The following is a 197116-nucleotide window of genomic DNA, read 5'->3' on the forward strand; positions in this document are numbered from 1 at the left end:
AATTAGGGTATACTGCAATACTTTATAATAAAAAATATTGAATTGCCGCCAGAGATGCTATTCCCGGAATGCCCAATATGCCCACTAATACTGTTGTTGCAGCATTAATCGGGATGTGAAGTCCGGCGAGTGCTCCTACTACATTAAATAGAAATAATAGAAAGACGCCAAGAATAAGCCTGACTGAACCTTTGAGCATTAAACTGAACAGCTTGCCTGACGTTCCTGAAATGAGTAAAACGACTACTGCAGCCAACAATATACCGATTATTGCATATGACATTATTCATCTCTCCTTTAACTTGTCCTGTTTTCTAAATTATGAGTACGGACAAGAAAAAAGAACACGCATTGCGTTAAGTACGCAATGCGCTTAAGTTTCGGTGTCTTGCTTCACGAAGCATGAACAGATACTTGGCTTGCGCCACCTGTAAATCATACTGCCCCATTTCACTTGCATCGACACTTCTCTCTATTATAGATTGGATGCTCACCCAATCATTTTTCATCTTGAATATATCAGATAACAACTCTTTGTCCACATCAGATCTCTTCAATCTTCTGCCAGCCATTAATCTCACCTGCTTTACAGTTCTCTTCTGCCTTCCATCGCTTTGGAAAGGGTGACTTCATCCGCATACTCCAGATCTCCACCCATTGGCAGGCCGTGTGCAATCCTTGTTGTTCGTATACCAGATGGTTTGACTAGTTTGGATATATACATCGCTGTTGCTTCGCCTTCTATGTTCGGATTGGTAGCTAGAATCAATTCCTTCACTTCCTCATCCTTCAGGCGGTTCAATAGGGACGGGACATTGATATCTTCAGGTCCGATACCATCCATCGGAGAAATAGCTCCATGCAATACATGGTATTTCCCATTGAATTCACGCATCTTCTCCATAGCGATGACATCTTTCGGATCCTGTACAACACAAATAAGAGAGCTGTCTCTTGCTTCATCCTGACAAATACTACAAGGATCCTGATCGGTGATATGACCGCAGATGCTGCAGTGGGTCAATTCACGTTTAGCATTGATTAATGCTTTCGCAAAATCCATGACGTCATCTTCCTTCATACTAAGTACATGAAAGGCAAGACGCACGGCAGTCTTTGGTCCGATTCCAGGCAATTTAGTAAAGCTGTCTATCAGCTTCGAAATCGGTTCGGGATAATACATTTATTTAGTTGCCTCCTAGAACATTCCTCCAGGTAACCCTTTCGTGAACTGTCCCATTGTTTGGTTAGATTTTTCGTCAACTTGCTTTAATACTTCATTTGTTGCAGAAATAATAAGATCTTGGAGCATTTCCACATCATCCGGATCTACTACCTCTTCCTGGATGACTACATCAGTGATCTCCTTTTTGCCATTAGCGATTACCTTTACAGCACCGCCGCCTGCAGTTGCTTCGAAAGTCATTTCATGAAGCTCTTCCTGAGCCTGCATCATTTTCTTCTGCATTTTCTGCATCTGTTTCATCATATTGTTCATATTCCCACCACCACGCATGGAAAAATCCCTCCTTGAATTTGGTTATTAGTCTTTTATTTCGAGTAAATCATCTCCGACCAGCTTCCTGGCCTCAGCGATAATCGGGTCTTCCTCTTGCTTTTCATCCTCAGAAGAATCCTGCTGCTTCTGATTTTTCAGGAAATCTTCTCGCAGTTCTGTCCAATTTGCCTCCGGAACCGGTATGACCGTAACTTGGTGTCCGATCCGTTCTGCTAGTAATGATTCTATCGTGTCTTTGTGTTCCAAGGCAAGTGAACAGTGGATCTCATATTTGAAACCTATAATAAGTGCATTCTGCGATGCTGCTCTTGGCTTACTATTCAAAATCGTAGCATGTGCAGGAGCACTCTGCCTCTTAAGGGCATCCATAAAGCTTGCCCAGTGCTCGGCAACCAGCTTCAGTTCATCCTTTGTTGCTTCTGATAATACTTGGCGTATGCGTTCAAATGGAACACGGTAGCTGTTCTTGCTGCCTGTTCGTACTGGACGCTTAGGCTGTTCGGCAGGAGTTGCTGCTGATTGCGGCTGCAATTTCAATTGTTTCAATTCCTGCTCCAGCTGAGAGATCTTACGTGTCAGCTGCTGCACAGCTTCGGCTTCCACACTCGCTGTCGGAGCACTTTGATCTGCAATGTGCAGAATTGCAATTTCAACGAATACCTTCGGACTGTTTGCCCACTTGATCTCCTGCTGACAGCGATTAAGTTCTACAATCGCTGCCTGAATCCAAGAAGCATCCACTTCCTCTGCAAGTTGTTTGAAACTATCATCTGCGAGCACACGTTCGAGAATGTTCTCCATACCAGGTGCACTTTGGAACATAAGCAAATCCCTTAAGTAATAGATAAGATCAAAAACGAAACGCCCTGGATCCTTTCCATCCTGTATCAGCAGATCTACTTGTTCAAGTGCTGCTTGTACATCTTGTCTGGCACAAGCTCGGATAACCTCTGTCAGTCTATCCTGAGAAACGGCACCGGTAACAGCAAGCACATCCTCTAGTTCCACAACATCTTCACTATAGGAAATTGCCTGGTCAAGCAAACTGAGTGCATCCCGCATTCCGCCTTCTGCTGCTAGTGCAACTGACTCGACTGCATCATCGGATACTGTGATTTGCTCCTTCTCCAGAATCTCCTGCATCCTGTTTACCATCGCCTGCTGGTTGATACGTTTAAAATCGAAACGCTGACAGCGGGAAATGATAGTCAGCGGAATCTTGTGTGGTTCTGTTGTCGCTAAGATGAAGACCACATGTTTCGGCGGCTCTTCCAATGTCTTGAGAAGTGCATTGAACGCCCCAATTGAAAGCATATGAACTTCATCGATAATATACACTTTATATTTGACCGCGCTAGGAGCATATTTCACTTTGTCCCGGATGTCTCGTATTTGTTCGACACCATTATTGGACGCTGCATCAATTTCGATCACATCCGAAATTGAACCATCTTGTATACCCTTGCAAGCCGCACACTCGTTACACGCTTCCTCTACCGGTGCATGCTCACAGTTGATGGTCTTTGCAAAGATCTTCGCTGCACTTGTCTTCCCTGTACCACGCGGACCGGAAAACAAGTAGGCATGCGAGAACTTATCCTGCATGATGGCATTCTTCAATGTACGGATAATCGGCTCTTGACCTACAACATCTGCAAATGTCCTTGGCCTCCAGACACGGTATAATGCTTGATAACTCATTGCGCCGCGCTCCTTTTTTCATTCTTTTCTCATTATAACGGAATTAGGTTGCTGATACTACATGTATAAAAAGAGCCCTTACCAAAATGGCAAGGACTCTGATTGTTTATTAATTAAGCGCCGTGCACCCACCGTCGATAATACGGATCTAAGCGTTACATAAGTTCATGGCTCGACCCAGGCTTCCCCGCGGCACACAGGAGAGACTGCTTACTGCTGCTTCCTTCCGGACCTGACAGGGTTCACAGTTTCCTGTTGCGCAGGACCCGGGTGTCAACACCAATTCCTTATGGCAGACCTTAAAGCCGCATTACCTCGGGCGGGAATTCGGCCTCGCTATAGCGGATTGCGAGTACAGGGCACCGCTACCTCCCCGCTTAGCACGGCTAAGTTGTGAATAAAGTTAGGCGTTTGATAACGCACTTTATAGTATAGCTTGTTTACAGGGAAAAATCAAATCCGGCTGTTTTTCTCTGCTTTTCGCTTCCGAAGTTCCCGGAAAAACGAGGTCAGTAGTCCGCCGCATTCCTCTTGCAGCACACCGCCTGTCACTTCTGTCTGATGGTTGAATCGATCATCTTGCAGTAAATTATATAAAGTTCCAGCACAGCCTGCTTTCGGATCATACGCACCAAATACTACGCGTCGGATCCGTGATTGGATGATAGCACCTGCACACATTGGGCATGGCTCAAGAGTCACATACAAATCACAATCCTCCAATCGCCAGCTTCCTACCTTTTCATTAGCTGCCTGGATTGCATGCATTTCCGCATGTGAGTGTGCCTGCTGCGTCGTTTCTCTAAGATTGAAGCCAGAAGCAATGATTTCCCCATCTCTCACAATAATAGCTCCAATTGGAACTTCTCCAAGATGCTCCGCTCGCTTCGCTTCATTTATCGCTTGCTCCATCCAGTAAGCATCGGTCGTCATATCTATCTCCCACATTTCTATCTAAAGGTTTCAAATTACGTAAAGTTGATAATGTATAAGTATAAGAAGCTTCCTACTACGAAGTAAAGGAGAATTATCATGAGTGACAAAAAAGCTGTCTTGTTTATAGATGTATTCAATAACTTTGATTTTCCAGGCGGTGAAAAACTGTTGGAGAATACAAAGGAAATCCTCCCTAACTGGGAGAAGTTACGTGAAAAGGCAAAAGAGAATGATTGGCCGGTTATCTTTGTGAATGACCACTATGGCATCTGGCAGGATAATTTCAAAAAAATAGCTGATTATTGCCGGGATAAAGATAACCAGGAGATCATCGATACAATGATGCCGCACGAGGATGATTACTTTCTTTTGAAACCGAAACATTCTGCTTTTTTCCAGACATCACTGCCATCTTTATTAAAGGATTTAGAATGCGATCGAGTTATTCTAGCAGGTGTTGCGGGTAATATTTGTGTTATTTTCTCCGCGAATGATGCCCACATGCGGGAGTTCAAGCTGGATGTGCCGAGAAACTGTGTAGCTTCTAATACTAAAGAACAAAATGAAGACGCATTGCGTGTTATTGAAACGACTCTCAGTGCCAATACAGATCCAATTTGACATAAGACGGCTCCTCCGAACATAGCTTTTCTACAGAGGCTTTATAAAGGAGGAGTCATTTTGCAAATATATGTAGTTCAGACTGGTGATTCACTGAATAGCATCGCAAGCCGTTATGGTACGACAAGTCAGGAATTGATTACTGCAAACGAACTGGCAGCACCAAATGACCTTGTCGTCGGACAGGCGCTGGTGATCCCGATCATTGGCTCATTCTATTATGTCCAAACTGGCGACAGTCTTTACACTATAGCCAGAAGAAATAACCTGTCAGTTGCAGAGCTCGCTCGAATCAATAACGTTTCGACATCAGCAGTCCTGCAGCCAGGACAGCGTCTCTATCTGCCACCAAAACCAAAAAGGCAGATAGAATCTAATGCATATATTGAGCCGTCCGGAAATACTGTTTCCCAGACATTGGAGACTGCAGCAAGGCAGCGTGCTCCATACCTCACCTATTTGATGCCTTTTAGTTACAGAGTAGATCGGGAAGGGAATCTTACCGCTCCGCCATTGAATGATTTTGCAACGATTGCACAGGCCAATAATACGACATTAAGTCTTGCTGTCTCCACACTTGAGAGCGGACAGTTCAGTGCCGAATTAGGGACTCGAATCGTCACCGTAACCTCTGTCCAAGATCGCTTATTCACGAATATCATTAATACAGCTAATGAAGTCGGTTTTGGCGAGGTACACTTCGATATTGAATTTCTGCCGGCAGAGAATCGGGAGGACTATAACAATTTCCTCAGGCGTGCCGTCGCCAGACTTCGACCTGAGGGATTGCGTGTATCGACAGCAGTTGCACCGAAAACGAGTGCGACCCAGCAAGGGCAATGGTACGAAGCACATGACTATGCCGCACATGGAGAAATTGTCGACTTTGTTATCTTGATGACCTATGAATGGGGCTATAGCGGCGGCCCGCCATTAGCAGTCTCCCCATTGCCAAATGTAAGAGATGTTGTGGAATATGCATTAACAGAAATGCCTGCCAATAAAATTGTGTTAGGACAGAACTTGTACGGCTATGATTGGACACTACCTTATGAGCCAGGCGGAGATTATGCCAAAGCCGTCAGTCCGCAGCGAGCCATCGCGATTGCCCGCGAGAATAATGTCTCCATTCAGTACGACACAACTGCGCAAGCACCTTTCTTTACGTATACAGCAGCTGGTGCACAGCATGAGGTGTGGTTTGAAGATGCCCGCTCCATCCAGGCAAAATTCGATTTGATCAAGGAGTTGAATCTGCGCGGCATCAGTTATTGGAAGCTTGGTCTTTCCTTTCCGCAAAACTGGCTGTTACTTACCGATAATTTCACAGTCAGAAAGCTATGAGAGCAGTAGACCTACTGCTCTTTTTTTATGTCACCGTCACCCAGAGCTTCTCTTCGCGGAACTCATCACCATCAACTACCACTTGCGGAATGGCTACACGCACAGAACTTTCAAGCGGGGAAGGTGTCAGCCAGACCTCATCGCATGAAACCCACTCTCCAATAATCTTGTCAGCAAAAGAAAACTGTTCCCTGAAGCCATCACGGAACCAGCCCACTTCGTCTTTCTTGGATACTCCCGGCTGATTCATACATAAGTACAAAGAAACATCATCACAGAAGGAGAGCATCTTCTGATCAATATCCAGCGTAGCTTTTTCAGCTGATGTTAGTATTTGCATGTCAGTCTGCTGCAACTTGTATTCCCGATCCAAAAATGCTTTTATCTGTTCATCTTCTGTATCATCGGAAAAGAAGGAGCAATAATGCCTGCTGCACAATATAGCCGCATAGCGGGATTGTTCCCGCACTTCCATGATGCCCTGCTGATAAGCACGCAGCTTGTCAGTTAACGGATAATCAATAAAGCTATAAAATCCCTTTCCGTCAGGCTTGTGCTTCGGTACCTCATCCAAAGGTATCCATGCTCTGTCATGCTGGTCAATTGCCATGATAGTCTCCGGACGCTCAACAGGTGAATCTGGATCATCTTTTCGCCAATGTCTGGCTATTTCCCCGGAAATAGCTGCATGAGCATGTTGAGGTATCAGCACTGTTTTCCCTTCGTTATTTTCTTGAACGATCATTCTATCCCTCCTATGAAAACTCCCGGCATATAGCCGGGAGTCGTAATTCCATCTTATTTCAATAGCTTCAAGGATTCGTCGATGAATGCTGGAATATCATCCGGTTGTCTGCTTGTAACCAGCTGGTTCTGGCATACGACAACTTCCTTATCTTCCACAGTTGCTCCGGCATATTCCATATCCACCTGGATGGATTTGTAGCCTGTAGCTGTACGACCTTCGAGTGTTTTAGCTGTAATTAGCAGCTGCGGTCCATGACAGATTGCAAATACAGGTTTTTTCTCATCCATGAAATGCTTCGCAAAATTAACAAATCGATCATCCGCGCGCAAGTTATCAGGTGAATTACCGCCAGGGATAAACAGTGCATCAAAATCAGATGGGTTCACATCATCGATGCCTTTATCGATGGACACCGTTGCTTCTCCCTGTTTGCCTGTTACACTTTTGCCTGCTTCAAATTCAATTGTTGTTACTTCATGACCAGCTTCTTTGAATGCTTTAGCTGGATCAGTATATTCTACATCCTCAAACGTATCGGTTATGACAGTTGCAATTTTAGCCATTGTCTAACACTCCTTTATAAAAGTATCACACAATGTATAGTTCCACGTAGGCTGTTGATTAAACCTCTTATTCCTCTAAAGTAGATGTATCACCCAACGGCAGTCCGAGTTCTTTGGCACGAAGCAGACGGCGCATAATCTTGCCGCTTCTTGTCTTTGGAATCGAGGTGACAATCTCAATTTCCCTTGGTGCAGCATGTGCACTCAATCCTTTTTTAATGAACTGGCGAATCTCTTCACGCAACTCCATGGAATCTTTATGACCTTTATCCAAAGTGATAAAAGCTTTGATGATTTCCCCGCGCTCTTCATCCGGTTTCCCTATCACTGCAGCCTCGGTAACTGCATAGTGCTCAATAAGCTTACTTTCCACTTCAAATGGTCCAACCAATTTTCCGGAGGTATTGATCACATCATCTAAACGTCCTTCGAACCAGAAATAGCCCTCTTCATCCATTTTGGCGCTATCGCCTGACACGTACCAGCCGTTAATAAAGTAGCTATCAAACTTTTCTTGATTGCCCCATATTGTCTTCATCATCGATGGCCATCCTGCCTTTACCGCAAGGTTTCCGCTTGTATGTGCTGGTAGCACATTCCCCGCGTCATCAATAATAGCAGCTTCAACACCTGGTATCGGTTTGCCCATTGCTCCTGGTTTGATTGACAGCGTTGGATGATTGACGATGAGCATGGCGCCAGTTTCGGTCATCCACCATGTATCATGGATGCGTTTGCCGTAAACTTCTTCCGCCCAATAAATGATCTCCGGGTTCAGAGGCTCCCCGACACTTAGGACATGACGAAGCGAGGATAAATCATGAGCATGGGCAACTTCATCTCCTGCAGCAGCCAGTTTCCGCAAGGCAGTCGGAGCTGTATACCAGACCGTTACCTTATGTTTCTCAATGACCTTATACCATGCTTCCGGGGTAAAACGGCCGCCAGCTATTACATTCGTTGCCCCGTTCAGCCATGGTCCGAATATGCCGTAACTCGTACCTGTAACCCAGCCAGGATCTGCTGTGCACCAGTACACATCATCATCCTGCAAATCAAGGATCCATTTGCCTGTAGCATAATGCTGAATCATCGCCCGATGTGCATGATAAACACCTTTCGGCTTCCCAGTGGAACCAGAGGTATAATGCAGTAGCATGCCATCTTCTTTATCCAGCCACACAGGCTCGAACTCGGTTGATGCCTGATCCATCAATTCTGTGTAATCATGTACTCCTTCTGTTTCGCATTCGAGTACAATGACTTCCTTCAATTCAGGCAGATTGTCTCTGTTAACACGAGGCAGCAGTTCTGCAGTTGTAATCAGGATGCTAGCACCGCTGTCCTTCAGCCGATCTTCTACTGCCTGCTCCATGAATGCTTCGAATAATGGTCCAGCTACAGCACCAATTTTGAGAATACCAAAAAAGCTTGCGTAAAAATCAGGACAGCGAGGCATGAACAAAAAGACACGATCTCCTTTTGCTGCTCCGAGAGATTTCAGCATATTGGCGGCCTGGTTGCTGCGTTGCTTCAGTTGTGTGAACGTCCATTTTTCCTCTGTCTGTCCATCCTGAAAAATAAGAGCAAGCTGATCCGCTTTAGCTGGGTTTTCCGCGTGGCGGTCGACTGCTTCATAAGCTGCATTCAATTTGCCCGTGTGGAACCAGGAAAAATCCCGCTCCATCTGACTCCACTCAAACGACTGACGTAGTGCTTCAAAATCCGTTACATTGTGCTTTCCAGCGAGAGGTGCTAACATTTTCATGATTCGACATCCTTCCTCTTAATTTGTAAGCGTTTACAATAAATACGAATAAAAAAGCCTCTGTCTGCATTAGCAAAGCAAGTAGGTTGCTTCCATTGTACCTTGTTTTCCTTACCAGTCAAAGCGAAATCATAAAAATGAGCATCCGCTATATACGCGGATGCTCATGGTTGTTATTTTTTTATTGCATATATACGGCTTGCGTAATCAGCAAGTCCTCGATTCCGTATTTACCGTCTGTACGCCGAGCCCTGATTTACGGATACCTGTGTGATATCCTTGAACGGCTTCTTGGTTCTCACGGTTCACATAGGTTTCCCCGTACTTGAGCTCATTGATTACTTTCATCGCTTCATTTAGATCATCTGTATAGATAGAAGAAGAAAGACCATAGTCTGTGTCACTATCCATTTCCATGGCTTCTCCAGGCTTATAAATGTAACGATCGGCTATTTCTATGAGCCAACTATCCTAACAAACGTCAAGCATGACTAGTCTATTATTAAAGAAGAAATCTTCGGTCCAGTCGGCTTTCATCCTCCTCTATTCATTCCTGATAGTTGTTTTCCACCGTAAAAGAAGGGACAAACACAAAAAGGTCTGCTCTTTGAAAGAGCAGACCTTTTTCTTACACTTAGCAGATTAGTGGTATGGGGGATACCTGATACCACTATACCCATCTGTACAATAAATAAACATTAATTTGAAAAAGTTTATAAGTTTTTATAGCGGGAACAGCATAATATAGCAATTTTCATAAAGGAGTGGATTACAAATGGCTGAAAACAAACAAAGTCTAGGCGACAAAGTAAAAGGTGCCGTATCAAAAACAAAAGGTGAAGCAAAAGATCAAATCGGTAACGCAAAAAATGACAAAGGAATGCAAGCAGACGGCAAGAAAGACAAAGCAAAAGGAAATCTTCAAGATACTGCTGGTAAACTAAAAGAAAATTATGACCGTCACTAAGAAAGAGCCTATCCTTTTGTCAGATAAACTGACAGGATAGGAGGGGAACTTGGGAAAGTAAGATCAGGACCCAATTTCGGCAGATTTCGTGCTACACTTAATTCATGATTTCCCCTAAATTTCTAACGCAAAATGGCTGCCAAATCGGCAGCCATTTTTGTTTTAGACAAGTTCCACATATTGCGGATTCGCTGTAATATAGTTTCCGCTCTTCAGCTTATACATAGTAGAACCATCGACAGTCAATGTCTCCACTACTGTAAATACTTCTCCTTGACTTACTGTACCAGCGCGCGCATTCCAATCTGGTGCATCATAATAGTATAGAGATGCTGCCTTCACTCGAATTAAGAAGGTTGCACCTGAACCCGATTTCTTCGTTAAACCAAGTGCTTTCTCCAAGCCATTTACATGACCTCGCGCCACATTCTGAATCCAAGAATTAGATTTCATCTTCGCCGCATCGGCACTGTTATCAATAAATCCATTTTCTGTCAGGACAGCAGGCATATTTGTCTCCCGAAGTACGTGGAAATTCGCCTTTTTCCTGCCGCGATCCGACATCCCATTCAGCTTCATGACTTCTTCGTGAATTCGTGCTCGCATTATCCCTGTTGCAGAGCTATCCGATAATGTGGAATAGATGAAATCCTCGTAACCAGTCCCTCCGCCAGCATTGATATGGATGCTGAGGAAGAAATCAGCGCCCCAAGCATTAGCATCATTCGTACGCTGAGTAAGAGATGGGAAAGTATCTCCTGTTCGGGACATACGAACCTCTGCATTTTCATATTCCAACTGCAAGATATTACGAATCGATGTTCCAATTGCCAACACCACATTCTTCTCTTGAATCCCGTTTGCTGTTGCTCCCGGATCTGACCCTCCGTGACCTGGATCTACATAAATTTTCACCATTCGACCATCTCCCTTTCTTTTTTTGACTGCTTATAGTACCTTATGCAGCCTTGTACTAGATAAAAGCGGTTGGTGTCACAATTTCACAACCCATTCTGTATCTATTATCGAAAGATAGGCCTCAATCGTGTTATTCGTTCATAAAAACAAACCAGTTAGACACACTAACAGAACAAGAGAGGTGATCGGTGATGTTTCCTTGGCAGAAGAAAAAAAAGACAGAGGCAGTGGCAAAGCAGAAAAACACTAAGATATCCAGAAGCTTGAAAGAGAATGTGGCCTATCTTGAAGAACAATATTTATATGGGACTAACTTTGATTTCAACTCTAAGGAACTTCGAGGATCAACTGGAAGATACCACCTATTCTACTATTCCACAATCATTGATACGAAACAGTTAAACGAGCATATCGTGACACCTTTGCTTGAAACAAAAAGGGATATTCCAGTGCCACGGATCGTTACATTATCCAGTCTAAGTTCTGTGAAGAATATGGATGAAGTGGAGAAAGGCCTTAGTGCGGGCTGTGTCATCATTTTCAAAGAAGGAATGAGCGAAGCATTCGAAGCAAAAATCGATGACTTTAAACACCGCGCAGTGGAAAAGCCAGAGAATGAAAAAACCGTTAAGGGACCAAAAGAATCCTTTACGGAATCTTTACCAGTAAACATATCTATCTTTCGAAAGCAGATACCTTCCAAAGATCTGATTGTCGAAAATATCAGCATCGATTCAAGACCCACAATGCCTGTATCGTTGGTTTATGCACGTGATCTAGTCAACGAGGAAATACTTGAGAATATCAAAAAGCGTATCAAGAAGATTACAGCCAGCAATATCCGAAATATTGAGATATTAGAGCAGTTTCTGGAGGAAAGACCTGCTTCCCTGTTTCCTACGATGCTATATACAGAACGTCCAGATAATGCAGGTAACTATATTATGGAAGGCTATGTGGCAATCATTATGGAGAATTCCTCCTCTTGTCTGATTGCCCCTATCACTATCTGGTCTTTCTTCCATTCACCAGAGGATAGATATTTGAGATGGGCTTTTGGAAACTTTAGCCGACTAGTACGCGCTATCGCATATTTCATTACATTATTTGTTTCTGCAACTTATGTAGCTATTACGAATTATCACAGCCAGCTTATCCCGATTGATCTGCTGCTAGCTATAGCATCAAGCAGAGAACGAGTTCCGCTGCCAATTGTATTCGAAATCCTGTTGATGGAAGTAGCTTTTGAATTAATCAGGGAAGCAGGAATTCGCATCCCTTCTCCGCTCGGACCCACTATCGGAATTGTTGGAGCATTGATTCTCGGTCAAGCGGCAGTAGAAGCAAATATTGTCAGTCCTATAGTCGTTATAATCGTGGCTTTAAGCGGGTTGTCCTCGTTTGCTGCCGCTAACTACAGTATCAATCATACATTACGAATTTCCCGCTTTCTTTTCATTTTTGCAGCCAGTATGTATGGACTGCTTAGCCTTTTAGGAGCTATATTGCTTTGGGTAGCGTATGTCGTGTCGATCAATTCCTTTGGTGTCAGCTATTTCTCACCTGCTACCCCATCAAACCGATCACCAAGGGACACGTTCTTCCGCATGATACTAAAAAAAGAAAAATGGAGGCCTGGATTCCTGAATCCGAAAGACTGGGATAAACAATGAAAGGAGGATACCATGATGGAGCTCAATAAAAAACCATTACGGATACGTGAGCTTACAGCGATGATTTTCATGATAATTGGCCTAAAGGGCGGTGATACCACACCAGCCCTCTTCGCTGATCATGCTCAGAATGCCATATGGATTGTTCCGATCATCTCCTTCCTATTTCTATTAGGTCCATTCCTGATTCTCATGCACCTGCTTAAAAAATATAAAAATTATAATTTAATTGAGCTCATTTTCCACCTAATTGGAAAGAAAGCAGGCACCTTGCTTGCCTTATTGCTATTCACTTGTGGTTTCATCGCCATGTTTACAGACATGCGCAATGTCATGGAAGAAATCAATTATCTTTATTTCCCGAATTCCCCAACACTCGTTATTTACGTTATCTTCCTCACTATATGTATACTAGTTGCTAACAAAGGGTTGGAAACGATAGGCAGCTTGGCGTGGGCACTGCTTCCGGTAATTATTGTCACAATCATTGCAGTGATATTCGTGGACTTGAAAGAAGCTGTACTGGTACGCATTTTCCCTCTATTCGGAGGAGGAGTAGGAACAGTTCTTTTCGAGGGAATCTCCAAATCAGCTGCCTTTTTGGAGATATTTTTAATAACGATTGCGTATCAGTCTTTTCATCAAACAAAATATTTTCACAGCGGTATTTATTTAGGAGGGAGTCTCTCTTTTATGCTTATCGTCTCCTTTTATGCCGTATATGCGATGCTGTTCGATTATAACTCAATCAATAATATTGCTTTTCTCTATCAAGAAGCGACGGAAATCGTAGCCCTTGGACATTTCTTCACGAATATCAGCACGCTTTTTATGGTCGGCTGGATGTTCTCAAACTTCTTGCGATTTATAATCTTCCTTTATTTGATTTGCTGGATCTTTGGAGCAATCTTTGAAATTAAACGGTTTGAAGGATTGCTGCTACCTATCGGATTCATTGCCATGATACTTTCACTCATTCCGCCTAGTTTTGTTGTAAATGAGATGTTTTTCAGAGAAAGAAGTCTGCAAATTATGACGCCCATCTTCTTCCTTTTTCCTTTTCTGTTATGGGTAGCATCTTACTGGAAGGATAGAAAAAAATGAAGAAATTACTCATTTTTATGCTGCTTTTACAGACGGCTGTCCTTTTGAGTGGCTGCTATGACCGTAAAGAACTAGAAGAGCAGGCATACGTCATCAGTATAGGGGTTGATATGACAGAGAGTGAAGATGTATTCCGATTCACATTTGAAATTGCCAACCCTGAAGTAGGCAGTGCTGTTTCAAGTCCTTCTACTCAAGAGCCAGTCCAAGAGGTAGTCAGTGTTTTAGGTACCGACTTTCTTTCGGCAACGAGTGCTGCCAATGTATCAGTTGCAAAGGAAATTTCACTGGATCAAGTACGTGTTGTAATTGTGTCCGAGAAACTGGCTCGTTCCAAGAAGTTTATCCATTTGATGCAAACAGCACCAAGCATTATCGATTTGAAACTTAATTCACAGTTGGTTATCAGTAAGGAGAAGGCTGAGGAATTTATAAGAACTAATAAACCAAAACTGGAATCCCGCCCGCACAAATATTTTCAATATATGCTTGATCGAGCCAAAGAAACCGGCGTTATCCCAGAGGCACCATTGGTCCGGTTCTTCCAGATTACCGAAGGCGATGCAGATCTCTTTCTTGCACCATTTGCTACTACGAAAAAAGATCCTAAAGAAGAGTACGGTGCAGAAGACAATTACAAAGCTGGTGAAGTAAACATTAAGGGCGGAAACTCGACCCAATTCATTGGATCAGCAGTGTTTAAGGAAGGTCAGATGATTGATATATTGACAGGAGAAGAGACGCGCTTCTCCTTGATGTTGGATACAACGCTGCCCCAGCAAGATATCATAGCGAATTACACAGATCCATTAAGACCTGGTTTCGATTTGGCAGCTCGTGTACAAGCGGACAAAGTAAAAGTAAAAATTGACTATAAACCTACAGGCAAGACAAATATCGATGTGTATGTAAGTATGCATATGAATATCTTTGCAGTACCAAGCACTCAAAATTATATGATCAATTCGAAAAACAGGAACATCCTGCATGCTTCTCTGCAAAAACAATTGCAAGAAGAAGGAGAAAAATTCATCAAGAAAACACAGGAGAAATATAAGCTGGAACCCTTCTATTGGTCCCTGCACATCAGAAGCAAGTTCCTTACAATCAAGGACTATGAAAAGGCAGACTGGGCGAACAAGATTTATCCGAATGCCAATGTAAGGTTGCATGTTAAGGTTAGAAGCCTGGAGTTTGGTAAGTTATTGCGGGAATCTGATTTAAGAAAGGTGCGGGATTGATGCAGATTTTCTATATGACGCTCATGGTACTCTTTGTCACTGGCTATACTTGTTTGTTTTGCTACTCGCTTTATAAGTCCAATAATAAAAAAGGAATGATAGCTGTAATCTGCTTAATCATTTTGGTTATCGTAAGTCCCTTCCTGCTTTATAAATTCTAAAAAAGCCACAGCCCCTACCAGGCTGTGGCTTAAACTATATTTCGGACGGCCCCGGCAAGATTCGAACTTGCGACACACGGTTTAGGAAACCGATGCTCTATCCCCTGAGCTACGGAGCCACGACATACTATATTATAACTGAATCGACAAAGCTTGCAAAGTCTGTCGCTTTTTCCACTAGTTTCTTCCTTCACTATATCGAAGCTTGAGACCTTCTATGGTAAACTATATTTATTTGCCATACAACGTTTGAGTTTGGAGGATACATCATGTACGAGCTGCCCTTTATTGCAGTGGAAGGTCCAATTGGTGTCGGAAAGACATCATTGGCTAAAAAAATTGCGGATCACTTTCAGTATGCGTTGCTGAAGGAGATCGTAGAAGAAAACCCGTTCCTAGGCAAGTTCTATGAAAATATCGAGGAATGGAGCTTTCAGCTGGAAATGTTCTTTTTGACGAACCGCTACAAACAGCTGAATGATATTCGTAAGGATTATCTTTCCCAGAATCAGCCGGTAGTCGCAGATTATCATATCGCAAAGAATATGATTTTTGCCCAGCGTACACTTGCTGCACCGGAGTTTGATAAATACAGCAAGATCTTCTCTATTCTGACAGAGGATATCGCGCTGCCAAATATGGTCATCTATTTGGATGCCAGTTTGGAAACATTACTTGAACGGATCGAAATGCGTGACCGAAAAGCGGAACAGCATATCAAGCCGGATTACTTGAAGCAATTGTCTGCTGATTACCAGACCTTCATGGATCGTTTCGAACAAGACAACCCGCACATACCTGTACTTCGATTAAGCGGTGATGAGTTGGATTTTGTAAAGAACGAGCAGGATTGGAAGTATATTTGTGACAGGATCTCCTCTCACTTGGATAAAGGAGTAACATCATCATGAACCTTAGAGAGAAATACCATATACCCGCAGACAGTGTCATTACTATTGCAGGTACAGTAGGTGTCGGAAAATCGACAATGACACATGCGTTATCAGATGCACTGGACTTCCGTACAAGCTTTGAGAAAGTAGACGGAAATCCTTACTTGGATAAATATTATGCTGACTTTGAACGCTGGAGTTTCCACCTTCAAGTATACTTCCTGGCAGAACGCTTCAAGGAGCAAAAACGAATCTTCGAATACGGTGGCGGATTCATCCAAGACCGTTCTATTTATGAAGATACAGGAATCTTTGCTAAAATGGCGTTTGAAGAAGGTAATATGTCCAAAGTAGATTATGAAACATATCGTTCTCTCTTTGATGCGATGGTTATGACGCCTTACTTCCCTCATCCGGATTTATTGATCTACTTGGAAGGATCCTTCGATCATATCATCAGCCGAATTAAACAGCGCGGCCGGGAGATGGAACAGCAAACACCAATCAGCTATTGGGAAGAGATGTTCCATCGCTATGAGAAATGGATCAATGATTTTAATGCTTGTCCTGTACTTCGAGTGAATATAGCAGACTATGATTTATACAATCCAAATACATCAATTGAACCGATTTTAGAGAAGGTCGGCCATTTTATCCAGCATTCCCGTAAATGGACATCCCGCCAGCCTTCCAAATAAAAAAAACCGCCATCATAGGCGGTTTTTTTATTTGATGAATGCTTGTCCCATTTCCTTCGATCGGGCAGCCGCTGCTTTGACACATGCCTGAATAGCTGCTTTGACACCTTGCTCTTCCAGCACACTGATACCCGCTGCAGTCGTGCCGCCAGCACTGGTGATGTTCGCACGAAGCTGAGCCGGGGTTAGATCTGACTGCTCAAGCATCTTCGCAGCTCCTTTGAAAGTCTGGATCAACAGTTGTTTGCCTACACTGTCATCCAGACCAACTTGAGAGCTTGCTTCCTCTAACGCTTCCATCATGTAATAAAGATAAGCCGGACCGCTGCCGGAAATGGCAGTGACTGCATCCATAGCCTCTTCCTCTACCTCTACAGCCTCTCCAACAGTCTTAAATAGACTGCTAATAACCTTCATCTCCTCACTACCTGCATGTACTCCTGCAGCGACTGCTGTAGCTGCCTCAAGAATTGTAGCGGAGGTATTAGGCATAGCCCGAACAACCGGCTGATTGGATGGTAGATAGCTTTCCAGAAAAGAAGTGTGAATTCCTGCCAATATCGATACGACAATTTGTTTTGAATTAAGTTTTGCTGCTTTCAAAGATGATAACGCAGTTTCGGCATCTTTCGGTTTCATTGATAAAATAATAACGTCTGCATCTTTCAAGAGGTCCGTCTGATTCCGCGTAATCGTTACTCCATATGCTCCATGCAATTCCTGTAACCTCGCATCATTAGCATGATTCGTCAGCCATATACTTTTCGCTGGGAGATGCTCTGCTGCGATTAACCCTTTAACGAGCGCTTCCGCCATTGCGCCTGCACCTACAAATGCTATTTTCTTCATAAATGCCTCCGTTCCACGTGAAACAAGTTTGTAGTATTATCCGATGCTTCTTTTCAGAAGTCAATAAAAAAATCGTTACGGGTTAACCGTAACGATTTATGTATATTAATTTTATATGTTTGTAAAATATGGAGGAGGAAGAGGGATTCGAACCCCCGCGAGCCGCTAAGCCCCTGTCGGTTTTCAAGACCGATCCCTTCAGCCAAACTTGGGTATTCCTCCGTAAGACAAGTACTAATATATCATGTAGTATATCCATATGTCAACAAAATATTAAAAAAAGGTGAAGGAGGAGAAATTCCAACCCTTGAACGAGCCACTGTCGGTTTTCGAGACCGATTCTTTCAGCTCGATCTAGGGTACCCCTCCATGCGCTTTTGTATCCAAAAGCTATCTCACCATATTTTCAAGTCTACTGTCAACCCTTTAGCGGATTTCAGTCTTACCGCCCATGTAAGGTACCAATACTTCTGGAACCTTCACGGAACCATCAGCCTGCTGGTAATTCTCCAGGATAGCAGCAACTGTACGGCCTAGTGCCAATCCAGATCCATTCAATGTATGAACAAATTCCGGTTTGCTCTTCTCATCGCGTCTAAAACGAATGCCAGCACGACGCGCTTGGAAGTCCTCGAAGTTGGATACAGAAGAGATTTCACGATACGTACCGCTGCTTGGAAGCCAAACTTCCAGGTCGTATTTTTTCGCAGCTGTGAAACCAAGATCGCCTGTACACATGCTCATGACACGGTATGGCAGACCTAGCAGCTGCAATACTTTCTCTGCATGTCCCGTGATTTCTTCCAGAACGTTATAGGAATCCTCAGGCTTAACAAACTGTACAAGCTCTACTTTGTTGAACTGATGCTGGCGAATCAGACCGCGTGTATCCCGGCCGGCAGACCCAGCTTCAGAACGGAAGGAAGCACTGAAAGCTGCGAATCTCTGTGGCAGCTGATCGCCTTTCAAGATTTCTTCGCGATAGTAATTCGTTACAGGAACCTCTGCTGTAGGCACGAGGAAATAATCCCAGCCCTCAACCTTAAAGGCATCTTCTTCAAATTTTGGCAGCTGGCCAGTTCCTGTCATGCTTGTTCTGTTCACCATGTATGGCGGAAGCATTTCCTGATACCCGTGCTCATCGGAATGCAAATCCATCATGAAGTTAATCAATGCACGCTCCAAGCGGGCACCTAATCCTTTGTAGAATACAAAACGGCTTCCTGTTACTTTAGCAGCTCGTTCGAAGTCTAGTATGCTTAAGTCTGTTGCAATATCCCAATGGGCTTTTTCTTCAAAATCCTTTTGCTGCACTTCTCCCCATTTGCGTGCTTCTACATTATCGTCCTCGGATTCGCCGACAGGGACGCTCTCATGCGGAATATTTGGGATAGAGAGTAATAGCGTATCAAGCTCACTTTCGACATCTCGAAGCTCCTCGTCGTATGCTTTAATTTGGTCGCCTACTTCGCGCATTTCTTTGATTTGAGCATCAGCATCTTGTTTCTCTTTTTTAAGAACAGCAATCTGCTTGGATACCTCATTACGCTTTGCTTTCAGTTCTTCTGTACCATTGATCAGTTTGCGGCGACGGTCATCCAAATCCCCGAATTTATCTAGATCAGTTAAATCTTCACCGCGATTCTGCAGCTTCTGTTTTACTTCTTCAAAGTTTGAACGTAGAAATTTCATATCCAGCATATGTGCTTCCTCCTTTTTTCTTGAACAAAAAAACATCCCATCCCTATAGAAAAAGGGACGAGATGTTTCACCCGCGATACCACCCTGGTTGAAGACAAAGAAGTCTTCCGGCTCGGCAAGGTAACGGTTTGTACCGGGTATGTTTCCATACCATTCCAGGATGGATTCACCTACAGCGCTGCATCGATTTTCACCAGCCATCGACTCTCTTAAAGCATGCTGTAAGTTACTAGTTCCTATCATCACGTTGTTGTTATTCTTCCTAAAGAATAGCTAATTTCAGGTAATTATGCAAGTATGATATGCAATTCCAGCTCTAGCTTCTACATACTAAAGGGATTTTATACAAGAAAACCGGAAAAGACTGAGTCTTTTCCGGTTTTGTAGGTTTTGGCTTGATGTTGTCTTGCTACAGAAACCAGAAACTTCGCCATAAGCGATAAGTCCCTGCGGAAGGAAGAACACCTTCCTCCGGGCTTTCTCACTTATTCCTCCGTTTCTAAGCGTTCTTTTCTGCTTTTATTAATTAAAACCAGCCTTTAACAGTATCAGTAACACTAGTAAAAATACCTGCGAAGAAATCACCGATTGCGCCTAGGGAGAGCATGAACCAGTTTGATTTTTCTACATCTTCAGATGCTACAACGTCAACAGTATAGGAGCCTCCGTTGATGTTGCCTTGGTCATCTCCGTCATAGACGAGTGTCGCAGTTCCGACTTTGTCGCCTTTTTTCACTGGAGCAACCAGTTCGCCATCTGCATCCAGCTTGTCCTTGTCGACTTTGTATTCCAAGTGGTATTTATCTTCTTCGCCATTCTTTACAGAAGTGGTAACTGCATCTTTTGTTGATATGGCTACACTATCTTCTTTTCCTTTTGCAACTGGTACAGAAGCATGGTCCTTGATTTCTGTTCCTGCTTTGTAAAGTTCAGCCTGCTCAAATTGATTGAAGCCGTAATCAAGCAGTTTTGCTGTTTCCTGGAAGCGTGCTTCTTCACTAGCTGACTTCATGATAACAGTTATATAACGCTGTCCATCACGTTCAGCCGTACCTGTGAAGCAGTAGCCTGCTACGTCTGTATGACCTGTTTTTAAACCATCCATACCTTCATAGCCATATGCTTCTAAGTATCCAGGCATGTTTGGTAGCATCCAGTTCCAGTTCGTGATTTGTTTACCGTCGAAATCTGTTTGCGTAACGCTGGAAACCTCGAGTGCTTCTGGGTGATCCTTGATCAAGTTATATGCCAAGATACCAGTAGACTTTGCAGTCATCAGGTTTTCGTCGTTGACATTCGTTCCCTCTGCTCGGTTATCACCTAAGTCAGAGTTGGAAAGACCGGAAGAGTTAACGAATTTATAATCCTTCATACCGATTTCTTCAGCTTTTTCATTCATCATTTTGACGAATTCCGTCTCACTGCCGCCTACAAGCTCTGCAAGTACTATCGTTGCGGCATTATCGGAATTAATGGCCATACCGTTATAAAGATCGCGAACCGTATAATCCTTGTTCTGCGTGAGTCCTGTACCGGAAAAATCCGTATTAGAAGAAATGCTGTACGCATAGTCACTTACTTGTGTTGTCGTATCCCAGGAGATATCCCCTGCTGCAATTGCATCCAAGATGAGATATTCGGACATCATCTTCGTCATACTTGCTGGAGGTAAAGTGAGATCTGCCTGCTTCGCATATAATATTTCACCAGAGTTGGCGTCTATTAGAATTGCGGATTCCGCTTCAATATCCAAGCCTTCCGCAGCTTGTGTGTCTAGTGGCTTCGCTAGAAAAGTGTTAAACGTAATCAGCATCGCGAGCAAACCGATCATCGATGCTTTCAAAAGATGTTTCAAAGTCTTCCTACCTCCACAAAAAATAGAATCGTTACTGTGCATCCCCGCTATTTTACCATAGACGATAGGTAGAGGGGAACGTACTTTGTACCGATTCTACATTTTGTTCACAGGTCTGGAATACACCAGTCAATTGGCTCTAATCCATTATTTTCTAATATCTCGTTTGTCTTAGAAAATGGCTTGCTTCCGAAGAATCCGCGCCTTGCTGATAAAGGACTTGGATGGACAGAAGTAAGTGTATAGTGCTTCTCCGTATTAATCAGCTTCTGTTTCTCCTGAGCATGCTTCCCCCAAAGAATGAATACAACGGGATCTTGCTTCTCATTCAATGATTCAATGACACGGTCCGTGAAGTGCTCCCAGCCTTTGCCTCGGTGAGATGCTGCCTGATGTGCTTCTACGGTCAAAGCTGTATTCAAAAGCAGCACGCCTTGTTCCGCCCAACGCTTCAAATAACCATGTGTCGGAATCGGGCAGCCGATATCATCTGCCAGCTCTTTGTAGATATTTACAAGTGATCTCGGAATAGCCACCTCGGGCTGCACTGAGAAACTAAGACCATGTGCCTGATTTGGTCCATGATATGGATCTTGTCCTAATATGACCACCTTCGTGTTCGCAAATGATGTTACTTGCAATGCTTCATAAATGTGGTGCATCTCCGGATAGATTGTCCGCTCCTGATATGCTTCTTTTAAAAAGCCTCGCAGCTCCTTATAATAGTCTTTTTCAAATTCACTCTGCAGGATATCCTGCCAGTCATTATCAATTAGTTGTTTAGCCATACCACTCCACCTCCAGGACATTGTATCAGACCTATACCCTTTATGAATAACGAAAAAAGCCACCCTTATGAAAAGGGCAGCTTCTAAATCAGCTTGTAACCGGCTGATTCATTTCAGATCTTTTATACATGTATTGGAATGCGATTAGGGCAGCGAAAACAATGATACCCGCAATACTGAACCAGACTCCAGGATAGATTAAAGCAAGACCAGCAGCCAGTGCCACAAGACGCTCTGGCCAGTACAGTCTGCGGAACCAATAGCCGATCATTCCAGCTCCAATGGCAATCATCCCTAAGAAGGCTGTAACGAATATCCAAGCCACTTGCAGATAATTGCTTGTGCCAACCAGCAGCAGTTCCGGAGCAAATACGAACATATATGGAATGATGAAAGCCGCGATTGCCAGCTTCGTCGATATGACCCCTGTTGCAATTGGCCGGCCTCCCGACATACCAGCTGCTGCAAATGCAGCCAAAGCAACTGGAGGCGTAATATCAGCCATGATACCGAAATAAAAAACAAACATATGCGCTTGCAGATCACTGATTCCAAGCAATATGATTGCTGGTGCTGCAATCGTCGATGTGATGATATAGTTAGCGGTCGTCGGCGCACCCATACCAAGAATAAGGGATGCAATCATCGTAAAGAACAACGTCCAAAACAATTGTTCATTTGCAAGTCCTACCAAGCTGTTAGCAAGGCTCAGACCAAGCCCTGTTTTGGTAACTACTGCGACGATGATTCCTGCTGCTGCAGTTGCTGCAATTACAGCAAGGGCAGTCCTTGCACCGTCTACCAATGCTTCAATCGTCTCTAAGAAGTTACGGTCGAAGAAATAGCTGACGATTACCGTAGCGATGGCTGCAATAATCAATCCATTTTGAATGGACATACTGCCAGTTACTCCGCTGTAAATCAAATATGCAACCAGTACAACTCCGAATACAATTGGGTACAGATGACGGTAAACTTCCTTTCTGATTAACGCCACAAGCACACACGTGACGATTCCATATAATGCCGCTCGCATGATGCTGAGCCCGGAGCTCAAATAAAACACCATAGCAATTATGGGAAGCAGCAGATACAGTTTGCTAAGAACTTCCTTCTTGTTCGGAAGTTCTTCTTTTTTGAGACCTCTCAATCCAGTTCGCTTCGCTTCAAAATGGGTCATGATCCAAATGCCGGCAAAATAAAGTATAGCTGGAATGATAGCTGCTTTGGCAATAGTCCAGTAGCTAACCCCGATGAATTCAACCATCAGGAAGGCAGCTGCTCCCATGACTGGCGGCATAATTTGACCTCCGGTAGAAGATGACGCCTCTACAGCTCCTGCGAAATTCTTAGAATAGCCAAGTCTCTTCATCATTGGAATGGTGAATGATCCTGATGTCACCACGTTGGCTACTGAGCTGCCGCTTACTGTTCCTTGCAGCGCACTGGAGAAAATGGCTACTTTCGCTGGGCCTCCAATTCTCCTTCCGGCAACTAGCAAAGCAAGATCATTAAAATACTGCCCGACTCCTGTCTTTACCAAAAAGGCACCGAACAGAAGGAATAAGAAAATGTACGTAGCCGAAACACCAATTGGTGTACCTAGCATACCTTCTGTCGTAAAGAACAGCGAGTATACGAGTGTATCCAAATCCACACCAGGATGGACGATGAAATCAGGCAACTGACGGCCCCAGTAAGCGTATGCCATAAATAGAATGGCAATAATGACAATCGGCAGTCCGACAGTACGTCTTGTCGCTTCCAAAACGAGAAGAACAGCTATAGATCCCGTAATGAAATCCATGGTCGTCATCTGTCCACCTTGGGCAATGATATTGTCATACATCACCGGCCAATAAGCACCGATATAAAAACCGAGTGCAGCTAATAGATAATCATACCAGGCAATCCTTTTCTCTTTGCTTTTCCGGTTAACCGGGAACAACAGATAAATCAGGACTAGACCGAATCCTAAATGGATGGATCGGTGAATCTGGGTAGGTACATTTCCGAAAGTAGCGGTATACAGCTGGTATAAGGAAAATGCGAGCAAAAGGAAAAAGACGATGGCACCCATGATGCCTGCAAGTTTCCTGAAATTCGATTCACTATCGTATTTCTCAATCAGCTGCTGTTGTTCCTGTTCCGACAATATGTCTAGCTTCATAGCTTTTTCATTCATTCAAGCAGCTCTCCTTTCCATAAGTTCCATAAACTCGTGTATTCTGCTTGGATTTTAATGGAGACACCTGGTCCGATGTTATCTTGGAGAGAATAGCTATGCTTCTGATAGACCAGCTGGTGATCTGCCACCACTTCTCCGATTGTCAGATTGAGGCTATCCTGATAGCCCTTCATATTCCGTATATAATATTTTCCATCCTTCATCTCGAATGTTTCACCGGGCTTTGCATTTGCTGGCATGCCGACTGCAGTATCTTCGTAAACAAGCTGATACGGGTATAATCTTGTTTGATTGATTGTGTATTCTTCCGTCACATCAGAACGATGGATGGAATGGGTGTATCGGATACTTACATGTGCTTCATTCTCGATCGGCAAATAAGTAAGAAGACGATTACTCTGCAAATCTTTACAGGCGAGTATATGCCGGAAGGGAACAAATATGTACAACGCAATCAGCGTCATGACCAGAATACCGATTAAAAGAATGATGCGAAACCGCAAATCTTTACACCTGCTTTTTGTAAAAAAACGCCGGTAAACAAGCTACCGGCGTTTCCGTAATATATCAGAAAGAAGGCAGTTCTACTCCTGCTTCCTCCAAATATCTCTGGGCACCTGGATGGAACGGGATACTGACACCGTCGGCAGCTGTTTCAGCTTTGATGAACTCTGCTTTTTGATGACCAATATCTCCTGTATTCTCATACAATGCCTTTGTCATGTTATAGACAAGCTCTTCATCCATACCTTCTGTCGTGACAAGCATTGCATTGACGGATACCGTTTCTACCGGCTCTTCCAGATCATAAGTTCCTGCCTCGATCGTATAGGCCGCATAGTATGGTAATTCCTCTAATAACTGATCGATTTTATCCTGTTCAAGGCCAACAATTGTTACCGGCGTTGTAGCTGCTAAGCTCTCGATTGCACCTGTTGGTGTACCTGCTGTGATGAATGCTGCATCGATGTTTCCATCCTGCATTCCAGCTGTGGATTCTCCGAAATCGAGATTCTGTGCTTCCACATCATCCACTGTCATACCGTAAAGCTTGAGGATATCCTCCGCACTGGCATTTGTTCCCGAACCAGGCGCGCCAATGGAAACAGTCTTTCCTTTCAAGTCTTCCACTGTTTTAATTCCGCTTGCTTCTGTCGCTACAATTTGGATTGTTTCTGGGTAAAGAGAGCCGATGGCACGGATGCTATCGATCGGTTTGCCATCAAACATCAGCTTTCCGTCTGTTGCATAGGCAGCGATATCAGTCTGAGTAAAAGCAACGATATCATCATTACCTTCGCTCAATGTATTCATATTCTCGACTGATGCACCAGTCGAGGTAGCTGTCGCTTTTACATCATCCACATTGGAATTAAGAATTTCGGCAATACTTCCACCAAGCGGATAATATGTCCCCTCCGTTCCTCCTGTGAGCAACGTAATGAATTGCTGTCCGCCTTCTTCATCATCGCCGGAATCCCCTGATCCCCCGGTTGTTCCTCCTCCGCATGCGCTGAGTATGAGTGCTAACAACGTCATAAGGACTACTGCTGAAAGTGATTTTTTCATTTTCATTCGTTCATCTCCCCCTTGAGATTAATAATTCTCCATAACGTTAGCAAACCCTTTCCATATTTACAATATTATTTATATTGCAAAAAGTCTGTTTATTTGTTAGATTATGTACTATAAAAAAGAAACGACGCCGATTTTGGCGTCGTTTCAGAATATGATTAGTTAACGGGAATAGTTCGGTGCTTCTTTTGTAATTTGAACATCGTGCGGATGGCTTTCACGCAATCCTGCACCAGTCATACGAATAAACTGCGCATTCTCACGGAAGTAATCAATATCAGGGGCACCACAGTAGCCCATGCTCGCGCGCAAGCCACCAAGCAACTGGTGAACCGTATCAGATAGTGATCCTTTGTATGCGACACGACCTTCGATGCCTTCTGGAACCAATTTCTTCGCTTCTTCTGTTTCACCTTGGAAGTAGCGGTCTTTGGAGCCAGACTTCATTGCACCGACAGATCCCATACCGCGATACACTTTATATTGACGACCTTGGAAGATTTCAGTCTCACCAGGGCTTTCTGTTGTACCTGCAAACATACTGCCGAGCATAACAGCATGTCCGCCTGCTGCGATCGCTTTAGCGATATCACCGGAATACTTGATTCCGCCGTCAGCAATGATGGAGACGCCATGCTTTTCTGCTTCCGCTGCACAATCGTGCACAGCAGTGATTTGCGGTACACCTACACCAGCTACGACACGTGTTGTACAAATGGAGCCTGGTCCAATACCGACTTTTACGACGTCAGCACCAGCTTCAATCAATGCACGTGTACCTTCTGCTGTCGCTACGTTACCAGCAATCAAGTCAACTTCAGGGAACTTGTCTTTGATTGCTTTAACCTGCTCCAAAACACCTTTGGAGTGACCATGAGCTGTATCAACAACAAGTACGTCTACACCTGCGTCTACCAATTTACTGATACGAGTCATTGCATCACCAGTGACCCCAACAGCAGCTCCTACTAACAAACGTCCATGTTTATCTTTAGCAGAATTCGGGAATTCAATCACTTTCTCGATATCTTTGATTGTGATTAAACCTTTCAGCACACCATTTTCATCTACAAGCGGCAGCTTCTCGATTTTATGCTTCTGAAGGATTTTCTCTGCATCATCCAATGTAGTTCCAACAGGTGCTGTCACCAAATTTTCTTTTGTCATGACATCGGAGATCGCGATGGAATAGTCCTGTACGAAACGAAGATCGCGATTTGTCAGGATACCGATCAGTTTCTGCTCTTCTCTGTTGTTAACGATTGGTACACCTGAAATGCGGAATTTACCCATCAGATGCTCTGCATCAAACACTTGGTTTTCCGGGCATAAGAAGAATGGGTCTGTGATAACGCCGCTTTCCGAACGTTTGACGCGATCCACCTGCTCTGCTTGCTCTTCAATGGACATGTTTTTGTGGATAATACCAAGTCCACCCTGTCTAGCCATTGCAATCGCCATGCTTGCCTCTGTTACTGTGTCCATTCCTGCACTGATCAATGGAATGTTCAAAGTGATATTTTTCGTCAATGCTGTTTGGAATTTCACATCACGTGGCAGAACCTCTGATTTCGCTGGCACAAGCAAGACATCATCAAAAGTTAAACCCTCTTTAGTAAACTTATCTTCCCGCATGTTTATCCTCCTTTTATCATGAAATGTTTATATATGGTTAAAATACTGCTATTAAAACCTATTGTTACTTACAATACGCCAAGATGCGCGGTTTTTCAACTATATGAGCACGTAAAAATCATTGGAGGATTCTGTATGCATGATGAAAACGTATCCACCTTTCTTTCCTTCCTTGAAGCAGAGGATGCAGCTCTTTCCTTTCTGCAAAAAAGCTACCAGCATCTCGGTGTTCCTGATGCAGAGTCACAGAGCTATCAAAATGTTTCCGCCTTCCTTGCCTATCTGGAACATGGTAAATCTTATTATTCTTATGGAAAAAATGCCCCGCTATTAATGAAGCCTGTCTTATTATTTTACGGAATGACCCATTTTATGAAGGCAAGTTTGCTGCTGACACGTCCTGCCTACCCAGAATCCACAGCAGATCTTGCACATGGTTTGTCGACTAGGAAGCGTAAGAAGCGTGACTATCAATTCAGCATGGATGAAGTATTATTCCAGCAGCGCGGCTTATTCCCGTATTTTTCACGTCATGTGTGTAAGAGAGATCTTCATAGTGTCAAAAAGGTTTCCATGGGGGATATGTTCGGATTAGTTCCAGAACTACATGATCTTCTTTCGCTGCAGCAGGGGAAGCGTATTCTGACAGAAGTTAGCCTGAGAAAAGATGCGCTCATTCTGCCGGATTGCTTACTAGATGAGTTTCAATATACAAAACGCCGCTTTTTAGAATTCCTGGAATCTTACTCTTTTAAATTAATCGAGCAGGATCAGCTTGCAATTCAGCTTCCTGATTCGCTGTGGGAAACAGCTGGGCCGCTTTACTGCAATCCGAATAACCAACAATACTACTTTATCCGGCAGAGCTATTGGAGCAGCTTTCATGAGTGTATGGCGCATTATGCACTGCTGTATAACTTAAGCATGATTTGCCGCTATGAAGCAGAGTGGTGGACAGATCTGCTTCATGTTAACCGGCGTAACGAATATCCGCTCATCGTCCGATTTTTGGAGATTACTGCAGAAAAATTCCCTTTATTGATTGGCTCCTACATGCTAAAGCATTTTCAAGATATTAAAAAAGCACGCTGAATAGCGTGCTTCATGAGATGATTTTTTCGATGCGTATCTGCGGGATTTCAGTCAATGCTTTCACTTGCCCTGTTTCTTGCTCGCGTACCATTGGCCTAGTCGGATGGTTACTATCAGTAAAGACAATCTCAGCAAGTTCCCCAGATGATAATCTGACCGTCGTGTTTTGCTGGGCATCGACAAATGCCTGGGTAAAGTGCTGAATCATTGCCGGATCAAATCGTCTGAATTGCTCCTCCAGGATGATGTCCACCGCTTCATATGGAGATACAGCAACTCGGAAAGCACGTTCGGATATCAAAGCATGATATGTATCACAAATGGAGAGAAGACTCGCAAATGAATGGATCTTTTCCTTCGGTAATCGCAGCGGGTAACCAGCTCCATCTGCCCGTTCATGATGCTGGAGGATGGCCAGCTTCGCTTTGGAAGAGAGGAGAGAAGCCTGCTCAACCATACGATAGGAGAAGGTTGGATGCTTTTGGACGTCATCCCATTCACTATCATGCAAACGGCGCTTCTGGATGTGATACGGCTGTTTAAGTTTGGCCATACCGCAATCAGCCAGGTAAGCAGCCAAACCGATTTGCTTGATATCCGCCTCAGAAAAACCTGCTTTTTGTAAGACAGCTGCTACAAGCGCAGCCGTACCTGCTGCGTGTTCTGACAAATAATCAATCTGCTTTCGGTATGAAGGTAAATTGAACACATTTCCTTCCCATTCACTGACCTTCTCCAGAACAGGGAGAATATGTTTTCGAAGTGCAGCTATATCGACAGCGGAGCCATGCTGCCATGCGTTGAATTGCTTTTGGTAGCCTTCAGCTGCTGCTGCATAGGCATCCTGGAAATGCACTTGTATGATGGCAGGCTGAACCCTTACAGAATCCTTTTCAGGAACAAAACTGCTGCCATTCTCTAAATGACTGGCAACTGTTATTTCTTTTACGAGCATTTTTTGCAAATAAAAGATCTCCGTATCTGTCAGTACTGTCTTGCTTTTTACGAGCGGCATACCGCTTTTACCGATAACATCGGCTGTTACGATACAGCCAGCAACGAGCTGATTGGCTGAGACGATCATATCCTGCATCCTTTCATCCAAAGGTTATGTAAAAAAAAGCATTCCCACTATGGGAGCGGGAATGCTAATATCATTCTTCTTCTGTATCATCAGTCTCTGATACTACTGGTTCCTCCAGCATATCATCTGAGACATCCTCGATTTCTTCCTCTTGCTCTTTATCAATACGAGCAACAGTAGCTACCGCCTCATTCTCCTGAATACGAATCAGAATAACACCCTGTGTATTCCGGCCAGTAGACGAAATACTTGAAACAGGCATCCGAATCAATACACCGGAGACTGTAATGATCATGATATCTTCTTCACCGGTAACCGGCTTAGCTGATACCATCTGTCCTGTTTTATCCGTGATCTTGGATGTAAGGATTCCTTTACCGCCGCGATTCGTGATGCGATACTCCGACTCAGGTGTCCGTTTTCCGAAGCCTTTTTCGGTAACATTCAGGATCTCGACACCTTCATCGATTATATCCATGGACACGACCGAATCATCTTCTCCGCGCAGAGTTATCCCTTTAACCCCTGCCGCAGTACGGCCCATTGGTCTGATTTGCTCCTCTGGGAATCGGATCAGGTAACCATTCTTCGTCGCGATCATGATATGTTTATGACCATCTGTCATACGAACAGATATCAATTCATCATCCTCACGCAAGTTCAATGCGATAAGACCGCCCTTACGAATATTGGCGAATTGAGATAGGGTTGTCCGTTTGGAAATCCCTTGTTTGGTTGTGAATATCAAATACCAGTCATCTGCGAACTCTTTGACTGGAATCAAAGCGTTAATCCATTCGCCTTTTTCGATTTCCAGCATATTGATGATTGGAATACCTTTTGCTGTACGGCTGAATTCCGGCACCTCATAGCCTTTCGCACGATATACTTTTCCTTTGTTCGTGAAGAACAGAATCGTATCATGTGTGCTGGTCGAAATAAGATGTTCGACGAAGTCATCTTCGTTTGTTCCCATACCTTGGATTCCTCGGCCGCCGCGTCCTTGGCTGCGGTAAGTGTTTGAAGGCAGGCGTTTGATATAGCCTTGGTGCGTTAATGTGATAACGACATTCTCAACAGGAATAAGTGCTTCATCCTCTATGAAGTCAATACCGCCAATAACGATTTCTGTACGGCGTTCATCACCGAAACGTTCCTTGATCTCCGTCAATTCTTCACGAATGATCTCAAGCACCTTCTCTTCATCAGCAAGTATCGCTTTGAGTTCCGCAATCACTTTGACCAGTTCTTGATACTCATCTTCAATCTTGTCACGCTCCAGGCCAGTCAGGCGCTGCAAACGCATATCTAGGATTGCTTGTGCTTGCTTATCAGAAAGTTTGAAGCGCTCCATTAGTCCTTCACGAGCAATATCTGTTGTCTGGGAGGCGCGGATCAAGCTGATGATCTCATCGAGATTATCCAGGGCAATCCGTAACCCTTCCAGGATATGTGCTCTAGCTTCTGCTTTACGCAATTCGAATTCTGTTCTGCGGCGGATGATGACTTGCTGGTGATCAAGATAATGTGTCAATGCTTGTTTCAAGTTCAAAATCTGTGGTTTATCATCCACAAGGGCAAGCATATTAATCCCGAAGGATGTTTGCAGAGCTGTATGCTTGTACAAATTGTTAAGAATGACATTCGGGTTCGCATCACGGCGAACTTCGACCACGACGCGCATACCGTTACGGTCGGATTCATCCCGCAGATCCGTAATTCCTTCAATACGCTTATCACGGACAAGTTCTGCGATTTTCTCGACAAGACGTGCCTTATTCACCTGATATGGTAATTCATGCACAAGAATGGTCGATTTGCCGTTATCATGCTCGATAATTTCTGTTTTGGCACGAATCGTAATCGAACCGCGGCCAGTTTCATACGCTTTCCGAATACCGCTTCGACCCAGGATCTCAGCTGCAGTTGGGAAATCCGGACCGAATATATAATCATCCATCAATTCCTCGATAGTGATATCCGGATTCTTACTAAGTGCCAGAACCGCATTTATCGTTTCATTCAGGTTATGAGGCGGGATATTGGTTGCCATACCTACCGCAATACCTGAAGCTCCATTCACAAGCAGGTTCGGGAATCGGGCTGGCATTACGAGCGGCTGTTTCTCAGAGCCGTCATAGTTATCGCCAAAATCGATCGTATCCTTGTTGATATCACGCAAGAGCTCCATGGATATCTTGGACATACGTGCTTCTGTATACCGCATTGCCGCTGCTGAGTCACCGTCCACAGAACCGAAGTTTCCATGTCCGTCTACGAGCATATAACGATAACTGAAATCCTGTGCCATACGGACCATCGCTTCGTACACAGCTGTATCACCATGCGGGTGATATTTACCGATTACTTCCCCGACGATACGGGCTGATTTCTTATATGCCTTATCAGCATGCATACCCAAATCATGCAATGCATAAAGGATTCTGCGATGCACCGGCTTCAAGCCGTCTCTCGCATCAGGCAATGCACGCGCTACGATAACGCTCATTGCATAGTCAAGGAACGACGTACGCATTTCCTGACTTATATCTCTTTCTTGCACACTTGGACGTAATTCATCCGCCATGCGAAAACCTCCTGTCAAATTGCCGGAACCAATATTCGATTGGTTAGATATCTAAATTCTGTACATTCTCTGCGTTGTCTTGAATGAAATTCCGTCTCGGTTCGACTTTGTCGCCCATCAGGATATCAAAAATTTGGTCCGCATCGATCGCATCAGCCAAGCTGACTTGAAGCAATGTACGGTTATCCGGATCCATTGTCGTCTCCCACAGCTGCGCTGCATTCATTTCTCCAAGACCTTTATAACGCTGCAGACCCGGTTTTGGTACTTTAGGAATCTCACTCATTACACGCTCAAGTTCCCGATCATTATAAGCGTAATAAGCTGCTTTCCCTTGCTGTACTTTATAGAGTGGTGGCTGTGCGATATAAACATAGCCATTCTCAATCAATGGTCGCATGTAACGATAGAAGAATGTCAGCAGCAATGTCCGGATATGAGCACCGTCGACATCCGCATCAGTCATGATGACCAGTTTATGATAGCGTGCTTTGGAAATATCAAAGTCTTCACCAATACCTGTACCAAGTGCTGTAATCATGGCACGGATTTCATTATTAGCTAGAATTTTATCCAGTCTCGCTTTTTCAACGTTGATAATTTTTCCGCGCAAAGGCAAGATAGCTTGGAAGTGTCGGTCGCGTCCTTGTTTTGCAGAACCGCCGGCAGAGTCTCCCTCTACAACGTACAATTCACTGATTGAAGCATCCTTGGAAGAACAGTCAGCCAGTTTACCTGGTAAGCTACTTACTTCCAGTGCACCCTTACGACGGGTTAGTTCACGTGCACGTTTGGCTGCAATACGAGCACGGGATGCCATCAATCCCTTTTCAACAACGATTCGTGCTGTATCAGGGTTCTCAAACAAGAACTTGGAAAATAGCTCTGTGAATGCTGCATCAGTAACTTGACGTGCTTCACTGTTACCAAGCTTCGTCTTCGTCTGCCCTTCGAACTGCGGGTCAGGATGCTTGATGGAAATGATTGCAGTCAATCCTTCGCGTACATCATCCCCAGACAGATTCGGATCTGCCTCTTTGAACATATTGTTTTTACGGGCATAGTCATTAATAACACGTGTCAGACCGGATTTGAATCCAGCTTCATGCGTCCCGCCTTCATACGTGTGGATATTATTCGCAAAAGAGTAGATACTGCTTGTATAGCCGTCATTGTATTGTAACGCGACTTCCACAGTGATTTCAGAATCCGTATTCTCCGCATAGAACGGCTCGTGCAGTACTTCTTTGGAGCGATTAAGATGCTCTACATACGAACGGATACCGCCTTCGTAATGGAACGTGATACGCTCTGGATTTTCTTCGCGTTTATCCTCCAGGCTGATTGCGAGTCCTTTATTCAAGAAAGCAAGCTCACGAATACGGATAAGCAAAGTCTCTTTGTTATATTCAGTCGTTTCCGTAAAGATTTCCGGATCCGGCTTGAAATGTGTAATTGTACCTGTTCTGTCAGATTCACCTGTGACTTGCAGATCCCCAGCCGGTATACCTCGCTGGAAGGTCTGTTCATGGATTTTACCATCACGATGCACTTTAACATTAAGCTCCGTGGACAAGGCGTTTACTACTGACGCACCTACCCCGTGCAGACCGCCGGATACTTTATATCCTCCGCCACCGAATTTACCGCCGGCATGAAGTACTGTCATGATAACTTCCACCGCTGGGCGGCCAGTCTTCTCATGCGTACCTACCGGGATTCCACGTCCATTATCTTCAACGGTGATGCTGTTATCTTCTTCGATGATTACTTGGATATGGTCACAATAGCCAGCAAGCGCCTCATCGATACTATTATCGACAATCTCCCATACAAGATGGTGCAGACCGCGTTCACTTGTTGATCCGATGTACATTCCTGGCCGTTTGCGGACTGCTTCCAATCCTTCCAGTACCTGTATCTGATCTGCATCATACAACTGTTCTTCAGGCATTTTATCTTCCATTGCCATTTAAATCACCTGCATTTCTTTAAAGGTTATCTTCTTCTATCATTCTCGGAACCGTTGTATCAGCCCGTTTCTTCAATGTCTGCACGGATAAAGGACTAGAATAAATCCGATCAGTGGTGACAATGATAGATTTGGCTGATACATGGTCCGCTTCATCGTTTTCTGCCAAAGTGGGATCAACTGTTTTAGCAGCTTGACCGTATTCCAAGATGGCCACCACTTCTTCAGCTCTAACGACATTATTCCAACCGATCGAGATGAACATCAGGATCCTCCTGACTCACTGACAAGCTTCCCTGATTTTATTGTAAACAGTTCTGCCTGTTTCAGAGTTTTATGCTGGATACCTGATACATTCGTCGTCGAGACAAAGGTTTGGACTTTCCCCTGTATCGTTTCAAGCAGATGCGATTGCCTGCTGTCATCCAGCTCGCTTAAGACATCATCCAGCAATAGAATCGGATAATCTCCGACCTCGTTATAGATTAGTTCTATCTCAGCCAGCTTCAATGACAAAGCTGTCGTACGCTGCTGACCTTGTGAACCGAAAGCTTGTACATCTTTCCCATTCACATAAAAAGACAGGTCATCACGATGGGGGCCTGCTAAAGTTGTCCCTCTTTCCACTTCACGTGTCCGTAATTCAGAGAATTTCTCCTCATAAGCTACTTTCAGCGTTTCCTTATCGGATTCTTCTGATACGTGTAAGTTGGAAAGATATTCTATATCAAGAGTCTCCTGCTTCGTCGTGATGCTCTGGTGGATGGGCTGCGCCCATTTGCGGAGCAGTCTGAGGAAGAGGAAACGTTTCTCTAATATGATGGCAGCATGCTCAATCAACTGCTCCGTCAGCACATCAAGCATTGTCGGATCAGCCTGGCGCCGCTGCATAAGCTTCAGCAGATGATTCCGCTGCTTCAAAACTTTTTGGTATTGTCCAAGGTGGTAGATATAGACCGGCTGAATCTGGCCGATCTCCATATCAATAAAACGCCTGCGAATTTGCGGACTGCCTTTCACCAAGTTCAGATCCTCAGGAGCGAACATGACGACATTAAGCGCCCCGATATAATCACTTAGGCGTTTTTGTTCCAGATGATTCAGTTTTGCTTTTTTCCCTTTGGACGATAGGACGATCTCAAGCGGAAACCGCTGTTTCCGCTTGAGGATGCTCCCTTCTATTTTAGCATAATCTTGGTCCCATTGGATAAGTTCTTTATCTTTAGGGGTTCGATGCGATTTGGAGAAGGCGAGCACGTAGATGGCTTCCATCAGGTTCGTCTTGCCCTGTGCATTCTCGCCGATGATTACATTCACTTTATCGTCGAATTGAAGCTGCAGCTTATCGTAATTCCGATAATGCGTAAGCGTTAGCTCTTGGATATGCATGCTTAGGTCCTTTCTGTATCCGGCAGACTGCTATGCCTTTTTGACAATGAAAACTTCGGATGTCGCCGGCAGCTCTACACGATCCTCCGGATACAGCTTCCTGCCGCGTCTGTTTTCTTCCTCGCCATTGACCAGCACTGGATAATCAGCTAAATACAGCTTGACCATTCCGCCGCTCTCGACAGCATTCACTAGCTTCAGGAATTTCCCAAGCTGGATATATTCGGTGTTGATTTGAATTTCTTCGTTCATTTCCGCTCTCCTTACTTTATGTTGCCTTCTTATCATTTTACTAAAGTATCCACAACTTTGAAAGTTATTTTCATTATGCCCAATCCTTCAAGGCATCATGTTATGCACAGAAAAAAAGCACCGCCGTCGGGGCAGTGCTTTTATCCACATGTGTATAACTCAATACGTACGAACTGGTGTAATCAGCTGCAGCAAGTCCTCATCATCCGTTGGACGGATAAGGAATGGGCGCATCGCTCCCGTGAATTCAATCTTCACTTGCTCACTTTCAATGACCTTCAGTGCATCCATCATATATTTGGCACTAAAGCTGATTCGCAATTCTTCTCCTGAAATTTCCTGAACGGTTACTTCTTCTACGACACGTCCAACTTCAGGGGAATTACTGCTGATTTCCAGCTGTTCGGAATCCTGGGTTACCAGTTTCACAACATTATTTCTATTTTCTTTCGCCAGTAAGGATGCTCGGTCGATGGAGCGGAGCAGTTCCTTCGTGTCGATCAGCAATGATGTCTTGCTTTCTGATGGAATCAGACGAGATGTATCCGGATAGTTTCCTTCCAGCAAACGAGATAGGAAGTACAGATGTTTAGTTCGGAACAAGATCTGGTTATTAGTGATCCGAATTTCGACAGGATCTTGGTTTTCATCAAGGATTTTGTTCAATTCCGTCAAGCTTTTACCAGGGATGACAACATTTTGGAACCCTAATGCGGCTTCATTTGTTGAAACAGGGATCTGACGGGATGCTAAGCGGTGACTATCTGTCGCAACAAAATGCAATTGATCTTCCTGAACACGGACATTTACTCCAGTTAGCAGCGGTCGCGTTTCTTGAGTTGATACAGCAAATACAGTTTCTTTAATGACGTTTTTCAATAAGTCAGCAGGAAGTTCAAAGCTATCTTCACTATGCAGCTTCGGCAACTGTGGATATTCCTCTGCATCTTGGCCATTTAATTTGAATTCTGCACTTCCGGATCGGATTGTTACGTTCAATTGTGCATCAGATTCAATTTCTACTGCATTCATCGGTACTTTCCGAACAATTTCCGGGAAATACTTTGCTTGCAGTACAATGCTGCCAGGTTCTATTTGTTCTACATAGACAATGCCATCTTCTTCTTTTGGAATGAAGGATTCGATGGAAATATCAGAATCACTTCCTGTTAACGTAATGCCATCTTCTTTTGCTTCGATTTTCATCCCTGTAAGGATTGGAATTGCTGTTCTGGATGAGATTGCTTTCACAACATCCTGGATACTTGCTAAAAGCCGATCACGTTGTATGACAAATTTCATGATAATTGCGTTCCTCCTATGGGGGGTTCTTCTTATTAATTATTATTTATAAAAATACAGTAGTAGTAATAGGGCCTGTGATTATGTGGATAAGTATGAAAAAGACCAGTAATACCAATAAAAATACCCTGTGGATAATATGTGAATAAAAAAAGACTTTATGCACGTTTATCAACAGGGTCCAATCGTCAGAAAGATTTGAGTCTTTCTTTTATTTCATCGATGTCGCGCTGTAAATCCTGATCTACACTTAGTAGTTTAGAGATTTTCTCATGCGCGTGAATAACGGTTGTATGGTCTCTGCCGCCGAATTCTTCTCCAATTTTCGGTAAAGAGAAATCAGTCAGTTCCCTTGATAGGAACATAGCGATTTGGCGAGGGAAAGCGATAGCCTTCGTACGTTTCTTCGCAGTGAATTCTTCCAAGCGGACATTGTAGCGCTCGCCAACTTGTTCCTGAATCGCATGGATCGTAATAACTTTTGGCTTTGAGCTAGGAATGATATTTTTCAGTGCATCTGCAGCTAAGGAAGCATCAATATCCGAGTTGATAAGAGATGAATAAGCAACAACGCGTATAAGAGCACCTTCCAGCTCCCGGATATTGGTGTCTATTTGATTGGCAATGTACAGCATAACTTCATTTGGAATGTCCAGGCCTTCTGCTTTTGCTTTCTTGCGAAGGATAGCAATCCGCGTTTCCAGATCCGGAGGTGTAATATCCGTGATCAATCCCCATTCAAAACGGGACCTGAGCCGGTCCTCCAATGTTGGTATTTCTTTTGGCGGCCGGTCACTGGAAATGATAATTTGTTTATTTTCTTCATGTAACGCATTAAATGTATGGAAGAACTCTTCCTGCGTCTGTTCTTTTCCAGCCAAGAATTGAATATCATCTATAAGAAGGACGTCGATATTACGGTATTTAGCCCGAAATTCGGCTGTTTTATTATCCCTGATGGCATTGATGAATTCATTCGTGAACTTTTCAGAGGATAAGTAAACGACTTTTGCATTCGGATTATGATCCAAGACATAATGTCCGATTCCATGCATTAAATGGGTTTTACCAAGTCCGACACCACCATAGATGAATAGCGGATTATAGGCTTTGGCCGGTGCTTCTGCAACAGCAAGTGAAGCAGCATGTGCGAACCGGTTGCCTGAGCCAATAACGAATGTATCAAATGTGTACTTGCTATTCAGCATGCTTTTTGGTGATTCTGCCAACGTATCCTTTACGGCAGCTTTCTTTGGCATCGGCTGGCGGATGACTTCTTCTTCCTGCTGAAACTCTGGAATGATGAATTTCGTCTGCAGCCGATTGCCAGTCACTTCATAAAGTGTATCTCCGATCAAAGAGGAGTAGCTGCTTTCCAGCCAATCTCTGGCGAATTCGTTGGGGGCTTCAATCACAAGTGTATCTTCTTCAATTGCATAAGCTTGTGTATTTTTCAACCAAGTATCAAAGCTCGGCTTACTGATTCGTTTCTCAATTGCTTGTAATGTTTTTTTCCATAAATCCTGAATATTCTCCAACAGGCATCCCCCTTTCTGAAAAAATGAAAGAAGCAGTCACTTTCTCAAAGAACTGCATCATGATAGGTATTAAAAGGCCTTTTCGAAACATGCTAAAAAAGGATCGCGCATGCAAAAAGACCGTGCACATATATATATGGATGTGGATAGAAAATCCGCATATTAAAGGGCAATGAAGCTACTTCTTCAGTTGTCCACGTTGCTGTTGATAACTGTATCTACAGACCTGTGAATAGATGTCCACAGCTTATCCACACTCTGTGGATAACGGATTTTGGTGATGATGTTATCCAATCAGTAAAACACAGATATGATACCAGAATAATCCTTGTCTTGCAATGCTTAATCGACAGTTATCCACAAATGCCGGCGAGTGTAGACAAAATATATCCACAGCATGCGTTTATGTGTGTAAGTTGTCGAAAACCTGTGTGGAAAAAGTTATACACAGGGTTACTAGATTAACATGGGCTGTGGATAAAAGAAAGAGATGATCCAGCAAAAAATGATAGGTTGACATGTCTGCCTTTTTTTACGTATAATGTTCAAGACTGTCTATGACCTTTCGCAATTTTTTTGATATATCCTCAAGGGAGGTGTTTTATATATGAAACGTACATTCCAACCTAATACTCGTAAAAGAAAAAAAGTACACGGCTTCCGTGAACGTATGAGCACAAAAAACGGACGTAATGTTCTAGCTCGTCGTCGTCGTAAAGGAAGAAAAGTATTGTCTGCATAAGGCCACTTACGTATGTAGTGGTCTTTTTGACTTTATATACTTGATCAGTGGAAATGACACAGCCAACGCTGTGCTTTTACATGAATGGAGAAGGAGAATAAACTACAAGCTTAAATGCCGCGTTTATTCTCCTTCTTTCAAATTAAAGACTATTTCTGCAAATAGGCATGTTTGAGGGGACCCTCTATGAAGAAAGAATATCGAATCAAAAAGAATGAGGCATTCCAGGAAGTTTTCCAAAAGGGGAACTCTTTTGCGAACCGTCAACTCGTTCTATATTATAAGAAGCAGGATACAGCTGATGCACATTTCCGCATCGGTCTTTCTGTCAGCAAGAAACTTGGAAACGCTGTTATGCGAAACAAGATAAAGCGCTATTTGAGACAAGCCTTCCATGAACTGGATGAGCAGGTTGTTCCGGGCTACGATTTTATTGTCATCGCCAGGCAGCCAGCGAAGGATATGGCTTACCAGGAACTGAAAAAAAGCTTGATTCATGTGCTTTGGAAATCACATCTGCTGAAACAGCCAAACAGGAAAAATAAAGAGAAGCAATAGGGAAAGTCTTATGCAAGGAAGTTAAGGAGGAAACATGGTGCGTAAAAAAGGATTATTAGTATTGGCACTCGTGCTGCTCGTCGCTGCCTTAGCAGGCTGTGCGCCGAACACTGATCCAATCACTTCGGAAAGTACTGGGTTCTGGAATCAGTATTTCATCTACCCGCTATCTTGGTTGATTGCTTATTTCGCTGATCTTACAGGCGAGAACTTTGGTCTTGGGATCATCATTGTAACAGTGATCATCCGTTTAGTATTGCTGCCATTGAACATCAAGCAGTTGAGAAGTTCTCGGGCAATGCAGGAAGTTCAGCCTGAACTGAAAGAACTTCAGAAGAAATACAGCTCCAAAGATGCAAACACACAACAGAAATTACAGCAGGAAACAATGCAGCTCTTCCAGCGTCACGGTGTAAATCCGTTAGCAGGATGTCTGCCGATCATCGTACAGATGCCGATTTTGCTTGCGTTCTATCAAGCAATCAGCCGTACAGAAGCAATCAAGGAACATAACTTCCTTTGGGTACAGCTTGGAGCCCCGGATCCATATTTCATTCTGCCAATCGTAGCAGGTCTTGCAACATTCCTGCAGCAGAAATTGATGATGGCAGGAAACACAGCTATGGCTGCAAATCCGCAAATGACGATGATGCTATATATCATGCCTGTCATGATTACTGTATTTGCACTATTCCTTCCATCAGCTTTGGCATTGTATTGGGTAGTCGGTAACATCTTCATGGTGGCACAGACATTACTTATTAATAAACCGATGATGTCGAAAAACAAAGCACAGGCAGACAGCAAGAAATAATGAAACAGCTGACTGCTCGCGGCAAAACCGTAGATGATGCGATTCAATCAGCTTTACAGCAGTTACGTATTTCTAAGGAAGAAGTCGAAGTCACTGTAATCGATGAAGGAAGCAAAGGCTTCCTCAATCTGTTCGGTGCCAAACCGGCAGTAGTCAAAGTGGTCGTGAAGACCGATAATGTACAAGCAGCAAAAAATTATTTGGAAAGTGTTATTCGCCATCTGCACCCAGGTACAGAGGTGGAGATCACGGCCCGTAAGAAAAAGCATGTGATGTTTACACTTAGCGGAGAAAACCTCGGCATGTTGATTGGAAAAAGAGGACAAACGCTCAATGCGCTGGAACAGTTGGTCGAACAGTTTCTTCATCAGCAAAAAGCATATCACTTTACCGTTACCGTCGATGCGGAAGGATATCGGTCAAGAAGACGGGAAACGCTTGAAATGCTAGCTGTCCAGGCTGCCAGCAAGGCATTGGCGCTGCAAAAAGCAATTCCTCTTGATCCAATGCCGGCTAGCGAACGGAAAATCATCCATGCGGCAGCTCAAAAGCAAAAGGGTGTCGAAACCGTTTCGAAAGGTAAGGAACCGAATCGGTATATAGTCATCCAACCAGTAAAGGAAAAGTCTTGGCAATAATGCCGAGACTTTTTTTATATTCTCCATTCACATGTGGATAACTCAAGCTATCAGATGTCACTAAATTTTCATGTGGATATCTTTCTTTTTGATAGACACCTGTGCTATTCTTATAAGTTAGTGAGTACAAACTTAATCATAGCGTTATGCTGTGGATAAATAGATAAGAAAAGATAGAAAGAGGTGAAGAAATGCAGAATGATACAATAGCCGCGATATCGACTCCTGTTGGAGAAGGAGCCATCGCCATTGTTCGACTTAGTGGGGCTGAAGCGGTGGAGATCGCTGCAAGCCTTTTTGATGGGAAAAAGCTGACCAACGTACCAAGTCATACGATTCATTATGGTAAGCTCATCGACCCGGCAACCGGAGAGGTTGCAGAGGAAGTGATGGTGTCTGTTATGAAGGCGCCGAAAACATTCACACGGGAAGATGTTGTTGAAATTAATTGCCATGGCGGTCTAGTCTCCGTGAACCGTGTGCTTGAACTAGCATTGCAGGAGGGAGCACGGCTGGCAGAGCCTGGTGAGTTCACCAAGAGGGCCTTTCTTAATGGCCGTATCGATCTTTCACAAGCAGAAGCTGTTATGGATCTGATCCGTGCGAAGACCGATCGGGCGATGAATGTTGCTCTTAATCAGATGGAGGGCAGATTATCCCGTTTAATCCAGAAGCTGCGCCAGGAATTATTGGAAACAGTAGCGCATGTTGAGGTGAACATCGATTATCCGGAGTATGATGATGTGGAAGAGATGTCCCACAATATGATGATCGAGAAAACACAATATGTGTATGAAGAAATTGAGAAGCTGCTCGAAATGGCTAAGCAAGGAAAAATCCTCCGGGAAGGGTTGGCCACGGCAATTATTGGCCGTCCAAACGTCGGAAAATCTTCTTTGATGAATGCTCTTGTGCATGAAAATAAAGCTATTGTTACAGAAATAGCCGGTACGACACGCGATATCATTGAAGAATACGTCAATGTACGCGGCGTACCATTGAAACTGGTTGATACGGCCGGAATTCGTGAAACGGAAGATATTGTGGAACGAATCGGTGTGGAACGCTCCCGTCAGGTTTTGAAGCAAAGTGACCTTATTTTGCTTGTGTTGAACTATGGAGAAGCATTGTCTGACGAGGATCGTCAATTATTCGAAGCTGTTACCGGTCTTGATGTTATTGTTATCGTCAATAAAACGGATCTCTCCCAGCAAATTGATTTGGAAGAAGTTCATAAGCTGGCAGGCGGCCGTCCGGTCATTACGACTGCATTGATTGATGAAAAAGGAATCGACGAATTGGAGCTTGCTATCAAGGATACCTTCTTTGCAGGGGAGATTGATGGCGGCGACTTGAGCTATATTTCAAATGTACGGCATATCCAGCTTTTGAAGCAGTCATTATCATCGCTTCAGGAAGCGATGAATGGCATCGAAATGCAGATGCCGATGGATATCGTCCAAATAGATGTGACAAGAACGTGGGAATTGCTCGGTGAAATCATCGGAGATACCGTGCATGAAAGTTTAATCGACCAACTGTTTTCACAGTTTTGCTTAGGAAAATAAAAAAAGGAGAGAATGAACATGACATACGATGCTGGGCATTATGATGTCATCGTCATAGGTGCAGGACACGCCGGCTGTGAAGCTGGTGTAGCAGCAGCGAAAATGGGTGCTAAAACCTTAATGCTGTCGATGAACCTTGACATGACAGGATTCATGCCATGTAATCCATCCGTCGGCGGACCTGCAAAAGGTGTCGTTGTGCGCGAAATCGATGCACTTGGCGGCGTGATGGGAAAAGTAATTGATAAAACGTATATCCAAATGCGTATGCTTAACACTGGAAAAGGTCCTGCTGTTCGTGCATTGCGAGCTCAAGCGGATAAACCGCTATATATTACAGAAATGAAGAAAACATTGGAAAGCCAAGAAAACCTGACGATGCGTCAAGCAATGGTAGACCGTTTAATCATTGAAGATGGTGTCTGCAAAGGCGTCATCACTGAAACGAAAGCTGCTTATTACGCAAAAACAGTAGTAATCACGACTGGAACATTCATGCGCGGACGCGTTATCATCGGAGATATTTCCTATGAGAGCGGTCCGAACAACCAGCGTGCATCTATTACCTTGTCAGAGCATCTTGAAGAACTTGGTTTGGAAATGGTACGGTTCAAAACGGGCACACCGCCACGTGTAAACAGCCGTTCTATCGATTATTCCAAAACAGAAATTCAGCCAGGAGACAAAGAACCGCTTGCGTTCTCTTATGAAACAACAGAATTCATTACCGATCAAATCCCATGCTGGCTGACTTACACAAACGAATTTACACACAATGTTATCAACGAAAACCTAGGCCTATCTGCTATGTATTCCGGTATGATCAAAGGAACAGGGCCACGCTACTGTCCGTCTATTGAGGATAAAGTTGTCCGTTTCAATGATAAACCGCGCCACCAGATCTTCTTGGAGCCGGAAGGACGCAATACAGAAGAGGTATATGTGCAAGGATTGTCTACTTCCTTACCAGAATACGTCCAAAAAGAGATGCTTCAAACGATCCCTGGTTTAGAAAAAGCTGAAATCATGCGCGCCGGCTATGCAATCGAGTATGATGCAATGGTACCGACACAGCTATGGCCAACTCTGGAAACGAAAAAAATTCCTGGTCTTTACACAGCGGGACAAATAAACGGTACATCCGGTTATGAAGAAGCATCTGGACAAGGTATCATGGCAGGTATTAATGCCGCTGCGAAAGCATTAGGCAAAGAACCAGTTATTTTGGACCGTTCCCAAGCTTACATCGGTGTTATGATTGATGACTTGGTAACAAAAGGAACAAATGAGCCTTACCGCCTGCTAACATCTCGTGCGGAATACCGTTTACTGCTTCGTCATGATAATGCCGATATGCGTCTGACTGAAATTGGATATCAAATCGGCATGATCAATGAAGAACGCTACGCGCGCTTCCTAGAGAAAAAACGTCTGATTGAAGAAGAACGGAACCGTTTGGAAGGAATTATCATTAAGACAGAGCCGCATGTACTGGAGTTGATGGAAGAAGTAGAATCCGTCATGAAGGAAGCACAGCGCGCATCCGATCTATTGAAACGTCCTGAGATTAAATACAGCTTGCTGGAGAAAATTGTTCCAGCAGACAAAGATCTTCCTGCGGATGTAAAAGAGCAAGTTGAGATCCAAACGAAGTATGAAGGCTATATCAAGAAATCAATGCAGCAAGTAGAACGTATGAAGCGTATGGAAGATAAGAAAATACCAGATATCATTAATTATGATGATGTCAGCGGACTTGCAACAGAAGCACGTGAGAAACTGAAAAAAGTCCGCCCGCTATCTGTTGGCCAGGCTTCCCGGATTTCCGGTGTAAACCCAGCGGATGTCTCCATCCTGCTCGTATTTATCGAACAAGGTGGTCACACGAAAGCCGCGAATCAATAATCTGTCGAAAAGAGGTACAGGATGAACCAAGCAGATTTTCTACAACAATTGGATGAGCAAGGAATTACATTATCCGATCAGCAGCAAAAGCAGCTGGAGGATTATTTTCATCTATTAGTTGAGTGGAATGAAAAGATGAATTTAACAGCAATTACGGAAAAGGGAGAAGTGTATTTAAAACACTTCTATGATTCCATTTCCGCTGCTTTCTTCTTTGATTTCAAAGGAGACGAAAGTATTTGTGACGTCGGAGCAGGAGCTGGATTTCCATCTATCCCGCTAAAAATAGTCTTTCCGGAGCTGAAAGTGACGATTGTCGACTCCTTGAAGAAGAGAATTACATTCCTCAATGAGCTTGCATCGAAGCTTGGCTTATCCAATGTCGCTTTTTATCATGACCGAGCAGAGAATTTCGGGAAAAATGAGTCTTTCCGAGAATCTTATGATTTGGTCACGGCAAGAGCAGTAGCTCGGATGTCCGTACTGTCAGAGTTGTGTCTGCCGCTTTGCCGGACAAAAGGTCATTTTATCGCTATGAAAGGACCTAATCTGGAAACGGAGCTTCGAGACGCGGAACCGGCAATTCAATTGCTGGGCGGTGAATTGGTTGAAAGCTATACCTTCGATCTACCAGAAGAAGGCGGAGAGCGAAATATAGCTATTATTGCCAAACGTCGAAAGACACCGAAGAAATATCCACGTAAAGCAGGGGTTCCAAACCGCGAGCCGATCGTTTAAAACAGAAGAAAATTAGTGAATGAAGTACCATACAAGCTTACCATTCTCAACCAATCTATGATAAAATAGTAGATAAGGAACTGGCTCGGCTTATGTAAGCGCAGCAGCTTCTACTTTAGAACTGCTGCGCCTTTTTATACATGTTTCACGTGAAACATTTACTATTCCTTATGTACCTGCTTGCTAGATTAGGATTGTAAAAAAAGGTGGTGTCTGAGGATGTTACACCCGTTCAGCCGTATTTTTGGGCTAGGTGATAAATCGGATTCAGCAGAAACGGAAAACGATGCGCATAAGGATGAAGTATTAAACCTTCGGGTACAGGATATTGTCCCGAACCAATACCAACCAAGAACTGTTTTCCAAGAGGATAAGATCAAAGAGCTTGCACAGACAATTCGCACACATGGCATCATCCAGCCAATTGTTGTTCGGAAAAATTCTGAAGGCAGCTATGAATTGATTGCAGGAGAGCGTCGCTGGCGTGCAGTGCAGTCCTTAGAATGGGAAACAGTGCCTGCCATCATCCGTGAAATGTCGGATACAGAGACGGCCTCTGTAGCACTGATTGAAAATCTGCAGCGTGAAGAGCTGACTGTTATCGAAGAAGCACTCGCATATGAACGTTTATTAGAGTTGCATTCTTTGACCCAGGAAGCATTGGCGCAGCGTCTCGGAAAAAGTCAATCAACTATTGCCAATAAGATGCGTCTATTAAAACTGCCAGAATCTGTGCAGCAAGCATTATTGGCAAAGAAAATCACAGAGAGGCATGCTCGTGCGCTTATTGCTCTAAAAGATGCAGAGAAACAAGAATTGATTTTGCAGGAAATCATAGATAAAGAATTAAATGTAAAAGAGACAGAGGCACGCATCGCCCGAATAGTGAACGCCCAGCCGAAAAAGAAACGTCCGAAGCTGAAGGGTATTAACAAGGATATGCGCATTGCCATGAATACAATCCGTCAATCACTTTCCATGGTTTCCGATACCGGTATCAACTTGGAAACAGAGGAAGAAGATAAGGACGATTACTACCAAATTACGATCAAAATACCGAAAAAATCTTGAATAAGGCTCTAATAGTATACCCATCTTGCAGAAAGATGGGTTTTTATATAGGAAAAGGGAGCTAACTTTTCAAAATCTTGAATTTATCCGTCGGTTTCTATGAAAAGATGATAGAATAAATGTATTGAGTTTGAGGTAGGTGACACCATGGGCAAAGTAATCGCTATAGCAAATCAAAAAGGCGGCGTAGGGAAGACAACTTCCAGCGTCAATTTGAGTGCTTGCCTGGCTTTTTTAGGAAATAAAGTTTTGCTAGTAGACATTGATCCGCAAGGAAATGCTACAAGCGGTGTTGGTGTAAACAAAGCAGATGTCGAAAATTGTGTATATAACGTCCTAGTTGAAGATATGGAAGCCGAAAAAGTCCTTATATCAACTGCTGTTGATAATTTAGATGTCATTCCGGCTACTATTCAGCTTGCAGGAGCCGAGATCGAGCTAGTACCTACGATCTCAAGAGAAGTCCGTCTGAAAAAGGCGATTGATAGTGTGAAAGACAATTATGATTATGTCATCATCGATTGTCCGCCTTCTTTAGGATTGTTGACTTTGAATTCGCTGACAGCGGCAGATACTGTCCTTATCCCAGTTCAATGCGAGTATTATGCATTAGAAGGGCTAAGTCAGCTATTGAATACGATTCGCCTTGTACAAAAGCATTTGAACAAGCATCTAATGATTGAAGGCGTATTGCTTACGATGCTTGATGCCCGGACAAATCTTGGTATTCAAGTTATTGAAGAGGTAAAGAAATATTTTCAGGATAAAGTGTACCAGTCAATCATTCCAAGAAATGTTCGGTTGGGAGAAGCACCTAGTTATGGTCAGCCAATCATTATTTACGATCCGAAGTCGCGTGGTGCAGAAGTTTATTTAGACTTAGCAAAGGAAGTGATGGCGCATGGCCAAAGGGTTGGGGAAAGGTCTTAATGCTTTCTTTCCAGAATTGGAAATGAAGGAAGAAGATCAGATTCAGGAAATTGCAATCAAGGAATGCCGGGCGAATCCATATCAACCGCGCAAAGTCTTTTCTGCAGATGCAATTGAGGAATTGTCGCAATCGATTCAGGAATATGGCATCCTGCAGCCACTCATTGTCCGTAAGAGCATAAAAGGCTATGAAATTGTTGCGGGAGAAAGAAGATTTCGTGCAGCTAAAGCAGCGGGTCTGAAAAAAGTGCCTGTCATCGTCAAGTCATTGGATGATGAGAAGATGATGGAACTTGCCTTGCTGGAAAACCTTCAGAGAGAAGATCTCACGCCGATTGAAGAAGCACAAGCTTATTCCAATCTGATGAAGGAATTGGATATCACACAGGAGATCTTAGCAAAACGCTTAGGAAAGAGCCGCTCTCATATAGCGAATCTTGTTCGTCTATTGACGCTGCCTCCTGAAATCAGTGATTTAATCAATCATGGAGAACTATCAATGGGTCACGGGCGTGCCCTATTGGGATTAAAAGATAAAAAGAAATTGCAGTCGCTAGTCGAGAAAATACGGAATGAATCGCTGAATGTCCGGCAAGTAGAGCAACTCATCACCAAGATGAACAATAACCTTCCAGAACCTGAGAAAAAGAAAGCTATAAAGGATATTTTTCTTGTTCAGACTGAATCTCAGCTGCGGAACCAATTTGGAACGGATGTAACAATTCATCGTGGTAAGCGAAAAGGAAAGATTGAAATTCAATTCTTTTCCGATGAAGACTTAGAGAGAATATTAAGTGTATTGAATAGATAAAAGCCAACGGGAGCTTATGCTTCTGTTGGCTTTTTTGTTTGTTCCACGTGAAACATGTCAATTTTCAGCAGCTGTTGTGTCGGGTGATAGTATAGGAACTTGTTTGCGATCGACGGCAATCAGTAGGGCGCTGATTTTATAAGCAATCTGCATGACAAGATGCAAGCGAGTATTTTGTAACACAAAATACTCCATATCGCCGCTGGCATTTACGATTCCAGTTATTTGGGCATCTCCAACTGCTGGAAGATTTTTTTTCAATGCAGCACCCGGACGAAGAGGTGTAGGAGAAACGATAATGGAACCTATGGAAGTGGTCCTGCCTAAGCAGGCATCAATTGCAATTATATAAGCATTCGGATGTTTTTCCGCTATCATTTGCAGACGTTCAACCAGATTGACTGCATGCACAGGCGATTCCAGCGTCCCATAAACATGAAGCCTGTTTAATGGTTTTTCCGTCAAAAATGAACCTATAATGGGTCCTAAAGCATCACCAGTCGAACGATCCGTACCGATGCAAAGGACAACAATCTCTCGGTCATCAGGAATCCATGAGCTGATTGTTTCATAGGCTTTACTCATAAGAAGGGGGTCTTGATAGTCGCAGCGGAACTCCTTTTTTTTCGTAAATATTCTCTTCAGGCTCATAGCTTATCCTCCATACACATATTGGTAATAGTATATAGCTTTTCTACTTTTTCTATACGTGTTCATATGAAATTGGAGGGACTGTGATGTGGGCTGCAGGGCTGAAATGGATGTTTTTAATATTGGCGACGTTAATAGGAGCTGGATATGCTTCGGGAAGAGAAATCTGGCAATTTTTCGGCTATGAAAGTGGACTGGCTATCATCATATTCACCGTTTTATTTACAATATGCAGTTATGTAATCCTGCATATTAGCTTCACCGAAAGAAGCGCGCATTACTTTCCGGTACTGGAGCGGCTTGTCGGCAAAAAGTTGGCTGCTTTTTATGATGTGCTGATTGTTTTCTATTTATTTACAGTTACAGTTGTTATGATTGCAGCCGGTGGTGCTACCGGAACGATGTATCAGATTCCGAATTGGTTGGGCATCCTCTTCATTGCGTTAATGATTATCCTGATTTTTACATCCAATGTAGAAGGTGTCGTTTCGATGAATAGTTATATCCTTCCTATCCTAGTCGGAGGTCTGGTTCTTGTCCTTGTCGTCTATACCCGGCATGAACAGATCAATCTGCTGCAGGATTGGCGTGAACAGGCAAATTGGCAAGCGGCATTCCCGTTTACCGCACTGAACATTCTGCCTGTTGTTGCAGTTATCGGTGCGATTGGTAAGCAAATGAAAGGGAAGGGAGAGTTATGGATTGCGAGTATCGGCAGCGGACTTATCATTGGTGCGCTTACGTACTTATACAATAATGATTTGATGCATATCAGTCATGCAATTCCACATTATGATATCCCGTTGTTCTATATTTTGAAGAACTATCCCTCTATTGTGCTTATTTGCATCAGTATTGTGTTATGGCTTGCTATCTATACTTCTGCTGTTTCCGGAGTTCTGGGCATTGTTTCACGATTTCAAACAAAATGGAAGGGACCGCTCTGGCTGCAAGCAGCTGTGCTTGTCTTACTTATGCTGCCGCTCACACAGCTTGGTTTTACAGACTTGATAGCTTTGATGTACCCGATTTTTGGCTTTGCTAATCTTTACATCCTCTCCGCCATTCTTGTATATCCAATACTAAATCGATACAAAATGAAATAGAAAACTGATAATATATAAAGAAAACAAATGGACGAGGAGATACGCACATCATGAATGTAGAGGAGCAGTGGACCAGTATTTACGACTATTTTACGAGTGCCGAGCTTTGGACCAGCCTCGGATTAGCAGCGTTTAAAATTGTCATGATCATTATATTATCTATGGTTGTCGCTCGTGTAGCCAATAATATAGTGGAGAGGACTTTTCATAATTCCTTTAGAGAAAAAGCGAAATTAAAGGCTCCTCTCGTATCAGAACGCCGAGAGAATACATTGAAAAAGCTAATCCAAAATGTAATCACATATGTAGTGTATTTCACCGCTGTCGTGATGGTGTTATCACAGCTTGGATTAAACATTGGAGCATTGATTGCGAGTGCCGGAGTTGCTGGTTTAGCTATTGGCTTCGGAGCGCAGAACTTAGTGAAGGATGTTATCAGCGGTTTCTTCATCATTTTCGAAAACCAGTTTTCAGTAGGAGATAATGTTCAGACAGCTGGAGTGCGGGGAGATGTAGAAGAGATTGGGTTACGGACATGCAAGATTCGTAACTGGACAGGTGAACTGCATATTATACCGAATGGAAATATTACACAAGTGACAAACTTTTCTGTGCACAACAGCTTGGGAGTATTAGATATCAATGTACCTTACGAAGCGAACTTGCAAGTAGCAGAAGAGGTCATCATGCAGGTGCTGCTGGAGATGCCGGCTGAATATCCTGAGATACAAGCAACTCCGCAGCTTTTAGGCGTTGAGACATTATCAACTTCTCACATCGTTTTGCGAGCAATTATTGAAACTTTGCCAATGCAGCATTTTGGTGTGGCAAGGGAAGCTAGAAATCGTATTAAAACAAAACTATTAGAACGTAATATCAGTATTCCAGCTCCAAGGCTGGTCATGTATAATAAACAAGAAGCAGAAGAGCTTATGCAGGAAAGCGTTGTAAGGGGGAATGCTCGTGAGTGACAAAGTCTATCAGCTTAATGATGTGGTACAAATGAAAAAAGCCCATCCATGTGGCGAGAATCGCTGGAGGATTATCCGGTTGGGAATGGATATCCGAATTAAATGTGAAGGCTGCGGTCATAGCGTGCTTATTCCTCGGAAAAAATTCGAGACAAAAATGAAAAAAGTTTTGGAGCATGCTGAAGAACCGACAAACTAAAATATGCGTTTCACGTGAAACATAGAAGTCTGTCTGATGTTGTCATCGGAAGGACTTCTTTTTTTCTATGTAAGAAATCATTTTTTAAATATAAATAAGTATAGAAATGGCAGAAATACACACATAATTTTGCTGTTTTATAAAGAATAGTGTACTCTAGAAGTACGTATGTTTACTTGGACAAAGTAAGGGCAAGCTGGCATGATTTTACGTAAGTCAGTTACCGGTACTGCCCCATCTTCCCTGCCTTTGGGCGGAGTGTTCAGTAAGCAGATCTATTTTGGCCGGCTGTACGATAAAAGCTGCCAGGACACTTAAGGAGTGGAAGATTACATGGCTTTAACAGCAGGTATTGTCGGATTACCAAACGTCGGTAAATCCACATTGTTCAATGCGATCACACAAGCAGGAGCGGAATCTGCAAACTATCCGTTCTGTACGATCGATCCGAATGTCGGCATCGTAGAAGTCCCGGATTCACGTTTAAATAAATTGACTGAACTGGTCAAACCGAAAAAAACTATCCCGACTGCATTTGAGTTCACGGATATCGCTGGTATCGTGAAAGGTGCAAGTAAAGGGGAGGGACTAGGAAACCAGTTCCTATCACACATCAGACAAGTAGATGCAATCGTTCACGTAGTGCGCTGCTTTGATGATGAAAATATTACGCATGTATCTGGGAAAGTAGATCCTATCGATGACATCGAGACGATTAATCTAGAATTGATTTTTGCAGATCTTGATTCTGTCAACAAACGTCTGCAGCGTGTAGAAAAACTTGCGCGTCAAAAAGACAAAGACGCTGTTGTAGAGCAAGAGATACTGTCCAAAATTAAGGATGGATTAGAGAATGAGCTACCAGCACGTGCGCTGGAATTCACAGATGAACAAAGTAAGATTGTGAAAGGCTTACACTTGTTGACAAGCAAACCAGTCTTATATGCTGCTAATGTGAGCGAAGAAGAAGTAGCAGATCCATCTGCGAACCAGAATCTTGTAAAAGTACAGGAGTTCGCGGCAAACGAAGGTGCGCAGGTTATTGTTGTTTGTGCGAAGATTGAATCTGAAATTGCAGAGCTTGAAGGAGAGGAAAAAGAAATGTTCCTCGAAGAGCTAGGTATTCCGGAGTCAGGTTTGGATCAGTTAATTAAGGCATCTTACAGCCTGCTTGGGCTGGCAACTTACTTTACGGCTGGTGAACAGGAAGTTCGTGCTTGGACGTTCCCTATGGGCTATAAAGCTCCTCAGACAGCTGGTATCATCCATAGTGACTTTGAAAAAGGATTCATTCGCGCAGAAACTGTTTCCTACGATGATTTGGTTGATGCTGGTTCTATGAGTGTTGCAAAAGAACGTGGGAAAGTTCGCTTGGAAGGAAAAGAGTATTTGGTGAAAGATGGAGATGTTATGCATTTCCGTTTCAACGTGTAAGGTCGGATCCTCAATTTGTAAATATGCGGAATAAACTTGCTTAACGGCAGATAATTTGCTATAATTCATCATTGTGAGTAATTAAGATTACTCCTTGCTCTTATGAAAGATAAGAGCCGTTAAGTCCAAAAGGAGGTGCAAACGGATGAGAGAATACGAAATCATGTACATCGTCCGCCCAGATATCGAGGAAGAAGCTAAAACTGCTCTAGTTGAGCGTTTCAACGGAATCCTAACTGATAACGGTGCGGAAATCGTGAAAGTTGACGAGAAAGGCAAGAAACGTCTTGCTTACGAAATCAACGATCACCGCGATGGCTACTACTTCATCATTAATCTAAAAGGCAATGAAGCCGCTATTAATGAATTCGACCGTCAAGCGAAGTTCTCTGATGATATTATTCGTCAGATGGCTATTCGTCTAGACGAGAAATAAGGAGGGGTTCTGATGTTAAATCGTGTCGTACTTGTCGGCAGATTAACCAAGGATCCGGACCTGCGTTACACACCAAATGGAGTGGCAGTTGCCAACTTTACCTTAGCAGTAAACCGTCCTTTCTCTAATCAGTCAGGCGAACGTGAGGCAGATTTCATCAACTGTGTTGTATGGAGACGTCCAGCTGAAAATCTGGCGAACTTCATGAGCAAAGGAAGTCTGGTTGGCGTAGATGGCCGTGTCCAAACGAGAAGCTTCGATAATCAAGAGGGTAACCGTGTATATATAACGGAAATTGTTGCGGATAGCGTACAATTCCTCGAGACCAAAGGTGGCTCTCAAGGAGGCGGACAAGGTTCTTCTGGATACCAAAATCAGAACTCGAACTTCAACAACAATAACAATAACTTCAATAGCAACAACAACAATAATAATCGAAATAACGACCAGGATCCTTTCCGTGATAAAGGTGAACCGATTGATATTTCTGATGATGATCTACCATTCTAATCTAAGGGAGGCAATCTGATATGGCAGCACGTCGTGGTCGCGCTAAGCGCAGAAAAGTATGTTATTTCACAGCAAATGGCATCACTTACATCGATTACAAAGACGTTGATTTGCTTAGACGTTTCATCTCCGAGCGTGGAAAAATTCTTCCTCGCCGTGTGACTGGAACTTCTGCAAAATACCAACGTAAATTGACAATCGCTATCAAACGTTCTCGTCAAATGGCTCTATTGCCATACGTGAGCGAGTAATTATGAAGAAGGCATCATCCTTATGGATGATGCCTTCTTATATATATTTTAATAGGTATATAAATATCACGCGACCCTAATTAGAGGGTCTTTTTTTAATGTCGAGTTTTCAGAATTTAATTAATTTGATAATATGTGCCTGTTACGAACAAGATGCTTGAATCTCATAGCAGAACTTCTATAATGGAAAAAGTTGATTCTTAATCTGACAGAAGGAAAGGAGCATCTATATGGCTGCTACTACACAAACAATCGACAAGCACGTGCAAGTGGAAAACCGTATTCCGTTAATCATTGTCTTAATGGTGGGGAATTTCATTGCATTGATAAATGAAACTGTTATGAATGTCGCTTTGCCCAATATAGAAGAAACCCTTGGAATCCAAACGACGACTGCGCATTGGCTTTCTACAGGGTATATGCTGACGATCGGTATTCTTATTCCGATCAGTGCTTATCTAATGCAGCGTTTTACAACGCGGCAATTATTGCTGACTGCACTATCGTTTTTCTTTATAGGAACGCTGATTGCCGGTTTTGCTCCTAACTTTTCAATTCTGTTACTCGGACGTGTGATTCAAGCTTCTGGTTCGGGGATTATTATCCCGCTTGTAACAACTGTGATCATCACGATCACACCGCTCGCTAAGCGCGGTTCGATGCTTGGTTTGCTCATGGTAGTGATATTGTTTGCGCCGGCGATTGGTCCTGTATTTTCTGGTCTTGTAGTTGAACAGGCTTCTTGGCGATTTGTGTTCATCAGTGTATTGCCTGTAACACTTGTTTTGCTTGGCTTTGCAGCTTATTATGTTCGAAATGTGCTGGAGACGAAGCGTACAAAAATCGATATTCTATCTGTCGTGCTGGCAGTGATCGGTTTTGGTTCAATCGTTATCGGATTCAGCAGTGCTGGTGCAGAGGGATGGACAAGTCCACTAGTGCTGGGGGCTTTATTAATTGGGCTAGCAGCGATTGCATATTTCGCTTATCGTCAATTTAATTTGGAGACGCCGATGCTTGATCTGCGCCCATATAAAAATAAAAATTTCCTGATGGCAATTCTGGTGACAATTACAGTTATGATGTGCTTCTTTGCGGCGATGATCCTCTTGCCTATATTCATGCAGGATGCTTTAGGAATTAGCGCATTTGATTCTGGTATTGTCCTGTTCCCGGGCGGTATCATGATCGCAATCATGGCTCTGCTCACAGGCCGACTTTCCGATCGATTCGGACCTAAACCATTTGCTATCACTGGGACAGTACTTCTAGTTGCGATGATCGGGTTGATGACGACAATTTCAACTGATACGACAATGCTGCAGTTCACGTTGCTGTATGTTGGATTTACGTTTGCAATCGGCTTGATTTTGACACCGATGACGACATTAGGTCTAAATCAATTAACAGAAGAGCTCTATTCGCATGGCAGTGCTTCTCTGAATGCCTTTAACCAAATCTCTGGAGCAATTGGTCCGGCTCTGTTCATTACCTTGATGAGCGGCGGCAGCCAAGCTGTAGCTTCTCAAAGTGCCGATCAGGCAATGACAGCAGGTTTACAGTTCGCTTTTACCATTGCTGGAGCCTTCGCTGTAGCAGCGGTCGTATTCGTACTCTTAGTCAAACAATCCAAACCTGTTCACCATTATCAATACGAATAAAAAATAGCGAGCTCCCATATGGAGCTCGCTATTTTTGCAGCTGCTGTACGATTTTGGAAAGATCATCATGAATGACAAGATCAAATAGGTCATCCATCACTGTAGGTTCCCGATTAATCAAGATAGATGGCTTTCCTAGTGATTTGCTGTATTCGGGAAGAATGTTGAATGGACTGACGAGCAGAGACGTTCCTAGTACAAGAACGAGCTCGCTCTGCTGAATCGCGTATTCTGCTTTGTCATGCTCGGTAATCGGATCACCAAACAAGACAACATCTGGCTTCAGCACATGCGCACATTTCTCGCAAACAGGAGTTTCTGCTGCCAATAGGTAAGGCAAGTCATAGGAACTGCCGCAGTTCGGACATGTGGCACTATTCAACGTGCCGTGGTATTCAATGACATGTTCGTTGCCAGCAAGGGTATGAAGACCGTCAACATTCTGGGTGATGACAGTGATTTGTTTTCCGTTTACCTCTAGATCTCTGAGATAGCGATGAACATGGTTCGGACCATAATCCTTAAGCAGCTTTACTCGGAAAATATCCTTATATTTTTGCCAGAAATCTACGGGATCCTTATAAAAATAGTGATTGGAAATATAGTATTCTCGGGCCTTATCTGCAGTCCAAAGACCATTGGTGGAGCGGAAATCAGGAATACCGCTGGCTGTAGATACGCCGGCTCCGGTCAGGATCGCCACCGATGAGGCATTTGCGATCATTTTGGAAGCTGTTTCCAAATGCATAGTTCATACCTCCAGCAAAATTATTATTTTTTCAAGTATAGCAAAAAAGCCAGAAGGAAGCAGATTACAGCGAAATCCGAACAATCCGATTTGCTATAATTATTAGAAAACGTATTGACAATAGCTGTGTGTCTGCTATGATAAATAAAAAATTGAACCAAAACACAACTATATTGATGAAGATCATACCTTTGATCGTGATTATCCAAGAGAGCTAGTGGCTGGTGTGAACTAGCATAATCCGTCAAAGGGCAGCACTTCTGAATAGGCAGACTGAATTGAGTAGGTTTGTCCGGCATATGCCCGTTACGCATAGCTTCAACGAAGGCTGTCGTGTGTAAGCAGACAGTGAAAAAGGGTGGCACCGCGTGAGTAGATCCAAGCTTTTCGCCCCTTACTTATCAGGTAAGGGAGCGGAAGGCTTTTCTTATGGGCTCTTTTACCTGTGAAGATATCTTACAATCCAAGGAGGAAAAGAAATTATGTTACCAGATCAACTTTTACTACGGATTCCAGGACCATCACCAATTCCGCCAAGTGTACAGCGCGCAATGAGTCAGCCGATGATCGGCCATCGCAGTGCGGAGACAACTGCTTTGCTGCAGCGGATTAAGCCTAAATTGAAGCCCGTATTCGGTACAGAACAGGATGTACTGCTTGTGACTGGCAGTGGAACCGCTGGACTGGAAGCAGCAGTTGCCAACACTTCCAAGCCAGGAGATGAAGTGCTGATTGTAGTTGTGGGGGCATTTGGTGATCGGTTTGTGAAGATAGCTCAAGCATATCAGCTTCAAGCCCACCGTTTAGATGTGACATGGGGAGAAGCAGCAAATCCGGAGGATATTAAGACATTCTTGAATAAACATCCGGAAATCAGCTCTGTCTTTGTTACGTATTGTGAAACGTCCACAGGAGTACTGAACCCAATCAAAGAAATTGCTGAAGCGGTGCATGAAGTATCGGAAGCTTTGGTCATCGTTGATGGCGTATCCTGTGTGGCAGGTGTTGAAACCGAATTTGATAAATGGGGTATCGATATTTTGGTTACAGGTACGCAGAAGGCATTCATGCTGCCTGGCGGTATGTTCTTTGCAGTAGTAAGTGGCCGGGCATGGAAAGTGATTGAAGCCAATCCTCAGCCACGATTCTATCTGGATCTGACAAAATATCGTGATGGTCTGGAAAAAGACAGTACACCGTTCACGCCGGCTTTATCCATATTGTTCGGACTGGAACAAGTGCTGATATTGCTTGAGGAAGAAGGGCTGGAGCAGGTGTATGCAAGACATCGTCTGATGCGGGATATGACACGAGCTGCATTCCGTGCATTAGATGTACCGCTGCTTGTAGAGGATGCGTATGCTTCTCCGACAGTTACGGCGATCAAACCGGCAGATTTTAATGCTGAACAGCTGCGTAAGCAAGTGAAGCAAGACTTCAACTTGGCATTTGCAGGCGGTCAGCAGCATATGAAGGGTGAAATTTTCCGGATCGGTCATATGGGATATTGCTCTCCAGCAGATGTGCTGCAGGTGATTGGAGCAGTGGAAATTGGCCTTGTGAAGATTGGCAAACAAGTAACATTGGGTGCAGGAACGGCAGCAGCACAGCAAATCTACTTGGAACAAGGAGCGAATTGAACATGACTTACCACGTACTAATCAGTGATCCATTAAGTGAAGAAGGCATGGCACCATTAACGGCAGCAGATGACTTTGCTGTCACAGTAGATACTGGCCTGACTGAAGCAGAAATCATCCAGAAAATCAGTAATTTTCATGCACTGCTCGTCCGCAGCCAGACAACTGTTACACGGGCGATCATGGAAGCTGCACCGAATCTTAAAGTAATCGGACGTGCCGGTGTTGGGGTGGATAATATCGATTTGGAAGCAGCGACAGAGCTTGGCATAGTCGTTGTCAATGCGCCGGATGGTAATACGAATTCTGCTGCGGAACATACAGTGGCGATGATGATGTCACTTGCGCGCAACATCCCACAGGCATTCCTTGCATTAAAAGAAGAACGCTGGGAGCGCAAGCAGCATATCGGTGTTGAATTGAAGGGCAAGACGCTTGGAATTGTCGGTATGGGCCGGATTGGAGCAGAAGTGGCTTACCGGGCTAAGGGTCAGCGTATGGATGTGATTGCCTATGATCCATTCTTGACGAAAGACCGTGCGGATAAGATGGGGATTGGCTATGGAACATTGGAGGAAGTTTTCGCTGCGAGTGACTTCCTGACGGTTCATACGCCATTGCTGAAAGAAACACATCATATGATCTCCACTGAAGCGTTCGCACAGATGAAAGATGGCGTGCAAATCATGAACTGTGCCAGGGGCGGAATCATTGATGAAGATGCTTTGTATGAAGCAATTATTAGCGGTAAAGTAGCTGGAGCAGCACTGGATGTGTTCGAAGAAGAGCCTGCCGTTCATCATAAGCTGCTGGAACTGTCACAGGTTATTGCCACACCGCATTTAGGCGCGAGCACAGTGGAAGCACAGGAAAACGTTGCGATCGATGTCAGCAAGGATGTAATGCAGATTCTTCAAGGAGGGCAGGCGATTCATCCGGTTAACTTCTCCTCCATTTCTCCGGAAGTCATGCGAAAAATTCAGCCTTACTTTGATCTTGCTGAAAAGCTCGGAGCCTTCCTGGCTCGGACTATGCCAGATGCAATCGAGGAAGTGACCGTCTATTATGCGGGAGATCTGGCAGAACAAGAGGTTGCTCCATTGACACGAAATACGGTCAAAGGATTGCTGCAGCGGTACCTTGGAAATGTGAATGACGTTAATGCGATACATTTAGCCAAAAAACGAGGTATTACAATCAATGAGCAGAAGACTTCTACGACACGAGGATTCACTAGTCTGGTAACAGTAGAAGTGAAATCGGCGACGGTGACGCACCAAGTTGCAGGCACACTTGTCAATGGCTTGGGTGCCCGTATTGTGAAGGTGGATGACTATTATGTCGATGTCACGCCTGCCGGCCATATGTTGCTCGTCCGGCATAAAGACCAGCCAGGAGCAATCGGCCGGGTAGGTACATTACTTGCTAAATACGCAGTAAATATCGCAACGATGCAGGTAGGGCGCTCAAATGAGGGCGGCGACGCAATCATGATGCTTACGGTCGATAAAGAACCGCAAAAAGAAGAAGTTGAAGGATTGAAACAGCTGGATGATATTTTTGATGTAACAGCTATCACGATATAAAAAAAGCGAGCAGACATAATCTGCTCGCTTTTTAGCGCCGTTTAGCTTTCAACATATAAAATATCGGTAGACCGATGACTGCTATTCCAATAGATAGAAGGCAGCTAAGGAAGTCAGTGAACAGTGTACTGATCAAGACAAACAAAGAGCCTGCAATCGCTGCAATCGGGATGAATGGATAAAGCGGCACACTATAAGCGCGTTCTTTTCCTTTATTACGTTTCCGCAAGATGAAAACAGCATAAAAAGCGAGAACATAGAACATGTAGATTGTGAATATGCTGATTTCAGAAAGCTTATCAGGATTGCTGACAAGCATGAAGATGACAGATAGAACAAGTTGCAAAATGACTGCTACCCAAGGTGTATGCAAGGTAGGATGCACCTTTTTCAACAAATTCGAGAAGGGCAGCTGACCGCGTTCAGCCATCGCGAACGGAATACGCGGGAATGTCAGGATTTTACCATTAAGGCAACCGAAAATACTGACGATGATACCCAAGCTTACGATAATTTCTCCAGCATCACCTAGGACAAGCTTAGCTGCTGTACTGGCTGCATTTGTGTTCAGACTGACGATTTCTGCTGCAGGCAGGATATAAAGCATGGCGGCGTTGATAAACAGATAACAAGCTGTCACGATCAAAATACCGCCGATCATCGCTTTTGGCAATGTCTTTTCCGGATTCTTCATTTCGCCGCCCATGGAAGCAAGCATGATCCAGCCATCATAAGCGAACAATGTGGCTAATATGGCAGCGCCAAAGTTTATATCGGAAATGGCTTCCGGTACTGCACTGAAAAAGTCCGCATCGCCTTTCCAAAAGCCGAAGACAACTATGAGCAGGATTGGAAGCAGCTTGCCGATTGTCGTAACAAGCTGTACGGCACCTCCAAGTTTTGTGCCTAATATATTTATGATACAAAGGAACACGACACTTGCAATACCAACGGCAGCTGTCCATTTTGTACCCCAGCCGAACAAATTGACCATGAGCGTTCCGAAGTAGAGTCCGAGAGCTCCGATGATGGCTGGTCCATAAAGAATCGTTTGTACCCAGCCGCATAGGAAGCCCCAAAGCTCACCATATGTTTCCTCTAAGTAAGCATACAAACCGCCAGTCTTCGGAATTTGCACACCTACTTCAGCAATGGTCAGACCGCCAGCGAGTGTCAGCAGTCCGCCGATCAACCAAGCGAGCATGGCAATTTCTGAACTGCCAGCATGACTTAGCACAGGTCCTGGTTTCATAAACACACCAGAGCCGATGATAGTACCTACTACAATGGATAAACCTAGAAATAGTCCAATTTCCTTCTTTAATGCTGTGTTCTCTGGTTGATTCATGATGTCACTCCTTATCGTCGCAGCATACTGCATTCCTTTAGTGTAGTAATGAAGATATGTAGTTCATTATAGGAAATGTGCCTGCGAATTGAAACTAGAAAAAGTATTCTGACTTGTAAGGGTTTTATCACAAAATAAAGGAGCTTGCAGCAATCTGCAGCTCCTTGGATAGTGTCTCCGTACAAAGGGTAATTATGCGATTGTTCAGCCTAGCGGCATTGCTTTGCGCTGGCGTTTTTCGAATGTCTGGATTTCGGTATAGCCGACCTGTTTGGCAAGCTCAAGTGCCTGTTGGTATGCATAACCTACATGCTTCGGTGCATGAGCATCAGAGTTTATCACGATTCCGACACCAGCGTCATAGCATTTCTGCAATAAAACGGGATCCGGATATATTTCCCCGACCGGCTTCCGTAGACCAGCTGTACTAATTTCGATACACGTATCATTTTCTGCGAGCGCTTTGACGACTCGATCATATTCTCCTTCGACAAAGTCTTGATCGTCTGGCTTATAGCCGAAAATTTTAATCAAATCAATATGGCCGACAAAGCTGAATAGCTTGGACTGAGCAAGCGTGATGATCTGATCATAATAATCACGATACGCCTGCTTTAAATCACGTTTTTCATATTCTTCTTTGAAAATATCCAGATCGATTCCCCATTCACGAATCCAGTGTACGGAGCCGACGACATAGTCGAAAGGATGCTGATCGAGGAATTCTGCCATTTCGGCTTCTTTACCAGGTGTATAATCCATTTCGATCCCCATCTTTACGGGTAGTCCAGCTTGTTTAATTTCTTTGAAAAAAGCGAGATAATCCTCGAAATGAAGTGTCCGGCGGTTTTCTACCCACGGATTGGTAAGGATTTTATTTGTTTCCTGAAAGAAGTAAGCATGCTCTGAAATGCCGAATTCCTCAATTCCATTTTCTTTAGCCGCGTTAAGATATTCTCGGATATAATCTAAAGTGAACGAACCTGTCTCTGCCATATGTACATGATAATCTGTCAACAAAACGTCCCACTCCTAACAGTTAAGTTAAAAATAGTGTGACATATTCTGCAGAATGTTCCAAGAGTGGATTTCACAGCCAGCACCCTAAAGGGTTTGTGCGCCTTTTTATGAACTCCTGTAAAAATAAAAAAGCTCCGCCTTAACAGGAAGAGCTTGCCTGGGATATGGAATTAGAAGATAGAGTGCAAGTAACCGCCGATGCTGCTGATTAAAAGAGTTGCTGCGAGAATCGCATTGAAGTGACTATTTTTCATGGTGTTCCTGTCCTTTCCGTAGTTTGAATTGTTTTATATTTACCCGCTTTTTTGTGTATATAACCTGTTCTGATCTTGGAATAATCATAGCATGCAAGAATCTTGTACTTCATCTTGATTCAGTAGAAAAATTGTGTAAAAAGTGTGGAATAGAAAAATCGACTACATGCTTGTCGCGATGCAGCCGATTTTGAGGTTCGTCTCATTAGTGGATAATGAGGTATGTAGTATGTAGTGCTAAACCCGTTGTAAGGTTGTCTCACTATTATAAAGGCTCATTTCGGAAAAATAAACAGGTAAATTAAGATATTCACAAAGTAAGTTGCTGATGGGACTATCTTCACGGCGAATCATTTGTTTGAAGACTTTCTTTCGGGTATAATCGTAGGGTAGCATTTTTTCGGATGAACGGCTTTTCATACGTCTTCGTCCATTACAAACGAACTAAAAGCACAGCCTATGCAGCTGTGCTTTTTCTACAATTGCAAGACTACATATTTAAATGGGGTGTCACGATTCATGAATAATGCTCGAAAAATGACGGAAGGGGCTATACTTGGAGGGATATATCTCGTACTGTTGCTTATCGCAACATACGCACCAGTGATCAATATTTTGGCCATGCTTGTTATGCCGGTGCCGATCATCCTCTATTGGATACGCCATGGTTTCAAGCCAGGTGTCTACTTTGCTCTTGCCATCCTGCTCTTTTCCTTCATTGGAACGCTTGCTGGCTTCTTCCTAACGATTTCAGTCGCTATTGGAGCTGCAGCGTCGGGTTATTCCCTTCATCACAAGCAATCGACATATGAAGCATTATTAAAAGGAGCAGCAGGATACGCACTTGGATTCACCATATTCCTGGCAGGAACGCAATTTATTTCAGGAATAAACATGATTGATGAGGTTCAAAACAGCTATCAGGCTACGCTTCAGTCGGTCCAATCTGAGGTAGATACAGTTGGGGTAACGGTGTCAGATGCCCAATGGGAGCAGGTCAATGCTATGTTTGATTATATCATGGTGTTGATTCCGACAATGATCGCTGTCTTCTCCCTGTTGTATGCTTTCATCACACAATGGCTGGCCCAGAAGATCCATAATCGTCAGAGTAAAGATAAGATCCTTTATCCGCCATTCCGCCGGTTCAACCTGCCGGTCATCGTATTATTCATCTATTTTATCGGTTCATTCGCTCGCTGGTTCGAAATAGATCCGAATGGATGGTTCTATCCGATTGTTGCCAATGTCACGGAGCTTGCCGGAATTCTGCTTGTACTGCAAGGTTTTTCGTTCTTCTTCTATTTTGCCCATCACAGGAATCTGCCGAAGGTACTGCCGATTCTTGCGGTCATACTATCGGTCCTTTTCGGGACAGTACTGCTGTATCTTGTGCGTATTTTGGGTATAATTGATGTAGGATTCAGGCTGCGGGAACGGATGAGCAGCAAAAAGTAGCATGGTCGCGGAATTTAGGTTTAGGAGCTGACATATATGCCAGAGATATTTAAAAAACCAGCATTAAGTAAGCATTTGATCGTGACATATGTACTTGCTGTCATCCTGCTTATTTGTGTATGGTTTTATGAATGGAAGCTTGGGCTGCCGCTGACAGTGCTACTGGCTCTGTCTTTCTTCTACAGTATACTGACTGAACAGAAGATGCAGGACCAGACGGAGGAGTACATTTCAACAATGTCCCACCGTGTGAAGAAGGTTGGCGAGGAAGCGCTCTTGGAGATGCCGATCGGGATCGTACTGTACAGCGAAAATTACCAGATTGAATGGACAACACCTTATATGAACAGGTTTGCAGAGGACACACTTGTTGGTGCCCCGCTGGATGACTTGTCAGGTGCCTTGATACCTGCAATCAAGGATGAAAAAAATGAGGTTTGGATTACGCTTGATGATTTTGATTTCCTAACAGTGATCAAAAAGGAAGAGCGGCTTTTGTATTTATTCGATCGGACGAAGCAGCTGGAAATTCAGAACTTATATAATGAAGAACAAACAGTTCTAGCTATCATTTTTCTCGATAACTATGAAGAAATGACCCAGAATCTTGATGACACAGCGAAAAGTCAGATCAATTCTCGTGTAACAGCTCAGTTGAACGAGTGGTCCCGCCAAAAAGGTCTCTACTTAAAGCGTACATCTCAAGAAAGATTTCTGGCTGTACTCAATCAGCGCATTTTGAGAGAACTTGAGAAGACAAAATTTGAGATTCTTGATGAAATTCGCGGGTTGATAACAGATCAGAATATACCGATCACGCTTAGTATTGGTGTCGGCGCTGGCGGGCAGACATTACCAGAGCTTGGAGAACTTGCCCAATCTAGTTTGGATTTGGCGCTAGGGCGCGGCGGAGACCAGGTTGCCATCAAAGGTGAAGCCGGCAAGGTGCGTTTCTATGGCGGCAAAACGAATCCGATGGAGAAACGGACCAGGGTTCGGGCACGTGTTATTTCCCACGCACTGAAGGAATTGGTTAAGCAAAGTGAGCAGGTTCTCATCATGGGGCATAAAGCGCCGGATATGGATTCTATCGGAGCTGCCATCGGAATCTTGAAAATTGCAGAAGCAAATGATATTGTCGGGCATATTGTGCTTGATAAGCAGGATATTACAGGAGTTTCTAAGCTGATGTCAGCCATTCAAAAGGATGAAGAGCTTTGGGAACAATTCATCAGTCCAGAAGAAGCGCTCGATCGGGTAACTAAGAACACACTTGTTGTCGTTGTCGATACGCACAAGCCAGTAATGGTAGCTGATGATAGACTGCTCAGCAAAACGGAGCATGTTGTTGTAATCGATCACCATCGCCGGGCAGAGGAGTTCATTGAGAAGCCGACGCTCGTTTATATGGAACCATATGCCTCCTCAACAGCAGAACTTGTGACAGAGCTATTGGACTATCAGCCTAAGAAGCTGCGATTGTCCACCTTGGAAGCAAGTGCATTGCTCGCGGGAATTATCGTCGATACGAAAAGCTTCACGCTTCGTACTGGTTCACGAACATTCGATGCTGCATCAAATCTTCGCTCCAAGGGCGCTGATACGGTGCTGGTCCAGCGTTTCATGAAAGAGGATCTGGATACGTATGTAAAACGGGCGCACTTGATTGAGAATACGGAGCTCTATAGGGAAGGTATCGCAATTTCTGCCGGTGAAAAAGGGCAGGTATTCGGGCCGGTTGTCATCGCTCAAGCAGCAGATACATTGCTGACGATGGATGGTGTGAGTGCAAGCTTTGTAATTTCTGAGCGGGAAGATGGGCGTATTGGAATCAGCGCCAGATCACTTGGGCAAGTGAATGTTCAGGTGATCATGGAGAGGATGAATGGCGGCGGGCATTTGACCAATGCCGCTACACAGATTTCTGACACAACTGTAGAGGCAGCGAAGAAAGAGCTGCAGCTGATCATTGATGAATATGTTGAAGGGAGAAAAGAAGAATGAAAGTAATTTTTACGGAAGATGTAAAAGGTAAAGGGAAAAAAGGACAAGTAAAAGAAGTGCCAGATGGTTATGCACGGAATTACTTACTTAAAAATAAATTAGCTGTACCAGCTACAACAGGTAATGTTAAGGTACAGGAAGCAAAAGATAATAAACAGCATCAGCTTGAACTCCAGGAAGTGGAGGATGCGAAGAAACTGCGTGAAACGCTTGCTAATCTTACAGTAGAAGTAAAAGCGAAATCCGGAGAAGGCGGCCGTCTATTCGGATCCATCACAAGCAAACAAATCGCTGATGAGCTGAAAAAAGCGCATAAAATCAAATTGGATAAACGGAAAATCGAATTGAGCGAGCCGATTCGGGCACTTGGATACCGTGACTTGGATGTGAAGCTGCATCCGGAAGTAACGGGTAAGGTGAAAGTCCATATCAGCGAGCAATAATTTTTTTCCAACAAAATACTAGCAGTTTTCCATCCCCCTTTTGACACAAAAGGGGGATATTTCGGTACAATGATAGCAGTATGCCAGAAATGGGGGAATCATGATGGAAGAAGTCTGGAATGATCGGACCCCTCCACATAATATAGAAGCAGAGCAAGCTGTAATTGGTGCTATTTTCCTGGAGCCTGAAGCATTATCGAGAGCGTCGGAACAGGTCATAGCTGACGATTTCTACCGAGCAAGCCACCAGCGTATCTTTGATGCTATGATGCGCTTATCTGATAGAGGAGAACCAGTTGACCTGGTAACCGTCACCACTGCACTTGCTAATGCAAAACTGTTGGAGGAGGTCGGTGGAGTTTCGTATCTTAGCGATCTAGCTAACGCCGTTCCAACTGCAGCAAATATTGAATACTACAGTAAAATCGTAGCTGAAAAGGCGCTGCTGCGCCGACTTATACGTTCTGCTACGGATATTGTCACATCGAGCTTCGCTAAAGAAGATGCTGTAGATGATGTGCTCAATGAAGCAGAAAAATCAATTATGGAAGTATCCGGCCGTAAAAATTCCGGAGCTTTTCAGAACATAAAGGACGTTTTGATCGATGTCTACGATAATATCGAGAAATTACATCATCAGAATGCTTCTATTACGGGGATTCCGACTGGTTACCGTGATTTAGATAAAATGACCTCCGGATTTCAGCGTAATGATTTGATTATCATCGCTGCCCGTCCTTCTGTAGGGAAGACGGCATTTGCCTTGAACATTGCTCAAAATGTGTCGATACATGCTGGGGAGAACGTAGCTATCTTCAGTTTGGAGATGGGTGCGTCCCAGCTTGTATCGCGTATGCTTTGTGCAGAGGGCAATATCGATGCGCAGCGTCTGCGGACAGGAAGTCTTCAAGCGGAAGACTGGGCTAAGCTTACGATGGCGATGGGCAGCTTGTCTAATGCAGGGGTTTATATCGATGATACACCTGGTATCCGCGTAAGTGATATCCGTTCCAAATGCCGCCGTCTGAAGCAAGAAGGCGGACTAGGAATGATACTGATTGACTACTTGCAGCTCATCATGGGCTCAAGCTCTGGAAAAGGAGAAAACCGTCAGCAGGAAGTATCGGAAATTTCCCGTTCCCTAAAGGCACTAGCCCGTGAGTTGGAAGTGCCAGTTATCGCTCTATCACAGCTTTCTCGTGGAGTAGAGCAGCGACAGGACAAACGTCCGATGATGTCCGATTTGCGTGAATCAGGAAGTATCGAGCAGGATGCCGATATTGTCGGCTTCCTGTATCGTGATGATTATTACGATAAAGAATCGGAAAAGCAGAATATCATTGAGATTATTCTGGCTAAGCAGCGTAACGGTCCAGTAGGAACAGTCGAGCTTGCGTTCGTGAAAGAGTATAATAAATTCGTAGATTTGGATCATAGATATTCGGAAAGCGATGTTCCGCCAGCATGATTATAGCACCCTATCAATTGATAGGGTGTTTTTTAACGAACAAATATAGGTCTTCATCATTAAATGTTCGGTTGTATCATTGACATGTGTTTTGGGGATTGATACACTTTAGAGGTGTTAAAAATAGTTTATTTGGCGGAGGTGCCACACAGATGTCCTCAGTAGTAGTAGTAGGAACCCAATGGGGAGATGAAGGGAAAGGGAAGATCACTGACTTCCTTTCACAAAATGCCGAAGTTGTTGCTCGTTATCAAGGCGGGAACAATGCTGGCCACACAATTAAATTCGATAATGTCACATATAAGCTTCACTTGATTCCATCCGGTATCTTCTTCCCGGAAAAGAAATGTGTACTAGGCAATGGTATGGTAATTGATCCGAAAGCATTGCTTGAAGAATTGGAATATTTGCACGAACGCAATGTCAGCACAGATAATCTAGTCATTTCCAACCGTGCACACGTCATTCTTCCATATCATCTGAAATTGGATGAGCTTCAGGAAGAAGCAAAAGGCGTTAATAAAATCGGTACAACTAAAAAAGGTATCGGACCGGCTTACATGGATAAAGCAGCACGTATGGGTATCCGTATTGCGGATTTGCTGGACAAAGATGCTTTCCGTGAAAAGCTGGAACAGAACTTGGAAGAAAAGAACCGTCTGTTCGAGAAGGTATATGAAAGCAAGGTCTTTACAGTAGAAGAAATCCTTGATGAGTATTATGAATATGGGCAGCAAATTGCAAAGTATGTAACTGATACATCCGTTGAGCTGAACAATGCATTGGATCAAGGCCGCCGCGTACTGTTCGAAGGTGCACAGGGCGTCATGCTTGATATCGACCAAGGTACGTATCCATTCGTTACAAGCTCCAACCCGATTGCAGGCGGAGTTACAATCGGTTCCGGTGTAGGACCGACGAAGATCAATCATGTTGTTGGTGTTTCCAAGGCATACACTACACGTGTTGGTGATGGTCCGTTCCCAACCGAATTGCATGATGAGATTGGTGATCAGATCCGTGAAGTTGGCCGTGAATACGGTACAACAACAGGTCGTCCGCGCCGTGTAGGCTGGTTCGATAGCGTTGTTGTTCGTCATGCACAGCGCGTGAGCGGCATTACAGATCTTTCCTTGAACTCGATCGATGTACTGACAGGTATCGAGACATTGAAAATTTGTGTTGCTTACCGTTATAAAGGTGAAATCATGGAGCATTTCCCAGCAAGCCTGAAAGAATTGGCACAATGTGAGCCAGTTTATGAAGAACTGCCAGGCTGGACAGAAGACATCACGGGTGTTCGCAATTTGAGTGAACTGCCAGCGAATGCGCGCCACTATCTTGAGCGTATTTCCCAGCTGACAGGAATTCCTTTAAGCATCTTCTCCGTTGGTCCAGATCGTACACAAACAAACGAAGTAAGAAGCGTATACAGCCAATAAGTTAAAAATCGTCCATACGGGCGATTTTTTCTTTTTTCTTCCAAAAAATGCCGAATATACCCCTTCCAAAGACATTTGACCGAAATTGCTGTAAAATAGGAAGGGTATGCAAATACTGATCTAGCAATATAAAAATAAAGCACTTTAGATAAAAAACACTAGAAAGCGTGGGAATACGATGAACCATAAGATCTTAGTGGTGGACGACGAAAAACCAATCGCTGATATATTGAAATTCAACTTAGAAAAAGAAGGATACGAGGTAATCTGTGCCTATGACGGTGATGAAGCTGTCGAATTAGTGCAGCAGGAGAACCCTGACTTGATCCTATTGGATATTATGCTGCCGAACAAAGACGGCAATGAAGTTTGCCGTGAAGTGCGGAAAACACATAATATGCCGATCATCATGCTGACTGCAAAGGATGCGGAGATCGATAAGGTCCTCGGTCTTGAGCTTGGTGCCGATGACTATGTCACAAAGCCATTCAGCAACCGGGAAGTGATTGCGCGTGTTAAAGCGAATCTTCGCAGACAAGCGCAGATTCCAGAGGATGATAGCAAAGAGAACAAAGATATCGAAATCGGTAAACTTGTCATCCACCCAGAAGCCTATACAGTAACAAATGATGGAGTACAGGTAGAACTGACACATCGTGAATTCGAATTACTTCATTACCTTGCCCGTCATAGCGGACAAGTCATGACGCGTGAACATTTGCTAGAGACAGTATGGGGATATGACTACTTCGGCGATGTCCGAACAGTTGACGTAACTGTCCGTCGTCTCCGTGAGAAAATCGAAGACAATCCGAGCAGTCCGCTCTGGATCATTACACGAAGGGGTGTAGGATATTATCTTCGCAGCCCTGAACAGGAGTAACATCTATGAATAAAATAGGCTTTTTCCGTTCTGTAAGCCTAAAACTAGTTGTCGTTTACATTTTGCTGCTGATCATCGCTCTTTTGTTGATCGGCGTCTTTTTTACGAATAGCTTAGAGAATCAGCTGATTAAAAATACGCAAACTTCTCTTACTTCCAATATGGAATGGCTGGAACAGTCGTTGGTGCAGGAGTTTGAGGACGAACGCTCCCCAACTGATCCAACACTAGAGGAAGATATTGCGGATTTGCTCGAGAATTACTCTGAGGGAGAAGAAACAAAAATCCAGGTCATCGATACCCAGCGACAGCTTGTAGGAACGAGCGAGCTTGGTGACCAAAACTCTGTTGGTGCCCGTGTGACGGACAACAACATCATACAGGCTATAACCAACAATGGATTTCCCTCCACTGAAAAGACGAATATCGTCATCGATAGAGATTCTGGTGACCGAACACTAAAATCGTTTTACAACATCATGGGAACAGACAGCAACGGGGAAAGTGAATTACTTGGCTTAATCTATGTACGTACATCTATTGAACCAGTGTATAGCCAGCTGAAAAGTACGAATATCATCTTCCTTCAAGCAACGTTCATCGCTCTTATTTTTGCTGCCATTTTAGGAATACTCATTGCCCGGGCAATAACGAAGCCCATCAAAGAAATGCAAAAGCAAGCCCGTGTCATGGCGACAGGAGATTTCTCCAAACGAGTAAATGTTTATGGTGAAGATGAAATCGGTCAGCTTGCCCGTACTTTCAATCACATGAACGATGAACTCCGACAAGCCCATATGCGGACGGAAGGAGAACGCCGTAAACTGAGTTCTGTGCTTTCCCATATGTCAGATGGTGTCATCGCTACTGACAGGAATGGAGCTATTACGCTTATGAATGCTCCAGCAGAGAGCTTGATTGGACGCAGTGCTGACGAAGTGCGCGGTCAATTCTTAATTGAAGTATTGAATTTGAATGAAAAGATCGTCGATATTACGGAAATCCAGGAAACTGGATCAATCATCATTGATATGAGTGATGATGATCAGTATTTATTGCTACGATGCAACTTCTCTATCGTACAGGATGAATACGAGCAAATCAGCGGCTTTATTACGGTGATCAGTGATGTCACCGAACAGGAACAGATAGACCAGGAACGTCGAGAATTCGTCTCCAACGTATCCCACGAGCTCCGTACTCCGCTGACAACAATGCGAAGTTATTTGGAGGCACTGACAGATGGCGCTTGGAAGGATGAATCAATAGCACCGCATTTCCTTGATGTGACCCAGCAGGAAACAGATCGGATGATTCGTCTTGTCAATGATCTGCTGCAGCTCTCCCGCATGGATAGCAGCAATTATACGATGGAATGGGACCGAATCAATTTCGTCGATTTCTTCCATCATGTCATTGATCGTTTTGAAATGAACAAGAGAGAGGATATCCACTTTGAGCGCTATTTGCCTAAGGAGGAAGCACTCGCAACGATTGATAAGGATAAAATTATGCAAGTTCTGGATAATGTGATCAGTAATGCTATTAAATATTCTCCAGACGGCGGTACGATCCGATTCCGAGTCCGAAAAGACAGCCAGAAGCTGTTAGTGAGCATCTCCGATGAGGGGATGGGTATTGCATATGAAAAACTAGATAAGATATTCGAACGATTTTACCGCACGGACAAGGCTCGTACACGAAAACTTGGTGGTACAGGTCTTGGTCTGGCAATAGCCAAAGACCTTATCGAAGCACATCATGGAGTAATTTGGGCTGAAAGCAAAGAAGGAAGAGGCACGACCGTGCTCTTCACCATTCCGCTTAACCGGAAAAGGGGTGAGGTGCGATGAAGATGGAGACATTCAATACGATTCTTCTAATTATACTTGTAGCGTTAAGCTTAGTTTTAACAGCTTATGTCTGGACTTTTCAGCCAAATAGCTTGGAATCGGAGGGAATTGGAACCGAGGAACCCAAGACCCTGGATGGTGTGGAGAAGCAACTAGCAGATGTGGTCCGACCGTCACATACGTACGTTCATAAAAATGATAATCACTTCGTCTTTTACTCAAAGGATCATGAACAGACTTTTTTAAAGGGATTGTCTGAATGGAATTTAACGGACACAGAGCGAAAGGATCTGCCTGAACTGCCTGATACAAGTATAGAGCTTGTATATCCGGTTGCAGTTTCGTTTTCCCAGCTGAACAATCTGTTTCAAGTAGAAGGAGCAGAAAACGTAACAAGCAGACTCGGTAATGGCGGGTTTACAAGGATCTATCTATCACCTAATGAAAATGGTTCAACTGGACTTGTCTTTTTAAATGAACACCAGGAGAATCCGTTAGAAAATGTGGTAACAGCAACTGTAACAAATAGTATTAATGAGATCCTCAATAATGAGTATCTAACAGCAGCTGCACCTTTGTCAGAAACGAATGCCTGGAATCAGATTTATTTACCAGAAAAGATTGATGTAAGTGACAGTATCGTTCGGAGTGAAACGATTTCCAGGAATGCATTTGCTGATATCTATATGAAAGATCCCTCAGTTCAAGGTACCGATCAATATATTGATACGAATCGATTAGAGTCAGTGCAATTCAGTAATAGTGGACAATTTGCGTCTTATAGCTATTCAAATCCATCTTCTTCAAGTATAGGGACGGTTACAAGGGCTGATCAGCTGCAAGCAGCTATTAGTACAATCAATTCCCATAAAGGATGGACGAATGATTTTAGTTTATATGCGGTAAGCGGTGAAGGAAGCTATACTTTCCAATTCCGAATGGTACGTAACGGGTATCCAGTGTTCCAAGCAAATGGTCTATCGCTTATGTCGATCCGAATGCAAAACAACCTTCCGGATCCGGTTAGCTATGATAGAACCTTGCTTAATATTGGGACTACAGGCAACTCGGAAGGTAATTACTCGTTAGAGTCCAAGGAAGTACAGGATTGGATAGAAGATAATCAATACAGTCGACGCGATATTGACGATGTTGTTATTGGTTATAAATTAGAGGAATACGAAGAATCCGAAATTTTTAAGTACCATATGAAACCATGCTGGTATGTGAAATATCAAGGAAACTGGCTGGAAGTTGAAGGCAGTACGACAGGAGGGAAGGACTGATGCAATGGAACAAGATAAAGCTAACGTTCATCCTTGCCTTCCTAATTTTAAATGTGTACCTCGTTTTTCAACTTTTCCCACAGGAAGAAACGGAACAGACTGTGCTGGAAACAGAAAGTCAAGATGCTGTCTTGGGTAGTGTAAAAGGGTACAAAGAACTGTCTGATCAAAAAACAGATACGAATCAACAGTTCGAAGCAACCAAGCTGCACTTTACCGAAGACGATTTGGATAAGGTTCCGAATAACGATGATATGGACCTTGATATCAGCTCAAATACGCAGCTTGTGGTGAAATTTAAGGAACCGCAGAAATTACCAGTTGAATTCCCGATTGATGATGACAATGAACAGGCAATCGGAGACTTAAATAGTTTCGTTGCCGACCATGTCTTGTTTGGAGTAGAGTACACGTACTGGGGCAGACAAGGCAATCAGCTACTGTTTTTCCAGAAGATGAATCAAGGACAAACATATTTCAGCCCGGACAGCTTATTGCTTGTCACCATAAATGAGGATTACGAAGTTGTAGAATATGAACAAACATATATCAAAAACTTCAAAAAGCTTGAAGAGAATGAGGATCAGGATCTGAAGGAATATTCAGAGGTGCAGGCGGTTAAGGCATTGCAAAGTCAGCAGCTCATTGAGAGCAATGACACGATAAAAGTTGAAAAAGGCTTTTACCCGACCATTGAGCTATCTTCAAAGCCTAATTATGCACCTGCGTACATGATAACAGTGAATAATGAAAAGCATTATTTCTATTTGCTGCTTCCGGATTATCCATATGTGTATGCGCCGACTGAGTCAGTATTTTTAAACAGTTTACAGCCAGAGACAGAAGAAACACAATAAGAGGTGAAACAGCATGACGTTAAGCTTTAGCGTACTTGCTTCCGGCAGTTCAGGGAATGCGTTCTTTATCGGAACGGAGAAAGAGCGTATCCTGGTCGATGCTGGTTTGACAGGCAAGGAGCTGCAGCGTTTATTGGGGGAAGCAGGAATTGATCCGGCGTCATTGACTAAAATCCTAGTCACACATGAGCATAGTGACCATATAAAAGGATTAGGTGTGGCGGCAAGGAAATTCGATTTGCCGATTTACGCAAACGAAAAGACATGGAAAGCAATGGAGAACAGCATCGGGAAAATACCTTTAGATCATAAATTCGTCTTTGACATGGAAGAGACGAAAACATTTGGTGATCTGGATGTGCAGTCCTTTGGTGTATCTCATGATGCGGCGGAGCCGATGTTCTATACTTTTCATCATGAAGGTAAAAAAGTAGCTTTAGTGACGGATACAGGTTATGTATCAGATCGAGTGAAAAAAATAGTCGAGAAAGCAGATGCTTATATTTTTGAAGCAAACCATGATGTAAGTATGCTGCAGATGGGCGCCTATCCGTGGAATGTAAAACGAAGGATACTAGGTGATCTTGGCCACGTATCGAATGAAGACAGTGCGCTTGCTCTTACAGACTTGATTGATAATAATACAAAGCGCATCTATCTTGCGCATTTGAGTCGCGATAACAACATGAAAGACCTTGCACGGCTTGCTGTAGGAAATATTCTGCAGGAGCGAGGCTTTGATTTGAATAAACACATAGAATTGCATGATACTGATCCAAAAACACCGACACCGATTTTCCAGATAGTTTAATTTTCCGAAATGGTGGAAAGATAGCTATATCGAAAAGAATTGGAACGGAGGCTAACATGGACTATTTTGATGATCACCACAAGGAACCGGAAAGGCCGAAGCGTGCAAGCTGGCTGCTTCCAGCTATATTGGGCGGAATCATCGGAGCCGGCATCGTATTGCTTGTCGCTTATGGCCTTGATCGAGACAGTCTAACGCCGAATGACCAATCACAGTCACAGCAAGGAGAGGCTACGCAGCTCGCTTCGGATTCGAATCAGAACCCCAATTTACAGAATGTTAGTGTGGATGTTCAATCCGGTATTACAGATATTGTAGATAAAACTGCACCAGCAGTCGTTGGCGTTGTAAACTTGCAACAGGGTGATGCACTTTTCTCACAGGAGGAGAGTACCGCAGGAAGCGGATCTGGTGTCATTTATAAAAAAGAAGGCGATAAAGCCTATGTGGTTACCAATCACCATGTTGTCGAAGGAGCCACAGATGTAGATGTTATCCTCCATAACGGAGTGGAAGTTTCCGCAAAGCTGCTAGGCAGTGACGTATTCACAGATTTAGCAGTCTTGGAAATGGATGCTTCCCGAGTGGAACAGGTAATTGAAGTCGGAACCTCTTCTACTGTCAAAACTGGCGAGCCGGTTATTGCAATCGGAGATCCACTAGGATTCTCTGGCTCAGTTACACAAGGTATCATCAGCGGAGTCAACCGTACCGTTCCTCAGGATTTCAATGGAGATGGCAGAGCGGATTGGCAGGCAGATGTTATGCAGACGGATGCTGCAATCAACCCTGGTAACAGTGGCGGTGCCCTTATCAATATGGCAGGTCAACTGATCGGCATCAATTCGATGAAAATCGCTGAATCCTCTGTTGAAGGAATTGGTTTTGCAATACCAGTTGATAGCGCAGTACCTATCATGGAGCAGCTTGAACGGAATGGGCAAGTGGAGCGTCCATACTTAGGAGTAGAAGCGTATTCATTGAATGAAATTCCAGCATCAGAACGGACAGAACATCTCGGTTTACCAGATGACATGGAAAATGGTGTCTATATTTGGAGTCTTGAAGCCCTATCCCCTGCGGAAAATGCAGGATTACAGGAGCTGGATGTTATTACAGAGCTGGATGGTCAGCCAATTAATGATATGACTTCTTTGCGAAAACATCTCTATGAAGATAAACAAATCGGGGATCAAATGAAGGTAACGTATTACCGTGATGGTGAGAAGAATGAGACGACCGTCACATTAAGTGAACAGTAATGAGGCAGCCTAATAGGTTGCCTTTTTTAGTTATGCACAGCCTGTGGATGCACATGAGGATAACATACTCTATTTTGTAGCGAACAAATATTCTTATTACTAAATAAAGAATCGACCATGTGTATATGTGGATAAGTTTGTGGATAGGTTGTTCATAGTGTGTGGAATGTTGTGTATAAATATGTTATGCACAAGTTATGCACAATTTAAGTGGATAAATCAGTGTAAGCGACTACATACTTTTTATCGTGCTTACCCATTGTCGGGACAGGCTTTTTCTGCTATTATTGGCTAGTAAATTGACCAAAATTCTTTTTTGGTCATTCGGTCTATGTGGACAACTCGTGAAGTACAATATAGGAGGAAAAGTTATGAACATGTTGAAAAAAGAATGGCTTCGCATATGGAAAGACCGGAAAATGCTCCTGGCCATTTGCGGTATTTTAGTCGTTCCGCTGCTTTACAGTACTATTTTCCTGGCGGCTAACTGGGATCCATATAATAAAACTGATAATTTAGCAGTTGCTGTCGTGAATAAAGATAAAGGATCCACATTTGAAGGCAAAGAGCTCCATGTTGGAGACGATTTTGTGGATAACCTAAAAGACAATGATAAATTTGATTGGCAGTTCGTTGATGAAACGAAAGCAATGGATGGATTGAAGTCTGAGGATTACTATATGGTTGTAAAAATTCCAGAAAATTTTTCCGCAAATGCGGCTACATTGCTGGATGAAGATCCAAAACAGATGAATATTGATTACTATTCCAACCCAGGAAAGAACTACCCAGCTTCCAAAATAACAGACACTGCAATGCAGCAGTTGGAGAAAGAAGTGGCTGAGCAAGTAACAGAGGAGTACGCACATTCCGTTTTTGCCAGTCTTTCCGATGTAGCAGATGGACTTAAAAAGGCAAGTGATGGTTCCAAGGAACTTGCAGATGGTTCGAACGAAGTAAATGAAGGTGCAAAAAACTTAAGCAAAAACTTGGCTAGCCTGTCTACTAGCACAGCGACCTATACAGAGAAGGTCGGTGAAGCAGATCAAGGAATGCAGGAATTAGATAAAGGTGTTCAAAGTCTTGCTTCTCAATATCCAGAACTTGATCAAGGTATTGCTAAGGTAAATGATGGTCTTCAAACATTGAATGGAAATAGTGGTGATTTAGCAAGCGGATCAGATAAATTAGTTTCAGCCACTAATGATTTATCATCTGGTTTAGAGCAGCTGCAACAAGCTACCAATCAACTGTCGGGTAGTTTTCCAGAGTTGAATAATGGAATTGCTGCGGCAAATGAAAAGGCACAATCGGTTAAATCAGAAATAGAAACAGTGCAGAACAACTTAACAGAATTAGGTGACTTTGCACAACAACTGCAGCAGTCACAGGAGCAATTTAGAGAACAGCAAGAGAATCAAATGCAACAGCTTGAGGATATTCTAACAAATGATGACCTCTCAGAAGATGAAAAACAGCAAGAACTGCAAAAGCAGATACAACAGTTTGCGGATGCAGCACCTGATCTAGATATACAGCTTCCGGATATCGATCCAGAAGCAATCAAGCAGCAGCTCACAGAAGTAACAACGCAACTTGGTCAGATCAATCAGCTGGCTGAAGGCGCACAGCAAACGCAAACAGCGTTGAACGGTATCAATGATGCTACAGGTAAGCTTTCAGCTGGTGCTACCGCTATTCAATCTGGACAGACAGATTTAAATGACGGAATCAATGCGTATACGGACGGGGTTGGTCAATTGGCTGATGGATCCCCTGCATTAGTTTCAGGTTCTCAATCAGTAAAAGATGGCTTGAATCAGCTGCAATCAGGCAGCACGCAGCTAACTGGAGGACTTGATCAATTGAACGCGAATGGTCCGCAGTTATCTGATGGAGCGCAGAAACTTACAGAAGGTTCTCAAACTCTGTCCGATGGTACACAAAGTGTGACAGATGGAAGCAACGAATTGTATGATGAGCTGGCTAAAGGCGCTGAAGATGCAAATATCAGTACAAGTGATAAAACAGATACGATGTTTGCTAGTCCGACGGATGTGAAGGATGAGAAATTGAGTACTGTGCATACCTATGGAGAAGGACTCGCGCCATACATCCTTTCTCTTGGATTATTTGTTGGAGCGCTTGTATTCACGAATATCTTCCCGCTCCGTGATCCAGCAAGTAAACCGACATCAGGTTTTGCTTGGTTCCTGAGCAAATTCAGCATTGTACTGTTTGTCAGTGTGCTTCAATCTTTATTTGCAGTAATTATGCTTGTCCATGTGGTCCATTTACAGGTGCATAGTGAATGGCGGCTGCTTCTATTCGCCATCCTATTCAGCATCACAAGCTTCCTGCTTATTCAACTGCTCACAGTTGCATTGGACAATGTAGGTCGCTTCTTAGGTATCATTGTATTGTTGATCCAGATTGGTGCGGGCGCAGGAACTTATCCAGTAGCATTGCTTCCGGAATTCTTCCAAGTTGTTCATAAATTTGTCCCGATGACATATGCAATCAATGGGTTCCGGGAGATTATTTCCATTGGCGATGACTGGGGCTTTCTATGGCGGCAAGCAGGTTACCTGAGCATCTTTTCTGTGATATTCTTAGCTTTGACAATTCTCGTATATGTATTGCAGAATCGTAAATTCAAAAAGAATAATGAAGAAGAGGCTGCAGTTTCCATGTAAATAAAAAAGGGGTAGAGAACAATGATTACAGATAAAAAAGAACGAGTCATTGAAGCAGCAGCTTTGTCTTTTAGTCAATTTGGTTTCAAAGCGACGACGATGGCTTCTGTTGCGAAAATAGCCAAAGTAGCAAAGGGCACGATTTACACGTTTTTTGATAGCAAAGAGTCATTGTTCTCCACTATCCTTGAACGGACAATGAGGCAGTTGCGGCAAGCAGCTGATACAGCGATACAGGAAGAAGCTGCTTTTCATGAAAATATCCAAGCTATGCTGGATGCAATCCTCGGGTTTCGTGAAAATCATCAGCTGCTGATCAAGATGGGGCAGGAAGCAAAGGAATTGGGTACAGCAGAAGTATTAGAGATTCTTACCCAAGTAGAGAGACAGATCCTTGATTATATCAAGTCAGTTATCATGAAAGAGAAGGCAAAAGGTATTGTTACAAAACATGATCCTGAGCTGCTTGCCTTTCTTGTTTATAAAACATATATTGCGCTCATTTCTGATTGGGAGCGGCAGCACGAACCGCTGCCAAAGGAAACAATTTCGGAAATCATCAGAGCACAAATTCATTAAGAAAACCGCTGCATAATAGCAGCGGTTTTTTCTAATGGCTGGCGCGAATCGCTTTTAAGGCTTGCTGAACAGTTGCATAGAAGGATATTTGCTTTTTACGGAAGTCTGCCAGTTTTACACTTGCTTTTGCAGTTCTCGGTTCAATTCCTGTAACAATGAGCCGTGCTCCCATTACTTTCAGCAATTGATGGAGTAGCAGAATTCCGCTATGGACGTCATCATTCATATCCTGAATGCCCTGTAGGTCCATAATGAAGATTTCCTCATCGTGTTCATATACATGTGCTGAAATCCGCTGATAAATCTCTTCCCAGCGTTCTGCGTTAATATTTCCGACTAGAGGTAGTATACAGATCTTTTCGGAAATCGGAACAAATGGAGTTGATAGCAGGGAGGCTTCCAGTTTATAGTCCTCTGCCCTGATTTCATCAGATTTGCGTTGAGATATATCCTGTTGCACGCCAACAAAATATAACTTATCTTCACTTGGAACAAAAATCGGATACATAGAAAGCTCGTTCCAAAACTGCTTTCCGTCTTTTCGATAATTCAGCAATTCTACAATAATGGATTGTTCTTCTTTAATTGCCTTTTGAACTCTTGCTACTTCTTCTCTAGAAGTTTTTTCTCCTTGGAGAAATCGGCAATAGATGATTGGATTGTCTGGCAGCGAAGGGTCGGTGATAACAACACCAGTACCTACATAGTCGATAACCTGGCTAAAGAAGGCATCGCTTATATTAGTGGAATAGTGGATTTCTTTTTCCATAGTTTCCGTTCCTTCCTGTATAAGAATCTATTCTTATTTACTTCCTCATCTAATGATTCCTAAAACGTCATGCATACTTGATTGCAGGCTCCTAGCTAAATACGTACATCAAATAGAAACTTGTAGGGCCGTCTAACAATTATATATAGTCGCTGAAGGGAACTATTGGTAAAATAATGGAGAGAAGATAGTGTCTAAAAGTGAGGAGAATTCTTTATGTATAAACAAGAGCCTATCTTTCTGGAGCCCGCTTTGCAAGAGCGGATCTGGGGAGGTACTAAGCTTGCAGATGTATTCGGTTATCATTTGCCTTCCAATCAAACTGGCGAAGCGTGGGTAATTTCTGCTCATCCGAACGGACCAAGTAAGATACGGAATGGTGCGTTAGCTGGGAAGACATTATTGGATGCATGGCAAAACCATCGTGAATTATTCGGAGAGCATGAGAATGAAGATTATCCATTGCTTGTGAAAATCCTCGATGCTAAGACAGACTTGTCTGTACAGGTGCATCCTGGTGATGATTACGCGCAAAAAGTGGAGAATGAACCGTATGGAAAGACGGAATGCTGGTACGTAGTCGATGCAGAGCCAGGGGCGGAAATTGTTTTCGGTCATCATGCACAAACGAAAAAGCAGCTGGAACAGATGATTGATCAAGGAGAATGGGATCAGTTGCTGCAAAGGATTCCAGTGAAGAAAGGTGATTTCGTTTATGTTCCAAGTGGCGCAATTCACGCTATCGGAGCAGGAATTGTCGTTTTGGAAACACAACAAAGCTCAGACATTACTTATCGTGTATATGACTACGACCGAAAAGATGATCAAGGCAATGATCGGGAGCTGCATCTGGACTCTGCCAAATCTGTATCGACCGTTCCACATGTAGCAAATGAAACAAGAAAAGCACCTGTAACGAATGGTTCCCTAACAGAGCAGCAGCTTGTAATAAATGAGTATTTTACAGTCTATCATTGGCAACTATCAGGAGAGACTGAGCTGAATGCTCCAGAGTCGTTTCTGCAAGTCAGCATTATTGAAGGAAGCGGAGAAATCATATTGGATGGACAATCCTATCAATTGAATAAAGGAGATCATTTCGTACTGCCTGTTCACATCAACAACTATACGTTGAAAGGCCAGCTCGAAGCGATTGTTTCCCACGTGTAAGAGCAAGTGAAAACTTGCTCTTTTTTTCGAGAGCATCCTTCTATTTCCTGGGAAATAGTTGGTTTTTTCCTGCAAAGTTTTTCCTTCCCTATGCTATAATTGGGGAACAGTTTAAAAAGACAGGAAAGGTGAACTATGAAACGATTAGCAGTATTGTTGTTTGTGATTAGTATGATGTTCCTGCTTTCTGCTTGTTCGGATGATCAGTCAGCAAAGGATGGTCTTGATCAGTTTGTCGACAATTGGAACGCTCAGGATTTCGATAAAATGTACGAGCAGCTGACAGAAGAATCGCAGAAGAAGATCTCCAAGGAAGATTTCGTTAAACGCTATACAGATATCTATGATCAATCTGGCGTATCCGATTTAAAAGTTACAGCTGGTGATGTTTCCGAGGACGAAGAGAAGTCAGATGCAGATACGCAGCAATTGCCTTTGTCTGTAGCTATGCAGACAGTTGCTGGAGAAGTTAACTTCGACAAGGATGCAGAGCTTGTCAAAGTAGATGGAGAAGATGGTGCAGCATGGAAAGTGAATTGGAATCCTTCCTACATTTTTGCACAGCTTAATGACAACGAAAGCGTACGCATCACTTCTGTCGAACCAGAACGCGGCCGGATTTTGGATACGAATGGAGAGGAGCTTGCATTCAACGCAACTGTTCCTTCTATAGGTATCATTCCTGGTCAGCTGGAAGGTGACGGGATGACACGAGATGAGACGCTTGATCAAGTGGCTGAACTTCTTGAGATGGATCGGGAAGAGATTGACAGCTTGCTGGAACAGAGTTGGGTGACGGATGAAGTAGATGTTCCAATTAAGACATTACGCCCAGATCAGCGTGATTTAGCTACTGAAGTAACTGCACTTCCAGGTGTGCAGAGTACGGATACTACTTCAAGGTATTATCCATATGGAGAAGCAGCAGCACATTTGACTGGGTATGTGAAGAAAGTAGATGCAGAATTTCTTGAGAAGGATGACAATGCCTCCAATTATGATGCTAATTCCTCTGTTGGCTCAACAGGTTTGGAATCAGTCTATGAGGAACAGCTTCGCGGTACATTAGGATGGAAAATCTACACCGTTTCGGAAGATAGCGATGAACAAGAAGTGATTGCTGAAACAGATGTAAAAAATGGTGAAGATGTTGAGCTGACCATTGATATCAATACGCAAGAAAAGATTTATGATCAGTTAAAGAATGATAGCGGTGTTTCCGTTGCCTTGGATCCGAAAACTGGAGCTACTCTGGCATTGGTGAGTGCACCATCTTATGATCCTAATAATTTCATATTTGGGTGGGATGATGAGGAATACGAGAAACTATCCAATGATGAGAACAGTCCGTTTTCAGCTAAATTCAACAAAGCTTATGCGCCGGGTTCTACTATCAAGCCGCTTACAGCTGCTATTGGATTGGAGAATGGAGTCATTACACCAGATGAGAAGAAGCATATCGAAGGGCTTAAATGGGACAATGATGGCAAGTTCGGGAATTACAGTGTGACACGTGTTTCTGAGAGCTTATCAGATGTGAATCTCGAGGATGCGCTGATAACATCTGATAATATCTACTTTGCTATGACAGCGGTGGATACCGGAGCAGAAAACTTCGAGAAAGGCTTGAAGTCTTTCGGTTTTGATGAGGAATTGGATTATGCATTCCCTACGGCAACGTCATCTATCTCCAATGAGGGTCTTGATAACGAGACACTTCTTGCAGATTCTGGATATGGCCAAGGACAAGTGCTTATGTCTCCGCTTCATTTAGCAGCATCTTATACACCGTTCATCAATGATGGCAACCTCATCAAGCCGACATTGCTGAAGTCGGAAGCAGAAGAAGCTGTCGTATGGCATGAAGGAGTACTGCCGAAAGATGGTGCAGATGCTATTACGGAAGGTCTTCGTGGTGTTGTAGAAGACGAACGCGGCTCAGCGCATAACCCTGTAGTGGATGGTCTGACACTTGCAGGTAAAACTGGGACTGCTGAGTTGAAGCAAAGCCAGGATGATGAGAACGGTACGGAAAATGGCTGGTTCGTTGCTTATGATTACGATAAGCAGGACATGCTGATCAGCATGATGGTAGAAGGTGTCCAGGATAAAGGTGGCAGTCATTATACTGTCGAAAAAGTGAAGAACGTCTTAAAATAAGTAAAAGCGCGCGGGTTTTTCCGTGCGCTTTTTCTATATCAATAAAATAAGCTATAATGACATGTTGGAAGGGAATATAAATGAAAAGAAGGAAGGAGATGAAGAATATGGAGGAAAAACGCTATTCACCATCAGGCACGCTGGCGCTTGGCATTCTGTCTATTACACTTCCGGTGATCGGAATCATAACAGGTATTCTTGCACTTATATTCGCAAATAAAAGTATCAAGACAACAGAAGACACAGAAGCTGCAAAGGCATTGTATTTGGCAGGAAGGGTATGCGGTATCATTGGATTGTGCTACCAGGCATTTATCATCATCTATTTCATTTTTATAATCACTATGATTTTGGCAATGCCAGGATACTATTAAAAAACAGCCTCGGACTCAGTCCGGGGCTGTTTCATGATCAGGGGTTGTCAAATCGACATCCTCTAGTTTGTGCATTTTCGTTTTATATTTCACTTTATAGATAAGCCAGCATAGAAGGAAGATTGGAATACCGATATAAGAAGCGATGAATCCTCCAAGATCGAAACCGTCTTCTGTAAAGGAAGATACGCTCTGCCCGACTACTACTATGATACTCAGTGTAAGCGCGAATATTGGTGCAAATGGGTAGAACTTCGCTGTATACGGCAAGTCCTTGAGATCATAGCCTTGGGCTACATACGCTTTACGGAAGCGATAATGACTGATTGCAATCCCAATCCAGATAATGAAGCCAGTCATACCAGCTACATTCAAAAGCCATGTATAAACGACGCCGTTACCGAAGAAGGAAGTAAGAAATGCCGCACATCCTACAACTGCAGTACCAATCAAGGCATTTACAGGAACGCCGTTTTTGTTCAATTTTCCAAGGAAACGAGGAGCTTTGCCTTCTTTGGCAAGGTTCCAAAGCATACGAGTGCTCGCATACATACCGGAGTTTCCAGCAGATAAGACAGCTGTCAAGATGACTGCATTCATAACGGACGCAGCAAAAGCGATACCAGCTTTCTCAAAGACAAGCGTGAACGGACTAAGTTGTACATCTTCACTTGCCAAGCTCTCTGTTGTATACGGAATGAGCATCCCGATGACAAAGATAGCCAGAATATAGAATAACAGGATACGCCAGAAAACAGATCGAATCGCTTTAGGAATGGATTCTCTCGGATTATCAGCTTCTCCAGCGGCAGCACCAAGCAATTCTGTACCTTGGAAGGAAAAGCCGGCAGCCATGAACACACCAATTAAGGCAAGAAATCCGCCATTGAATGGAGCGTCACCTGTCGTGAAGTTCGAGAAACCTGGAGATTCCCCGCCTAAAATACCGATAATCATAAGCAGACCAACAATAATGAAGATGATTACGGTGATTACTTTAATCAATGCGAACCAATATTCAGATTCCCCGAAGCCTTTAACGGAAATATAATTCAATAGAAACATGATGATTAGGCTGATTGCACTCCAAATCCAAGATGGGGAATTCGGGAACCAGAAATCCATGATCAGTGTCACGGCAACAAGCTCTGCTGCAATAGTCGATGCCCAGCTGAACCAATAGTTCCATCCTAGTGCAAAGCCAAGTGATTCATCGACAAATTTAGTCGCATATGTGCTGAAACTGCCGGATACAGGCATGAAGGCCGCCATTTCTGCAAGGCTGGTCATTAGGAAGAAAACCATACAGCCGATGAGGGCGTATGCCAGCAGTGCGCCGCCAGGACCAGCTTCACTGATTGCACCGCCACTGGCAAGGAACAGGCCGGTACCAATTGTACCTCCAAGGGAGATCATCCCTAAATGACGGGCTTTGAGCTTTCTTTGTAGGCCGGGTGCTGTGTTGTTATTTTTGTTGCTCACTTCTTTCACCTCGTCTATAGTATGGCATGTTGTTGTGGACTTACTAAAAAAAGCCGCAGCAGATAGAATTGCTCTATCTGAACGGCTTATTATATACAACAGCATCATTCTAAAATAATTAAGATAGCGCAGCACGTGTATATTAGCCCACGTGATCGTTCTGAGCCTACTCGGTCCAGATGCAGCTTTTTGTACAAGCTGCGTACTATTCTCATTGATTTATGAGTGCCTATGCAAATCAATGAGTTCTTATGCAATTGAAAACCTCCCTAACTTTACTATACAAGGGGGGAGATTTCAACTGTATTCTAGAATGGATTATTTTGGAGCTTTTCGGTGCTTTGTAGCGCACTCGTAGCTATAGCCGATTTCTATTAAGGTAGATTCCTCAAAAGCACCAGCTGTAAACGTAATTCCGAATGGTTCACCAGCCTCTGTATAGCCGGCAGGTACAGTGATGGAAGGATAACCTGCTTTAGCAGCGATATCGCATCCATAATAGCTAGGGAATATGATCGCATTGAGTTCTGCACCTGCAATGACTCGATCGATACCTTCTGTGCGGGATTCCCGTATATCAGCTAACCGATCCTGTAGATAGTCTGTCTGTTTTAAAGTTCCATCTGTCTTCTCTGCTTCTTCAAGAATATCTTGGCCGTGTAAAAGCGCAGTCTCGGTGTTGATGCGGTTCCATTCAATTACTTCTTTTAATGTGTGCGCGGGCAGATGCGGGGAGACCGTTCTTAAGTATCGATTTACACCATGCTTAAATTCATGATACAGCACACTTGATTCCCTCGTAATCTCTGGGACTTTTACTTCGATAAGTTCTGCACCTTGCTCGCGTAATGCGGTAAAAGCTTTCTCCATCAGTTCTCGTTTTTCCGGGGTAAGACTATCCAATGTTTGTTTATCTATACCAAGACGTTTTCCGTTCAATCCATCTTTTTGAAGAGACGTAGTATAATCCGGAAGAGATGGAGCAGAAAGAGTGGCTGGATCTGCTTCATCTCTTCCAGCTATCACTTGTAGCAGGAGTGCTGCATCTTGAACTGTTCTTGTCATTGGTCCAGCAGTATCCTGACTATGCGCTATCGGAATGATTCCACTGCGGGATACTAGTCCGACAGTGGGCTTGATTCCGACTAATGAATTGCTGCTTGAAGGGCTGAGAATCGAGCCGCTTGTTTCTGTTCCTATGCCGACCACTGCCAAGTTGTTAGCAATAGATGCACCAGTGCCGGAACTGGAACCGCCGACATCAAAGCTGCCATAAGGATTTCGTACTTGGCCTCCGCGGCCGCTGAAACCATTTGGCATCGGCTCTGACATAAAATTGGCCCATTCAGTCATATTGACCTTACCTAAAATGATGGCACCTGCTTCCCGCAGCTGTCTCACGATATAGGCATCCTGCGTAGCGAAATTATTAGCAAGAATGAAGGTGCCAGCACTTGTATGCATACCGTCAGCTGTATCTATATTGTCTTTAATTAAAACGGGCAAGCCATGAAGCGGACCGCGCATTTTTTCTTCTCTTCTTTCCATATCCATTTGTTCAGCAATAAATAATGCATCTGGATTGATTTCCAGTACACTATTTGTCCCGCCTTCCTTGGAGTCTGCTGCTGCAATGCGCTCTAGATAAGTCTGAACTAAGTGTACTGATGTTGTATTTCCAGATGCTAAGTCAGCTTGTAAGGATGCAATTGTCATTTCTTTAATTGTAAAAATATTCATAGACTGGATTCTCCCCTGTAAAATGTGTATGATTAGAAAATCTTCTGTATTTAGACAAGTCGGATTTATTAATTATACTAAATTTTCTTGCAATAAACTTCTAGGGGATCCCGATTTTTCATTTATACAGAAGCATCTAGAGAGGGGAAAAAGATTTGGAAACAACAAAGACAGTAAAGGTGCTGACTGCCGATCCTAGCGCATTAGGATTATTTGGCCTAGCAATGGTCACATTAGTAGCATCTTCGCAAAAACTTGGTTTGACGGAAGGACTTTCTATGGTTCTGCCATGGGCATTCTTCTTAGGAGGCATTGCACAGCTGATTGCTTCCGCTCAGGACTTTAAACACAATAATATCTTTGGAGCAACAGCATTTGGTGCTTTCGGTTTATTTTGGTTCGGCGTTGGCATGAGCTGGCTCATTCAGCTTGGTGCTTTTGGGGAAAACTTGCAAACCGCCGCAGACAGCCGCCAATTAGGTGTAGCTTTTATTGGATATCTTATATTCAGTCTCTTCATGACAGTTGGTGCTATGGGGACACATAAAGTACTATTTTTTATATTTGTAGCTATTGATTTTCTATTTATCGGTTTATCTTTAAGTTCATTTGATATAGCATATGGAATAACACATACGCTTGCGGGCGTTGCGGAATTAATTATTTCACTATTATCTTTCTATGGTTCTGCTGCTGCAGTGCTGAACGGTCATTATGGACAGACAGTCCTTCCGATCGGTAAAGCATTCGGTGCCTTCACAAAAGAAGATTAGAACAATGAAAGAGATAGTTAGCAAGGGGCATTGACATGGCAAGAAATGATCGAGCATCAAATGATTTACACAAAGGTTTGAAAAACCGTCATGTGCAGATGATTGCGCTTGGCGGAGCAATCGGAACAGGATTGTTTTATGGTTCTGCTTCCTCGATCGGACTGGCTGGGCCTGCAATTGCACTTGCGTACTTAGTCGGCGGTATTATGATTTTCTTCATCATGCGGGCACTGGGTGAGCTTTCTGTAGATTCACCGAACTCCGGTTCTATCAGTTATTACGCTTATCAAAACTTAGGCAATTTCTTCGGATTCTTTTCCGGCTGGAATTATTGGTTCAATTATGTGGCAGTAAGTATGGCGGAGCTGACAGTCGTCGGCATCTATGTACAATATTGGTTCCCTAGTGTTCCTACTTGGGTGACAGCATTCGGCTTCCTAGTCTTGATTACAGGTATCAACCTTTTGAGTGTTAAATTGTATGGTGAGTTCGAATTTTACTTTGCTATCATCAAAGTTGTCGCAATTATCGGGATGATAGTTCTTGGCTTGCTTATTATCTTCACCGGTATTGGAAATGGCGGCGTACCGACTGGCTTTTCTAATCTGTTTGATGAGGGCGGCTTCATGCCGAACGGACTGACTGGTGTTGTTTTGTCGCTTGTCCTTGTTATGTTCAGTTTCGGCGGTGTCGAACTGGTTGGTATTACAGCAGGTGAAGTGGACACACCGAAGAAAACGATACCGAAGGCAATCAATCAGGTTGTCTATCGAATATTGATTTTCTATGTAGGTGCATTGCTTGTTATCATGTCCGTCTTTCCATGGAATCAAATTGATGGCCAAAGCAGTCCGTTCGTACAGATATTTGATGGTGTCGGAATTCCGGCTGCTGCAGGTATCCTGAATCTTGTTGTCCTTACTGCAGCAGTTTCTGCACATAATAGCAGTCTTTACAGTAACGGACGTATGCTGCATTCCTTGGCAAAACAAGGAAATGCACCGAAGTTCTTAGGGAAAGTCGGCAAACGGACAGGTGCTCCAGTAGCAGCGATTTTTGTATCCTCAGGAGTAGCAGCTATAGCAGTTGTAATAAACTACCTGTTCCCTGAAAAAGTGTTCAGTTATCTGATGGCAATTGCAACAATCGCCGTTATCATCAACTGGATCATGATTGTCATCATCCACTTAGCGTTTCGGAAGCGAATTGGAAAGGCTGCAGCAAGTAAGTTATCTTTCAAAATGCCGCTATATCCTATAGCCAACTACTTGGTACTGCTATTCTTAGTAGCAGTAATTGTAATTATGGGCTTTATTCCGGATTACCGTCTGGCGCTGTTTATCTTGCCGATATGGGTTATTATTCTATCTATCGGCTATAAGCTGAAACGGAAATAAAAAAATGCGTATCCTTAATTGGATACGCATTTCTTATGGTCTTATACATGCTGCAGCATACGGAAGCTGCCGTTGGATAGCTGAATTGTCACATCGGATTGAGCTGCAATTTGCGGATCATGGGTAACCATGATAACGCATTTGTTCTCCTGGTGAGCGAGGTCGGTAAAGAGCTTTACTATCTCCTTGGAAGTCTTATCGTCCAGGTTACCAGTAGGTTCATCTGCTACTATCAGATCGGTGTCACAGCAGAAAGCCCGTGTGATGGCCACACGCTGCTGCTGCCCGCCACTAAGTGTCAGAACACGCTGTTTAGCTTGTTCTTCGGAAATGCCGACCTTTGCCAGCATTTTTAGGATATAATCTTCTTGATTCTCTACTTTTTTTCCGGTGATGGCCATTGCTGAAGCAATATTTTGATAAGCTGTCATGTACGGAATCAGATTATAAGACTGGAAAATGATCGAGACATAATCGTGCCGGAAATTGCCAAGGCCCATTTTGCGGATGGATTTCCCGTCATATTCGATGTCTCCTTCTTTGGCTTTGTCCAGCCCTCCTGCCAGAGACAGGAAGGTGGTCTTGCCCGATCCAGATGTACCGGTGATTGTATAGAATGTATTTTTATGAAAATCTATATTCACAGATTGGAATAACGGATTTTGTTTATCAGTGTACCAGTAGCCAACGTTTTTGAATGCCAATAATGGTGCTGTCATGTTTACCCCTGCTCTCTATTCTTGTTTAGTCAAAATGTTTTTTGGCTGCAGTCGAAGGATCGAGATGGATGGGATAAGCGCTGCAATGATAGCCACAGCTAATCCAATACCACCAAGTATCAATATGTTCTCCCATGTCACATTAATATTCAGACTGCTGATTGCTTCACTTGGCTGACTGAACGCATCAGAGACAGCTTGCCCTGGGCCACCGCCGCTCATCATACCGCCACCGCGAGATCCTTGTTGTAAGGACGTAGTTGTAGTTTCAGCAGATGCCGTTGTTTGTTGATCCAATAGCTGATTTCCTAGTACGTTCGCTATCGGATTTCCGAATATCGAAGACAATCCTACCGCAACAATGGCAATTACAACGATCTCTGTTATGAATTGTCCTGCCAGCTTCCATTTCTTCTCCCCGATGGCCATTAGTACACCCATTTCATATTTACGTTCACGAATGGAAAGCATAACGATCAATGCAAGGATGATCGCACCTGCAATAGTTACAAGATAGACGATGTTTTTCGCGAAGGAAGCAACGTTTTCGATTGGTCCTACCATCTGCTGATAAAGATCATCGTTTGCATCCAATTGATACACGTCAAAGTCGACATCAGTTTTCTCTGCTGCGGCAATGAATGCATCGATGTTTTCTGCATCATCCATTTGGTAGGTTACAGATTCAATAGTATCAGTGTAGTCTTCACCTTTTAGCGTGTTTGCTGCTGTATATGGAACATAAATCGTATTATATGGATTCAGGAAGGAGAAGTTCATCGCTTGATCGCTTCCTGCAGAACTTGTTTCATAGATACCGACAATCTCTAACTCTTGTGTTGTATCTTCATCACTTGCAGAGCTGATATTGATTGTATCTCCAACTGCTAAATCATTTTCTTCTGCAAGTGTTTGTTCGATGACCGCAACATTGCTGTCTGCATCGGATTCTTCAATGCCTCGACCGTCTACGATTTCTGCTTCGCCGTCACTGAAACTTTCTGCTTCATCACTAGTTAACGTACCATTCACAGTAAGGTCAGCTTGTACTATTCCGCCCCGACCTTGGTCGCTGCCAGGAGCCTGCTCGCTTTCTGTATCACTGCTGTCTGTGGATGTACTGCTTTCGATAATATCGAAGTCTTCCGCATTAGCAGAAGCTGAAACAGAATAGTTATAGCTCATCACATGATCTAAAGCCGCGATAGACTCTGCATCATCGAGACTGATTGGTGTGCTGGTGAACTGCGGCGGTCCGTCTGACTCACTTTGCTCACTCTGCTGTTTCTCCATCGCTGCTTCACGGTCAACTTGAAGGGTAACAGAGCCTCCCAGCTCTTGTCTTGCCAATTCACTGGATGCTTTCGCTGCTGATTGAATCGTAAGTCCTGATAGGACAAATACACATATGACTGTGAAAATTACCAATTGTAATAAGGTCTTTCCCTTTTTTGCTTTCATACTCCAGAAAGCACGTTTTAAGAAATTCATTCTGCCATCTCCTTTACTTTTCCGGGCATGCTATAATGCTTCTGAGCCATGTCCGACCTGACTAATTGCTAGTATGGAGGCACGTGCTGAGGTGTACTTGAAAGCTAGCTGAAGATTTGCTGAAAGTGAAAAAATCGGGAATCTTCAGCTGGTTTTCAGTTAGTTGTTCCATAATAAAGATAAAAAGAAGAATGGATGACAGGATGGAAAACATAAAAGTATTGGTCGTTGATGATGAACAGACAATCACACAGTTCCTGATGCTTGGATTGCAAAATGAAGGCTATATTGTCGAGAGCGCAGCTGATGGTATGCAAGCTATTGCCAAAGCAGATCAGTTCGAGCCTCATATCGTCATATTAGATGTGATGATGCCAGGGATGGATGGCTTTGAAGTGTGCCGGATGCTGAAAAAGCAAGGCCGTAAACTATCTATCATTATGTTAACAGCGCGGGATCAAGTTGATGATCGCATCAAAGGACTGAATGGCGGTGCGGATGATTATTTGGTTAAACCATTCAGCTTTGAGGAACTGCTCGCCAGGATGCAGGCACGAATCCGCAATCAATTTCCGGAACTGGGCGATTCACTTGTAGCAGGTCCTTTACGAATAGACGATCGCCGCAAGGAAATCTACTTGGAGGAAGAGCTGCTGCAGTTTTCTCCGACAGAGTACGAGTTGTTAAAATATCTTGCTATGAACCATGGAATTGTACTGAGCAAGGCACTTATCCTCGATAAAGTGTGGGGATATGCATTTGGCGGAGAAGAAAACATTGTAGAAGTGTATATCCGTTCTTTGCGGGAAAAACTTCACGATAAGGATCGGCAGTTGATCCGCACAATCCGGGGGGCAGGCTACCGCCTGGATGTCAGATGAAGCGATTACGCAAATTAAAGCCAAGAACCTTGAATAAGCAGATTGTTGCTTTATCATGTCTTATTCTTGCTATTATCCTGACAGTCGTCGGTATCTTGCAATACTTCTTAATGAAAGATTTTCTATACCAGAATGAAGCAAATGCAATGCAGTCACAGCTGCATTCGCTTCCGCCAGCATTGCTTGAACAAAGTGATGATATGCATCAGCCATTTCTTTTCGATCGTTCCTTAGCCAGAATCGATACATCTGGGAACTATACAGATTTATCAGAGGAGAACGGGCTCTCCAGTCCGCGCTTGAATGAGGAAGAGCTTCGCAAGTATATGAACGGCAGGGATGATAAATCTGCCAGGTACATCGTGATGGAGGATGAAGATGGAAAAGAGCAGCTTGTTGTCATTGTTGCTGATCGACGGTTCGGCGACATAAGCGGTTATTTGCAGGCAGGGACAGAGACTGCATCAATCAACGATGTCATCAAAGGGCAGCAGCAGGTATTTTTTCTGCTGGCTATCGTGGCATTGGCTGCAGGTATCCTGCTCTACTCACGAGTGATTAAAAAAGCGCTCGATCCGCTGCATCGGATAATCCGGAAGGTAGAGCGGACGAGTGCAGAGAATTTGTCCGAACGGATGGAAGAGGATTCAGAGCAAATCGAGATCAAACGGCTTATGATCGCTTTTAACCAAATGGTTGAAGGAATCGATAGCTCTTTCCAGTCGGAACGAGAAGCTAAAGAACAAATGCAGCAGTTCATTGCGGATGCTTCTCATGAACTGCGCACGCCGCTCACTTCCATTCACGGCTTTTTGGAAGTGTTATTAAGAGGAGCTGCGAAGAACCCTGATCAGCTCTATCCGGCGCTTGAGAGCATGCTCAAGGAATCGAAGCGGATCAAGGAGCTGGTCGAGGATCTGCTCTTACTCACCAAGCTGGACCAGGCTGAGGGTATGCAACTGCAGGAACTGGAAGTAAGTCCTGTTCTGGAGGAAATGAAGCCGCATTTTGATATGCTCGCTGGCAGCAGGAAATTACGGTTTTCAGTAAATGAAAATCTGATAATAGCTGCTGATAAAGACAAATTAAAACAAGTGTTATTGAATCTATTTTATAATGCAGTCCAGCATACAGATCCTGAACATGGAGAAATCGATATAACCCTTGGTAAAACAGAACAAGATGTTGAAATAGTCGTAAAAGATAATGGATCCGGTATCCCAGAAGCGCACCTTCCACATGTATTTGATCGATTTTATCGTAGTGATAGTTCACGCGCACGCCAGCAAGGCGGTGCGGGTCTTGGTCTTTCTATCAGCCATTCTATTATCAAGGCGCACCACGGCACAATAGAGGTGGAGAGTGAAGAAGGCAAAGGCACTATATTCCGAGTGCTGATACCAAAAAAAGAAGGAACCCGTAAATGAACGGGTTCCTTCTTTGCTATTAATCTTAGCGGGAAATTTCAATCTTACCGACTGTTCCATCCGGGCTGTCTTCTTTGACCTCAAACTCAAGTCCATACTCTGGAACTTTACGTCCAGCGTCGGGAAGAGATTTATTCAAATAAGTTTTATCATCCTTGAACTTATCATAGCTCTTCGTGTGATTATCTTTCAGCGTCAAGCCATTAGTAGCACGATAATCGAGGAACATCTTTTCGGGCTTATCTTTGCTGAAGGCAGCATCATGAATTTGATAACGAGTGGATGCTACTGATTTATCGCTCCAGTAAAGTCCCTTTTGATCGGCATCCACTACACCTAGGAAGCCTTCACCCGGATGTGTACCAGTCCAGTTGTTGTCATACGAATTATCAACGTACCAGACTAGAAGACCAGTGTTGTAGCTCATCAAGCTGTCACCACGGCGGATACGGTCAAGACCGACGTCCACGCCGTTATGTGTGCGCCATTCGAGCAAGTAGTAGTGCTCGGAAAGGGAGACGCCTTTATCTTGAGCGAATCCAGATAGATCAAAAGCACTGTCAGCTTCTGCATCATCTGTCAGGACAGAGCTGCCATCAGCTGTCACTTGAATGTCATCCACGTAGAATCCAGCGTTGTTTACAGCTACATCCGTCCAATAGTTCAAGGAAAGCTCGATTTCCTGCCCTGCGTAGGCACTCAAATCGAAAGTAGCATCCACCCACCCGTCAGACGTTCCGGTAATACCATCACCTGGGTTCTGGTCGTTCGGGTTTTCTGTAGTCGTAATGCTGCCAGGAACAGTTTCCCCGTTCACTTTGACAGAAGCATAATCCCAATCTTGTTCGATATCATACCAAGTTTTAAATGTCAGTTCAGCAGAAGAGGAACTGGACAAATCAACAGTTGTTGTCATGCTGTTATCAACGTTATTGCCTTTACCGCTGAAGTAAGCATACGTGCCGCTAGCAGGCTTAGTTACTTCTGTTTCTTTATCCGGCAGGTTTACACGAATTACATCGTTGTTTGTACCTTTTGTTACAGCTTCATCCAGCAGCAGTTCCACTTTATCTCCATCCAAGTCCTCTGCTTCGATCGTTGTACCGCTCAGCCAGTTGCCGCCATGTGCGTTTTGCAGATATTCCTTCGCATAGGCACTGAATCCAGATGGCTCTGTTCCAGGTACATCACCAGCCCAGCTTCCGCTTGCCATGATGGACCAATAAGCAACAGCTTCCCCTTGGCCAGTATAGTTCGTATCATACTCATCCGGTAAGCCTAGGTCATGGCCGTATTCATGCGCGAATACTCCCATAGCTCCGTCTTCCGGTTCGATTGTATAGTCGTAAGCAGCAAGCTGTCCGTCAAAGCGGTCACTTGTGGAGCTTCCGCCAGGGACTGCCACAAGTCCGCCAAGATTCCAGCGGTGAGACCAGATTGCATCGCCGCCAAGGCTTCCGCCGCCAGCTTCTTCACCGACACCTGCGTGAATGACCATCAAGTGGTCGATGATACCGTCTGGCTCATGGTAAACGCCATCGCCATCATAGTCATCGCGATCCCATTGATCGTATTCGCTTAAGTCGACATTAGGATCTTGTCCAGCTTTCGTTAGGGCTTCATACACCAATTCCCTTGCAGCTGTATCACTGCCGTCTGGAGCAGGATCGTTGGCACCATAGTAAGCTGCAGGATGGTCTGCTGTGTACCATCCGGCGATCTCCCCGTCAACAGTATAGCTGCCGCCGGATTGCGCTTCATAGTATTGCTTCATGGAAGTGAAGTCCTGGCCATCCGGACCAGTATAGCCATCTTCACCGAAGATCATGTTCTGGAAGTGATCATGTGTATAATCCTCATACCACATATCCGTTTCTTCCGGTGTGATGGAGCTGTTCTGGTAATCAGGGAAGTCAATTGCAAGGACGAGAACTTTGTCTTCGCGTACTTCTCCGTCATACTCTTCTTCTTTCACGTTATCTACTTTCTTATTTTTCTTCTTGTCTTTTCCCTTATCCTTGTCTTTATCTTTGCCTTTCTTCGATGCCTCTTTGGAAGCACTTGCTGCATTGTCAGCATTGCCATTTTGTTTGTCCGTGTCACTTACCACTGACTCATCGATTGCAGCCTCTTTCAGCTCATCCGGCAGAGGCTGCTTAGCAGCTTCTGCGCTTTTTTCTTCCCGCTCCTTGAGGTAAGCGTTCAATACTTCCTGAGCTTCAGCTTCAGTAGCATCTTCACTAATTTTGCCTTCTTCCTTCAGCAATTCAATCAATTTATCCTCATTGGCAATTGCACTGTCGAAAGGGCCGCCGCTTTGTGCGACTTTCGGCGAGTACGTTACAGCTGGTGCCTTTTCAGTAGATGCTTCGGCTTCCTGCGCTGGTACAAATGATAATGTAAAAGTGCTAAACCCGATAACAGCTGCCATTGCAGAAGCCATCCATTTATTCTTCTTCAAGCAAGTCACTCTCCCTGTGCTAATAGTTTAAATAGTCGGAAAACAAATGAGATATGTAGGTAAAGTTTTCCTTAAAGGGTAGTATAGCGACTAGTCTGCTAGATTTACAATGGTACTTTGGAAGGAAGCAAAGCTGTATTTACCTTGAAATGATGCGGTTTTCGTGAGATTTCTTCACATAATCCGACAAGATTGGCAAAGAAGTTGGGAAATAATAGAGTTGAAAATAACGTAAACATATGGAAACTTGTAGAAGGGTGAGGAAAGTTGGGAAAGTAGAGGCGATCAGAAAATATTACATTTACTAGAAAAATGAGCTGATAGACCTATCTATTTATCTTATTTAATAGAAATATAATTACAATAACTGGATATCAATTCATTTTTGATTATTAGAAGGGGGGAAGTAGAAATGCTTCCCCCTTATTTATGTACGCAGTATTTCTTCCGCGTAATCAGAAACTTCAGATTCTGCATGCAGGAACAGCTCAAATGTACCTTCTTGGAAGAATAACGGAAAAACAGTACGGACTACCTCCTGCATCGGTAGTTTCATTGCTTTAGATTTCGGAATCCACGTTGGATTGCCTTCTCTGGAATTTGTCAGCAGAGTGCCAGAAAAGGAGTACGTTACATAATAGAAGATTAGATAACGGACATTCTGTTTTTCATTCACATAATGCTGTACACCTTTATACTCCAGATTCCAAACGTCCAGCCCTGTCTCTTCCTTCACTTCGCGAATGGCACTTGCGGTGAGGCTCTCAGGGAAATCCACCTTCCCGCCGGGCGGGATGAAACCGCTGAAGTCATCATGCTGCCGGTCTAACAGAAGCACCTGATCTTCGTTATGTATCATCACCATATTATAGATCTTGTGCTCGATCATATCAGTATCCTGTCTCGACGGAGGCATTCACGATATACATCATGTCGTTTTTATCCTGTTTCTCCTCCAAGTAGATAGCACTAGTAGTCAGCATACCGCCATCAATTACTTCTACTGTTACAGTTCCGTATGGAATGCGGGCTTTAACTTGCTCGATATCCAGCTTGTCCTTATCCGCAGGAACGGCCAAACGGACATTCACCTTCATATTATGCAGATCGTTTTCTGGCAGGACACTCGTAATACCAGGCATGGAGTTTGTATGTATAGCATTGACTACTGCACGTACTGCTGCCTTTGTGACGTTCTGACCGTGAACATCGACACCGAATCCGGTTTGGATGAACATGATTTTTTCCATATTATCACTCCTAGTTCGTTCTGATATAGTTACTGTATCATATTAAGATTAAAGAATTCTATCAGCTATATGTAAGATTTGGTAAACTGGTTGAGAGAAAGGGGATGTGCTTGTGAACTATGTGGAGAATCTTCGAAAGTACGTCGGGCATCAGCCTGTCATTTTAGTCGGAGCGTTATGCCTTCTTTTTGATGAAAAGCAGCATATCCTTTTACAGAAACGAATCCACCCGCCCGAAACATGGGGCTTGCCCGGCGGATTGATGGAACTGGGTGAATCAGCTGAACAGACAGCGGCCAGGGAAGTCCTTGAAGAAACAGGACTGACAGTGGAGGAACTGCAGCTGGTCGATGTGTATTCCGGTAAAGATAATTTTGCCGTCGCTGCTAATGGTGATGAATTTTATAATGTTACGATTGTTTACCAGACAAGTCAATTTCATGGAGAATTAATGCTTGATGAAGCGGAATCTATGCAGCTGGCCTTTTTCCCGCTTGATGGACTGCCGGAAAAGATGGTCAGGAGCCATCGCCGATTTATAATGGATTTCAGTGAAAAGGAGTAGCTAATTAGCTATTCCTTTTCTGTTCCACTATGATAGTTGCTATTCTAACTACTTATGGCATGGAGGATATAGCATATTCAATTAACACAGAAACGAGTGCGAGCACTATGATAAGTACAGTTGATATACTTAATATCCAATCACTGCTATCGGGCATATTCTCGCGCCGACGTCTCCTCAAAATGAAAAAGAAGGCACCTAATCTAATAATGCGGAAATTCCCCAAATTATCAAACCTGTCTTAGTGAAAAGCAGTTCCCATGCAGCCAGTCAAAAAGCGAGTACACCTAGATGAACAGCGCATAATGAGTAATTGGCTGTTCGCTTTAAAATCAACATGTTCATTCCTCCTGTGCCACTATCCTAGCACAAGGAACGATTATACATATATAGAATTTCTTGATAGCCTCATCAAACCTGGATTTGCTTAACATCTCTGGCTGTAGACTTACGCTCTGTCAGAGAGAAGGACAAGTCTGCTGCTGTATAAGGCGCTTTCGTCAACACTGCATACATACGGCGGAACGCTTCTGCTCCCATTTGCTTGAGTGGGTTGCGGACATGCGTCAGCTCCATTAGTCCAGCTACATCGCTTTGGTCGGACTCGAAGCCGACTAATCCTAATTCGTCAGGAATACTGATTCCTTGCGCCCGTGCTTCGGCTGCCATGCCGGCTGCAACGTAATCACTGGCATGGATGACAGCGTCAGGCATATCGTTACCATTTAGAAGCTTCTGCAGGGCGGTGCGTCCGTCATCGACAGTGAATGTCTCATCCAAGATCCATTCAGGATGGACGGGAAGGTTATGTGTTTGCAATATATCTTCAAACGCCTTTTTCCGTTCCAGACTATTTCGGCTTTCCGCTCTTCCGATTGTACAGGCAATACGGTGATAGCCTTTTTCGATCAAATGTTCAAGCCCGAGCTGAAATCCTTCGTAGTGATTCATATATATAGATTGGATCTGTGGATGCTGCAGAGGCTCACATGTCATAATCGGACCATACTTTGTATAGGTGGCAACTTTCTCCCAATCTAATCCGCAGCGCAGGATAATTAATCCGTCCAGGCGTTTTTGGCGTAGCATTTCCAATGCCTGCAATTCCTGATCGGCTTTCTCGTTTGTTTGGTAGAGTAAGGTTTGATAATGGCAGGAGGAGCCAGCGTCGGCGATACCTTGAACAATTTGCATGAAATAATGACTGATGGAAGGAGAAACGACACCAATGGTATTCGTTCTGCCTTTTTTCAGCTGCACTGCATTACTGTTTTGAATGTAGTCTAGCTTATTAATGACTTGTTGGACTTTACGCCGAGTATCTTCATGGACATGGGGATGGTGATTGAGGACACGTGAAACAGTGCTGCGGGAAACGCCAGCCATCTGTGCAATTTGTTTGATATTACTCATGTACATCACCTCTTTAGAAATCGCTTTCTTACCTTTATTTTAGCGGAAAATAAACATTTTGTAATCTTTAGACATCCTGTTTACAAATTCCTTACGATTTTGTGCTTGACCTGGGATGCATTCCAGCATTTAAGCTGTGGTTGTAGATCAAAAACGTAACCATATAGGAGGCACTAATCATGGGAAAATTGAAGATCGTTACAATCGGTGGAGGGTCAAGTTACACACCGGAAATCGTTGAAGGGTTCATTAAACGCTATGATGAATTGCCAATCACAGAGCTTTGGCTTGTTGATGTAGAAGCAGGAAAAGAAAAGCTTGAGATTGTAGGAAATATGGCAAAACGTATGGTAAAAAAAGCAGGCTTGCCAATCGATGTGCATTTGACATTGGATCGCCGTGAAGCTTTGAAAGATGCAGACTTTGTTACAACACAATTCCGCGTTGGACTATTGGATGCACGAGCGAAAGACGAAAGAATCCCATTGAAATATAATGTAATTGGACAGGAAACGAATGGACCAGGAGGCTTGTTCAAAGGTCTGCGTACCATTCCGGTCATCCTTGATATTTGTAAAGACATGGAGGAGCTTTGCCCGAATGCATGGCTCGTGAACTTCACAAACCCAGCGGGTATGGTAACAGAAGCAGTGCTTCGTTATTCCAATATCAAAAATGTCGTCGGCTTGTGTAACGTGCCGATCATGATGAAGATGCAAGTAGCAGAGCTGCTTGGTGCTGATGGAGATCGTGTACACATCGACTTTGCTGGTTTGAATCACATGGTATTCGGCTTGAATGTATACTTGGACGGAGAAAATGTGACGGACACCGTGCTAGATAAAATGACAAGTGCCGATAAAAAAGAGATGACGATGAGAAACATCAAAAATCTTGACTGGGAACCTAGCTTTATCAAAGGTTTGAAAGCTATCCCATGTCCATACCACCGTTACTACTACAAGACTTCGCAGATGCTGGAAGCAGAGCTTGAGGAAGCAGATAACGAAGGAACACGTGCCGAGGTCGTGCAAGGTGTAGAGCGCGATTTGTTCGAGCTTTACAAAGATCCTAATCTGGCACATAAGCCGGAGCAACTGTCCAAGCGTGGCGGTGCGTACTACAGTGACGCAGCCTGCAGTTTGATCAACTCCATCTACAACGACAAACGCGATATCCAGACTGTAAACACAATCAATAATGGTGCTATCCAGAGCATTCCGAATGACTCTGCCATCGAAATCAACTGTGTCATCACTAAAGACGGTCCAAAACCAATCGGTATCGGTGACCTTCCAGTTCCAGTGCGCGGACTTGTGCAGCAAATCAAATCATTCGAGCGTGTTGGAGCTGAAGCAGCTGTAACAGGTGATTACAACACTGCTTTGCTTGCAATGACAATCAACCCGCTTGTACCTTCTGATGAGATTGCGAAGAAAATAATGGATGAAATGTTGGAGGCTCATAAAGAGCATTTGCCACAGTTCTTTAAAAAGATAGAAGCATAAAAAGATGACCCGTGCAGAGAGCACGGGTCTTTTTTATGTGGAATGCCTCGGTACAAGATATCCTTGCCATTGAAATAGTTTGGGTACATAAATGTTACCAGACAGCTGCATATCTAATTGTTCTACAGTCTTTCGTGCCATGGCCTCTATCTCATTATCATAAGTGGTCAGCGGAGGATCGGTAATCTGAGAGATAGGATGGTTATCAAATCCAGTAACTGCGCACTTTTCTGGCACAGCGATTTGATACTGTTTTGCAACATGCAGAATTCCAGCGGCAACGAAGTCACTTCCAGCAAATATGCCATCTATCAGCAATTGTTTATTATGAAATATATTAGTACCCAAACGAATACCATCCTCAATTGATACCATTCCTTCTATACGTTTCCCGACTTCCTTTAGATTTCTCGTAGCTAAGGCGTTTAGAAAACCTTTATATCTAGCTTCTTGGGATGGGGAAGTGTGGTCGAGACAGAATAAGAGTCGCTTCTTACCTGTTTGCAGCATATGCATGGTTAATTTATAGGCGGCACTCTCTTCATCTAGACTGCATACAGTTGTGTCAATTTCATATTTCTCATTGCAAATAAGTACTGGACCGTTTTCTAGGCAACGGGCTAATAGGGGAGCTTCCAGTGCGGATGAAGTTGCGATTATAGCGTCCAGTTCACGCTGTTTCAGCTTGACGAATACATCCAGTTCACGTTTTTTATCACCGAATGTCTGAAAGATAACGGGTTTCCATCCTTTTGCTGTACACGCATTCGATAATGATTGCACCAGTGCTGCGAAATAAGGATGATCGACTTGAGGTGTTAGGATGCCTATCGCAGAGGTTTTACGCTTACGAAATTGAACAGCCAAGCTGTTCGGGGTGAATCCGGATTCCTCGATAGCAGAAAGGATCTTCTGCCGCTTCTGTTCAGATACATAAGGATGCCCATTTAATACGCGAGAGACAGTACTTTTGGAAACACCGCATTTCTTTGCAATGTCGTTTATAGTAGGCATTCAACCAGCTCCTTGGACAGTGAATGTAGCTTTATCATAGCATACCTCTTTTCTTGTTGACCTGGGAACGTTCCCATCTCTTATGGTAGGAAAGGAGGTGGTTGAATAATGAGTGTGAAAAAATGTTTCGCTAGTACTGACAGCACAAAGGCACTTATTTGTTTTGATTTTGATGAGACTTATTTTCCTCATGCTTGCGAGAAAGGGCAGCTGGAGGATCTGCATGCTATGGAACTTTATCTAGATCAGATTGCCAGGCAATATCATGTTGAAATTGCGTGGGTTACCGGAAGTGACTGTAATGCCCTGGCTGCTAAAATGGAGCGTGCACAACTGACTTATATGCCCCATTTCATTGCAGCTAATCTGGGAACGGAGCTGTACCAACTAACAGCTGGTGGGGAACTAAAGGAGATATACGATTGGAAACAGCATTTACCTGTTCAAGAAGAATTCAATCAGCTTGTAGAGGATTTGATTCATATGCTCTCTTTGGATGGGATAGCGTTACAGCGACAGACGATGCATGGGCAGAGCTCGTACAAAAAGAACTACTATTACTTTCCTAATGAAGATGATTTGGCTGAAGTAATGTATCGTATAAGGCAGGTAGCCGCTGCAGCTAAGGTAGGATTGAATGTAAACGCATGTAATCCACTGGCAGGAGATCCAGACGGGGCATATGATGTGGATTTTATTCCGTTAAGGACTGGAAAACGAGCGGCCGTTCAGTTCTTGGCAAATCATTGCATGGTGGAGCCCTCGCAGATTTATGCTTTTGGAGACAGTGGAAATGACCTTGAAATGCTGCGATACGCAGGAAATGGTTTCCTAGTTGCTAATGCAACGGAGGAGGCGAAACAGAAGCACAGTCAGGTATGCGGAACACCTTACGCAGCCGGTATCCGGGCGACGCTGCAACATTTCTTTACTTGATGAGAGTAATGTGGAATTGTTAAACCCAGAAAACCCAAAAGTTTATGGTTACGCTATTTTTGGAGGCAGTTTATCTATTAGCAGAACCGTTAATGCGCTGTTTGATCTTTTTGATCCTTTTCACCGAATATATAGCACCCAGCTGACTTGATATCCTTTTAACTATATTACCAAATAGAAGGAATACAATTGTTTGTTTAGATCAATCTTTTTCCCTTTTCCTCTTCATCCAAAAATTACAGCTACTATAACTGCCTCAAATCGGGTAATCTAAATTAAGAACATTTGTTCCCTTTGGAGGTGGAGAAGATGGATTACAGTGGATTTCAGCAGCATGAGGTATTGTGTGTGGATATGCGGAGCTTCTATGCAAGTGTGGAATGTGTGAAACGCGGTCTTGATCCGATGACAACACTGCTTGCGGTGGTCGGGGATACGAAGCGGCCAGGGAGTATCGTGCTTGCTGCCAGCCCTGCATTGAAGAAGAAGCATGGCGTCAGCAATGTGAGCCGTTATTTTGAGTTGCCGGAAGATCCGGAAATTGTCATTGCCGAAGCGCATATGAAGGATTATCTGGAGGTTTCGGTAGCAATCACTGAGCTTGTGCATGAGTATGTCCCGATGGAAGCGATCCATGTGTATTCAGTAGATGAATTCTGGGTGACACTTGATGGTACAGAAAAGCTGCACGGAACTGCGGAAGAGACGGCGACCAAGCTGCAGGCAGATATCCTGGAGCAATTCGGTGTTACGGCAGCCATTGGAATCGGGGATAACAAATTCCTAGCCAAGGTTGTAATGGACATTCATGCAAAGAAACAGACTTCTGGTATCGCTGTTTGCCATTATCAGGATGTGCCGCGTTTATTATGGCCGGTACCGATACAGGATATTTGGGGGATTGGACGACGCATGCAGCGTAATTTGAACCGAATGGGTATTGTTACGCTTGGACATCTGGCTCACACTTCCTTGGAACAACTCAAGAAACGGTATGGTGTGATGGGTGAGCAATTATTCTGGCATGCATGGGGAATTGATGAGAGCGAGGTGCTCGGTGATTTCGTCAAGCAGGAACAAAAAAGCTACGGCCACGGTATTACGCTGCTTCGTAATTACCGTGGCGAAGAAATTCCGACCATTATTCTGGAGCTGTGCGAGGAGGCATGCAGACGAGCAAGACGAGATAGGAAGGAAGGCAATACCGTCCATCTGGCCGTTGGGTATGCCAGTCAGCATGGTGGCGGATTCAGCCGGTCCCGTTCCTTTACGAGCCCTTCAAATCTGACGACAGATATGTATAAGCTCTGCCTGGAACTATTTCACGAGCACTACCAAAAAGGCCACGAAGTCAGACGGGTGTCTGTCTCCCTGACCAATTTATACGATGAAGAAGCAACGCAGCTAAGCTTGTTTGAGGACAAAAGCAAGCAGAAGGATCTCAGTCGGACAATGGATCAGATCCGGGCGCGTTTTGGTACGACTGCCATCCTGCGCGCCAGCAGCCATACAGCTGCTGGAATGACAATTGAACGCAGCACGAAAATCGGAGGCCATCAAGCCTGACTTATGCTGCTGCCGTCTGCTGGAACAGCCGGCGCAGCTTTGGTACATACATGATAAGAAAGACGGACCGCCCGAGACTGAACAGCAGGAAAGCGATCCATAGTCCATGATTGCCGAGCGGCTGCAGAGCATAAAGCGCCGCTAAATAAAGCAGAACAGCAAGAATCATAGAGTTACGGACAAAGCGTACTTCCGTTACGCCTGTGAACACGCCATAGTAGACAAGGCCAAGGCTGGCAACAAGCGGAAACAAAACAAGCCAGTTGGCATAGGAACCCGTCAGCTCAATAATATGCTGCTGATCGGAGAACAACGGATAAATCCACTTCTGACCAGCAAGGAACAGAAGTGCAAGCGTCACCCCAATACCAAGCCCCCATTGCAGAGATAAACGCAGAGACTGTGAAAAGAGTTTTTCATTGCGTTCCCCAAGCGCCCGACCAGCGACTATGCTAGACGCATTAGCGAAGCCGTCAAAGAAATACGCCATCATATAGTGAATCTGGATCAGAATAGCATTAGCTGCCAGTATATCTTCCCCAAACGCAGCTCCCTTTGCTGTGAATAAGTTAAAGACAATGAGCAAACATATTGTCCGAATGAATAAATCGCGGTTGACCTTCATCATCCGCCACATCGGTTTAGGATCTACAGCGCGTCGTAAAACTTGTATGAATGGATGCTGCCAGATGCTGCCGGCATATTTCCGCAGCAGGACAATACCGAATACACAAGAGAAAATTTCAGCAACCAGCGTAGAAGCACCTACACCTGCCACTCCAAAATCCCACACATGTACGGAAAGAATACAAAGAATGATATTCAGCACATTCGTGCTTATCTGAAGAACAAGTGTTGCTTTGATATACGACATGCCAATCAACCAGCCAAGAATGACATAGTTGGCAAGCGCAAATGGCGCACCCCAAATCCGGATTGAGAAGTAAGCCGAAGCGCTACTATTCACTGCATCACTTGCTCCTAGAAAGGAGAGAGAGTAGTGCAGAATTGGCTGCTGTATGAGAACGAATAGCAGGCCGACAATAAAAGCAACCAGGAAAGGACGCATTAACGCCATTACATGTTCTTCTGTATCAAGACTGGCAGATGCTTGAGCAGCGAACCCAGAGGTGCTCACCCGAAGAAATCCAAAAAGCCAGTACATCGTATTAAATATGATCGTACCGATGGCGACTCCGCCAATAAAAGAAGCATTAGAAAGCTGGCCGACAACCGCTGTATCAACAACACCTAGAAGCGGCGTTGTAATAGTAGATAGAGTCAGCGGAAGAGCCAGCGCTAAGTATTGTTTATGCTGCATACACTCACCTTAATGGTAGTAATTACGATATAATATACCGCACATATTCGCAGAAGTAAACGCTATTTGTTTCCGAACATAAACGTCATCGTATTAACGCGCATATTAAGTATTAATCCGAGAGAAGCGAGTGTAATAACGAGTGCACTGCCTCCGTAGCTAATAAGCGGCAATCCCAATCCAGTGACGGGCATTAATCCGATACTCATACCGACATTTTGGAATATCTGAAAGGTCAGGAAACCAGCAATTCCTGCACCAATCAAGGTACCGAAGGAATCATGATACCGCTGAGAAATCATGACGATTTTATAGATGAGCATAAAGTAAAACAGCAAGACGATACTTGTTCCTACAAAGCCGAAAACACCGCCAATGACGGCGAATATCAAGTCTGAATAGGCGTATGGCACATGCGGCATGTGCTCATAGCCGCTCACATTGCCAGATCCAATTGCCATGATCGATTGATTCAGCTGATAGCCGGAAATAGTATACTTCTCTGGCTGCAGCCAGCCATAGAATCGGCTTGCCTGATAGCTTGGCAGCATGCCGAGTATTCGATCTAGGAAGAAGTCAGTTGCAACGAAGTATGTAATTGTTAATGTAAGAATGATCGTTAATGGAACAGAAAAGATAAGCAGTATCGTTTTTATTCGGACACGTGAAACAAGCAGCATCGCCCCGTATATAGCAAGGTAAACCATCGCGTTACCGAAGTCTGGAAATTGCATCACGACAGCAACAGGGATTAATGTGATAACCGTCAGTTTGCCGACAAGCAGCATTTCCTCTTTTAGCGTAGGAGAGCTATCCGTCCCTTTACTGATAACTTGTGCCAGATACAGAATCAATCCGATTTTCATTGATTCAGCGGGCTGGAATGAAAAGCCGCCGATTGTATACCAGCCGTATGCATTGTTGATTTCTTTGGAGATGTTGGCAGGTGCAATCAAGATACCTACTAACAACAGCAGGAAAAACAGATAAACAAAAAGTGATAAACGCTTTAGTATGTCCAAATCGAGAAAATAAGACACGATAAAACAGCCGCCTAAACCGATCACATACCAAACTACTTGCTGCAGGACGAAATATTCTCCTTGCAGGAGTTGTACTTGATATAAACTGACTAGGCTGACCAGTCCGAGCAGTATGATAAGTGAGAAATAGATATAATCGAATTTTTCTAGATATGTTTGCAGTTTTTGCATGCTTGTCACCATTTCATCATAAGTATAAGCTACCGTTCTATCGTAACAGAAATTTCCAATTTAAAAAGCCGTATTCTCGAGAAATACGGCTTTTTCCTATTAGTGATGATGGTGGCTTCCACTATCATTCTGTTTTTTCTGTTCTTGTTCCTGTTTTATCTTTTCTATCTCTTCTTGAGTCAATTCACCGACACGAATTTGCTTCGTCGGCATCAAATGGATATTATCGACCTTCACATCTGCTTTTACAAAATATACGCCATCCGATGAGAAGGTGTATTCCAGATGATATGTTCCGTCAGCATCCATTGAGGCAGGAATCTCTTCTGCATCTGCTTTGTTTTCATCTTTCCAAACTAGAAAATTGACGGTTGCTTCCTGTTCAAGTGACTTACCATCTTGCGTTAGCTTTACGTCAATTTTCGGAGTAGAATCTGCTTCGATGGATTCAGGAGCTTTGATGTTGACGTTCACTTCTTCCCGTTTAGCATAATGATCTGCTGCTTCGGGATCGGCAGAGCATGCAGCAAGGAGAAAGAACGTCAGTAACAACGGTGTAAATTTAATTAGTCGCATCTGCTTTTCTCCTTTCTTACGCATTGAAGAACCTTTTCAGTGCAGGCACTCTCGGGATGACAAACCGATCAAACAGCCAGACGACGATAATCGAGATTCCGACAAGCGGGAAGATGATGCCAAGAATGATTACCAGTACAATAACACCCTTCATGACTTTGTCGGATGGCGCTTTCGGCGAGCCCAGCTTTCCTTCTGGTTTCCGGGAGAGCCATAGTATAAAGCCGCTCACAGCAATACCGACAATGCCAATCAAGACAAGCAATCCGATAATCTGATTCCAGATACCGAATTCCGTTCCTTTATGAATCGTAATACCATAAGCAATTACCTTTCCAAGCGTATGATAATTATCATAGCGATAATCTGCCAAAACAGCACCAGTATACTGATCAATGTGCATCGTCACTTCATCACGAGCTTTTGGCGGGAATGCAGATAAAGTGAATACACCATCCTGCGTTTGCGGAATCATGATATTATAGCCAGGTTTTACACCTTCTTCTTCAGCTATCGACACAACATCATCGACGGAAAGCTGTGTATATTGCTGATTTGTAGAAATAGGGACTGGTAGGTTCTCCGCTGACCAAGGAACATCTGCGATTTCCTTTGTTTTCACGTCGGAAGCAGGAGCATCACCAACCCACACAGAAGGTGGATAGCCGACACCTGCATTTGTAGTAAGCGTTTGGAAATTGTTTCCCCATAATCCTGACCAAGGCAGACCTGTCAGAATCAGAAACAGCAGACCTAACGAAATCCAGAATGCAGGCACCACATGCAAGTCACGTGCCCGCAGCTTTTTCCCTTTGTTCAAGCGGGGAATGAGGACTCCAAATATTTTCGATTTCCCTTTCATTTTAGGCCAGCCCAAGTAAACGCCAGTAATGATCAATATCAGCGCCCAGCAAGCAGCCCACTCGACAATACGATCCCCGACAGTACCCATAAGCAGCTCACCATGAATCTTTTCAAATACGTTGACGAGTTTGTAAGAATCTTCTAATTTCCCGAGTATGACATTTTCATAAGGGTCAACGTAAACGGTATAAGCTTTACCGTCTTCTGTAATACCGACCTCTGCTGAACGGTCCGGACTGTCACTTGGACGATAGGACGTCACTGCTGCATTCGGGTTCACAGCTTCCACGGTATTAATTTGCTCAGATGGAGTTGTGACAGTAGTTTGCGGAGTGACTTCATAATAGTCTTTATAAAGGGCTGCTTCGATTTGAGGTTTAAATAGGTAAACGCCGCCTGTGATAGCCAAAATAATGAGAAATGGCATGATAATAAGACCTGCATAGAAATGCCAGCGCCAAACAGACTGATAAAGTGACCGACGCTTCTGTTGTTTCTTCTTCAACACCGACGGCTCTTTTTGTGCCTCCATATAGGACAACTCCTTTTCTTCTATAGTAAATGTAATAATAAGCAAAGTAGTACAAGCCTAAGCTTAGGACAATTTTCACGCCCTTACAAGTAGGGAAATGAAGGATATTATGACCATTCCATGAACGTGATGGAGAATATTTTATGAAGCGTTTACAATACTTAGCTCATGGGGATGAAACGTTGATAGGACGGGCTTTGTTGTTGTGACATTCCTTGACATGGTGTCCTATAGTGTTAGCATAGATAACTGTTAACAAGGAACGATAATTTATCTCTAAAGGAGCGATTAGGTATCTTAACTAACAAACGGATTTTGTATGTCGGAGCAGGATCGATGGCAGAAGGAATGATTGCCGGGATGAACAGGTCAGATAGCATGCGGAACGAGCAGGTTTATGTGACGAATCGAAGCAATTCGGAGCGTCTGCGTGAGCTGCAGGAGCGCTATGCTATTACTGGAATTCCTCAGGCTGAGGTGGATTGGCGCAGTATGGATGTCATCGTACTAGCTATGAAACCAAAGGATATAACTGCTTCATTAATCGATCTGCAGGATAAGGTTCAGGAAGGCCAGCTGGTCATATCGGTAGCAGCGGGCATCCAGAATGAACAAATCGAGCATTACCTGCCAGAAAATCAACCCGTTGTTCGTATTATGCCTAACACATCCAGCACCATTGGTGAATCGGCTACGGCAATTGCACCTGGAACACATGTATCCGTTGAACAGCTTACAGACGTCACAGAACTGGTGAAAACCTTTGGCGAGGCTTTTGTAATTACAGAAGAGCATATGGATGTTTTCACAGGAATGGCTGGCAGCGGACCTGCCTATTTCTATAAACTGATTGAGCATTTTGAGGAAACGGGAGTAGCTGCAGGCTTTGACCCTGATACAGCAAGAAAGATCGGAACGCAAACAATGCTTGGAGCTGCAAGAATGCTAATGGAAACGGAAGAAGAGCCGGCTATTCTGCGGAAGAAAGTGACCTCTCCGAATGGAACAACTGCAGCCGGACTTGAAGCACTGAATGATGCTGGAGCAGGAGAAGCGATAACGAAGGCGATTCTTTCTGCAGCGGAACGATCCAATGAAATCAGTGAGGAGCTTAAAAAACAGCTTTTGACACGCTAATGCATGAGTGAAAAAATGAAAACTGGAGGACGTTATCATTTCTATTCAAGCAACGAAACCGAAACGTATTGTCGTCAAGATCGGAAGCAGTTCATTGACCAGCCTGCATGGAGAAATCAGCCGTAAGAAGCTTGAGAAACTAGTGGAGCAGCTCGTGATGCTGAAAGACAATGGCTATGAGGTATTGCTTGTATCATCAGGAGCTGTGGCAGCCGGCTATCGCAAGCTTGGTTTTCTGGAAAGGCCGAAGTCACTGCCGGAAAAACAAGCCGCTGCATCTATCGGGCAAGGACTGCTGATGGAAGCCTACTCGGATTTATTTCTGTCCCATGGCTATGTAGCATCGCAAATTTTGATTACACGTGGCGACTTCTCGGACGAAACCCGCTATAATAATGTTAGAAATACGTTAAATGTATTAGTTGATCGTGGCATCATCCCGATCATAAACGAAAACGATACAGTGACAGTCGACAGACTGCGCTTTGGAGATAATGACACACTTTCGGCAAAGGTTGCCGGATTAGTCGGTGCAGATTTCCTGGCTGTCCTTTCTGATATTGATGGTTTATATACTGATAATCCAGTCAAGAATCCGGAAGCAACACGCATTGAGCTGGTAAAATCCATCACACCAGAAATAGAGGCTGCCGCAGGTGATGCAGGAAGTGCAGTTGGAACCGGCGGCATGAAGTCCAAGCTGGATGCATTCAAGATTGCGATGGCCTCTGGCATTAAAGGTTTTTTGGGCAATGCAACAACAGAGGATATTATCTATCGTTCTGTGTTAGGTGAAGCCGAGGGAACTTACTTCGAAGCGGATCAGGATATGGATTACTTGAATCGCAAGAAACAGTGGATTGCCTTCAATTCTGGACCAGTAGGTGAAATCATCATGAAGAGAGCTGACCAGACGCCACATTCTGTTGAATTTCAGAATATCAGCACCATCAAGGGCAATTTCAAAAAAGGTGACGTTGTGCGCATTCTGGATGAAACAGGCGCTCGGATTGGCCTAGGCATCGTGAATCAAGCTGCTTCTGAACTGTGGCAGGCATTGGCGAGTCCGGTAAGGAATATAGAAGAGACGATAGTCGATCAGGAAGCATTTGTTTGCGAACTAGATCACACCGTACCTATTCGATGACAGAAGGAGGAACATCGTGGAGCATATAAAAGAAGTAGTAACAGTAGAAGAGCAAGCCATTGCAGCAAAAGCTGCTGCTAAGCAGCTTGCACTCCTGACAACAGCTGATAAAAATGAGGCACTGGTTGCGGTTGCGGAGCAATTGGAGAAGGATTATGAAGTTATTCTGACTGCGAATGATAAAGATATGCAAGCGGGAGAAGAAAAAGGCTTTGATGCTGCGTTTCTTGATCGATTGAAACTCACTCGCGAGCGTATCGAGGATTTTGCAAACGGATTGAAGGAAGTAGTTGAGATTGAGGATCCAACTGATCACGTGGTCAGCGAATGGACACTGGAAAACGGCTTGCATGTTAGCCGTATCACGGTGCCGCTAGGCGTCATCGGCATGATTTATGAAGCTCGTCCTAATGTAACAGCAGATGCTACGGGTCTGGCGCTCAAGTCAGGTAACGCGATCGTCTTGAAAGGCGGATCTTCTGCGATTCATACGAATACAGCAATCGTAGAGGTCATCAAAAAAGCACTTCAGCAGACGAAAGTTCCAGCGGATGCAGTGCAGCTTATTCAATCGACTGATCGGAAGGAGACGGCAAAGCTCTTTACGATGAAGGAGCATATCGACGTGCTTATTCCTCGCGGAGGTGCATCACTCATCCAAGCCGTCGTTGATTCTGCAACTGTTCCAGTCTTGGAAACAGGTGTAGGGAACTGCCATATGTACGTAGATAATAGTGCACAAGTTGATATGGCAATCTCCACCTTTCTGAATGCCAAAACGGATCGTCCGGCAGTTTGTAACTCATTGGAAACATTGATTGTTCAACGGGAATGGCTGGAGACAAACAAGGATGCATTAGTACAAGCGTTACGGGAAAATGGCATTCAAACACATGGAGATGACATTGCAGTAAAGCTTTTACCAGACTGCAAACCTGCTGCAGAAGCAGATTGGGCTAATGAATACCTGAGCCTGGACGTTGCAGTGCGAGTCGTTGATTCAGTAGAGGAAGCGATTGACCACATCGACCGTTATGGTACAAAGCATTCAGAGGCAATCATTTCTGAAGATGATGAAGCAGTGAACAAATTCATGAAAGCAGTCGATGCAGCAGCAATTTACCATAATGCATCGACGCGTTTTACAGATGGTCACGCCCTTGGATTCGGAGCTGAGATCGGTATTTCAACACAGAAGCTTCATGCTCGCGGACCGATGGGATTGCCGGCATTAACGACGTACAAGTACGTGATGAAAGGCAACGGCCAAACAAGATAACAGAAAGCTCATCCTGATGGATGGGCTTTTTTTGTTGTCAATAAACACGAGATTGATTAGATTTACAAACTAATTAGTAAGACTTCAGCCTATTTAATCTTTTTAAAGTTAATTTCCATTTATTTCTTACATCAGCATCCCGTTTTGTTATAGTTGATTTTAATAATCATTATCAATTATGTAAAATGCTTTAGTTCTGTCTTAATTCTTGCTCAAATTGGAAAAAGCAAATAAAGGAGGCTGTACCATGACAGAGGAATGGATACTTTCGGGGAAAGAGCCGGGAGTAAAATATCGTGTGCAAATATTTATTCCAGACCACCCCCCGCAATCAGAAGAAGGTTATCCGGTTATCTTTATGATGGATGGAAATTATTATTTTGGATTGGGTGCTGATGTCGTACGCAATCGATCTCATAACATGCTTAAAACTGGAGTGGATCCGACAATAGTTGTAGGGATATCACTAGATGCAGAGGAGTCTGTTATCAGAGAAAGGCGTTTCTATGATTTCACGCCGCCAGCATCAGACTATAAATATCCAGATAGAATGAAATGGAATACAACTGGTAAGCATGGAGGAGCAGAGATTTTCCTAGACTGGCTTATAGATGAGCTGCAGCCGAAAATCTTGGAGAACTACCAAGTTCAGCATGATAAGCAATGTCTGTACGGTCATTCCTTGAGCGGATTGTTTACACTGTACAGCATGTTCAAACGTCCCTATGCTTTCCAATGCTATCTAGCTATCAGTCCTTCCATCTGGTGGAATGAGAAGCATATTTATTCCTTTTTGAACGAAGCCAAAGATTCCAAGCTCTTCATTGGTGTAGGGGAAAAGGAAGGCTTCATGGTGGAAGATGCGATGGCGCTCTATCATCGTTTACCGAGCGCTATGGATGAAAAGACTTCATTTTATGTTGCCGATGATGAAAATCACGCGTCAGTTGTTCCTGCCACGCTGAGTCGCGCATTCCGTTATTTCTTCAACTAATCTGGTTTTTTTGTTTCCTGCTCGATATCTGCTAAAATGAGAGGAAGCGATTAAAACGGAGGGATGTCCACATGCAAGCCTTTATCCGGAACGACCAATATAACAATATTAAGGAACAGGTACAGCAGCTCGTGAATAGTTCTGCTGCTGTCAGAGATATAGACATCATTTTTGGACTCCGCTCATTAGCTGAAGAGAAGATACTGAATCGATTCGAGAGGCTCTCAGAGGAAGAGGCGGAAATGCTTAAAAGAATTCAAGGTGTGCAGGATGAAATCGATGCAGAGCTCTTTTTAGCTCAGCTGCGTCCATCCATTAAGCCATTTCCTGCGCTTACGGAGCAGCAGCTGCGTAAGCTATTCCCGAAAGTGAAGCATTTACATGTACCGAAACTTGATGAAGTCGATTGGGAGAAAACATCCTATCTAGGGTGGAATGATCCTGGTCAGCAGGCAAAATATATGGTCGCCCCTCATGAGGATGGGATGATGGCCGCCCGCGGCACTATGACCCCATCCTCTCAGCCAGGGATTTGCACCATCTGCAATAAGCTAGAGAGTGTAGGGTTATTTATGGCAGATTCAATTGGCCGCGGCCAAGGGACGTATGTAAAACGCGGGAACTATGTTTGCAGGGATAGCGCCAAGTGTAATCGAAATCTAACAGATATCAACCGGTTTTACAGCTTCATCTCTAATCTGCATGCATCATAAATAAAAGAAGGAGCACATGCCTGCAGGCGAGTGCTCCTTCTTTTATTCTTCGGGCAGATTAAATGTCAAATCAGCTGCCAGCAAATCCTCTTCCTTATCAGTGATACTGGAAATACGCAGTGAGAAGGAATCTTCTTCTTTGAAATCTGCCTGATCCATGAGGAAGACTACATATTTGGTCGAAGTCTGGCCAGGTTCGATCTCGCCAGAATCTGCTTCCAAAACATTATGGTTCAGGATCCGGTATGTTGGAGTTTCAAGAAAAGCACCCATTTCCTTCAATGGTACCGCACTTTCCCCATCATTCTTCACTTCAAGTTTCGCTGTCGCTGCAACGATTTTCTCCGGATCCTCGAAACCGGTGAAGGATTCCTCATAGGAATCTGCCGGTTTCAGCTTTGTATATTGAATCCCTTTCAGGGTCACTTCCAGATTGTTATCAGTTTCGGACTGATCAAAGTTCTGTTCAGCCAGCATTTCCTTATCTGCAACCGCATCTTTCGTCAGGCGGTCCGGGAAGTAGGGGTTTTCTGCTGTCACAGTGTCCGTCAAATCGGCAGACAATGCATCTGTATCTTCGTTTCCTTCTGTAACTGCTGCTTGTGCTGTCGGTGTTTTTGGCTCTTCGGCAGCTTTTTCGTCCTTACTGCAGGCAGATAAAGTCAATGCGATTGCGAACAACAATACTGCAATTGGAATACGGAACAGTTTCATATACTTCTTTCATCCTCTCTTTTAACGAGATCGTCTTCTAGAAAATAAGTAAATAAAGACATAAATATCATACCGTAACCCTATATGGAATGAAATGATAAGAGCCTATTTCCCTAGAAGAAAGTCTAGGAAGGGCTGGAAAAATTGGAGATGGGAGGTATCATTTCTTTCTATTAGCTGGTAAAATGTAGGGGAAAATGAGCGATTGATAACAAACAGAAAAGAGTTACATCTGCCGCATTTTTTTTATTGCATAAATTCTGAAGTGCGATATATATTTAGAAAGTATGAATCAGGATTGGAAGCAAGTACATTAAGTGAGGAGAACGCGGAAAATGGGGCAAAGAAGAGATCTGAAGGAATTGTCCATGTACCTAGAAGAAGACGAACGGATTTTTCTATACGTACAAAGTAAGCTCGACGAGAGGAATGGCATCCTTGGTGTCACGCAGAACCGAATCCTGTTTACGCACAAACCGTTGATAAAACCAGCTTATCTGGATACGATCAGTTATGACAGCATCGACTATATCCTTTATACAGAGGGTACAGGGGAAGGCGAATTGTCTATCCATATGAATAATGGAGATATAAAATATGTAACAAGCCATCGCCTGATCCATCTAAAGGGTGTAAGTGATATCGTCAGGATGTTCGTTAACAATCATCAGCGAGATCTCTTGTTCCGAAATACGTTCAATCGCAAGCAATTGTTGGAATAGATAGACGCAAGGAACAGAATCAGTAGGGTGGAGAACTGTTATAGAGAGCTGCCGGGTGGTGCAAGGCAGTCAGGGTAACATCCGAACTCATCTGGGAGTGCCCGGGAGGAAATGCCTGGTCGGCTGGCAGCCGTTATCAGCTTTTGAGGGTGAGCTGCTTTCTCACCGAAAAAGAGTGGTACCGCAATGTCCATTGTCTCTTTAGGAGATGATGGGCATTTTTTATAAGGAGGAGTGCACTGTGGAAAATTGCTTTATCTGTGACAAACATGCACGACGTTTACAAGTGAGCGGCGATTGTATTTTTGAAGATGATTATATTTATATCAGTCACATCGATAAAAAGGGAAAACCGACATACTTAGGTCGTATCATGCTCGATCTGAAACGTCATGTCCCTCAAATCGGAGATATGTCAGAGGAAGAGGCGGCTGCATTCGGTATTGCGATGAAACGCGCTGCTAGGGCGTTTCAGGAAACGCTGCAAGTAGAGCATGTGTACACACTTGTCTCTGGAAATGCAGTGCCCCATGTTCACATGCATATTATTCCTAGATATGCAGGAACTCCCGAAATATACTGGGGACCGAAGGATGTTTACGATTGGCCGGATGCGCCTTTTGGCGGAGAGTCGGAAATAAGAGAGGTCACAGTAAAACTACAGTGTTTTATGAAAGAGAATTTCCATGCAAACGTTTAGCTGGACAGGCGATCAAGATGCAGTTCTTGATACAACTGATGTGAAGCAAATCGGCAGTCTTGTGCTAGGAAGACTTGGCGGAATGACCCAGGCCGGTCAAACGAAAAACGAAGACGGGGTAGTTTTGTTCACCGGAGAGAACTGGGAGTTCGTCCTGCTCATGGATGCGCATCATTCAGCAGATAGTGCCAAGCTCGTTGCCGAGACCTTTCTGCAGGCAGAGCCTGAGTTACGAAAAGCCTGTGAGGCAGTAACAGCTTTTGGACAAGTGCCTACAGTCATTACAGATCAATTATCCCGGTCTTCTTTCCTGGAAGCATGCCGAAATGTTAATGGGGAGACTGCATGTCTCTTTGTCTTCCGTAAAGATGCGTATGTCTGGTGGCTATCAATAGGGGATTGTCTCTTTTATCTTTTCCATAGTGAATTAGCAGAAATGGGTGAGTTTGAACAAAATACCCGACACTTTTATGAATGGATCGGTCAGCAGAACGCCTGGTCATTACCTGTTCCCTCCTATACAACTGGTACACGGCAGCTAAGAAAAGGAAAGAATCGACTTTTCATGACGACAGATGGGCTGCTGGAGTGTCCGGTACTGAATATGAATGGGCAAAAACTATATGATTTGTTATCCAGAGTGGATGATGATGCGTTTGTGCAACGGCTGCTCTCCGATTTGGAATCTCATGTTGTTCGGGATAGCTCTACATTCGTTTGTTGGACAGTAGATATTGCAGAGGAAGGATTGATACCAAGTGACAAATTATAATGAACAAATAGAAGCTTTTTATCGAACGTATATGAAGCAAAACCCACAGGCACCACAAACTTATACAGCTTGGAGCTTCGGCGGCGATGATGCTTTAGCAGATAAGCTGGCTGAACTGGTCGTTCAAGGAGTCAAAACAGCAACATCTTCTAATCATCTGCTATATGAATTGGAGAATGAGCCTGTCCCAGAACCTGGTCTTCATAGTATTGTTCTCGATAGAGCAGGAAATCCTCGTGCGGTGATTGAAATTATAGAGGTAGAAGTAAAACCGTATAAGGAGGTTGATGAGACTTTTGCCTTCAAAGAAGGTGAAGGTGATCGTACACTTGCTTATTGGCGTTCGGTTCACGAGCCCTTCTTCTCAAAGGAAATGAAGGAAATCGGACGTGATTTTTCATCTGACATGCTTGTTGTATGTGAGGAATTTGCTGTACGGTTTATCGCTCATAAATAATTGGTGTCCTGCACACACTGTAGACAAGATGATACAGTGGAGGGAAACTGATGAAAAAAGCGATAATAATGTTTGTGTTTCTGCTTGCCTTTTCTGCTTTGACGCACCCAGTGCAAGCACAGCCTAAGAAGAACGTGATTGTGGAAACGGAGTACTATGATGGCATTGAAGAGCTAAAATATCCTCAAGTAAAACATGCGGGAACACCTAAGCTCACGAGAATGATCAACAAGAACTTCAAGACGTATATCGAGAAAGCTGCTGCAGCACGTCAAGAGAATATAGAAGCTGGCAAAAAGTATAATTATGACCCGGATTTTCAAACTGATTTTGAAGTCAAATATAATACGGATCGCAAGCTCAGTATCCTGATGAGCAGCTATATCTTTACCGGTGGGGCGCACGGCTCTACTGCGGTTGAATCCTACAATTACGACTTAAAAGAAAAGAAACGCGTCTATTTGACAGATATCCTGCAGACACCCAGTCAGCTGAAGAAAGTTCAGCACTATGTCTTCACCTACGCTAAGGCGAGACCAGAGATATTCTATCCTGATTTGAAAAAAGAAGACATCCATTTAAATGAAAATACAGCCTTCTTTTTTACAGATGAAGGAATAGCGCTTGTCTTCCAGCAATACGATATTGCACCATATGTCTCCGGTAATCAAGTTATCAAAATACCTAAGAAAATATACAGCTAAGAAAGAAGCCATGGAAGTATGCTGCATCCATGGCTTTTTCGGGTATACCTAATTAAACATAATAGAGAAATGGGGAGAAACAAATGATTAAATGGGGAATTCTAGGACCAGGCTCGATTGCACATCATTTTGCGGAAGCATTGCAGAAAGAAGGAGAATCCATCCTGGCGGTTGGTGCAAGGAACAAAGAAAAAGGACAAGCATTTGCAGAGAAATTCGATATACCTAAGGTGTATGAAGGATTCAAGGGTGTGCTGGATGATTCTGAAGTAGATGTTGTATACATAGCGACGCCGCATGCCTTTCATTATGAAACAATCATAGAAGCCTTGAAGCACGGAAAACATGTGCTGGCCGAGAAAGCGATTACAGTAAACTCCAAGCAGCTTGATGAAATCACTACATTGGCAGCAGAGAAACAGCTGATTGTGGCAGAAGCGATGACAATTTACCATATGCCGATTTATAAAGAACTACAGCAGTTGATCGATGCTGGGAAAATCGGAGACATCCAGACATTAAGTGTTAACTTTAACAGTATCAAAGAAAACGATCCGAAAAATCGTTTCTTTAATCCCGATTTGGCGGGCGGTGCACTCTTGGATATAGGCGTTTATGCTTTGGCGTTTGTTCGTATGTTCATACAGAATGCGCCGAGTGAAGTCATCAGCACCGTTACGAAACATGAGACAGGAGTGGACCAGCAGGCAGGAATCATTTTGAAGAACAAGCAAGGCCAGCTTGCTACCATCACATTATCCTTTATGGTGGAATCTCCAGAACGTGCAACAGTCATGGGTACAAAAGGATTCATTGATATTGAGAAATTCTCCCGGGCCCAACAGGCCACCGTTTGTTATGTAGAGCAAGACAAAACAGAAACAATAGAAGCTGGAGAGACAGAGATGGCATTGCAGTATGAAGTAAAAGCAATGAAGGAACTCATCGAACAGGATGTTCCACATGTAACATTACCTTATACGAAGGATGTTATGAAGATTATGGATCAGCTTCGAAAGCAGTGGGAAATTAGCTTTAGCTTTGAATAAAAAAATGCTCCGGATATTTCCGGAGCATTTTTGCTGTTTAACTCAATTTTCTGCTGTTGGCCGGAGAAAGCAATCTCTCGAACCAACCCATAACAAAGTCGGCCATTACTGCCATGAGTGCAGTTGGAATAGCACCTGCTAAAATGATGGCTCCTCCTTCTGCTGCGTTCGTACCTCGGACAATGATGGAACCTAAACCGCCAGCGCCGATGAATGTTCCGATTGTGGCGATGCCGATCGCGATAACAAGCGCAGTACGCAGTCCAGCCATGATGACCGATAGTGAGAGAGGAAGTTCAACCATACGCAATATCTGGAATCTTGTCATTCCCATCGCATTTCCTGCTTCCTTCAATGTTTTATCCACTCCAAGTATTCCAGTGTACGTATTTTTTATGATCGGGAGTAGTGAATAAAGGAATAATGCCAGGATAACTGTGTTGGTTCCTAGACCCATTACTAGCATTAGAACAGCTAGCAATGCAAGTGCAGGTACTGTCTGGATGACATTTACAAAAGAAATGACCCAAGGACTGAGCTTACTGTAGCGGGCAATCAATATACCGACTGGGATGCCCACGATACCCGCAAACAACACGCCGTATGCAGACATAAGGAAGTGGCGATAGAACTCTGTCCAGATGTAAGCGCCGTTTTCGCTATAATATGTCATTAGTTCTTTTAATATATCCATCGTCTCTGCACCTCCTTAATTGTCCTCAAAGTAATTATGTTCCTCTAAATATTCTCTTGCTACTGTACTAGGTTCCCTTTTCTCAATATCTGCCTGGTAATTCAGCTCAATAATCGTTTCATTATCGAATTTTCCTACCATCTTTTGCAAAATTTCATCAATCTCCGGATGCTCCTGCAGCACTTCATTCGTTGCTACCGGAGAAGCGTCGTAAGGAGGGAAGAAATGTTTATCATCTTCCAATGTTGCTAGGTTGAATTGCTTCAATCGAGCATCTGTGGAGTAAGCCAATACGGCGTCCATTTTTCCGCTGTTTAAAGCGGAGTAAACTAGGCCGATCTGCATCGGGTAGATTTTGTTGAATTCGAACCCATATTCTTTTATAAATTCGTCATAGCCAATTCCTTCGCGATTAATCCAGCTATTATCCACGCCAAATTGATATTTATCGGCGACAGATTCCAAATCGGAGACTTTCTCCAGCCCGTCCTTGTCAGCTACATCCTGACGAACAGATAAGACATAGGTGTTGTCGAATCCGTAGGTGTCATACCACTTCTGATCGAATTGTTCCTCGAATTCGCGCTGCACAATCTCCATCGCTTCATCTGGATCATTCACCAGATCCATGTGGAGGGCACCGCTAAGATCAGTACCTGTATATCTTGCTGCAGATATATCAACATCACCATTGACCATTGCTTGGTGCATCACGATGGAGGATCCTAAGTTTCCGACGATTTCCGCATGTAAATCGGTATAATGCTCAATCATATATTTTTGAATATAGCCTAGAGTCTGTGTTTCAGATGTGGTCACGGTTCCGATTTTTATCGTGTTAGCAGAGCCGCCGCCAAGGCCGGGAAGCGAACAGCCAGAGAGAAGAAAGGCCGTCATCATACCAACCAAGACTAGTTTGATTCGCTTTTTCATACCTGTTGTCGCCCCTTTCTATGCTGTTTCATAATGCGTGCTCTTTGTAGTAGGAGTCAGCTTCTTCTCCACCTTGCCCAAGATGAAATCAGCGAGCAGTGCAAGGATTGTAGAAGGAATCGCTCCTGCTAATATCAATTCAGGCTGATAAAGATTCAGCCCATCAAAAATGAAATCACCAAGGCCGCCAGCGCCTACAAATGATGCAAGCGTGGCCCAGCCGATCAGGTAGACGGTAGAAACGCGTACTCCCGCCATGATGATTGGAATGGCAAGCGGCAGTTCCACGCTGAAGATAAGCTGTGTGTTTGTCATACCCATTCCGCGGCCAGCTTCCAGTAGATTTCTATCGGTGTTTTTGATACCGATGTAGGTGTTGCGAAGAATCGGTAGCATGGAATAGAAGAATAATGCGACGATTGCCGGTACTTTGCCAACGCCTAAGATTGGAATGAAGAATGCCAGAATGGCGAGGCTTGGAAAGGTTTGAATGATACTGACAATACGAATGACTGTATCTGCTGCCCGGTTGATCCGTGTCAGCAGGATGCCCACCGGTACAGCAACAAGGATGCCGAGCAAGACGGCAATCAGTGATATATATAAATGCTCCCACGTCTTCAGGGCAAGTGTGCTGCCTTGTTCCTGGAAGAATTGAATCAATGCATCCATGTGAATTGGACCTCCTTCTTAATTGTCATCCTCATCACCCCAGATAGAATCATAGACAAGGTCTGCAAGTGTTGCTCTCGTAACAATACCTTTGAGTCGGTTTTGTTCATCTACGACAGGTACATATTTAGTATGTCTTCGCAGCATTTTCTGTATAGTATCACGTATGAGGCTGTCTTCTTTTACCTTATAAAGCTCTGTTTCATAGATTTCACCGACGAGCGTTGATTTCTTTCGATTCTCTTCTATGTCCTCTACGTCGATATATCCCTCAAGTGTTTGATCGTCGCCGATAACAAGCAAGGAATCCACTCGTTTTTCCTTCATGCGCTGAATCGCTGTCGATAATGTCTCTTCTTTATGAACTGTAGCAGGTATCTTGTTCATGATCTGACCAACTGTTGTCACATCGGGTTTTGTCTGGATAAGACGTTCTTTTCCGATGAAGGATTCTACAAATTCATTTGCTGGATTACGCAGGATCTCATCTGGCGTATCTACTTGAACGATCTCTCCATCCTTCATGATGACAATGCGGTCTGCGAGTTTGATAGCTTCGTCCATGTCGTGGGTAACGAAAACAATTGTCTTACCTAATCTTTTTTGTAGATCCTTGAACTCTTCTTGTAAGCCATCTCTCGTAATAGGATCTAATGCACCGAATGGTTCATCCATCAGAATGAGTGGTGGATTGGATGCCAAGGCTCGTAAAACACCTATTCGCTGCTGCTGGCCGCCACTTAGTTCTTGTGGGTAACGATCGAGATATTCCTCTGGCAGATTGACCAATTTAATCAATTCTGCAGCCCGCTCACGCCGCTTTTCCTTAGACCATTGCAGCAGCTTCGGGACGAGCGTGATATTTTCACTGATCGTCATATGCGGGAAAAGTCCGATTTGTTGAATGACATAGCCTATTTCTCTGCGCATCTGAACACGGTTCTGCTTCATGATATCCTTACCATCGATCAAAATTCTTCCTTCTGTTGGTTCGATGAGACGGTTGACCATTTTCATACTTGTTGTTTTACCGCAGCCACTCGGACCGATAAAGCAAATGAATTCGCCTTTCTCGATCTGCAGGTTTAGGTTGTTCACAGCTTTCTTGCTGCCACTGTAGATTTTCGTTACATTCTCGAACGTCAGCACAAAAATACCTCCTGTTTAAGGTGCAAATTTATTGTCTGTGAAATCAAATGCTGTTTCATTACGCACAATTTCCGTAATATATCGCATCGTTTTCTGCATCGCAATTTCAGGATCATAAGTCCTGCGATGGTTCAGCACATTGTTGAACATCCCTTGCCAGATGAGGATAGTCAATTCGTTGATCGCATCTACATTCCTCTCACTGATTTCACCGGCTTCCAATGCCAGCTCCAGTGCAGAACGACCACGCTTGGACATGTTACGTTCCAGTAATGTCGGCTGTAGCTCCTCTGGAATGTTGATAAGGTCCCTTGGAAACTTCGCGTAATACCGCTCCAGCATATTTTCCGGGCTGTCACCAAGATCCATGATGAAAATAGCATGGAATAGCTTCGGATGACGGAAGGAATACGTGCAAAAGCATTCCCAAGCCAGCAAATACTTTTCTAACGGTTTATCGGAACGGTTCATATAAATGACGACTTCGTCAGTGTAATCTTTAAGGAATGTCATGGATGCAAAGAAAACGAGGTGAGATAGATCGGAAAAGTAATTGTATATTGTGGCACTGTTGTAGCCTGCGCGATCTGCTACTTTTCTGATTGTTACTTTCTCTAATCCCTCTTCGCGAATAATATCCGCTGTCGCTTCCACAAAATATTTCCACATCCGGCTTTTTTGGATTTCCTTTTTGTTCATAGTGCTTTTTTCTCCTTTACATACGCGTTCGTGCTCGCCTCCCTATGGTTGTTAAGTCGTAATCGCGTATGTTATTATAATCCCGATTAAAAAGTAATCATGATTATAAAGTATAGCATAGAAGCTTAACAATGCAAATTTGCCTAGGAGGGAAGATGGAGATGGTTTTCAACGTACGCGATAATCAGTTGCAAATTAAAACGACTTACCCGCATCAGGTAAAAGAAATACCACATGTTTGGATTCCGATGCGAGATGGTGTGAAATTATCGGCGAGAATCTGGCTTCCTGAAGATGCAGAAGAAATGCCGGTACCAGGTATATTGGAATATATCCCGTATCGAAAAGACGATTTTACGGCTTTACGTGATAGCATTCGTCATCCTTACTTTGCAGGCCATGGATATGCTAGTGTCCGTGTGGACATCCGCGGAAGTGGAGATTCAGAAGGTATTCTTTATGATGAGTATTTGCCGCAAGAGCAGGATGATGCAGAAGATGTTCTGAAATGGATAGCTGAGCAGCCATGGTCAACGGGCAAAGTAGGTATGATCGGGAAATCATGGGGAGGATTCAATGGACTGCAGGTAGCTGCCAGAAGACCTCCAGAGCTGCAGGCGGTTATTACACTCTGTTCGACTGATGATCGCTATGCAGATGATGTCCACTATAAAGGTGGGGCACTGCTCGCATCGGATATGCTTTGGTGGGCGTCAACGATGTTTGCGTATAATGCAAGGCCTGCTGATCCCGAGATCGTTGGGGAAAAGTGGCGGGAGGATTGGATTCGCCGTATGGAAGAAACACCGCCATTTGCAGAAGAATGGGTGCGGCACCAGCGACGGGATGCTTATTGGAAACACGGTTCTGTGAATGAGGATTATCAGGATATAGAAGTACCTGTATTTGCTGTAGGAGGCTGGGCAGACGGATATACGAATGCAATTCCTCGGCTTTTGGAAGGATTAAAAGCACCGAGAAAAGGACTGATCGGACCTTGGGCACACGAATATCCAGAGGTTGCTATACCAGGGCCATCAATTGGATTTCTTCAAGAGTGCGTACGTTGGTGGGACCACTGGTTGAAAGGTAAAGATACAGGCATTATGGAAGAGCCGATGCTGCGTGCCTGGATGCAGGAAAGTGTGCCACCAGAGGTAGAATATGTAGAGAGGCCAGGCCGATGGGTAGCAGAAACACAATGGCCATCTCCAGTTATTAAGCAGAAGGAACTGTACTTATTCAATCAAGAACTAGGGGAAGAAGCTGGAAGTGGTCTGCCTATAAATGTTTCAAGTATGCAGCAGCATGGACTTTATGCTGGAGTATTTTGTCCATTTGGGCAGCCGGGGGATATGCCATCTGATCAACGCTTGGAAAATGGATTTGCTACTGTATTCACTAGCGCACCTTTGGAAGAAAGTATGGAAATACTCGGAGCCCCAAAGCTGCATTTAGAGATGGCAAGTGACCAGGAACAGGCACTATTAGCAGTTCGATTAAATGATGTTGCACCTGATGGAAGTGTTACCCGTGTAACATGGGGGATGATTAATTTAACGCACCGGAACAGTCACGAATTTCCGGAAAAACTAATCCTTGGGAAGAAAATTCAAGTGGATGTGCAGTTGAATGATATTGCACATGCTATCCCAGCAGGGCACCGCTGGCAGATAGCTGTTGCTCCGACGTATTGGCCGCATGCTTGGCCGTCGCCTAAAGAGGCAACCCTTACCATTTATCCTGGTGCAAAAACAAAACTGTTACTTCCAACTAGGGAGGCACAATCTATCGATGATCTGCTACCTGCATTCCAGCAGCCTGAAACAGCACCAGTACTGAAAAAGGAAATATTGCGACCGGAAAGTCGAAAACGACAAATACATTATGACATGGTGGAAAAAACATGGATCCTCGATGATTATTCAGATGAAGGTGCGCGTAAGCTATCCGATAATGGGATGGAATATGGCAGTACAAACCGCAACGTTTACACAATTAAAGAAGGAAATCCGCTTTCCGCTAGTGTTCAATGTGATTGGACGATGGATATAGGACGCGATGATTGGCAGACACACTTGGATTTGTCCTGCTATATGTGGTGTGATGAAGGGCACTTTTACCTTAAGCATAAACTTAAGGCCTTTGAAGGAGAAAAAGAAGTTTTTAAAAAGGAATGGAACGAAACTATTCCTAGAGATTTTATGTGAGAGAAAAGCAGGCATCCTCAGGATGCCTGCTTTATTTTAAGTTCATAGAAACTGGCCATGGTTGTCCGGAAGTATGGTTCCAGCCAAAATGCACCGATGCCTAAAGTTAGTATTGTTAATAGAGCCCAACCGATAAAGCTGAGCTGTAACAAGAATAACCTGCCCTTATTGCCACGCATTTTTTCTTTACTTTCCCGAATAGCTTCGAAAATAGAATAATGTGGATTCTCCCGCAGAATATAAAGCGTCTGGGAATAACTTAAATATTTGATGATGCCAGGTACAATCAACAATAAGGTCCAAAAAGTCAGCAGGATAGTCATAATCAGTCCTGTCAGCATGTAACGCCAGAAACGCTTGAAAGGGGAAAAAATGAAGCCGAACGAAGGTCGATCTCCTTGGACGAAGCTTTGGAATAGCCAAGTTGTTCCTACAAAAAGTGGCATAAGCAACACATAATCTAAAAGAGTATCTCGTACAAAACTGAGCGACTCATTCTTTACGGTAATTTCTTCTCCAACTACAGTAGAAAAGCCAAACCAAGAGTCTGTTATTATCTTTATGATAAATGAAATGACGGAGAAGAGGAGGACTGCAAGTACACTTTTTCCCCAATTGCCGCTAAGACTGTCTAGTGCATCCTGTTTTAGAGTACGATTATCAATCACGTGTTTGTCCCCCAGCGTTTTTTCTAATGTATATGTGTAGTGCCGTCTTGAGCATACCATACATTAATGGAAAAGTATGGTTGTTATTTCAGGGGGCACATGTTAAAGTATAACTATCTTGCAATACAAAGTAGAGGGGTTCTTTTTTTGTCCAACTATCTTGTAAAACAATATAGTTGAGGAGGAAGTTGATTTTGTCATCCAGTCAATTATTAAAAGGCATTTTGGAGGGTTGTCTGCTTGCGGTCATTGCTGAGCGTGAAACGTATGGCTATGAAATGGTGGAGAAGCTTGCTTCCTATGGTTTTACCATGGTAAGCGAGGGCAGTATCTATCCATTGCTGCTGCGCATGAAAAAAGAAGGCCTCGTTACGACAACCAGTAAGACATTACCATCAGGCGGACCAAAGCGGAAGTATTATAAGTTAACCGCAGAAGGGCATGCAGAACTGGAAGATTTCAAAGGGAGATGGGCAGTCATTTCTACGAGCATGGATAACATTTTGAAGGGGGATTAATCGTGACATTATCTAAGGAAAGCCAGACATTTCTCGATAACTTGCGGATTTATCTATTCGCCAGCAACAAAAAAGAAGCCGAAGTGAATGAATTAATGGAAGAGTTGGAAGATCACCTGTATGAAGCAGAGCAGAATGGAAAAAATGTTGAGCATATTATCGGGAAGTCTCCAAAAGCATATATGAAGGAAATAGAAACAGAGGTGGAAACGGATGGAAGGTTTTGGCTTATATTTGTCCCGCTTATCCTGTTGAATGCTTTTGCATATCTCATCATGAATAAGGCGATAGCAGACGAAAGAGATTATTCCATGCTGGCGCTCATTGGAAATCCCTTAGTATTTATTATTACCATACTCTTGCTGTTTGGAATGTATCGTTTTATAGCAGCAAACAAACTATCCAAAAAAGTGACCGCCATGCTATATATAGTGATGGGATTCGCTCCTACTGCCATGTTCACGGGAATACTGGTGGCAGATCTTTTTATTGAGACACCAATGCTGACAATCAGTCCAGCCATGAATATAGCAGTGATTATTGCCGCTTGCTTCATTTTCATTGCTGCAGCACTATATTGGAAGGCGTGGATTTCCGTCATCGTACCGGCAGTTCTTTACATTCCGCAGGTGATTTTACGTTTCATTAATATAAATGAGGAAAGCAAGCTTATTATTATTCTTTCAATCATTATTGTATTTTCTCTCTCTCTAATAATTTGGCAACTTAGACTACTTAAGAAAGATAAATAGCGCATGCTTAGGCATGCGTTTTTTATTGACTGGTGAGAGATTCGGATGTAATATATACCTAACAAATGTAATTTATATATTACATAGGGGACCCTGATACATGAAAAATAAAGTGAAATTTACACGGATGGAACAGAAAATGACGCAGGAGCAATTGGCCAGGCAAGTGCGTGTGACCAGGCAGACAATCGGTTTGATCGAAAAAGGAGAGTACAATCCTACGCTCCAACTTTGTGTTGCGATCGCAAAGGCATTAGGAAAGACATTGGATGACTTATTCTGGGAGGTAGACTGAGTGGAGAAAACATGGATTAGTTTTTTGCTGCCGGATGATGAATACAAGCGCAGGACTATACTCGTTTACTTTGCGGAAGCTGCCATTTTGCAGCTGATAGCTGTCTTGACTCTGATTGTTATTTCTCGATTTGATTTTATTCCTATGGATGGTGTCATTGTTCTGATTGGGATGTTGTTCGGGACAATAGCTTACGTCTGGATTCGTTATATTCTGTCAGGTATGGAGTTTGCTGAAATAATGACTGCAAAAGCTTATAGACGAGAGAGGAAATTGATTATTATTAAATCAACGTCATTTCTTGTTATTATGTGTGCGAGCATTGCGTCATTCGATGTATTTGGCATGATGTCAGTCCCTCTTATAGAAGGTCTGATCGTCAGCTTCATAGCAGCATTACTGCTGTTCTTAACTAATTATGTATCACTGAAAAGGTCCTACTGGAAAAACAGAGAGTTGATTGACTGACCAGATTATTTACCTGTCGAGCACTGCATATTGCAGTGCTTTTTTCGTGTTTTTCCAATGCGGAAAGGAATTTGTTTTAGCTTAAGGGAAACAGTAGACAAGACAAAGGAGGAGTACGGATGAAACGTCTTGGGCAGCAGTTTGCTATCTTTTCACTTATGTTCTTGCTATTATTTGTCCCTACGTCAGTATTGGCTGTTACAACTGAGTACCCAACATTGGAAAAAGTGAAAAAAGTTGAAGAAGCGGGATTCACTAAAGAAGGGTTAGCAAAAGTAGATGAATTAATCGAAACCGACATCGAAAATGGATTTCCGGGAGCATCATTGCTCATTATAAAAGACGGAAAGATTGTGAAGGATTCCCGTTACGGCTACCGCCAGGTGTATGACGGACTGGAGAAGCTTAAGCATCCAAAGAAAGTGAAGAAAGATACGTTATACGATCTGGCTTCCAATACAAAGATGTACGCTACCAATTTTGCATTGCAGTATCTAGTCAGTGAGGGAGAAATCAGGTTGACGGATAAAGTCAGTGATTACATTCCAGAATTCAAGGATGAGGCAAATGCAGAGATAAAAGGGAAGGATACGATTCTAATTCAAGATTTGCTGCAGCACCAGGCAGGTTTTCCGGCGAGTATCGAGTTTCATAACCCGGACACAGCAGGTGCATTTTATTCACAAGATCGAGAGCGTACAATTGAACTTTTGCCTAAAGTTCCGCTCCAATATGAACCAAGAACAAACCATCTTTATAGTGACATCGATTATATGCTCTTGGGTGTCATAGTGGAAAGTGTGACAGGAGAAAGACTGGATACGTATGTAGAAGAAACCTTCTATGAGCCGCTCCGTTTGAAGAATACGATGTTCAACCCATTGGAAAACGGTGTGAAAGCGAAGGATGTAGCTGCAACAGAGCGGCTTGGTAACACAAGAGACGGATATTACTCTTTCCCGAATATCAGGATGGAGACGATTATCGGAGAAGTGCATGATGAGAAAAGCTACTATGCCATGGATGGTATATCCGGGCATGCGGGACTCTTCTCGACCAGCAATGATATGGCTGTTCTGCTGCAAGTCATGCTGAATGGCGGAGGATATGGCAACCAGGAATTTTTCAATGAAGATGTGATCGACGAGTTTACAGCAGCTTCTCCTACAAATGAAACCTATGGTCTTGGCTGGCGCAGGAATGGCGATGAAGGGACAATGGATTGGATGTTCGGTTCGTTAGCGAGTGACACAGCCTACGGTCATACGGGTTGGACCGGGACAGTTACGATCCTCGACCCGAAATATGACCTTGGAATCGTCCTTCTGACAAACAAAAAGCACACGCCTGTGCTTGACCCGGTAGCAAACAGTAATCTATTTGCTGGTGACGAATATGCTACCGGCGATTATGGACCAGTTGTCCAGGCAATATATGAAGCGATGGAATGAAAAAAACACGGTCATTTGACCGTGTTTTTTCACGTGATTACGAGCGCGCGTCTTCCCATCGCATCATAAATATGGGTGAAATGAGCTTTTTCAACCTTAATATGCTCCCCGCTCTTTTCTGTTGATTCACAGTCATGGAAATAAACATAGCCATCATCCACACCAGTGACGACGATGCAATGCAGGGGACGGGGGGCTTGAACGATTTTTCCGGTCGGGGTGTGCCAGATGCGTGGTGTAGGCATCTCATGATGAATGGTAAACCAGACTAAGACGGGTTGATTATTTGATACATGAGTTTCAACGACGTCGAATGTCTCTCCGTACAGTGCCAAACTGCCAGGACGGTGCTTATCTGCTACTTGTTTCAGCGGATTCGGGTTTATTGTAATACCATTATCGAATGGATCGCCGACAAAACCATCCTCAGGATCGCCCCATATGCGGATTGTTCCATCCTCATTGCGTTCTACAGACGTTTTATCCATGGGCATTTCACGAACTAATGATAGTTTATCGACAGCTTCTCCATAATACGACAGAGCCATTGCCAGCGCTGTTACTTCACATCCGGAAGGCAGCTCCGGTCGCTGCTTGATGTAGGGTACGTCTAGTAACTTCAATCTCATCCCCCCTTACGTGCACTTTTTCCTAATTATAGCAATAGAGCAGGGGCGTTGAATACAAGAAAATTCCACCGAAAGTAAGATGTGGGAAAGAGACAAGCTTGATATAATGGACAGACAATAGCATAGATGACTCAAGGGTGGTCGGCTCACTTATCCCTCCAGGGAGGGAGGTGATGCCTCTGACAGTATTCGAGACGCTGACGCTGATGATTTCTTTCGGTACGCTGGTTGTTGCGATTATGTCTGATAAAAACCAAAAAAAATAACCACCCTTGAGTGACAGCTCATGATGGGTAGGTTATTTTTTCGCTCTTCTGTGGGTCGATTCCTTTGAGGAATCCTTGCTATTGCTTGACCGTTTGGTGTTACCAGCACCGGGCGGTCTTTTTTTCGTTATTATCTTATGCACATTCTATCGTAAATAAACCTTGTTGTCATGTGTTTTATATATGTTTGAAGTGTCCAAACCGAATACCTCAGCAAACCCATTTCTCCCTGTCTCTGTAAGAAGAAGTGCCCGCGATTCGGGTTTCTTTCTCAGCCAATCCAATTCCAGAAAACGTTCCAGCATTTCACTTCCCAAAGCGCCAGCGAGATGATGCTTGCGCTCGCTCCAGTCCAAGCAGCAGTGGCTGAATGAACGCCTTTTTCTTCGGGCTGTTTCCACGTCGATACCAAAGCTTGAAAAGAAGGTTTCTCCTTTGACTGTCAGGACGAATTGATCGTGATCTTGAGTTATATAACCACTATCAACCAGAGCTTTCGCAATCTGTATGCCTAGTGAACCAGCCAGATGATCATAGCAGGTCCTAGCATAGCGGATAGCTTGGTCTTCAGTTGCTTGCTTGAAAGAGGAAACTTGAGCCGGTGGTGTGATTGTAAGCAAGGATTCGATTACTTGCGCAATCGCGGGATCTTTTAGTCCGTAATAACGATGGCGTCCCTGCTTGGTCTGATCAAGGAACCCGGCTTCTTCCAGCTTTTTTAGATGAAAGCTGGCTGTCTGCGGCGTGATACCGGCAGCTCTGGCTAGTTCGCCTGAAGTGTGGAATCTGCCATCAAGCATGTTAGTGAGCATGATACTTCGGGACGAATCACTAAGCAGGCTAGCAGCTGCTGCGACATGTTGAGGATGCAAATAAATTCTCCTTTCCTAACATCCATATTTCGATGACGCTCGTAATATCTTTATTTTAAGCTAAAGATGGAGAGGGGAGAAGCAAGATGATGGAAACAAAAACAATTAATCCTAAAATTTTATATTATGGCAACCCTGTTGTCCTTCTCACGACAGTGAATGAGGATGGGACGACAAACATCAGTCCGATATCCTCTTCCTGGGCATTGGATCATTTTCTTGTCATCGGTCTCGGTACAACCGGGAAAGCATATGAGAATCTGCAGCGGAGCGGGGAATGCGTGCTGAATATTCCTAGTCCAGATTTATGGCAGCGCGTGGAAAGGCTTGCTGCTTGCACAGGGAAGGAGATTGTTCCCTCAGAAAAAGCAGCATATGGATACGTCTCCGTTAAAGATAAATTCCACACAGCTGGTCTTACGAGAAAAATCTCCTCGGTTGTGAGCGCAGAGGCTATTGCAGAATGCGCATTACAGATTGAAGCAGAAGTAAGACATATCAGAGAACCGGACTATATGGAGGGTATTGCTATTATAGAAGTGGAAGCTGTAGCCATCCATGCACATGAAAGTATTATAAAAGAAAGGCAGCATATCGATCCGAGTAAGTGGAGTCCGCTCATTTACAACTTTCGTCATTACTTTGGGCTTGGAAAAGAATTAGGTAAGACCGCACGGGCATAATGGAAGAACCCCTCATCGGACAGATGAGGGGTTCTTCTATTTAACGAACAAAAGCTCTTGGAAAGTCGTAAAATCCTGAATGATACCGCCGGATCCAAGCTCATTCTGTTCAAAGGCTTCACGATTCTTACCGAAAGGATCGATTGCAATGATTGTACCGATTCCAGCTTTTTTCGCGGCGGTAAGACCGGAAAAGGCGTCTTCGATAACAAGGCACTCGTTTGGCTGCAGACCTAGTTTTTTAGCTGCTATCAAGAAGATATCAGGAGCAGGTTTTCCTGGGAAAGTGCCATTATCGAATGTAACAGTTTCAAAATCGAACCACCTGTCCAGCTTAAATACATCAAAGTAGAAGGCAACATTTTCTTTTACTGTTGCTGTAGCGATTGTACGTGGCATGCCCTGTGATTTCAAATGATCTAAAGTCTCTACCAAACCTTTTGTCAGTACTAGATCCTTTTCATTTTTCAGGCATAGCTCCCGGTAAAGACCTTCCTTTTCATCAGATAGCTTCCGGATATCTTTCTGTGTGAGGTCCTTATTGATGAAGTGCCGTAGAATCTCACTATTCGTACGACCGTGGATATTTGTGAAAATTTCTTCATCTGTTATGGTTGCTGCAGCATACTTGCGGATCATATGGAACCAAGCCTGCTCATGTAAATGGGAATCCAAGAACATGGTGCCGTTGAAATCGAAAATGACGCCTTTCATTTCTATTCCTCCTTATGCCTTTTGTGGTAATTGCATCTCAACATACTGCTCGTAATGCGCCTGAACGTCTGATCGTATCTTGTCATCCGTTATTAGATAATCCATATCATGCAGGTTGTAAAATACATAGAAATCTTCCCGATTGAATTTCGTATGATCCACAAGCAAGTATTTGCTGCGTGAATTGTTCAGCGCAATCTGATGCGCCTCACCTTCTTCAATGCTGTAGGTAGAAATCTCTTCATTATGAACTCCGTTCGCGCTGATGAAGGCTTTCGTAAAATTGAGCTTTTGCAGGCTGCTATTTACAAGCGGTCCAACGAACGTACCGGTATTCTTGCGGAAATCCCCGCCGATCAGCATAATCTCGGCTGTATCACTTTGGGTCAGAATCTCAAATACCGGATAGCTGTTCGTGATAATCCTGATTTTCTTATGAAGTAAGTGGCGAGCGAGCAGTTCAATCGTGGTTCCAGGACCAAGAAAAACCGTATCACGATCGCTTACAATGGAAGCGGCAAGTGCGGCAATCTGTGTTTTTTCCTCAACCTGAACATCTAGCTTTTCTACATGGGATAACTCCTGGTCCATTGCGTGGGTAATACTTTGTGCTCCGCCATGTATTCTAACTAGCTTACCTGCTTTATCCAATTCATCTAAATCTCTGCGGATTGTCATATCTGAAACGTTCAATTCGTGGATGATATCGTTGACTGTTATGATTCCCTGTTTGTTGACGATGTCCACTATTTTCAATAAGCGCTCTCTTTTCAACATATTTTCACCTCAAAACTTTAAACATAACTTATCATATGCAAGTTTATACAGTCAATATAAATAAACAATTACAAACACAACGATGTTTGTTATGTACTATTATTTGCCTAATTTTAGAAAATATTTCGTTGACATGCTTATTGTATCCGTTTACAATAAACGAAAGATAACAAAAACAAACAATATATTACTATTGAAACAAACATTATGGAGGAGGAATCCAATCATGTATAAGTTGCCAGAGGATTTCATATTTGGAGGAGCAACAGCAGCCTATCAAGCAGAAGGTGCGACGAAGGAAGGCGGAAAGGGACCTGTAGCCTGGGATGAATTCCTAGAGAAGCAAGGACGCTTCAGTCCAGACCCTGCTAGTGATTTTTATCATCAATATCCAGAGGACATAAGACTTTGTGAGAAATTCGGTGTGAATGGGATCCGTATTTCCATTGCTTGGACGAGAATTTTCCCAGATGGTACTGGAGAAGTAAATCAGGAAGGCGTCAACTTCTACCATAATCTTTTCGCAGAGTGTCAAAAGCGAAATATCACAGCCTTCGTAACCTTACATCACTTCGACACACCGAAGACACTTTTCGATAAAGGAGATTTCTTGAATCGGGAGAACTTGGACGCATTCGTCGACTATGCGGCATTCTGTTTCAAGGAATTTCATGAAGTTCACTACTGGAGCACATTCAACGAGATTTATCCTGTTGCAACGAACCAATACTTGCTAGGGACATTCCCTCCGTCAGTGAAAAGTGATTTTTCAATGATCATACAGTGTTTGCATAATATGATGGTTGCTCATGCTCGTACGGTTAATTTGTACAAGGATAATAATTACCCTGGTGAGATTGGGGTTGTACATTCCTTAGAAACAAAGTATCCGGCAACAGACTCCCCGGAAGATCAGCATGCGGCTTTCTTGGATGATGCACTTTCCGTCCGCTTCCTCTTGGATGCTACCTATCTCGGATACTATTCAGATAAGACGATGCAAGCACTCGAAGAAATTGCCGAAGCGAACGGAGCGACCTATGAATTCCTAGAAGAAGATTTTGAGATTATGAAGAAGGCATCCCACCGGAATGATTATCTTGGAATCAACCACTACCAATGCCACTTCGTAAAAGCATATGATGGCGAAACGCAGATTCATCACAATGGAACAGGAGACAAAGGGACTTCTGTTTACAAAGTGAAAGGAATAGGAGAACGGATTTACAAAGAAGGACTGAAGCGTACAGATTGGGATTGGCTGATCTATCCAGAAGGTATGTATGACATCCTTGTGCGTATAAAAGAGGATTATCCTCATTACAACAAGATTTACATCACCGAAAATGGAATGGGCTACAAAGATGAGTTCGAGGATGGTGTCATCATGGACGAGGCGCGGATCGACTATCTGAAAGTCTACTTAGAAGCGATCGGCAAGGCAATTGAGGATGGGGTGAATGTAAAAGGTTACTTCCTCTGGTCCTTGATGGACCTGTTTTCTTGGACAAATGGTTATAACAAACGCTATGGACTATTCTACGTCGATTTCGAAACACAAAAGCGTTATCCGAAGGCATCAGCTTACTGGTACAAGCGTCTGAGTGAAACCAAAACAATCAATTGATTTCCTGCACGGGGGATACTACTCGCCGTGCTTTTCCGAAACTAATATGAAAGCTTTCCAGGAGGGTTATTATGACAAAAGAATCATTACAAATGCTAGGTTTTGAGATTGTTGCATATGCCGGGGATGCGCGCAGCTCGCTGATGAAATTGCTGCGGGAAGTACGTACAGGTAACTTCGAGAATGTAGAAGAAGAGTTGAAAAATGCGGATGAAAACCTAAAATTGGCTCACAATGCACAAACGCAGATATTGGCAGATGAAGCAGCCGGCAAGGATATGGATATCGGCTTCATTTTCATCCATGGCCAGGATCATCTGATGACAACATTGCTTCTTCGGGAGCTTGTACAGGACTTCGTCGAGCTCTACCGCAAAACGAGTTAAGGAGGAGGAAGTAGGATGAAAGGGATTATTGGGCAAATTGAGAAAGGGAAACCGTTCTTCGAGAAGGTTTCCCGAAATATCTACCTTGGGGCAGTTCGTGATGGTTTCCTTACGGCAATGCCTGCGATTCTGTTCGCGAGTATCTTCATCCTTCTGGCAGCTTTGCCGGAAGTACTGGGATTCGCCTGGCCAGAAAGTGTTTCGACATGGCTGTGGAAAGTATATAACTATTCCATGGGCGTGGTGGGCTTGCTGGTTTCCGCTACAACAGCCAGAAGTCTGAGTGAATCAGTGAACCGAAAAATGCCGAAGAACAAAGTGATCAACTCGACATCGGCAATGCTTGCATCCATTGTTGGATTCATGCTATTGAGTGTTTCACAGATCGACGGTGGGTTTTCTGCCGAATACATGGGAACCAAAGGTTTACTGGCATCATTTGTATCCGCTTTCATAACGGTTAATGTTTATCGTTTCTGTGTATTGAAAAATATTACGATCAAAATGCCAAAGGAAGTGCCAGGAACGATTTCCCAGACATTCAAGGATATCTTCCCGTTCGCATTCTCTGTCCTTGGTATGGTCATTATCGACTTGGTAGTTCGTACTACGTTGAATGTGCCATTCGCCGAAGCGCTAGTCAAACTGCTTTCACCATTATTCACTGCGGCCGACGGCTACCTCGGTATCATGATCATCTGGGGTATGATGGCATTCTTCTGGTTTGTCGGTGTTCACGGTCCGTCTATCGTGGAACCAGCGATTGCAGCCATCATCTATGTAAATGTAGAAGCCAATCTGCAGCTATATAATGCGGGTGAGCAAGCATCCAATGTCTTAACAGTAGGTCTTGGTAACTTTGTAGGTACGATGGGTGGAACAGGTGCCACGCTAGTTGTGCCGTTCATCTTCATGCTCTTGGCAAAATCCAAGCAGCTGAAGGCGGTTGGTAAGGCGTCCTTCATTCCGGTCAGTTTTGCGGTGAACGAGCCATTACTATTCTCAGCGCCGATCATCCTGAATCCGTATTTCTTCATTCCATTCTTGCTGACACCGATGATCAACGTATGTATTTTTAAATTCTTCGTTGATGTTATCGGCATGAACAGTTTCATGTATGTCCTGCCTTGGGCCACACCGGCACCTATCGGCCTTGTGCTCGGAACCGGAATGGGATTATGGTCGTTTGTGCTAGTGTTGACCTTGATCGTCGTCGACTTCTTGATTTATCTGCCATTTTGTAAGGTATACGACAAAGAACTCGTCATGCAGGAAGCACAAAATGCTCAGCTTGAAGCAGCTGCGGCGAGGACACAGCCAACAATGGCTGCAGCAGTAAGCGGAATTGCATCAACGCAAGCAGCAGTAGAACTGGAAGAAGCAGAATCTGTTTCCAATGAAGTAAAACCAACAAACGTCCTCGTCCTTTGTGCTGGTGCAGGTACAAGTGCCATGCTAGCCAATGCTTTAACAGAAGGAGCTGAAAAATTCAGCGTACCTATCTCTGCGTCTGCTGGTGCATACGGCTCGCACTATGAAATCATGCAAGACTACGATATGGTCATTCTTGCGCCTCAGGTGGGATCGTACTTCGAGGATATCAAAGAAGATACCGATCGTCTCGGTATTAAACTGGCCGCAACAAAAGGTGCAGAATATATCAGTTTGACACGCGATCCGAAGAAAGCAGTGGACTACGTTATCGATCAGCTTAAATAAGCAGGAGGAGAATCCTTTGAAAAAGAAGCTCATATTGCTGTTTGTCTTATTGTTAAGTTTCTCGAGTGCTTTCGTAACAGTTCAGCCAGCTGAGGCGGCCGGCTATGATAGCTCCTTCATCCGAGGAGCAGATATATCAACTTTAGCCGATATGGAAAAGTCAGGTGCGAAGTATTATGAAAATGGTGTACAAAAGGATCCCTTGCAGATTTTGAAAGATAACGGAGCTAACTATGTCAGACTGCGTATTTGGAATGATCCGAAAGATGCAGCTGGCAATACGTATGGTGCAGGTACGAATGATTTGAAAACGACAATCGATTTGGCCAAGCGTGCTAAGGCGAAAGGCATGAAGGTATTGCTTGATTTCCATTACAGTGATTTCTGGGTTGATCCTGGCAAGCAAAATCTGCCGAAAAGCTGGCAGGGATTATCTTTCGAGCAGCTGAACACGGAGGTATATAATTATACGTACAGTGTGCTTGCTGAAATGAAGAAACAAAATGTTTATCCGGATATGGTTCAGATAGGGAATGAATTGAATAGCGGTATGCTGTGGCCATATGGTAAGAGCTGGGGCGAAGGCGGCGGAGAATTCGACAGACTGGCTACCTTCCTTAAGTCCGGTATCAAAGCTGTGAAAGATACAGAGCCTAAAGATACTACCTTGATGCTGCATTTGGCAGAGGGCGGTAATTATGAAACCTTTAAATGGTGGTTCGACGAAATAACAGCTCGCAATGTAGAATACGATACAATTGGAATTTCCTATTATCCTTACTGGCACGGTACGCTGGATGACTTGGAAACAAATATGAACAATATATCCAAGCGATATGGAAAAGATGTCATTGTTGTCGAAACAGCTTATGGCCATACGACGGGTAACGCAGATGCAAAGGAAAATGCATTTGGTCAGGAAGAAGCTGCAACTGCCGGTTATGCAGCAACTCCGAAAGGACAACATAACTTCATGCAGGATCTGGTAACATCTATCCAGCAAGTGCCGAATAAGAAGGGTACCGGATTCTTCTATTGGGAGCCGCTATGGAATAATGGAAAAGTAACCTGGGCCACGACCGCGGGTATGAATTATCTTGGCGTTTCGGATGAACCGGGTAATGAGTGGGATAACCAAGCAATCTTTGATTTCAATGGAAATGCATTGGATGCTGTGAAGATCTTTGGTACACCGAATGCGGGTGCTCAGACGAATTATGCGAAGAATCCTAGCTTTGAATCAGGCGGATCCTCTGGAACTCCGCTGGATTGGACAAAATGGACTGCTTCTGGAATTACAGGCACAGCTGTCAAAACAGAAGCTGATGCACTTGATGGGAATTACAAGTTATCGTTCTGGGATGCAAAGGCATATGAAGCTTCTGTCTACCAGCAGCTGACCGGTTTGCCAAATGGTACGTATAAACTATCTGCTTGGATAAAGGCAGGCGGTACACATACAACTTCTGAAATCTATACGAAGAGCGGCAGTACGCAGCTGAAGCAGACAATACCTAGTGTAGCTTCTGATTGGACAAAAGTAACGCTTGATAATGTCAAAGTCACGGATGGTAAGATAGAAATTGGCATCTACAACAAGGCTCAAGCGAACGCTTGGCTGAATGTCGATCATATAAAGCTCCAGAAAAAATAAGAACAGCCCGCAGATATACTGCGGGCTGTTCTTATTCTGTTGTAAGTGCTTCGAGAGAGTCCAGAATATGATCAATCAGATTTGGAATATCCTCCATCTGATTTTCATTAACTTTCCGGTCAAAACGTACCTCGGTTGTATTTTGGTATTGTTTTTGCTGTTTATCGTACGTATATTGCAATGTTTGTTCCGGGCGGCTTGGAGGTGTCCAAATTTGAGTCAGGATAGACTCGATCAGAGGACATTCTGTATCAGGATCTTCTACTGTCATATAGAAGAAAAGACGTAGTGTACAGCCTGGAGATTTTTCCGGCTCTTCCATTATCTCATCAGCTAAATCACGTAAGGAAGCTTCCAGACAGATTTCGGCGGTCACATTCGCATTTGCCTGCAACGTGAATCCGAGACGGAATTCACGTGACATTGAGGCCAAATCCAAACGATCATGGCGGGATACAATGGTAATTTCCTTGTCTAAGTTATCCAAATCATATAGCTGATTTTCGAAAGCAACTTTCAAGTTATCGAATACAGTAGGATCGAACATCGTGCAGGACCTCGCTTTGTTTATATGAGAAAACTCTAGCATAAGCCTGATATAGAAACAATCTTTACGTGGGATGCTAGTAAATACAGTACATATTCGTTACAATTTTATGGAAGACAAATGAGGTGACGAACGTGTTTAAGATACTATTAATCGAAGACGACAAAAGTCTGTTCGAAGAAATCAGGACGCGATTGACGCAATGGTCTTATGAAGTGCATGGTATAGAAGACTTTGGACGGGTGATGGAAGAGTTCTCAAGCGTGCAGCCGGAGCTTGTGCTGATCGATATCCAGCTCCCCAGCTATGATGGTTTCCATTGGTGCCGTATGATACGGGCGCATTCCAATGTTCCGATCATCTTTCTGTCGTCCCGGGACCATCCAATGGATATGGTCATGGCGATGCAGCTTGGCGGAGATGATTTTGTCCAAAAGCCGTTCCATTTTGAAGTACTGATTGCAAAAATACAGGCTATTCTTCGCCGCGTTTACAATTATAATACCGATAACGTTACATTGAAAACGTGGAATGGTGCGACGGTTGATTATGAGAAAAATGAAGTAGAGAACGATACGGGCAAGGTAGAATTGACAAAGAACGAAATGTACATCCTAAAGCTTTTGGTAGAACAGAAAAACAAAATTGTCTCTCGGGAAAAGCTGATTACAAGTCTATGGGATGACGAGCGTTTCATCAGTGATAATACATTGACTGTTAACGTGAACAGACTGCGGAAGAAGCTTGATGATATCGGACTTGGACAGCAGATTGAAACGAAAGTAGGACAAGGCTATTGTGCGCTGGAGGCAAGTCAGCTATGATCTGGAAGTATCTTCGGGATAAAGCGAGCTGGATAGGTATGTTTGTCCTGCTTTCCGGTTTGCTGCTATTAGTAGCGTATGTGGATACGACGATGCCGTTTGATTCTATTTTATATGTCCTTTTGCTGTTCTGGCTGCTGTTTACGGTATTCCTTTTCTTCCGTTATAACCGGGAAACACGTTATTATCGCGGTTTGGATGACTGGGAGAAAAGCCTGGACGCGTCGACATTACCAGAGCCAGACCGTCCATACGAATATATCGTTCATGAGAGCCTTCAGGAACAGGTTAATTTCTTGAATCGAACTTCTTCTGATCGCAGGGAGTCGTTAGAGCGGGAGAAGGATGACCTGCTTTCCTGGATTCATGAAGTAAAGACACCGCTGACGGCTATGCAGCTGATCATTGAGCGTATTGAGGATGACGTACTGAAGCAGCAGCTAACATATGAATGGCTGCGTGTGCACATGCTGCTGGATACACAAATCCATCAGAAGCGTATTACATTCATTGAGAACGACTTATATATAGAAGAAATTGAATTACATACTGTCTTCAGTCAGGAGATCCGTTCCTTGCGTTCGTGGTGTATGCAAAAGGACATCGGGTTCGACTTGGATTTACAGGCAGATGTAGTGCTGAGCGATACAAAGTGGCTCACGTTCATCCTGCGTCAGCTGTTATCCAATGCAGTAAAGTACAGTGAGAACAGTGATATTCATATTTCTAGTGAGAAAATCGATGGCCACGTGCAGATTCGTATTCAGGATCGTGGTATAGGGATTGATGCAAAAGACTTGCCGCGGATTTTTGACCAGGGGTTCACTTCGACTATCCAGCATAATAAGGCTGCCACCGGCATGGGGCTTTATTTGACTAAGAAGGCAGCAATACCGCTGAAGATTAAGGTGGATGTAGACTCTGATCCTGGGAGTGGTACATGCTTTACACTCACTTTCCCAAAACGAAATGATATGGTCGGCATGACTGGCGTGTGACAGGATTGTCACACGCTTTTGTTCGTTTGTTAGCTGAAAAGCAGGAGCATATTCCAGAGCATCCGTATACTTGAGGTAACAAATCATACAAAGAGGTGCGAAACAATGGGAATTCTAGAAGCGACAAGAGTCCAGAAGAATTACGGAAATAAATTCAATAAGCAAGAAGTGCTGCGAGGTGTCGACCTTAGTATTGAGGAGGGAGAGTTCGTTGGCATCATGGGTTCTTCCGGATCGGGTAAGACGACACTGCTGAACGTGCTTTCTTCCATTGACCGTGCGAGCGGCGGAACAATTCTGATTCAAAACAACGAAATCACAAATATGAAAGAGAAGCAGCTGGCCGAATTTCGTAAGAACCATCTTGGCTTCGTATTCCAGGACTATAACCTGCTTGATACTCTGACAGTGAAGGAGAACATACTGCTTCCTTTATCTATTAAAAAAGTGCCCAAAAAAGAGGCGGACCGTAAATTTGAGGAAGTAGCCAAACAGCTCGGTATTATGGAGCTGCAAAATAAATATCCAAGCGAGATTTCTGGAGGTCAAAAGCAGCGTACATCTGCTGCGCGTGCATTCATCCATGAGCCAAGCATCATCTTTGCTGATGAGCCGACAGGTGCGCTAGATTCAAAATCAGCATCGGATTTGTTGAACAAGCTTAGCTCATTGAATGCAAATCGAAAAGCGACTATTGTTATGGTTACACATGATCCGGCAGCAGCCAGCTATTGCAGCCGCGTCATTTTCATTAAGGACGGTCAGATTTATACACAGCTGAACAAAGGTCAACAAGAGCGCCAAGCTTTCTTCAAAGACATCATGTCCACACAAGGTGTGCTCAGCGGGGTGCAAAATGAGCATTAATAGTCTGATACTCCGTAATCTGAAGAAAAATCTGCGTAACTATTATCTGTATGTATTTGCTTTGATTTTCAGCGCTGGTCTATATTTTGCATTTGTAACACTGCAATATGATAAGTCGATGGATCCAGTAGAGGGTTCGGTAAAAGGTGGAGCAGGTATAGCGACCGCTTCGGTACTTCTTATCTTTATCGTTGCTATATTCTTGCTGTATGCAAATACTATTTTTATCAAACAGCGCAGCAAGGAAATCGGTTTGTTTCAGCTGATCGGTATGACGAAAAATAAGATTTTCAGATTGTTAAGTGCAGAAAATGCAATCCTTTATTTTGGCAGTCTCCTAATCGGAATCGCATTAGGATTTGCCGGTTCAAAGCTATTAATCATGATATTGTTCAAAGTTACAGGTGTTGAGGGAATCGCATCCTTGTCCTTTTCGTCAAGGGCGTTACTTCAAACTTTACTAGTATTCGTATGTATCTATGTACTCATCATGCTTATGAATATACTCTTCATCAAACGCCAGACGATTCTTTCATTGTTTCACGTGAAATCAAAAACAGAAATGACGGCGAGGAAGCTTTCCATATTCCAAGTTATCATTGGGATTTTAGGGATTGCACTGATCGCAGTAGGATATATCGTCTCTGGCAAGTTGTTCGATGGTGATTTTTCATCAATGATTGAATTGTTTGGAGCCATGTTCTTTATCCTGTTTTGTGTCATTCTGGGAACATATTTGTTCTATAAAGGGTCTGTTGCTTTCTTAGTAAGCCTTATTAGGAAGCAAAAAGGCGGCTATTTGAATATCAAGCAGGTACTGTCCCTTTCATCCATCATGTTCCGTATGAAATCCAATGCGATGCTACTTACCATCATTACCACTGTATCTGCGTTGGCAATTGGTTTGCTTTCCCTGAGCTATATCACGTTTTATTCCGCTGAGGAAACAGCTTATAACTATACAGGAGGGGAAGATTTCTCCTTACTGACAGAGAGCGATGCAGAAACTTTTCGTCAAGCTTTGGATGATAATAATATCGCTTATACGGAAGACAAAGCGGAAGTGTACACAGTGCAGCTCAACATCGAAAATATTCTGCAAACGGAGCTGGAACTGAACTTTGATTCCTCTATGATGGATACAGCTGTAATCAGCGAGAAAGCAGCAGGGTTAGATGTAGCTCCAGATGAATTGAAACTGACTGGATATAATGAATTGCTGCAACGCTTCATGTCACTGAAGGACAAGGGTGATGTTACTGTCCTTGGGAAAGAGACCGAAACAACACTGCATTACACAGGGCTCGAGGACGAGTATCCAATCTCCAACTATTACACCATGGGCGGTCTGCCGACTATGATAGTCGATGATGCTCTATTCCAGGAGTTGAAGCAAGATATCAATCCAGAATTGAATCAAGGTTATCATTGGTATTTCGGTTATACCATTGATGATGCTGAACAGCTGCAAAAGGCAAACAATTTATTTAACGGTCTCGATCTAGAAGCAAAGGATAATAGTGAATCTAGAATCGATATACTCGAAGATCAGAAATCAACAATCGGCTTAACTTTGTTCATCGTTGGATTCCTAGGTCTGACATTCTTGATCACGTCGGGCTGTATTCTCTATTTCAAGCAGATGGATGAAGCAGAAAGTGAGAAACCGAATTATACGATTCTACGCAAGCTTGGCTTCACAACAACGGATCTTCGCCGCGGTATCCAGCGTAAGCAGCTGTTCAACTTTGGAATACCGCTTATCATCGGACTTTTGCACAGCTACTTTGCTGTCCAATCGGGCTGGTTTTTGTTCGGATCGGTCATGCTGACACCGATGATTGTCGTGATGGTCATCTACACTATTTTGTATTCGATCTTCGGCATTCTTTCCGTTATCCACTACAACAAGGTAATCAAACAATCGCTTTAAACTATAGGGCTGCTCGGCACCCTTCATATTGGTAAAGACTTTTTAAGGGCAGTCAACAGACTGTCCTTTTTGTTTGTGAGTATTCTTACGTTAAGGAGAAAGATGAAAGGGTATAGGGGTAGGAGAGTGTGATACATACTAGTGTTAGAAAAGGAGGAGAATCGAATGAGGATACTGATGATTCTGCTTATGGCAGTTTTTGTGCTCAGTGCGTGCGGTAATAATGAACCCCAAACGCATGAAAGCCAGGGGGCCGATGATACGGAACATATGCAGCATGATGAATCCGGAAAATTGCCGGAGGGACTGAAGGAAGCAGATGATCCGGAATTCCCACTTGGCAGCAAAGCAATTATCCAGGCTGACCATATGGAAGGGATGAAAGGTGCGGAGGCAACCATCGTTGGTGCATATGATACATACGCTTATGAAGTGACGTATACACCAACGAATGGCGGCAAGCATGTTGATCACCATCGCTGGGTAATTCAGGAAGAGCTGAAGGAGCCGGATGAGCATCCGCTGGAACCGGGAATCGAGGCTACGCTTAAGGCCGACCACATGGAGGGGATGAAGGGCTCGACTGCGATTGTGGAAAAAGTAGAGGATACAACAGTATATATGGTCGACTACACTTCGACGGCAACAGGTGAAGAAGTGAAAAACCATAAGTGGCTGACGGAAGAAGAGTTGGCACCATTAAAAGAATAGCTCCACAGCGGGGCTATTTTTTTATGGGAATTTATCTTTACAAAACGTAATGATTACGATAATATACAAAACGTAATGATTACGAAATTATCGCATACATATAGATTTTGAGGAGGAAGACGGATGAAGAAATTATGGGTAAAGGTTTTAGGGGTAGCAGGATTGTTACTTCTGCTTGCAGCTTGTACGGATAATGCAGATTCGGAGGGTGACAAGAAGCATCTGACCTTCGTTTATAATTTCGCGACAAACTCCTTAGATCCGAATGTAGACTCCAGCTATGTTCCGCTTCGGGCCGGTTTGACAGAAACGTTAGTGAAACTAAATGAAGAAACACTGACGATTGAACCTTGGCTCGCAGAAAGCTGGGAAGGAACAAATGAGGGAAAAGAATGGACGATTCAGCTTCGGGAGGATATCTCCTTCCAGAACGGTCAACCAATGGATGCAGAAGCGGTGAAAGCATCTTTGGAGAGATCAATGAAGGATAATGTAGCGATTCAAAACGCCTTGAAGATTGATTCTATTGAAGCAGATGGAATGACCCTGCATATATCAAATACACAGCCATTCCCTGAATTCGTTTCCGAGCTTGTGAATCCGAATACTTCTATCATCGATGTAGAAGCAGGCGACTTTGTTAACAATCCAATTGGGACAGGCCCATTCAAGCTAGACTCCTTCACACCAGGCAGCAAGCTGGAGTTAGTTCGGAATGAAGATTATTGGGACGAGACTGCAAAGCTTGATTCTGTGACATTTTCCTTTAATGAAGATGCGAATGCCCGCTCACTTGCATTAGAGTCTGGTAATGCAGATGTTGTATTCCGACCAGAAGTGGAAAGCATTGAGACTTTAGAGGCGAAGGAAGGCATCAAGGTTGAATCAACGGAAACATTCCGAGTGCACCAAATGACGATGAACTTGGAACGAGAATCCTTGAAAGATGTGAATGTACGAAAAGCAGTAGATGCTTTAATCAACCGAGATGAAATTGTAGATTCTGTATTACTGGGCTATGCGCAGTCAGCCAAAGGTCCATTCCCAGATTCATTGCCGTTTGCTCCAACATACAGTGATCGTGAAACAGGAGCGGAAGTAGCAAAGGAATATTTGGAGAAAGCAGGCTACTCCCTTCAGGATGGAAAGATGCAAAAGGATGGAGAGCCTTTGGAGTTCACATTGCTCACATATTCTGCGCGAGCGGATTTGCCGCTGATTGCGCAAATATTCCAATCAGATGCGAAGAAGCTTGGGATTGATGTAGAGCTTCGCCAAATTGAGATTCCAGAAGAATATATGGCATCTAATCGTGATTGGGATCTGGCAACATACAGCAATCTGACAGCTCCTCGGGGAGATGCAGGCTATTATCTGAATGCAACATACCATCCGGATGGAGCATTGAATTTTAGCGGTGCAAACGAACCGGAACTAACGAAGATCATTGATCAATTAAATGTTACTGTTGACATGGACAAGCGTTCGGAATTGGCGGAAGAGGCAGCGAACTATGTGGATGAAAACCAAATTAATTCCTTTGTGTTATATCCGGATACGCTTGTAGCCTATGACGAGACAAAAGTGAAGAACTGGGTAACGACAAGAAGTGAGTATTACATGATTACAAATCAACTGGATGTGAAGTGATGTTTCGTATTATTGGAAAGCGATTGACGGAGGTTATACTGTTTATCTTATTTGTTACTTTTTGCAGTTTTCTGTTCCTCCGTCTAGCCCCTGGTGATCCAGCGCTAACGATACTGAATGTAGATGAACTAAATGTCAGTCAGGAGCAAGTGGAAGATTTGCGTGAAGATATGGGATTCAATGACCCAGTGCTAGTCCAGTATGGCAAATGGCTTCTGGACTTCGTTCGTTTTGATTTCGGGAACTCGTATATCACGAATCAGCCTGTCGGAGAATTGCTGCTTGCCAGCCTTCCGGCAACGCTCGAGCTGACATTGGGATCTTTGCTCGTTATGCTGTTGGTCGCTATACCATTAGGTTCGCTTTCCGCATTATATAAGGGAAGCTGGATCGATCATGTGAGCCGTTACTTCTCCATTATCGGTGCAGCTGTTCCAAGTTTTTGGCTTGGTCTTATTTTAATCGATGTATTTGCAGTAAGATTCAGCTGGTTTCCGACTATGGGACGTGATGGGTTTATTTCGCTCATATTGCCAGCTGTTACATTGGGCTTGGCCATTGCAGGAGTATACGTGCGGCTGCTCCGTTCCAGCTTACTGGATTCGCTGAATCAAGAATTCATCCGTGCAGCCAGAGCTCGTGGAATATCGGAAATGCGCATTTTCTTCTCTCATGCTTTCCGACACAGTCTGCCTCCTGTCATCACCGTATTTGGTGTCAGCCTCGGAAGCTTAATCGGCGGCGTGGTCGTAGTAGAAGTGCTGTTTTCTTACCCGGGAGCTGGTAAGCTCGTCGTCGACTCCATCCGTCAGCGTGATTATCCGCTCATCCAGGGCTATATTGTCTTGATGGCAGCTATCGTATTTGTCGTCAACACGCTTGTGGATTTATCCTATCGCTATGTAAATCCGGAACTGCGGTTAAAAGAAAGGAAGCTCAGCTAGATGTCTGTTATGGCTCTCTCACAGAAAAAGATAAAAAAAGCCAAGGTATGGCTGATCGGCATCATTTTCCTGCTGGTTATGGCAGCTGTTGCCTATACATTCCTTTACTTGAAGCATGATGCTGCCATGACAGATGTTGGGAACCGTCTGGCATCCCCATCAGGGGAGCATCCGATGGGAACAGACCATTTGGGCCGTGATGTGCTGACGCGTTTGATGCTTGGCTTCCGGCTGACGGTCGGCTACAGCGTACTCGCCTTGGGGGCAGCTGTTATTATCGGTGTACCGTTCGGATTGCTGGCTGGATTGAAAAAAGGCTGGATTGATCGAATTTTTATGCGAGTTGCCGATGGTTTTCTTGCTTTTCCGGATACAGTGATCGCAATTGTACTAAGCGGGCTGCTGGGACCTGGTATCGGGAACCTGCTTTTTGCCATCGTCCTTGTTAAATGGGTCAATTATGCCCGTATGGTGCGCAGTACGGTGCTGACAGAGGTGCAGAAAGATTATATTACGATAGCTAGAATTAACGGACTATCCACGGTTTCTATCATGCGCAAGCACTTGCTTCCTCATATTGTTGGTAACGTATTGGTTCTTGCCAGCCTGGACTTCGGTAAAATCATCCTGCTCATTTCCTCTCTCTCTTATATCGGACTCGGCGCACAGCCGCCGACACCGGAATGGGGCGCTATGCTGAATGAATCAAGACCTTACTTCCAGATGAATCCGGAAATGATGGTGTATCCAGGATTGGCTATTGTTGTGGTGGTACTCGCAGCCAATGTGCTTGGTGATTATTTACGAGATAAGTTTGATGTGAAAAAGGAGGTGCAGCCATGATTCTATCAATTGAAGACCTGACAGTATCACATGGTGAAAATACGATTGTTGATAATGTCAGTCTTACGATCGGTAAAGGGGAGTGGGTTGCACTTGTTGGACAGAGTGGAAGCGGAAAAACTATGCTTTCCCAGGCGGTCGGACAGATGCTCGGACCTAATCTGAAAGCTAGCGGGAGTGTAGTCTATCAAGACCAAAATCTACTCCAATTATCTAATCAGGAAATAAAACAGCTGCGCGGTAAGGCAATCAGTTATATTTTTCAGGATTATCACGGCTCCTTTACACCTTTCATGACAATCAGTCAGCATATGGATGAGTATTTGCAAACGCACGGAGTAAAGGGAAAAGCACAGCGTGAAACGATGATGCGCGAGGCGCTGCTTTCGGTAGGCCTTGATGACAGCTTTACGAAGCGTTATCCATTTCAGCTAAGCGGAGGACAGTTGCAGCGTGCGTCCATTGCGATTGCATTGCTGCTGGAACCGGATGTGCTGATTGCCGATGAAGCAACAACGGGCTTTGGATAGTGTATCTGCCCATCGCATTCTGACATTGCTGCAGGAGCTTCAGCAGAAAACAGGCTGTGCCATTTTATTCATTACACATGACTGGCGCCATGTTGTTCGTTACGCGGATAAAATTGCGGTTATGAAGGACGGGGAAATCATCGAGACAGGATCAAAACAACAGCTCGTGAATCAGCCGAAGCATGCTTATACACGACAGCTGATTCAAGCTGCGCCAACCTTGCCTGTCCGTATTCAGGAGGCAAGTAAGTCATGACAATTCTAGAAATCAATAATCTCAGTAAAAGCTATCAACCTGGCAATCTAGCAGTTCGTGATGTTTCTTTATCCATTGGACAAGGCGAGTGCCTCGGGTTGGTAGGAGAAAGCGGCTGCGGCAAAAGTACATTGGCTCGATGTGTTCTGGGAGTAGAAGAGATGAATGACGGGACAATTGCATTTAATGGATTGTTACTTGATAAAATGAATCGACAGGAACTTCGAAACTATCGCCGGAATATCCAGACCGTCTTCCAGAATCCAACTGCATCACTGAATCCAAAGCTCAAAATCAAGGATTCCCTCCTGGATCCTTATCTGCAATTTCACAAAGAGCTACAGCTGGAGCATTTTACTTATACGACAAAAAAAGCATTTGTCGAGCAGCTGCTGGAAACAGTAGAATTGCCGACAGAACTAGGCGATCGTTATCCGCATGAACTGAGTGGCGGACAAAAACAGCGCGTTACCATTGCTCGCGCAATCAGTATTGAGCCAAAGCTAATCGTCTTGGATGAGCCGACAGCAAGCTTAGATGTGCTTTCTCAAGGAGCTATTCTGGACCTGCTCGTCTCGTTGCAGAAAGCGCTAGGCATGTCTTATCTCTTCATCTCACATGATTTGGCTGCTGTATATCAGCTTAGTCAGCACATTGCGGTAATGAAAGACGGAGAGCTGCTTGATTTGTTCCAGAGAGAAGATATTTATGGTACTAGTCGTCATAACTATACAAAAGAATTGATCAGCATATTTTAAGCGGATGCTCTATGAGCATCCGCTTTTTGTTAACCCTCGAACTGTTTGATAAGATTCTCCAAAGAAAGTTCCCCAATATTTCCTTCCGGCCGCTTTCGGACAGCCACTGTTTTGTTTTGCATTTCGCTGTCTCCGACAATAAGCAAATAAGGAATTTTCTGCTGGGAACCCTTCCGGATCTTAAGACCAATCTTTTCTGAGCGATCGTCGACTGATACGCGGTAACCTGCCTTTCGTAGTTCCTCGCAAACTGCATGTGCATAATCTGCATGTACATCGCTGATTGGAAGTATGCTTGCTTGGACAGGTGCCAGCCAGAACGGGAAGTCCCCTGCATAATGCTCGATGAGAATAGCCATAAAGCGCTCGATTGAGCCGTAAATAGCCCGGTGAATCATGATTGGCTGTCTGCGGCTATTCTCTTGATCTACATAGCTGCAGTCGAATTTTTCAGGCATTTGGAAATCTAGTTGGACAGTGCCGCATTGCCAGCTGCGTCCAAGGCTATCGAGAATGTGGAAATCGATTTTTGGTCCGTAGAAAGCACCATCACCAGCGTTCACTTTATACGCAATTCCCTGTCGTTTCAGGACATTTTCTAGAGCTGCCTCCGCTTTATCCCAAACAGCTGGTGAACCCATGAAGTCTTCTGGTCGAGTGGATAGTTCTACTTCATAAGTAAAGCCGAACAGGCTGTAAAAACTATCTATCAGCTGGAGTACTTTTTCGACCTCTTGTTCGATCTGATCTTCTCGGACGAATAAATGCGCATCATCCTGTGTAAATGACCGAACGCGCAGTAATCCGTTCAGAGAACCTGACAGTTCATGCCGGTGCACCAGTCCTAATTCTGCATAACGCAACGGAAGATCGCGATAACTGCGGAGCTTACTGTTGTAAATGAGGACTGCGCCCGGACAGCTCATCGGTTTAATAGCATAGCGCTGATCATCCACTTCTGAGAAATACATATTTTCGTGATAATGATCCCAGTGGCCGGATTGCTCCCAGAGCTGCTGCTTCATCATGATTGGAGTTTTGATTTCATCATAGCCAGCCTGAGCATGTTTTTCCTTCCACAGCTCCTCCAATTTATTGCGTAATACCATTCCCTTCGGTAAGAAGAAAGGCATGCCTGGCGCTTCCTCCATACTTAGGAAAAGTTCGAGCTGTTGACCGAGTTTACGATGGTTTCGTTTTTCTGCTTCTGCTTGTTTGTTCATGATAATTCCTCCTTTGAATATAAAAAAGACCACAATCCTCCCGTGATAGGGACGATTGTGGTCGTGGTTCCACCCAAAATTCCGCCAATACTGGCGCTTCATTCGTGATAACGGATTTCCCGATAGCGGATACTGCTAGTTCCCCGCCATAGCTTGAAGGTGGTAATCCAAATTGTTCTCCTGCAGGGCTTTCAGCCGGTGACCCTGCTTTCTGTCAGGAGAAGGTTGATTTGAATCATGTCCTTCGCATCGCTTTTAAGATATAAAATTGTAAACAAAAAGACCGCACTCATCTCCCTAAAGGGACGATTGCGGTCGTGGTTCCACCCTAATTTCGTCAGCATAAAGCTGACGCTCCAAAATACGATAACGGTCTTCCCGATTACGGATACTTGAGTTTCCCCGTAATAGCTCCAAGGTGGTAATGCATGTGCTTATCTGTGAAGGTTTCAGCAATTCCTTCACTCTCTGAAAGAAAGAGGCGCGCGCATCTTGTCCTTATCAACGCTTTTGTTTTGTTGTATGCTCATTATACAGATACTGGATATAGCCGTCAAATGGAAATGGGGGATTTTTTTGAGGGACCCAAGAGATACTGCTAAAAGATTCATCGAAACCAATCATCCAGATTGCGAAGGAGCGATGCTGGCAGGAAGCTGTGCCAGAGGGGAAGCGATACAAACTTCCGATTTGGATATTATTATTCTGTACAAGGGAGAAAGTCGTGCATACAGAGAATCGTTGTTTTTTGAAGGTTGGCCGGTAGAGGTGTTTGTATACACAGGAGAAGCTTACCAGAATTTCTTTGTAAGTGACGCAAAGCGCGGAATCCCTTCCATGCCAAGGATGGTAAGTGAAGCCATTGTACTGAAGGAATCACCAGACGTTACAAAAATGAAATCCGAAGCAAGCAGCATATTCGCTGCTGGTCCCTCACCTTGGGACAAACAAAAGATCAATCATAATAGGTATATGATTACGAATCTAATCGATGATTTCCTGGATAAAGAGGTTGATGGAGAAGCATATTTCCTGGCAAATGCAATCGTCAATGATCTGGCCATATTCACGCTTCGTACCAGACAGCATTGGATTGGTTCTGGTAAATGGATGTTCCGGGAACTAAAAAGCATGGACTCAAATCTCGCAAATCAATTCGAACAAAGCTTAGCTGCATTTTATAAGCAACACGATAAGCGACCTATCGTGCAGCTGGCAGATGATTGCTTGGAGCCATTCGGAGGTCGCCTTTTCGAAGGCTATTACTTGGGGTAAGGGAGAGAACTCTATGAAAATAAGAAAATTGACAGTAGCTGATGCAGAAGCATATTGGGAACTAAGACTACAAGCCCTGCAGGCACATCCAGACGCATTCGGCAGTTCCTATGAGGACGCGGTGAAACAGGAAAATCCGATAGAAAGAGTAAAGGGGAATTTAGAGAGTTCCGATGCTGAGACATATGGGATATTTATAGATGATCAGCTCGCTGGTAACGCCACACTGAGGTATGAGACGCCTGCAAAGCTTCGACACCGTGCTGATTTAGTAGCGGTTTATTTGGCTCCGGCAACACGTGGAAAAGGGTATGGAAAAATGCTGATAGCACATATGATCCAAGTAGCTAAAGAGCGGGAAGGCATTGAAAAGGTGAATTTAGTCGTAGCAGCGACAAATCTGGTTGCTAAGTATGTTTATGAACAAGCTGGGTTCAAGCAATTTGGCATAGAAACGCATGCATTGAAAATAGGAGATACATACATTTCAGAAATACATATGGCTTTGCTTTTGGAGCGGAGCAGATGAATTTTATATTCGATTTAGATGGGACGATTTGCTTCAAGGGCAGTCCGGTTACGATGAATATAATCAACGCACTGAAAGAGCTGGAACTAAATGGGCATCGGGTGATTTTTGCTTCGGCCCGCCCAATCCGTGATCTACTGCCTGTTATTGATGAACACTTTCATTCAACCACTCTTATTGGAGGCAATGGCTCCCTCATCTCCAATAATGGAAAGGTGATTTTCTCTCAGGCATTTTCATCTTTTCAATTAGCTGCCATAAAAAAATTAATCGAAGCACATGACGCCACTTACTTAATAGATGGAGAATGGAACTATGCTTATACAGGGAATCCAGCACATCCGATAAAATCAAATCTCGATCCGAATGGTCTGGCAGAAGAAGTGCTATTGGAGGATTTGGGACAGGTAGTAAAAATCCTTATCCTTCATTCTGCCGATCAGGAAAAAATAGCTACAGAGGCAGAAAAGCTAGGTCTGCGAATTCATCGTCATCGTGGTGAAGATATTGTAGACATCAGCCCGCCAGGCATCGATAAATGGAGTGCAATACAAGAATGCGGAATTAAAGAAAATGAGTATTTCGCTTTTGGAAATGATGCAAATGATATAGAGATGTTCCGGCATGCCAAATATGCGGTGATGATTGGTGAGCATGAAGAATTAGCACGCTATGCACATAGAGCAATTCTTTTGGGTGAGGTTTGCGAACAGACTATTGTGGAGTGCTTGAAGGAACTTTCTGATGAAAAAAATATCTTGGCGCTTACATGAAGTATATAGAGTTTGGATTGGGAAATCGCTGGCTGATACGGACAGAATTTGAAAATGAAGATAGAACTGAGTATGAAAAGAAGGGGATAGATTTCCCGATATATTTCCACTCATTTTATTATTCATCTTAGATACAAAGGATGGAGGGAAGAAACAAAGAAAAGCCCGTAGATCTTTTAAATTCATAATTGGTGTAGTAAGCAAATGAACCCTCGCATTAGCGAGGGTTCATTCTTTAATCAATAAATAAATAAAATAAGGCGCACCAATTGCAGACACAACCAATCCAATTGGAATCTCCGAAGGCGCCAGAATCGTCCGTGATAATGTGTCCGCTACAAGCATGATCAATGCTCCGATAAGTGCACAAATTGGAAGCAGATGCTTGTGATTCGGACCGACGATACGGCGGGCTAAGTGGGGTGCGACAAGTCCGAGGAAAGTAATTGCTCCCCCAGCGGCTACGCAAGCTCCCGCCAGTGCAACAGCAAGGAGCAACAGGATTGTCCGCTCTTTTTGCACCGGAGCTCCAACACCAACAGCGATTTGGTCGCCTAGTGTCAAAACGTTTAATGCTTTTGCCTTATAAATTGCATATGGGACGAGCAGTATAATCCAAGGTAAGAGTGCCAAGACATAATTCCAGCTCGTCTGCCAGATACTGCCGTTCAGCCAGATAGTCGCCTGCGTGAAATCCTTCGGTTCCATCATAAGCTGGAAGACGATAATCAGACCGCCGAAAGCTGCGTTAACACCAATACCGACAAGGATAAGCCGGACTGGAGTGACGCCCTTCTTCCATGCCAGTGCATAGATAAGGCTTGCTGCAAGAAATGCCCCAGCAAATGCGAATAGTGGCATAATCAATACTTGAAGACTGCCGGTACCAGCTAGCTTGTCCTGAAGGAAGAAAATATAAAGGACTACAGCAAAACCTGCCCCTGCATTTATTCCTAATATACCTGGGTCAGCCAGACCATTTTGTGATACACCTTGCAGAATTGCTCCCGCAATACCCATTCCGATGCCAATCAATAGTGCAATCACCATACGCGGCAGACGGAAATCGAATAAGATTACGTCAAATGAGCCATCCCCCGTACCAAGCAAAGTTTTTACAACGTCGGTTGGTCCGATAGGGATTGTCCCTGTATTCAAGCTGATGAAAAATATAATGAGAATGGCAGCAATTATTCCGATTGCTACCAGAATTGTTTTTTTCGCAGAGTGTATCATATGTTCTTACCCTCCCGGCGAGCTAGATAAATGAAAAATGGTACGCCGATCAAAGCCGTGAGAGCACCAACAGGTGTTTCGAAGGGCGGATTGATCATCCGGGATGCAATATCTGCAAAGTTAAGCAGAATTCCGCCCAATACAGCTGAACATGGAATAATCCAGCGATAATCCGGTCCAACGAGGAACCGTGTGATATGCGGAATAACCAATCCAACAAAGCCGATCGTACCGCCGACTGAAACAGCTGCTCCTGTTAAAATCAGCACAACAAGCACTCCTGCTGTTTTCACTAGTCCGGTCTTCAAACCAAGGCCAGTCGCCACATCTTCTCCGAGACTAAGTGTCGTAACAGATCCACTGATGAAAAACGCCAGTACCAAGCCAATTGCAGCAGCAGGAAATAACAGCTTCACCGTATCCCATTGCACATTCGCAACACCGCCTGCGTACCAGAAGCTCAAATCCCGAGCGACATCGAAATGTAATGCCAGTGAGTTAGAAAAAGCTCCAAGCAAAGCTGTAACTGCAGTTCCTGCCAACGCCAGCTTCACTGGTGTCAATCCTGTCCTTGCCAGCAGGCCGATTCCGAAAACGAGTCCAAGGCCAAGTCCTGCACCAAGAAATGAGAATAGAAGCAGGTTAACATTAGAGATCCCAGGCAGGAAAACAAGCGCAATCGCAATCATGAACGTCGCACCAGAGGTTACACCCATAATTTGCGGAGAAGCAAGCGGATTACGTGTCATCCCTTGCATGATCGCTCCGGAAGCAGCAAGCATTGCACCAATTAAAATCGCAGCTACAGTACGAGGCATACGAAGCCGGTGAATAATTTGATGGGATGTATTTGTAGCATCATAATGGAAAATACTATTCCAGACAGTGCTGAGTGAAATATCCGCTACACCGAATACGATGGATAGTCCTATCGAAAAAATCAGCAGGGCGATACCTGCGATAAGTATGATTGTGCCAATGAGTCTGCGTGCTTGCATCGTTATCCCGCTTTCTACACTCTATCTATGCCAAAATAATGAAATGACGCTTGTAATTGATAATGAGAATTGTTATCATCTAATATGAGATTATAACATAAACCAAGAGGTGAGTACCTTGTTCAAAAGAAAGAGTATGTTTTTACTACTGGCAGTCTTCGCCAGTGTTGTATTCATTATAACAGGTTGCGGTAATAACGATTCAAGTGATAATGCCGAAAACAACTCGTCTGACCAGGAGAGTAACGAAACTCGTACAGTGACAGATGCAATGGGTCATGAGGTCGAGATTCCTGCAAATCCTAAAAATGTACTAGCTTCCTATTTGGAGGACAATCTTGTAGCACTTGATATTACACCAGTAGCACAATGGTCTGTAAATAACGGCTCTCCGCAAGGATACTTGCAGGACAGTTTGAAAGATGTACCAACGATCGATTCCACACTTCCTTTCGAGGCAGTAGCAAGCGTTAAACCAGACTTGATCATCATGGATTCTGCTTCCATGGTAGAAGGCGATAAATACGAGCAGTACAATAAAATTGCTCCTACTTATGTAATGGGTACGGAAGAAAACGGCGACTGGCGCAAAGAACTGCAAACAGTCGGAGAAATCTTCGGTAAAGAAGATGAAGCACAAAAAGTTCTGGATGATTATGATGCAAAAGCTTCAGATGCTAAAGAACAGATCCAAGGTGCAATCGGAGATGAATCTGCTGCAGCTATCTGGCTTGTTGGCGGACAGCTTTACATCGTGAGTGAGAACCTATCCAGCGGTGCGGTACTCTACGGTGACCTAGGCATTACAGTTCCAGAAGGTGTCAAAGAAATTTCCGAAAGCGCAACAGCAAACTGGAATCCAGTTTCTCTTGAGCAATTGGCTGAAATGGATGTTGACCACCTATTCTTGATCAATAGTGATGAAGGTGACGGATCTGAAATCCTGGATGATCCATTACTTGCTAATGTACCAGCTATCAAAGATGGCAATGTGTATAAATATGATAAAGATACAAGCTGGCTTTACGCTGGCCCGATTGCGAACGAGCAAATCGTGGACGATGCAGTGGAAAGCTTAGTGAAGTAAGGAAAAAACTTCTCTCCTGTTAAACTTCTCTCCTGTTAAATAGGGGAGAAGTTTTTTGAATTTGACATATACTAGAAGTAGCTGTAATCTTGTAAAAAACATAAGTAATTCGCTGACGAGAAAAAGTAGTCAAGACAGCTTATCTTTAGAGAGTCGACGGTTGGTGCAAGTCGATGATAAGGTCATGATGAAAAATCCTCTCCGAGAAGCAAAGCCGACATGTAGGCTTTGACGGTTTTCCACCGATACAAGGAACGCGTATGATAGTACGTAGTGTTTCCGACTAAAAACCACTACTTATGGTTTTTTTATTTTGGAATTTTCGGTAGATCCCGGCGCTGTGTATACAGTGTCGGGTTTTTTATTTTATCTGAAGGAGTGAAAGAAATGCAGGATAAAGCAGCTTTAAAAGAGCAGAAAATACGAGAGTACTGGCAGGAGAACGACACTTTTCAGGCATCTGTTCGGAACAGGGAAGGAAAGAGGTCTTACGTATTTTATGAAGGACCGCCAACAGCAAATGGAATGCCGCATGCAGGGCATGCATTAGGAAGAACCATCAAGGACTTTATCGCGCGTTATAAAACAATGGACGGTTATCAGGTCAAACGTAAGGCAGGATGGGATACGCATGGTCTGCCAGTTGAGTTGGAAGTAGAGAAGCAGCTGAAGATAAGCGGAAAAGATCAAATCGAAACGTATGGCGTAGAGCGTTTCATCGAGAAGTGCAAAGAAAGTGTATTCAGGTACGAGCGGGAGTGGAAGCAGTTTACGGAAGCTCTCGGCTACTGGGTCGATATGGAGAATCCGTACATCACGCTGGAAAATAGTTATATCGAATCTGTATGGCATATCTTGTCCCACATTCACGGAGAGGGTCTGTTGTATAAGGGACATCGAGTAGTCCCGTATTGTCCGCATTGTGAAACATCTCTAAGCTCACATGAAGTAGCCCAAGGCTATAAAGATGTATCAGATTTATCTGCTACGGCTAAGTTTCTAGTGGAAGGTACGACTGACGAATACTTGCTGGGCTGGACGACTACACCTTGGACGCTGCCTGCGAATGTTGCAATCGCTGTCCATCCTGAACTTAACTATGTGACAGTCCAGCAGGGAAATGAGAAATATATCGTTGCAGAGGAATTGGCAAAGACATTATTTAAAGACGATTTTCAGGTTGTAGCATCCTGTAAAGGAAAGGACTTAGCTGGTGTCCGTTATGAAGCGCCTTTCTCTTACGTTCAAGTAAATAGAGGGCACCAAGTAGTGTTAGCAGATTTTGTTACAGATCAAAGCGGAACAGGGCTTGTGCACATCGCTCCGGCATATGGGGAAGATGACTATCGCGTTGTTCAGGACAACGGTCTTGATTTTGTCCACATTGTGGATGGAAAAGGAAGATATACAGAAGAAATCACATCGCTCGCTGGCCGTTTCGTAAAGGATTGTGATGTGGATATCATCAAACTGCTTGCAGAGAGAAACAGGTTATTCAATAAAGAGAAATACACACATAGCTATCCGCATTGCTGGCGCTGTGATTCCCCGCTTCTGTATTACGCAATGGAAGGCTGGTTCATCCGTATGACCGATGTGAAGGAGAAAATGCAAGAGAATAACCGGCAGGTCGAATGGCATCCAGGTCATATGCAGGAAGGGCGTTTTGGTAAATTTTTAGATAATATGGTTGATTGGAATATCGGCAGAAACCGTTATTGGGGTACGCCGTTAAATGTGTGGACTTGCAAATGCGGCAAAGAAAAAGCGCCAGGATCCATCGCAGAGCTGAGACAGCAAGCGATTGGTTCTGTAGCGGAAAATGTGGAACTGCATAAGCCATATGTAGATCAGATCCAGCTTCGCTGCGAGTGCGGTGATGTTATGGAGCGTACAAGTGAAGTGATTGATGTCTGGTTCGACAGCGGTTCGATGCCATTTGCGCAGTACCACTATCCGTTTGGTGACAAAGAGCTGTTTGAATGCCAGTACCCTGCTGATGTCGTCATCGAGGGAGTGGATCAGACAAGAGGATGGTTCTACAGTCTCCTTGCTGTATCTACTTTGATGACCGGAAAAGCGCCTTATAAACGGGTCCTGTCGCTTGGGCACATCCTTGATGAAAATGGACAGAAGATGTCAAAAAGCAAAGGTAACGCGCTGAATCCGACTGAGCTCATGGAAACGTACGGAGCAGACGCATTACGGTGGGCGCTACTTTCCGATAGCGCGCCTTGGAACAATAAGCGCTTCTCAGAACGAACAGTTGCGCAAGCAAAATCGAAGATGATTGACACGTTGTCTAACGTCTTTTCCTTCTATCAGCTCTACCAGCAAATCGATCAATTTAATGGGGAGATGGACAGTGGAGGTGTGCGGTCGACGCTGGATGAATGGGTCCTATCCCGCCTCCACAGCGTTACGAAGCAAGTGAACGATTATTTGGAGCAGTATGATATAACAAATGCTGCAAGAGAATTAGGTGTATTCTTAGATGAGCTAAGTAATTGGTATGTAAGAAGATCTCGGCAGCGGTTCTGGAGCAGTGGTATGACTGATGACAAACGTGCAGCATTCAGTACGCTCTATGAAGTACTGAAAAAAACGGCACAGCTGCTGGCGCCATTTACACCGTATATTGCCGAAGATATCTACTTGCAGTTAACCGGCAGCAGTGTCCATTTGACGGATTACCCTAAGCCTTTCAGTGAGTTAATCAATACACAGCTGGAGAAGGATATGACAACAGTCCGTCAAGTAGTGGAACTTACTCGTGCGGCTAGGAATACAGCTGGAATTAAAACGAAACAGCCACTTTCCACGCTGTACGTCACGACTGAAGAAGCAGTCAACCTAGTCTCTTATCTAACGACAATAAAAGAAGAAACAAATGTAAAGGAAATTGAGCTGGACGAGAAGGATGGTCTATTTACGTATACTGCGAAGCTTGACTTTGCAGCTGCTGGACCGAGACTTGGCAAACGTGTAGGAGAAGCCAAAACAGCTCTTTCGCAGGTAAGTCAAGACCAGCTTAAGGAACTGCTGATAACAGGTGAATTAAGGTTAGCAGAGGATATCAAACTGACGAAGGAAGAAGTTCTGATAGAAAAAGTGCCTTCCAATCACCTTGAACTCTCAGAGGGAGGCGGTATAACCGTTCTTCTGGATACGGAGCTGACATTGGAGTTAAAAGAAGAAGGATTTGTCAGAGAAGCGATTCGGGAAGTACAGACGTATCGGAAAGAGCTGGATTTACCTGTTGAGAAGCGGGTGAACCTATATATCGATGCGAGTTCCTCCATCTTGGATGTATTAAAAAAGCAGGAAGAAATGCTTCATCAGCATCTAGTGGTGCAGAGTATCTTCTTTGAAAAGCATCAGGAGACCAAAGTTGTCCAGATTGAAGGTGAAAAGCTTCAGCTTGGAATTGAATAACATGTAAAAGGCAAAAGCAGGAGGATCACTCCTGCTTTTTTGCTGCTCCGATTATGTAATTCATTGGCAGGATAAGCGTTACGATCATGGTTGTAGTGAGGAGGGAGAAATCGTATGCGGAAAACTTTTTTCTCTCACGCTGGTCCAGCCAATTACATAAAGAGGAACAGTGATAGATGCCCACATGTCACTATGGATAAATGCAGATCCGGAAAGAGCTTTATAAAGCCAGCTGTAAATCAGAATTGTCAGCAAGAGACTGCAAAGGGTGAAAAACAAAAGCATTTTCAAAAAAATATCTCCTTACCTATAGGATTTCTTTTCAGTGTACACGAATGGTGTTAAGTGATGGTTAAATAGGAGGTTTATTTGAATGGCTAAAATAGCAATTGTAACAGGTGTTTCGTATCCTCGATCCATTGGAACAGCAGTATGCCGCAGATTAGCAGAACAAGGAGTGGATATCTTCTTTACATATTGGCGGGCAGGTGAGACATGGCCAGATCAGTTAACGAACGAAATACGGGAAACGGGAGTTAGGTGCAAAGGACTGGAAGCAGACCTTGAGCAACCAGAGGCAGCTGAAACTATTCTGCAGGAAGTACAACAGAAGCTCGGGGTTCCGTCTATATTAGTTAATTGCGCTGCTTTTTCCGAGAATGGCAACTATGAGGAACTTGATAGGTTTCAGCTCGATCGTCATTATGCTGTGAATATGAGAAGTGTCTTTTTGCTTTGCACGGGATTCGCAAAACTCTTCAAAGAGCATCGGCCAGCTGAAAAAGGAAGTATCGTAAACCTCACTTCCGGTCAGAGCCAAGGACCTATGCCTGATGAACTGGCATACATCGCTACAAAAGGTGCCATTACTTCATTCACCCAATCCCTTGCAGCTGACTTGGCGTCTCTTGGAATCAATGTGAATGCAGTCAATCCTGGACCGACAGACAGTACATGGATGACAGACGGTATAAGACAGCACCTGCTCCCTCAATTTCCAATGGGAAGAATCGGAGAGCCTGATGATGCAGCAAGACTTATCAGCTTCCTAGTCGGAGAAGACGGCTATTGGGTAACAGGGCAGGAGCTTCATTCAGAAGGTGGATTCCTACGCAGATGACATTTATGGAAAATAAATCTATTGTTGGTTCATGCTATCAGTTAAGATGAAAGGGAAGTAAGAGCGAGGGGGAAACTGATTGCGTTACATATACGAAGAAACTGTAAGGGAAACAGGAAAAGAGATGCCTGGATATCCTGCTTTTGCGGGAATAATGAAAGGCATACAAGAAGAACTCCAAGAAAAGTATGGCGAATTTTATGCTGTGTATAATACAGACGATGTCCATTTTGAACTATGGACAATTGTAGAGGAAGATATTCGAAAAGAAAATCCGGAAATTGAACATGTTGCGCAGCTTTTTGAGCGGTTGGAAAGCTTTACATTTGAATATGACGAAGAAGCACAAGTACCAGTGTATAAGGTATACCGTGCATTAAATAATCAGTTGTATGCATATCCTGATGCTGGTGTTGCTTTTGCAAGAATCCCATATTTCAGCGATGCGAGCATCGTGTACTTGCAATGTGTTCTGGCTACAGGAAAAGAGAATATCACCTCCTTCCTGCAAACACTGCGGGATAGAGTCTGGAAGAAAAGCAGAGATGAGGTTCTCGTATTTAGGGATAGTGAAGAGGGAGTCTCGCAGGAACAGCAGCAAGTAACGAATACAGTGACACGCGAAGATGTCGTGCTGAATGAATCTGTAAAAAAAGAGATTTATGGCATGCTGGATCAATTCTTTACGGAAGACCGATCCTTCTTCACAACCTATGATATTCCGTATCGCCGAGGAATTCTTCTGTATGGACCGCCTGGAAACGGAAAAACAACACTTGTGAAATCAATCGCCAATACAGTTGCGGCACCAGTCGCTTACTGGCAGATTACTGAACATACATCCAGTGAATCAATAGAAGAGGTATTCAGTTCAGCTACACGGCTGGCACCAATGGTTCTCGTTATCGAAGATATTGACTCTATGCCGAATGAAGTGCGTTCCTACTTCTTGAATACATTGGATGGCGCAACGTCCAAGGAAGGTATTTTCTTGATTGGCACAACCAACTACCCGGAGGAGATCGATCCTGGATTGATCAACCGTGCAGGGCGATTCGATCGAGGCTACGAAATTACTTTGCCGGATGCATCCTTGCGCAGCCAGTATGTAACGAAAGTTGGCTTCCTGAATTTACTGAATCAAGAAGAAGTGGACAAAGTGGTGGATAAAACAGAAGGTTTCTCGTTTGCTCAGCTCAAAGAGCTCTTTGTTTTCCTAGCAGCCGCCAAACATCAAGGTGATGAGGTTTCCGCTAAAGACATCATTAAGAATATGAAGCGGGAATATAAGAAAAGCAAGTCCGGTAAATGGTGGGAAGAACAGCAGGATGAACTAGGATTCCGTTGAAAATCTGAGACATCATTTATGTAATAAATGAATAATAAAAGTTTCCAAAGTTCATGGTTAACACAATTAATATTTTATGAGAAGTTGTATTTAACCGGAGATGCTTCTCCGGTTAATAGCTTTAATTGAAATATGCTGTTGTCACTTCAGCCCTTCAAGTTCTTTTTTTCTTTTTCTGCCTAATTTCCAGATGACTATTCCGCCGGCCACAGCAACAATTAATACTAACATGCCATACTTGTAGTAATCGAGATATGCTTCCATCCTAGTCCATGAAGCCCCGACCCATACCCCTAACATAACGACTATCGAATTCCAGATCAAAGTCCCGATAGCAGAGAAGAAAAGGAATATACCAAAATGCATTTTGGCCATACCAGCAGGAATAGAGATCAAGCTCCTCACGAGGGGAATGAAACGGCAGAGGAATACAGCCCACATATCATACTTCTCGAACCATGCTACAGCTTTATGCAGATGAGCTGGATTGAGCCGCAGCCATTTGCGTCGCTTTTCTATCCAATTCGAAAGCTTGTCTAAATCAAACAACGTTCCAATCCAGTACAAAATTGAAGTGCCAACCATCGCGCCTAATGTAGCTGCCAGTATTACAAAGATTGGATTTAAACTAGTAGTAGCTGCAAGAAATCCTCCGAACAACAGAGTGACTTCCGAAGGCAGCGGAGGAATCACAATCTCAATCATCATCAAGAGGGCTATGGCAGGATAACCATAGGCAGCCATCAATTCATTCATCCATGCTTCCACGTAAGTATCTCCTTTTGCTATTTATTACTATTCATCATTGCGGTATGGACAACCAACGTATCATCTAGATATCCGAATGGAAATATATAATCAGGCAGCACATCTATAGGATTGATAAAATAAAGTAAAGCTGCACCAAAAAGTATTAATTCTCGTTTTGTTCCGATACCGGATTGAAATTTATAAAACATGTGCTTCAGGTCACTTACCAATTTGCCAGCGCTTCCGACGGATGTGATTTTTTCATTGAATTTATTTTCAATTATTTGTTTCCCACCATCAGTAAGTGAAATCTCCTCATAAGCAGCCAATTGATTTAACATTCTTTCTGTTGTGAAGGAAGGATCAGCCTGTTTGCATAGAGCTTCCAAATGATGCTCTGTTTGTAACGTTTCAGTTTGGTCAAGAAAACCGGCTGTGCGCATTAAATCCTCATGTGAAACTTCAAGTATCTCACTGAATTTTTTAAGGTGGTTAACGGTCACTTTGCGTTTACCATTCAGTATCTTGGATATGATAGCAGTATCAATTGCAGTGCGTCTGCTCAATTCTCGGATGGATAGATTTTTTTCCTTGATTAAGGAGCGTAGAAGATTCTCTATATTGGAATTATCTTTGTTAATGTCCATAATGAAGACATCTCCTCTTTTAAGATTTTATTTTCTAACCGTACAAGGATGTTGACAGTTTGTCAATAGATGCGGTAGAAAGGAATAAGAAAGAAAGAGAGAAGGAAACAAAAAATGCAAATAAAGCGTGACCACATTACCATCTTGCTCTTATGTGCTGTATCTGGAGTGATTGATGTATTGGGTTATATTGGATTATCGCATGTGTTTACTGCCAACATGACAGGAAACATTGTGTTGCTAGGTATTGGTATCGGTGATGCAAGGCAGGTTGTTTTGAGTAATGCTGCTTTAGCGTTAGTGGGTTTTGTCATAGGTATCGTTGCTACTGTATTTATACAAAGGAAGAGTGGTACATCAAGAAGTATTTTAACTTGGGAATTTATTCTAATCTTACTTTCTGCGATAATAATTCTGCTCATGCCGGTCAATGGAGCCATACCATCAATTATCCTCTTAATTTTAAGTACAGCTATGGGAATGCAAACTATAGCTGGAAGGAATCTCAAGATTGCTGGTCTTTCCTCAACAGTACTAACAAGTACACTTGCAGCCTTCGTAGAAGGGCTAATGGGAGCGATGCAAAAGAATGCTCAAAAGCTTTCGCTGGATACATACCTTAGGGGCGGTGCTATTCTTCTTTACCTATTAGGCGCAGCTGCAGGTAGTTTAAGTGAAAGAATCATCGGGCTGCATACTATTTGGATAGGTGTGGCGTTGCTATCATTAGTACTCCTGCTCCAAAGGAAAAAAAATATTGCGTAAAAAAGAAGAAGATCCAGATGGATCTTCTTCTTTATTTGCTTATAATATCATGTATAGCAGTTATCTCATCCTCTGGCACTATCAAGTAGTAAATTCCATTGATTTTCGTGCCTTCACCTCTCATTTCGTGCTCTTGAACAGAATTACGAACATTACGGTAATCTGTTAGCAGATGACGCATGGAAGCAAGGTTGATATTTGTCTGCACGTTTTTGCCCAATACTGCTAGTAAGTCATCAATTTTGCCGACAGATTTGATGTTGGCGCCTTTATTGATTACGGCTTCAATTACTTGACGCTGTCTGGCGTTCCTTCCAAAATCCCCGTCAGGGTCTAAGTGACGCATCCTTGCATAGCCCAAAGCTTGCTGGCCATCCAAATTGATTTGGCCTTTTTTATAATGATAGTCTTTTTTGTAAAAGCCTTCATCATACCAATCTAGGTCGTTTTCTACTGTCACACCGCCTACAGCATCGACAAGATCGGCTAGACCTTGCATATTAATCTCTACAAAATAATCGATATCAACGTCCAGCAGATTCTCTACTGTTTCTAAGGACATGTCAACACCGCCAAAAGCATAGGCATGATTGATTTTATCAACTGTATTGTGTCCAATAATTTCCGTTCGAGTATCACGTGGAATACTTACCAAGTCCATAGATTCAGTTGCTGGATTCAATGACATTAGCAACAAAGCATCTGAACGCCCAGAATCAAATTCCCTTTCATCGATACCAAGCAAAAGAACATTGATTCTCTCTTTGTTCTTTATTTTCTCAGATGTCACACCCTCATCAATTGCAGTTGTTTCCTTCTGGATACCGTCAACTGTCTGTTTTACATCCCTTGCGGTAAGAAGGAGGAAGGAAGCAACTCCAATTACGAGGACAAGAAGGATAAGTATGATATACCTGCCTATTCGTCGCTTGCGCTTACGTTTTGTTTTGCGTTGTCTTTCCATTTTTCGTACTACCCCCCATACCATTCCAAGGTACGCCGTTGTTGACGATTTGTCAACAACGTGCATAAAAGAAACTGTTAGAGGGATACTAATTTTATCGTACTAATGGCTCCATTTACTTCCCAGCAACAGACCTGCCCGATGAGTATGGAAGGGAGGAATGTTTGCCATGAAGGAATGCCCACCCAATCCCAAACAGCCAAAAGATAATCTGGCTCTTCTGCTCGCACTCTTCACTGTCATCCCTACAGCTTGCAACCAACTACTCGATGCTGCTCATAAATTTATTCAACTATTCTCTTAAGGGAAACCGCAGGGCTGCGTGCTCTGCGGTTTTTTATGTGTTCTTTGTTTTTATACAATAATTTACATATCCTATTTTATTATTGTTACAATTAGGGCAAAAGAAGGAGGAATACTATGAATGTCATTTTATTGTTCGGACCGCAGGCTGTCGGGAAAATGACAGTCGGACAAGAGCTGGAAAATCAACTGGGTTACCGTTTATTGCACAATCATATGACAATTGATTTATTAGTACCTTTCTTTGGCTTTAGTGATGAAATGTGGCGCCTATCCACACTTTTTAGAGAAGAAATATACCGATCTGTTGCTAAAACAAATCTCCCGGGTTTCATATTTACATTCGTATGGGATTTTTCAAGTAATGAAGATTGGGAAACCGTTGATAGAATGTGTGCAATCTTTAAAGAGCAGGATATACCAGTCTATTTCGTCGAGCTGCAAGCTGGTGTTGATACCCGATTGAAACGTAATGTAACCGAGAACCGTTTAGAGCATAAGCCGACAAAACGGAATATTTCTTTTTCTGAGGCAGACCTTCTCCGCACAATGGAAACTAGCCGTCTTCAATCGAAAGAGGGAGAAATAAAAGAGACAAATTATTTGCGGATTCAGACCGATGACCTCTTAGCTTCCAAAACAGCAGAGCGGATCGTTCAGTATTTTGGTTTGGAGGATAACTAAATGAGCATTGGGATTAAATTTGGTGCGGGTTTTTTGCTCATTAGTATTTTTTCCCTTTGTATTGGATTAAGCGGCTTCCTGCAAGAGGGTCAGCAGATAAGCATTTCTGGAGCACTCATCTTCGCAATCTATATGAGTCCATTTATTTTTATCTATGGCATCTTCATCTCCTGGCTGATCAGCAGAAAAGTAAAACCAGTCAATACAGGGCAGATAGGACTTTATATCGCACTCCATGGTTTAGGAGGGATGCCTTTTGCAGTATTGAGTCTTTCTTCGCAAAGTGCGGCTGCCATCCTGTTTACTGCTGGATTGGGTGCGTTTTTGGCGATCCTGTTCGCTTTGATAGAACTGGGTCTGGGGTATATAACAAAGAAGGGGCGTATAGGATGGCTTGTACTGTATATACCCTTTATAGCATATCTGACAATCTTTATTATTGGTCAAGTACAGTCGGTACCGCCACCGATTAATGAAACGGGTGACGTCGATCCAGGTTATTCTGCCAGAGAGGCCGTTGCATTCGTTACACAACAGCATGGTCAAGAGGAAAATGGCGGATTCCCAGAGAAAACAAAGAAGGTAGTAGAATGGGAGTTATTTGGAGAACGTTTGACGAGAGAAACGGTTATTGAAAACGTTCAGGGGGAAAAGGAAACATATTATGTGACTTTGATAGAAAAGAATTTGGATCGGCAGGAAGTATACAAGACAACTTATCTGACAAAGGAAAATGAGATGGTGTTGCACAATAGAGTGAACGAATAACAAAAGGAGGGATAGAATGGACAACAAGGCAATCATTCTATTTGATGGTGTATGTAATCTATGCAATAGCAGTGTCCAATTTATCATCAAACATGACAAGGGTGCTTATTTCAAATTCGCTTCCCTCCAAAGTGACTTTGGCGGACAGTTGAAAGAAGCTAAGCAAATTCCGGATCACGTAGACAGCATCATACTCGTGGAAAATGGGAAGGTATATTTGCAATCCAGTGCAATTTTGCGTATTGCACGTCATCTAGACGGCGCATGGAAACTGGCTGCTGCAGCTCTTATCATTCCACGACCAATTCGGGATATAATCTATCGATATGTTGCTAGAAATCGTTATCGTTGGTTCGGCAGACAAGATCAATGCATGCTGCCATCACCCGATTTAAAAGAGCGATTTTTGTGAGAATAAAGATTTCGTGTAGATTAAGCAGAGCTCCTATACAAAATGCCTGATGAACGGTATCATACTAGCAGTAGCCAAGAACGGCAAATTTTGTATAGAAAAGAGTTAGCTAATGAGAATAACGATCCTGGCCGCAATCGTACTCTGCTTGATTGGCGTGGGTATCTATTCGATTGCGTCGAACAACAAGAAGGAAGTGGAAGCAGTAACCGCTCCGAAACAGTTATTTGTCGCCACCGATGGGGACGATGAGAATGAAGGGACGAAAGAAAAACCTCTTCGTACGATACAGGCAGCAGTGGATCAGGCCACTGCTGGTACGACCGTTTATATTCGTAGCGGAACTTATACGGATGGATTTGAAGTAGCTCATAGCGGAGCGAAAGAGGCACCAGTTATCATTCGTAATTTTGAGGATGAAAAAGTGGTTATCAGCGGCAAAGACAAAGTAATGGAAGAAGATACAGCACTTGTGAATGTAGAAAGTAAGCAATACATTACAATTCAAGGACTAACCATGCAGGATTTGAATGCAGATTCTCCAGACTTTGCTGTGATGGGTATTTTCATAACGGGCAACAGCTCTAATATTAATATCATTCAAAATCATATCCACCATATAGGGAACAGCTCGGATGAAGGTAATGCTCATGGCATTGCAGTATATGGAACCGGCAAGATGGAACAGATTCGAGTTATGGATAATATTGTAGAAGAATTGACGCTTGGTCTTAGTGAAGCGGTAGTGCTGAACGGTAATATTGATGGATTTGCCGTAACGGGCAATACTGTTCGTCATAATAACAATATCGGAATCGATCTGATTGGTTATGAGGGTACATCGGAAGACCCTGATGCAGATTATGTACGGAACGGAACAGTACAAGGCAATGTGGTACATGATAACTCTTCTTATGGTAATCCAGCATATGGAGAAGATTATTCTGCAGGCGGCATCTATGTCGATGGTGCTAAAGATATCAAAATCAAAGCAAATACAGTTTTTCGGAATGATTTAGGTATTGAAGCAACGTCTGAGCATAAAGGCCAGTACGCAGACAACATCGAAATCACTGAAAACAACGTGTATGAGAACAACTATACAGGCATTTCAATCGGCGGTTATGACGAGGAGCGAGGCGGCACTAAAAATTCGTCTATCACTTATAACGTGCTCTTCCGAAATGACACAAAAGATCTTGATGGCGGTCAACTGCTTCTGCAACATGATATTAGCGGAAATGATATATCACATAATGTGTTCACTTCCAGCAAAACAGGACTTTTCATATCTAATTATTTCAAAACAAACAGCAACAATACTATGACACGAAATGTATACGATAAAGAAGAGAGCCGGGAAAACAGCTGGGTTTGGAAACAGCAGGAATACAGCGATTTTGCCGAATATCAAGAAGCGACCGGACAAGAAGAGGATTCTGCTTATATAGAAGTGCATTACACGGATGTCTCCAGTAAGGATTTCACCCTAACAGAAGGTACGACTGCTCAAGCAGTAATAGACTGAAAAAAAACCTGCATGCTAAGCATGCAGGTTTTTTTCGTAGGAAGGTTGTGTAGTGGCGATGCATCGCCCTTTTACATAATAGGATTACAGCTTCGTAAATATTCTCTTATCTTTGTAGTATTTCTGTAAACGGATACAAATACAGACGAGTATTTGCTATGCTTTATCTATTAAAATATAAGGGAGGAATCTGCTCGTGAAAAGAGCGATGGATTGGAAGTTTTTCGTATTAGCTGTTTTGCTTATTCCTTTTACAATTTTCGGTTATGCCGTACAAAGCCAGGCTGAAACTGCAGCTGACCCTGCACCGGAAATACAGCCAAAGGGAGAGGCGAACGGGAAAAAGGTCTTATTTGATAATACACATGGACAAACTGCAGGTGCTGCAGACTGGGTTATTGATGGTGCCTTTTCTGATTTTGGTAATGGATTAGCTGACGAAGGTTATTACGTGAAGGAATTACGGAAAACATCTGCTTTCACGTATGAGGATCTGAGTGCGTACGATGTTTTCGTCATTCCGGAACCGAACATCCCATTCAAGACATCGGAGCAGGATGCGATGCTGCGCTACACGCAGGAGGGCGGCAGTATTTTCTTCATCGGTGACCATTACAATGCGGATCGCAACTTTAACCGCTGGGATTCTGGTGAAATCTTCAACGGTTATCGCCGGGGCGCTTTTGAAGACCCAACCAAAGGTATGTCGGCTGATGAATCAAATTCTGATCGAATGCAAGGTGTAGAAAGCTCTGATTGGCTAGGTGATAATTTCGGTATTCGCTTCCGTTTCAATGCTGTAGGTGATATTGAATCTGGACAGACTGTGGTGGAACCATCTGATTCTTTCGGAATTACAGAAGGTATTGAAGTCGTTGAATCTCACGCAGGTGCTACATTGACAATTCTCGACCCGACGAAATCCAAAGGCTTAATTTATTTCCCGGAAAATATCCCGGCTTGGCCGAATGCTGTCGACCAAGGGGTGTATGCTGGCGGCGGAATTGATGAAGGCGCTTTTGCCGCAATATCTAAAGTGGAGGAAGGTAAAGCGGCATTCATCGGTGATTCCTCACCAGTAGAAGATGCTACGCCTAAGTATCTTCGTGAAGACAGTGGGCGTACGAAGCGTACGTATGATGGCTTCACTGGAGAAGGTAATAACGGGCAGTATCTGTTGAATGTCATGGAATGGCTGAGTGAAAAAGAAGACTATTCCAGCTTTGAGGAAACATCAATTTCTTTGAGTGAAGTGACGCCTTTGCTGGAAACAGCTACAATCAATGAAAATCCTGAACTGACTACTGAAACGGAAGCAGAACCATGGTCAAATCCACCAGCTGGATACCGTTGGTATGATCCGAGTACATTTGCAGCTGGTTCTTACGGTTCTGATGAAGTAGCATCAAATCCGAAGTATGAAGTCGTGACACCTGCTACATTGCCAACGCAGCAGGAGTTTACTGTACGAGTTGTAGTTGAGGATTTACAGCCAGGTGAGACACTGACAGGTTTGCAGCTGGGAAGCTACTTACCAGGCGGACAGCAGATCGGGAAATTCAATACAACTGGATCTTGGCCGAGCAGCTATGGATATAGCAGCAGCTTCTCTGTCACAGCAGATGCAACAGGTAGAGGGGTAGCAGATATTCCTGCACAATTGAATCCTTCTACTGCAGATGGCACAGCAAGCCTGCGACTTCGCAAGGATGGCAGCAATCTACTGACGAAGACTGTACAGGTCGGAAACGTTGAAACAGAGCCTTTACCGGAAGACGAAGTAGAGCTTCCGCAGCTGGTAGCTATTCAGGAAGCGCGCAACGTACAGGATGGAGAAGTTGTTACTATTGAGGGCATTGTAACATCCGCCCCAGGCAGCTTTGGCGGTAAAGGTTTCTATGTACAAGACGACACTGCCGGTATTTATGTTTTTCAGGACAGTGACAGTTTCAAAACTGGAGATCTTGTCCAAATCAGTGCTGTAAAAACTACTTTTAATGGAGAAGTGGAAGTAACAGATATCATCAAGTCTGAAATTACTGGACAAGCAGATGTCCCGGCACCTAAATCTGTTTCTTCAATTGATGACACGAACCAAGGACAGCTTGTTAAGCTTAGTGAAGTGACTATCCAGAATATCGAAGCGGTCGGCACATATGGCACGTTTGAGTTCAATGCACAAACAGCTGATGGAAATGTTACTCGTGTGCGTGTCGACAATCGAATTGGGTTGAATCATGATGCCTTCACTTCACAATTTCAAGAAGGGGAAAAAGTTGATATTACAGGTATCTCATCTATCTTCAATGATACGTATCAGCTAAAACCTGTTGCAACGGATAATATCGTCAAGTCAGCTCAAGCAGAAGAACCGGTTCCATGTAAAACGGACAACGGAAAACACAAGGGTGCGGATAAAGGAAAAGGGAAAGGCAAAGGCCACGATAAAAGTTGGAAATGTGCCGCATAAATGGCTAAAAGAAGCAGGGTTGTAATAATCCCTGCTTCTTTTTTTGTGCTGCTTTTTTACTGTAACTTGCTTTCTTGCTCTTCATTTATAGTGAAGGTACTGTGAAACATTATGCATTTATTTTTAATATGTGACCCTTCATCAAAATAATTAAACAGTACGAGTAAATGAAGGAACAAAAATGATTTTTACTGTTTGTAGTGCTTTCTTTTTATGTTATTCGGTACGCATCTGTAGTTACCTACATAGAATGACTTGAGTCAAAAAGGAGGGATATTATGTCTGAAAGTTACGGCGGCGGTAAAGGATACGGTAGCGGTTTCGCGCTTCTAGTAGTTCTTTTCATCTTGTTGATCATCATCGGTGCTTCTTACGTTGGAGGCGGCTACGGTTACTAAGCAATGCGAAAAGAAACCGCGGTTATTTACCGCGGTTTCTTTTCTTCTTTTTCTTTTCATAATCAAAGGTTACCTCTGTTAGGGCAATGAAAGCTGCGACAATAATCTCTATATGCCATGCTAAATGTATAGGTTCGTATAAGCCGTTCACAATGGAGATGGCAAGCCAATTCACTACAAAGTTCAAAGAAAAAGCAACCATAAAATCATAAAGTGTCTCTATCTTATGCTTCTTAGTGAGAATATAATAAAAAGCTTTTGCAAATAACTCACCAAAAACACTTAGAAGAAGATATACACCTACAAATACGGCCAAATGCTTGGGAGATTCATAAGCAGCACCAAGTATACTTAAAGCACCGAGAAATCCGAAATAGTAGAGGGCAGCTACGAATGCGAACGTAAACCCTACTAGTATAGATAGAATAAGAGTTACGGAAATCTTTGATACTCTGTTTCTTTTACCTTTACGATGCTCTGTTGCCACTGCTATCACCTCATGCATTCTCTCTGATTCTTTACGAATAATCTATCTAAAAGTTTCATATAGATGGATAGTCAGAGCGAAGCAGGCTGTACATGACCATATCTAAAAAAACACCATTCAATTTTTCAAAATGACGTAAGGTACCTTCTTCATGAAATCCAACCTTTTCGAGCAGACGACGTGAAGGTGCATTGCCTGGCTCTACCTTTGCTTCTATTCTGTTCAAATTTAACGTTTGGAAGCCTTCCTCGATTAAAGCTTGCAATGCTTGGGTCATATAACCTTTTCTCCAGAAATCCTTTCCTATCTCATAGCCAATTTCTCCACGTTGATTCACGGCATCAATGTAATTGAACCCGCAAGTACCAACGATCGTGTCATCTTCTAGCAGTATTGTGTAGCGATCAGCATGTTCAAGTTGTGTGATGTATAAAATCATCTCTTTTGCTTGCTCTACAGAATGCATTGGGGTGATATTCATAAAAGCAGTTACATCCGGATCGGACCAGAATTGGAATAAGGTCGGTGCATCGGAAACGGATATAGGACGCAGATAAATTTGTTGTTTGGACAAACTGTATACTCCTCTCGTTGTATGATTAGTCAAAATTATGTATATTTAATATATTGTGATAGGCGGTGATACTCTTGTTATCTTTGTTTCTGACAAACGTGCTTTTAGGACTCTCAATCGCTCTCCCGGTTGGTACAGTCACAATTGAAATGACCAAACAAGGCTTAAAGAATGGTTTCGTACATGGATGGATGGTAGGAGTTGGCGGAATGACGATCGATTTTCTGTTGATGGTCGCTCTTTTTCTTGGTCTTGCTCCAATCCTGGCAGCACCTACTATCCAGACTGGCATGTGGCTGCTTGGTGCTATCTTCTTATTGTATATTGCCTACGACAGTATCAAAAATGCGGACAAGCAGATTATGATCAACGGAGAAAAAACGACAAAAAAGCTGCTATCATCTTACAAAAACGGATTGCTTGTAGCAATTTCACCTAGTAATATCGTGTTTTGGATAAGTGTTTTCGGTACCTTTTTATCAAGCAGTTTTTCAGAAGGAAACGAGCTTTCCTTCATTGTCGCTGGACTCGGTATTCTGGCAGGCATCCAAGTGCATGATATCGGTTTGATGAGTATCGTCGCAGGCACAAGAAGAGTCGTCAACGAGACTTTCGTGAAATGGGTTTCCATTGGGGCGGGATTAGTGCTCAGTTACTTTGCTATCCTTTTCTTCATCCAATTTTTGAAACGCATCCTCTGACAAGGGGCTATTTGTAGTTTACCGCTTTTTTCCTGTAGAATATAGATATAACTTCTTGGAGGCGGTAGTGGTGGCAGAACCCTTGAAAGCAATGTATACGAAAGATTTCCTGGAAGGTTTCGCTTCAAAGGTGAAACAAGCCCATAATGATTTCGATGACCTTAAATTCATCGATAAGGTGATGGACGCTGATTGGGAAGGACTTGAATTGAAAGGCCGGATACGCCGAATCAGTTTGGTGCTCGGCTCCTTTCTTCCGGAGAGCTATCCGGAGGCTTTAGGTATTCTGCTTGCTATCCAGGACCAGTGCGAAGGGTTTCCTTATTTATTTTTCCCGGACTTTGTCGAGGTCTTTGGGCTGGAGCCGGAACAGGAGGAAATATCGCTTCAGGCGTTGGAACAATTCACGAAGCGTTCGACTGCGGAATTCGCAATCAGGCCATTTTTAATCAGGTCTCCGGAGCGGATTATGAAAAGAATGGTGGAATGGGCACAATCAGAAAATCATCATGTGCGCCGTCTTGCAAGTGAAGGCTGTCGCCCGAGGCTCCCATGGGGACAGGCAATTCGGCAGTTCAAAGAAGATCCAAGTCCGATTTTTGAGGTGCTGGAATTATTGAAAGCAGATTCTTCTCTGTATGTACGAAAAAGTGTTGCCAATAATTTAAACGATATTGCCAAGGATAATCCCCAACAAGTTATTTTAACGGCGAAGCGCTGGAACGGTTTTTCGCCAGAGACAAACTGGATCATTCGGCATGGCTGTCGTACACTGCTGCGGTGCGGGGAACCAGAGGTAATGGATTTATTTGGGTATGAGGAAGCAACTGAAACTCTAACTGACGCCATGATAGCCACGGATCGTCATAGCGTTACCATTGGAGACTCGGTAACCATGTCGTATTCTTTTAACGTAAAGAAGCAGGCAAAGCTGCGTATAGAGTATGCAATAGACTTCGTAAAGAAGCGCGGGATTTCCCGAAAGAAATTTCTCCTCTCGGATCGGATATTTACAGGAGGAGAGAGTATCACGAAAGAACGAGTCCATAATTGGAAAGATTTGACCACCAGGGTCCATTATCCGGGTATACATCGTATTGTACTGATTGCCAATGGTATAGAAGTAGCTCATACAGATCTGGAACTGATCAAGTAGAGGAGTGGAAAATATGAAACGCATTGCAGTATTCTGCGGTTCTAGTGTTGGCGCATCAGCAGCATATATCGCTGCCGCTGAAGAGTTAGGAAGGACGCTGGCTGCTGAGGATCTGACACTTGTATATGGCGGAGCAAGTGTAGGTTTGATGGGGGCAGTTGCGAATGGTGCTATGAAAGCAGGGGGCCATGTGATTGGTGTGATGCCTGAATTCCTAGAGAAGCGGGAAATCGCTCACTCGCATGTATCTGAACTAATCGTTGTTTCTTCCATGCATGAACGAAAAGCGAAAATGGCAGAGCTGGCAGACGGCTTCATCGCACTTCCTGGAGGACCAGGTACGCTCGAAGAGTTTTTCGAGATTTTCACATGGGCACAGCTTGGATTGCATAAAAAGCCACTCGGTATTTTGAATGTGGAGGGCTATTATGATCTGCTGGTAAGCTTATTTGACCGCATGGCAGATGAGCAATTCATGCATGAAAAGTACCGGACAATGACACTCTCAGATACGGAGCCTGCAAGTCTTCTGGAAAAGTTCCGTCAATATGAAGCGCCCGAAGTAAAAAACTATATCAGACGACCAGAGCAGACGTGACAGCGTCTGCTATTTTATTTATCGAAGATTTCATCCTCTGGATAAGCATGTGTCCAATGAAACGGCTGTAGCTCCCGTAAAGATACATACTTCACCTTATCCTCATTGTGTGTCACAGCCACTTGTACGTCGCGTCCCCAGTATAGTAATCGCTCCTGACAGATGCCACAGGGAGTCAGTATTTTAAAAGGACTATTTTCATCATCACGTGTCACGCAAATGGAATGGGTCACTGATGTTTGCATTTTATGGGCTTCCAGAATAGAGCCAACCTCCATGCATAGCTCGGTCGCAGCATTCAGCACTTCGGGAGCTACACTGGTAAGGATAACGCCATCACTGGTACGCATTGCAGCTGCACCGCCCCAGCCACGCGGATTCCGTTGTTGAATTAAATGAATTGCTGCCTCATATAACATATCCATTACTATCACTCCTCTCCCTTCAGTATATCAGGACAATTTTTACAAATCAGCAAAAAATATCAAAAGAATGATTTGCATTTGAGTTAAGCTGTAACTATAGGAGGTGAGCAAGTGCAGGTTCATGAATCGACTATACAAAGAGCAATTCTTTTTATCGAGAACAATCTACACGAACCTCTTACGGCCGACCAAGTTGCCAGTTATGCCGGGTTCTCCAAATTCCATTTCCATCGATTATTCCAGTCCTTTGTCGGTTTGTCATTCACAAATTATATCCGCAGAAGAAGATTGGCTGGAGCATCAGCAGCACTGCTGCATACCGAATTGGGAATACTCGATATCGCGTTCATGTTTCATTTTGAATCTCAAGAGTCATTTACTAGAGCTTTCAAAAAGCATTACAGCCTACCGCCAGGAAGATACAGACGTATGATGCAAGCTGCACTGCATCAGAAGGAGGAAAAGATGGAAAATAAACAAGTAAAAGGATGGATATTAAGCGGTTCTGATCCCCACAATTATGAAATGGGAATTGACTATAAACAGGTACATCAAGGGAGAGCATCGGGTTACTTGAAGTCGAAAACAGTATTGGGAGCAGATGAATTTGCCACGATGATGCAGCAATTCAAGGCAGCGAATTATTTAGGCAAAAGGCTTCAGTTGACTTGTTTCATCAAAACAGAAGATGTTCAGGGCTTTGCGAGCATGTGGATGAGGGTAGATAATACATCGGATGATATCATTCAATTCGATAATATGAGCAACCGTCCAATCCAGGGAACGACCAATTGGACCCGATACTGTATTGTGCTTGATGTTCCGGAAAATAGTGCTGTCATTTCCTTTGGAGTGATCTTATCCGGTAAAGGAAAGGTCTGGGCGGATGGGTTTCGATTCGAGGAAGTGGATGACTCTATTCCAACTACAAATATAGATATGACGTATCATATGCAGGATGAACCGGTTAATCTAGCATTCGAAGAGGAACTGTGCTGATATGCTAGACATACTGACTAACATCATTCAGCTCTTTGTTCAGTTGCCATACCGTCTGAAAGGACAGCATACCTAATATGCTTGTCCTTCTTTTTGCGTCCCTTCTAACCTATTACCTATATTACCAGTCTAACCCTTATGGTAAAATATTCAAAAAAGAGGAGGCGCTGTAGCGTGTCAGATTTCCAGCTTGGCAGTGTGTTTGTGCATGTGAAAGATGCGAATAAGGCAGCAAATTGGTATGCCAATCTTTTAGGTCAACCTGATCCGGAGCCAACCGAAGGACCAGTGCAGTTCATGGAAACTGTTGATGGCAGAGGACTAGTTATCGATGATAACCGGAATAATGCACCAGATATCCGTCCTGCCTTCATGCTTGAGACGAAAGATATTCGAATTGCATATGAATGCGTTAGCAAACAAGGTGGCAAGATTGTGCGGGACTTGCAGGAAGATGAATCTGTTGCTTTCTTCAATTTCCAGGATCCTGATGGCAATATCGTCATGGTGTGTGAACAGCGTACATGATTATCTGGATTAATGGGGCATTCGGTGCAGGAAAGACACAAACTGCAATTTCTCTACGATACCGGCTGCCGAATGCATTCATTTATGACCCGGAAAAAGCGGGGTTTTACATAAGGGGCAATATACCGAATTCAATGCAGAAACCCGATTTCCAGCAGCATAAGCTTTGGCGCTCTATCGTATATGAGCATCTAGCTTATATGGCTGCAAAGACGGAAGATGTCATTATCGTTCCGATGACAATCACGGAACCGTCCAACTACGAAGAAATCATCGGTCAATTACGTAAGGAAGGTCACCAAGTCTATCATCTTGTGTTAATTGCTTCGGAAGAGACATTGCGTGTGCGTCTTGCCAAGCGGGGAAACAAGCTGAATTCCTGGGCTGCTCAGCAGATACAGCGGTGCGTACAGAGTCTTTCAAATCCAATATTTGAAAATAAATTGACAACCGATATTATGTCGATAATCGAGGTGGTTGAGGCTATCGGCAGACAAAAGGGTCTTCAACTGCAAAATGATCAACGTTCCTGGTGGAAGAAACGCTGGCCGCGAGTTACCTCTAGATGGAGGTAGAGTTTTAGACTGTATCAAAACTTATGCTATAAGGTCTCAAAAAAGGTGGTACATAAAATGAGTATCGAAAATGTAAAAGATTATCTAGCAAATTATAACCGAAGCAGTGATATCATAGAGCTCGATTTATCTAGTGCCACTGTAGATCTAGCTGCTGCTGCACTTGGTGTGGAGCCTGCACGAATTGCTAAGACATTAGCATTTAGAGGTAGAGAAGATGGAGAATCTGTTTTGGTAGTTGCTGCAGGGGATGCAAAAATTGATAATAAAAAGTTTAAAGAGCTATTCGGTGTAAAAGCACGGATGCTTTCTGCTGAGGAAACGTTAGAACAAACAGGTCATGCTGTTGGCGGAGTTTGTCCGTTTGGTTTAATAAATAAATTACCTGTGTATATGGACATTTCCTTAAAGCGTTTTTCCACGGTGTTTCCAGCCTGTGGCAGCAGTAATTCAGCAATAGAACTAACTTGTGAAGAACTTGCAGAATATGGCAAGGGAAAAGAATGGGTAGATGTATGCAAGAGTTGGGCAGACAATAGTTAAGTAAAAGTATTAGCGGTCTCATGTAAGGGGTTCCGCTTTGCTTCCATCTCTGACACTGCTAAACTTAGCATGTACCCTATACTTCACATAAAGATAGGTTAGGAGAAAGAATCATGTCAGATAATAATACAAAAAAAGAGATATTTTCCTGGTTGCGAGCAATCGGGATTGCGGTTGTTATTGCTTTTGGCTGCCGATACTTCCTGTTTACACCGTCAACGGTGCATGGAGAGTCAATGCTGCCGACATACCATGATAGCGATCACGTCATTGTCAGCAAAGTTTCGAAAATAGAGCGTAATGATATTGTAGTATTCAACGCACCCGATGCAGATGCCCACTATATAAAGCGAGTGATTGGTTTGCCTGGGGATACGATTGAGGTAATAGATAATGTGCTGTATGTGAATGGCGAGGCGCAGGATCAATCTTATTTGCCAGAGGATATGGTTACTGGTGATTTTAAACTTAAGGAATTGACCGGCGAGGAGAAGGTTCCTGAAGGTGAAGTGTTTGTTATGGGTGATAACCGCACAAATAGTAAAGACAGCCGCATGTTCGGCTTCATTTCAGAGAAAGAAGTAATCGGAGAAGTGAAGATGACCTTCTATCCATTCTCTGATTTCCACATCGGTAATTAATATGTTTCAGGTACATGGAAAGACAGTAGATGGGGAAACAAGATGTGAACATTATCACTCTCCATTGGATGTCATAGCAATCAAGTTCGCTTGCTGCAATCAATTTTATCCTTGTCACCAATGCCATGAAGAAACGGTCGGTCATAAGGTTGAAGTCTGGCCGAAAGACCAATTCGATGAAAAAGCGATACTATGCGGGGTGTGTAAAACAACACTCAGTATCAATCAGTACATGCATACAGATCATTGCCCGGACTGTAAAGCAGCATTCAACCCAGGCTGTCAGCTGCATCATCATCTATATTTCGAAACAACAAAAAGAGACTGTCGTTGACTGACAGTCTCTTTTTGTTTTAGGAAACAGACCGCTGCTGTGAAGTATCTCCTGTTTTGGAGAAGATAAATTTCAGCATGGATGGTGTTACAAGTGTTGTCACAATGACCATGATTATAATACTTGTGTAGTATTCCGGATCCAGTAAGCCTGAGCTTAAACCAGTACCAGCAATGATTAATGCAACTTCGCCTCTTGAAACCATACCAGTTCCAATGGCCATGGAGGATCTGCCGTTGAATCCGGTCAGTCTTGCTCCCAGCGCTCCTCCTAGTAGTTTTGTAACAATAGCCATAATGCTGATAAGCACAATGAACAGAATCTGAGATCCAACCCCATCTAAGCTAATATTCAAACCGATGCTCACAAAAAATACGGGAACGAAGACTCCATAAGCAATCGGCTCTAATTTATGTTCTACTACGTCCTTGTATTCTGTTTGGGAAATAGCAATACCAGCTGCAAATGCACCGATAATACCTGCAACGCCCATATATTCAGCGAAGTAGCTAAAAACCAGCGCAAGAATGATGCCAGCAGAAACGATTGTCTCACTTACCTTGAAGCGAGCGAACAGTTTCATAGCTAACGGAATCAGCCAAATGCACGCGACAATGATGACACCGAAGAAGAGTACTTTTTTCCCGATTAAAGCGCCCAGACTGACTGATTCACCTGTACCTAGCACGCTCATTAGTACTGCAAGCAGTACGACGACGAGAATATCATCAACAACAGCTGCTCCAAGGATTGTTGTACCTTCTCGTGAATTCAGCTTGTTCATTTCCTTTAATGCCTGTACAGAAATACTGACACTCGTCGCGCAGAAGAGTAAGGCCAAAAACAGTGCGTGTCCCTGACTCATTCCAAATGCAAGGGCAAGGCTGTAACCACCGATGAATGGGAAAATAACACCGAGAACAGCAACTGCAAAAGCGGATTTCCAGTTTTCTTTCAGCTGTTGCAGATCTGTTTCCAGTCCGGCAATGAACATGAGGACAAGTACTCCGATTTCGGAGAATTCATGGATGAAGGAAGTTTGCTGTATCCAGCCGAGTACTGCAGGTCCAAGGATGACACCGGCGAGCAGTTCTCCCAAAACAGATGGCTGCCCAATCTTTAAGGCTAGCTGTCCAGCAATCTTCGTAAACAACAAAATTAAAGCTAAGTGCAAAATAAATTCCATATCTTACTCCTTTGTAAATTATTTATGCAATTCCGGCCGCAAAAAAAGGCATATCCGCCAGTTTTCACTGTGGATATGCCTAAAATGGACACAGAGGGGCCTGGGGTGGCAGGCTCCTCCGGAAAATGCATATGTAATTAATTTATAGTTACTCATTATAGAGTAGTTATAGAACTAAAACAACCACTTTTCATCTGTTTGCAGCTGGCAAAAAAGGGAAAACAGGTGACGTAACCTATGCAAAGGAGTGACGGTCGTGAAAAATACATTTGATTTTCATACAAAACAAGGACTCTATCAGCATATTGAAGAGACACTTGCATTCTATTATCCTGCAGCAATAGACAGTTCATACGGAGGGTATCACGAGGGCTATTATTTGGATGGAACGCTCACTGAGGATACGACCAAACATATTGTCGGACAAGCGCGCCACTTGTACAATTTCAGTGTCGGCTTCAAACTTACGGAAAAAATTGAATATCGAGAGGCGGCCGAGCACGGTATAACCTTTTTCCAAGAGACACTGTGGGACAAAGAGTATGGTGGTTATTTTACAGAGCTGAAGAATGGCAGTGTGACAGATGATAAGAAGCTGACATATGGTCATGCATTTATATTCCGGGCTGCGGTAGCTGCAGTGGATGCAGGAATAGAAGGAGCGGAGGAATTACTTTCGGACATCTATCAAGTGCTGGAAGAAAGATTCTATGAACCATCCGCAAAACTATATAAAGATGAAGCATCCCGTGATTGGTCCAGCTTTTTGGAATACCGCGGACAGAATTGCAATATGCACATATGTGAGTCAGCAATTACCGCATATGAAACAACAGGTCAGCAAAGATATCTGGATCAAGCTTTAAACATTGCAGACCAAGTAACCAATAAACTTGCGGCTCAAAGTAACGGACTTATATGGGAAAACTACGATGAGGCTTGGATGAAGAATGAACAATTCAATCATGGCGAGACAAGGGATGAATTTCGCGCCTATGGGTTCGTTGGAGGACACCAATTTGAATGGAGCAAGCTCCTTGCTTGGCTATATATTCACAAGCAAGACAGCGGGCTGCTTGAACGTGCGGAAGAGCTTTATCAAACTGGCTGGAATCTTTACCACGATCAAAACCAAGGCGGCATATTCTTTGTGATGAGCCCTGATAAAGAGTTGATTGATAAAGGGAAATCTTATTGGGTTTTAGCAGAAACACTAGCGGCATCAGCATTGCTGCATGGCCAGACTGGAAATGATGTTTATAGTGAGCATTATGATGAGCTATTCCGATATGTACAGGAACATTTCATTGATCCAGAACATGGTGCTTGGTATCAATGGCTCACAGCCGATAATAAAGTGGAGGACGAGGTTAAAAGCCCTTCACCGAAAACGGATTATCATCCGATTAGTGCCAGCTATCTGATAGCGACTTACCGTGGAGAGGATCTGTAGCGTAATGCGCAGATTCCTTTTCTTATTGCTATAATGAGAAGGAAGGGAGCGGATTAGTATGTATGAAAGTGAAAGATTGCAAATCAAACCATTAGAGAAAAAGCATGCCAGTGAGCTTCTGGATCTGAATCTGCGGAACAGAGAACTTTTCGAGTCTATTTCGCCAGTAGACCGTAGTGATTCGGACTACACACTGGAGAAATACAAAAAGAATATTGAAGCAGCACAAAAAGATTGGCAGGAAGATAAACGCTACGAATTCGGAATATTCCTAAAACAGGAAGATGTCCTGATTGGAACGGCTTCCTTATTCTTTATTGAGCGGAATACAGCTGAAAAATGCATGATCGGTTATTCACTGGATGAAGCACATAATGGTAAGGGATATATGACGGAAGCAGTGCAGCTTGTATTGGATTTTGCTTTTGAAGATGGGAAATTCCACAGGATTGAAGCAGGAGTAATGCCGCGAAACCTAGGGTCGGTTGCGGTACTGGAGAAATGTGGGTTCCAACGAGAAGGATTGGAACGCGACTTGCTGCGTATTGATGGCAAGTTCGAGGATCATTATAAGTATTCTATACTGACGACTGATCCGCGTACAAACTAAAAACCCAGGAGCATTCATTGCTCCTGGGTTAGTCATTAATGCTGCTGGGATGGAACTGGGCGTGAATGCCGGCGTTCTTTATTCTTCTTAGCAGCAACTGGCTGCTGCGGGCTGCGGACTGTGACCGCAAGGAAGAATGAAATGACACAAAGTACGGCGATGGCTACGAATGTCGGCTGGAAACCTCCAAGCAGTGATGCGATGAATGAGCCTCCTAATGCACCGATACCAAACCCCTGATAAATGACACCATAGTTTTTACTTTGATTTCTCAATCCGAAATAATCTGCGACGATAGTCGGGAAGACTGTGATGTTACCGCCAAAGAAGAATGCAATGGCCGCCACACAGACGAAGAACAATGTTGTTGATAGTTCCACCATGCTTAATACTGCAACAGCTCCTGCAGTGACAAGAAGTCCTGCTGCAACCAAGTACAGACGTTCCACTTTATCAGATAGTGCGCCTAGCACAACTCTACCAGTCGTATTACAGATAGCTACGACAGCTACTGCATTCGCTGCAGTAGCAGCAGATAGACCCGCAAGTTCCATGCCGGCATCTTTAACGATACCGATTAAATACAAGCCGCTCATGCAAGCTGTAAGGAAGATGACAAATAGAATGTATGCTTGTTTCGTATGCAGCATTTCCTTAATACTGAAGTCTTTAGTTTGAGCCCCAGTAGTAGTTTCCTGTGGAAGAATAGCATCTTTAAGGAAGAAGGCTCCTCCGCAGATTAGGATGATTGCAGCTATTCCCCAAATTAGGAATGTAGCTTGTACTCCAGCTGATGAAAGCAATGCTTGGTTAATATATTTGAAGACTAAGCTTCCTGTCCCGAAAGCACCTACTGATATACCAGATATGAGGCCTTTCTTTTCCGGGAACCATTTGATTACGTTCGATAGTGTAGTGATATAAGCAATACCATTGGCGAATCCGACAACAACACCTGCTAATAGATAGATGAGCCATAGTGATGTAGCTAGAGAGCTTAGTATCAGCCCAGCACCGAGCAGGATACCAGCAAATATGACCAGCTTCTTGATTCCGAGTTTATCCTGCAGCTTTCCGCCGAAAAGAGTGGCTACTGCCAGTGCGAAACTCGTAATCGAGAAGGTGATCGCTACCGAAGATGTGCTCCACCCATATGCATCAGCCAATGGCTGGTTAAATAGACTCCATGTATAAATAGTACCTAGACCAATTTGGGTTATGATTGTACCTAGTACAATCAGCCAGCGATTCGTTCCTGTTTTCATGAGAAGTCCCTCATTTCATCTGCGTTGTTTTGATAGTTTTATCATATCCGCTGCAGATGCATCTGAAAGCGTTTTCTCGTGAGTTGCTCTATTTGAGGAATGAATGGTCCTTAAAGGCGCATAATCTGTCGAAACTCTTTTGCTTTACTTCGGCTGACCGGAATTTGCTCACCCAGTCCTTTCATTTTGACAAGATACGTATTATGGAACCAAGGAAGAATCTCATGTATTTTTTCCGTGTTTACTATATAAGAACGATGGCAGCGGAAAAACGTGTCTGCTGGCAGCTGCTGTTCAAAAGTACTGATAGAACCGGGGTAAGTATATACCTCATCCTTTGTGTGTACGGTTGTCTGCTTTTCATCGGCCTCGGCATAGGCGATTTCCTTCAGATTGATCACATAGATCTTCTCGTCCTTCCAAACATTGAGCCGTGCTGGTGTTTCTGCCGGTTCTATTCGATCAATATCTGCCGATGCTTTCTGCGATTCAAGCTTCTTAAGCATTGCCGCAACGCGTTCCTCGCTGTATGGCTTCAATATATAATCGAATGCTTCAAGCTCAAATGCTTTAGCTGCATGTTCTTTATAGGCTGTGGTAAATACGATTATTGGTTTATGCTTGAACTGGGCCAAGCTTCCCGCAAGCATCATGCCATCCAGTGACGGCAGGTTGATATCGAGGAACAGTACATCCGTCGTGTTTTCCTGAAAATACTTCAGCACATCCAATCCATCATCGAAGCGGTCAGTCACCTCGATGGAACTGTATGTATCAATTAAGTACTGCAGCTCCTCTTGTGCAGGTAATTCATCTTCTGCAATGATTGCACGTAGTGTCATGGTTATTTCCCTTCCTTCACTGGTATATCAAAGTAAATCTCCGTACCAGGATCAAGACGATTGATGGTCAGACCTTTCCCGTAAATCAGGCGGACGCGTTGATGCACGTTGGCTAGTCCAATATTTTTCACACTTGCTTCATCTCTATACAGTTTTTCAACAATCTCCGGGTCGATCCCAACTCCAGTGTCTCGTATACTGATGCGGATATCTTTTTCTCGTGCTTTGACAGATAGATAGACGGCACCCTGCCATTTGCGTTTCCGAACACCATGATGGATAGCATTCTCTACCAAAGGCTGCAGCAGCAGACTAGGCACTTTTATCTGCACCGGATCAATATCATAAATAATCTGGAGTTTGTCACCGAAGCGGGATTTTTCAATCTCCACATAATCACGTACTTGTTTCAGTTCTTCTTCTATAGCAATCATTTCATCATGCAGCTCCAGGTTATAGCGCAAATAGCCTGATAAGTTATGAATCAGCTCGCGGGCACGATTCGGATCGCGTCTTGTAGTCGATGCAATTGCATTCAGCGAGTTGAAGAGGAAATGCGGGTTGATCTTCGATTGCAGAGCTTTTAGCTCAGCTTTGTTGGCTGTCTCTTTGATCTGTTCAATCCGGGAAATCTCCATTAGGTTTGAGATGATTTGTGCCAGTCCGATACCAAGCGTCTGCAAAGAATCTGTTATCCGGTTTTCCTTTTCATAATATATCTTCAAAGCGCCTGTCACCTCGTCGCCTTCTTGGAAAGGTACGATAAGCAGGCAGTGCATCTGCGGCAGATGATGATCATCAACTTCATTCCGGATGACGATTTGACCGCTGTTAATGGCTTGTTTCGTCATTTCGCTTACAATCGACGTTGTATCCTCGTAGCGCTCAGCCCCCAGACCGTAATAAGCTACCACTGTTTTCGTATCCGTTATGGCAACAGCATCTGCACCAATCTCTTCTTTAATGATTTGGCAGATACGCTGCAAGGAAGCAGGCGTGATGGACCGGAAATAAGGAAGCGTCTTATTGGCAATATCCAACGCAAGCTTCGCCTGAGCTGCGGCAATCTGTTTCTTTTCTCCTTCAATATTATGGACGAGCAGGATAAGTAAACCGATGCTGATTTCGCCTATCATCATCGGAACAGCTATTTGTTCAACAATTGAAATACCTTGAGACCTTGGTTCTCCGAGTGTAATGATCAACAGCATGGTTAATGTTTGGCTCAAAATACCAGCTCCGATACCGACATACCACCAACGATGCTTTTTAACCCTGCGATTAATAAATCCAGACGCAAAGCCTGCTGTCACACTAGTGATCAAGCAGGGCAATGAAGTGATACCATCGATGTCGATCAAATATCGATGCAAGCCGGATACAATACCTGTTATGATACCAACCCATGGCCCGAATAAAATGCCGCCAGAGAAGATAGCCACTGTCCTTATATTAACGAGACTACCTTCCACTTCAATCCCGGAATATGTCCCGAATATGGCGAAACTGCAGAAGACGACAGTCAGTACGCTAAGTTCCCGGACCGAATGATTTTCTTTTTGAAGTATTTCTTTAAACCCTTTAATTTTGGTCAGGAAAAATAAGATAATGAGCAGCAAGGCAGCACGCTCGAATATCGATATAATCATTTCCAAGGTTGAATTCATAGGTGTAATCCCTTTCATCTGTATTACTAACAGTTTATCAGAAATTTAGACTGGAAGGGAATGGATGCGATCACAAATAGCTTGGTAGATGATAGATTCATTTGATGAAAATTACTGCTTGGAAATAATATGTCATAATGTATAATTAGGCTGGATTTATAGGGATGAAAGCGCTATAATTATTATAATGAAACACCGTTCCACAATGTGGAATACGAGTGAAGGCATCGTTGTTAGATGCCATTATTTCTAAACTATTATGTAAGGGGTTTCATTGAATCTGTGGGAGCCACGAAAAAAGGTAAGGAGATGATAGAAATGGAATTGCGATACGCAACTCATCCAGACCACGCCAAGACATTCACTACCGAGGAATTGCGCAATCATTACTTAGTTGAGGAACTTTTTGTCTCCGGAGAAATCAAGCTTGTGTACAGCATGGAAGACCGGACAATCATCGGCGGAATTCAGCCAGCCGGCAGCTCAATCGCTTTAGAGAGCTATGACGCAATCAAGGCGGATTATTTCCTGGAAAGAAGAGAAGTCGGGATTTTTAATATTGGCGGCAATGGAACAATTGCTGTTGATGGAGAATCTTACGAAATGGCGAACAAAGATTGCATTTATATCGGCAAAGGCAATCAGGAATTACTGTTTACTAGCAGTGATGAAACAGATCCAGCTAAGTATTATCTGTTTTCTGCTCCTGCACATACCTCTTATCCGACTAAACATGTATCGTTCCAAGATGTTCCGGGAGATGCTCTTGGTGCGAAGGAAAGTGCAAACGAACGCGTTATCCGCCGTATCATTCATCTGGAAGGTATCCAAAGCTGTCAAATCGCAATGGGGATCACAATTCTGGAAAGCGGCAGTGTCTGGAATTCTATGCCGACACATACTCATAACCGCCGGATGGAAGCGTATCTGTATATTGATTTAGATGAGAGTGCACGTATGTTTCACTTGATGGGAGAACCGACAGAAACGCGTCATCTTGTCATGAAAAATGAACAAGCTGTCATTTCTCCGCCTTGGTCAATCCATTGCGGAAGTGCTACTAGCAACTATGCATTCATTTGGGCAATGGCTGGAGAAAATAAGACGTACACCGACATGGATCAAGTGTCGATGGATGAGCTTCGCTAAAAGGGGGATAAAAATGAGTCTAACGGACTTTTCCATGAGTTATTTTGATTTGTCTGGCAAGGTTGCAATTGTGACAGGCGGCAGCAAGGGGCTCGGCCAGGGCTATGCAGTCGCTTTGGCAAAGGCAGGAGCTGATGTCTTCGTTGTGACACACCGAGACGACTGGGAAGAAACGAAAGCGCTAGTGGAAGAAGCTGGCGGCAAGGCGCATTTCCATCAAGCTGATCTGACAGATAGAGAAAAAGTGAAGCAAGTTGTAGCAAGCTGTGTGGATGTCTTCGGCAAGGTTGATATTCTCGTGAATAACGCTGGTACAATCATCAGGACGCCGTTGCTTGAGTACAAGGAAGAAGACTGGGATAAGGTCATGGACGTTAACCTGCATGCTGTCTATCTGCTAGGCCAGGAAGCTGCTAAGGTGATGGCGGAACAAGGCGGCGGAAAAATAATCAATGTTGCCTCGATGCTGTCGTTCCAAGGCGGCAAATTCGTCCCGTCATATACAGCCAGCAAGCATGCTGTCGCAGGGCTGACAAAAGCTTTTGCCAACGAGCTGGGCGCTTATAATATCCAGACGAATGCGATTGCGCCTGGGTACGTAGCCACTGCTAATACTGCACCAATTCGTGCTGATGAAAAACGTAATGCAGAAATTTTATCTCGGATTCCGAGCGGACGCTGGGCAGATCCGTCTGATTTGATGGGGGTAGTTGTATTTTTGGCAAGTCGTGCCTCTGATTATATGAATGGCCATGTGTTGGCTGTTGATGGTGGCTGGCTCGCGAGATAAGCAGGTATTAAGAATTGCGTCGAAGTTGTTTGACGGGAAAGAGAGATTGAGAGGATTGGGAAGGTGACCAAAGATCTGAAGAATCTTTGTGTATGCCACCCTCTCATTCCAATGATCTGGGCGATCACTATAAAAATAGCATATCACGTAAAGTGATTCAAACATCTCAATTTCTTTTGCTCGATTACCTATATGGAAAGGTAAGGGATGCAAAGTGAAAATAATGAAAACGATGGAGAGAATTCCTGGCGGGCTCATGCTCGTACCGTTATTTTTAGGGGCAATTATTAATACCTTCGCGCCGAGTTCGGCGGAATACTTCGGGTCCTTCACAGGCGGACTTATGACAGGAACTATTCCGATTCTAGCAGTCTGGTTCTTCTGCATGGGTGCAGGCATCCAGCTGAAATCGACTGGTATAATTTTACGCAAATCCGGCACACTCGTTATCACGAAGATTGCTGTTGCGTGGGTTGTAGCTATCATTGCAGCGCAGTTCCTGCCTGAAGGAGGCATTCAGACTGGTTTATTCGCCGGCTTTTCCGTTCTGACACTCGTTGCAGCCATGGATATGACGAATGGCGGGTTGTATGCATCGATCATGCAGCAATACGGATCAAAAGAGGAAGCTGGAGCATTTGTCCTTATGTCCTTAGAATCCGGTCCGCTCATGACGATGATCATCCTCGGTTCTACGGGTCTTGCTGCGTTTGAACCACAAGTATTCGTAGGAGCAGTACTACCGTTTCTAGTTGGCTTCCTGCTAGGTAACTTGGATGGCGATCTTCGTGCCTTCTTCAGCAGAGCAACACAGACAATGATTCCGTTTTTCGGTTTCGCGCTAGGTAACTCTATTGATTTAGGTGTCATCTTGGAGACAGGTCTTGCAGGTATCATCCTTGGTGTACTTGTTATCGTCGTTACTGGTATTCCGCTTATGATTGCGGACAAATACATCGGAGGCGGAAATGGAACTGCTGGTATCGCAGCATCCAGTACTGCTGGTGCGGCAGTTGCCAACCCAATGATTATTGCCACAATGATTCCGGAATTCATGCCGATTGCAGAAGCAGCTACTGCACTTGTTGCAGCATCTGTAGTTGTTACGTCGATTCTTGTCCCGATTCTCACAGCTTTTTGGGCTCAGCATATGAAGAAGAAGGAAAAGCAGAAGACAGACGATACAAATATCGATCCGAAAAATATCAACTCAAATACTGTATAAAACCACCGGAGAGGCATATACAGTATGTCTCTCTTTGCATAAAGGAGACGTTGACAGATGAGCAGAATCTTAACAATAGGAGAACCGATGGCACTATTTGTTGCGGAGCAGGAAGGGCTTCTGGATGATGCTGAACGCTTTTCCCGTTTCATCGCAGGAGCAGAAGTGAATTTCTCTATCGGAATGTCTCGCCTTGGGCATCAAGTGACGTATGTCACCCAGTTGGGCTTGGATCCATTCGGTCGAAACATTCATAAATTCTTACGGAAAAATAAGATAGATACCACTTATGTTAGCTATGAACCTGCCTTTGTAACCGGAATGCAATGGAAACAGAAAGTGAAAAGCGGAGATCCGGAAGTGTTTTCGGCACGGAAGAACTCGGCAGCTTCACACATGGATAAAAAGCTGATTAAAAAAATCAAATGGACTGATTACGATCATCTCCATCTGACAGGTATTCCCCCGGCTTTGTCCGAAAGCTGTCGTGAATTGGTTTACCAGATGATGAAGGAAGCTAAGGAAAATGGACTGCAGGTATCATTCGACCCGAACCTTCGACCAGGTCTGTGGCCTGATAAGCAGGAGATGGCGCTAGTTATTAACGAACTTGCCAGCCAAGCGGATATTATCTTCCCAGGTGTCGCCGAGGGAAGACAATTGACTGGAAAAACCGATGTGCTTGATATTGCTGCATATTATCATGAAGCTGGTGTGCCGACTGTTGTGTTGAAACTGGGGGCAGAAGGAGCGTTTACCAGCTGTATGGATGGTACGCAATTCTATACAGAAGGGTTTCCAGTGAAAAAAGTGGTCGATACGGTTGGTGCGGGCGATGGCTTTGCGGTTGGTGTTGTGAGCGGGTTGCTAGAAGGATTAGAGTTGCCTGACAGTATTGCCAGAGGAGCTGCTATTGGTGCACTTGCCGTCATGTCACCTGGAGATAATGATGGCTTGCCGAACCGTGAAGAGCTTACACATTTCATGAAACGAGAGCCGATCGGATAAAAAAGGAAGACCTTCCAAGCGGAAGGTCTTCTCCTCTATCTGGTATAGCCTAATGCATGGGAAATTTCCAGACTGCAGACTTTCATTTTAGTTATCAGTTCAGTGTTTACTCTGTCCATTGTTACACGATTGCTGGGACCGGAGATACTGAAGCTCGCAACAATCCGATGTTCATGGCTGTAAATCGGAGCGGCAATACAGCGAATGCCTTCTTCATTCTCGATATTGTCCAGTGCATACCCCTGTTGGCGAACTTTGTCCACTTCAGTGCGCAGCTCTTCTCTCGACGTGATTGTGCGCGGCGTGCGCGGCGTGAAGGTGGTAGAATCAGCTATTTCTTCTAGCCGGCCAGCCGCCATACCTGATAAAAGGATTTTTCCGACAGCTGTACAGTACATGGGCGCTCTATTGCCGATGCGTGAGTACATGCGGATCGTCTGGTTGCTTTCAAGCTTATCAATGTAGACAATCTCACCTTTATCTTCGATGCAAAGGTGCACAGTCTCATTGACATCTGCACACAGCCGCTTCAAGTAAGGCTTGGCCACATTGGCGATGTTGTTGTTATTCAAGACACTGCGAGCAACAAAAAGTGTTTGTAAACCTACTTTATACTTGTCTGATTCCGGATCTTTTGCCACATAATTCATGTCCACAAGTGTTGCCAGAAGCCGATGTGTCGTACTCTTCGACAAATCTACCAGCTTGGTCAGCTTCGCAATCGGCAGGCCATCAGGATAATCGGAAAGCGTATTCAAAATAGTTAAGGCTCGTTCGAGTGATTGCACATTAGACATAGATATTACTCCGTTTCTATTGCATTCATTGCTTACTTCTATGATACGGGAACGGTTGGAGTTTGTAAATTCAGTACACATATGGAGGGAAAACAGATGAGAAAAGCAGAAGTTTTAGCTAAGCTTACTGACCAAGCAATTGTAGCTGTAGTTCGTGCGGATTCGCCGGAACAGGCCATCCGGATTTCCGATGCATGTATAGAGGGTGGTCTTACAGGAATTGAAGTGACATTTACTGTTAAGGATGCTGATCAAGTGATCAAACAGCTCTCTGCCCAGTACGTGGAAAACCCAGATGTAGTCGTAGGGGCAGGGACAGTGCTGGACAGTACGACAGCCCGTTTAGCCATACTCGCAGGCGCCAGTTTCATTGTGAGTCCGACCTTTGATGCTGATACTGCCAAGCTATGTAATCTTTATCAAGTTCCTTACTTGCCAGGGTGTATGACAATCGGGGAAATAAAGCGGGCTATGGAAGCAGGAGCTGATATTGTCAAGCTCTTCCCGGGAAGTGTTTTCGGTCCAAGTTTTATCAAAGCGGTCAAAGCTCCGCTTCCACAGGCGAATATCATGCCCACAGGCGGAGTGGACTTGGAGAATGTCGGCGATTGGCTGAAAAATGGGGCGGTAGCTGTTGGAGTCGGCGGCAATCTTGTAGCCCCTGCCAGCACAGGAGACTATGACAAAATTACATCAATTGCACAGCAGTATATACAAAAGGTAAAAGAAGCAAGAACAGATCGTGTGAACATTTGAACATGAGTCAAGCTACTCCACACATAAACTGAACACGGAGGAAGGGGGCTTGCTTCGTGTCAGCAAAAAAACGGGAAATTGTAATCGTTGTTGTGAAAGCAACTGCCATATATTCATTTGTCATGATTGATATTGCTGCGGGTTCAGGATTTTATTTAGCTGCGAAGTTCTTAGGATCAGGAGTGATTGTTGCTTCGATCTGCAGTATGGCAGGTGTGGAGAGTTTGAAGAGGGGTCCTGCATTAGCGCGTAGTTTTATAAGAAAAGGATAATATCATAGTATACGTATTTATACACAGTCTTGGTTTTGATGATAACGGAGATAGATTCGGAAGAAATAGCAGACCTTAAAACATAAATTAAATATAAAGAAGGGATGCAAAAAGTGCATTCCTTCTTATTTTGCTTTGGTCCTACCTACTCGCATATTGCCGACTGTGAAATAGAATGGTGCAGGAAAAGGAGGCCTCTTTCCTTTCCTCAGCCGGTAGCTTGCTTCGTTAACCCAATAGATAGATTTATTGATAGCCGAAAAGAATACGACCAGCTCTCCGCTGTCATCTACGCAAAGACAGGATCCGAATATGCCATTCTGATACCAGTCTTCTCCAATGTCTGCTTTAATCAGCGGTTTTGGTTCTTCCGTCCAATCTGCTCTTGTGAAGCTGACTGTCTTGCTTTTGAATAACCAAAGATCCTGCGGTTTATATGTGTCCTCGCCAAAAGCATTGCCGCAGCGACTGACGAGTAAGTAGTACATATCATGAATCCGTTTCGGTCTGGCATGTGTGAACGCATCTTCTCGTGTAAAGAACAGTCGTGGCTTCGTCCATGTATCAAGCCCATTATCGCTTTCTGTGGCGTATACCTCATGCATCGGGATATCCCCTTTGCCAGGTTCATGTGGCGTTGCAGCGAACCACATCTTCCATTTACCTTCATCGTAAATCACTTTAGGGGCAAGTACACTATCATTTCGTACAGTGCCCACCATCACTGGCTTCGGGTACCGAAACCATCGACCGTGCCTCATTTCCAGACAGCCAATTGAATAAGGAGATTCATTTCCCAAGACATTGCTGGCACTCCGGCCGGTGTAGTAGATGCGGCGAACAGGCTCTCCATCCACTTCTCCTTCAACATAACAAGGCTCATGCAATCCGTACCGATCCCAGGCGGCATCCTTTGGCTGAGGCAGCAAAGGTTTCGCTTTGTGCGGCTTTCCAGGGTAAGTTGAAATTCTCCAGGCATTAGCTGTCGTCAGCGGAGCTCCTTTTGGGAGACTGGCACTGAACAAATTATTTTTGAAGTTGCGCTGGAATCCGCCAAAGAACATCCACCACTGATCATCAATCTTTTGAACGCTCGGGTCACCCAGCCCTAGTAGATTACGGACCGGTTTATAGCCATCCAGCATCGAATATAATAGATTTGGTTTTACATCCATCCTAACCACCTCGCTAGCAAGCAGTATGGACGGAAGAACTATTAATCATACCAAAGTATTATAGTCTTGCTGAACAGAAGCAATACCGTGGTTATGCTTTTCTCTCCAGCCATGATCCCTCCGATAATTTTTGATCGATAAAGTCTAAAACAGTCTGTAATTGGGCCATCTGATTTTTTAGGTTTTCCTTATGTTGGATCATGCCTGCAATTAATTCAGGATGTTCATGCATATTGCTTGTTTCAGCGATATCAAGATAAGATTTCAACTCTTCTAAAGTAAACCCGGCTTTTTTCATACAAATAATTATTTTCATTCGTTCAATGTCAGTCGGCAAAAAAGAGCGATGTCCATTTGGCAGCCGATTAATTTTAGAAAGTAATCCAGCTTTCTCATAAAAACGAATTGTATCGATGCTTAAACCGGAAAGCGTACTTGCTTGTTTAATCGTATACATACGTCCGCCTCCTTCTTATATAAGCTTATTGTAAGCCCTTAAGTTAACTCCAGGTCAAGAGAATTATTATGTATTGACCTGGACTGAACTCCATCTTATATACTGCAGCCATTCACGAATGGAGGAGAAAAGATGACAGAAGGAAAGAAAAAAATAGCACTTGTTACAGGTGCAAATAGCGGTATAGGTTTGGAGCTGACGAAGAAACTGATTGCAGGTGAATGGGAGGTTGTCGCATTGATTCGTTCCGGATTCCCGGTAGAAGAACGGGAGCTGCAGCAGAAAATCCAACAGCGGGTCATCAGAATATATCGTACCGACTTATCAGATTTCACAAAGCTAAAATTTGCTTTGGAAAAAATAAAGGAGCAGGAACCGAAGCTCGATGCGCTTTTCAATAATGCAGGGGGCAGTTTTCCAGAGCTTCTCTTTTCACCGCAAGGACGTGAGCTTCATTACGAGGTGCAGACAGTAGTCCCATATATCATTACGATGGAAATGTTAGGTCTATTAAAAAAGGGATCGCTGGGTATGGTTATCCAGACAAGTTCTGATGCATTCAAATTCAGGAAAACATTCGTACCTGAGGAATTAGCAAAACCAAAGAAGTTTCAGAAGCTTACGGGCCCATATACATCTACGAAGCTAGCCATCACCCTTTGGACACACGCATTAGCGCCAAAACTTAAGAAAGAAGGCATCACGATTGTCAGTGTTGATCCGGGTAATAACAATACGATGCGAAAAGGTAAAAACGGGGGCTTGCCTCTGCTTATCCAGCCCTTCATCCGCTTCTTCGGTCCGCATCCGCGTGTAGGAGCGGGTAGATTGTTCGCAGGATTAGAAAAGTCACCAGAGGAAGCTGGGTTGTATTTTTCAAAAGGCAAGCCAACTGAGTACAAGTTTAAGCAGCATGCGTCCCAAGTACTTTTCCAAGTACGAACTGTATATAAAAAAGAGTTTATCTCTTTGTAAAAGGATCCAATTAGGACCCTTATTTTTACTGGCGCTGTTGTGGTATTTTTAATCGGCGAATGATTAACCAGCCTAGTAAGGCCCCTGTAATGGAACTGGCGAGGAAACCCGGGACAAATGCCAATGCTCCAGCTTTTTGGCCCATAAGCAAATTAGCGATTGGAACAGAGAGCAGGGACCCAAGCACTCCAGTGCCTATCATCTCCCCAACCGCGGCTGCACCTTTTCGTCGGAAGAAACGATAAAAAAATCCAGCAAGCAGGGCACCTAGCATTCCTCCTGGAAAAGCTAGTAAGCTTCCAAGGCCAAGCATATTGCGGACAAGCCCGATGAGGAAGGCAACGACAATTGCTGGACCGGGACCGAGCAGTACAGCGGTAATGACATTAATAGCATGCTGGACAGGAAAGGCACGGGCAGTCCCTGTCGGAAACCAGAGAAACTGTGCGCCAAGCACTCCGATTGCGACTAGGATAGCCATAAGAGTGAGGTTTTTCGTTTTCATTTTGTATCCCCTTGTTAATGTTTATATAAGATCTACTTTTAGTATAAAAGGAAATACCAGCATACTGGAAGATGATTATTTTAGATATGTTATTCAAAAGTTTTCTATGATGCAGTATTCGCAGTAATAGATGATATGTTATCAGTCGTTCCTTTTACACCTGCTCCAACATAGGATGACAGCAATGAGAAAAACTGGAGGTGCAAAAATTGACTCCTTTGAACAATGGAGACGGATGCAGTGGCAGAGGAACGTCCTATCCGAACATGTTTAATGTTAGTGTTACAGGGGCGACAGGTGCTACGGGTGAGCAAGGTGTAGGCCTACAGGGTATTGTCCCCTTCAATCCGGCAGCGGCACCAGCTTATCCTGTCTGGCAGATTGTCACGTATGACGGCAGCCTCTATATATCTAATGTACCTTCTCCGACCGGAATACCAGACAGCTCACCTGATTACACATTGTTAGCGGCCGCAGGAGCTACTGGCATTCCAGGTCCAATGGGTCCAACAGGAGCGACTGGTATAGGATTAGGCGGTATACTACCTTTTGATCCGGCAGCAGCACCTGCATATCCTTTTGGGCAGGTTGTAACTTACAATGGCAGTCTTTACATTTCAAATATTGCTTCGCCGAGCGGAACTCCAGGAACCTCGGCTGATTATACCCTTCTCGCCTCGGCGGGAGTAACAGGATCTACTGGAGTCACAGGAGAACCAGGAATCACC

The 197116-nt window shown here is 43.7% G+C and carries 192 protein-coding genes, 2 tRNA genes, 1 other RNA gene, 4 pseudogenes and 4 other annotated features; of the genes and pseudogenes, 121 read left to right on the forward strand and 78 right to left on the reverse strand.

Going from position 1 to position 197116, the window contains the following annotated elements:
- Positions 1-22 precede the first annotated feature (22 nt).
- The 7 genes from CHH58_RS16175 to tadA all read right to left on the reverse strand — a co-directional run bounded on the left by CHH58_RS16175 (position 23) and on the right by tadA (position 4153).
- Positions 23-283 carry a pro-sigmaK processing inhibitor BofA family protein gene (locus tag CHH58_RS16175; protein ID WP_095230407.1) on the reverse strand — a complete coding sequence of 87 codons (261 nt, stop codon included), beginning with the start codon at positions 281-283 and terminating at the stop codon, positions 23-25.
- Between the two features lie 73 nt (positions 284-356).
- Positions 357-572, reverse strand: coding sequence for a YaaL family protein (locus tag CHH58_RS16180; RefSeq protein ID WP_095262851.1), 216 nt, complete (start codon positions 570-572; stop codon positions 357-359).
- 14 nt (positions 573-586) lie between these two features.
- Positions 587-1183 (reverse strand): recombination mediator RecR, encoded by a 597-nt coding sequence (gene recR, locus CHH58_RS16185; protein WP_038562527.1) that lies wholly within the window; start codon positions 1181-1183, stop codon positions 587-589.
- A gap of 15 nt (positions 1184-1198) precedes the next feature.
- The gene (locus CHH58_RS16190) at positions 1199-1516 is read right to left on the reverse strand and encodes a YbaB/EbfC family nucleoid-associated protein (RefSeq protein WP_095230411.1); all 318 of its coding nucleotides are present in this window, start codon (positions 1514-1516) and stop codon (positions 1199-1201) included.
- A 27-nt stretch (positions 1517-1543) separates the two neighbouring features.
- Positions 1544-3220, reverse strand: coding sequence for a DNA polymerase III subunit gamma/tau (dnaX, locus tag CHH58_RS16195; RefSeq protein WP_095262852.1), 1677 nt, complete (start codon positions 3218-3220; stop codon positions 1544-1546).
- Positions 3221-3340: 120 nt separating this feature from the next.
- Positions 3341-3606, reverse strand: an RNA gene (gene ffs, locus CHH58_RS16200) — signal recognition particle sRNA large type.
- 67 nt (positions 3607-3673) lie between these two features.
- The gene (gene tadA, locus CHH58_RS16205; RefSeq protein ID WP_095262853.1) at positions 3674-4153 is read right to left on the reverse strand and encodes a tRNA adenosine(34) deaminase TadA; all 480 of its coding nucleotides are present in this window, start codon (positions 4151-4153) and stop codon (positions 3674-3676) included.
- A 99-nt stretch (positions 4154-4252) separates the two neighbouring features.
- Here tadA and CHH58_RS16210 point away from each other — a divergent pair, with 99 nt between their 5' ends.
- Positions 4253-4777, forward strand: a complete 525-nt coding sequence (locus tag CHH58_RS16210) for a cysteine hydrolase family protein (RefSeq protein WP_095230417.1) — start codon at positions 4253-4255, stop codon at positions 4775-4777.
- 60 nt (positions 4778-4837) lie between these two features.
- On the forward strand, positions 4838-6121 hold the full coding sequence (locus tag CHH58_RS16215) for a glycoside hydrolase family 18 protein (protein WP_095234599.1): 1284 nt from the start codon (positions 4838-4840) through the stop codon (positions 6119-6121).
- A gap of 25 nt (positions 6122-6146) precedes the next feature.
- On the opposite strand, the gene CHH58_RS16220 is transcribed toward CHH58_RS16215, so the two are convergent.
- From CHH58_RS16220 to CHH58_RS16235, 4 genes and pseudogenes are all read right to left on the reverse strand, one after another.
- Positions 6147-6866, reverse strand: a complete 720-nt coding sequence (locus CHH58_RS16220; protein WP_095262854.1) for a DUF3891 family protein — start codon at positions 6864-6866, stop codon at positions 6147-6149.
- 53 nt (positions 6867-6919) lie between these two features.
- Complete coding sequence (locus CHH58_RS16225) at positions 6920-7432, reverse strand: type 1 glutamine amidotransferase domain-containing protein (protein ID WP_095230423.1); 513 nt, start codon at positions 7430-7432, stop codon at positions 6920-6922.
- A gap of 67 nt (positions 7433-7499) precedes the next feature.
- Positions 7500-9200 carry an acetate--CoA ligase gene (gene acsA, locus CHH58_RS16230; RefSeq protein WP_095262855.1) on the reverse strand — a complete coding sequence of 567 codons (1701 nt, stop codon included), beginning with the start codon at positions 9198-9200 and terminating at the stop codon, positions 7500-7502.
- A gap of 181 nt (positions 9201-9381) precedes the next feature.
- Positions 9382-9623 (reverse strand): annotated as a pseudogene (locus CHH58_RS16235) (aldehyde dehydrogenase family protein); the annotation flags it as partial.
- 352 nt (positions 9624-9975) lie between these two features.
- Between CHH58_RS16235 and CHH58_RS16240 the strand changes: the two are divergent.
- The gene (locus CHH58_RS16240; protein ID WP_095230427.1) at positions 9976-10167 is read left to right on the forward strand and encodes a CsbD family protein; all 192 of its coding nucleotides are present in this window, start codon (positions 9976-9978) and stop codon (positions 10165-10167) included.
- A 162-nt stretch (positions 10168-10329) separates the two neighbouring features.
- On the opposite strand, the gene CHH58_RS16245 is transcribed toward CHH58_RS16240, so the two are convergent.
- Positions 10330-11085 carry an N-acetylmuramoyl-L-alanine amidase gene (locus tag CHH58_RS16245; protein WP_095262856.1) on the reverse strand — a complete coding sequence of 252 codons (756 nt, stop codon included), beginning with the start codon at positions 11083-11085 and terminating at the stop codon, positions 10330-10332.
- A 191-nt stretch (positions 11086-11276) separates the two neighbouring features.
- Here CHH58_RS16245 and CHH58_RS16250 point away from each other — a divergent pair, with 191 nt between their 5' ends.
- The 3 genes from CHH58_RS16250 to CHH58_RS16260 are packed head-to-tail and all read left to right on the forward strand — an operon-like array spanning position 11277 to position 15103.
- Positions 11277-12758, forward strand: coding sequence for a spore germination protein (locus CHH58_RS16250; protein ID WP_095262857.1), 1482 nt, complete (start codon positions 11277-11279; stop codon positions 12756-12758).
- 12 nt (positions 12759-12770) lie between these two features.
- Positions 12771-13862 (forward strand): GerAB/ArcD/ProY family transporter, encoded by a 1092-nt coding sequence (locus CHH58_RS16255; protein WP_095262858.1) that lies wholly within the window; start codon positions 12771-12773, stop codon positions 13860-13862.
- Positions 13859-15103, forward strand: a complete 1245-nt coding sequence (locus tag CHH58_RS16260; RefSeq protein ID WP_249275161.1) for a Ger(x)C family spore germination protein — start codon at positions 13859-13861, stop codon at positions 15101-15103. The genes CHH58_RS16255 and CHH58_RS16260 overlap by 4 nt, the downstream gene beginning before the upstream one ends.
- A 207-nt stretch (positions 15104-15310) precedes the next feature.
- On the opposite strand, the gene CHH58_RS16265 is transcribed toward CHH58_RS16260, so the two are convergent.
- Positions 15311-15383, reverse strand: a tRNA-Arg gene (locus CHH58_RS16265).
- A 150-nt stretch (positions 15384-15533) separates the two neighbouring features.
- Here CHH58_RS16265 and CHH58_RS16270 point away from each other — a divergent pair.
- On the forward strand, positions 15534-16175 hold the full coding sequence (locus CHH58_RS16270; protein ID WP_095230435.1) for a deoxynucleoside kinase: 642 nt from the start codon (positions 15534-15536) through the stop codon (positions 16173-16175).
- Complete coding sequence (locus tag CHH58_RS16275; protein WP_095233554.1) at positions 16172-16855, forward strand: deoxynucleoside kinase; 684 nt, start codon at positions 16172-16174, stop codon at positions 16853-16855. Before CHH58_RS16270 ends, CHH58_RS16275 begins: the two co-directional genes overlap by 4 nt.
- A gap of 27 nt (positions 16856-16882) precedes the next feature.
- Here the strand turns inward: CHH58_RS16275 and proC (CHH58_RS16280) are convergent, their stop codons facing one another.
- From proC (CHH58_RS16280) to guaB, 9 genes are all read right to left on the reverse strand, one after another.
- Entirely contained in the window at positions 16883-17704 is an 822-nt protein-coding gene (gene proC / locus CHH58_RS16280; protein WP_095230439.1) for a pyrroline-5-carboxylate reductase, read from the reverse strand.
- A gap of 129 nt (positions 17705-17833) precedes the next feature.
- Positions 17834-17926 (reverse strand) — tRNA-Ser (locus CHH58_RS16285).
- 204 nt (positions 17927-18130) lie between these two features.
- Positions 18131-19405: a serine--tRNA ligase gene (serS, locus tag CHH58_RS16290; protein ID WP_095230443.1), complete on the reverse strand. Its 1275-nt coding sequence runs from the start codon at positions 19403-19405 to the stop codon at positions 18131-18133.
- Between the two features lie 50 nt (positions 19406-19455).
- Positions 19456-19657, reverse strand: a binding site (T-box leader).
- A 274-nt stretch (positions 19658-19931) separates the two neighbouring features.
- Positions 19932-21260, reverse strand: a complete 1329-nt coding sequence (locus CHH58_RS16295; protein ID WP_249275162.1) for a serine hydrolase — start codon at positions 21258-21260, stop codon at positions 19932-19934.
- Positions 21261-21367: 107 nt separating this feature from the next.
- Positions 21368-22048: a uracil-DNA glycosylase gene (locus CHH58_RS16300; RefSeq protein WP_095230447.1), complete on the reverse strand. Its 681-nt coding sequence runs from the start codon at positions 22046-22048 to the stop codon at positions 21368-21370.
- A gap of 88 nt (positions 22049-22136) precedes the next feature.
- Complete coding sequence (locus CHH58_RS16305) at positions 22137-24233, reverse strand: TRAP transporter permease (RefSeq protein ID WP_095233556.1); 2097 nt, start codon at positions 24231-24233, stop codon at positions 22137-22139.
- The gene (locus CHH58_RS16310; protein WP_095233557.1) at positions 24230-24739 is read right to left on the reverse strand and encodes a DUF1850 domain-containing protein; all 510 of its coding nucleotides are present in this window, start codon (positions 24737-24739) and stop codon (positions 24230-24232) included. Before CHH58_RS16310 ends, CHH58_RS16305 begins: the two co-directional genes overlap by 4 nt.
- Positions 24740-24803: 64 nt before the next feature.
- Positions 24804-25811, reverse strand: a complete 1008-nt coding sequence (locus CHH58_RS16315; RefSeq protein WP_095262859.1) for a TAXI family TRAP transporter solute-binding subunit — start codon at positions 25809-25811, stop codon at positions 24804-24806.
- Between the two features lie 162 nt (positions 25812-25973).
- A complete protein-coding gene (gene guaB / locus CHH58_RS16320; RefSeq protein WP_095233559.1) occupies positions 25974-27446 on the reverse strand; it encodes an IMP dehydrogenase in 1473 nt (490 codons plus the stop codon).
- Positions 27447-27581: 135 nt separating this feature from the next.
- Between guaB and CHH58_RS16325 the strand changes: the two genes are divergently transcribed.
- Entirely contained in the window at positions 27582-28538 is a 957-nt protein-coding gene (locus CHH58_RS16325; RefSeq protein ID WP_170937669.1) for a YaaC family protein, read from the forward strand.
- Between the two features lie 10 nt (positions 28539-28548).
- Here the strand turns inward: CHH58_RS16325 and CHH58_RS16330 are convergent, their stop codons facing one another.
- From CHH58_RS16330 to dnaA, 8 genes are all read right to left on the reverse strand, one after another.
- Positions 28549-29622 carry an HD-GYP domain-containing protein gene (locus CHH58_RS16330; protein WP_170937670.1) on the reverse strand — a complete coding sequence of 358 codons (1074 nt, stop codon included), beginning with the start codon at positions 29620-29622 and terminating at the stop codon, positions 28549-28551.
- A gap of 70 nt (positions 29623-29692) precedes the next feature.
- Entirely contained in the window at positions 29693-32209 is a 2517-nt protein-coding gene (gyrA, locus tag CHH58_RS16335) for a DNA gyrase subunit A (RefSeq protein ID WP_095230461.1), read from the reverse strand.
- 43 nt (positions 32210-32252) lie between these two features.
- On the reverse strand, positions 32253-34181 hold the full coding sequence (gene gyrB, locus CHH58_RS16340) for a DNA topoisomerase (ATP-hydrolyzing) subunit B (protein WP_095230463.1): 1929 nt from the start codon (positions 34179-34181) through the stop codon (positions 32253-32255).
- 19 nt (positions 34182-34200) lie between these two features.
- A complete protein-coding gene (remB, locus tag CHH58_RS16345) occupies positions 34201-34446 on the reverse strand; it encodes an extracellular matrix regulator RemB (protein ID WP_095230465.1) in 246 nt (81 codons plus the stop codon).
- A complete protein-coding gene (recF, locus tag CHH58_RS16350; protein WP_095230467.1) occupies positions 34446-35570 on the reverse strand; it encodes a DNA replication/repair protein RecF in 1125 nt (374 codons plus the stop codon). Before recF ends, remB begins: the two co-directional genes overlap by 1 nt.
- Before the next feature lie 30 nt (positions 35571-35600).
- Positions 35601-35822, reverse strand: coding sequence for a S4 domain-containing protein YaaA (gene yaaA / locus CHH58_RS16355; protein WP_095220703.1), 222 nt, complete (start codon positions 35820-35822; stop codon positions 35601-35603).
- Positions 35823-35981: 159 nt separating this feature from the next.
- Entirely contained in the window at positions 35982-37124 is a 1143-nt protein-coding gene (gene dnaN / locus CHH58_RS16360; protein ID WP_095230469.1) for a DNA polymerase III subunit beta, read from the reverse strand.
- A gap of 188 nt (positions 37125-37312) precedes the next feature.
- Positions 37313-38662, reverse strand: a complete 1350-nt coding sequence (gene dnaA, locus CHH58_RS16365) for a chromosomal replication initiator protein DnaA (protein WP_095230471.1) — start codon at positions 38660-38662, stop codon at positions 37313-37315.
- A gap of 607 nt (positions 38663-39269) precedes the next feature.
- Here dnaA and rpmH point away from each other — a divergent pair.
- The 10 genes from rpmH (at position 39270) to CHH58_RS16415 (ending at position 48437) form a co-directional block, all read left to right on the forward strand.
- Entirely contained in the window at positions 39270-39404 is a 135-nt protein-coding gene (gene rpmH, locus CHH58_RS16370) for a 50S ribosomal protein L34 (RefSeq protein ID WP_095230473.1), read from the forward strand.
- A 186-nt stretch (positions 39405-39590) separates the two neighbouring features.
- Positions 39591-39962, forward strand: coding sequence for a ribonuclease P protein component (rnpA, locus tag CHH58_RS16375; protein ID WP_095230475.1), 372 nt, complete (start codon positions 39591-39593; stop codon positions 39960-39962).
- Positions 39963-39999: 37 nt separating this feature from the next.
- Positions 40000-40776, forward strand: coding sequence for a YidC family membrane integrase SpoIIIJ (gene spoIIIJ / locus CHH58_RS16380; RefSeq protein ID WP_038565936.1), 777 nt, complete (start codon positions 40000-40002; stop codon positions 40774-40776).
- On the forward strand, positions 40776-41414 hold the full coding sequence (jag, locus tag CHH58_RS16385; protein WP_095230477.1) for an RNA-binding cell elongation regulator Jag/EloR: 639 nt from the start codon (positions 40776-40778) through the stop codon (positions 41412-41414). Before spoIIIJ ends, jag begins: the two co-directional genes overlap by 1 nt.
- A 191-nt stretch (positions 41415-41605) precedes the next feature.
- Positions 41606-42982, forward strand: a complete 1377-nt coding sequence (gene mnmE, locus CHH58_RS16390) for a tRNA uridine-5-carboxymethylaminomethyl(34) synthesis GTPase MnmE (protein ID WP_095230478.1) — start codon at positions 41606-41608, stop codon at positions 42980-42982.
- A gap of 18 nt (positions 42983-43000) precedes the next feature.
- Complete coding sequence (gene mnmG / locus CHH58_RS16395) at positions 43001-44887, forward strand: tRNA uridine-5-carboxymethylaminomethyl(34) synthesis enzyme MnmG (RefSeq protein ID WP_095262862.1); 1887 nt, start codon at positions 43001-43003, stop codon at positions 44885-44887.
- Between the two features lie 21 nt (positions 44888-44908).
- Positions 44909-45625 carry a 16S rRNA (guanine(527)-N(7))-methyltransferase RsmG gene (gene rsmG, locus CHH58_RS16400; protein WP_095230482.1) on the forward strand — a complete coding sequence of 239 codons (717 nt, stop codon included), beginning with the start codon at positions 44909-44911 and terminating at the stop codon, positions 45623-45625.
- A 219-nt stretch (positions 45626-45844) separates the two neighbouring features.
- Positions 45845-46696, forward strand: a complete 852-nt coding sequence (noc, locus tag CHH58_RS16405; RefSeq protein WP_095230484.1) for a nucleoid occlusion protein — start codon at positions 45845-45847, stop codon at positions 46694-46696.
- 147 nt (positions 46697-46843) lie between these two features.
- Entirely contained in the window at positions 46844-47626 is a 783-nt protein-coding gene (locus CHH58_RS16410; protein WP_095230485.1) for a ParA family protein, read from the forward strand.
- Positions 47598-48437 carry a ParB/RepB/Spo0J family partition protein gene (locus tag CHH58_RS16415; protein ID WP_095234590.1) on the forward strand — a complete coding sequence of 280 codons (840 nt, stop codon included), beginning with the start codon at positions 47598-47600 and terminating at the stop codon, positions 48435-48437. The genes CHH58_RS16410 and CHH58_RS16415 overlap by 29 nt, the downstream gene beginning before the upstream one ends.
- A 57-nt stretch (positions 48438-48494) precedes the next feature.
- Here CHH58_RS16415 and yyaC read toward each other — a convergent pair whose 3' ends face one another.
- The gene (gene yyaC / locus CHH58_RS16420; RefSeq protein ID WP_095230487.1) at positions 48495-49088 is read right to left on the reverse strand and encodes a spore protease YyaC; all 594 of its coding nucleotides are present in this window, start codon (positions 49086-49088) and stop codon (positions 48495-48497) included.
- Between the two features lie 86 nt (positions 49089-49174).
- On the opposite strand from yyaC, the gene CHH58_RS16425 reads away from it, so the two are divergent.
- The 8 genes from CHH58_RS16425 (at position 49175) to CHH58_RS16460 (ending at position 55656) form a co-directional block, all read left to right on the forward strand.
- On the forward strand, positions 49175-50194 hold the full coding sequence (locus tag CHH58_RS16425) for a YkvI family membrane protein (RefSeq protein WP_095233565.1): 1020 nt from the start codon (positions 49175-49177) through the stop codon (positions 50192-50194).
- 50 nt (positions 50195-50244) lie between these two features.
- A complete protein-coding gene (locus CHH58_RS16430) occupies positions 50245-51165 on the forward strand; it encodes a mechanosensitive ion channel family protein (protein ID WP_095230489.1) in 921 nt (306 codons plus the stop codon).
- Positions 51158-51364, forward strand: a complete 207-nt coding sequence (locus CHH58_RS16435; RefSeq protein ID WP_038562615.1) for a DUF951 domain-containing protein — start codon at positions 51158-51160, stop codon at positions 51362-51364. Before CHH58_RS16430 ends, CHH58_RS16435 begins: the two co-directional genes overlap by 8 nt.
- Positions 51365-51697: 333 nt before the next feature.
- A complete protein-coding gene (gene ychF, locus CHH58_RS16440) occupies positions 51698-52798 on the forward strand; it encodes a redox-regulated ATPase YchF (RefSeq protein ID WP_095220688.1) in 1101 nt (366 codons plus the stop codon).
- A gap of 145 nt (positions 52799-52943) precedes the next feature.
- On the forward strand, positions 52944-53234 hold the full coding sequence (gene rpsF, locus CHH58_RS16445) for a 30S ribosomal protein S6 (RefSeq protein WP_095220687.1): 291 nt from the start codon (positions 52944-52946) through the stop codon (positions 53232-53234).
- A 12-nt stretch (positions 53235-53246) separates the two neighbouring features.
- Positions 53247-53744, forward strand: coding sequence for a single-stranded DNA-binding protein (gene ssb, locus CHH58_RS16450; protein ID WP_095230490.1), 498 nt, complete (start codon positions 53247-53249; stop codon positions 53742-53744).
- 20 nt (positions 53745-53764) lie between these two features.
- Positions 53765-53995 carry a 30S ribosomal protein S18 gene (gene rpsR, locus CHH58_RS16455; protein ID WP_038562624.1) on the forward strand — a complete coding sequence of 77 codons (231 nt, stop codon included), beginning with the start codon at positions 53765-53767 and terminating at the stop codon, positions 53993-53995.
- A 230-nt stretch (positions 53996-54225) separates the two neighbouring features.
- Entirely contained in the window at positions 54226-55656 is a 1431-nt protein-coding gene (locus tag CHH58_RS16460; protein ID WP_095230491.1) for an MDR family MFS transporter, read from the forward strand.
- A gap of 28 nt (positions 55657-55684) precedes the next feature.
- Here CHH58_RS16460 and CHH58_RS16465 read toward each other — a convergent pair whose 3' ends face one another.
- Entirely contained in the window at positions 55685-56404 is a 720-nt protein-coding gene (locus CHH58_RS16465) for an NAD-dependent protein deacylase (RefSeq protein ID WP_095261507.1), read from the reverse strand.
- Positions 56405-56568: 164 nt separating this feature from the next.
- Positions 56569-56802 (forward strand) — a binding site (T-box leader).
- Between the two features lie 84 nt (positions 56803-56886).
- On the opposite strand from CHH58_RS16465, the gene CHH58_RS16470 reads away from it, so the two are divergent.
- Together CHH58_RS16470 and serA are read left to right on the forward strand one after the other, a co-directional pair.
- The gene (locus CHH58_RS16470) at positions 56887-58044 is read left to right on the forward strand and encodes a pyridoxal-phosphate-dependent aminotransferase family protein (protein ID WP_095262863.1); all 1158 of its coding nucleotides are present in this window, start codon (positions 56887-56889) and stop codon (positions 58042-58044) included.
- A gap of 2 nt (positions 58045-58046) precedes the next feature.
- Positions 58047-59630, forward strand: a complete 1584-nt coding sequence (serA, locus tag CHH58_RS16475; RefSeq protein ID WP_095234585.1) for a phosphoglycerate dehydrogenase — start codon at positions 58047-58049, stop codon at positions 59628-59630.
- 31 nt (positions 59631-59661) lie between these two features.
- Here serA and CHH58_RS16480 read toward each other — a convergent pair whose 3' ends face one another.
- Positions 59662-60978 carry an APC family permease gene (locus tag CHH58_RS16480; protein WP_095230495.1) on the reverse strand — a complete coding sequence of 439 codons (1317 nt, stop codon included), beginning with the start codon at positions 60976-60978 and terminating at the stop codon, positions 59662-59664.
- 204 nt (positions 60979-61182) lie between these two features.
- A complete protein-coding gene (locus tag CHH58_RS16485) occupies positions 61183-61998 on the reverse strand; it encodes a histidinol-phosphatase (RefSeq protein WP_095230496.1) in 816 nt (271 codons plus the stop codon).
- A gap of 773 nt (positions 61999-62771) precedes the next feature.
- Here CHH58_RS16485 and CHH58_RS16490 point away from each other — a divergent pair.
- The 13 genes from CHH58_RS16490 (at position 62772) to CHH58_RS16550 (ending at position 79294) form a co-directional block, all read left to right on the forward strand.
- On the forward strand, positions 62772-63710 hold the full coding sequence (locus CHH58_RS16490; protein ID WP_170937671.1) for a YybS family protein: 939 nt from the start codon (positions 62772-62774) through the stop codon (positions 63708-63710).
- 36 nt (positions 63711-63746) lie between these two features.
- Complete coding sequence (locus CHH58_RS16495) at positions 63747-65714, forward strand: DHH family phosphoesterase (RefSeq protein ID WP_095233573.1); 1968 nt, start codon at positions 63747-63749, stop codon at positions 65712-65714.
- Positions 65711-66157 carry a 50S ribosomal protein L9 gene (gene rplI / locus CHH58_RS16500; RefSeq protein ID WP_095230499.1) on the forward strand — a complete coding sequence of 149 codons (447 nt, stop codon included), beginning with the start codon at positions 65711-65713 and terminating at the stop codon, positions 66155-66157. Before CHH58_RS16495 ends, rplI begins: the two co-directional genes overlap by 4 nt.
- A gap of 103 nt (positions 66158-66260) precedes the next feature.
- Positions 66261-67625, forward strand: a complete 1365-nt coding sequence (gene dnaB, locus CHH58_RS16505; protein WP_038562641.1) for a replicative DNA helicase — start codon at positions 66261-66263, stop codon at positions 67623-67625.
- Positions 67626-67777: 152 nt separating this feature from the next.
- Positions 67778-69067, forward strand: coding sequence for an adenylosuccinate synthase (locus tag CHH58_RS16510; protein WP_095230500.1), 1290 nt, complete (start codon positions 67778-67780; stop codon positions 69065-69067).
- A 178-nt stretch (positions 69068-69245) separates the two neighbouring features.
- Positions 69246-69950, forward strand: a complete 705-nt coding sequence (gene yycF / locus CHH58_RS16515) for a response regulator YycF (RefSeq protein WP_095219677.1) — start codon at positions 69246-69248, stop codon at positions 69948-69950.
- 5 nt (positions 69951-69955) lie between these two features.
- On the forward strand, positions 69956-71803 hold the full coding sequence (gene walK / locus CHH58_RS16520; protein WP_095230501.1) for a cell wall metabolism sensor histidine kinase WalK: 1848 nt from the start codon (positions 69956-69958) through the stop codon (positions 71801-71803).
- On the forward strand, positions 71800-73089 hold the full coding sequence (locus CHH58_RS16525; RefSeq protein WP_095230502.1) for a YycH family regulatory protein: 1290 nt from the start codon (positions 71800-71802) through the stop codon (positions 73087-73089). The genes walK and CHH58_RS16525 overlap by 4 nt, the downstream gene beginning before the upstream one ends.
- Entirely contained in the window at positions 73089-73946 is an 858-nt protein-coding gene (locus CHH58_RS16530) for a two-component system regulatory protein YycI (RefSeq protein WP_095261512.1), read from the forward strand. The genes CHH58_RS16525 and CHH58_RS16530 overlap by 1 nt, the downstream gene beginning before the upstream one ends.
- A 13-nt stretch (positions 73947-73959) precedes the next feature.
- Positions 73960-74757: an MBL fold metallo-hydrolase gene (locus CHH58_RS16535; RefSeq protein WP_095230504.1), complete on the forward strand. Its 798-nt coding sequence runs from the start codon at positions 73960-73962 to the stop codon at positions 74755-74757.
- 56 nt (positions 74758-74813) lie between these two features.
- Positions 74814-76019, forward strand: coding sequence for a S1C family serine protease (locus CHH58_RS16540; RefSeq protein ID WP_095261513.1), 1206 nt, complete (start codon positions 74814-74816; stop codon positions 76017-76019).
- A 371-nt stretch (positions 76020-76390) separates the two neighbouring features.
- The gene (locus tag CHH58_RS16545; protein WP_095262865.1) at positions 76391-78715 is read left to right on the forward strand and encodes a YhgE/Pip domain-containing protein; all 2325 of its coding nucleotides are present in this window, start codon (positions 76391-76393) and stop codon (positions 78713-78715) included.
- A 21-nt stretch (positions 78716-78736) separates the two neighbouring features.
- Positions 78737-79294, forward strand: coding sequence for a TetR/AcrR family transcriptional regulator (locus CHH58_RS16550; RefSeq protein ID WP_095230507.1), 558 nt, complete (start codon positions 78737-78739; stop codon positions 79292-79294).
- A gap of 31 nt (positions 79295-79325) precedes the next feature.
- Here the strand turns inward: CHH58_RS16550 and CHH58_RS16555 are convergent, their stop codons facing one another.
- The gene (locus CHH58_RS16555) at positions 79326-80063 is read right to left on the reverse strand and encodes an STAS domain-containing protein (RefSeq protein WP_095262866.1); all 738 of its coding nucleotides are present in this window, start codon (positions 80061-80063) and stop codon (positions 79326-79328) included.
- Positions 80064-80279: 216 nt separating this feature from the next.
- On the opposite strand from CHH58_RS16555, the gene manA reads away from it, so the two are divergent.
- The 3 genes from manA to CHH58_RS16570 all read left to right on the forward strand — a co-directional run bounded on the left by manA (position 80280) and on the right by CHH58_RS16570 (position 83767).
- The gene (gene manA / locus CHH58_RS16560; protein WP_095230509.1) at positions 80280-81233 is read left to right on the forward strand and encodes a mannose-6-phosphate isomerase, class I; all 954 of its coding nucleotides are present in this window, start codon (positions 80280-80282) and stop codon (positions 81231-81233) included.
- A gap of 135 nt (positions 81234-81368) precedes the next feature.
- The gene (locus CHH58_RS16565) at positions 81369-83393 is read left to right on the forward strand and encodes a penicillin-binding transpeptidase domain-containing protein (protein WP_095262867.1); all 2025 of its coding nucleotides are present in this window, start codon (positions 81369-81371) and stop codon (positions 83391-83393) included.
- 107 nt (positions 83394-83500) lie between these two features.
- Positions 83501-83767, forward strand: coding sequence for a hypothetical protein (locus CHH58_RS16570; RefSeq protein WP_095233579.1), 267 nt, complete (start codon positions 83501-83503; stop codon positions 83765-83767).
- Between the two features lie 15 nt (positions 83768-83782).
- Here the strand turns inward: CHH58_RS16570 and CHH58_RS16575 are convergent, their stop codons facing one another.
- Entirely contained in the window at positions 83783-85354 is a 1572-nt protein-coding gene (locus tag CHH58_RS16575; RefSeq protein WP_095233580.1) for an amino acid permease, read from the reverse strand.
- Positions 85355-85567: 213 nt separating this feature from the next.
- On the reverse strand, positions 85568-86989 hold the full coding sequence (locus tag CHH58_RS16580) for an amidase family protein (RefSeq protein ID WP_170937672.1): 1422 nt from the start codon (positions 86987-86989) through the stop codon (positions 85568-85570).
- A gap of 155 nt (positions 86990-87144) precedes the next feature.
- On the opposite strand from CHH58_RS16580, the gene CHH58_RS16585 reads away from it, so the two are divergent.
- The gene (locus tag CHH58_RS16585; RefSeq protein WP_095230514.1) at positions 87145-87762 is read left to right on the forward strand and encodes an acetate uptake transporter; all 618 of its coding nucleotides are present in this window, start codon (positions 87145-87147) and stop codon (positions 87760-87762) included.
- 35 nt (positions 87763-87797) lie between these two features.
- Positions 87798-89159, forward strand: coding sequence for an amino acid permease (locus CHH58_RS16590; protein WP_095230515.1), 1362 nt, complete (start codon positions 87798-87800; stop codon positions 89157-89159).
- 41 nt (positions 89160-89200) lie between these two features.
- Here CHH58_RS16590 and CHH58_RS16595 read toward each other — a convergent pair whose 3' ends face one another.
- Positions 89201-89878 (reverse strand): ABC transporter ATP-binding protein, encoded by a 678-nt coding sequence (locus tag CHH58_RS16595; protein WP_095219694.1) that lies wholly within the window; start codon positions 89876-89878, stop codon positions 89201-89203.
- A 15-nt stretch (positions 89879-89893) separates the two neighbouring features.
- Positions 89894-91369, reverse strand: a complete 1476-nt coding sequence (locus CHH58_RS16600) for an ABC transporter permease (RefSeq protein WP_095262868.1) — start codon at positions 91367-91369, stop codon at positions 89894-89896.
- Between the two features lie 203 nt (positions 91370-91572).
- On the opposite strand from CHH58_RS16600, the gene CHH58_RS16605 reads away from it, so the two are divergent.
- Positions 91573-92250 carry a response regulator transcription factor gene (locus tag CHH58_RS16605; RefSeq protein ID WP_212551801.1) on the forward strand — a complete coding sequence of 226 codons (678 nt, stop codon included), beginning with the start codon at positions 91573-91575 and terminating at the stop codon, positions 92248-92250.
- Complete coding sequence (locus CHH58_RS16610) at positions 92247-93677, forward strand: sensor histidine kinase (protein ID WP_095262870.1); 1431 nt, start codon at positions 92247-92249, stop codon at positions 93675-93677. The genes CHH58_RS16605 and CHH58_RS16610 overlap by 4 nt, the downstream gene beginning before the upstream one ends.
- A gap of 25 nt (positions 93678-93702) precedes the next feature.
- On the opposite strand, the gene CHH58_RS16615 is transcribed toward CHH58_RS16610, so the two are convergent.
- The 3 genes from CHH58_RS16615 to CHH58_RS16625 form a co-directional block, all read right to left on the reverse strand.
- A complete protein-coding gene (locus tag CHH58_RS16615) occupies positions 93703-96120 on the reverse strand; it encodes an immune inhibitor A domain-containing protein (RefSeq protein ID WP_430980852.1) in 2418 nt (805 codons plus the stop codon).
- A 445-nt stretch (positions 96121-96565) separates the two neighbouring features.
- On the reverse strand, positions 96566-97027 hold the full coding sequence (locus CHH58_RS16620) for an 8-oxo-dGTP diphosphatase (protein ID WP_249275163.1): 462 nt from the start codon (positions 97025-97027) through the stop codon (positions 96566-96568).
- Between the two features lies 1 nt (position 97028).
- Entirely contained in the window at positions 97029-97388 is a 360-nt protein-coding gene (locus CHH58_RS16625; protein WP_095219699.1) for a Lin0512 family protein, read from the reverse strand.
- A gap of 112 nt (positions 97389-97500) precedes the next feature.
- Between CHH58_RS16625 and CHH58_RS16630 the strand changes: the two genes are divergently transcribed.
- Entirely contained in the window at positions 97501-97953 is a 453-nt protein-coding gene (locus CHH58_RS16630) for an NUDIX hydrolase (RefSeq protein ID WP_095230521.1), read from the forward strand.
- 411 nt (positions 97954-98364) lie between these two features.
- Here CHH58_RS16630 and CHH58_RS16640 read toward each other — a convergent pair whose 3' ends face one another.
- Complete coding sequence (locus CHH58_RS16640; protein WP_170937673.1) at positions 98365-99366, reverse strand: LacI family DNA-binding transcriptional regulator; 1002 nt, start codon at positions 99364-99366, stop codon at positions 98365-98367.
- Positions 99367-99545: 179 nt separating this feature from the next.
- Between CHH58_RS16640 and CHH58_RS16645 the strand changes: the two genes are divergently transcribed.
- Positions 99546-100874: a 6-phospho-beta-glucosidase gene (locus CHH58_RS16645; protein ID WP_095262874.1), complete on the forward strand. Its 1329-nt coding sequence runs from the start codon at positions 99546-99548 to the stop codon at positions 100872-100874.
- Positions 100875-100907: 33 nt separating this feature from the next.
- On the opposite strand, the gene CHH58_RS16650 is transcribed toward CHH58_RS16645, so the two are convergent.
- Positions 100908-101888, reverse strand: coding sequence for a LacI family DNA-binding transcriptional regulator (locus CHH58_RS16650; protein WP_095262875.1), 981 nt, complete (start codon positions 101886-101888; stop codon positions 100908-100910).
- 108 nt (positions 101889-101996) lie between these two features.
- Here CHH58_RS16650 and CHH58_RS16655 point away from each other — a divergent pair, with 108 nt between their 5' ends.
- Both CHH58_RS16655 and CHH58_RS16660 read left to right on the forward strand, forming a co-directional pair.
- Complete coding sequence (locus CHH58_RS16655; protein WP_095262876.1) at positions 101997-102824, forward strand: HAD-IIB family hydrolase; 828 nt, start codon at positions 101997-101999, stop codon at positions 102822-102824.
- Between the two features lie 309 nt (positions 102825-103133).
- Positions 103134-104390, forward strand: coding sequence for a DNA polymerase IV (locus CHH58_RS16660; protein WP_095230527.1), 1257 nt, complete (start codon positions 103134-103136; stop codon positions 104388-104390).
- A 1-nt stretch (position 104391) separates the two neighbouring features.
- Here CHH58_RS16660 and CHH58_RS16665 read toward each other — a convergent pair whose 3' ends face one another.
- The 4 genes from CHH58_RS16665 to CHH58_RS16680 form a co-directional block, all read right to left on the reverse strand.
- Positions 104392-105711: an MATE family efflux transporter gene (locus CHH58_RS16665; protein WP_095233586.1), complete on the reverse strand. Its 1320-nt coding sequence runs from the start codon at positions 105709-105711 to the stop codon at positions 104392-104394.
- 62 nt (positions 105712-105773) lie between these two features.
- On the reverse strand, positions 105774-106925 hold the full coding sequence (locus CHH58_RS16670) for an FtsW/RodA/SpoVE family cell cycle protein (protein WP_170937674.1): 1152 nt from the start codon (positions 106923-106925) through the stop codon (positions 105774-105776).
- A 99-nt stretch (positions 106926-107024) separates the two neighbouring features.
- The gene (locus tag CHH58_RS16675; protein WP_170937675.1) at positions 107025-107501 is read right to left on the reverse strand and encodes a FixH family protein; all 477 of its coding nucleotides are present in this window, start codon (positions 107499-107501) and stop codon (positions 107025-107027) included.
- 16 nt (positions 107502-107517) lie between these two features.
- Positions 107518-108897 (reverse strand): PepSY-associated TM helix domain-containing protein, encoded by a 1380-nt coding sequence (locus CHH58_RS16680; RefSeq protein ID WP_095230531.1) that lies wholly within the window; start codon positions 108895-108897, stop codon positions 107518-107520.
- Positions 108898-109191: 294 nt separating this feature from the next.
- Between CHH58_RS16680 and proC (CHH58_RS16685) the strand changes: the two genes are divergently transcribed.
- The 5 genes from proC (CHH58_RS16685) (at position 109192) to CHH58_RS16705 (ending at position 114167) form a co-directional block, all read left to right on the forward strand.
- Positions 109192-110034 carry a pyrroline-5-carboxylate reductase gene (gene proC, locus CHH58_RS16685; RefSeq protein ID WP_095233589.1) on the forward strand — a complete coding sequence of 281 codons (843 nt, stop codon included), beginning with the start codon at positions 109192-109194 and terminating at the stop codon, positions 110032-110034.
- Positions 110035-110077: 43 nt separating this feature from the next.
- Positions 110078-111181 carry a glutamate 5-kinase gene (proB, locus tag CHH58_RS16690; RefSeq protein WP_095233590.1) on the forward strand — a complete coding sequence of 368 codons (1104 nt, stop codon included), beginning with the start codon at positions 110078-110080 and terminating at the stop codon, positions 111179-111181.
- Between the two features lie 16 nt (positions 111182-111197).
- Positions 111198-112460, forward strand: coding sequence for a glutamate-5-semialdehyde dehydrogenase (locus tag CHH58_RS16695; protein ID WP_095261531.1), 1263 nt, complete (start codon positions 111198-111200; stop codon positions 112458-112460).
- A gap of 247 nt (positions 112461-112707) precedes the next feature.
- A complete protein-coding gene (locus CHH58_RS16700) occupies positions 112708-113454 on the forward strand; it encodes an alpha/beta hydrolase (protein ID WP_095262878.1) in 747 nt (248 codons plus the stop codon).
- Positions 113455-113525: 71 nt separating this feature from the next.
- Positions 113526-114167 (forward strand): FusB/FusC family EF-G-binding protein, encoded by a 642-nt coding sequence (locus CHH58_RS16705; protein WP_095230536.1) that lies wholly within the window; start codon positions 113526-113528, stop codon positions 114165-114167.
- A gap of 42 nt (positions 114168-114209) precedes the next feature.
- Here CHH58_RS16705 and CHH58_RS16710 read toward each other — a convergent pair whose 3' ends face one another.
- Positions 114210-114881 (reverse strand): hypothetical protein, encoded by a 672-nt coding sequence (locus tag CHH58_RS16710; RefSeq protein ID WP_095230537.1) that lies wholly within the window; start codon positions 114879-114881, stop codon positions 114210-114212.
- Between the two features lie 335 nt (positions 114882-115216).
- On the opposite strand from CHH58_RS16710, the gene CHH58_RS16715 reads away from it, so the two are divergent.
- From CHH58_RS16715 to CHH58_RS16740, 6 genes are all read left to right on the forward strand, one after another.
- Positions 115217-115603 carry a PH domain-containing protein gene (locus tag CHH58_RS16715; protein WP_095233593.1) on the forward strand — a complete coding sequence of 129 codons (387 nt, stop codon included), beginning with the start codon at positions 115217-115219 and terminating at the stop codon, positions 115601-115603.
- Positions 115604-115807 (forward strand) — a binding site (T-box leader).
- A gap of 37 nt (positions 115808-115844) precedes the next feature.
- On the forward strand, positions 115845-116303 hold the full coding sequence (locus CHH58_RS16720; RefSeq protein WP_095261532.1) for an HIT family protein: 459 nt from the start codon (positions 115845-115847) through the stop codon (positions 116301-116303).
- Positions 116290-117075 carry a protein phosphatase 2C domain-containing protein gene (locus CHH58_RS16725; protein ID WP_095262879.1) on the forward strand — a complete coding sequence of 262 codons (786 nt, stop codon included), beginning with the start codon at positions 116290-116292 and terminating at the stop codon, positions 117073-117075. The genes CHH58_RS16720 and CHH58_RS16725 overlap by 14 nt, the downstream gene beginning before the upstream one ends.
- Entirely contained in the window at positions 117062-117532 is a 471-nt protein-coding gene (locus CHH58_RS16730; RefSeq protein ID WP_430980851.1) for an ASCH domain-containing protein, read from the forward strand. Before CHH58_RS16725 ends, CHH58_RS16730 begins: the two co-directional genes overlap by 14 nt.
- Before the next feature lie 50 nt (positions 117533-117582).
- The gene (locus tag CHH58_RS16735; protein WP_095262880.1) at positions 117583-118236 is read left to right on the forward strand and encodes a DUF3298 and DUF4163 domain-containing protein; all 654 of its coding nucleotides are present in this window, start codon (positions 117583-117585) and stop codon (positions 118234-118236) included.
- An 83-nt stretch (positions 118237-118319) separates the two neighbouring features.
- Complete coding sequence (locus tag CHH58_RS16740) at positions 118320-119285, forward strand: Gfo/Idh/MocA family protein (protein ID WP_095230541.1); 966 nt, start codon at positions 118320-118322, stop codon at positions 119283-119285.
- A gap of 37 nt (positions 119286-119322) precedes the next feature.
- Here the strand turns inward: CHH58_RS16740 and CHH58_RS16745 are convergent, their stop codons facing one another.
- From CHH58_RS16745 to CHH58_RS16765, 5 genes are read right to left on the reverse strand one after another with little or no spacing between them, the layout of a single operon-like run.
- Complete coding sequence (locus CHH58_RS16745) at positions 119323-119979, reverse strand: ABC transporter permease (RefSeq protein WP_095233598.1); 657 nt, start codon at positions 119977-119979, stop codon at positions 119323-119325.
- A 15-nt stretch (positions 119980-119994) separates the two neighbouring features.
- The gene (locus CHH58_RS16750; RefSeq protein ID WP_095233599.1) at positions 119995-120912 is read right to left on the reverse strand and encodes an osmoprotectant ABC transporter substrate-binding protein; all 918 of its coding nucleotides are present in this window, start codon (positions 120910-120912) and stop codon (positions 119995-119997) included.
- 18 nt (positions 120913-120930) lie between these two features.
- Positions 120931-121584 (reverse strand): ABC transporter permease, encoded by a 654-nt coding sequence (locus CHH58_RS16755; protein WP_095230544.1) that lies wholly within the window; start codon positions 121582-121584, stop codon positions 120931-120933.
- Between the two features lie 18 nt (positions 121585-121602).
- Complete coding sequence (locus tag CHH58_RS16760; protein ID WP_095230545.1) at positions 121603-122733, reverse strand: betaine/proline/choline family ABC transporter ATP-binding protein; 1131 nt, start codon at positions 122731-122733, stop codon at positions 121603-121605.
- Between the two features lie 15 nt (positions 122734-122748).
- Positions 122749-123432 (reverse strand): TetR/AcrR family transcriptional regulator, encoded by a 684-nt coding sequence (locus CHH58_RS16765; protein ID WP_095230546.1) that lies wholly within the window; start codon positions 123430-123432, stop codon positions 122749-122751.
- 161 nt (positions 123433-123593) lie between these two features.
- Between CHH58_RS16765 and CHH58_RS16770 the strand changes: the two genes are divergently transcribed.
- Positions 123594-125642, forward strand: a complete 2049-nt coding sequence (locus CHH58_RS16770; RefSeq protein ID WP_170937676.1) for a CocE/NonD family hydrolase — start codon at positions 123594-123596, stop codon at positions 125640-125642.
- A 17-nt stretch (positions 125643-125659) separates the two neighbouring features.
- Here CHH58_RS16770 and CHH58_RS16775 read toward each other — a convergent pair whose 3' ends face one another.
- Positions 125660-126310: a DUF975 family protein gene (locus CHH58_RS16775; RefSeq protein WP_170937677.1), complete on the reverse strand. Its 651-nt coding sequence runs from the start codon at positions 126308-126310 to the stop codon at positions 125660-125662.
- A gap of 194 nt (positions 126311-126504) precedes the next feature.
- On the opposite strand from CHH58_RS16775, the gene CHH58_RS16780 reads away from it, so the two are divergent.
- From CHH58_RS16780 to pbp4b, 5 genes are all read left to right on the forward strand, one after another.
- Complete coding sequence (locus CHH58_RS16780) at positions 126505-126828, forward strand: PadR family transcriptional regulator (protein WP_095262881.1); 324 nt, start codon at positions 126505-126507, stop codon at positions 126826-126828.
- Positions 126829-126830: 2 nt separating this feature from the next.
- Positions 126831-127580, forward strand: coding sequence for an HAAS domain-containing protein (locus CHH58_RS16785; protein ID WP_095230549.1), 750 nt, complete (start codon positions 126831-126833; stop codon positions 127578-127580).
- A gap of 100 nt (positions 127581-127680) precedes the next feature.
- The gene (locus CHH58_RS16790) at positions 127681-127875 is read left to right on the forward strand and encodes a helix-turn-helix transcriptional regulator (protein WP_095219736.1); all 195 of its coding nucleotides are present in this window, start codon (positions 127681-127683) and stop codon (positions 127873-127875) included.
- Positions 127876-128343: a hypothetical protein gene (locus tag CHH58_RS16795; protein WP_095233602.1), complete on the forward strand. Its 468-nt coding sequence runs from the start codon at positions 127876-127878 to the stop codon at positions 128341-128343. It begins immediately after the preceding gene.
- Between the two features lie 119 nt (positions 128344-128462).
- The gene (pbp4b, locus tag CHH58_RS16800; protein WP_095233603.1) at positions 128463-129794 is read left to right on the forward strand and encodes a penicillin binding protein PBP4B; all 1332 of its coding nucleotides are present in this window, start codon (positions 128463-128465) and stop codon (positions 129792-129794) included.
- 29 nt (positions 129795-129823) lie between these two features.
- Here the strand turns inward: pbp4b and CHH58_RS16805 are convergent, their stop codons facing one another.
- Positions 129824-130417, reverse strand: a complete 594-nt coding sequence (locus CHH58_RS16805; RefSeq protein WP_249275165.1) for a C39 family peptidase — start codon at positions 130415-130417, stop codon at positions 129824-129826.
- Positions 130418-130596: 179 nt separating this feature from the next.
- Between CHH58_RS16805 and CHH58_RS18695 the strand changes: the two genes are divergently transcribed.
- Complete coding sequence (locus CHH58_RS18695) at positions 130597-130689, forward strand: putative holin-like toxin (RefSeq protein ID WP_245609660.1); 93 nt, start codon at positions 130597-130599, stop codon at positions 130687-130689.
- Between the two features lie 146 nt (positions 130690-130835).
- Here the strand turns inward: CHH58_RS18695 and CHH58_RS16810 are convergent, their stop codons facing one another.
- The gene (locus tag CHH58_RS16810; protein WP_373554130.1) at positions 130836-131561 is read right to left on the reverse strand and encodes an ArsR/SmtB family transcription factor; all 726 of its coding nucleotides are present in this window, start codon (positions 131559-131561) and stop codon (positions 130836-130838) included.
- Positions 131562-131647: 86 nt separating this feature from the next.
- Here CHH58_RS16810 and CHH58_RS16815 point away from each other — a divergent pair, with 86 nt between their 5' ends.
- Positions 131648-132244: a flavin reductase family protein gene (locus CHH58_RS16815; RefSeq protein ID WP_095261541.1), complete on the forward strand. Its 597-nt coding sequence runs from the start codon at positions 131648-131650 to the stop codon at positions 132242-132244.
- 36 nt (positions 132245-132280) lie between these two features.
- On the opposite strand, the gene CHH58_RS16820 is transcribed toward CHH58_RS16815, so the two are convergent.
- Both CHH58_RS16820 and CHH58_RS16825 read right to left on the reverse strand, forming a co-directional pair.
- Entirely contained in the window at positions 132281-132958 is a 678-nt protein-coding gene (locus CHH58_RS16820; protein ID WP_095262882.1) for an HAD family hydrolase, read from the reverse strand.
- A 12-nt stretch (positions 132959-132970) separates the two neighbouring features.
- Entirely contained in the window at positions 132971-133735 is a 765-nt protein-coding gene (locus CHH58_RS16825) for a DeoR/GlpR family DNA-binding transcription regulator (RefSeq protein WP_095230556.1), read from the reverse strand.
- 226 nt (positions 133736-133961) lie between these two features.
- Here CHH58_RS16825 and lacG point away from each other — a divergent pair, with 226 nt between their 5' ends.
- The 4 genes from lacG (at position 133962) to CHH58_RS16845 (ending at position 139121) form a co-directional block, all read left to right on the forward strand.
- Positions 133962-135362 (forward strand): 6-phospho-beta-galactosidase, encoded by a 1401-nt coding sequence (gene lacG, locus CHH58_RS16830; protein WP_095262883.1) that lies wholly within the window; start codon positions 133962-133964, stop codon positions 135360-135362.
- A gap of 71 nt (positions 135363-135433) precedes the next feature.
- A complete protein-coding gene (locus tag CHH58_RS16835) occupies positions 135434-135748 on the forward strand; it encodes a PTS lactose/cellobiose transporter subunit IIA (protein WP_095221919.1) in 315 nt (104 codons plus the stop codon).
- Between the two features lie 15 nt (positions 135749-135763).
- Positions 135764-137467, forward strand: coding sequence for a PTS lactose transporter subunit IIBC (locus tag CHH58_RS16840; protein WP_095262884.1), 1704 nt, complete (start codon positions 135764-135766; stop codon positions 137465-137467).
- A 16-nt stretch (positions 137468-137483) separates the two neighbouring features.
- On the forward strand, positions 137484-139121 hold the full coding sequence (locus tag CHH58_RS16845) for a glycosyl hydrolase 53 family protein (protein ID WP_095262885.1): 1638 nt from the start codon (positions 137484-137486) through the stop codon (positions 139119-139121).
- 31 nt (positions 139122-139152) lie between these two features.
- On the opposite strand, the gene CHH58_RS16850 is transcribed toward CHH58_RS16845, so the two are convergent.
- A complete protein-coding gene (locus CHH58_RS16850; protein WP_095230560.1) occupies positions 139153-139668 on the reverse strand; it encodes a hypothetical protein in 516 nt (171 codons plus the stop codon).
- Between the two features lie 134 nt (positions 139669-139802).
- Between CHH58_RS16850 and CHH58_RS16855 the strand changes: the two genes are divergently transcribed.
- The 11 genes from CHH58_RS16855 (at position 139803) to CHH58_RS16900 (ending at position 149982) form a co-directional block, all read left to right on the forward strand.
- Positions 139803-140492: a response regulator transcription factor gene (locus CHH58_RS16855; RefSeq protein ID WP_095230561.1), complete on the forward strand. Its 690-nt coding sequence runs from the start codon at positions 139803-139805 to the stop codon at positions 140490-140492.
- The gene (locus CHH58_RS16860) at positions 140489-141490 is read left to right on the forward strand and encodes a sensor histidine kinase (RefSeq protein WP_095262886.1); all 1002 of its coding nucleotides are present in this window, start codon (positions 140489-140491) and stop codon (positions 141488-141490) included. Before CHH58_RS16855 ends, CHH58_RS16860 begins: the two co-directional genes overlap by 4 nt.
- A gap of 105 nt (positions 141491-141595) precedes the next feature.
- The gene (locus tag CHH58_RS16865) at positions 141596-142357 is read left to right on the forward strand and encodes an ABC transporter ATP-binding protein (RefSeq protein ID WP_095230563.1); all 762 of its coding nucleotides are present in this window, start codon (positions 141596-141598) and stop codon (positions 142355-142357) included.
- On the forward strand, positions 142347-144290 hold the full coding sequence (locus tag CHH58_RS16870; protein ID WP_095230564.1) for an ABC transporter permease: 1944 nt from the start codon (positions 142347-142349) through the stop codon (positions 144288-144290). Before CHH58_RS16865 ends, CHH58_RS16870 begins: the two co-directional genes overlap by 11 nt.
- Before the next feature lie 165 nt (positions 144291-144455).
- Positions 144456-145001: a YdhK family protein gene (locus CHH58_RS16875; RefSeq protein ID WP_095234248.1), complete on the forward strand. Its 546-nt coding sequence runs from the start codon at positions 144456-144458 to the stop codon at positions 144999-145001.
- Between the two features lie 123 nt (positions 145002-145124).
- Entirely contained in the window at positions 145125-146651 is a 1527-nt protein-coding gene (gene nikA / locus CHH58_RS16880) for a nickel ABC transporter substrate-binding protein (RefSeq protein ID WP_095233613.1), read from the forward strand.
- On the forward strand, positions 146651-147595 hold the full coding sequence (gene nikB / locus CHH58_RS16885; protein ID WP_095262887.1) for a nickel ABC transporter permease: 945 nt from the start codon (positions 146651-146653) through the stop codon (positions 147593-147595). Before nikA ends, nikB begins: the two co-directional genes overlap by 1 nt.
- The gene (gene nikC / locus CHH58_RS16890; protein WP_095230568.1) at positions 147596-148438 is read left to right on the forward strand and encodes a nickel transporter permease; all 843 of its coding nucleotides are present in this window, start codon (positions 147596-147598) and stop codon (positions 148436-148438) included.
- Positions 148435-148968: an ATP-binding cassette domain-containing protein gene (locus tag CHH58_RS16895; RefSeq protein WP_346426089.1), complete on the forward strand. Its 534-nt coding sequence runs from the start codon at positions 148435-148437 to the stop codon at positions 148966-148968. Before nikC ends, CHH58_RS16895 begins: the two co-directional genes overlap by 4 nt.
- On the forward strand, positions 148943-149224 hold the full coding sequence (locus CHH58_RS18840) for a hypothetical protein (protein ID WP_346426090.1): 282 nt from the start codon (positions 148943-148945) through the stop codon (positions 149222-149224). Before CHH58_RS16895 ends, CHH58_RS18840 begins: the two co-directional genes overlap by 26 nt.
- Positions 149221-149982 (forward strand): ABC transporter ATP-binding protein, encoded by a 762-nt coding sequence (locus CHH58_RS16900; protein WP_095233616.1) that lies wholly within the window; start codon positions 149221-149223, stop codon positions 149980-149982. The genes CHH58_RS18840 and CHH58_RS16900 overlap by 4 nt, the downstream gene beginning before the upstream one ends.
- Positions 149983-150011: 29 nt before the next feature.
- On the opposite strand, the gene thrS is transcribed toward CHH58_RS16900, so the two are convergent.
- A complete protein-coding gene (gene thrS, locus CHH58_RS16905; protein ID WP_095262888.1) occupies positions 150012-151205 on the reverse strand; it encodes a threonine--tRNA ligase in 1194 nt (397 codons plus the stop codon).
- 298 nt (positions 151206-151503) lie between these two features.
- Positions 151504-151719 (reverse strand) — a binding site (T-box leader).
- Positions 151720-151781: 62 nt separating this feature from the next.
- Between thrS and CHH58_RS16910 the strand changes: the two genes are divergently transcribed.
- From CHH58_RS16910 to CHH58_RS16925, 4 genes and pseudogenes are all read left to right on the forward strand, one after another.
- Entirely contained in the window at positions 151782-152480 is a 699-nt protein-coding gene (locus CHH58_RS16910) for a nucleotidyltransferase domain-containing protein (protein ID WP_095262889.1), read from the forward strand.
- Positions 152481-152493: 13 nt separating this feature from the next.
- Positions 152494-153009, forward strand: a complete 516-nt coding sequence (locus tag CHH58_RS16915; protein WP_095262890.1) for a GNAT family N-acetyltransferase — start codon at positions 152494-152496, stop codon at positions 153007-153009.
- The gene (locus CHH58_RS16920) at positions 153006-153782 is read left to right on the forward strand and encodes an HAD-IIB family hydrolase (RefSeq protein ID WP_095230574.1); all 777 of its coding nucleotides are present in this window, start codon (positions 153006-153008) and stop codon (positions 153780-153782) included. Before CHH58_RS16915 ends, CHH58_RS16920 begins: the two co-directional genes overlap by 4 nt.
- Positions 153779-153990 (forward strand): annotated as a pseudogene (locus CHH58_RS16925) (DUF3977 family protein). The gene CHH58_RS16920 and the pseudogene CHH58_RS16925 overlap by 4 nt, the downstream one beginning before the upstream one ends.
- 20 nt (positions 153991-154010) lie before the next feature.
- On the opposite strand, the gene CHH58_RS16930 reads toward CHH58_RS16925, so the two are convergent.
- Positions 154011-155018, reverse strand: a complete 1008-nt coding sequence (locus tag CHH58_RS16930) for a FecCD family ABC transporter permease (protein ID WP_095230575.1) — start codon at positions 155016-155018, stop codon at positions 154011-154013.
- Positions 155015-156016 carry a FecCD family ABC transporter permease gene (locus CHH58_RS16935; RefSeq protein WP_095230576.1) on the reverse strand — a complete coding sequence of 334 codons (1002 nt, stop codon included), beginning with the start codon at positions 156014-156016 and terminating at the stop codon, positions 155015-155017. The genes CHH58_RS16930 and CHH58_RS16935 overlap by 4 nt, the downstream gene beginning before the upstream one ends.
- A gap of 118 nt (positions 156017-156134) precedes the next feature.
- Between CHH58_RS16935 and CHH58_RS16940 the strand changes: the two genes are divergently transcribed.
- A complete protein-coding gene (locus tag CHH58_RS16940; RefSeq protein WP_249275166.1) occupies positions 156135-157103 on the forward strand; it encodes an iron-hydroxamate ABC transporter substrate-binding protein in 969 nt (322 codons plus the stop codon).
- A 387-nt stretch (positions 157104-157490) separates the two neighbouring features.
- Positions 157491-160538 (forward strand): isoleucine--tRNA ligase, encoded by a 3048-nt coding sequence (gene ileS / locus CHH58_RS16945; protein ID WP_095262891.1) that lies wholly within the window; start codon positions 157491-157493, stop codon positions 160536-160538.
- 84 nt (positions 160539-160622) lie between these two features.
- Here the strand turns inward: ileS and CHH58_RS18225 are convergent, their stop codons facing one another.
- Positions 160623-160829 (reverse strand): hypothetical protein, encoded by a 207-nt coding sequence (locus CHH58_RS18225; RefSeq protein WP_141235026.1) that lies wholly within the window; start codon positions 160827-160829, stop codon positions 160623-160625.
- Positions 160830-160911: 82 nt separating this feature from the next.
- On the opposite strand from CHH58_RS18225, the gene CHH58_RS16955 reads away from it, so the two are divergent.
- Both CHH58_RS16955 and CHH58_RS16960 read left to right on the forward strand, forming a co-directional pair.
- Positions 160912-161658 (forward strand): SDR family oxidoreductase, encoded by a 747-nt coding sequence (locus CHH58_RS16955; RefSeq protein ID WP_095230579.1) that lies wholly within the window; start codon positions 160912-160914, stop codon positions 161656-161658.
- 124 nt (positions 161659-161782) lie between these two features.
- Complete coding sequence (locus CHH58_RS16960; RefSeq protein ID WP_095262901.1) at positions 161783-163006, forward strand: AAA family ATPase; 1224 nt, start codon at positions 161783-161785, stop codon at positions 163004-163006.
- A 141-nt stretch (positions 163007-163147) separates the two neighbouring features.
- On the opposite strand, the gene CHH58_RS16965 is transcribed toward CHH58_RS16960, so the two are convergent.
- Entirely contained in the window at positions 163148-163774 is a 627-nt protein-coding gene (locus tag CHH58_RS16965) for a DedA family protein (protein ID WP_095233623.1), read from the reverse strand.
- A 17-nt stretch (positions 163775-163791) separates the two neighbouring features.
- Positions 163792-164403, reverse strand: a complete 612-nt coding sequence (locus CHH58_RS16970; protein WP_095230581.1) for a DUF1232 domain-containing protein — start codon at positions 164401-164403, stop codon at positions 163792-163794.
- A 114-nt stretch (positions 164404-164517) separates the two neighbouring features.
- On the opposite strand from CHH58_RS16970, the gene CHH58_RS16975 reads away from it, so the two are divergent.
- Complete coding sequence (locus tag CHH58_RS16975; protein WP_095234236.1) at positions 164518-165168, forward strand: YoaK family protein; 651 nt, start codon at positions 164518-164520, stop codon at positions 165166-165168.
- Positions 165169-165199: 31 nt separating this feature from the next.
- On the opposite strand, the gene CHH58_RS16980 is transcribed toward CHH58_RS16975, so the two are convergent.
- The gene (locus CHH58_RS16980; RefSeq protein WP_095233624.1) at positions 165200-166132 is read right to left on the reverse strand and encodes an LCP family protein; all 933 of its coding nucleotides are present in this window, start codon (positions 166130-166132) and stop codon (positions 165200-165202) included.
- 420 nt (positions 166133-166552) lie between these two features.
- Between CHH58_RS16980 and CHH58_RS16985 the strand changes: the two genes are divergently transcribed.
- From CHH58_RS16985 to CHH58_RS17010, 6 genes and pseudogenes are all read left to right on the forward strand, one after another.
- Entirely contained in the window at positions 166553-167119 is a 567-nt protein-coding gene (locus tag CHH58_RS16985; protein ID WP_095234235.1) for an AAA family ATPase, read from the forward strand.
- Positions 167120-167887 carry a hypothetical protein gene (locus CHH58_RS16990; protein ID WP_095230585.1) on the forward strand — a complete coding sequence of 256 codons (768 nt, stop codon included), beginning with the start codon at positions 167120-167122 and terminating at the stop codon, positions 167885-167887.
- A gap of 16 nt (positions 167888-167903) precedes the next feature.
- Positions 167904-168299 carry a thiol-disulfide oxidoreductase DCC family protein gene (locus tag CHH58_RS16995; protein WP_095262892.1) on the forward strand — a complete coding sequence of 132 codons (396 nt, stop codon included), beginning with the start codon at positions 167904-167906 and terminating at the stop codon, positions 168297-168299.
- 112 nt (positions 168300-168411) lie between these two features.
- Complete coding sequence (locus tag CHH58_RS17000; protein ID WP_095234233.1) at positions 168412-169827, forward strand: DUF1565 domain-containing protein; 1416 nt, start codon at positions 168412-168414, stop codon at positions 169825-169827.
- 208 nt (positions 169828-170035) lie between these two features.
- A pseudogene (locus CHH58_RS17005) lies at positions 170036-172156 on the forward strand (endonuclease); the annotation flags it as partial.
- Positions 172157-172575: 419 nt separating this feature from the next.
- Positions 172576-172695: a YjcZ family sporulation protein gene (locus CHH58_RS17010; protein WP_084160736.1), complete on the forward strand. Its 120-nt coding sequence runs from the start codon at positions 172576-172578 to the stop codon at positions 172693-172695.
- Between the two features lie 22 nt (positions 172696-172717).
- On the opposite strand, the gene CHH58_RS17015 is transcribed toward CHH58_RS17010, so the two are convergent.
- Positions 172718-173182 carry a YrvL family regulatory protein gene (locus tag CHH58_RS17015; RefSeq protein ID WP_170937678.1) on the reverse strand — a complete coding sequence of 155 codons (465 nt, stop codon included), beginning with the start codon at positions 173180-173182 and terminating at the stop codon, positions 172718-172720.
- Positions 173183-173237: 55 nt separating this feature from the next.
- The gene (locus CHH58_RS17020) at positions 173238-173756 is read right to left on the reverse strand and encodes a GNAT family N-acetyltransferase (RefSeq protein ID WP_095233631.1); all 519 of its coding nucleotides are present in this window, start codon (positions 173754-173756) and stop codon (positions 173238-173240) included.
- A gap of 74 nt (positions 173757-173830) precedes the next feature.
- Here CHH58_RS17020 and CHH58_RS17025 point away from each other — a divergent pair, with 74 nt between their 5' ends.
- From CHH58_RS17025 to CHH58_RS17035, 3 genes are all read left to right on the forward strand, one after another.
- Entirely contained in the window at positions 173831-174457 is a 627-nt protein-coding gene (locus tag CHH58_RS17025) for a LysE family translocator (RefSeq protein WP_095230591.1), read from the forward strand.
- A 70-nt stretch (positions 174458-174527) separates the two neighbouring features.
- Positions 174528-175613 (forward strand): DNA alkylation repair protein, encoded by a 1086-nt coding sequence (locus tag CHH58_RS17030; RefSeq protein ID WP_095230592.1) that lies wholly within the window; start codon positions 174528-174530, stop codon positions 175611-175613.
- A 13-nt stretch (positions 175614-175626) separates the two neighbouring features.
- Positions 175627-176211 carry a TIGR00730 family Rossman fold protein gene (locus tag CHH58_RS17035; protein WP_095230593.1) on the forward strand — a complete coding sequence of 195 codons (585 nt, stop codon included), beginning with the start codon at positions 175627-175629 and terminating at the stop codon, positions 176209-176211.
- A gap of 14 nt (positions 176212-176225) precedes the next feature.
- Here CHH58_RS17035 and CHH58_RS17040 read toward each other — a convergent pair whose 3' ends face one another.
- Positions 176226-176645, reverse strand: a complete 420-nt coding sequence (locus tag CHH58_RS17040) for a cytidine deaminase (protein WP_095233634.1) — start codon at positions 176643-176645, stop codon at positions 176226-176228.
- Between the two features lie 102 nt (positions 176646-176747).
- Here CHH58_RS17040 and CHH58_RS17045 point away from each other — a divergent pair, with 102 nt between their 5' ends.
- The 6 genes from CHH58_RS17045 to CHH58_RS17070 all read left to right on the forward strand — a co-directional run bounded on the left by CHH58_RS17045 (position 176748) and on the right by CHH58_RS17070 (position 180256).
- Positions 176748-177635: a helix-turn-helix domain-containing protein gene (locus CHH58_RS17045; RefSeq protein WP_095233635.1), complete on the forward strand. Its 888-nt coding sequence runs from the start codon at positions 176748-176750 to the stop codon at positions 177633-177635.
- Between the two features lie 174 nt (positions 177636-177809).
- Positions 177810-178163, forward strand: a complete 354-nt coding sequence (locus CHH58_RS17050; RefSeq protein WP_170937680.1) for a VOC family protein — start codon at positions 177810-177812, stop codon at positions 178161-178163.
- Complete coding sequence (locus CHH58_RS17055) at positions 178160-178738, forward strand: AAA family ATPase (RefSeq protein ID WP_095262895.1); 579 nt, start codon at positions 178160-178162, stop codon at positions 178736-178738. Before CHH58_RS17050 ends, CHH58_RS17055 begins: the two co-directional genes overlap by 4 nt.
- A 57-nt stretch (positions 178739-178795) precedes the next feature.
- A complete protein-coding gene (locus CHH58_RS17060) occupies positions 178796-179281 on the forward strand; it encodes a YbaK/EbsC family protein (protein ID WP_095230598.1) in 486 nt (161 codons plus the stop codon).
- Positions 179282-179394: 113 nt separating this feature from the next.
- On the forward strand, positions 179395-179922 hold the full coding sequence (gene lepB, locus CHH58_RS17065; RefSeq protein WP_095230599.1) for a signal peptidase I: 528 nt from the start codon (positions 179395-179397) through the stop codon (positions 179920-179922).
- 1 nt (position 179923) lies between these two features.
- Entirely contained in the window at positions 179924-180256 is a 333-nt protein-coding gene (locus CHH58_RS17070; protein WP_095230600.1) for a CHY zinc finger protein, read from the forward strand.
- Between the two features lie 19 nt (positions 180257-180275).
- On the opposite strand, the gene CHH58_RS17075 is transcribed toward CHH58_RS17070, so the two are convergent.
- A complete protein-coding gene (locus CHH58_RS17075) occupies positions 180276-181442 on the reverse strand; it encodes a cation:proton antiporter (protein ID WP_095230601.1) in 1167 nt (388 codons plus the stop codon).
- 256 nt (positions 181443-181698) lie between these two features.
- Here CHH58_RS17075 and CHH58_RS17080 point away from each other — a divergent pair, with 256 nt between their 5' ends.
- A complete protein-coding gene (locus CHH58_RS17080) occupies positions 181699-182895 on the forward strand; it encodes an AGE family epimerase/isomerase (RefSeq protein WP_170937681.1) in 1197 nt (398 codons plus the stop codon).
- Between the two features lie 58 nt (positions 182896-182953).
- Positions 182954-183505: a GNAT family N-acetyltransferase gene (locus CHH58_RS17085; protein WP_095261563.1), complete on the forward strand. Its 552-nt coding sequence runs from the start codon at positions 182954-182956 to the stop codon at positions 183503-183505.
- A 35-nt stretch (positions 183506-183540) separates the two neighbouring features.
- On the opposite strand, the gene CHH58_RS17090 is transcribed toward CHH58_RS17085, so the two are convergent.
- From CHH58_RS17090 to CHH58_RS17100, 3 genes are all read right to left on the reverse strand, one after another.
- Positions 183541-184770: an L-lactate MFS transporter gene (locus CHH58_RS17090; RefSeq protein WP_095234224.1), complete on the reverse strand. Its 1230-nt coding sequence runs from the start codon at positions 184768-184770 to the stop codon at positions 183541-183543.
- A 110-nt stretch (positions 184771-184880) separates the two neighbouring features.
- Entirely contained in the window at positions 184881-185612 is a 732-nt protein-coding gene (locus CHH58_RS17095; RefSeq protein WP_093881476.1) for a LytR/AlgR family response regulator transcription factor, read from the reverse strand.
- Positions 185613-185614: 2 nt separating this feature from the next.
- Positions 185615-187279 (reverse strand): sensor histidine kinase, encoded by a 1665-nt coding sequence (locus CHH58_RS17100; RefSeq protein WP_095230605.1) that lies wholly within the window; start codon positions 187277-187279, stop codon positions 185615-185617.
- Positions 187280-187597: 318 nt separating this feature from the next.
- On the opposite strand from CHH58_RS17100, the gene kduI reads away from it, so the two are divergent.
- The 4 genes from kduI (at position 187598) to CHH58_RS17120 (ending at position 191451) form a co-directional block, all read left to right on the forward strand.
- Positions 187598-188428: a 5-dehydro-4-deoxy-D-glucuronate isomerase gene (gene kduI / locus CHH58_RS17105; RefSeq protein ID WP_095233643.1), complete on the forward strand. Its 831-nt coding sequence runs from the start codon at positions 187598-187600 to the stop codon at positions 188426-188428.
- Positions 188429-188441: 13 nt separating this feature from the next.
- On the forward strand, positions 188442-189218 hold the full coding sequence (gene kduD, locus CHH58_RS17110) for a 2-dehydro-3-deoxy-D-gluconate 5-dehydrogenase KduD (protein ID WP_095230607.1): 777 nt from the start codon (positions 188442-188444) through the stop codon (positions 189216-189218).
- Positions 189219-189432: 214 nt separating this feature from the next.
- Positions 189433-190443 (forward strand): 2-keto-3-deoxygluconate transporter, encoded by a 1011-nt coding sequence (kdgT, locus tag CHH58_RS17115; protein WP_095230608.1) that lies wholly within the window; start codon positions 189433-189435, stop codon positions 190441-190443.
- 57 nt (positions 190444-190500) lie between these two features.
- The gene (locus tag CHH58_RS17120; protein ID WP_095230609.1) at positions 190501-191451 is read left to right on the forward strand and encodes a sugar kinase; all 951 of its coding nucleotides are present in this window, start codon (positions 190501-190503) and stop codon (positions 191449-191451) included.
- A 35-nt stretch (positions 191452-191486) separates the two neighbouring features.
- On the opposite strand, the gene CHH58_RS17125 is transcribed toward CHH58_RS17120, so the two are convergent.
- Positions 191487-192248: an IclR family transcriptional regulator gene (locus tag CHH58_RS17125; RefSeq protein ID WP_095262897.1), complete on the reverse strand. Its 762-nt coding sequence runs from the start codon at positions 192246-192248 to the stop codon at positions 191487-191489.
- 96 nt (positions 192249-192344) lie between these two features.
- On the opposite strand from CHH58_RS17125, the gene CHH58_RS17130 reads away from it, so the two are divergent.
- Positions 192345-193004, forward strand: coding sequence for a bifunctional 4-hydroxy-2-oxoglutarate aldolase/2-dehydro-3-deoxy-phosphogluconate aldolase (locus CHH58_RS17130; RefSeq protein WP_095233644.1), 660 nt, complete (start codon positions 192345-192347; stop codon positions 193002-193004).
- Between the two features lie 56 nt (positions 193005-193060).
- Positions 193061-193276 carry a hypothetical protein gene (locus tag CHH58_RS17135; RefSeq protein WP_095230612.1) on the forward strand — a complete coding sequence of 72 codons (216 nt, stop codon included), beginning with the start codon at positions 193061-193063 and terminating at the stop codon, positions 193274-193276.
- A 125-nt stretch (positions 193277-193401) separates the two neighbouring features.
- Here the strand turns inward: CHH58_RS17135 and CHH58_RS17140 are convergent, their stop codons facing one another.
- Both CHH58_RS17140 and CHH58_RS17145 read right to left on the reverse strand, forming a co-directional pair.
- Positions 193402-194451, reverse strand: a complete 1050-nt coding sequence (locus CHH58_RS17140; protein ID WP_095261565.1) for a hypothetical protein — start codon at positions 194449-194451, stop codon at positions 193402-193404.
- 91 nt (positions 194452-194542) lie between these two features.
- Entirely contained in the window at positions 194543-194908 is a 366-nt protein-coding gene (locus CHH58_RS17145; protein WP_095230614.1) for a MerR family transcriptional regulator, read from the reverse strand.
- Positions 194909-195040: 132 nt separating this feature from the next.
- On the opposite strand from CHH58_RS17145, the gene CHH58_RS17150 reads away from it, so the two are divergent.
- On the forward strand, positions 195041-195883 hold the full coding sequence (locus CHH58_RS17150) for an SDR family NAD(P)-dependent oxidoreductase (protein WP_095262898.1): 843 nt from the start codon (positions 195041-195043) through the stop codon (positions 195881-195883).
- A 25-nt stretch (positions 195884-195908) separates the two neighbouring features.
- On the opposite strand, the gene thiW is transcribed toward CHH58_RS17150, so the two are convergent.
- Entirely contained in the window at positions 195909-196388 is a 480-nt protein-coding gene (gene thiW, locus CHH58_RS17155; protein ID WP_095230616.1) for an energy coupling factor transporter S component ThiW, read from the reverse strand.
- A gap of 266 nt (positions 196389-196654) precedes the next feature.
- On the opposite strand from thiW, the pseudogene CHH58_RS17160 reads away from it, so the two are divergent.
- A pseudogene (locus CHH58_RS17160) lies at positions 196655-197116 on the forward strand (BclA C-terminal domain-containing protein); the annotation flags it as partial.

Source organism: Terribacillus saccharophilus (assembly GCF_002272745.1).
GTDB classification, from domain to species: Bacteria; Bacillota; Bacilli; order Bacillales; family Amphibacillaceae; genus Terribacillus; species Terribacillus saccharophilus_B.

Coding starts and splice junctions, on each gene's coding strand:
- mnmE (WP_095230478.1), top strand. CDS start 41,606: ATGCAGAATGATACAATAGCCGCGATATCGACTCCTGTTGGAGAAGGA.
- CHH58_RS16430 (WP_095230489.1), top strand. CDS start 50,245: ATGAATGTAGAGGAGCAGTGGACCAGTATTTACGACTATTTTACGAGT.
- CHH58_RS16175 (WP_095230407.1), bottom strand. CDS start 283: ATGTCATATGCAATAATCGGTATATTGTTGGCTGCAGTAGTCGTTTTA.
- guaB (WP_095233559.1), bottom strand. CDS start 27,446: ATGCGGGAAGATAAGTTTACTAAAGAGGGTTTAACTTTTGATGATGTC.
- CHH58_RS16410 (WP_095230485.1), top strand. CDS start 46,844: ATGGGCAAAGTAATCGCTATAGCAAATCAAAAAGGCGGCGTAGGGAAG.
- CHH58_RS16330 (WP_170937670.1), bottom strand. CDS start 29,622: ATGATCGTCTCAGCCAATCAGCTCGTTGCTGGCTGTATCGTAACAGCC.
- CHH58_RS16555 (WP_095262866.1), bottom strand. CDS start 80,063: ATGGAAAAAGAAATCCACTATTCCACTAATATAAGCGATGCCTTCTTT.
- CHH58_RS17150 (WP_095262898.1), top strand. CDS start 195,041: ATGACAGAAGGAAAGAAAAAAATAGCACTTGTTACAGGTGCAAATAGC.
- remB (WP_095230465.1), bottom strand. CDS start 34,446: ATGTTCATCTCGATCGGTTGGAATAATGTCGTTAGAGCTGAAGAAGTG.
- CHH58_RS16660 (WP_095230527.1), top strand. CDS start 103,134: ATGGATTACAGTGGATTTCAGCAGCATGAGGTATTGTGTGTGGATATG.
- CHH58_RS17085 (WP_095261563.1), top strand. CDS start 182,954: ATGTATGAAAGTGAAAGATTGCAAATCAAACCATTAGAGAAAAAGCAT.
- kduD (WP_095230607.1), top strand. CDS start 188,442: ATGAGTCTAACGGACTTTTCCATGAGTTATTTTGATTTGTCTGGCAAG.
- nikC (WP_095230568.1), top strand. CDS start 147,596: ATGTCTGTTATGGCTCTCTCACAGAAAAAGATAAAAAAAGCCAAGGTA.
- serA (WP_095234585.1), top strand. CDS start 58,047: ATGACTTACCACGTACTAATCAGTGATCCATTAAGTGAAGAAGGCATG.
- CHH58_RS16325 (WP_170937669.1), top strand. CDS start 27,582: ATGCATGATGAAAACGTATCCACCTTTCTTTCCTTCCTTGAAGCAGAG.
- CHH58_RS16575 (WP_095233580.1), bottom strand. CDS start 85,354: ATGCTGTTGTATATAATAAGCCGTTCAGATAGAGCAATTCTATCTGCT.
- CHH58_RS16650 (WP_095262875.1), bottom strand. CDS start 101,888: ATGCCTACTATAAACGACATTGCAAAGAAATGCGGTGTTTCCAAAAGT.
- CHH58_RS16990 (WP_095230585.1), top strand. CDS start 167,120: ATGAGCATTGGGATTAAATTTGGTGCGGGTTTTTTGCTCATTAGTATT.
- CHH58_RS16815 (WP_095261541.1), top strand. CDS start 131,648: ATGATGGAAACAAAAACAATTAATCCTAAAATTTTATATTATGGCAAC.
- CHH58_RS17060 (WP_095230598.1), top strand. CDS start 178,796: ATGAGTATCGAAAATGTAAAAGATTATCTAGCAAATTATAACCGAAGC.
- CHH58_RS16865 (WP_095230563.1), top strand. CDS start 141,596: ATGGGAATTCTAGAAGCGACAAGAGTCCAGAAGAATTACGGAAATAAA.
- CHH58_RS16900 (WP_095233616.1), top strand. CDS start 149,221: ATGACAATTCTAGAAATCAATAATCTCAGTAAAAGCTATCAACCTGGC.
- CHH58_RS17000 (WP_095234233.1), top strand. CDS start 168,412: ATGAGAATAACGATCCTGGCCGCAATCGTACTCTGCTTGATTGGCGTG.
- ileS (WP_095262891.1), top strand. CDS start 157,491: ATGCAGGATAAAGCAGCTTTAAAAGAGCAGAAAATACGAGAGTACTGG.
- yaaA (WP_095220703.1), bottom strand. CDS start 35,822: ATGAACGAAGAAATTCAAATCAACACCGAATATATCCAGCTTGGGAAA.
- CHH58_RS16645 (WP_095262874.1), top strand. CDS start 99,546: ATGGGAAAATTGAAGATCGTTACAATCGGTGGAGGGTCAAGTTACACA.
- rsmG (WP_095230482.1), top strand. CDS start 44,909: ATGAACCAAGCAGATTTTCTACAACAATTGGATGAGCAAGGAATTACA.
- dnaN (WP_095230469.1), bottom strand. CDS start 37,124: ATGAAATTTGTCATACAACGTGATCGGCTTTTAGCAAGTATCCAGGAT.
- CHH58_RS16825 (WP_095230556.1), bottom strand. CDS start 133,735: ATGTTGAAAAGAGAGCGCTTATTGAAAATAGTGGACATCGTCAACAAA.
- CHH58_RS16570 (WP_095233579.1), top strand. CDS start 83,501: ATGGAGGAAAAACGCTATTCACCATCAGGCACGCTGGCGCTTGGCATT.
- CHH58_RS16565 (WP_095262867.1), top strand. CDS start 81,369: ATGAAACGATTAGCAGTATTGTTGTTTGTGATTAGTATGATGTTCCTG.
- CHH58_RS16490 (WP_170937671.1), top strand. CDS start 62,772: ATGAATAATGCTCGAAAAATGACGGAAGGGGCTATACTTGGAGGGATA.
- CHH58_RS16980 (WP_095233624.1), bottom strand. CDS start 166,132: ATGGAAAGACAACGCAAAACAAAACGTAAGCGCAAGCGACGAATAGGC.
- CHH58_RS16225 (WP_095230423.1), bottom strand. CDS start 7,432: ATGGCTAAAATTGCAACTGTCATAACCGATACGTTTGAGGATGTAGAA.
- recR (WP_038562527.1), bottom strand. CDS start 1,183: ATGTATTATCCCGAACCGATTTCGAAGCTGATAGACAGCTTTACTAAA.
- CHH58_RS16605 (WP_212551801.1), top strand. CDS start 91,573: ATGGAAAACATAAAAGTATTGGTCGTTGATGATGAACAGACAATCACA.
- CHH58_RS16540 (WP_095261513.1), top strand. CDS start 74,814: ATGGACTATTTTGATGATCACCACAAGGAACCGGAAAGGCCGAAGCGT.
- rpsF (WP_095220687.1), top strand. CDS start 52,944: ATGAGAGAATACGAAATCATGTACATCGTCCGCCCAGATATCGAGGAA.
- pbp4b (WP_095233603.1), top strand. CDS start 128,463: ATGAAACGTCTTGGGCAGCAGTTTGCTATCTTTTCACTTATGTTCTTG.
- tadA (WP_095262853.1), bottom strand. CDS start 4,153: ATGACGACCGATGCTTACTGGATGGAGCAAGCGATAAATGAAGCGAAG.
- CHH58_RS16725 (WP_095262879.1), top strand. CDS start 116,290: ATGCAAACGTTTAGCTGGACAGGCGATCAAGATGCAGTTCTTGATACA.
- CHH58_RS16610 (WP_095262870.1), top strand. CDS start 92,247: ATGAAGCGATTACGCAAATTAAAGCCAAGAACCTTGAATAAGCAGATT.
- CHH58_RS17145 (WP_095230614.1), bottom strand. CDS start 194,908: ATGTATACGATTAAACAAGCAAGTACGCTTTCCGGTTTAAGCATCGAT.
- CHH58_RS16180 (WP_095262851.1), bottom strand. CDS start 572: ATGGCTGGCAGAAGATTGAAGAGATCTGATGTGGACAAAGAGTTGTTA.
- CHH58_RS18840 (WP_346426090.1), top strand. CDS start 148,943: ATGAAGCAACAACGGGCTTTGGATAGTGTATCTGCCCATCGCATTCTG.
- CHH58_RS16210 (WP_095230417.1), top strand. CDS start 4,253: ATGAGTGACAAAAAAGCTGTCTTGTTTATAGATGTATTCAATAACTTT.
- CHH58_RS16550 (WP_095230507.1), top strand. CDS start 78,737: ATGATTACAGATAAAAAAGAACGAGTCATTGAAGCAGCAGCTTTGTCT.
- CHH58_RS16530 (WP_095261512.1), top strand. CDS start 73,089: ATGCAATGGAACAAGATAAAGCTAACGTTCATCCTTGCCTTCCTAATT.
- CHH58_RS16190 (WP_095230411.1), bottom strand. CDS start 1,516: ATGCGTGGTGGTGGGAATATGAACAATATGATGAAACAGATGCAGAAA.
- CHH58_RS16600 (WP_095262868.1), bottom strand. CDS start 91,369: ATGAATTTCTTAAAACGTGCTTTCTGGAGTATGAAAGCAAAAAAGGGA.
- dnaB (WP_038562641.1), top strand. CDS start 66,261: ATGGAAGAAGTCTGGAATGATCGGACCCCTCCACATAATATAGAAGCA.
- CHH58_RS16960 (WP_095262901.1), top strand. CDS start 161,783: ATGCCTGGATATCCTGCTTTTGCGGGAATAATGAAAGGCATACAAGAA.
- CHH58_RS16245 (WP_095262856.1), bottom strand. CDS start 11,085: ATGGTGAAAATTTATGTAGATCCAGGTCACGGAGGGTCAGATCCGGGA.
- CHH58_RS16615 (WP_430980852.1), bottom strand. CDS start 96,120: ATGGCTTCTGCAATGGCAGCTGTTATCGGGTTTAGCACTTTTACATTA.
- CHH58_RS16975 (WP_095234236.1), top strand. CDS start 164,518: ATGCAAATAAAGCGTGACCACATTACCATCTTGCTCTTATGTGCTGTA.
- CHH58_RS16985 (WP_095234235.1), top strand. CDS start 166,553: ATGAATGTCATTTTATTGTTCGGACCGCAGGCTGTCGGGAAAATGACA.
- CHH58_RS16860 (WP_095262886.1), top strand. CDS start 140,489: ATGATCTGGAAGTATCTTCGGGATAAAGCGAGCTGGATAGGTATGTTT.
- CHH58_RS18695 (WP_245609660.1), top strand. CDS start 130,597: ATGCCTCTGACAGTATTCGAGACGCTGACGCTGATGATTTCTTTCGGT.
- CHH58_RS16495 (WP_095233573.1), top strand. CDS start 63,747: ATGCCAGAGATATTTAAAAAACCAGCATTAAGTAAGCATTTGATCGTG.
- CHH58_RS16745 (WP_095233598.1), bottom strand. CDS start 119,979: ATGGATATATTAAAAGAACTAATGACATATTATAGCGAAAACGGCGCT.
- nikB (WP_095262887.1), top strand. CDS start 146,651: ATGTTTCGTATTATTGGAAAGCGATTGACGGAGGTTATACTGTTTATC.
- CHH58_RS16675 (WP_170937675.1), bottom strand. CDS start 107,501: ATGCGACTAATTAAATTTACACCGTTGTTACTGACGTTCTTTCTCCTT.
- CHH58_RS16995 (WP_095262892.1), top strand. CDS start 167,904: ATGGACAACAAGGCAATCATTCTATTTGATGGTGTATGTAATCTATGC.
- CHH58_RS16915 (WP_095262890.1), top strand. CDS start 152,494: ATGAAAATAAGAAAATTGACAGTAGCTGATGCAGAAGCATATTGGGAA.
- lacG (WP_095262883.1), top strand. CDS start 133,962: ATGTATAAGTTGCCAGAGGATTTCATATTTGGAGGAGCAACAGCAGCC.
- CHH58_RS17090 (WP_095234224.1), bottom strand. CDS start 184,770: ATGAAAACAGGAACGAATCGCTGGCTGATTGTACTAGGTACAATCATA.
- dnaX (WP_095262852.1), bottom strand. CDS start 3,220: ATGAGTTATCAAGCATTATACCGTGTCTGGAGGCCAAGGACATTTGCA.
- CHH58_RS17140 (WP_095261565.1), bottom strand. CDS start 194,451: ATGGATGTAAAACCAAATCTATTATATTCGATGCTGGATGGCTATAAA.
- gyrA (WP_095230461.1), bottom strand. CDS start 32,209: ATGGCGGATGAATTACGTCCAAGTGTGCAAGAAAGAGATATAAGTCAG.
- CHH58_RS16425 (WP_095233565.1), top strand. CDS start 49,175: ATGTGGGCTGCAGGGCTGAAATGGATGTTTTTAATATTGGCGACGTTA.
- CHH58_RS16750 (WP_095233599.1), bottom strand. CDS start 120,912: ATGAAAAAGCGAATCAAACTAGTCTTGGTTGGTATGATGACGGCCTTT.
- recF (WP_095230467.1), bottom strand. CDS start 35,570: ATGCATATCCAAGAGCTAACGCTTACGCATTATCGGAATTACGATAAG.
- CHH58_RS16955 (WP_095230579.1), top strand. CDS start 160,912: ATGGCTAAAATAGCAATTGTAACAGGTGTTTCGTATCCTCGATCCATT.
- CHH58_RS16220 (WP_095262854.1), bottom strand. CDS start 6,866: ATGATCGTTCAAGAAAATAACGAAGGGAAAACAGTGCTGATACCTCAA.
- CHH58_RS17055 (WP_095262895.1), top strand. CDS start 178,160: ATGATTATCTGGATTAATGGGGCATTCGGTGCAGGAAAGACACAAACT.
- CHH58_RS16790 (WP_095219736.1), top strand. CDS start 127,681: ATGAAAAATAAAGTGAAATTTACACGGATGGAACAGAAAATGACGCAG.
- CHH58_RS16680 (WP_095230531.1), bottom strand. CDS start 108,897: ATGGAGGCACAAAAAGAGCCGTCGGTGTTGAAGAAGAAACAACAGAAG.
- CHH58_RS16710 (WP_095230537.1), bottom strand. CDS start 114,881: ATGAAACTGTTCCGTATTCCAATTGCAGTATTGTTGTTCGCAATCGCA.
- CHH58_RS16835 (WP_095221919.1), top strand. CDS start 135,434: ATGACAAAAGAATCATTACAAATGCTAGGTTTTGAGATTGTTGCATAT.
- CHH58_RS17095 (WP_093881476.1), bottom strand. CDS start 185,612: ATGACACTACGTGCAATCATTGCAGAAGATGAATTACCTGCACAAGAG.
- CHH58_RS16305 (WP_095233556.1), bottom strand. CDS start 24,233: ATGAATGAAAAAGCTATGAAGCTAGACATATTGTCGGAACAGGAACAA.
- CHH58_RS16250 (WP_095262857.1), top strand. CDS start 11,277: ATGTTTCCTTGGCAGAAGAAAAAAAAGACAGAGGCAGTGGCAAAGCAG.
- CHH58_RS16270 (WP_095230435.1), top strand. CDS start 15,534: ATGTACGAGCTGCCCTTTATTGCAGTGGAAGGTCCAATTGGTGTCGGA.
- CHH58_RS16740 (WP_095230541.1), top strand. CDS start 118,320: ATGATTAAATGGGGAATTCTAGGACCAGGCTCGATTGCACATCATTTT.
- CHH58_RS16920 (WP_095230574.1), top strand. CDS start 153,006: ATGAATTTTATATTCGATTTAGATGGGACGATTTGCTTCAAGGGCAGT.
- CHH58_RS16460 (WP_095230491.1), top strand. CDS start 54,226: ATGGCTGCTACTACACAAACAATCGACAAGCACGTGCAAGTGGAAAAC.
- CHH58_RS17070 (WP_095230600.1), top strand. CDS start 179,924: ATGTTTCAGGTACATGGAAAGACAGTAGATGGGGAAACAAGATGTGAA.
- CHH58_RS16625 (WP_095219699.1), bottom strand. CDS start 97,388: ATGGAAAAAATCATGTTCATCCAAACCGGATTCGGTGTCGATGTTCAC.
- lepB (WP_095230599.1), top strand. CDS start 179,395: ATGTCAGATAATAATACAAAAAAAGAGATATTTTCCTGGTTGCGAGCA.
- CHH58_RS17010 (WP_084160736.1), top strand. CDS start 172,576: ATGTCTGAAAGTTACGGCGGCGGTAAAGGATACGGTAGCGGTTTCGCG.
- ssb (WP_095230490.1), top strand. CDS start 53,247: ATGTTAAATCGTGTCGTACTTGTCGGCAGATTAACCAAGGATCCGGAC.
- CHH58_RS16735 (WP_095262880.1), top strand. CDS start 117,583: ATGAAAAAAGCGATAATAATGTTTGTGTTTCTGCTTGCCTTTTCTGCT.
- CHH58_RS16240 (WP_095230427.1), top strand. CDS start 9,976: ATGGCTGAAAACAAACAAAGTCTAGGCGACAAAGTAAAAGGTGCCGTA.
- CHH58_RS16260 (WP_249275161.1), top strand. CDS start 13,859: ATGAAGAAATTACTCATTTTTATGCTGCTTTTACAGACGGCTGTCCTT.
- CHH58_RS17120 (WP_095230609.1), top strand. CDS start 190,501: ATGAGCAGAATCTTAACAATAGGAGAACCGATGGCACTATTTGTTGCG.
- ychF (WP_095220688.1), top strand. CDS start 51,698: ATGGCTTTAACAGCAGGTATTGTCGGATTACCAAACGTCGGTAAATCC.
- CHH58_RS16700 (WP_095262878.1), top strand. CDS start 112,708: ATGACAGAGGAATGGATACTTTCGGGGAAAGAGCCGGGAGTAAAATAT.
- CHH58_RS16875 (WP_095234248.1), top strand. CDS start 144,456: ATGAGGATACTGATGATTCTGCTTATGGCAGTTTTTGTGCTCAGTGCG.
- CHH58_RS16820 (WP_095262882.1), bottom strand. CDS start 132,958: ATGAAAGGCGTCATTTTCGATTTCAACGGCACCATGTTCTTGGATTCC.
- CHH58_RS16590 (WP_095230515.1), top strand. CDS start 87,798: ATGGCAAGAAATGATCGAGCATCAAATGATTTACACAAAGGTTTGAAA.
- CHH58_RS16510 (WP_095230500.1), top strand. CDS start 67,778: ATGTCCTCAGTAGTAGTAGTAGGAACCCAATGGGGAGATGAAGGGAAA.
- CHH58_RS16935 (WP_095230576.1), bottom strand. CDS start 156,016: ATGCAAGCACGCAGACTCATTGGCACAATCATACTTATCGCAGGTATC.
- CHH58_RS16640 (WP_170937673.1), bottom strand. CDS start 99,366: ATGAGTAATATCAAACAAATTGCACAGATGGCTGGCGTTTCCCGCAGC.
- thrS (WP_095262888.1), bottom strand. CDS start 151,205: ATGAACAAACAAGCAGAAGCAGAAAAACGAAACCATCGTAAACTCGGT.
- mnmG (WP_095262862.1), top strand. CDS start 43,001: ATGACATACGATGCTGGGCATTATGATGTCATCGTCATAGGTGCAGGA.
- proC (WP_095230439.1), bottom strand. CDS start 17,704: ATGAAGAAAATAGCATTTGTAGGTGCAGGCGCAATGGCGGAAGCGCTC.
- CHH58_RS16850 (WP_095230560.1), bottom strand. CDS start 139,668: ATGTTCGATCCTACTGTATTCGATAACTTGAAAGTTGCTTTCGAAAAT.
- yycF (WP_095219677.1), top strand. CDS start 69,246: ATGAACCATAAGATCTTAGTGGTGGACGACGAAAAACCAATCGCTGAT.
- CHH58_RS16930 (WP_095230575.1), bottom strand. CDS start 155,018: ATGATACACTCTGCGAAAAAAACAATTCTGGTAGCAATCGGAATAATT.
- CHH58_RS16525 (WP_095230502.1), top strand. CDS start 71,800: ATGAAGATGGAGACATTCAATACGATTCTTCTAATTATACTTGTAGCG.
- CHH58_RS16465 (WP_095261507.1), bottom strand. CDS start 56,404: ATGCATTTGGAAACAGCTTCCAAAATGATCGCAAATGCCTCATCGGTG.
- CHH58_RS16755 (WP_095230544.1), bottom strand. CDS start 121,584: ATGGATGCATTGATTCAATTCTTCCAGGAACAAGGCAGCACACTTGCC.
- CHH58_RS17125 (WP_095262897.1), bottom strand. CDS start 192,248: ATGTCTAATGTGCAATCACTCGAACGAGCCTTAACTATTTTGAATACG.
- CHH58_RS16595 (WP_095219694.1), bottom strand. CDS start 89,878: ATGACAGCACCATTATTGGCATTCAAAAACGTTGGCTACTGGTACACT.
- CHH58_RS16655 (WP_095262876.1), top strand. CDS start 101,997: ATGAGTGTGAAAAAATGTTTCGCTAGTACTGACAGCACAAAGGCACTT.
- noc (WP_095230484.1), top strand. CDS start 45,845: ATGTTACACCCGTTCAGCCGTATTTTTGGGCTAGGTGATAAATCGGAT.
- rplI (WP_095230499.1), top strand. CDS start 65,711: ATGAAAGTAATTTTTACGGAAGATGTAAAAGGTAAAGGGAAAAAAGGA.
- CHH58_RS16415 (WP_095234590.1), top strand. CDS start 47,598: ATGGCCAAAGGGTTGGGGAAAGGTCTTAATGCTTTCTTTCCAGAATTG.
- CHH58_RS16620 (WP_249275163.1), bottom strand. CDS start 97,027: ATGATCGAGCACAAGATCTATAATATGGTGATGATACATAACGAAGAT.
- acsA (WP_095262855.1), bottom strand. CDS start 9,200: ATGAAAATGTTAGCACCTCTCGCTGGAAAGCACAATGTAACGGATTTT.
- thiW (WP_095230616.1), bottom strand. CDS start 196,388: ATGAAAACGAAAAACCTCACTCTTATGGCTATCCTAGTCGCAATCGGA.
- CHH58_RS16535 (WP_095230504.1), top strand. CDS start 73,960: ATGACGTTAAGCTTTAGCGTACTTGCTTCCGGCAGTTCAGGGAATGCG.
- CHH58_RS16970 (WP_095230581.1), bottom strand. CDS start 164,403: ATGGACATTAACAAAGATAATTCCAATATAGAGAATCTTCTACGCTCC.
- CHH58_RS16300 (WP_095230447.1), bottom strand. CDS start 22,048: ATGGCTAAACAACTAATTGATAATGACTGGCAGGATATCCTGCAGAGT.
- manA (WP_095230509.1), top strand. CDS start 80,280: ATGTATAAACAAGAGCCTATCTTTCTGGAGCCCGCTTTGCAAGAGCGG.
- CHH58_RS16715 (WP_095233593.1), top strand. CDS start 115,217: ATGGGGCAAAGAAGAGATCTGAAGGAATTGTCCATGTACCTAGAAGAA.
- CHH58_RS16840 (WP_095262884.1), top strand. CDS start 135,764: ATGAAAGGGATTATTGGGCAAATTGAGAAAGGGAAACCGTTCTTCGAG.
- gyrB (WP_095230463.1), bottom strand. CDS start 34,181: ATGGCAATGGAAGATAAAATGCCTGAAGAACAGTTGTATGATGCAGAT.
- CHH58_RS16895 (WP_346426089.1), top strand. CDS start 148,435: ATGATTCTATCAATTGAAGACCTGACAGTATCACATGGTGAAAATACG.
- CHH58_RS16275 (WP_095233554.1), top strand. CDS start 16,172: ATGAACCTTAGAGAGAAATACCATATACCCGCAGACAGTGTCATTACT.
- CHH58_RS16315 (WP_095262859.1), bottom strand. CDS start 25,811: ATGAAAATGAAAAAATCACTTTCAGCAGTAGTCCTTATGACGTTGTTA.
- CHH58_RS17075 (WP_095230601.1), bottom strand. CDS start 181,442: ATGGAATTTATTTTGCACTTAGCTTTAATTTTGTTGTTTACGAAGATT.
- CHH58_RS16545 (WP_095262865.1), top strand. CDS start 76,391: ATGAACATGTTGAAAAAAGAATGGCTTCGCATATGGAAAGACCGGAAA.
- CHH58_RS16255 (WP_095262858.1), top strand. CDS start 12,771: ATGATGGAGCTCAATAAAAAACCATTACGGATACGTGAGCTTACAGCG.
- CHH58_RS17130 (WP_095233644.1), top strand. CDS start 192,345: ATGAGAAAAGCAGAAGTTTTAGCTAAGCTTACTGACCAAGCAATTGTA.
- kduI (WP_095233643.1), top strand. CDS start 187,598: ATGGAATTGCGATACGCAACTCATCCAGACCACGCCAAGACATTCACT.
- CHH58_RS16665 (WP_095233586.1), bottom strand. CDS start 105,711: ATGCAGCATAAACAATACTTAGCGCTGGCTCTTCCGCTGACTCTATCT.
- CHH58_RS16870 (WP_095230564.1), top strand. CDS start 142,347: ATGAGCATTAATAGTCTGATACTCCGTAATCTGAAGAAAAATCTGCGT.
- serS (WP_095230443.1), bottom strand. CDS start 19,405: ATGCTGGATATGAAATTTCTACGTTCAAACTTTGAAGAAGTAAAACAG.
- CHH58_RS16705 (WP_095230536.1), top strand. CDS start 113,526: ATGCAAGCCTTTATCCGGAACGACCAATATAACAATATTAAGGAACAG.
- CHH58_RS16670 (WP_170937674.1), bottom strand. CDS start 106,925: ATGCAAAAACTGCAAACATATCTAGAAAAATTCGATTATATCTATTTC.
- nikA (WP_095233613.1), top strand. CDS start 145,125: ATGAAGAAATTATGGGTAAAGGTTTTAGGGGTAGCAGGATTGTTACTT.
- CHH58_RS16765 (WP_095230546.1), bottom strand. CDS start 123,432: ATGAACAAAAAGGAAATCCAAAAAAGCCGGATGTGGAAATATTTTGTG.
- CHH58_RS16770 (WP_170937676.1), top strand. CDS start 123,594: ATGGTTTTCAACGTACGCGATAATCAGTTGCAAATTAAAACGACTTAC.
- CHH58_RS17035 (WP_095230593.1), top strand. CDS start 175,627: ATGAAACGCATTGCAGTATTCTGCGGTTCTAGTGTTGGCGCATCAGCA.
- CHH58_RS16480 (WP_095230495.1), bottom strand. CDS start 60,978: ATGAATCAACCAGAGAACACAGCATTAAAGAAGGAAATTGGACTATTT.
- jag (WP_095230477.1), top strand. CDS start 40,776: ATGAAACAGCTGACTGCTCGCGGCAAAACCGTAGATGATGCGATTCAA.
- CHH58_RS17100 (WP_095230605.1), bottom strand. CDS start 187,279: ATGAATTCAACCTTGGAAATGATTATATCGATATTCGAGCGTGCTGCC.
- CHH58_RS16580 (WP_170937672.1), bottom strand. CDS start 86,989: ATGAATATTTTTACAATTAAAGAAATGACAATTGCATCCTTACAAGCT.
- rnpA (WP_095230475.1), top strand. CDS start 39,591: ATGAAGAAAGAATATCGAATCAAAAAGAATGAGGCATTCCAGGAAGTT.
- CHH58_RS16470 (WP_095262863.1), top strand. CDS start 56,887: ATGTTACCAGATCAACTTTTACTACGGATTCCAGGACCATCACCAATT.
- walK (WP_095230501.1), top strand. CDS start 69,956: ATGAATAAAATAGGCTTTTTCCGTTCTGTAAGCCTAAAACTAGTTGTC.
- yyaC (WP_095230487.1), bottom strand. CDS start 49,088: ATGAGCCTGAAGAGAATATTTACGAAAAAAAAGGAGTTCCGCTGCGAC.
- rpsR (WP_038562624.1), top strand. CDS start 53,765: ATGGCAGCACGTCGTGGTCGCGCTAAGCGCAGAAAAGTATGTTATTTC.
- rpmH (WP_095230473.1), top strand. CDS start 39,270: ATGAAACGTACATTCCAACCTAATACTCGTAAAAGAAAAAAAGTACAC.